Below are 224969 nucleotides of genomic sequence, written 5' to 3'. Positions count from 1 at the left end.
CTTCATCCTTGAACTGCGGAGAGTAACGGTTGCGAGTCTTCTTTTGTGCTTCTGCTTTCTTCACGGATCACCTCTGTCGCGAACTTTACTCGCTTAACAAGGCGTCCGTCAATGGCGGGCAAGATCATTCTATATCAGCTCTGAATTGGTGACACGTGGCCAGGTTTACTCTGTAGATGGGAAAGACTATGACCCTAGGTGTTTCCATGAGCCGGTCAATTACCACTTACCATATGAAGATCCTGATATGAATGATGCTCATAAGTTTGTAGAGACATTGAAAAAGTTAACGGGTAAATATTACCGACTACCCTCCGAGGCACAGCTTGAGTACATCGCGGTAACTAAAAACGCTGCGCGGTTGAAGAAGCCGAACGTCCTGGTGAGTACAAATGTCTGCGAATGGAGCGAGGACGTAGATCCACGCGAGATATATTGTTTAGAACAAAATCCTAAGGAGTACTGCCGTCAAAGGGATACCTGTAGGTTTGTGGGGCCTGCACCGAAAGGTGACTCGATACTGCATGGGTTTAGGGTTGTCCTTCCCGTAAGGGGCTATAAGGACAGGCAGAGTGGTAAAGGTAAGTCCAGCCACTGATGAATTGACAACGTGGAAAGATGACAAGAGCCCAACCAAATGGGTGGAGACGGTCTCCGCACGTGGTGAGTGTTATCCAGCTTGAAAAAGTTGAGACGCTCCGCCGCTCACCCCGATGTTGGCAAGGTAAAGTGAGGGGGCAAATGTTTGAACGCGTGATGGTCAATCCGAAAAAAGTGAAATTAACAAATGAGAAATGCCTTAAAAATCATGGAGCAAGAATCTGCCTGCCCTCTCGGGTCAACAAACTCAAGCCGGTAACGGTGGCGGAGTGGACCGAGCGGTAGGCGGTCAACGGTAAGGCTGAGAAAAGGACTCGGCTAATCAACCCTGCTAAGTTTGTCAAGTCGACTATTATTCAGCTAAATTAAGAGGCGATAAAATGAAAAATGTGAGAGAAGCTTTACTGAGCCTGCAGGGTAAAAAAGTTAGGTTTTGGAATGACTGTTGGTCAAGGGCTGGGCTTATTATAACTTGCAAAGAAGACTATACCACTGCCTCTCTTAAGGAATATTTAGTCAAAGATGTAGGCGAAGATTGTTTCTTAGTCGCCGATAAAGACGGAAATGAAACCTTGTACAATATCAATTATATATTCCAGATCGATTTTTGATCGCGTTTATACCTCCCAAGCAAGGACATGGGGATGGATATAAGATCATAAGAATCAATTGCCCAAAGACCCAGCAGACAAGGGTACTTCCCCGGGACGTTCTTAAGATTTTGAGATTCTAATCCACGTTGAGCTGCGACTATTAGAATCTTTGTTTCTTAAGAACGTCCATGAGGCGGCCCCGCGAGTCGTGGGTTCTGCCCAATTGGGCTCAATTACACAGTTGGACCTATTAGACCATAGGAGTAGGTGATGGATACGCTGATAGATCAACAAGAAGTAGAACTTATGAAAGACATTTTTGGTTTTATGGGTTCACTTGCGCGCGAAAGTGAACGTGCAGCGGTGATACTCGCCGCCGCTCGAATTGATGTGGACCTTGAGGCCTTGCTTAAGCATGTATTGCTCCCCCACCCAAGCGGTGTTGACTCTTTATTTGACACAGATAGGGCTCTAGGAACTTTTTCCTCTGAAATTGCACTTGCCCATAGACTCGGACTAATATCCCCTGATTTTGAACATGCTTTACAAATGTTGCGAAAAGTACGGAATGATTTCGCTCACGATTTACAAGACCAAGCATTAGGAACTACCCGTCAAAAATCACGCCTTTATGAAATAATTAGATGGGCACATCAATCTGATATCTACCAAACGAATCTTAAAATACTGTTAGAGAGTACTAAGACGCCAGAACATGCTCAATTTGTAGCCTGCACAATTTGCATGGCAGTGCTTCTCAAATGTGGAATATACAGGTTCACTAGGGTCAATTTTGGTCGCCCTTTAGGCTTAAGTAGATCTGCTCGTCCTCCACACCCTTTTTCAAGACCGCCCACTGATGAAGAAGAGGAGTCGAGTGGGTTGCCAAAGAGTAGCCAAGAGCTGGCTTGTGATTCTGAGAGCTGAAGCTGATGGGGCAAAGCAAGGGGACGGTCATGCGTTGCATGCGTTTCTCTATGTAGGGCCGGTCTCGCCATCACGATGAAAGGTAGGTAAACGTAAAGAACGCATGACCGTCCCCTTCGACGTCCCCGTAAGATCGGTTTTCCCTCCACCTTCGAAGTGAGGGTGCTGTGAGGAAAGGGTAGGAGAAACTATGCCGACAGCAACAGTATCAGCGCAGAAGTCCGATCCCGGCCTCCTTCGGCAGAACAATGAGGACTGCGTGTTCAGCGATGACCGGCTGGGGCTCTACCTGCTCGCCGATGGGATCGGGAGGCATAATGCCGGCGAAACGGCAAGTTCTCTCGCCATCGAGACCGTAGCCGCTATCATGCTGCCGGCCCTTGCGGCCGCGGTTGACGACGCACTCGGCAGTCTTATGAAGGGGGCCGTCCAGGCCGCGCATGGTGCGATAAAGGGGAGGGCAGAGGCATCCCCAGCCCTTGCCGGCATGGGAACCACCCTTGTCATCGCAGTCGTCAGAGAAGGTACCGCCTACATCTTGAGCGTCGGCGATAGCCGGGCGTACCGGTTTTCTTCGTGCCCGGGCTCGTTTCCGGAGGGAACGCTGGCGCAGATCGCCTGCGATCAGACTGTAGGTGACGAACTGTTGTCGAGCGGTCTTGACCGGGAGCTGATTGCGGAGCGGCACTTCCACACCCTTACCCAGGCAGTGGGGTGCGGTGAGCCGCCGGTGCCTGAGCTGAAGACCGTGTCGTTGGATGGGCATGACACCCTTTTGCTCTGTTCCGACGGCCTGACCGACATGGTGACCGACGATGACTTGCAGGAGTTGCTGTCCTCTCACGTTGGCACTCTGGAGGCTCTCGCCGACCGGTTGGTTTCCGCAGCAAACGCACGCGGGGGCAGAGACAACGTCTCGGTGGTGCTGGTGCGGATCGCCCAGGGTCGCACAGCGTAGGGTACGGAAGAGGCCGGGGACGGAAGAGGCCGGGGACGGAAGAGGGAACGGTCATGCATTCATGTGTTTTGGGGTTGAACGGGAGACGCAAAGCGAGGTTGTGTTCTGAGAAACGCATGGAACGCATGCCCCCCTTACCCTCCACAAATTATGCTGAGGAACCTTTCTTGGTTCACTAGCTTTGTCAAGAGGTAACAATGACCGAATTGAACCAGCATATAGTGCGGTTTCTTGATTACTACTGTGGACTGGCGCATTCTCCTGAATATGCAGTACTTTTAAAAGGTCCATGGGGGTCTGGTAAGTCTTGGTTTATCAATAAATTCCAAGAAAGGCTGCAAAAAAAAGGAATAAAATCGATTTACGTTAGCTTGTACGGTGTAACATCCTTTTCTGAAATAGAGAGTATTTTTTTCCAGCAGCTTCATCCTGTACTATCCCATAAAGGGATGGCCTTAGCAGGTAAAGTTTTAAAAGGCGCGCTCAAGGCCACCCTGAAAGTAGACCTGGACGTGGACGGCGATTCGGTCTCAATTAACTCGCAAATTCCAGACATAAAGATACCAGATTACCTCAAAAATACTGAAGGGTGTGTCCTGATATTTGACGATCTGGAACGTTGCCCCATGGATGTTCACAATGTTCTAGGCTACATTAACCACTTTGTCGAGCATCAAGGCTTCAAATCGGTGATTATTGCCAACGAGGAAGAGCTATTTAGGCATGATCAAAATCGTGAAAACCTGCAAGCAAAGTATGCTGACGTAAAGGAAAAACTTATAGGTAAAACCTTCCAGGTTGAACCCGATATAGATACTGCCCTCGAAGATTTTTGTGGAAAAGTTAGCGATGAGGAAGCACGACTGTTTTTAGTAAGGAACCGTAAGTTAATTAAGGATATTCACAATGCTTCTGGATACAAAAACCTAAGGCACCTAAAACAAGCCTTGTGGGACTTTGAAAGATTATTTTCAGTTTTGGATTTGTCAGCACAATCTAAAGAAGCTATGTTACAACATTTGCTTCGTGTTTTATTCGTTTTATCATTTGAAATAAAGAGCAATGCGATAAAAATCAATGAAATTCCTGGACTAAAATCTGTTGCCATGACAAACCTATTACACAGAGAACTAACAGAAACTGAAACAAAACTGTCAAATATTGTAAAAAAGTACAATGTGTTATTTGATCCATACAACACTTTATTAGATTATAATACATGGAAATCTATAATAGATACGGGCAAAATAGAAAAAGATATCATTTCAGACCTGCTAGCCAAAAGCATGTATTTTAACGATGAAAACCAAAAAAGTTGGATTAGACTTTGGCATTTCGTGGATCTGACTGACGACGAATTCGATAGTCTGTTGCCACTAGTGCAGGCTGAATTTGGAAGAATGGAGTACGATAGCGCAGGGATAGTATTGCATGTAACAGGAATTTTAATCTACCTATCACGCCGCGGAATCATTAACACAACACATGATGAAATCAAAGAACTGGCTGAGAAGCACATCCTACATTTAAAAACCACCGGAAGATTAGAACAAAAGCAAAAACGTTATTTGGGATTTCTAGATCGTGAACAGTGGGGTGGCCTGTCATTTGCTGAAAAAGATTCAGATGAATTTAAGCAAGTGTTTAAGTTTTACACTGATATGCTAGAAAAGTCACACCTAGAGAAACTACCTCTAATTGCGACTGCTCTAATGGATAAGCTTATTCAGGATGAAAATAAGTTTTATAGCATGGTCACACTGTCAAATGATGAAGATTATGATCTTAGTGAAGTGCCAATCTTCTCATATATTTCACCCGCTGATTTTGTTGAAAGGTTCATAAAGATTCCGCCTCCCAAAAAGTTCACTGTTGCGTACGCAATATGCAGGAGGTATGAAATTCCACATACTATTCACCAACTTGTTGATGAACTCCCTGTATTACGTGAAATAGTGTCCCTGTTAAATGCTAAGCAGCAGGAATTGTCCCCAAAGCTCAGCAGTGATACCCTTAGAAGAATCTTGGATGGACATTTATACAAAGCTCTTGAAGCTTTAACCGAAGCTTACAATAGAGAACCACCGGGGGGACGTAGGTAACTTGGGGCAAAGGCTGGGGCCAGGCTTGCGGTGTTGCAATCTCCGCGGATGATTTTGCAACTTGCCCAAGAGGGAGGGGGCCCATGATTTTATGCGTTTCTCCCCTCCCGAGACGGTAGCGACGCATAATTTCATGAACCTCACCCTTTATCGCCTTTCAAGGATGAAAGGCGTGGTGGGCGCTTCCTCCTCTAGCGGAAGTGCCCACCTCACCGGTTTCGGCAGTGTTTAGGGCGATGGCTGGGCTGCGATCAGTTCGTCGAGGTGCTTGAGGACGGCGTCGATGGTGGACCGGGCGGTAACCATGTCGCCTTTCATCGATTGGAGCTGCGCCGGCTTCAGTTTCCCCAGCGCCACTCCGTCCACTTTCTTCGCAAAGGCGGACACGAACGACACGTCTACCTCCTTCTCCTCATCCGGCTTGGCCGGCTGCACGTCCTTTTCGATCACTTCGCCGGTAATCAACCCCTTGTCCTTGTATTTCTTGTACAGCGCCACCATCTTGGCTCGGCTGTCTGCCTGGGCGATCTTTGCCAGGACTTCAATAGGCGCGCCAGGATTGTTCCGAAGGTCGTCCTTCACGCTGTCCGGCAGTTTGTTGAGCGACAGTAGGGCGTAGGTTTGGGTTGAGCCCAAATTGATCCGGTTCAGCAGGTCGGCAGGCTGGTAGCCATACTTAACCATCAGTGCTTCGAGCGCTTCGGCTTTTTCGATAGCGGTGCATGGCTCACGCACCAGGTTTTCCACCAGCATTACCTCTTCGGGTTTTCCATCGGTCAAGATGGCCGGTATTGTCGATAGCATGGCTAAGGGGGCCGCCAGGCAGCGTCGATACCCCGCCGCGACGCAGAATGTTCCCGGTTGATCGGGGTCAGGATAAACCACGATCGGCTCCATTACCCCATGAACGGCGATCGATTGGGCAAGGTTCGCCAAGGCCTCCTCGTCGAAGTGTGTCCGCATCTGGTTGGGGTTCGGATGGATGAGGACGAGGGGGATGTTGTAGAGCTTCCCCTTTTCGTACTGTTCCGCCGTGGTCGTTGCCATACATGCCACCTCCTGTTTGGAATATTGGTAACCTTTAACATTCTCGCGGCATCTGTCAAACCCGAAGCAAGAAAAAGCCATTTTTCACCGGGACCTGAAAAGAAATAGCTTAACCAACAGAAATAACACAGGAAATTCGGAAAAACCATCGCCGCTTCTCGGCGGACCGTCGGAGCGGTAGTAAATGGCGGGACTGCGGCTATTTGCTCGGAATTACATCGTAATTTGTTGTCGCCATGAGGTCGGCGTGCCCATGACCAGCACCTCCTGGACCGTTGAAACCGGTACACCTTTCGGTTGCCGACAAGGGGGAGGCTGGTAGACTTCCGGCATGCCTACCCTCGCTCGCATAGATCAGGTCGAACTTCTCCAGCACGTCATCGTCAAAGCCGTCACGGGCCAACGGCTCTTCGAGGACGATACCGACCGTGACCTCTTCCTCAGAATCCTGGAACCTCTCCTCACCCGGACGGGGACCAGGTGCCTCGCCTGGGTCCTGCTGCCCGACCACTTCCACCTGCTTCTTCGCCCTACCACGCAAAGGCTCACCACCTTGATGCTGCCGCTCTTGGTCGGCTATGCCCGTGGCTTTAACAAGCGGCACGGCCGCCGCGGGCGCCTGTTCCGCGGGCGCTACAAGTCGGTGGCCTGCGAGGACAACACCCTCAAAGAGTTGGTCCGCTACCTCCACCTCCACCCGTTGCGCTCGGGCGAAGTGGCGAAATACAAGGATCTAGAGAGCCACCCCTGGTGCGGCCATGGTGCGATCATGGGGGCGACGGTGCTGGGATGGCAAAGCGGAGAGGTGCTGGACAGTTTCGGCAGGAAAAGGGTCCGCTGCCTCCTGGCCTACCGCCGGTTCGTGAAGGCGGGCGTGGGGCAAGGCGAGCGGCGGGAGTTGGCCGGGGGAGGAAAGCGGCGGGTGCGAAGGCTAGGCGTAGAGGCGGATCCAACGCGGTGTGACGGGCGAGTTCTCGGCACCAGCGCCTTCGTGCGGGGAATAGAGGAAGCTCAGGAGTGGCAACGGGCGCCGGTGCGGGGGAGGGCGGCGAACATCTTCTCTCGAAACTGCGCAGTGGTTTCGGTAACGGAAGTCGTCGAAAAGGTAGCCGCCGCGATCGGGCTGAGCCCGGAGCAGGTGCGGCAGCGGAGCCGGGCTCCCGAGGTCCGGAAGGCGCGCAGCATCGTCTGTTACCTGGCGTACATACGCAACACTCACCCCGGCAAGGCGGTAGCCGCCGAGCTCGGTGTCGCACACTCGACCATCTGTGCCGGAGCCATGGCGGGAGAAACGTTGCTCCGCAACGACTATCGCCTCCACCACCTGCGGTGGTGAGAGCAGCGCGAGAAGGGGGCAACTCTCTACACGGGGAAGGCGTGGGACGGGGGGGCCGGGAGGGGTGCAAAGCGGGAGAGGAGTATGCGCGGCAGTAGCTGCATGAAAGTTCTTGGCAAAGCAAGTGCAAGGTGATACTCCGTTTGGCGTGTTCTTCGGGAGTCATCACCTGATGGTCAGGGAGTTAACTCTGCATTTCAAAAAGCCGCTTTTTGATCGGCAGGATTGAAGAGGTGGGAGGGGCGGTGGATTCAGTCCGGAAAATAGCTCGCTTATGCAAACTGGCCGCGCGGGTAACCACCGCGATGCTCGTGTGGTCGGCCATTACCCTTTTGATGCCGGGAGCGACGCGTGCCGCTCTTGCCGCTGAGGAACCGGTCGTGGTTGAGGCGGTGGGGGAATCGGTAGGGAGCGACCTGGAGTCTGCCGTCGAGGTGATCCAGCGGGCCAAGCTGGAGGCGGAACGAGCGGCCGTGGAAAGCGCTGTCGGCGTCTTTATCCGCTCCCACACCCTGGTCAGTAACGGCCAGCTGGCCGATGACATGGTTTTTGCCAGAGTCCGCGGCCGCATCGAAAAAGTCGAGGTGCTGAAACAGGAGCGGGACGCGGCCGACCCGAACCGCTACCGTGTAAAGATCAAGGCACTCGTGAGGCCGATCTATCCGAAAGGGGATGAAGGGATCACTATAAAGGCGGCGCTGTCCCGGGACCGTTTACCGGAAGGCGATTTGGTGGAGCTCCATTACCAGGTCAGCTCAGACAGTTATGTCTACCTCTTCGTGGTCGGTGCCGACAACTCGGTGACCCAGCTGCTTCCGAACTCCAGCCTGCGCGACAACTTCACCCACGCCAACCAACTGGTGACCTTTCCACCGCCCGAGACGGGCATCCGGCTCAAAGCCATGCTCCTGCCTGAATTCAAAGCTACCGGTGCCGTGGAGCGGATCAAGATCATTGCCACCAGGCAGGAGGAACCTCTCCTGAGCAGCGGGTTTCAGCAGGGGTTCAAGGTGTACGACGCCAAATCTACCGGCCTGGTCAGCGACCTGCTGAGACGTCTTATGCAGTTAGATCCCGCCGATTGGGGTGAATACACCATCGACTACAAAATCGTGCCTCGCTGACCCCACCAACACCGGCTGCCGCCCCGGCTGGCCTCTGACCGCCGTTCCCTTTACCGGCCGCTTTACCGGTCAGCGCAGACGCAGCTTGCCGATATCCTTGATGGTCGCCAGGCTCGGCGTAATAACCGGCGTCTGTTCGACATTTTGCAACCGGGCGTTCTTTTCCACTTCGGGAAGGAGGTACCGGTACAGCCCTTCCACCGTGATCGACCCCTCCCTTCCCGCTGCAGCAGCTCCCTTCAACCCTTTGAGCAGATAGTAGGTGAAAAGTCCGTGCCCCCGCTTGTCGTACGAGGTGCTGATCTGGCTTGCGCCGGCGGCGGCCAGCACCACCATGTTCTCCTTCAACGGGGGAGGCGCCTCCACCGACATGACCAGCGGGCGCGCGCCTTTGGCCAGCACCGACCGACCTCCGGAGCCGGAGAAACAGGAATCGAGCACGACCACCACCTGTTTGGCCGGGAGCTGGGCGAGTCCCGCGTAGAGCCTTTTCAGCGGATAGGCGGTGGTTTCCAGATAGTTGGGATCGCCATCGTAGGGGACCAGGTACGGCTCGCCGCTGGCCGGATTGGGGGCGCCGTGGCCTGCGTAATAGACGAAAACGGTACTCTGCGGGTTTACCCGGTTCTTAAGCCAGGCCCCCAGGTATTTTTCCAGGTCGGACTTGGTGGCCCTTTCGTTGGGGAGAAAGACGACGTTCTCCTCCGGGTATCCCATGAGCTTGGTCAGGTACAGCTGCACCGTCTTGGCGTCGTGCACGGCAAAATCGACCCCCTTGATGTCCCGATAGGTTTCGATGCCGATGACCACCGCAAAGTTGTCCGTGTGGGGGGGCACCCGGCCATCGGCTACCTCGTCCACATTGACCTCGGGGCCGGTCTGGGGAGGCCCGGCAGAGCCTGCTTCGTGCCGGTCGGCGACCCGTATCGAGGCGGGCAGCACCCCCGACTGGATCGCCTTAGCCAGATCGCGGGCCTCATCAACGGAGAAGCCGCCGGTTACCTGCAGCCGCCCTCCGGTAATCGCGGTACGGATCACCGGGGCGGAGACCACATTGCCGTCGACCGCGATGGCAATTTTCTCTCCGATGGATGCCTCGGTCACCTTGGCAAGGAGCTCGCTCCCTTTCTTGTTTAAAACGAGATCGATGACCGGTATGCCGGCGCCACCGGTATCGACGAAGGTGACCTCGGCACTTTCCACCAGATCCCCGGAGAGGAGCGGCTTCTTTAGGACCAGATAGGGGATTTCTTCCACCTTTCCGTCGCCATCGAGCCTCGATTCGTAGATGGTTTCCGTATCGGCGCGAGTTTCTTCCGGGGAGTTGGCGTCCTTGACCAGTTTGAACTCCAGCCGGGACGGCCTGACGAGAAACTCGATGACCGAATCCAGCTCCGACCCGCTCCGCCCCACACGGAGGGTGATCCACCGCTCTCCCCGTTGCTCAACGGAGCCGTCGGTAATGCCGATCGACTCCAGACGGTTCTTGATCACCTCAACCGAGCGGCGGGTGATCTCTTTGTCGATGAGCCCTTTCCCGGTGGAGGAGATCTCCAGGGTCACCACGCTCCCCTTTTCAACTGCTGCTGCCTTTGCCGGATGTACTGCCAAAGCTGCCACAAGCAACAGCAGGCCAACAAGCCAACTCTGTAATGACCGTCCCACTCTGGTCAGGTGCGTCACTATCATCTCTTCTGTCTCCCTTGGGCAGTTACGGCGGCTGCTAATGCCGGTTACCTTAATCTGCTTGTTCTTGAATAGCAAGAGCCAGCAAGGCCTCCTCGCCGAAGTGTGTCCGCATCTTTCTAGGGGCTCGGATGGACGATGGAGAGGAGGGGGGATTTGAGTATAGGGGAGGGAGCAGTGGCCCGCGGATGTGAAGAGTCAGTAGTGGTAGCGTGCCTGGAGGAAGTCAATACGATCATCGCGGACAAGATAGACAAGGCGGTGTTCTTGGGTGAGGCGGCGGGACCAGACGCCGGAGGAGAGATATTCAAATGCCCCCATCAAGGCTTCCCGTCTGGCTGATGCCGTAGGGCTCGGCGGAGCTGACGAGAGCGGGCTCCGTTGTCTACCTCACCGCAAGGGCGCGCTTGGCCTTCTCCAGGAGATCGGTCTTTACGTACTCCTTCGCCACGGGGGGCTTTGCCATCTTCCCGATCCCGTATTTCGCCATCAGTTCAGTGGTCGTCTGTATGTGCCGCACGGTGATGTCGTAGGTAAACGGTGAATTGGCCACCGCCATACGGTATTCCTGGCTGCTGAGCTGTCCCTTGAACATGCTTTCGCGGACATACTTCTCGGCGAGGGCGGGATTGGCGAGGAAGGTCCTGGTCGCTTCGACGAAACATTTCAATAGCCTCTGGGCGACGTCTTTTTTAGTGTACAGCCGCTGGGTCATGGTCAGGGCCCGGGTCGGATCGCCCAGCGGGGTGTCGAACGGTTTCACGATTTCAACGCCGAACCCCTTGCGGATGGCCTGGGCCGACTGGGGTTCCGATTGACAGATGGCGTCGACGTAATGGGTCAGCAGGGCCTGGTTCAACTCCCCGTAGTTAGGGAGGTAAACCACTTGAACATCCTTGCCGCGCTTGTCGGAGAAGGAGAGGTGGTGTTTGGCCAGTTCCGCCAAAAGGAGCAGCTCCTGGGCTCCCCCCCTGACGGCACCAACCCTTTTCCCCTTGAGGTCTGCTACCGAGTGCCATTTCCGGTCGGAACGCCCCACGATGCGGGCGCCCCCTTTGGCGAACCCCGCCACGATATAAATGGGGATACCTGCGGCACGGGCGGCGACGGCGCCCTCCGCTCCGCTGGCCGCGACATCGATTTCACCCGCCACCATGGCCGGGAAGATGTCGATCCCTTTCGGGAAAAACCGCTCCTCGATCTTCAGGTTGTACTTCGGCGCTATCTCCTTCATGTAGGAAACGGCGCCGAAGTGGGCGAGCTTGAGGTTGCCTACGCGGACGACATCGGCGGCAACGGCGGCGGAACTCTGCGATATGTGGAGCAAAACCAGAATGAAAAGCAGATGCTTTTTCATGACTTGTCCTTTGTTCATCTCTGTTGCCGGCCTGAATGCCGAGATTGGACTGCGCAGTGCCGGGCAAAATACATAATGTACAAATTTTAATGTTAAAGACTGCGCTGTCCAGTCAATGATGTTGAGGGATGGGACCCGGGGAAAGGCGCGGGGGGGGATGGGTAACCAGGGGGGAGGGTGGATGGAAAAATCCCCCCTGTCCCCCCTTCGCAAAGGGGGGGACCGCTCTCCCTGCGGCAATGGGGGCGACGGGCAAACGTTGGCAATTGCGGGTAATGGCGGGCATTAGCGGGGGGCGTACACGCGGGCGGTGTGCGAAAAGCGTTGGCAAAATCGGCGGGAGATATTAGACTGCCGCAGTCCCCTTGCTCAAGAGACGCCGCATGATCGACTCCTTCTACAGGTTTTTCCTTTCCCGCTCGCTACGGACCCACCTCGTCTTGATGGTGCTGCTCCTCTCCTTGCCCGCGGTCGCCCTCATCACCTACTCAAGCTGGCAGCAGCGCCGCGCCGCCCTCAACGAGGGGCTCACCGAGGCCAACCTGCTCGCCCGCGGCATCCTTTCCGAGCAGTACAACCTGACCGGCGACGCCCAGCAGCTCGCCATGGCGCTCGCCCAGCTCGCCGACGTGAAGATGCACCGCGCCGGGGCGGTCAACCGCGTGCTCGCCGACATCATGAGGATCACCCCCGAGTACAGCAACATCGTCATCACCGACCGCACCGGGGATATCTGGGCCTCGGCGCTCCCCTTCAACCAGTCGATCTCCCTGCGGGGAAACCGCGCCTTCGAAAACGCCCTCCGGACCCGGAACTTCTCGTCGGGCGAGGCCGGCCTCGGCAAGATCTCCGGCAAACCCAACCTCGGCTTCGGCTGCCCCTACTTCGGAAGCGGGGGGGAGGTCGCGGGGGCCATCATCATCAGTATCGATTTCGCCCACCTCAACCAGCTCCTCCTGGAGTCCGGGCTCCCGAGCGGGACCTCGTTCCTGTTGGCCGACCACCAGGGGGTGGTGATCTACCGCAACCGCGAGGCCGGACTCCCCATCGGGAGCCGCCTTTCCCGGGCCGAGCTCGCGAGCCTGCAGGGAGAGACCGGCGGGGCCTTGCGCACCGGGGACGACACCATCGTCGCCCACGGCAATCTCAAGCTCCACGGGGAAGAGACGCCGTATCTCTACCTGAGCACGGTGCTCCCGGTCCAGCAGACCATGGTCAATGCGCGCCGGGCCGAATTGACCAGCGTAGCCATCCTCTCGCCGGTGCTCCTCGTGGCCGTGCTGATCGCCACCTTCATCGGCAAGGTCTGCCTGGTCAACCGCATCAGATCTTTGCAGGAGGCGTCCCACCGCCTGGCGGGAGGGGACCTCGGGACCCGGGTCTCGGATGCGGTGCGGGGGGGCGAACTCGGGGAGCTCGGGCAGGCCTTCGACGAGATGGCCTCGCGGCTCGCCGCCCGCGACCGGGAACTGGTGGAGCTGAACCAGGGGCTCTCGCAGCGGGTCGAGGAGGAGACCGAGCGCCGCCTGCAGCACGAGCGCCTGCTCGCCCGCCATGCCCGGCTGGCCGCCATGGGGGAGATGATCGGGGCCATCGCCCACCAGTGGCGCCAGCCGCTCGCCACCCTCGGGGCGGTGATCCAGAGCCTGCGGATGGCCTGGGAGCGCGGCATGCTCGACGGGCGTTTCCTGGAGAAGGCCGAGGGGGACGCCCAGAAGCAGCTTTACTACATGTCCGATACCATCGAGGATTTCCGGAACTTCTTTTCCCCCGAAAAGGTGGAGGAGAGCTTCGACGTGAGGGAAAAGATCCAGGAGGTCATGCTGCTCGTCTCGGCGCAGTTCGCCAACTCCGGGATCGCCTTGCGCCTTAAGGACCGGGCCGGAGGGAGGCCGCTTATCATCCGCGGCTACCATAACGAGTTCAAGCAGTCGGTGCTGAACCTGGTGAGTAACGCCTTCGACGCGGTGGCCGCCCGGTGGGGAAGGGGAGACACCTCCTCCGGCCAGGGGATGGTGGAGATCTCGCTCGACGGAGGTGAGGAGTCGGCCGTCATCGAGGTCTTCGACAACGGCTGCGGCATCCCCGCCGACATCGCCGAGAAGATCTGGGAGCCGTACTTCACCAGCAAGACGGACGGGAAGGGGACCGGCATCGGCCTGTACATGGCGAAGCTGATCGTCGAGGAGAGCATGGGGGGGGATATCTCCTTCCGCTCGGACGAAAACGGCACCGTGTTCCAGGTGGTGCTCCCGCAACAGCCGCAAAGGGAAACCGGGGGCGGCGCTGCTGCGGAGGGAGGCCCCCTCCCTCACGGCCCATCCCCCGTCCCCCGCCCGAAGGGTGAGCGGGGAGCCGGTGGCGGGGCGGTGGGAGGAGCGGTCCAGGTGCGGCCGGAAGGAGAGGAGCCGAGATGACGAGTGAGACGAATGAAAAAAGCGCCCTGAAGGTCCTCTACGTGGAGGACGAGCCGGACCTGCGGGGGCGGATCGGCATCGTGCTGGAGATGTACTTCGACCAGGTGCTGACTGCCGCCAACGGCGCCGAGGCGGCCGACCTTTTCGCCCGCCACCGCCCCGACGTGGTGGTCTCCGACATCATGATGCCGGTCATGGACGGGCTGGAGCTCGCCCGGCGCCTGCGCGAAACCGCCCCCGGGCTCCCGATCATCTTCAGCACCGCCTTCACCGAGACCGGCTACCTCTTGAAGGCCATCGAGCTCGGCATCGCCGCCTACGTCAGGAAGCCTCTCGACTGCCGCGAGCTGGTGGCCGCCATCACCCGGGCGGGCGCCCCCATCCTCCAGGAGCGCGAGCTTGCCCGCCTCCGGAGCCGGGAACAGGCCGCCCTGGAGCTCTTCCTCGGAGAGAGCCCCGCCATGCAGGAGGTGGCCGCCAAGGCCCGCCGCATCGCCGGCACCGGCTACTCCCTCGTCATCCAGGGAGAGACCGGGGTGGGGAAATCCCACCTCGCCTCGCTGATCCATTCGCTGAGCGAGCGGCGGCACCACCCCTTCGTCCCGGTCACCGTCAGCTCCCTGGCCGACACCCTGGTGGAAAGCCAGCTCTTCGGACACGTGAAGGGGGCCTTCACCGGTGCCGCCACCGCCAAGAGCGGCCTCTTCGAGGAGGCCAGCGGAGGGACCATCTTCCTCGACGACATCGACTGCGCCTCCCCCGCGCTGCAGGCGAAGATCCTCCAGGTGGTGGAGCAGAAGTGGTTCTTCCCGGTCGGGGGGACCAAGCCGGTGACGGCCGACGTCCGCATCATCGCCGCCACCAACCGCGACCTCATGGCCGAGGTGAGGGAAGGGCGCTTCCGCGAGGACCTCTACTACCGGCTGGCCGACCTGGTGGTCGTCGTCCCCCCGTTACGGGAGAGGGGCGGGGACATCCCCGTTCTCGCGCGCACCTTCCTGAACGAGATCTCCGCGGAGTTGCGGCGGGTCCCGCCCCGCATCGGCCCCGAGGCGCTCATGATGCTGACCCGCCACCCCTGGCCGGGAAACGTCCGGGAGCTGAAGAGCGTCATGAAGCGCGCCGCCCTCTTCGCCGGGGAGACCCTCGGATCCGAGGAGGTCTCCCGCCTCCTCGCCGCCGCCCCCGATGCCGCCCCCGGCTCTTCTCCCCGGACCCTGGAGGAGATCAAGCGGCAGGCCGTCCGCCAGGCGCTGGAGGCGACCGGCGGGAAAAAGATGGAGGCCGCCCGCCTTTTGGACGTCGAGTACGGGAGCTTCAAACGGATGCTCGAGAGGTACGGTCTCTAGCACTCCTCATTTTGCCCACCCCGGGGAGCCCCGCACTCCTCACTTTGCCCACCCCCCTCTCCCCGGCCATCCGCCGGAACTCAGTCATTGCAGCACCTTGAGCCGCTGGCACCCCGTTTGCTAACCATTTGGCATTACCAGCAACGGGGTTTCCCCTTTCGCCGAGGCTCAACCGGACATGACAACCGCCGAACAGACATTTCCCAGGATCGACACCGCCGGGACCCGCGTGGTCTGCGACTTCCTCGCCAGGCCCTTCTCCGACTGTTACTGCATGAACATCTCCAGTTCCACCATCGGCAAGATGCTCACCTACTGTATTGGCAACTTCCCTTCCTGTCCCGTGTACCGGGAGCACCAAACGCCGGAGGGGAAGCCGTGATCATTGTGGCGGCCGTCGAGGCCCATTTCCGTTGTCGAAGGAGTCTTCCGTGAAGCGTTTACTTGCCGTTCTCTATCTCTGCCTGCTTTTCCCGAGCTATGCCCATGCCTATTCCGATCCCGGCTCGGGGCTCATGCTCTGGCAGCTCATCGTCTCCTTCTTCATCGGGGCCATGTTCTACTTCAGGAAGATCTGGGGCTTCCTGATCAAGGCCGTGAAGCGGAATGAAGAGTAGAGCCCGCTCGTTCCGCGATCCCGCCGGCCGGCTCCATTTCGTCGGGGACTCGCCGGTCCGCCAGGTCTACGCCGAAGCCGCCGACGAGTGCCGGGCGCTGGTGGGAGGGGAGTTCTTCCAGGGGATGATGAAAAACGGGGAGGTGGTGCGCACCCGCGTCCTCGACAAGGCCCCCGGCGAGCTTGCCACCGTCACCCGCCCGGGAGAGCTCATTTTGGCCCACGAATCGATCCCCTTTCCGTCCTTTCCCGCCGAGTGGTGCGGCGAGATGCTGAAGGCGGCGGCGCTTCTTACCCTGGAGATGGCGGAGCGGGGGCTCGCCCGGGGCGTGGGGCTGAAAGATGCCACCCCCTACAACGTTCTCTTCAAGGGGAGCCGCCCGGTCTTCGTGGACGTCCTCTCCTTCGAGAAGCGGGACCCCCTGGACCCGGTCTGGCTCGCCCAGGGGCAGTTCATGCGCACCTTCCTGCTCCCGCTTTTGGCCGCCTCGCATCTGGGGCTGCCGCTCTCCACCCTGTTCCTCGTGCGCCGCGACGGGATGGAGCCCGAGCAGCTGTACCGGATGCTCGGCCCCCTCGACAGGATCCGCCCCCGCTTCCTCTCCCCGGTCTCGCTGCCGGTCTGGCTCTCCGGCCGGGCCGAGCGTGAGGCGGCCTCCGTCTACCGCCCCCGGCGGTCGAAGAGCGGGGAGCAGGCGGAGTTCGTGCTGAGAACCCAGCTCAAGGGGCTCCGGCGCCAGGTGGAACGCTCCTGGCGTCCCCCGGCACGCTCCACCTGGAGCGACTACGAGACCAGTTGCAGCTACGAGAAAGATGCCTTCGACCAGAAAAGCTCCTTCGTGGAAGAGTTCCTCCGCCGGACGCGCCCCGGCCGGGTGCTGGACGTCGGCTGCAACTCGGGGCACTTCTCGCGCCTGGCGGCCGAGGCGGGCTCCGAGGTGGTGGCCCTCGACCAGGATCCCGTGGTGGTGGAAGCCCTCTACCGGAAGAGCGCCGAGCGGGGGATGAACATCCTCCCCCTGGTGGTCGATGTCGCGCGTCCCACCCCTGCCGCCGGGTGGAACAACGAGGAGACCCCCTCCTTCCTGGCCCGGGCCCGCGGCCGTTTCGACGCCGTCTTCATGCTGGCTCTCGTCCATCACCTGGTGGTCACCGGCCAGATCCCCCTCGACGAGGTGCTGGCCCTGGCCGCCCGGATCACCAACCGGCACCTGGTGATCGAGTACGTCCCCCCGGAGGATCCCCAGTTCAAGCGGCTGACGCGGGGGCGCGACTCCCTGTACCGGCAATTGACCCGGGAGCACTTCGAGCGGACCGCCGCACAACACTTCACCATCCGCGAGCGGACCAAGGTGATCGATCAGGAGCGCTGGCTGTATGTCATGGAAAAAAATCCTCTGGTCTAGGGGGAGCCGCCGGGAGGCGATCGCCTGCCTGTCGGTGGCCAACCTCTGGCTGGTCCGGCTGTGGCTGAAGATCCTTCCCTACCACCGGGGAAGCGGCTTCTTCCTGGCCTCCTCGCCGCTCAACACCTACCTGGCCGCCATGGCCAACGTCCTCCTGCTCGGGGCGCTCCTGTATCTGCTGGTCCGGCTGACCAAGGGGGAGCGCCGCCTTTTCCCGTGGCTCGTGATGGCGGTGATCTGCGCCACCGGGGTCATCGTCGCCTACGGCATCGGGGTCGCCTTCATCTCCTTCGCCCGTTTCGTCTTCCTGTTCGGCGTCACCGGAGCCTTCTGGTTTTCGGCCGCCTGCTGGGGGGGAGGGGCGCTCCTCCTGGGGTTTTTGATCCGCTACCGCGGGTGGCTGGCCCGGCACTACACCGTGCTCCCCCTGCTGTTCTCCCCCTATCTCCTCATCACCTTCGGCGAATCGCTGCAGGCGGTCTACCTGGTGGAGCCCGCCGCCCATTTCCGCCCCCACGCGATCGATCCTTCCCGGCCGCTGGTCAATCCCCTGAAGAGGCGGGTGGTCTGGGTCATCTTTGACGAGACCGACTACCGGCTGGCCTTCGCCAAGCGGCCTGCCTCGCTTGCGCTCCCCGCCTTCGACCGGCTGAAGAAGGAGGCGTTCTTCGCCACCCGCGCCTACTCGCCCAACGACAACACCCAGACCTCGCTTCCCTCCCTCATCACCGGGATCCCGCTGGTGAGGACGGTGCCGCAAGGGGCGGCGAGCCTGGAGCTGGAGCGGCAGGGGGGGCTTCCTCCCTGCGACTTCGCCTCCCAGGAGAGCGTCTTCAGCGAGGTCAAGAAGCGGGGAGGGAGCACCGCCCTCCTCGGGTGGTACCTTCCCTACGCGAGGACCATGAAGGGGGTCGATCTCTGCCGCGACTACCCCCGCTTCAACTTCTACACCTCGGAAAGCTTCCTCGCGGTGCTCGTTCACCAGTGGCGGGAGGTGGTCGATTTCCGCTTCCTCCCCGGAAGCAGCACCATGCTGGCCGACAACCAGATCGGCATGGTGACGTCGATGGGGCGGGACGTGGCGGCGGCCATCCGGGGTGAGGACGCGACCTTCACCTTCCTGCATTTCTCGGTGCCGCATTCCCCCAACGTCTATGACCGCAAGAGCGGGCGGCTCGCGTTCAACCGCAACAAGCGGGAGGGGTACCTCGACAACCTGGCCCTGGCCGATCGCTGCCTCGGGGAGCTCCGCCGCTCCCTCGAAGAGAAGGGGATCTGGGACTCGACCCTGCTGGTGGTCTCCTCAGACCACCACTGGCGGACCAACACCTACGACCAGGTGCTCGACCGCCAGCACGTCCCCTACCTGGTGAAGCTCCCGGGCGAGCGGGCAGGCTTTACCTACGGCGGCCGCTTCAACACCATCCTCACCAAGCAGATGGTCCTGAGCGTACTGGACGGGAAGGTGGGGACACCGGCGGAGCTCGCCTCCTGGCTGGATGCCAAGGCGGCCGGTGGCTCGCTGCCGGTAACTATCTCGAAAGAAGAGCCCGATGCCGACTGATTTCTGGCAGAAAACCGCTGATTTTGCCGTCCTTTGCTATTTCCCTATTTTCTGCTACTGTTTTCCAGCTGGCAGCCTACAGAAACGGAGGGGGAAATGACGCCGAAGGATGTGGTACTCAGCAAAGAGGGGGACGGGAAGGGCCGCTATGAGCGTTTCAGTGCGCTCTCACCCAATCCCGAGGTGAGCCGTATCTTCACTATGATTTCGGAGGACGAGGCGCGGCACGCCGAGGCTCTGCGCGCGCTCGAGGCGGCGGGGAAGGTGGATCTCCCCAATTCCCGCACGCTGGACGGTGCGCGCCCGCTCCTCCACAGCCTGAGGAGCGGCAAAAGGCAGCGGTTCCGCTATGAGAAGGAAGAGTACCTGGCCGCCCTCGATTTCGAGGCCGCCAGCGCGCGGCATCTCTGGGAACTGGCCCGCGAGGCGACCCACGTCTGGGAGCGCGAGCTGCTGATCAAGATGGCGGAGGAGGACGAGGTTCACTTCACCCTCCTGGAGCAGATCGGCGAGCTCCTGGTCCAGCCGGAGGCAAGGATACGCAATGAACAGTAACGAGGAAATCGCCCGCTACCTGGAAGAGGCCGTGGCCGCCGCCCGGGAAGCGGGAGCCGTGCAGCGGGAGGAGCTGTACCGCGAGCACGACATCACCCTGAAAGGGGCGGTGGACCTGGTGACCGAGGTGGACCGCCGCTGCGAGGAGCTCATCGTGGCGAGGCTTAAGAACGCCTTTCCCGATCACCGCTTCCTGGCCGAAGAGAATACCTACCAGGCCGGCTTGGCCCCCTTTACCTGGGTGATCGATCCCTTGGACGGCACCACCAACTATGCCCACGGTTTTCCCTGGTTTTGTGTTTCCATCGGTCTCGAGTACGAAGGTAAGGTCCTTCTTGGGGTGGTCTATCACACCATGATGGACGAGCTTTTCACGGCGGTGAAAGGGGAGGGGGCCTTCCTGAACGGCCAGCCGATCCGGGTCTCCGAGCGGGCTCCCCTGAACGGGACCCTGCTCGCCACCGGTTTCCCCTACGACCGCACGCGCGACAACGAGAACAACTTCCAGCATTTCATCGATTTCCACCTGGAGTGCCGCGGCGTGCGGCGGGCCGGGGCCGCCGCCCTCGATCTCGCCTATGTGGCGGCAGGGCGGTTGGACGGCTACTGGGAGTGCAAGCTGAAGCCGTGGGACGTGGCGGCGGGTTCGCTCCTGGTCGCCGAGGCGGGGGGGAAGGTTACCAACCACGCCGGCGAACCATATTCAATCTACGACCATCGCATCCTCGCCTCCAATGGCGCGATCCACCAGGAGATGCTGGGAGTGTTGCAGCGGGGGGCGTAGGCGGAAAAGCAGAGGCAGGAAAAGGAAAAGGGGCCGAATGGCCCCTTTCGTTTTTTGATCGTGCTACTGAATTAACCGGTCTATGGCATTGATGATGTCCGTACGATGTTGCTTCACCGATCCTAGTGGACGCCCAAGTGCTGACCGTAAGACTGCTGTGATTTCGGCAACGCCAAGATAATACTCAACTCCGCCGAAAGAAATTACGGGATTCAAAACCGGCGCGGGGATAAAAGATGTTGGCAGTAAAAGCGGAACCACGACGGTCGTAATGGTGGAATCGAGATAGTTCCCCTGGACCTGCACGAGATATGGTGCACGCTTTGAAGTCTTCGAACTGTGATTAGAGAAGACATCAAACTGTGCCATTTTCAAAGCACCCCAAGGTCATCGGAAATCAATCCTGTTTCCTCAATCATTCGATTGTAGGACTCGAAAGAGGCCCGGTTCTCCTCTTTCCAGCGCTCTAACTCCTTTCTCTTCAGGAATTCCTTCATCGACTCGTCGAGCAATGCCGACAGGTTTCCCCCCTCTTGGCGAACGCGGCTCACCAGTTCTGCGTCCGCGGTGAGGTTGATGGAGCGCCGGCGGTTAGTCTGTTTTTTCAACGTCTGCATATTGCCTCCCTTTCCAGACACTGGCGCGAGTGTAACGCGCATACCTATGCGCGTCAAGGAGATCCAAGGAGGGAATGCTGCTGTGGAGATCTGAGGGGAGCGGTCTCCCTATGGTATCGAGATGAGCAGGTTGTCGACGGGGGTGTACTCCAGACCGAAGGCGTCGGCGACGCCGCGGTAGGTGACACGGCCGAGGGCGACGTTGATGCCTGCGCGGATGCCGGGATCCTTCCTGACCACCTCGCGCCAGTCTTCGCCCGCGAGCTCGACGGCGTAGGGGAGGGTGGCGTTGGTCAGGGCCACCGTGGAGGTGAGCGGGACCGCCCCCGGCATGTTGGTCACGCAGTAGTGCAGGATCCCCTCCTCTTCGAAGGTGGGGGCCTTGTGGGTGGTGGGGCGCGAGGTCTCGAAGCATCCCCCCTGGTCGATAGCGACGTCCACCAGCACGGCTCCCTTCTTCATGGTCTTCAGCATCTCGCGGGTCACCAGCCGGGGCGCCTTGGCTCCCCTTACCAGCACCGCACCGATCACCACGTCGGCCACCTTCACGAGTTCCCGGATGGTGGCCGGCGACGACATGAGCGGAAAACAGTTCTTGGGCATCACCTCGGAGAGGTGCCGCAGCCGGTTGAGGTCCGCCTCCACCAGGTAGACCTTGGCCCCCAGCCCGCAGGCCATCTGGGCCGCGTGGGTGCCGACCACCCCGCCTCCCAGGACGACGACGGTGGCCGGAGGGACTCCCGGGACCCCCCCGAGCAGGATGCCGCGCCCCCCCTGGGCCCTTTCCGAGTACTTGGCAGCCTCCTGGGCCGCCATCCGGCCGGCCACCTCGCTCATCGGGGTGAGTAGGGGGAGGCTGTTGCTGGCGTCGGTGATGGTCTCGTAGGCGATGGCCACCGCCCGGGAGCTCATCATCGCCGCCGTCAGCTCGCGGGAGGCCGCAAAGTGGAAGTAGGTGAAGATGAGCTGCCCCTCGCGGATCAGCCCGTACTCGGAAGGCTGGGGCTCCTTCACATGCATCACCAGCTGGGCGCGCCGGTAGACCTCCTGCGGGGTGGTCACCACGGCGGCTCCCGCGTCGCGGTAGGCATCGTCGCCGAAGCCGCTCCCCACCCCGGCCAGGCTCTCCACCAGCACCTGGTGTCCGTGGCCGGTCATCACCTCCACCCCGGCCGGCGTCATGGAAACCCGGTTCTCCTCGGTCTTGATCTCCTTCAAAACGCCGACGATCATGCCGCACCCCCTGGAATTGTCATGGCAGCGCTCCATCAATGACTGAGCGTTCCCGCTATCGCTACTGATATTCTCACGGGGGGAGCCGGTGCTGTCAACCAGCGTACCCTGATTGAGTGGGGAGCGGGCAGGTAAGGGTGAGCGGACTGGCTGTTAACCCCCTAAAATAGCTTTTGAAAAAGCTCAATCAATGAATTATAGTTGTGCAACCGTTCCGGACTGGATGACGGCATATCGGAGGAAGTTTATGCTCAACCTGCGCAAGAAGATCCTGGTGGCCATCGATGGCTCTCCCCTTTCCGACAAGGCTGCCGAAGAGGCGGTGAGACTGGCGGCCGGCAACCCGAGCCAGTTCAAGAGCAAGGTGCACGGTCTCCTGGTGCTTCCCAACACCACCAGGAACACCTTCACCGACTTCGTCCCGACCAGGCCGGTCACCGAGCAGGACGGGTGGGCCGAGCTCAAGGAACGGATCTTCTACGTGATCGAGAAGAACGCGGCCGAGATGGAGGTGCCGCTCGAGATCGCGGTGGTCTACGGCGACCCGGCCGAGGAGCTTTTGCGCTACGCCGACAAGGAGGAGATCGACGTCATCGTGATCGGGAGTACCGGTAAGGGGTTTCTGAAGAGGAAGCTTCTGGGGAGCGTCTCCCACAAGGTGGTCAAAGACGCCAAGTGCTCGGTGTACGTGGTCAGGGGGTAGTCTTGGCGGTCTCCCGCCTCAGGTAGTCGAGGATCTCCTTGAGGCTCTGCACGATGATCTTCTCGTCGCGCGGAAATTCGTGGGGGGAGAGCTCGAGGGTGACGATGTCGTTGTAGGCGGTGTTCCGCAGGTGGTTCAAGAAACGGGTGAGCGGCAGGATGCCGTGGCCGGGCAACAGGTGCTGGCGGCCGTGCCCGTAGTCGGAGAAGTGGATGTTCCGGATCCTCCCCGAGTTGTAGCAGAGGTAGAAGTCGTTGATGAAGTTGGCCTTGCCGCTCCCCATGTGGGTGCAGTCGAAGGTCAGGTAGAGGTTTCTCTCCTTCAAAAAGTCGATCATCTTCTGGGTTTCCGACAGGATGTAGCCGTTGATCCGGTACTTCCCGGTCCAGGGCATGTTCTCCAGGGTGAGCGCCACCTTGTCCCCGCCGATCTCCCGCTGAAAATCGTTGATCTTGTAGAGCCAGCGCCAGTAGCCGATCTCGCAGCCGAGCCAGGACGGGGGGTGGAAGTTCACCAGCCCGATCCCGCAGTCCCCGGCGATCTCCACGCACCTTTTCACCGAGTCGATCTGGTTCCCCCAGCCGTCCAGCGCCATGAACGGGGCGTGGATGGAGAGGACCGGGATGCTCTCGGCGAGCTTCCTGATCAGCCTGCGGGAGTTCACCTTCTGGAACTCCTGGTTGATCACCAGCTCGACGCCGTCGAAACCGACCTCCGAGGCCATCTCGAACACCTTCTCCAGGGGGAAGATGAAAAGCGTGCCTGCCGAAATGGAGATCCGCATCCGCTACGCCATCCCCACCAGGCGCTGGTAGGAGATCTTCTGCAGGTTGAGCACCGTGTCCAGCACCCCCCGCAGCCGTTCGTCCTCCTCGCTCCCCAGTTCTTCGGTATTGAGGTACGCACCCCTCTCGCCGGTGGTCAATTCCGCCTTGATCCTCAGCTGCATGAGGAGCTGGTAGGCCTTCAAAAGCCGGTCCGAGAGATCCACGCTGAGTGCCCCCCGCTCCAGCAACGCTTGCACCCGCTCCACCGTCCCCCCGGGGGCGATTCCCGCCTGCACCGCCAGCACCCGCACCGTCATGACCAGCGGGGAGAGTGCCAGCTGCTGCAGGTCGAGCTCGCCGCGGTGATCCCCCTCCTTCTCCAGCCGCCACCTCCCGAAACGCCCCAGGGCGAGCGGAAGGGTGATGATCCGCCGGGCGAGCTCCATGAATCCCGCACGGTAGCGCTCCTCGAGAAGGGCGGCGCGGGCGGCCTCCAGTGCGGTGGCGGCAAGCTTCTGATCGCCCCCGGCAAAAGCCAGGTCGCAGATCGCCTCCAGGCGCCACTCCCATTCCGGGAATTCGTGAGGGGCGTCCACCAGGGGAGAGCGGGGGAAATCGTCGTCGGATATGGAGGGTGAGCTCCCCTCCACGATGACCCGCCACCGGGTGAGGGGGCCGTGCCAGAAGAGATGGTCGCCGGTGAGGATCCCCGATTCCTTGAGCGCCTCGGTCAGCTGGCGGCTGAAGAGCAGGGCGCGGGGGGAATCCTCCAGGTAGAGGAGGAGGTAGCGGTTGTCGCTCACCAGGGTCTGTTCGCCGCGGCCGCGGTCGCCGGAGACCAGCAGGGCGTAGGAGGGTGGCTCCCCCTGCCCGAGCGAGGCCATGCGGCCGCGGGCCAGGGCGGTCGCGCGGGCGAGGACGCGGTCGTGGAACCGGTTGCAGCTCCCGGTCATGGCCAGGACCGAGCCGCGGCGGCGGAAGTAGGCGGAGACCAGCTCCTGGTGGCGCCGCAGCAGTGCGCGGAGCTCGGGGCAATCGGCCGCCTCGCCGGCGGCGGTCTCGAGGGCGGCGAGCTCCCCGGCGAACTCCTCCTCGAAGGCGAGCTCCTCGTCCAAAAGGGCGAGGTATTCCCTCATCACCCCCTCGGCCTTCCGGGTCGAGCTCCTTCCCCACCGGCCTTCCAGCCTCTCCCTGATCCCGTCGATCAGTTCGTTACTGGCACGCCATTCCAGGATGTCTTTTCCTTTGGATCCCAACAGCAAAGGCATGGAGTGCTCCCTGCTAAACCTGAAGGCTAAAGCGGTTTGCCGTTAGCCTGGAACGTAGAACTCAGAACTTGTTCTTATCACCTGGAACCTGCTCCTAATCCAGATGCCCGTGTACCTCTCTCTCCAGGAACTGCCGCATCTCCTCGGGCGGGGGAGGGGTGATGAGCGAGACGACGATCATCACGCAGATCACCAGCGGGGCCCCGAACAGCGACGAGGAGGTGAGCGGGAACCAGACGGCGGCCTGGGGAAAGACGGTGCCGAAGAAGGGCTCGGCGAAGGTGCAGACCACCCCGGCCAGCATCCCGGCGATGGCCCCCTCGCCGTTGGCCCGCTCCCACCAGATCCCGAGCAGGAAGAGCGGGAAGATGGTGTTCCCCGCCAGGGCGAAGGCCACCGCGGTGATCTCGGCGATCATGCCGGGAGTGTTGAGGGCGATCAGGAGCACCAGCCCGGCCAGCGCCAGCGTCCCCCCCTTGGCGACCCGCATGCGGGCGCTCGCGCTCGCACCGGGATGGAGGATCGAATAGAAGATGTCGTAGGAGATGGAGGCCGCGCCGGTCATCAGAAGGCCTGCCACCGTGAAGAAGGCGGCGCACAGGGGGCCGGCGGCCAAAACGCCGATCAGCCACCCCGGGAGCCCCGCCACCACCGCGGTCTTGAGGACCACCAGGTCGGCCATCCCCTTGACCGGCTGGATCTGCCCCCCGCTCGCCTCGATGAGCCTCCCGAAGACCGCGTAGGCCGGGGCCGACCAGTAGATGAGGGCGATGAAAAAGAGCCCCCAGACCACGCTCCAGCGCGCCTCCCTCAGATTGGGGACCGTGTAGAAGCGGGAGAGGACGTGGGGAAGCCCGGCGGTGCCGACCATCAGGGTGAAGCAGAGGGCGCACCATTGGAAGAGGGTCCCCTGGGCGAAGGGGGTGGACATGTCGATCCCGAAGCGGGTGGCGAGGTCCCCCATGGCGTCGCCGTAGCCGAACTGGGGGAGGAGCCAGAAGTAGCCGAGCTTCCTGGCGAGCCACATGAGCGGCAGGATGAAGGAGACGAGGATCACGAAGTACTGCAGCTGCTGGTTGCGGGGGACCCCGAGGATGCCGCACAGCACCAGGTAGGAGACCACCGCGGCCGCGCCGTAGATCACGCCGTGGGCGTAGTCGATCCCGAGCATGAAGGAGACAATCAGGCCGATCCCCTTGAACTGGGCCACGCAGTAGATGATGGAGATCATCACCGAGATCCCCGCCGCCATCAGGCGCGCCGCCGGGGAGGCGTAGCGCTCGCCGACGAAGTCGGGGGCGGTGAACTTGCCGAAACGGCGGATCTGGCCGGCCAAAAGCACGAGCAGCAGCACGTAGCCGCCGGTCCAGCCGATCACGAAGGCGAGCGCCTGGTACCCATTGAGGTAGATCAGGCCGGCGAGACCCATGAGACTCGCGGCACTCATCCAGTTGCTCGCGATGGCGGCCCCGCCGCCGATGCGGCCGGTGAAACGCCCGCCGAAGCCGTACTCGATCGTTTCCCGCGACTTCTGCTTGAGCCCCACCACGATGAAGGAGAGGAGGGCGATGGTGGCGACCACCAGGGTCCAGGAGGCGTCAGTCATAGTTGCGGTCTCTCCTGCGGCTGTGGAATTCGGAGATGCGGTCGATGTAGAGGTTGAAGAAGACGCAGAGGACGATGAACCAAAGGGGGAGAAACTGGCCGGTGAACCAGAAATGGAGCGGGAGGCCAAAGAGCGACAGGCGGGTCAAAAGGCTCCCCAGCCCGGTGCCGCTGCTCACCGCCAGCACGATCTGGAAGCCGAAGGTGCAGACGGCCCAGCCGAAGAGGATGGCGCAGATGATGATCACCTCGTCCCGCATGTGTCCCGTCTTCGGGCGGAACAGGTTGACCTGGTAGCGTTGCTGGCGGTTCATGGTGTGCTCCCGGGGCGTTACATGATGGCGAAGTTGGTATGGATGATCTTCTGCAGGTCCTCGATCAGCAAGAGCGCGTGCCTCATCTGCTCCCGCTCGTCGCTCGCCAGCGAGTACGGGTTAAGGTGGTAGGCGTCGCTCTGGATTCCCTTGATCACCTTGACCTGCAAAAGGATCCGGTGCTTGGTGAGGATGCGGTATGCCTCGATCAGCCCGCGCGCGGTGTTGGCCGAGAAGCTCCGCTCCTTTTCCAAAAACTCGATCCGCCGTACGGTCGAGGTGGCCGGGATCCCCTGGTTGATGGCGAGGATCCTGACGTTCATCACCAGCGGGGCCCAGGCGAGGAGCTTGAGGTTGAACTCCCCCTTGTGCTCGCCGCTCCCCTCGGTCCAGAAACGTTTCAGGAAGCCGAGCGCCAGCTTCATCTCGGTGGCCGCCTTGGCCATCCCCCAAAGCGCCTGGAAATAGTCCTGTTCGAGCGCCCTGATGCGGGTCACCAGCTCCCCGGCGAGCTCCCGGTCCCCGGCCACGTAGCGCGCGTCGGAGATGACGATCAGGTCCATCAGGTTCGTCCCGTAATCCTCGCATTCGTAGCGGGCGATGGAGAGGAGCCGGCGCATCCACTGGGACAGCGATCCGCGCCACTTCTCGTTGGAGGGCATGATGTCGCCGGTGCATTTCTTGAAGCCCGCCTCGGCCAGCCGCTCCACCAGGATCAGCGAGAGCTCCCGGAAGTAGCGGTCCGCCTCCTCGCCGCCGCCGTCCGCATAGACGATCAGGTAGTCCTGGTCGGTGATGAGGGTCTGCTCCTCGCGTCCGTCGCTCCCCATGCTGATGAGGGCGAAGGGGAGGGGAGGGGGCGCGGGCATCTCGGTCTCCACGAGCTCGAGGGCCCGGCGGGCCAGGGCGTCGCGGTAATCGGTGCAGTTTTCGTGCAGGGCGGGAACGGAGTAGAACTTGAGGAAACGCTCCATCTCCACCTGGTTCAGCAGCTGGTGGAGCCGGTGGAGTTCCTGGTAACCGGCGGCGGGGATGGAGTCGAGCAACTCCTTTTGGCGGCGGGTGAAGCGCGTGAGCTCGTCGAGCTCCTCCTGGGCGGAGAGTTTGAGCCCCCTCAGCATGGCCGGGATCTCGTCACCCTCCAGAAGCGGCAAAAAGCTCTGCACCCGCCCCATCAATTCTTTCAGGAGCTCCTCGTCGGTCATTTCGGCGGGGTAGATCTGGTGGGGCATTGCAGCTTTTCCGTTCTTGGGCTTGGATGGGAACTGCTTGAATGATTCTACAGAAAAATTGCGTTTTGTAAAACTCTTTGTACCGCACTGCAGTTATTACCGGTCGGCACGGGTGACAGTATCAAAAAAAATGGGGAAGGTATCCCTTCCCCATTTTCCTGTTACTTAGCGGGCCAGATTCTAGTGGTCGACGGCCTTTGCCATACCTATACCGGTGTTCTGACGTACATAGACTTCGTCGAACATCTCTTCCGAGCGGCGGCTCGGGAAGGCCAGGGCGCCGATGATGGCGGCCAGGAAGCCCAGCGGGATGGAGACGATGCCCGGGTTCTTCAGGGTGAAGAGCGGCTTGTCGAGGCCGACCAGCGAGGTGCCGTCCTGCTGGGCATCCACGCGGGCCTTGGCGAGAGCCTTGGTGTCCTTCTCGGTGAGGGTAGCGCCTGCCGGCAGGGCAGCCTGCTTCTTCTCGAGGGCGGCGACCACCTTCTTGGCGCCGCCGGCGACCACTTTCGGGTAGGTCATGTTCGGGGAGACCAGCACCAGGGCGATGGAGCAGACGGTGCCAACCACCAGGCCGGAGATGACGCCGGCGGTGTTGAACTTCCTCCAGAAGAGGGAGAGGACGACGACCGGGAGGTTACCGGAGGAGGCGACCGCGAAGGCCAGTGCCACCAGGTGGGCAACGTTCTGCTTCTCGGCGGCGATACCGATCATGATGCCGCAGGCGCCGACCACGAAGGAGGTGACGCGGGCAGCGAAGACCTGCTCGTGCTGGTCGGCGTGGCCGTCCTTGATCACGTTCACGTAGATGTCGTGGGCGATGGCGGCGGAGGCGGCAAGCACCAGGCCGGAGACCACGGCGAGGATGGTGGCGAAGGCGACCGCGCAGAGGAAGGCGAGGAAGAGGTCGCCGATGATCGGGGCGATGTCGGCGCCCATGACCTGGGCCAGCATCAGGGTAGCCATGTTGCCGCCGGCGTCGACCGCGGTGATCGCCTGCGGGGTGATGTTGATGGCGGCGCCGAAGCCCAGGAGGGTGGTCAGCACGTAGAAGCCGCCGATGATGAACATCGCGATGATGACCGACTTACGGGCAGCCTGGGCGGTCGGGACGGTGAAGAAGCGCATGAGGATGTGCGGCATGCCGGCGGTACCGAACACGAGGGCCATACCGAGGGAGATCTGGTCGAGCGGGTTCTTCATGTACAGACCAGGCTCGAGGAAGCGCTGGCCGGCATCGATACCGGAGAGGATGACGCCGTCTTTCAGCACCAGCTTGGAGACGTGGTCCTGGATGTTCGGGTTGTTGACGATGATGTCGAAGAAGCCGACCGGGTTGAAGCCTGCCTTGGCCATGACCAGGATGGAGAGCAGGATGGCGCCGGACATGAGGAGACCGGCCTTGATGATCTGGACCCAGGTGGTGGCGGTCATGCCGCCGAAGACGACGTAGCCGACCATGAGGATGCCGACGCCGATGATGGACATCTTGTAGGGGATGCCGACCAAAAGGGCCATCAGCTTACCGGCACCGACCATCTGGGCGGTGAGGTAGAAGGTGGAGACCGCTACGGTGGAGATGGCGGCGAAGGCGCGTACCGGCTTCGGGGAGGTCCTGAAGGAGAGGATGTCGCCCAGGGTGTACTTGCCTGCGTTACGGCACGGCTCGGCTACGATCAGGAGCACGGTGATGTAGGCCACCAGCCAGCCGACCGAGTACATGAACCCGTCGTAGCCGTAGAGCGAGATGAGGCCGGAGATACCGAGGAAGGAGGCTGCCGACATGTAGTCGCCGGCGATCGCCCAGCCGTTCTGGGTACCGGTGATCCCGCCGCCGGCGGCGTAGAAGTCGGCCGCGGTCTTGGTCTGCTTGGCGGCCCAGACGACGACGCCCATGGTGATGGCGATGATGACGGCGAACAGGCCGATGGTGATGGTCCTGTTGGTCTTGAGCTCGTGCTTCTTCTCGGCCGGGGCCGGAGCGGGTGCTGCTACCGCGGATTTCTGGGCGGCGGCTCCGGGGGCGGCGGCGGTGGCGGCCGGAGCGGCACCCTGGGCTGCGGGGGCGGCTGCTGCGGCGGGGGCGGCTGCGGGAGCCTTGGCGGACTCTTCAGCAAAGGCGGCACCGGCGATAGAGAGTGCCAGCGTGGCGGCGATGAATATCTTCTTCATGGTCATGTGTCGTTCCTCCTTTCCTAAAGATGCAGTTCGTCGATCAGTTCCCTGGTCAGCCGGTCGAAGTCCTTGTTGGCGACGTGGGAGTAGTAAAGCGCGATTCCCCAGGACACGAAGAACTGGGAAAGAGCGAACATGTACCCGAAGTTGATGACGCCGATGATCTTAACCTTGAAGATGCCGGGGGTGTACGCTGCACCCAGGGGGAGCAGGAAGTAGTACACGCAGCTGAAGATCCACCAGCCGAACAGGAAGGCGGTCTTTTTGTGGTGCAGTTCTACGAATTTTGGATTCTTTGCGATTGCGGCCCAGTCGTACTTTTTCTCTGCCATGGTTGTCACTCCTTTCTTGATAAATGCACTGTTGTGGTGGCGGCGTCCCGCCCCGTGTTCGTCAGATTCCGATAACTCCTCCTTTTTCGAAAATTTTGTGATTCCGTTTCAGCTAAGTGCTACCTCTATCGTGGAGCCAAAAATGTTCAGCTGTTTTACTAGTACTGCCGGTTGATAACCTGTTGAAAAGCCGACTGTTCTGCTGTGATCCAGATGTTTTTGGGTTTCTGCTGGTTCTGAAACACCGTCTCATTTTCCAACCCTTTGAGTCACTTTTACCATATGATTTTAAAATGTACAATAAAAATAAACGCCGTTTTAAATCTTGCAACAAACAAAAATGAAGGGGCTTGGGCCCCTGGTTTGCACTAAATATTCGAAAATACAACAGTAAATGGAAAAATTGGGGATAAATTATTTTTTATTTTTGTTTGGCGGCCTTCCGGTACGCCGTTGTGGTGCCGCTTTAGTGTAGCTGGCGTCCATTTCCGGAAACGCCGTCGCATTTTATTTTCGACATATGCCCGCATGCTTTTTCGCCTCTGCGGGACCGGGGCGGATTCACTATCTGCCGCTGAAAATGCTCTCAGCGGGCTGGAGTTTCACCCGATGCCGCCTCATTGGCGGCTGCTTTTCCGCGTCACAAAGAGAGGGCGGAGGGGCCCGGCGGCTCATGTACTGTCATAGCATCGTGCCTGACGCCATCAATAACAGAGGCGGCCGTTCCGCCCGAGGCCAGCTCTCTTAATGACCAAGGATAAGTTGTTTAATTAGGATGTCAACGGAGGGAAGTAATAAAAAAAGGGAGGGCCTTTTACGGCCCTCCCTTTAAAAAGGAGACTCTCATCTTTGGGTTTAAACTGTTCAGCGTTTGAGCATACCCAGTGACTTGGATGGTCCATTCATTCTGATGGCCGCCGAAAATTCCATCCAGAAGATGAGATAGATTGAAATCATCAGCGACAATCCAATGTTGGCGTTCTCGGGACCCAGCGCCTGAGTGAGGATGGGGGAGGCGAAGCCGGCTCCCAGGGTGCCGGTGGCCCGCTCGAGGAGGTAGAAGACCGGCAGCGTGAAGAGCGTGCCGGCTACCATGATGCCGATCCCGCGTCCCCGTTTGACCCAGTACTTCGGGGAGAAACCGTACATCCGCATGAAGATGACCACCAGGATGATCCAGACCGAGTAGTCGACGGCTGCATCGGGGAGGGCGAGCTTGTTCTTGACCAGCGCCACCTCCAGGACGGTCACCGCGAAGAGGAGCACGAACATCCAGTTGAACTTCTCGTTCGCCTGCGTCTGCCAATTCCTGCTGTCGGGGGCCGCCGTCTCGCGGGCGCTGTGGTTGGGGGTTCCCAGGGCCGAGAAAAGGATGGCGAACCAGATGCCGGCGTTATGGAACAGTAGCGAGGCGTGGTTTCCCGCCACGTTGGCGATCCGTGACATGGGGTCGCGGGCGAAGTCGGCGGCGATCCGCATCAGGAAGAGATTGACGATGATCGAGCACATGGCGATCACCGCCAGGGTGAAGATCCGCCGCGGCAGCAGGTAGGGATCGATCCGGTCCGGGAAGCCCAGGATGAAGGCCAGCCAGATCAGGTACATGATGAGCGGAATGCCGAGGCAGATCCCGTACACGGAGTTCCCGGCGAAGTCCCCGGCCTGGGCGTAGATCAGGTACTTCTCCCTGGCGTTGGGGTCGGTGTTGACCGCCTTGACGGTCTCTTTGGGAACCTTGTTCACGTGGGGAAGGAGCCCCATGGCGTACCAGCCGTTGTCCCCTTTGGTGGTGTCGACCACCCAGTACTGGTCTCCCATCATTTGGTCCAGACCCTGGAAGACCCTGAGCGAGAAGGTCGCGCAGATGACAACCACCACGAGAAGGAGTATGGCGTTCGATATTTTCATCGGCATCTCGTGATCCTCCCGAACATGCGGGCGGCGCCCCCGGGGGAGCGCCGTCTGAAGTCCCTGCTATTCCTTGTGAGTGGTCCAGAACATCGAAACGGCGTTGGCGGCGAACAGGCCATAGAGCCACATGGTGTTCCAGGCGGGGCCGGACCAGTGGCTCCCGCGCCCGCCTCCCACGACACCGGAGGCGATCACGATACCGATCATGGCGGTGAAGGCAACCATGGCCACTGCGCGAAGGATGGCGCTGTTGCGCCAGGTATGCCGCTCAAGTTCCTCGATCCTTGAAAGCAGTTCCAGTTCTCTTTCGCTCATTGCCTTGCTCCTTTTCAGGTCATGATACCGGCGCGGTCCGTCGACCGGCCGTACAACTCGGAGTGGGCGCCTAGACGGCGCAGAGGCCGCCGTCCAGAAGCTCGGCCGGGACCCGTTCGGAGAGTTCCCGGTACTTGAGGCATTCCTGATAGCGGCAGCTGCAGAAGCGGATGATCTGGTTGACGTCGTAGGGCGAAATGTAATCGCACCCGACGTCGCAGTAATCATCGTTTTTGCCGTAGAAAGGGCACACGGTGTTGGGCTGCTGCATAGATCCTCGAATGCCTGACACATGGTGACAGATCAAGAAAGGTGACACCGCAGATTAAGCAACCACCGTACCAATTACCCGTTTCGGACCGGTACTTTGAAAAACGGTGCAAATACGGCCGGTTACCGCTACTGCCCTCATTTTACCCTTCCGTGAACGTCAATGGCGCATTTGCAAAAGCGCAAAGAATATTAAAGTGTTCTATTGGGGTGACCGGGGCCGGCCGGCCGCGTGTATACACGGGGAGGGGGTGAAATGTCGCGGGAATACAGGTGGTTAGGGTGTAAAAAACGGGCGGGGCTGCAGTTTTTTGCAGAAGTGCAAAGCGAGACGCCCCCTTTTGCATCGGTGCAAAAGGGGGCGCCGGAGGGGAAAGGGGATCAGGCGTTGTACTCGTCCTTGCGGATGCCGTACTTCTTTATCTTGCGGTAAACAGTGGCCATGTTGGTACCCGCCTCGCGGGCGGCGGCTTCGACGTTGCCGTGATTCTTTCTCAAAAGGCCACGCAGGTATTCGGTCTCGAAGCGGGTAAGCGCCTTGTTGTATTCCCCTTCCTCGGTGGGAGCCTCGGCTTCCACTGTTTCGGCAGGGGCGATCTCGACGAACTGGGAGAGCACAGGGAGCGTGATGTAGTCGCTGTCCTCCAGGGCGATGCAGGCTTCGATAACGTTCTTGAGCTGGCGGATATTGCCGGGCCAGCCGAACTCCACCGCCGCTTCCAGGGCGTCGTGGGCGAGCCCCTTGATGTGGGTGCCGAACTTCTTGTTCTGGAGGCGGATGAAATGGGCCGCCAGCAGGGCGATGTCCCCCTTGCGGTCCCTGAGCGGGGGGAGGTGGAGGTTGATCACGTTGAGGCGGTAGTAGAGGTCCTCCCGGAATTCGCCGGCCTTGATGGCCGTCTTCATGTCGGCATTGGTGGCCGATATGATCCGCACGTCCACCTTGATCGGGTTCGGGTCGCCGATGCGGTGGAATTCCTGTTCCTGGAGGAAGCGGAGAAGGGTCTTTTGCACCTCCATGGGAAGGTTCCCGGCCTCGTCGAGGAAGAGGGTGCCGCCGTCGGCGGTTTCCAAAAGGCCGCGCCGGTTTTCGGTGGCTCCCGTGAAGGCCCCCTTCTTGTAGCCGAAGAGCTCGCTCTCCAGAAGGGAGGCGGGGAGGGCGCCGCAGTTGATGGCGACGAACTTCTTGTCTTTTCTGGGGGAGTTGTAGTGGATGGCCTGGGCGATCAGCTCCTTGCCGGTTCCCGACTCGCCGGTGATGAGGACCGACGTGTCGCGGACGGCGAGCTTTTCCACCTTTTCCAGCACTTCCTTAAGGGACGAGGAGGCACCGATGATGTGGTCGAACTTGAAGCGCCCCACGAGCTCTTCCCGGAGCTCGCGGTTCTCCTCGAGGAGCTTGGTGTGCGAGAGGGCGTTTTTGACCCGGTAGAGGAGCTCCTCCGGTTCGAACGGCTTGGTGAGCATGTCGTAGGCGCCCTTTCTCAGGGCCTGGATCGACATCTCGACGGTGGCGTAGGCGGTCACCATGATCACCGGGATGGTGGGATCCTTCTGTTTCACCTTCTGGAGGAGCTCCAGGCCGTCCATTCCCGGCATCTTGATGTCGGTGACCACCAGGTCCCACTGTCCGGGCTGGAAGGTTTCCGCCGCTTCGAAGGAGCGGGTATAGGCGGTCACCGCGTAGCCGTTGTCGCAGAGGACCGCCTCCATCATCCGGCAGAGCCCCTCCTCGTTATCGACCAACATGATCCGTTTTTCAGCAGTCACTGAATACACCTCTTGAGACTAATAATTCCCCCTCCCCTGGAGGGAGGGGGCGAGGGGGTGGGGGAATCCGGTTCTAATCTACAGCGCGTCGTACTCGTCGCGGTTGACCGGCAGGCGCACGATTACGGTGGTGCCGACCCCGATCTCGCTGTCGATGCCGATCTTGCCGTGGTGCTGCTCCACGATCTGCCTGGTGATGGCGAGGCCGAGCCCGGTGCCCTTCACCTTGGTGGTAAAGAACGGCTCGAAGATCTTCTCGATATTCTCCTGCGGTATCCCGGCTCCGTTGTCGCTGAACTTGAGACATACCGCCCCATCCTCGGTCATCCCGGTGGAAACCACCAGCCTCCCCCCTTTTTGCATGGCGGCGCCGGCATTGAGAATGAGGTTGATGGCCACCTGCCGCAGCTGGTCGCCGTCCACCATGACCTCGGGAAGGGAGAGGTCGAACTCTTTCTGGACCGTCACATGGTGCATGTCGGTGTGGTTGGCGGCGAAATCGACGATCTGGCCGAGCAGGGCGTTGATGTCGGTCTGTTCGAGCACCGGTTTCGGGGTGCGGGCGTAACTCAGGAGGTCCTGGACGATCTTCTTGCAGCGTTTGCTCTCCCGCTTGATCTCGTGGATGTACTTGTAGTTGGGATCTTCGGGGGTGAGTTTCCCTTCGAGATAGGCGGCGTAGCCGAGGATGACGCCGAGCGGGTTGTTGATCTCGTGGGCCACCCCGGAGGAGAGCACCCCGAGCGAGGCCATCTTTCCCTGCTGGGCGAGGTTCGCCTCCAGCTCCTTGTTGTGCTTGATGATCTGGGTCATCCTGTTGAAGGCGGCCGCCAGTTCGCCGAGCTCGTCGTTGCTCTCCACCGCGATCCGTTCGTCCAGGCGCCCCTGCTTGACCTTGCGGATCACCGACATCATCCGGCTGATGGGGTCGGTCATCACCCGCGCGGCCACAAAGACCAGCAGCACCGAGATGATGCTGACCAGGATGGTGAGCACGACCATGCTCTCCATGATGCGCCCCTTGATGGCGTTGGCTTCCTGGTAGAACTCGTCCTCGTAGGAGCCGACCGCCACGATCCAGTTCCACGGCTTGAAGTACTCGTAGCGGACGATCTTCATCCGCGGTTCCTTATCCCCGGCGTTTTTCCAGGGATAACGGATCCAGCCGCTTTTCCGTTCGCACATCTCCCGGATGAAGTGCTCCCCGCTGGAGTCGGTGGCGTCGATGAAGTTCTTTCCCTCGCCGGTGGGGTGGATCATGAAGTTCCCGGAGCCGTCCAGGCAGAAAACGTAGCCGGTCTTCCCTACCTTCTTGCTCTTGATCTTCTCCTTCAGGGCGGCAAAGGAGCGGCGCTCGAAGTCGACGTCGTCGTAGGTCTCCTCCAGGTAGCCGCCGGCCGCGATGATCCAGTCCCAGTCCTTGAAGTAGCGGTAGGCCACCACCTTCTTCCTGAGCTTCTTATCGCCCAAGGTGGCGTTTTTCCAGGGGTAGACGATGTAGAGGACCTCGCCCGGTTTCGATTTCACCGCCCGCTCGCACATCTCCCGGATGAAGTAATGCCCCTTCTCGTCCCGGCTGTTGAAGACGTTGGCGCCTTCCTGGGCGACGTGGACCTTCAATTCTCCCTTGCTGGTCATGACGTAGATGTAGCCGGTCTTGCCGACGTTCACCTTGGAGAGGGCGTTGTGCGCTTCCCGCTTGGCGGTGGCGAGGTCGATCTTTCCAAGCAGGTACTGGCGCTGCTGGGTCTTGGCCACGTTGTAGGCCAGCTCGGTGAGGGTCGCGAGGTCCTTGTCGAAGCTGTTCTCTTTATCTTCCTTGTAGACCTGGAACTGCTGGTAGTGCGAGTTGAGGAGGTCGACCGTGTAGGCCGCCATGTGCTCGAGGTCGTCCTTACTGGTCTGGGTGATGCCGAGGTAGGCCTGTTTGGTGGAGATGTAGCCGATGACCCCGCCGACGATGAAAATCGGGATGATCACCAGCGGGAGCACCAGCACCACCATCTTCCAGCGGAGCTTCAGGTTATTTATGAATGCGAAGATGTATTTCTGCATGGTCTCGCCTGGAAGTGATTCGAAACGGGGTTTTGCGGATATTAACGTATACGCTGAGAGAAAGGCCAGAAATTTTTGCAGAAATGCGAAAAAGGGAGGGCAAAGGCGAGAGACAATAGAACGCGGATGACGCGGATTGAGCGGATCTACGCGGATAAACCTTAAAAGCGAGGCGTGAACCGTTTTATTGTTAAGGCCAAAGACTTAGGCTGTAACCTTCTTAGAGTTTAAGCCTTTGCAGTATCCGCGTTAATCCGCCCAATCCGCGTCATCCGCGTTCGGGTTGGAGGGTGTTTGGCAGTAACCTTTTAAAGTTTTGAAGCCTTTGACGTATCCGCGATAATCCGCTCAATCAGCGTCATCCGCGTTCCAATGCTTTGTATTGTGTTAATGCACAACCCGGCCTGTGCTATACTTCCCCTTCGCCGCTATACTAGTTACCCATGGAGCCCATCTTGGAAATACCCTCCTACCCGGAGTCCCGTCCGATTGCCCTCGAGGACAAGCCGCACCTGGACGCGCTTTTCGCAGCCCTTCAGCCCCGCATCTCGGAGCTTACCTTCGCAAATCTCTTCCTCTTCAGGAAGGTACATAATTACCGGCTGACCATGGTGCGGGACTCGGTGGTCGCCTTGGGGTGCGGCTACGACAGCCGCCCCTATTTCCTTCCCCCGTTCTCGGGAGACGCCATCTCTTCCGCGCGGGAACTGATCGGCCAGGGGCTCACCCTGTACGGTGCCGACGATCCCTTCCTCGAAAGGCTCGGCTCACTCGACGGTCTCGAGGTGACCCCTGACCGCGACAACTTCGACTATCTGCACGTGAAGGAGGAGATGGCCCAGCTAAACGGCAAGGCCTACCACCGGAAGAAAAACCGGGTGAACTACTTCATGGTGCGCCATCGCCACCAGGTCGAGATGTACGGCGACCAGCACCGGGAAGGGGCGCTGGCCCTTTTGGAGGAGTGGCGGAGAATCCGGAGCGAGCAGGGGCCGGGTTCGGCCGACAAGGAGGCTGCCGGGGCGGCTGAGGCGCTCACCCTTTACAAGGAGTTGGGGCTGTCGGGTCTGGTGATCCTGGTGGAAGGGGTGGTGAAGGGGTTCGCACTGGGCGAATGCCTCAACGACTCCACCGCGGTCTGTCACTTCGAAAAGGGGGACCTCTTCATGGAGGGGCTCTACCAGCTGCTGGACCGGGAGTTCAGCAGGCTCCTCTTCACCGGCTGTACCTATCTCAACCGGGAGCAGGATCTCGGGGTGGAATCGCTTCGGCAGGCGAAACTCTCCTACCGGCCGGTGGAGCTCGTCAAAAAATATAGGATCAAGAAGATAGGATCCCCCTCCCCTTGAGGGAGGGGGGAAGGGGGTGGGGGAAGCTTCCAGTTAAACGGGAATGAGGGGCGAAACTTTTAGGTGCTCCTCAAGGTACTCGCAGAGCGTTTCTGCGGCCTGGCCGAAATCCTCCATGTCGAGGTCGAAGTCGGCCACCCACTGCCGGTTTTTGTAGTAGACCTTGTCGTAGTAGTCCTTGATGAGCCCTTCCATGAACGGCTCCATCTCCCAGCGCTCGAGGTTCCCCGCCAACTCGTCGCACCGCTTGCCACCGAGCTTCTTCCTGATCCGCTCGAGAGCCTCGCCCATCTCCTCCCGGTAATCCGGCCGTCCGTATTCGTCGATCAGCCGTCTCACCCGGGTTTCGATGGACGCCGAGCACCACACCCTGATGCCGGCCGCCATCTTCTGGTAGAAGTCACCCGGGAGGCGGACCTTCCCGATCCGCTCGCTTTCCCCTTCGAGGATCACCGGAACCCCTTTCGGCGCGCTCCGCAGCGCGTCCCACAGCAGGGTCTCGAACCGCTTCTGGCTGAGGGTTTGGTTGAGCCCCAGCTGCCCGAATGCGGAGCCGCGGTGGCAGGCAAGCCCCTCCAGATCGACCACGGAGCATCCCCTATCCTGCAGGTGGGTGAGCAGGGTGGTCTTGCCGATGCCGGTCATCCCATGCAGGACCACCAGCGGAAGCTCGGAGCTGTACGGCTCGAAGAATTCCGATACTTTGGCACGAAAATCCTTGTATCCCCCGACGAGCTGCACCGCCTCGTGCCCGGTCAGGTCGAGGATGGAGGTCACCGTCTTGCTGCGGAGCCCTCCGCGCCAGCAGTAGACGAGCAGCGGCTTGCCGCCGGCTTTCCCGGCGATCTCCTCGACCATGGCGGGGAAGCGATGGGCGGTGAGGGCGAGCCCGCGCTGGCGTGCGGGGTAGGGGCCCTGCTGCTTGTACATGGTCCCGATCTCGACCCGCTCCTCGTTGGTCAAAAGGGGAACGTTGATGGCGCCGGGAAGGTGGTCCTCCTCGAACTCGAGAGGGGTCCGTACATCGACCGGGAGGTGGGTGTCGAGAAGGCTTTCGGTGAAGTGAATCGTCTGAGGCAAGGTTTGCTCCGTTTGTATACCGTTTCTGTCCGGGCGGTCCGGCCGGCGCCGGGCACTCCCGGCGGGTGGCGGACTGCCGCAACCGGTGCATTATAGGGAGATGGGGAGCGCATTGCAAGGCGGTCGTCAGGGGAAGGGAGATAGGGCGCAAGGCGCCTTTTCTGTTGAGACCTTCTCACTAATATGGTAGCGTTACCTGTTTTTACATCCCTTTATGCAGATAGCAAGGAGATCCCATAGATGTTTGGAGCGCTGATCAAGAAGTTTGTTGGGAGTAAGAACGAGCGGGAACTCAAGCGCATGTGGCCCGTCGTAGAACGCATAAATCAGCTGGAAAGCGAGATGGTCAAGCTGAGCGACGAGCAGCTCAGGGCCAAGACTTTTGAATTCAAGGAGCGCTACGGCCGCGGCGAGAGCCTCGACAATATGCTCCCCGAGGCCTTTGCCGTATGCCGCGAGGCGGGCAAGCGCGTGCTCGGCATGCGCCACTTCGACGTGCAGCTGATCGGCGGCATGGTCCTTCACTCCGGCAAGATCGCCGAGATGAAGACCGGTGAAGGTAAGACCCTGGTGGCGACCCTTCCCTCCTACCTGAACGGCATCAGCGGCAAGGGTGTCCACGTGGTCACCGTCAACGACTACCTGGCCCGCCGCGACGCCGACTGGATGGGGCGCATTCATAAGTTCCTCGGCCTCAACGTAGGGGTCATCGTGCACGGGCTGGACGACGACGAGCGCCGCGAAGCCTACGCCGCCGACATCACCTACGGCACCAACAACGAATTCGGCTTCGACTACCTGCGCGACAACATGAAGTTCGACCTGGCCGACTACGTCCAGCGCCCGTTCAACTTCGCGGTCGTCGACGAGGTCGACTCCATCCTCATCGACGAGGCGAGGACTCCGCTCATCATCTCCGGCCCGACCGAAGACTCCACCGACAAGTACTACATCATCGACCGCATCATCCCGCTCCTCAAGAAGGGTGAGATGGCCGAGGTCGAGGCCAATACCCTCTCCGGCAAGAGGAAGACCTACACCGGCGACTACACCGTCGACGAGAAGTCCAAGCAGGCCACCCTGACCGAGGAAGGGGTCCTGAAGGTCGAGAAGCTCCTGAAGATCGAGAACCTCTACGATCCCCGCAACATGGAGATCCTCCATCACACCCAGCAGGCGTTGCGCGCCCATGCCCTCTTCAAGCGCGACGTCGATTACGTGGTGCGCGACAACGAGGTCATCATCGTCGACGAGTTCACCGGCCGCCTCATGCCGGGGCGCCGCTGGTCCGACGGCCTGCACCAGGCCATCGAGGCCAAGGAAGGGGTGAAGATCGAGAACGAGAACCAGACGCTCGCCACCATCACCTTCCAGAACTACTTCAGGATGTACGGGACCCTCTCCGGCATGACCGGCACCGCCGACACCGAGGCCGAGGAGTTCCACAAGATCTACAAGCTGGACGTCGTGGTCATCCCGACCAACCGCCCGCTTCTGCGCCCGGACTTCCCGGACGTCATCTACAAGACCGAGGCCGAGAAGTTCGCCGCGGTCATTGCCGAGATCAAGGAGCTGCACGAGAAGGGGCAGCCGGTGCTGGTCGGTACCATCTCCATCGAGAAGTCCGAGCAGCTCTCCGAGCTCCTGAAGAGGGATCGGATCCCGCACTTCGTCCTGAACGCCAAGCAGCACGACCGCGAGGCGGAGATCGTCGCCCAGGCTGGCCGCAAGGGGATGGTCACCATCGCCACCAACATGGCCGGCCGCGGTACCGACATCCTCCTCGGCGGTAACTCGGACGGCATGGCCCGCCAGGAGTTCGGCGGCACCCCCGAATCGCGGATGCGCGAGTTCATGGAGGCCTTCGACGCTGCCACCGACAAGGAGCTCGACGAGGACGAGCTGATCGCCACTCTCGCCCAATCCTTCCCGACCCTGGAGAAGGTGGTGGCAGGCTACGTGAAGGGGCGCGACACCTACGAGTTCGACGTCCTGGAGGAGCTGGTCCTGGCCGAGTTCCAGAAGCAGTTCGACCAGCTGGTGGAGAAGTTCAAGCCGATCTGTGCCGCCGAGCACGACGAGGTCATCGCGCTGGGCGGCCTCCACATCCTCGGTACCGAGCGCCACGAATCCCGCCGTATCGACAACCAGCTGCGTGGCCGTTCCGGCCGCCAGGGTGACCCCGGCTCCTCGCGGTTCTACCTCTCGCTGCAGGACGACCTGCTCCGCATCTTCGGCTCCGAGCGCGTCTCCATGATCATGGACAAGCTCGGCATCGAGGAAGGGGAGGCGATCACCCACGGGCTCATCACCAAGGCCATCGAGAACGCCCAGAAGAAGGTCGAGGCGCACAACTTCGAAATCCGCAAGCACCTGATAGAGTACGACGACGTCATGAACAAGCAGCGCGAGGTGATCTACACCCAGCGCAAGGAGATCCTGGCGGGTAACGAGATCCGCGAGAGCTTCATGGGGATGGTGGACGAGACGGCGCGCGACATCATCGCCGCCTACGCTATCGACAAGGTCCCGGCCCGCGAGTGGGACTGGAGCGGTATCCAGGACACCATCTTCAAGGTCTTCGGCTACCAGCTCGATCTCCCCGCCGAGACCATCGACCGTCTCACCGTGGTCAACTTCGAGGAGTTCCTGAGAAACGAGGCCCGTTCCCGTTTCACCGCCCGCCTGGAGGAGTTCGGCGAGGAGCTGATGGACCACCTGATCAAGGTGATCATGCTCCAGGTCATCGACGCCCAGTGGAAGGACCACCTCCTCGGCATCGACCACCTGAAGGAAGGTATCGGCCTCAGGGGCTACGGCCAGAAGGATCCCAAGCAGGAGTACAAGCGCGAGGCCTACCAGCTCTTCATGGACATGATGGCCAGGATCCGCGAAGAGGTAGTGGAGAAGATCTTCTGGGTCCAGGTGGCCCGCGAAGAGGATCTCGTGCCGGACGAGGAAGGGGATGTCGCCCCGGTCGAGATCCCGCAGCGGAGGACCTTCAACCTTGCCGAGGAGCGCACCGTCCTGCAGGTTCCCGCCAAGGGGGCCAAGACCGCCGGCAGAAACGACCCCTGCCCCTGCGGCAGCGGGAAGAAGTACAAGAAGTGCTGCGGCAAATAAAACTTCCGCGCTATATAATTAATTAAAGAATTGCCGGTTCTGGTCCGATCACCATATAAGCTCGTCAGTAACCGGCTCCCCCACCTTCAAGAACGGGGCGGGGGTGGCAAGGGGTGCACATGAAGCTCAAAGGTTTCAAGTTTTCCGCTGTCGAGGCGGCCATCAAGAAGCCGGGGCGGCTCGACCTCGCCCTGATCTTTTCCGAAATACCGGCCCATGTGGCGGCCGTTTTCACCACCAACAAGGTGGTGGCGGCCCCGGTGGTCATCTCCCGCGAGCGGGTAAAGAGCGGCAGCTGCCGGGCCCTCTTGGTCAACAGCGGCAACGCCAACGCCTGCACCGGCGAGCAGGGGATGGCCGACGCGCTTTCCTGCGGCCGGAGGACCTCCGAGGCGCTCGGTATCTCCGACGAGGATCTCCTCATCGCCTCCACCGGGGTCATCGGGCAGGCGCTCCCCATGGATCGCTTCAAGAAAGGGATCCAGCCCCTGGTGGACGGACTCTCCATGGGGACCCTCGAGCAGGTCTCCGAGGCCATCATGACCACCGACACCTTCCCGAAACTCGAGAGAAGGAGCGGTGAGGCCGGCGGCGTTTCCTACGAGCTGCAGGGGGTGGCCAAGGGGGCCGGCATGATCGAGCCGAACATGGCCACCATGCTCTCCTTCCTGGTCACCGACGCCGCGGTCGATCCCGCCTTCCTGCGCGAGGCCTTCGCCGGCGCGGTGGACGGATCCTTCAATGCCATCACCGTCGACGGCGACACCTCCACCAACGATACCGCGCTCGTCATGGCCAACGGTGCCGCCGGCAACCCCGTCATCAAGGCGGGAACCCCCGAAGCGGCCGCCTTTAAGGCGCTGCTCGACGAAGTCCTCCTCTCCCTGGCCAAGCAGATCGTCAAGGACGGGGAGGGGGCGACCAAGTTCGTCCAGATCAGGGTCAAGGGGGCGAGGAGCCAGGCCGAGGCCAAAAAGGCCGCCAAGTCGGTGGCCAACTCGCTCTTGGTCAAGACCGCCTTCTTCGGGCAGGACGCCAACTGGGGGAGGATCATTGCGGCGGTCGGCTACTCCGGCGTGGACGTCGATCCCAACCGGGTCGGCATTCTCTTCGACGACGTGGTCATGGCCGCCAACGGGGTCTTCCGCGGCGGCGACGCCGAGGCGGCCGGCAGCGAAGTGTTAAAGCAGAAGGAATTCAACGTCACCATCGATCTGCAGTTGGGGAGCGGGGAGGCGGTGGTTTATACCAGCGATCTCTCCTACGACTACGTCCGCATCAACGCGGATTACCGGACCTGATATTCAATAGCTTTTTCCCGCGGAGGGCATGATGACTCTCAACAGGCTTTTGGGCACCGTGGCTGCGGCCTTGCTGTTTTCACTCTCCTTTTGGGCACAGTCGGAGGCGAGTGACCTCAAGATCACCGAGATGACGGTCACCACCAAGATCGTCAAGGGAAACCCCATCGACTCCGTCTGGCGGATCTCCTCTTCATCGGTGAAGGCGCTCTACTGCTTCACCCGTATCCTCGCCCCCAAGGGGACCGATACCACCATCAAGCATGTCTGGTACCGGGACGACGAGGCGGTGAGCGAGGACGAGATGCCGGTCAAAGGTTCGCACTGGCGCACCTACAGCAGGATCGGCGTCCAGAAGGGCGAGTCGGGGCAGTGGCGCTGCGAGGCCCAGGACGGCGAAGGCAACGTGATCAAGTCGGTCAGCTTCAAAATGAACTAGCGGAGAACCCAGCGAGACTATGCGATCGTTCAGACCACTCAGGGTGGTCCTCCTCCTGACAGCACTGATACTTTGGACGGTACTGCTCCTTGCATCCAACGCCTCGGCGGCCCAACCTTCGGCCCGCATCGATGCCCTGGTCCAGGAAGCCATCTCCAGGAACCTGATCGCCGGCGGCGTGGTGCTGATCGGCAGCCACGACCGGGTCCTCTTCGAAGGGGCCTACGGGCGGGTCTCGCCGCTTCCCCAGTCGCGGCCGATGACCGCCGACACGGTCTTCGACCTGGCCTCCCTCACCAAGGTGATCGCCACCACACCCGCGGTCCTCAAGCTTGCGGAGGAAGGACGGCTATCCCTGCTGGATCCGGTGGTCAAGTGGTTCCCGGAACTGGCTCACCACGGCAAAGACGCCATCCTCATCTTCAACCTCCTCACCCACACGTCGGGTCTCGACGACATCCCCCTCTCCAACGATAATGCCCTGAAAAGCGCCATCGATGGTGCCGCCAGCCAGCGCCTCAAGGGCGACGTCGGCTACCGCTTCAAGTACGCCGACCTGAACTTCATCCTGCTGGCCGAGCTGGTAAGGCGGGTCACCGGCGAGCCCCTCGACGTCTACACGAGAGAGTCCTTCTACCAGCCGCTGGGGATGAACGACACCGGTTTCAATCCCAAGAACCGGGAGCGCTGCTCCGCCACCATCTACGACGACCGCCTCATGCAGGGAGACGCCCAGGATCACCTGTGCCGTCAGTTGGGCGGCGTGGCCGGTCATGCCGGGCTCTTCTCCACCGCGTTCGACCTGGCGAGGTTCTGCCAGATGATGCTCTACGGCGGAACGCTGGACGGCAAGACCGTCCTGGCACGAAGGACGGTGGAGCAGATGACCGCTCCCTACTTCGCCAGGGGAGGGGACGTGGTTCGCGGCCTCGGGTGGGACATCTCGTCGCCGTACTCCGCCCCGCGCGGCGGCTTCTCGGCGGTTTCCTTCGGCCACACCGGCTACTCCGGCTCCTCGGTCTGGATCGACCCGGTCTCCGATACCTTCGTGATCTTCCTCACCGCCCGGCTCGACTACAAGAATGTGCACGAGTTCAACAAGTTGCGCGGAAATCTCTCCACGCTCGCCTCCCGGATCTTCGGTCTTCCTCCCCAGGGAGGGAAGTTCGCCGGCTTGCATGATCGGTGATTAATCAGAAAGGGCAAAAACCTTGACACTCGGCGGCCCTTTGTGCTAGTTTTTTTTACCTTTTTTCCTCCCTAAACCGGCCTGAGGAGAGACATTTTCCGGGGCCGGCGGGGAGAGTTGAACCACCCGCATCCGAACCGTTTGCAGTAGAGGGGGACTAGATGGGCAACAGATTGCTCCTCGCCGATGACAGCATCACCATCCAGAAAGTCGTGGCGATCATCTTTGCCAACGAGGAGTTCGAGCTGACCGTGGTCGACAACGGTAACGCCGCCCTCGACAAGGCCAAGGAGATCCAGCCCGATCTGATGCTGGTCGACGCCCTGATGCCCGGGAGGAACGGCTACGAAGTCTGCGCCGAGATCCGCCGCGACCCCAAGCTTAACGCGGTGCCGCTGCTGCTTCTGATCGGTGCCTTCGAGCCGCTCGACGAGGAGAAGGCCCGCAGCTGCGGGGCCGACGCCACCATCACCAAGCCGTTCGAGTCCCAGCAACTGATCGACAAGGTCAAAGAACTGCTCGCCCTCGGCAAGACCAGGGTTGCCGCCCCCGTGCCGCAGCCTGCGCCTGCCGCCGCGCCGGAACCGGCCTTCTCCAACGCCGAAGACGTCTGGGGCGATCTCTCCGGCCTCGATACCATGGCCGAGCCCGCTCCCCAGCCGACGCCCGCGTTCCAGGCCCCGCCGGCCGCTCCTGCTGCACCGGCTCCCCAGCCCACTCCCCAGCCTGCTGCGGCTTCCTTCGCGGCCCCGGCTGCACCGGCTGCACCGGCTGCGCAGGAGGAGATCATGGAGGCAACCCTGGAAGACGATCTCTGGGGAGCTTTCGAGATGGAGGCTCCCGGCGCCCCCGATGCTGCCGAGACCTTCGGGGTCGTCGAGGGAGATGTCGAGTACGAGGCCGAGGAGTTCTTCACTTTCGAAGAGGAAGGCGACGACGTCGAGGAGACCGGCCCCCCCCTCGAACTGGTGGAAGAGCCGTATGAGCCTGCCGCCGAGGATGTCTTTGGCTTCCAGGAAGAGGCCGTTACTGCCGAGCCCGTGGTTGCTGCCGAGACCGTAATCGAACCGATGCCGCTTCCGGAGTACGAGCCGTTCTCCCTTGAAGAGGAGAACGTCACCCCGGTCGAGCCGGAGCCGGCCCCGTCCTTCTTCGAGCAGCAGGCGCCTGCAGCGAGCTTCTTCGAAGCGGCCGCGCTGGAGCCGGTGGCGCCGCCGGTCTTCGAAGCACCTCAAGTCCAGCAGCCTGCCTTTGCTCCCCAGGCGCCGGTTGCCGCACCCGTTTCCGCCGCACCCCTGGCCCCGGCCCAGCCCGTCGTCACCGGGATCACCGAGGCGGATCTCGAGGCCGCCATCGCGCGCATCTCCCGGGAGGTCATCGAAAGGATCGTCTGGGAAGTGGTTCCCGATCTGGCCGAGGTGCTGATCAAGGAAGAGATCAAGAAACTCAGGGCGGGCGTCAAGGGATAACCACCCCGGCTGCCTGGATCAATCACCCGCACGTACCGCAAGAGGGGATTTCACGATCCCCTTTTTGCATTGTGAATATGCCGAATCAATTTGCAGCGCATTACATACGAGGTTAGTGTCAGATGGCAAAACGAGAGCTGGAAAAGGTATACGAGCCGCAGAGCGTTGAACAGAGATGGTACAAGGAGTGGGAAGGGAAGGGGTACTTCCATGCCACCGTCCCCTCCGATAAACCGGGCTACAGCATCGTCATCCCCCCCCCGAACATCACCGGTGTCCTTCACATGGGGCACGCGCTGAACAACACCCTGCAGGACATCCTTTGCCGCTGGAAGCGGATGAGCGGCTACAACGTCCTCTGGATGCCCGGTACCGACCATGCCGGCATCGCCACCCAGAACGTGGTGGAGCGCCAGTTGGCCGCCGAAGGGAAGGACCGCTTCGAGCTCGGCCGTGAAGGTTTTATCGAGCGCGTCTGGAAGTGGAAGGGCGAGTCCGGCGGGCAGATCATCGGCCAGCTCAAAAGGCTCGGCGCCTCCTGCGATTGGGAGCGCGAGCGCTTCACCATGGATGCCGGGCTCTCCACGGCCGTGCGCGAGGTCTTCGTCCGCCTTTACGACGAGGGGCTCATTTACCGCGACAACCGGCTGATCAACTGGTGCCCGCGCTGCCACACCGCGCTTTCCGACATCGAGGTCGAGCACGAGGATAAGGCCGGTAACCTCTGGCACCTCCGCTACCCGGTGGTGGGGAGCGACGAGTACGTGGTGGTGGCCACCACCCGTCCGGAGACCATGCTGGGCGACACCGCAGTGGCCGTCAACCCGGCCGACGACCGCTACAAGCACCTCATCGGTAAGAAGGTGCTCCTCCCGCTGGTCAACCGCGAGATCCCGGTGGTCGCCGACGACTACGTCGACATGGAGTTCGGGACCGGCGTGGTGAAGATCACCCCCGCCCATGACTTCAATGACTTCGAGGTCGGCCTGAGGCACAACCTCGACAAGATCAACGTCTTCGACGAGTCCGGCGTAGTCAACGCCGCGGGCAAACAGTACGAGGGGATGGACCGTTTCGCCGCCCGCAAACAGGTGGTGGCCGACCTCGAGGCCGACGGCCTCTTGGAGAAGATCCAGGACCATGCGCTGTCGGTGGGCGGCTGCTACCGCTGCAAGACCGTCGTCGAACCGTACCTCTCCCTGCAGTGGTACGTGAAGGTGGGTCCCTTGGCCGAGCGCGCGCTCGCCGCGGTGAAGGAAGGGAAGACCAAGATCGTCCCGCAGCAGTGGGAGAACACCTACTACGACTGGATGGAGAACATCCGCGACTGGTGCATCTCCCGCCAGATCTGGTGGGGCCACCGGATCCCCGCCTGGTTCTGCGATCACTGCGGCCACGTCACCGTCGCCAAGGAGGATCCCACCAGCTGCTCCAAGTGCGGCTCGGATGAGATCCGCCAGGAGACCGACGTTCTCGATACCTGGTTCTCCTCCGCCCTGTGGCCGTTCTCGACCATGGGATGGCCGGAGAAGACCCCGGAGCTCTCGGCTTTCTACCCGACCTCCACGCTGGTCACCGGCTTCGACATCCTCTTCTTCTGGGTGGCCCGCATGATGATGATGGGGCTCCACTTCATGGACGAGGTCCCCTTCAAGGACGTCTACATCCACGCCCTGGTGCGCGACGCCCAGGGGCAGAAGATGAGCAAGTCCAAGGGGAACGTGATCGACCCCCTGACCGTCATCGACGCCTACGGCACCGACGCCTTCCGCTTCACCCTGGCCGCCTTTGCAGCCCAGGGTCGCGACATCAAGCTCGCCGAGGAAAGGATCGCCGGCTACCGCAACTTCGCCAACAAGATCTGGAACGCCTCCCGCTTCGCCCTCATGAACCTGGAAGATTTCGACCCGAAAGCCATCGATCCGGCAACTCTTTCGCTCTCCAATGCCGATAAGTGGATCCTCTTCCGGCTGAACGAGGCGGCCGCCTCGGTCGACGACGCGCTCACCAACTTCCGCTTCAACGAGGCGGCGAGCGACCTGTACCGCTTCACCTGGAGCGAGTTCTGCGACTGGTACATCGAGCTCGTGAAGGATGACCTCTACAAGGGCGACGGCTCCCGCCAGACCACCGCCAAGTACGTCCTCTGGATGGTGCTGGAGAACCTCCTCCGGCTGCTTCATCCGTTCATGCCGTTCATCACCGAGGAGATCTGGCAGGCGCTGCCGAGGACCTCGGAGGAAGAGAGCGTGATGATCGCCAGCTACCCGACTCCGCGTGAGGAGTGGAAAGGCTTCGCCACCGCCGCCGCCGAGATGGAGCTGGTGATGGACGTCATCAAGGGGATCAGGAACATCAGGGGCGAGATGGAAGTGCCGCCGAGCAAGCAGATCGCCGCGCTGCTCGACTGCAAGTCCGCCGACAGCCTGGCGCTTCTCAAGCGGAACGAGGTGTACGTGATGAGCCTCGCCCGTCTCTCCGATCTCGCTATCGGGCAGGGCGTCGAGCGTCCCGCGGAGGCCTCGCTGCAGGTGGCGGGCGACGTGGAGATCGTCGTGCCGCTGCGCGGCCTGGTGAACGTTGAAGAAGAGGAGAAGCGCCTCAACAAGGAGATCGCCAAGATCGAGAAGGACATCGAGTTCCTCTCCAAGAAGCTCGAGAACCCGAGCTTCGTTGAACGCGCCCCTGCCGACGTGGTCGAGAAGGAGCGCGAGAAGGTCACCGAGTTCGCCAACAAGAAGACACTCCTCGAAGAGAACCTCGTCAAGATTCAGCGCCTGAAATAACCCTGCAACGTCTATCGTAGGGTGGGCACTATGTGCCCACCCTTTTGTTTGTCCGATCGCACGCGATTAACCGGTGATGGCGGGGCAAGACCGCGTGGCCACGGGGGTATAGTCCTGTATGATGGCCATGGTTAGTCCTGCGATGGCTATGGTTAGTGCTTCGATGGCTATGGTTAGTCCTGCGATGGCCATGATTGGACCGGTGAAGATCATCATACCCGAAACGATTGGGACGTTCCGGAGGAAGAAGGGCCATCGCGGAATTATGAAGGGGACCATCACGGGATTGTTACGGCTCCCTTGATGCCAACATCGTTGCCGTCGGCTCCGAAATGCGGACATCTCACGTTGTAACAGCTTCACGCGGTGCTAAGAAAGCAGTGTGTCAGCCCATCGGTCGCCGTCTTCGACCCAAACTTCGACATCTACGGTCTATCCATCCCTGTCCATGACCCAGAGATGGCCATGGGCTGAAGCCGCCATACCTATCGCAGGACCAACCATACCTATCGCAGGACCAACCATACCTATCGCAGGACCAACCATCGCAATCGTGGGACCAACTCTCTCTATGGCAGAGCCGAGCATCCCTACAGCAGAGCCAAGCATCCCTATCGCCAGAGCCGAGCATCCCTATCGCAGAGCCGAGCATCCCTATCGCAGAGCCGAGCATCCCTATCGCAGAGCCGAGCATCCCTATCGCAGGGCCAGCCATCCCTATCGCAGGGCCAGCCATCCCTATCGCAGAGCCAGCCGAACCTATCGCAGAGCCAGCCGAACCTATCGCAGAGCCAGCCGAACCTATCGCAAAGCCAGCCGAACCCATTGCCGGGGGAAGTAACCCTACCGCAGGGCCCATCGGCACCTTCCGCGTTAACGTGCATTATCATCGCAAGACCATGACTCCCATTTCAGAACCCCAAGCAGCTTGCTGGCAGGACTACGCAACCATTTCTCACCTTCCAGGGGCGGCACGGATGGGGGGCTGGGAAGCGAAACGACTAGCATTTCCTTTGAAACCGCCGCCTCTTTCTGTCATACTACAGCGAATTTTCCATTCATTAACGAAGAGGTCCTCTTTTGCAGCTTCCCGTCGTCTTCCTGGCAGGCCAGCCTTTCGCCTTCGGTGCTATCGTTGCCTTTGTGATCGGCGCGGTGGTCGGATCCTTTCTCAACGTCTGCATCTACCGGCTTCCCAACCACGAGTCGGTCGTCTTTCCTCCTTCCCACTGCCCCAACTGCGACTACCAAATCCGCTGGTACGACAACATCCCGATCCTGAGCTATCTGCTGCTCAGGGGGCGCTGCCGTAAGTGTGGAGAGCACATCTCGCTCCAGTATCCGCTGGTGGAGTTGTTGAACGGCCTCCTGACCCTGGCGCTCTTCTGGAAATTCGGCTTCGGGCTGATCTTCGCCATTTTCTTTGTGTACTCCAGCACCATGGTGGTGCTGACCTTCATCGACCTCGAGCACCAGATCCTTCCCGACGTCATCACCCTTCCCGGCATCCTCGCCGGATTCGGCATCTCCTTTCTCTTTCCGGAGTTTGGCTGGCTCAGTTCGCTGATCGGCATCCTCGCCGGGGGAGGGAGCCTGCTGCTGATCGCCTACGGCTACCAGTTGCTCACCAAAAAGGACGGCATGGGGGGAGGGGATATCAAGCTCTTGGCCATGATGGGGGCTTTCTTCGGCTGGAAAGGGGTGCTCTTCATCATCTTTGTCGCCTCCCTTCTCGGCTCGGTGATCGGCATCAGCGTTATGCTGGCCCAGAAGAAGGATTCCAATCTGGCCATACCCTTCGGCCCGTTCCTGGCCGGGGCATCGCTCATCTTCATTTTCTTCGGGAGAAGGATCATCTACTGGTACCTGCACATAGGCAGCTAGTCTGCCGATGGACGTCTGCGGTGCTCATCCGGCACCGGCATTAACGGGCACAATGAAACCTTTCCGTTTCACCCTCACGTTTCACATCCTTGCCTCTTTGAGCGCCCTGCTGGTGCTCACCTGGATACTTCTCTCTCTCATCTCGTTCAAGACCGCCGAGAACGACCTCTACCTCATGAAAGGGGAGGAGGGGAAGTCCCTGCTGGCCTCGGTGGGCGATCTGCTTCCCCGCCCGTTGACCGCTCCTCCCCCCGGTTCGGCAGCGGACCGCTACCTCGCGCAGCTCACGAAGTGGAAAGGGTACGCCGGACTCCTCGTGGTGCGCGACAACGGAGAGACCGTCGTCTCCATCAAGGACAAGCGCGGGGGGGATCCGCAGCTTTACAGCGTTCTTTTGGGCGGGCGCCCCGGCTTCCAGGTATCCCGGGACGGGCGCTACGGCCGGTGCTATGCGCCGATCACCGACGGGGGACAGATTGTCGGAGCCGGCCGGCTGACTTTCTCCCTGGCGACCGAGCAGCAGCGGTTAAAGGAACAGCGCCAGTTGCTCCTTACCTACTTCACGCTCGATTTCCTGCTGTTATTGCTGTTCGGCAGCTACCTCTTATCGCGCAGCGTCGTGGTCCCGATCCGCAGGCTGCTTTCGGCGACCGGCCGGATCGCCGCCGGGGACCTCCAGGGCACCGTCAACGTTCGAGGGAGCACCGAAGTCGCCGAGCTCTCCAATGCCTTTAACCTGATGGTCATGGCCCTGAGGGAAAAGCAGGAAGAGGTCGAGGAAAAGGTTGCCTCCCTCAACCGGGCCAACGCCGAACTGCGCGAGGCGCGTAACGAGACGGTACGCTCCGAAAAGATGGCCTCGGTCGGCCTTTTGGCAGCGGGGATGGCCCACGAAATCGGCACACCCCTCGCCGCCGTCATGGGATACACCGACATCCTGGCGGATGAACTTTCCAGCGACGAGGAGAAGTCCGATTACCTGAGGAGGATAGGGGAGGAAACGCGCCGGATCGACCGCATCGTGCGAGGGCTGCTCGACTTCTCCCGTCCGCGTCCGGCCGTGCGCGAGGAGGTGGAAGTCCGCTCCCTCTTCGAAAACATCGTGGAGCTGCTGGGAACCCAGGGGGTGCTCAAGCAGCTCGAGGTGAGAATAGAGGCCGGAGCGGCGCTCCCAGACATCCGGGCCGACCGCCACCAGTTGGAGCAGTTGCTCATCAACCTGATCATGAACGCGAGAGACGCCATGCCGCAGGGAGGGACCCTTTCGCTGATCGGACGGAGCGACGGGGACGAGGTGCTCATGGAGGTGCGTGACACCGGGATGGGTATGCCGCCGGAGCATCTGCCGCTGGTATTCGATCCCTTCTTCACCACCAAGGAACCGGGGAAGGGGACCGGGCTCGGGTTAGCGATTGCCGCCCGCATTGCCGAGTCGTGCGGAGGGAGAATCACCGTGCAAAGCGAGGTCGGCAAAGGAAGCAGCTTCGTGCTGAGAATTCCCCACATCTAGCCACGGAAACACCGAGAAAAACAGATCTAGCCACGGAGACACGGAGGACACGGAGAATTCTGGGGAAACCACAAATCAAAAAGCTATTAATGTAGAGTTTGAGTTCTTTCGTTGTACTCTAGATCTTGGTTTTCTCAGAAGTTACTCCGTGTCTCCGTGGCAAATGTTTTAACAGGAGTGCCATAAATGCCTGACAAGAAGAGAATACTCGTCGTCGATGACGAGGAGAACCTTCGCCATATGCTTCAGGTGATGCTGAAGAAGCAGGGATACCTCGTCGATACCGCCGCCAACGGGGCCGATGCTCTCGAAAAGCTCCGGGAGACCAGGTACGACTTCACCCTCTGCGACATCAAGATGCCGGTCATGGACGGCCGGCGCTTCCTCACCTCCTGCGCCGAGGCTGACCTCGGCGGAACCACGATCATCATGATGTCCGCTTACGGCTCCATCGACGACGCCATCGATTGCATGAAGCTTGGCGCCTACGATTACATCTCCAAACCGTTCAACAGCGACGAGATCTCCCTGGTTCTGAAGAAAGCGGAGGAGCGCGAGCGTCTGAAGGCGGAGAACCGCCGCTTGCGTGAGCAGGTGGAGGCTGGAAAGGGCTTCAACGGCCTGATCAGCTGCAACGCCGAGATGGCCGAGGTCTTCCAACTGATCCAAAAGTTAGCCAGCCACAAGACCACCGTCCTCATCGAGGGGGAATCCGGCACCGGGAAGGAGCTGGTGGCGCGGGCGCTGCACTACCATGGCGCCCGTTGCGACGGCCCCTTCGTGGCGGTCAACTGCGGCGCCATCCCCGCCGCCCTTTTGGAAAGCGAGCTCTTCGGCCACGTGAAAGGGGCCTTCACCGACGCCACCCACGACCAGTCCGGGCTCTTCGAGCAGGCGGACGGCGGCACCCTCTTCCTCGACGAGATCGCCGAAATGCCGCTTCCCTTGCAGGTCAAGCTCCTGCGCGTACTGCAGGAAGAGGAGATCCGCCGGGTCGGTTCCCCGACCTCGCAGCGGGTCAACGTCCGGGTGGTTTCCGCTACCTCCCGCAACATGGCCGAGGAGGTCGCCGAGGGGCGCTTCCGGGAGGACCTCTTTTTCCGTCTCAACGTCTTCACCATCTCCATCCCGCCCCTGAGGGAGCGGATCGAGGACGTCGAGCTCCTGGTCGATCACTTCCTCAACAAGTACGGCACCGCCATGAACCGGCCCGGCGTCCGTCCCTCCGACGAGGCGCTCCAGGCGCTGAAGCGGTACCAGTGGCCGGGTAACGTGCGGGAGCTGGAGAACTGCATCGAACGCGGCCTCGTGCTTTGCGAGTCGCAGGAGCTGGGTCTTTCCTGTCTCCCCGAGAGCGTGCGCCGGTCGGCCGGCACGGCGCGGCGGATCACCGATTACGTGAGCTCGCTATCCATCAAGAAAGGGGCTGAGGCGCTGGAGCGTGACCTCATCGCCAAGGCCCTGGAGCAGACGGGAGGTAACCGGACACACGCGGCGAGGCTTCTCGAAATCAGCCACCGCGCCTTGCTCTACAAACTGAAAGAGTACGGGATGGGGTAGGTCGCGACTTTTTGCGTAATGCGTCACCCGTTGTGAAAAGATTTCATAGTAATATTCCCGCCCGCTGTGGTACCCTTTTGACACAACTATCCGTTTCTACGACTATTACCCCTCGATAAAACTAAGAGTTTTTGGTGGCATGGAAGTTGCTCCCACACTGGCAGCCCCAAAAACGGCACCTTTTTGCCGTAAGGAGAAAGCCTCGCATGTTGGTTCGGTTTCGTCCCCTCGTTTTAGCCGTCCTCGCACTTGCCGCCCTTGCTTCCCCGTCCTTTGCCATGTCGGAAGGATGCAGCGGAGATTGCGCATCCTGCCATTCCATTACCCTCGATGAGGCCAAAGGCATCATGAAAGGCCTCGCTACGGTCAAGGATGTCAAACCTTCCGCCGTGAGAGGGCTCTACGAACTGACCCTGGAGAAGGATGGCACCACCGGGGTCGCCTACCTCGACTATTCCAAAAAGCACCTGATCGGCGGACAGATCTATGACATCGCCGCCCGCCAGCTCGTCAGCGGTGCTCCTGCTTCCCCGGCCAAGAAACCGGCCGAGCACCTCGACCCCTCCACGCTCACTACCGACCATAGCGTCATCATGGGTAACCCCAAAGGGGCCAAGAAGCTCTTCGTCTTCACCGATCCCGAGTGCCCCTACTGCTCCAAGATGCACGAGGAGCTCAAGAAGCTGGTGACGATAGAGCCGGACCTCACGATCTATATCAAGCTCCTCCCGCTCAAGATCCATCCGCACGCCTACGACAAGGCGAGGCTGATCGTCGCGAAGAGATCCCTGAAGCTTCTCGAGCAGTCCTATGCCGGGAAGAGCCTTCCCACCCCCGGTGCTCACGAGGGAAAGGCCGCGGTTGACGAGAACATCCGCTATGCCGAAGCGGCCGGGATTTTCGCCACCCCGACCCTGGTTTTCTCCGACGGCCGGATCAAGCCGGGCGTCATGGACGCCAAGAGCATCAAGGCGCTGCTTCAGTAGGTTCCTCCCCCACTTGAGGGGGAGTCTGTCAATCTACCTTCCCTCCCCCTCTGAGGGGGAGGGGTAGGGTAGGGGGGAGGCCGGCCTCGGTACTTCATGGATGCTTCCCCCACCCCCTTGCCCCCTCCCTCCAGAGGAGGGGGAGTACGAGAAAAAGGGCGCCGGCGGCGCCTGAGGAGGCAGTGTTGAAGTTCATGGTGGGCCTGATGGCTCTTTTGCTGGTCGCTGCTTCAGCTACTTTGGCGGCGGCCGATAATCTCGACGTGAAAGAGGCGAATGCGCTTTTGTCCGGGCTCGGGGTGACCGTCAAGGAAGTCCACGATGCGCCGGTCTCCGGCATGTGGGAGCTCATCCTCGAAAAGAGTGGCGAGCGCTCGGTGGCCTACCTCGACCACGCGAAGAAACACCTGATGCCGGGACCGGTTTTCGATCTCACCACGAGGTCGCTCGTGGGTGCGCAGGTGCGGCGCCCTCCCATGAGCCCGACCAAGGTGGACGTCTCCTCGCTCCCCAAGGAAGATTCCATCGTCCTCGGCAACCCGGCCGGCACGAAAAAGATGTTCGTCTTCACCGACCCCGACTGTCCTTTCTGCAAGCAGTTGCACTGGGAACTGCTCAAGCTGGCAGGCATGGAGCCGGACCTTACCATCTATATAAAGATGTTCCCGCTCAAGATGCACCCGAAGGCCTACGACAAGGCACGGGTGATCCTGGCCAAGCACTCTCCGAAGCTGCTCGACAAGGCCTTTGCCGGTGAGGAGATCCCCGCTGCCGGGGCGAACGACCCGAGCGCTCCGGTCGACGCTTCCCTCAAATTGGGCGAAAAGCTCGGCGTGAGCGGGACCCCGACCATGGTGCTTCCCGACGGCCGGGTAATGACCGGCGTGAAGAGCGCGGTAGAGCTGAAGAAACTAATTTCCCTGTAGCATTCACGAGTGGGTTGGATTGCTGATGTCAAGGCGAGGACTGATATGAAGAATACGATACGGTTGCTGGTAACGATGGTTGTGATGGCGGCTGCCCTGGCTTGTTTCGGTACCGCCCCGGCCGAGGCGACAACCTACAACTTTACCTATTCGCTTAATGGTAGCAGCAGCGATTACGGGAGCAGCTCCATAGCCGGTACTGCCAGCTATTCGGGTGCCCACTCTGCTTCCGTCAACGTGTCCATTGCCGCGGGGTACGTCATTTACGACATAAAGTGGAATGGCACCTCCAAGTTCTCCACTTCCAACATCACCCACAACACCGACGGCTCCTCGACCTACAACGATTCCTACTCCGCTTCCGTAGTCGACAACACCGTGGTCGCCTACATCAGGCCCTCTACGGTGACCGTCAACGCCGTCGTCGCCTCGGGGGCGCCTGCCGGGGCTGGAATTTCGCCAACTTCCAATACCATCAACTACAACGCCACCACCACCTTTACCGTGAATCCGGTCGCCAATTACCTGGTGTCTTTCGCCGGACCAAACGGCTGCGGTGGCGGCACCTTCGCCTCCAATACCTATACGACCGGCAACGTTACCAGCGGCTGTACCGTCACCGCCACCTATACCCGTGTTTACACCATTTCCGCCCAGACAGATGGCTCCTCGGGGAGCTCCGTGAGCCCGACGTCGGTGCAGATTCCGAGTACCGGCTCCCAGACATTCACCGCCGCGACCACCAACGCCTGCTACAGCTTCAATAACTTCAGCGAAGGAGGAAACGTCCTGACCACCGGTGGCAATTACACGGTCAGCGGCAACTCCGTCACGGTCTCTAACCCGACTTCCAACCATACCGTCCAGGCCAACTTCTCCCAGAACCACTACTCGGTCACCGAGAACACCTCCGCCGGAACGACCGGCTGCTCAGCGACCTTCAACAACACCCCGGCCTCGTTCGCTTCCATCGCCTGCGGCACGAGCGGCAGCTTCACCATCACACCTTCCACCGGATGCCAGGTTGCTTCCGTTACCCAGAGTACCGGCTGCGGGCTGACCGGCCCCTCCAGCGGAACCTATTCGGTGACCCCGACCCAGAACTGCTCCGTTACCGCCAACCTGGGAGTGCAGACTTTTACCGTCAGTTCCGCCCTCGGGGCCGGGGCTCCCACCGGAGCGAGCGTTTCGGCGTCCAAGACCAACGTGGCCTACAACTCGATCGTCTCCTTCACCGCCCCGGTGGTTAGCGGTTACACCGTGACCTTTACCGGGACCGCCGGTGGCTGCGACGCCGGCTCGACCTCCGGACCTTCCGGCGGCAACTATACCTACACCACCGGAAAGATCACCGGGGCCTGCACAGTGACCGCACTCTACTCCGCAGGCACCAACACGGTCACCATTAACCAGGTGGGGGGAACCGGTACCGTTGCCTGCTGCGGTTCCGGCTGCAGACCCGACAACATCTGGCCGGACAACGGTATCGCGTCTTATACGGTGACTCCTCCCAACGGGCAGGTCCTTTCTTCGGTGTCACTTTCCCCCGGCTCGTTCACGGCCAATACTATTACCCCGACCGGCGCCGCCTGCGGAGCGATCACCTTCCCGATGAACGGCACCAACCAGACTCTGACAGTGAACTGGGGACATGGCGCCACCGTCACCCAGACCACCTACACCAACGGCGTGGTTGACAACCCGGCCGGTTCCGGTGGGGGGACCATTTCGGCTTGCCCGGCGGGAAGCAGCAGCAATACCTGGCCCGACAACTCCACCGCCCAATATGCCATCACGCCTGGCAGCGGCTACGCGCTCACCACCGTCTCGGCGGGTCCCACCGGCGGCCCGTACACTTCCATGCTGAATCCCGCGGCCGGCGGCTACACCTGCGCGAGCCCTTACACCTTCAGCGTGGGCACCAGCGCCCAGTCGATCACCGCCTACTTCGCCTCGGCGCTCACCGTCAACCCAAGGGTTTGGACCAACGGTGTCTATTCTTCCGCGGGGGGGACGGTCGTGAGCTGCAACGGCTCCAATACCTGGGGGCAGAACACCACCGCCTCCTACGCCGTTATCCCGGCGTCGGGCTACACGCTGCAATGGATCGGGGTCAATCCGGCAACGAGCTATACACCGCTTAATCCCGGTGGATACTCCTGCAGCGGCATTTCCTACCAGTTCCCGATGGGGAGCAGCAACCAGAGCCTGGCGGTGAGCTTCATACCGACCAACAGCGTCCAGATCGTCGGCTCCACCGTGGGAGGGGGCGACATTACCGTCGGCGCCTACAACGGCCAGAGTATCGTGTCGACCAGCTTCAACGCCGGGTTCAACACCTCCCAAACGTTCTACTTCATCCCCCCCTCCGGCAAGGGGATCAGTTCGGTCTCCTTCGACGGTAACCTCGTTACCGGGAGTGTGGCCTGCCCGAACGGCGACTTCACCGTGAGCGGCAACTCCAACACCAACGTCTGCACCTACACGGTTCCCAGCGTGGGGACCACCGGCCATACCCTTTCCGTCACCTACGACACGGTATACCAGGTGACCGTGAACACCTCCACCAGCGGGTGCAACCAGAGCTCGGGGGGCGGGTTCATCGGCACAACGGCCCCCGGAGCGACCCAGCAGGTGATCAACGTGGTCAACGGAAAGCCGGTCTCCTTTACCGTCTCTCCCAACTCGGGTTTCGTCGTCAACGGGCTCGACTTCGGCGGGGTGGCCGAAATATCCACCCCGCAGTTCACGAGCTACACCTTCACCAGTCCGCCCATCCGCTCCAACGTGACGGCGATGGCGACCTTCACTCCCTTCTACACGGTCTCGTCCCAGATCGTCAGTGCCAGCGGGACCACTGCTACCGGCACGGTGACTCCGCCGACCGCGCAGGTCGTTTGCGGCAACAGCAGCCCGACCTTTACCTTCACCCCGACCGCTCCCGCCTCCATAAGCGACGTATCCGTCACCATCGGGAGCAGCGGCGCCCAGTCAAAGGGGGTGATCAGCAGCTACACCTTCAGCAACGTGACCTCGAACTCGTCGGTGACGGTTACCTTCACCCAGGAGGTTTTCCAGCTCAGCAACTACTCGATCATTCCCCCCTTCGTCCAGTCGCCGGTGCTTCCCAACCTGCTGCTGATGATCGACAACTCGGCCAGCCAATACGACCTCCAGTACGACGCTACCGGGCAGTGCTACGACAACAACGCCTACAACAACACGGTGACCTACTACGGTTACTTCAACAAGGACACCTACTACAGCTACAACTCGGCCAGCGGCCGGTTCGAACCGATCCCTGCCGGCGACACCATGCCGTCGAGCTGCACCTTCCGGACCCCTTTCTTCTGTGTCGCGATGTCTGCGGGGACGCCGGTCTCCCAGGGGGGGACCAGGACCATCGCGTCGGTTACCCTTTCCGACGGCAAGGTGGTTAACGGCTTCATCGCCCGCGGGAATTTCATCAACTACCTGGTGACCTCCAAGTTCGACCTGCAGAAGATGATCCTTACCGGGGGCAAATTCGACGTCCCCTCCAACAGCCTGGTGGCGGAATCGCGCGGCTGCATGGGGAAGCGTTTCGTCAAGATCCTTTCGAGCACCCAAGGTGAAAATTCGGTCGAGTATGTCTCCAACCTCACCTTCGTCGTGCGCGGCCCCAATGCCTCCGATCCCGATTACGTCAACCCCGTCGTGCAAAACGGTACCAGCCGGATCGATATCTACGACGGCCCCTACAACATCACGTCCTGCACGGGGGCCTTTACCGACTCCAGCAAGATCGACACTTGCCTCGCAGCGCCGGTCGGAGGAACCAACTACAAGGCCAACGGCGTCATTCACGCCCTGCATGTCTGCGTGAAGGGGGCCGCAAACGGCAACATGAACTCCCTGGAGAAGGACTGCACCGACGATTGGTCCACCAACTACGGTTCCGTTTCCGCCACCGTCGCCGCCACCTTGATCACCAACGACCAGGGAGGCGACGCGATCTGTTCCTCGGTCTTGAAACACTCGCTCATCAACGGGAGGGACACCGGGTACATCGGCCTCTGCTATGACGGGAGTAAATGGGACGGCACCTGTGAATCGAACCAGATGGCCGACTTCTGCGGACAGATGCAAGCCCAGCAGGTGGTCGACCCGACTAGCACTACCGCTACCTCCGGCTCCAACTACCTTCCCTCCTTCGTCATCGACGCGGGGGTTAACGCCCTCGGCCCTGCGGTGGCCGACTACCTGGCCAAGGCGTACCAGCAGCAGGCGCCCACCGGTCTCATCCAGGAGTTCCAGAACTACATCGGCTTTGGCGTGCTCGCCTTCAACTACGACGGCGCGGGGACCGAGTGCAACGACGGGATAACCAACACCTCGAGCCCGATACCCTGCACCAAGGTCTGCTCCGACACCGGCAAGGCGTGCTTCATCAACTCGGACTGCGCTTCCAACTCGTGTAACGTCGTCGTCAAGACCGACGGCGGGAAGATTCCGGCAGGGGGTTACATCGGCGACCCGATCGGAGACCACTCCACCGGCCTGATCAACGTGATCGACAACCTCCAGGGGACTTCCTGGACGCCGTTTGCGGAGACCTTCTACGAGGGGCTTGCCTACCTGACCAACAGCACCAATTTCTCGCTGGCGGACACCAAACCGACCAGGCTGCAGACCAACGACTTCGATGCCACCAAGCCGCCGCCGTCGGCCAGCTGCTATCTCAACAACGTACTGATCATCACTGACGGTTCTTCCACCGCCGACCAGAACGCCCACGTCAACACGCTGGCCAGCAACAGCACGCTGAATCCTACCGGGTCCAGGTACGCGAGCTTCTGTTCCAACTTCAAGGGGAGCACCAACGTGGCGGCCTTGGCGTCCATGGCCTACAACCGGAACATCTGGGATCTCACCAAGGTTGCCGACCACTCCATCAACAACGAGTACGTCACCACCTACGTGACCTACAGCGGGCCGGACTCGTCGTCGACGAGCGCCTGCGATCCAAAGAACCTGATGTTGAACACCGCAAACTACGGCAGCGGCGGAAAGGTTCCCATGTACTGGGCGACCGACTACCAGTCGATGGTGTCCAACATGCGCGACGCATTCAAGAAGATCGCCACCTCCTCGGCCTCGGGTACCGCCGCCTCGATCCTCAACAACAGCCAGGGAAGCGGGGCAAACCTCCTGCAGGCGGTGTTCTTCCCGAAGAAGGTTTTCTCCTATCTGGCCAGCGACAACAAGACGGAGCTGCAGGACGTGACCTCCTGGATCGGGGAGTTGCAGAACCTCTGGTTCTACGTCGATCCGTACCTCGGCAACAGTACCGTCAGGGAAGACACCAACCAGGACTACAAGCTGTCGCTCACCGATGACAACGTGGTGAGCTTCGGTTACTCCCAGAACCAGGCGACGGTCACCCTCCTGAAGGACGTCTTCGGCAACGGCACCAGCCTGGTTACCCAGAGCAGCGACGCCTCGCTCGACACCTTGAAAAGCCTCTGGAAAGCCGGACGCAAACTGTGGGACCGGAACCTCTCCACCGATCCGCGCCAGATCTACACGCTTTTAGGCACCGCGAACTCCGACGGCGTCGTGATCGGCAGCGGGGTCGATTCCGTCAACGGGAGTCCCTTCACGAGGTTCATCAGCGGCGGTACCTTCACCAACAACGCCACCGCCCAGAGCTATATGCAGGTGTCGTCCCAGGGCGAGGCCAATACGCTGGTGGATTACATCTCCGGGATCGACCCTGTCCTTGCCGACGGTTCAACGCCGGATCCCAGCTGGCGAAGCCGCAAGGTCACCATCAAGCCCTGTCTCTGGACCGATGCGGAAGGGTGCAAGCGCGAGTGGAAGCTCGGGGACATCGTCAGCTCCACCCCGAAACTTGATTCGAACCTTGCGCTCAACACCTATGCCGCCTCCTGGCCCCAGGGGTTCAATGACTCGTCGTATTCCCTCTTCACCGGGTCCCAGAACTACCTCAACCGCGGCATGGTTTTCGTGGGGGGGAACGACGGGATGCTGCACGCCTTCCGGCTGGGGGTACTCGACGTTTCCAACCAGTTCACCACCACCGGTGCCATCGACAACACCAAGAAGGCGCAGATGTTGTACAACGGTTCGCTGGCGACCTACCCCTCCGCCGGAAGCCTGGGTAGCGACCTCGGCCGCGAGGAATGGGCCTACATCCCGATGAACGCCCTGCCGTACCTGAGGTACCTGGGGGATCCCAACTACATCCACATCTACTACGTCGACAACACGGTAAGCCTCTTCGACGCGAGCATCGGCGTATCCAGCACCAGCAGTTCTGCCTGCAGCTCGACGAACTACGAGCAGTGCCAGAAGATGACCACCCTGGATTCGGGGAATCTGGACATGGACAAGACGAGCTGGCGGACCGTCCTCATCGGCGGCATGGGGCTGGGCGGCGCTTCGCGCGACCAGACCGCCACCTGCACCGACAACGTCGCTACCGGCACCTGCGTCAAGACCCCGGTCTCCGGGATCGGCTACTCTTCCTATTTCGCCCTCGACGTCACCAATCCGTCGATAGCGCCGGGGAGCAGCGACCAGGGAGCCGTAAAACCGCTCTGGGAGTTCAACGCCGGCGGGAACCTCGGCTACTCGCTTACGGGGCCGGCGGTGGTGAGGATCGGGGTGGCCGGGGACACCAGGGCGACCAAGAACGGGAAATGGTTTGCCGTCTTCGGCTCCGGCCCCACCGGCCCCATCGAGTCGACCACCCATACCTTCTACGGCAAGTCCGACCAGAACCTCACTCTCTTCGTGGTGGACATCGGGACCGGTCAGGTGGCGGCCAAGATCAACACCGGAGTTCCCTACGCCTTCGCGGGGACACTCACGACCGCCGTCATCGATACCGACCGTAACTACAGCGACGATGCCTTCTATGTCGGCTACGTCCAGGCCGACAGCACCCAGACCAACTGGAATCAGGGTGGCGTCCTGCGCGTTTTGACCCATCAGGATCCCAATCCCAACAACTGGACGGTAACCAAGATGATGACCGGTACCGGACCGGTCACCACCTCGGTCACCAAGCTGCAGGATACCTCCGCCCGGTGGAAGGCCAACGGCACCGGTGCCGTCGGTAAGCTCTGGGTCTACTTCGGGTCCGGCCGCTTCTTCTACAAGAACGACATGGCATCGGTCTCCGGGCCGTTCAGGATCTACGGCGTTACCGACCCCTGCTATTCCATGAACAGCGGAAGCCCCGACTTCATCCCGACCGGGACGTCCAACGCCTTCTCCTCCACCTGCTCGGACTCCAACGTGATCAGTGGGGTCTCCACCTTACAGAACCAGACGGGGGATGCCTCGACTGCACCGGCCTCCACCCTTACCTCCGGGAAGCAGGGATGGTACATCAACCTGGCCACCTCCGAGAACGTGATCCAGAACAACTCGACCATCACCTACAACGCGGAGAGGGTGATCACCAACCCGAACGCGAACACCAACGGAACGGTCTTCTTCAGTACCCTGATGCCGACCGCCGACCCGTGCGGGGTGGGGGGGCAGACCTACATCTGGGCCTTCAAGTACGACACCGGCGCCCAGCCGCTGGCGGCAACCATGAAGGGGAGTATCCTCTTGCAGGTCTCCACCGGTGACCTTAAGCAGATCCAGCTCTCGACCGCGTTCCAGAACCCCACCAACCAGGGGTACAACATGCGCAGGCTGTCCAGCCCGATCTCGGGCGTTCCGCCGACCGGCTCCGGCATGGTCGGCATGAACCGCCCCGGGCCGACCAAAAAACTGTTGCACATTCAGGAGAAGTGATGTCTCTTATTAGATCGCCCAGAGTTCTGCATCGCAGTGACGGCTTTACTCTACTGGAGCTGGTGATTGTCATCACCATCGCCAGCGCGCTGTTGGCGATCGTCACCATGAACTTCAACAGCATGACCAAGAAGTATCAGATAGAGTCGCAGGTCAAACAGATGCAGGCCGATTTCGACAATATCCGCCTCAAGGCGGTCACCACCAAGAAGAAGTACACCGTGGTCGTGAACCCCGGCGGCTACCTCTTCCGGTGTTACAGTTCCGACGCCGACACCGTAGGGGTCGTCACGGAGAGCAAGACGGTGAAGTACCCCATGCAGCAGTACCTCTCCGGCGGTTCGGGATCGTACGATACGCTGAGCGACTACGTCCTTACCTTCGACACTCGCGGCTGCATGTCCTGTCTGACGGGATCCGATCCCTTCTACCTCGCCGTGTCGCCCACCGTGAACGGCCCATCGGTCAACGTGGTCGCCGTACAGACGGCCAAGACCAACGTCGGAATCATCCAGGGGGGAACCTGTGTCCTCAAGTGAAAAAGGGTTCACCATGATCGAGTTGCTGGTCGCGGTCCTCATCCTTTCGGTGGGGCTCCTCGGCCTGTTCCAGTCGGTCTATGTGGCGATCGGCAACGGCATGAAGGATACCCTCCGGGCCGAGGGGATGACCTTCGGCGATGAGCTGATGGCCCACGAGGTGAACCAGCCCTTCACCAACCTTTCGGTGAGCCAGGCCCAGCCCTGGAGCCGGAGCAGCAGCCAGCCCCGCTCCATCAACAACGGGATGGCCCAGGCCACCTACTCCTCGGTACGCACCCATGTCTACGTATCCCCCAGTTCCACCGATCTCCAGATCCGGGTCACCTGGCGGTACAAAGGGGCACAATACAGCCAGAACTTGGCCACCATGGTGAGCAAGTGATGGGAAACCGGAGCCAGCTGTTGAAAACGAGGTTTTTACGGATGAGGCTTAGGTCGGAAAAAGGCTTTTCGCTCATCGAGATGGTGATGACGATGGCCATCTTCTCGGTGGTCATCATGGTCGTGGCAAACTCCTTTTCCGCCTTGCTGAAGTTCTCTTCCGGCTTGATGAAAAGCGAGGAGAGCAACATTTCGGGGATGGTCGGCTTGGAGATGATGCGGCACGATCTCTCGGCGGCGGGGTTCGGCCTCCCCACTTCCTACAACATCAGCGGAGTTCCCAACTATTCCGAGGTCGACGGTGCCCATACGCTGGCCGCGGCCCTTAACGACAGCGCCACGGCCGGCAGGATCCCCCGCGCGCTGGTGGGGACCGCCAACGCCGGGATCGCCACCGATGTCGGCAGCGACGGCGTCAGTTACCAGTCGCTCGGGAACAGCGACTACCTCGCCATCAAGGGGAGCTCGCTCGGTACCCAACCGGCAGCGCAGAACTGGTCGTATCTCAACTACACCTCGGCTCCCCCGAAAGCCCCCAAAACGTGGCCGACCGTCGGAAGTAACCTCAACGCCGGCGACGCGGTCATCGCGCTGGACCGTTCCATCAGCTCCACCACGGGGGGGTACGATCTGCTGAAAGATTCTACCGGAAGGTTCTGGACCACCTATTCCCCCAGCGGTCTCCCCGCTTCCTTCAGCCCGCTGACTCCGCAGGACGTCGTCTATATCTACGGGTTGGGGGGAAGCGGCACCGTCCCCCGCATGCCCTTCAACAGGGTCGACTACATGGTGGCGACTCCAACCACCGCCGGGAAGCTTCCCGCCTACTGCGCCCCCCATACCGGTATCCTCTACCGTGGCGTGGTGCGGCACGATCCGCAGGGGGGGAACCTGGAATACCAGCCGGTCCTCGACTGCGTGGCGGCGATGCGGGTGGTGCTTGGCTGGAACATGTTCGACTCTTCCGGAACCATGGTTTCTGACGCCACCAAGACCGGCTCCGGCATGGTAGATACCTGGACCAACCTCGCCGGAGCAGGGATCAGCTGCTCCGTTTCGCCCACGCCGGACCTTACAACGCTTTCCGCACAGATGCTGTCGGCGGTAGGGGATCCCGCGCAGATCCGGACCAAGCTCAAGGTGATAAAGGTCTACATCCTCGCCCAGGACGGCAACAAGGACCAGAGCTACACCAGTTCGTCGATTCCCATCAACATGTACTCAAGCGAGGAGGGGGCCACGCCGCTTGGTTCGACGCTGGCGACCTATACGCTCCCCCCCGAGATGACTCATTACCACTGGAAGGTTTACAAGCTTGTCATCCGTCCGAAGAACCTGGTCTCCAACCAGTAAACCATTAGATACCAGTCGCTTTGCACGAGGGAACACCATGAAGGCTGTGAAGAAACTAAAAGAGGAGCAGGGCATCGCCCTCGTCACATCGCTCATGCTCACCTTCCTGGCGCTGGTGGTGATCCTGTGCGCCCTCTACCTCATGACGGTGGCCACCAAGCAAAGCGGCATGGTAAAGAGTTACAAGTCCGCCCTCCAGGCCTCCTACGGCGGAAGCGACATGATCATGAAGGATCTGATCCCCCAGATGCTCATGAGCGGCGACGTCATCAACCAGGCCATCGCCAGCGGGAGCACTGCCACCATCGCCCAGACTTTCCAGACTATCGCCTCCAATTTCAGTGGCCTCAACGACCTCGCCTTCGGCCCGAACTACGGTTCGGCGACGGTCGCTGCCCAGTGCCTGAGTGCCAAGCTGACCAGCTCGCCCAGCGGTCAGCTGGTCACCGGGGGAATGGGGAGTGGGTACGGGCCCGCCTGGAGCACCGTTTGTCCCAGTCCGGGGGGAGCTGTGACCGCCACTTCGCTCAAGCCTAAGGATCTTCCCGACTTCAAGTTCACGGTGCCTGGGGCCTCCGGGGCTCCCGCCTTCACCGTCTTCTCCAAGATCGTGGACACCGTCCCGGGGAACTCGGACATGAGCGGGACGAGCCTCATGGGCTCCGGGGTGGCCGAGACCCAGAGCAACATCGCACCGCAGCATATCCCGTATGTTTTCAGGATCGAAGTCCAGGCGGAACGGTCGAACAACCCAAGCGAGACCGCCGACCTTTCCTTCCTCTACGCGTACTGAGGTGGCGCCACTCCGTCCTTTTCGCAAGGAGCATCATCCTTTTTGGCCCTTCTTCCGTTCGACAAAAATCTGCGTGAGTTCCTCGTCTGGTCGCTGATCTTTCACGCAGCCGTCGGAGCCTACTTCTGGCGGCACCGCAACGACAACCCACCGCACGAGGAAATGGTCATCGAGGTAGGGAGCTACGCTCCCGGTCTTCCCGGCGACGCGGGGCCTGCCAATGCGGCACCGCAGGCGGCTCCTCCGCCCCTGCCGGTGCCGGTCCCCACTCCGCGGGTACCGGTTCCCGTTGTCACCCCGAGGGTACCGTCTTACTTCGACCGGGGAAGCTTCCAGTCCGGCAACTCCACCAATCGCTCGACCGGTACGGGTGGAGGGGGGGGCGGCGGTGGGATGGCGGCCCCGCTTCCCGTGCCGTATCCGCAGAAACGATGGACAGGGTGGGGGCGCTACAGCAGCTCGCAGTAGCTGCCGCGGCAAAACGTTCCCTCCACTTCCGCAACACCGGCACGTCTCCGCCCCCCAAGAAAAGGCTTCTTCAACGCCTTTTCCGCCGGCCGGCGTTCTTCTCCCCGCAGGGCCGCGTGAATTCACCATTCTTTCTATGGCAAATTCGGGCGGCCCTTTCTTCACCCTCCCGCCGTGTTAATATTAAGCGTGATTAATCTCTTTCTATCCCTTTTCGAATCCCAAAATTAACCAGCCAGGGGCGGCGCTGCCGGCCGCGGCCGAAGTCCCACAGCCGGGGGGCGTTATGGACGAGCGCGGTTATTCGCTGGTCGAGATGATGGTGGTGATCGGCATCATCGCCATTCTCCTCGCGGTGGGAACCCTCCGCTTCAGGGAGTACTTCCGGAATTACCAGGTCGAGTCGCAGGCCAGGGGGATCCAGGCGGACATCATGCGGGTCAAGGCCACCGCCATCTACCAGCGCCGGCCGGTCCGTCTCAAGGTCTACCCGACTAGGCTGGAGACCTACTCGACGGCCACCGACCGCGATGGCGGTGCCGAGCCCGTTGACGTCAGGGTGCTTGATTATCCGGTCGTCCAGAGCAAGACCGGCAACGTGCTCGATTTCGACGAGACGGGAACCACCGAGAACGAGCGGACCATCTGCACGGAGGGAGGGGAGGGGGCGGCGGTGGATAGCGTGGTGGTGGGGAACATCAGGGTGAGGATCGGCAAACTCGCTTCGGGAAGTGACTGCCATGGCGAATCCGTCACATCGCGATAACCGGGGCTTCACCCTCGTGGAGCTGATGATGGCCATCCTGATCCTGACGGTCGGGCTTTTGGGGCTTCTGCAATCCATCGTGGTGGCCCTTCAGCACAACACCCGCAACCGGCTCCGGGAAGAGGCGATGATGGTGGCTGAGGAGCAGATGAACTCGATCCGGGCCAACAGCGGCTTTTCTTCCATGACGGTGGCCAGAAAGAGCGTGAACGGCATCGATCACGCCTTTACGGTGGTGAGGGACCAGACCCCGATGCACGACAAGAGTAACGACTACCGGCTGACGGTGACGGTGACCTGGGGCTTCCATAATGTGAGCAGTACCCACCAGATCTACTCCTTCCAGAAAAGGTGAGACATGAGAGGCGGCCTGCACGGTTACACGCTGGTGGAGCTGGTGGTGGCGATGCTGATCTTTTCGGTGGTCATGACCGTCATCTCGGCCTCCTTCAACCGGATCGTCACCAGCTCGGCCCAGGCCAGCAAGAATGCGGAGACCGACATCGGCGGGCTCATCGGTCTTGAGGTGCTCCGCATCGACCTGGAATCGGCCGGGATGGGGCTCCCCTGGTCGCTTCCCGCCGGGATCGCGTACCGCGAGACCTGCCTCGGCAAGATCATGGTGGACGGCTATCCCGGCACCAAGGTCGACATCTACGAGGATGTCGACCCCGTGAGCAAGGTGCCCAGGCCGCCGCGGGCGGTGGCGAGCGGCGACAACGCCGGGATGAACGGCTCGGACTACCTGGTCTTGAAGGGGAGCGCACTCGGCATGTCGACCGCCTCGCAGGGGTGGAGTTACCTGACCTGGGGAGCCGCCGGAGCCGTGGTGAAGCCGAGCAAGTCCGCCACCGAGCTCGTGCCTGGCAACGGCGACCGGGCGGTAGTGCTTAAAAGCGAGGTAACCGGCCAGGGCCCCACCCGGACGCTGGTGGCAACGACCGTCTCCACCGGCGAAGGTACCTCGTCGAGCGCTTCTCCGGTGGCCTTCACCCTCCATTTCAACACCCCCATCCCCCAGGATTTCACCCCCTCTGCCCCCGAGGACCGCTTTCTCGTCTACGGCATCGCCCGGCGGGACGATTCGGGAAAGCTCGTTCCCCTGAGCTATCCCTACAACCGGGCCGACTACTTCATCAAATCCTCGCCGCTCAATGACGGCGGATCCCCGCTCTGCGCACGGGGTACCGGCACCCTCTACAAGACCGTCATCAGCCAGAACAGCGACCGTCCCGCCTATTATCCGCTGCTCGACTGCGTGGCCGACCTGCAGGTGATTTACCTGCTTGATAACGGCTACCACGTAAGCGACTTGGGCGAGGGACTGCAGGACGCGGCCTCGGCGGAGGAGGTCCGGGAGAGGGTGAAGGAGATCCGTCTCTACCTCCTCGCCCAGCAGGGGAAAAGGGAGCCTGCGTATCGTTATCCGCTGGATGACCTTCCGCTGGTGGTGGGGGATCCGGCTCTCGACCGCGGGACCGGCAAGGTCCTGGGAAGCCGCTGGGGACAGCAGGCCTTCGCTCTCCTCACACCCGACTGGCGCCAGTACCACTGGAAGGTCTACACCATCGTGGTCCAGCCCAAGAACTTCTAAGGAGGCACGATGTCCCTCTCCCGTCCGACATCCCAGCGGGGGGCCGCCCTGGTGACGGCGCTCATGCTGACCACCCTCGCGCTGGTGATCTCCCTTTCGCTGCTCTACGTCGTCATCACCGGGACGAGACTCTCCGCCGGGCAGAAGCGGTACCGGACGGCGCTGGCGGCGGCGAGGGGAGGGGTGGACCTGATGACCGAGGAGCTCATCCCCAGGCTCTTCAACTCCGCCTCGGCCGGGGATCTTGAGCGCGAGTTCGCCCTGGTCGGCCTGAAGGTCCCCCAGTTCGTCTGCCTCAGGCAGAAGATCGACCACCCAAGCGACCAGTGGAGCTCCTGCACCCCCGCCCAGGTTTCCGGCGACCCGGAAGAATCCCCCGACGCCGTCTTCCGGCTCAAGGGGGGAGGCGACGCCGCCGGTTTCCAGGTCTCCTCGAAGATCGTCGATACCGTGGCCGGCAACACCGACCAAAGCGGCATCGACTTCCTCGACACCGGAGGGGGGGTAAGCTCCAAGGACGACATCGTCCACCCCCGCCACGTCCCCATCCTCTACTCGATCGCCGTTTCGGGCAGCCGCTCGGGCGGACCCGTCCGTGAGAAGGCGAAACTTTCCGTGCTGTACGCCTATTGATCCCCACCCCTACATGTTGTGTCCGATATCACTGTGATGCACTATTTCCGATTATTTCTCTTTAACCGGACTCAATAAGGCACATAATTATGCATAATTTGAAGTAATTTCTTGACATTCTTTGTAATTGAGATTAAATGGCTCGAAAATTGTGCAAACTCTCTAGCGGGTCCCATCTATGATCATGAACAGTGTCAAGAAGTTGCGTGAAGAGCGGCTGATGAGCAAGGCCGAATTGGCGCGTATCGCCGGGGTGTCGCCGATCACCATCGACCGGATCGAGCGGGGCGAGGACTGCCGAATGGAGACCAAGCGCAAGATCCTTCTTGCCTTGGGCTTTTCCCTGTCCGAGAAAGAGAAGGTTTTTCAGGACTAACCGCCGCCATAGGACCAAGCCATGCTTTTCGCCAAGAAGAAGGACATAGTCGGTGTCGATATCGGGTCAAACTCGGTGAAGCTCGTGCAGCTGCGCGAGTCGAAAGGGAGCTACCAGCTCATGAGCCTGGGGATACTCCCGCTCCCTCCCGAGGCGATCGTCGACAACACCCTCATGGACAGCTCCTCCATCGTGGAGACCATCCGCACCCTGCTGGCCAACCTGGACATCAAGGCCAAGGAGGCCACCTGCTCCATCTCCGGCAACGCGGTGATCATCAGGAAGATCTCGCTGCCGGTGATGCCGGTCGAGGAGCTCGAGGACCAGATCCACTGGGAGGCCGAACAGTACATCCCGTTCGACATCAACGACGTCAATGTCGATTTCCAGATCCTCTCCCCCGACGAGCAGGACCCCTCGAAGATGAACGTCCTGCTGGTGGCCAGCAAGAAGGACATCATCAACGACTACATTGCGGTCTTCGCCGAAGCGGGGCTGAAGCTCATCGTGGTGGACGTGGACGCCTTCGCGGTCCAGACCGCCTTCGAGGTCAACTACAACGTCGATCCCAACGACGTGGTGGCCCTGATCAACATTGGCGCCAACATCATGAACCTCAACGTGGTGAGAGACGGGATCTCGCTCTTCACCCGCGACGTCCAGATGGGGGGCAACCTCTACACCGAGGAGATCCAGAAGCAGTTCGGTCTCGACAGCAAGAGCGCCGAGATGAAGAAGCTGACCGCGGCCGCCAACGACGACTCGCGACTCCAGGAGATCCTGCAGCGGGTCAACGACACCATCGCGCTGGAGATGCGCCGGTCGCTCGATTTCTACAACACCACGGCCGGAGAAGGGAAGATCTCCCGGGCCCTTTTGAGTGGCGGGGGAGCGAGAACGCCGCAGCTGGCCGAAGCGGTCCAGCAGCGGCTCCAGATCCCGACGGAGGTCCTCAACCCGCTCTTGAACGTGGCGGTGAGCGAGAAGGAGTTCGACAAGGAGTATCTTGACGAGGTCGCTCCCTCGCTGGCGGTTGCCGTCGGGCTGGCGACCAGGAGGTTAGGAGACAAATGATACGGATAAACCTCCTCCCCGTCAGGGCGTCCAAGAAGAAAGAGACCATCAGGCAGCAGATCTCGCTTTTGATCATCTCCATGGTCGGCGTGCTGCTGGTCGGAATGATGATGTACTTCATCATGCTCGGCAAGGTCAACGTGGCCAAGAACCGGATCGAGGCGGCCGACGCCGAGCTCAAGTCCCTCAAGGCCAAGATCGGCGCCATCGACAACCTCAAGAAGCTGCAGGCCGACGTCAAGAAGAAGCTCGACGTGCTGGCCCAGCTGCGCCGCGGCAAGACCGGCCCCTCCTCCCGCTGGGCGGCGCTTTCCGCCGCGGTCCCCGACCAGCTCTGGGTGACCAAGTACACCGAGAGCGGCACCGCGGTCGCCCTCGGCGGCTACGCCATGAGCGAGGAGCTGATCGCCCAGTTCATGAGGAATCTCCAGGCCTCGGGCTCCTTCGCCAACGTGGAGCTCCAGGTCTCGGAGCAGGCCGACCAGGGGGGGCTCAAGGCCAAGCGCTTCGACCTCACCTTCCAGATCAAGGACAAACCCGACCAGGTACCTCCCGGCCAGCCGGGTAAACCCGCGCCCGTACCGCCTGCCGGTAAGCCGTAACCGCCCAAAGGGACAACCATGGATCCTCGCGTAGAAAAGATACTCAAGCTCCCGACCAGGCAGAAGGTCGCCATCCTGGCGCTGATTCTGATTATGGAAGGGGGGCTCCTGTTCAATTTCCTGTACCGGCCCCAGATGGTCGCCCTCAAGGACCTGCAGACCAAGGTGGACGACATGGAGCGGCAGATCCGCGAGAACCGCGCGATCGCCAACAACCTTCCCCGCTACAAGGCGGAGTACGAGCAGTTGAAGCAGGATCTCGACACGGCGCTCACCGAGCTTCCCAACCAGAAGGAGATCCCTTCCCTCTTGACCAGCATCTCCTCGGCCGGCAAGAACGCGGGTCTCGATTTCCTCCTCTTCCGCCCCCGGTCGGAGGTCCCCAAGGAGTTCTACGCCGAGGTCCCGGTCGACATCGCGGTGGCGGGAACCTACAACAACGTGGCCGATTTCTTCGTCGCGGTGGGGAACCTCCCCCGCATCGTCAACATCAACAACGTCAACGTGAGTGACATAAAAAACGCCAACGGGCGGATAACCCTCAAGGTGACCTGCCTCGCAACCACCTTCCGCTTCCTCGAGAAAAGCGAGATAAAGAATGACAAGAAAAAATAGCCTCGCGCTCTGCCTGCTTCTGTCGGTGGCCCTGGTCGCCGGGTGCAAGAAAAAGGAAGAGGGGGCGCCTCCGCCCAAAGCGCCCGCCCTGCCACGGCCCAAAGCCCAGCCGGTAGCCCCGGTGCAAAAGCAGATCTCCAGCGCAACCAAGCAGGCCCCCCAGCTGGACTTCACATCCCGGCGCGATCCGTTCCGCCCCTATGCTCCCCCTGCACCCCAGGCGCCGGTAGCCGCCACCCCCGCCTCTCCGCAGGCCTCCGTGGCGGTGAACCCCGACCTCCTCCCGATCCAGAGCTTCGAGGTCACCAGGTTCAAGGTGGTCGGCATCGTGGCCGGGCTCAGGGAGAACCGGGCGCTGGTGGTGGACCCCAACGGCAAGGGATACGTGGTCTCGCCGGGGATGGAGATCGGGAACAGGAATGGTCGGATCACGAAGATCACCTCGTCGGCCGTCGAGGTGGTGGAGCGTTACAAGGAAGGGCGGCAGATGCGGCAGAAGAGAACCGTGCTGACCCTGGCCAAGAAAAGGTAAGGAGCAATCGATGAGAATACGCACAAGCCGCATCCTCTGTCATTTGATGGCGTTCGCCGCCCTGATGACCGTTCCCACCGGCTGCGTCAAACGGATGTCCGCCGCGAACGAGACGGCACCCGCGGAGGTCTCCGCCTTTGCCGCTTTGCAATCGGTCACCGTCTCGCCTGACGCCAACCGGGTCGAGATCGTCAGCGACCGGCCGCTTACCTATACCTCCTACAAGGCGGGTGAGCCGTTCCGGGTGGTGATCGACATCTCCCAGACCGAGCCGGGTGCGGTGAGCTCCCCGATGGAGGTCAACCGCGGGAACGTGCGCCGGATCGACGTGGTCAAGCAGCCGGTCGGGGGAGGGGTGCTGACCCGGGTGGAGATCGCCCTGGTGAAGGACCGCGAGTTCGTCGCTTCCACCGACCCCAACGACCGCAAGCGCCTGGTGGTGAACCTGCAGCCGATCGACGAAGGGAAGTCGGCCCAGGCCGAGCCGCAGGAGGCTCCCGCCGCCGAGACCCCGGCCGTCGCCGCCAAGGCCGAGGAGAAGCCTGCCGCCGCCAAGGTTGAGGCCAAGCCTGTCGCCCTGGAAGCACCGGCCGCCGCCCCGGTGGTGGCCGCCACCCCGCCGGTGGAGGTCAAACCCGCCGAGGTGAAGCCGGCCGAGCTCAAGAGTATCGACGCCAGCGCCGCCGAGGTGAAGCCGTCCGAAATGAAGGTCGCCGAGGTCGCCCCGGCCGCCACTGCCGACGCTGCCGGTGGCGGGGCGATCAAGGCCGAGGCCAAGGAAGCTCCGGCTAAGCCCGCCCCCAAGGCCGCCAAGCAGGGCGGTCCCAAGATCAACGCGGTGCTCCCCTCCTCCGACGGGGTGGAGCTCTCCATCGAGGGGGGAACGGTCCAGACCTTCAACTCCTTCAAGCTCCGCAAGCCGGACCGGATCGTGCTCGACATCTTCGGGGTCGGCAGCGTGCTCGACAAGAAGGTGTATCCCATCAACACCCTCGGGGTGGCCAGCGCCCGCGTCGGCACCACTCCTGACAAGGCACGGGTGGTGCTCGATGCCTCCGGCGCCGCTCTTCCCCGTTACGAGGTGGTCAAGACCGACCTCGGCCTGAAAATCAGGCTGATGCCGGAGGGGGCTGAGAAGGCCAAAGTTGCCGCGGCGCCGGCACCCCGTCCTTCCGCTCCCGCTGCCGAAACTGCCCCGGCCCCGGCTTCCGAAGTGCCCGCGCCGGCCGCGAAATCCGAGGTCCCGGAAGCTCCCAAGGCGCCGGCTCCCAAGGCGGTCGAACCTCCGGTACCGGCAGGCGAGAGCCTCAGGACGGAAGTACCTCCGGCCCGCCTCTCCAAGCCCACCCTGGAGTCGGTCGACTTCAAGGTCGTCGACGGCGTTTCCCGCATCACCATGAAGCTTCACGGGAGCTGCCAGCCGGGCCAGCCGCTCCACGGCCCCCAGGGGATCTCGCTCTCCATCAACAACTGCGTGGTCCCCAAGCCGCTCCAGCGCGCCATGGATACCACCAAGTTCGGCTCCCCCGTCCTCTCGATCACTCCGTACCAGGTGAGGCTCAAGGGGCTCCCGGTCGCCAAGCTCCTGGTCCGTCTCCGCGGCAACCCCCGCTTCTCGATGGCGAGAAAGGGCGACGTGCTGGTACTCGACGTGGTTAATCCCGCTCCGGCGGTAGCCGCCAAGCTCCCCACCGCTCCCGTGGTGGAGCCGCCCCGCCACGCCGCCTCGAGAGCCGCCGAGAGCGAGGTCGCCGAGGAACTTGCCGCGGCACCCCGTGACGAGTCGGTGACCGAGCTCCCCCGTCAGGAAACCGTGCGTCCGTTCAAGAAGGTCTACAGGGGGAGGAGGGTCACCCTCGAGTTCTCCGACGCCGACATCAGGAAGATCTTCCAGCTGATCGCCGAGGTGAGTAACCTTAACTTCCTGATCTCCGACGACGTATCCGGAACCATCAGCCTCAAGCTCGTCAACGTCCCCTGGGACCAGGCGCTCGACGTCATCCTCGACGCCAAGGGGCTCGGGATGCAGCGCGAGGGGAACATCGTACAGATCAAGCCCCGCTCCAAGATGCAGACCCAGGCCGAGGAGGAGTTGGCCGCCAAGAAGGCCGCCGAGCGCAACATGGAACTGCGGACGGTGGTGTTCGAGATCAACTACGCCGCGATCGGCGAGGTGGCGACCCAGTTCGCCGCGCTCAAAAGCGAGCGGGGGACCATCATCCAGGATGCCCGTACCAACCGGGTGATCGTGACCGACATCCAGCCGGCGCTGGACCGGATGAGGCAGCTCCTGAAGACCCTGGACGCCCCCGAGAAGCAGGTCATGATCGAGGCGCGCATCGTCGAGGCCACCTCCACCTTCACCCGCGACCTCGGCGTACAGTGGGGGCTCAACTACAAGGACGGCTCCGCCTCCCTCGCCGGGATCAACACGATCGACTCCGCGTTCGGCGGTGTCGTCTCCTCTGCCGGCCCATCCTCCACCGGCGCAGGCGGAATCGGGATGGGGATGTCCTTCGGCAAGCTCAACTCCAACATCCAGCTCGACATGCGGCTCTCGGCTGCGGCGACCATCGGCGATGTCAAGATCATCTCCACGCCGAAGGTGGTGACCCTCAACAACAAGGCGGCCAAGATCTCCCAGGGGCAGTCGATCCCGTACCAGACCACCTCCGCGGAAGGGACCAAGACCGAGTTCGTCGAGGCGGCGCTGACCCTCGAGGTGACGCCGCACATCACCGCCGACGGCTCGGTCAGCATGAAGATCAAGGCGAGCAACAACTCCCCGGGAGCCGGTTCGCCGCCGCCGATCAACAAGAAGGAGGCCACCACCGAGCTGGTGGTCAGCAACGGGGAGACCACCGTCATCGGCGGCATCTACGTCGACAGCGACACGGAGTCGGACACCGGCGTTCCGTTCCTTTCCGACATTCCGCTTTTGGGGTGGCTCTTCAAATCCAACTCGAAAACCAAGACCAAGACGGAACTGCTCATCTTCATCACGCCCAAGGTGGTCATTTAAGGAGTTAGTATGTTGAAAAAGTTTCTGGCCACGCTTTTGATCGGTACCTTGGCCGCCGTTGCCTTGACTTCCTGCGGGGATTCCAAAGCAGCCGGAGTCGGCCAGTTCGCCACCGTCTACGCCACGGCGACCTCTCCCGGGGTACCTCTGGACTCGGACGAAGCTACCTGGGTCGACGCCACCACCCAGAGTAAGGCACAGGCGTGTCTTGCCACCAGTGTCCCCCATTTCGCTTCCGACGACGTAAACTACAGCGTTACCAGCACCGCCTGGACGAGCGGCAACACCGGCCAGACCAACCCGACGTCGGCTTCCGACCTGATGATCCAGAAGGTCATCCTGACCCTGACCCCGGATGACAGCACTACTCCCGCCCTGCCTGCTGTCTACCAGACCCAGTTCCTGACGAGCGGTATCGTGGTGCCGGCCGGCAGCACGGTCTCCGTTCCCGTGAGGATCGTGTCGCAGGAGTTGAAGACCTTTCTCTCCAACGACCTGCTCTGCACCGGCCTCATGTACAAATACCGTGCGACGGTCTCCTTCGAGGCGGTCGAGGTGAACACCAACAAGGTGGCGACCATCACCGTGCCGGGATTCGTTTTGATCCGGCTGACCGACTTTACCGACAAATAAACAGCAAGGGTCCATGGTGGCACTTCCTCGGACGAGGGGGCCATGTAACGTCAGCGTCGACGAGGGGCAGCTGCCGCCGCCGGCCAATGCGGTCACCGCGGTGATCCACGATGTGTCACTATCTTAGAGTTTTCGAAACGAAGAGGAATCGCGAGATGAGTCTCCAAAGGAAAATACGGTTGCCGCTTGTAAACAAGTTGTGGTGGATGATGCTGGTTCTCGCCTGCATGGTCTCCCTGAGCTGCTCCGGCAGCAAGCCCAGCGGCGTGAACGCCGACACCCCGGCCCGGGCGAAGGGGGAGGTCCTTGCCAGCGACTTCCAGGTCTCCAACAGCACCAGCGACGAGTCCGCGCCGGCGGTCGCCTACGACACGAGCAGCCACAACAAGTACCTGACCGTATGGGTGGACCTCCGGAGCTCCAACGGCAGCCAGATCTATGGCGCCATCTGCACCGGGGCCGACAGCACAACCCAGGGGGCGGCGGGTAATGTCACCACGATGACCAAGACGGTGGCCGACTTCGCCATCACCGGCGTGGCAGCGAACAAGGCACAGCCCAAGGTCGCCTTCTACCAGGATTCGGTTACTCCGTCCAATAGCCGGTACTTGGTCGTCTGGACTGACTCCCGCGACGCTACCGCGACCTACGGCAGCCGGATCTACGGCCAGTTCGTCGGCACGGACGGCTCCCTCATCGGCTCCAACTTCCCGATAACGTCGCTTAGCGCTTCGAATTGGAGCCAGAGCGACCCCGACCTCATCTACAATCCGGTGACCGGCAAGTTCGTGCTCGCCTGGATCGATACGAGTACCGACGACACCGCCATAAGCAGGACCTACCAGGCCCTGGGAGCGGTCAACTCGACCACGGTAACCATCATTCCGACCCCCTTTGTCGATTACAACATGGTGAAGACGGCCACCATCGATCCGATCTCGGCCGCCGTGTCGAGCGCCACCGACGTCTCGAAAGCGGTTACCAACAACGACCTGGCCGACAGCGGTTCCGCGATCACCGAAAGCTTTAACGTGCAGTTCCATGAATCGCATCCGAAACTCGCCTTCAGCCCCATCACCGGCGAAGTTTTCACCTCCTGGATCGGCAGCACCAGCAAGGTCACCGTGTCGGTGCCGTACACCACTACTTCCGACACCAGCACGCCGCCGATTGTTACCGCAAAGTACGGCGCCCCCGCCTTCATCATCGCCGACCTGGACGGCGGCCAGTCTAAGGTCAAGATCAGGCGCTACCAGACCGGCCTCGTCACCGACTACAGCTACGGGACCACCGCCGATACCGTAAGCATGGCCGTCGATCCCAACACCAACCGGCTTCTCCTTGCCTGGGAGGACAACAACGGCGGGCTTACTACCGGAAAGAATATCCTCGGCCAGCTGATCGACCTGACCAGCTTCGCCGCCTACGGCAACCTGATCCCGATTTCCAACGCCATCGGCGACCAGACATCGCCGGTAGCCGCCTTCGACAACGTGAACCAGCGCTTTTTCGTGGCATGGGAAGACGCCAGGAACGAGAGTGCCAACCTGAGTAACATAGACATCTACTCCCAGTTTGTCGATCCGCAGGGCAACCTTTCCGGTGGCAATCAGCCGGTAACGGTAGCTTCCGCCAACCAGTTGGCACCCGCGGTAGCCTTCGGCGACGTCAACTTCCGGAAGTTCTTCGTGGTCTGGAAGGATGGCCGGAAGCTTTCCTACTCGAACATCTTCGGACAGCTCCTTGAGTTCTCCACTGCGCCGCAGCTGGTGGTGGAGGACAGCACCAAGAGTCCTATCCTCAGCGGTTCGATCGACTTCGGAACCACCCCCACGGGAACTCCCGTCGACAAGCTCGTGTATATCGCCAACGAGGGTAACAGCCAGCTTACCATCAGCAGCATGTCGAACCCGGATTCTCCGTTCTCCTTCGTGACTCCGGCTCCGGTCACCATCAGCCCGGGTACGACCTACGCGATGACCATCCGGTTCAACCCTCTGGCTGCCGGGAGTTTCGCCGGCAATTCGACGAACAACTACAAAACCACCATCGTTTCCGACGGCGGTACCCTTACTCTCTATTTGACCGGCACCGCGTCCGGGATCAACCCGCTGACCATTACCACGTCGTCCTTACCGGACGCCAACACCGGGGTCGCGTACTCGGCGACCATGGCCGGCGCTGGCGGTGTGTTCCCCTACACCTGGAGCATGACGGGACTGGTACTGGCCGACGGTCTCAGCATCGATTCATCCACCGGCGTCATCAGCGGTACCCCTACTTTCTCCGGGACCAAAACCGTCACCGTTACCGTCACCGACAATAACTCTCCGAAAAACTCGGTCTCCAGAAGCTACACCATCAAGGCCGGGGTCCTCAGCATCACCACGACTTCTCTTAAGCCCTGGACTCAGGGGGTGGAATACTCCAATGCCCCTGTTCAGAGCATCGTAGCTACCGGGGGCACCGGTCCCTACACCTTCACGGTAGCAAACGGAAGCCTCCCCGCCGGGATTTCCCTTTCCGCAAGCGGGGTACTTTCGGGGGTGGCGACCACGAGCGGTACCTTCTCCTTCACCGTCCAGGCGACCGACTCGGTCAACAACACCTCGACCCAGCCGCTTAGCATCACCATCAACCCCAAACCGGCGATTCTGACCACCAGTCTCCCCGACGGCGGGGTAGGCGCGCCCTACAGCCAGACTATCCATTCCTCCGGCGGAACGGTCCCCAACACCTGGGCCATCACCTCGGGCGCCCTTCCGGGCGGTTTGACCTTCGATACCGGCAACGGGATCATCAGCGGCACCCCGTCCGCTCCGGGGAGCTACCCGCTCACCTTATCGCTGACTGACTCCACCGGCGCAACCGACACCAAATCGCTCACCATCAAGGTCAACACGGTCCTCGACATCTCCACCCCGACCACCGGGGCCGGAGCGCCGCTGACCGCCGTGGTTGGTGGACCCTACACCTTCACCTTCGGCGGGACCGGCGGCACCTCGCCGTACAGCTGGTCGGTCGTGGCGGGGAGCCTTCCTATCGGCGTGAGCCTCAATCCCTTCACCGGTGTCGCCTCGGGGACTCCGACCACTGCCGGGGTCTTCACCTATACCGTGAAGGTCGCCGACACCAGCGGCTCCACCGTCGTCAAGACCTTCACCACCGACGTGCAGGCACAGGTGGCGATCACCACCTCGGCCATCACTTCGGCCTGGACGAGGAACGTCGCGCTTCCCTCCCAAACCCTGACGGCCGCCGGCGGAAGCAACAGCTTCAACTGGACGATCTCCGCCGGGGCGCTTCCCCACGGTGTCACCCTCACCTCGGGTGGCATCCTTTCCGGCATCCCCGATACCGCCGGCACCTACGCTTTCACCGTCCAGGCGGCCGACAGCGTCAGCACCACCGCGGTGGCCACCAAGTCGTTTACCATGACGATCAATAACCTCCCGGCTATCCAGGCGGCGACCTTCGCTCCGGCTACCACCGGGACCCTCTACAACCAGGTTCAGACCTCCACCGGCGGGACCACTCCGCTTACCTGGACCATCTCCTCGGGCTCGCTGCCGGTCGGCCTCGTCATCGATCCCGTCACCGGGACCATTTCCGGCATTCCGGCCGCCGCCGGCGACAGTACCTTCACTGAGACCCTCACCGACGGGGCCGGCGCCACCGTTTCCGTCTCCAAGACCATCTCCGTGAAGGATCCGCTTTCCATCGCCACCACCCAGGCCGACCTCGGGACGCTCACCCTCAATGCCGCCTACAGTAAGGCATTCACGGCAACCGGCGGCCGTTCTCCCTACACCTGGTCGATCACCCAGGGAGCGCTTCCTTCCGGTCTCAGCCTCAACTCGGCTACCGGCGCGCTGAGCGGTACCGTAATCATCAACGGCAGCTGGTCTTTCGTCGTCACCGTCACCGACGCCGACCTGAGGACCGCCACCCAGACCTTCGCGCTGGCGACTCCGGCCCAGTCGACTCCTTCGATCTCCGGCACGCTTAACGCAGGGACGGTTGGCACCGCCTACTCCCAGACCCTTTCCGCTACCGGGGCAACCGCTCCGTATACCTGGTCCATCGTGGCCGGCAGCCTCCCGGACGGCCTTGCCCTGGCCAGCGCCACCGGGGTAATCTCCGGCACTCCGACGGCGGCCGGCGACTACAGCTTCATGGTGCAACTGGTCGACGCCACCAAGGCGGTGGCCACTAAGACCTTCACCATCTCTGTGATCAGCACCTCCGGTGGGGGGACCTCTGGCTCGGTTACCTTTGCAGCAGCCAGCGATCCGAATACCCCCATCTCTTTCTACAGCTTCGGCAACGTGCTCCTTGGCAACTCGCTCAGCAAGAACTTCGTGCTGAAAAACAGCGGCGCTTCTTCCATCACCCTGCACTCCTTCACCTCGAGCGATTCGTCCTTTACCGCCATGCTCCCGGCAGATACCGTGGTGGGGGCTAACTCTTCGGTGACCATCCCGATCTCCTTCTCGCCGGGGAGCTCCAAGTCGTACTCGGGAACCTTCACCATCACCGCCGTTTCTGGGGCGACCTACCAGCTGTCGCTTTCGGGCACCGGCTCCATCGCGGTAGCTAGCCTTAACCCGACCACCCCGGGTAGCACCATCCCCGGTACCACCACGGTCTCTTCCTTCGTGGTTCCGGTCTCCTCGCCGGTCTTGAGCACCTCCAGCCGGCCGGCCGATTTCACCCCGGCCGAGGCGATCTCCGTCGTGGTTAACAACATGACTCCTTCCGGGACGGTCAACGTTGACGTCACCTTCGTGGCGCTCCCGACCAACCCGGTTTACTACAAGCTCACCAACAACGTCTGGACCCAAGTTACCCCGGTCGCCACTAACGGCAACGTGGTCACCTTCGCCCTCACCGACAATAACGTGCTCCAGGATTCCGACACCACCCTGGGGAGCATCCAGGATCCCATCGTGGTCGGAAGCACCTCTACCGGTGGCGGCACCGGCGGTACCGGCGGTACCGGCACCACCAACCCGGTTTCCTCCCCCGGCGGCAAGAGCGGCTGCTTCATCGCCACCGCGGCCTACGGCAGCTACCTTGACCCGCAGGTCGTCGTGCTCCGGCACTTCCGCGACAACGTGCTCCTGAAGAGCGGCCCCGGTACCGCATTCGTCCGCTTCTACTACACCTACAGCCCGCCGGTCGCCGACTTCATCCGCGAGCACGTCGTCCTCAGGCTCCTGACCCGCTGGGCCCTCACGCCGCTGATCTTCGCGGTCAAGTATCCGGTCACCCTGCTCGCCCTGCCGCTGCTCGCCCTTGGCGCCCTGTTACGCAGGATTCGCGCCCTGGGTGGCGCCCGCCTGGGCAAAGCCATTCGATAACAACCTTGACCCGTTACCGCCTCCCAGCCAGGGGGCGGTAACGGCATCCTGCGCAGAAAAGTTAACCCGCCGGTCCCGCGGGCATGGAGATGTCATGTTCAGAAAACTTTTGACCGTAGTTGTCGTATCCCTGGCGCTTGCCGCCTGCTCCCAGGCTCCCACCAAAGAAGAGGTGACCGGCGCCGTCAAGAAGATCATCCCGATGCAGTTCGAGGTCCTCCAGGTGACCCAGTTGCAGGAAATCCCTGCTCTGTACCAGGTGGTCATCCGCGTCAACAACCAGCCGGTCGTCCTGTATGTCGACAAGAAGGCGCAGTACATCGTTTCCGGCAGCGTTCTCGCTCTCGACAAAAAAGTGAACCTCACCGCAGAGGTCCAGAAACAGTATCTGCAGCAGAAGAAGTAGGTGCATGCTTCGGTACGCCGCGGTGTTTCACCGTTTACTCGTTTAACAGAGAGCCAGGGTCATCCTGGCTTTCGTTTATCGGCTCTATGAGAGCCGTGGTGGACGATTGAGAGGGGAGAGTGGGCTAATTTCTTTGATTCGCGATCCCTTTCTGCTATTATCCACACCTTCCCGCGGGACATTGTCCCCAGGGGCATTATTTCTGAGAGTGCAGTGAAGCAAGGAGAGTGCATGTTCAGGTACCTGACCGCGGGCGAGTCGCACGGCCCGCAGTTGACTGCTATTGTAGAAGGGCTGCCCGCCGGCCTCGGGATAAACGAGGAGACCATCAACCGCGACCTGCAGCGCAGGCAGGGGGGCTATGGGCGCGGCGGCAGGATGCTGATCGAAACCGACAAGGCGTTCATCCGCTCCGGCGTCCGCTGGGGGGAGACCCTCGGTTCTCCCGTGACTTTGGTGGTGGAAAACGCCGACTGGGTGAACTGGGAAAAGAAGATGTCCCCGTATTCCGAACACCAAGGCGAGTGCGACAGCGTCACCCGTGCCCGGCCCGGCCACGCCGATCTCCCCGGCGCCCTCAAGTATGGCCATCACGACGTCCGCAACATCCTCGAGCGCTCGAGTGCCCGCGAGACGGCGGTCCGCGTCGCGGTCGGGGCACTCGCCAAGATATACCTTTCCCATTTCGGCATTTCCGTCAACGGCTGCGTCATCGAACTGGGGGGTGTGAGGGCCACCAGGCCCGAGGCGAGCCTCCAGGAACTCCAGGACCGCATCAACCGCTCTCCCGTCTATACCTACGACACCGAGGCAGAACTCGAGATGATCAACACCATCGACCGCGCCAAGGCTGCCGGCGATTCGCTGGGCGGTGTGGTCGAGGTGCGTGTCAACGGGGTTCCTGCCGGGCTGGGAAGCCACGTCCAGTGGGACCGCAGGCTCGATGCCCGCCTTGCCGGTGCCGTCATGAGCATCCAGGCCTTCAAGGGGGTTGAGATCGGGGCCGGTTTCCAGGCCGCCCGCGTTCCCGGTTCGCAGGTACACGACGAGATCTTCTTCGACGGTTCCCGGGTAGGGGAGGGGGCCGCTACCGGCTTCTACCGGACCACCAACCGGGCCGGCGGCCTGGAAGGTGGCATCACCAACGGCGAGGAGATCGTCGTCTGCGGGGCCATGAAGCCGATCCCGACCCTTTACACGCCGCTTCGCTCGGTTGATATCGTCAGTAAGGAGGCCTTCGAGGCCACGGTCGAGCGCTCGGACGTCTGCGCGGTCCCCGCCGCCTCGGTGGTCGCCGAAGCGGTGGTCGCCATCGAGATTGCCAACGCCTTCATGGACAAGTTCGGCGGCGATTCGATCGGCGAGACCGAAAGGAACTTGAAGGGGTACCTGGAGTACCTGAAGACGTTTTAAAGACCATCCACCTCCCTAACTACATTCCCCTTTCCCCCTCCCCTTGAGGGAGGGGGCGAGGGGGTGGGGGAGGCTCCAACGGAGTGCCGAAGACGGCCTCCCCCTCACCCTGCCCCTCCCCCTCAGGGGGGGAGGGAACAATTTCGGAAGGGCACGTTTGTAATTTGTGTTGTTGAGGTTCTTGTGACGGTAGAAAACATCCACGTCTCTCTGGGCGAGAGAAGTTACGATATCAAGATCGGGGCCGGGAATCTCGGCACTCTGGGCGCACTTTGCCGCGAGGCAGGTCTCTCCGGCACTGCCGCCGTGGTCTCCAATACCACGGTCGCACCCCTTTACTGGGAGCGGGTCCGCGGCTCCCTGCAAGAGGCCGGTTTCCGCCCCGTTCTTATCTCGCTTCCCGATGGCGAATCCTACAAGAACAGCCGCACCCTTGACCTCATCTACGACGGCCTCATGGACGCGGGCCTCGACCGCGGCTCCTTCATCGTGGCGCTCGGCGGCGGGGTGATCGGCGACATGGCAGGGTTTGCCGCGGCGAGCTACCTGCGCGGGATCCCCTTCGTCCAGGTCCCCACCACGCTCCTCTCCCAGGTCGATTCCAGCGTAGGGGGCAAGACCGGCATCAACCACCCCAAAGGGAAGAACATGATCGGGGCCTTCTACCAGCCCCGCGCCGTCCTCATCGACGTAACCACCCTCGAAACCCTTCCCGAGCGAGAGTTCCTCTGCGGAATCGGCGAGATCATCAAGTACGGCGTGGTGCTCGATGCCGGCTTCTTCGCCTTCCTTGAGGAGAAGGGTGAGCTCCTCTTGCGGCGCGACCGCGAGGCACTCATCCACGCCGTCAGCCGTGCCTGCGCGATCAAGGCCCGCGTGGTGGAGACCGACGAAAGGGAAGGGGGGCTTAGGGCGGTCCTCAACTACGGGCACACCCTCGGGCACGCCGTGGAGACCCTCACCGGCTACACCCGTTACCTCCACGGGGAAGCGGTTGCCATCGGCATGGTCCAGGCCGCCCTCATCTCGGAAAAGTTCGGCTTTTGCAGCCGCGAGGACGGGGAGCGGATTACCGCGCTCATCAAGCGGCTCGGCCTTCCCACCGCGCTCCCGGATTTCCCGCCCGCCGCGTACGTGGAGGCGCTTTCGCACGACAAGAAGGTCCGGGAAAACGGACTTCTCTTCATCTGCAACCAGGGGATCGGTGACCACCGGATGGAGAGGGTGAATGACCTTAATGCACTTCTGGAGATCTGCCGCATAGGAGAGTGACATGATCGAAGATGCCATCTCGTTCTGGACGGACATCCAGCGTTTCGAAAACATGCTGGCAGCGGACCCACGCTCCTACTGTTTCGTGCCGCTGTCCGAGCTGTACCGCAAACTGGGGCTTTTGGACGACGCCATCATGGTCGCCTCCAAGGGGTGCGGTCTGCATCCCGATTACCCCGGCGGCTTCTTCGCTCTCGGTGCCGCCTACGGCGCCAAAGGGGAGACGGCTTCCGCCATGGAAGCGCTCGAGAAGGCCGTCGAACTCAAACCCGATCATGTCGAAGCCCTGAAGCTGCTCGGGCAGATCTACGTCCAGGAGGGGCTCCTGGAAAAGGCCGAGGGTGTCCTCGTCCAGGCACTTAACGAGCATCCCGACGACACCGAGACCTCCATGCTGCTCCATTCCATCGCCCCCCAACTGAAAGGGGGAGTCGCCGCGGCCGCCACCGCCAAAGCTTCCGCAGCCGTGCCGGTCGAGCCCGAGACTGCCGACGAGGAAATAATAGAGGATATCGACCTCATCGAGGAGCTGACCGAGATCGAGGAGCTGGAGGAGGAGCCTGCCGCACTGCAGCACCCCGCGTCCCAGGCGGCGGCAGCGCCAGCCCAGCCTGCGGCTCCCCGGGCTCCTCTTCGCGCCGCCGTTTCCGACGAGGAGGACTTCAGGGCCTTCGATGACGGCGACGATTTCTGGGCCGTCGAGCCCGAGACCGAGTTGGTCGAGGCCGGAGATGTCGAGGAGCTCGGCGGAGGTGCCTCCATCGGTTCCTTCGAAGAGATCGGGCAGCCGGCCGCTTCCGCAGCTTCGCCGGTGCAGCCCTCGGCCGCCGAACCGGCGCGCAAGGATCCCCTCACCACCGCAACCCTCGCGGAGCTCTACGTTTCTCAGGGATTCGTGGAAAAGGCGGTCGGCGTCTATCGCGAGCTGTTGACCGCCGATCCCGGCAATACCGGCTACCGCGAGCGGATTTCGCAGCTGGAAAGGGCCGCCGAGCCGCAGCCTGCCCAGGAGGTGGCTTCGCCACCGCAGCCTCCCCGCCAACCCGCACCCCAGCAGGCTGCGCGGGAAACCGTTGCCCCGGCGGAAGCGGTCACCGGGGAGGGGGGAGCGCCCCCCGCCGATCTGGAGGCGGCATTGAACCTCTGGCTTGAAAACATCAGGAGGAGAAGAGATGGGGTTTAAGGCCATACTGAAGGGGATTATCGACGATTGCGGCGGTGGGATCGGTGCCATCGTCATGGGCTACGACGGGATCTCCATCGACGAGTACATCAAGCCGTCGGCCGGGGTGGACGTGCAGATCCTGGCGATCGAATACGCCTCCGTGCTCAAGGAGATCAAGGAGACCGTCGGCGTGCTGAAGACCGGCGTACTCCAGGAGGTCGCCATCATTTCCGGCAACTGCTCGGTGGTGGTCCGCGGGATCAACGACGACTTCTTCCTCGCCCTCGTGCTCGCCCCGGACGGCAACTTCGGCAAGGCCCGCTACCTCATGAAACGCGAGGCGTCCCGTCTCGGGGAGGAGCTGCAATGACCGTGAAGAAGCGGGTGCTGGTGCTGCATGGCCCCAACCTGAACCTGCTCGGCGTCCGCGAGCCGGGGATCTACGGGAGCACCACGCTTGAGGAGATCAACCGCTCCCTCGCCGTACTGGCCGCCGAGTCCGGAGTGGAGATCAGGACGCTGCAGTCCAACAGCGAAGGGGCCCTGGTCGATGCCATCCAGGGAGCCATGGACGATTGCCAGGGGATCCTCATCAACCCAGCCGCCTACACCCACACGAGCGTCGCCCTGAGGGACGCCATCGCCGCCACCGGTCTTCCCGCCGTTGAGGTCCACCTCTCTAATATTCACTCCCGCGAGGCCTTCCGGCAGCACAGCTACATCGCCCCTGTGGCGGTAGGACAGATCTGCGGTTTCGGCCCGGACAGCTATCTTTTGGGGTTGAGAGCGCTCATTAAACGGCTGGAAAAATAGTTGTCAGACGGAGGTTATTATGTTACACGATAGAATCTCCGCGGCCAGGGGGTGCCTCCAGAAGACCGGAGCCGACCTGCTCCTGGTCACAAACCTCAGCAATATCAGATATCTAACCGGCTTCACCGGGAGCGAGGCGCTGCTTGTGGTCTCCCCGTCTGAAGCCTGGTTTTTGACCGATTCCCGCTACACCTCCCAGGCCGGCGCCGAGGTCAAAGGCGCCCAGGTGGTGGAGTTCTCGGTCCGGCTCGAATCGCTGGCGCAGGTGATCAAGGACGCCGGTGCCGCCAAGGCTGCCTTCGAAGCCGGCCACCTTACCGTCCAGACCTACCAGGAAATCCGCCAGAAGCTCCCCGGCGTGGAGTTCATCGAAGCCGACGCCGAGATGGTCTCGCTGCGTACCGTGAAGGACGCGCAAGAGCTGGAGATCCTTGAGAAGGCGGCGGTCATCGCCTCGGAATCGCTCTTGGAGGTCGTGGCGGGCATCAAGCCCGGGATGGTCGAGAGCGAGGTTGCCTGGGCGCTCGAGAAGGTCATGAGGAGCAGGGGGGCGGACGGCAAGTCCTTCGACTTCATCATCGCCTCCGGCGAGCGGGGAGCGCTGCCCCACGGCAAGGCCTCCGGGAAAACGATCCAGGCGGGCGAGCTGATCACCTTCGACTACGGCATCGTCTACCAGGGGTACTGCTCGGACGAGACGGTGACCGTAGCGCTCGGCGAGCCTGACGGGAAGCAGCGCGAGGTGTACGAAACGGTTCGCGAAGCACAGCGGCTCGCCATCGAGGCGGCCCGCCCCGGCATGGCCTTCAACGAGCTCGACGCCATCGCCCGCGAGTACATCGGCTCCAAGGGATACGGCCAGTACTTCGGCCACGGCCTGGGCCACGGGGTCGGCATCGACATTCACGAGCATCCGACCGTCTCTCCCCGGAGCACCCACACCATCAGGGAGGGGATGGTCTTCACCGTCGAACCCGGCATCTACATCCCCGGGTGGGGCGGGGTGAGAATAGAAGATACCGTGGTGATGGAATCCGGCGGCTCGCGCCGGCTGACCAAGGTCCCCAAGGAGTTGATCGTCCTGAAACCGTAGCTTTCGTTTCGGGATCCCATATGAAGCAATCAGCCGTTCATTCCGGCCCTGCATCTGGGCACGGAGGTGGGCGGTTACTTTTACGTACACGTAGGTACAGAGCAGTAGTCGCAAAGGCTGCCATCACGCTGCAATGCAAAGGAGAAAGAGACGTGGATATAAAAGACCTTAAGACCCTTATCAAGATGGTTACCGAAACCGACATCACCGAGTTCGAGCTGGAGAACGCCGAAGAAAAGGTGGTGATCAAGAGGGGTTGCACCGTCGCCGCACCGCAGTTCCAGATGCCGCAGGTCGCCTACCAGATGCCCGCCATGGCCCCGGCCGCTCCGGCTGCCGCTCCCGCCGCTGCCGCTGCCGCCGCTCCGGCTGCCGCCAAGCCGGCAGGCGACGCCATCACCTCTCCCATCGTCGGTACCTTCTACCGCGCTCCCGCTCCGGACGCCGCTCCCTACGTCGAAGTCGGCCAGATCGTGGAAAAGGGCGAGGTGCTCTGCATCGTGGAGGCCATGAAACTCATGAACGAGATCGAGGCCGAGTTCCGCTGCAAGATCGTCCAGATCTGCAAGGAGAACGCCCAGCCGGTCGAGTTCGGCGACGACCTGTTCATCGTCGAGAAGGCCTAAGCCTATGTTCCATAAAGTTCTCATTGCCAACAGGGGCGAGATCGCCCTCAGGGTCATCAGGGCCTGCAAGGAGATGGGGATCAAGACGGTTGCCGTCTACTCCACCGCCGACGCCGAGTCCCTGCACGTAAAACTCGCCGACGAAAGCGTCTGCATCGGCCCCCCTCCCAGCCACGCGAGCTACCTGAACATCAACGCCATCATCTCCGCTGCCGAGTTGACCGACGCGGAAGCCATCCACCCGGGCTACGGCTTCCTCTCGGAAAACCCGGTCTTCGCCGAGATCTGCGAGAAGTGCGGCATCACCTTCATCGGACCTACCGCCGAGAGTATGCGGATCATGGGGGACAAGATCTCTGCCCGCCAGGCCGTCATCAAGGAAGGGGTACCCATCCTCCCCGGCACCAAGGAAGGTGTACACGACGTCAACGAGGCGATCAAGGTCGCCAAGCAGATCGGCTTCCCGGTCATCATCAAGGCTACCGCCGGTGGCGGCGGCCGCGGCATGAAGATCGTCCACTCGCCGGCCGCTCTCCCCAACGCCTTCGCCACTGCCAGGGCCGAGGCGCAGGCGGGCTTCGGGAACCCGGAAGTCTACATCGAGCGCTACTGCGAATCTCCGCGCCACGTCGAGATCCAGGTGCTGGCCGACAAGCACGGCAACGTCATCCACTTGGGCGAGCGCGACTGCTCGATCCAGCGCCGTCACCAGAAGGTGATCGAGGAGGCTCCCTCCACCGTCACCACGCCGGAATTGCGCGAGGCGATGGGTAAGGCCGCCGTCGCTGCCGCCAAGGCCGTCAACTACAACAGCGTCGGGACCATGGAGTTCCTGGTCGACAAGAACAACAACTTCTTCTTCATGGAGATGAACACGAGGGTCCAGGTCGAGCACCCGGTCACCGAGGCGGTCACCGGCGTCGACATCGTGAAGGAGCAGATCCGTTCCGCCTACGGGCTGCCGCTGCGCTTCAAGCAGAAGGACATCAAGATCCACGGGCACGCCATCGAGTGCCGCATCAATGCCGAGGACTCGATCAAGTTCACCCCCTCCCCGGGGCGCATCACCGATTACCACACCCCCGGCGGCCTCGGCGTCAGGGTCGACTCCTTCGTGTACACCAACTACACCGTGGTGCCGCACTACGACTCCCTGATCGCCAAGCTGATCGTGCATGCCGACACCAGGGAGGAGGCGATCCGCCGCATGGCGCGCGCCCTCGACGAGTACATCGTGGAAGGGATCAAGACCACCATCCCGTTCCACAAGCGGATCATGGCCAACAAGGACTTCATCGAAGGGAACATCGACACCGGTTTCATCGAAAGGCTGGTAATGGAGTAAGGTATGGATTTTCCTGAGGAGCTTAAGTACAGCAAGGAACACGTCTGGGTCCGTCTGGAAGGAGCGCGCGCCGTCTTCGGGCTCACCGACTACGCCCAGAAGGAACTGGGGACCATCGCCTCCGTCGATCTCCCGGAGGCGGGCGACGACCTGGAGCAGGAAGACTCGTTCGGCTCCATCGAGGCGCGTAAAACCGTCGCCGAACTGTACGCACCCCTCTCCGGGACCGTCCTGGAGGTGAACTCGGAGCTGCACACCACCCCCGAGTTCGTAAACGACGATCCCTACGACGCCGGCTGGCTGGTGGTCATCGAGATGGCGGACGAAGAGGAAGCCAACCTGCTGATGACCGCGGAGGCATACGAGGAGTATGTTTCCGTGTCGGATGAGGACGAGGAGTGACGGACCTCGTAGATTGAACTGCATAACAACAAGGCGAGATGATCTCTCGCCTTGTTCTTTTTGGCCTCCTTCCTTTTCCGCCGCTCCCCTCGCCGCTTTAGGGTGAGGGTGGCCGGAGGCCGGGGGAGGGGGGCCGTTAAACTTTCGGTAGAGGCTTTCCCGTGACTATCAATATCGGACACATCCAGTACGCCAACTGCACCCCCATCTTCACCTCCCTTGAATCCAATTTCGACTGCTCCGGCTACCGCTTCGTGGACGGCGTCCCCTCGCACCTCAATGCGATGCTGAGGGTAGGGGAGCTCGACGTCAGCCCGTCCTCCTCGATCGAGTACGCCCAGGCCCACGAGCAATACTGCCTGCTGAGGGAGCTTTCCATCAGCGCCGTCGGACCGGTCAAGAGCGTCTTTCTCTTCTCGACGGTCCCGGTGGAGGAGTTGAACGGTTGCACCATCGGGCTCAGCACCGAATCCGACACCTCGGTGAATCTCACCCGGGTGCTGCTGTCCCGGATGTACAACTTCGAAAACAGCTTCGAGCGGACCCCGCTTCCGCTTGACGAGGCGCTGGCCAAGTATCCCGCCCAGGTGGTAATCGGTGACAAGGCGCTGAAGGGGGCTGCCGCCGGCGGGCCCTACCGGGTCTACGACCTCGGCGAGCTCTGGCACCGGTTCACCGGTCTTCCCTTCGTGTTCGCCCTCTGGATCGTGACCCGCAAGGCGGCGCGCGAGAAGCGGGCCGAGTTGGCGGCCTTGGGACGCGACCTGGTGGCCGCCAAGGAGCTCGCCTACCGGAGCTATCCCGAGATCGCGAGCAACTGCGTGGAGCGGGAGTGGTTGAGCGAGGAGGAGCTGGTGGATTACTGGCAGACCATCTCCTACGAGCTCACTCCGGCCCACCTGGATGGAGCCCGCCTATTCTTCCGCCACTGTTACGAGATGGGGATCATCCCAACGCTCCCCGATATCCGCTTCTTCGACGAGATCGAATAAGAAAGCGGGGCCCGGTATCACCGGTGCCCCGCTTTTCTTTACGCCTTCTTTTCCCTTTGGCCGCGTGAGCAGCCCCTGTCCGTTCTAGCCTGCCGTCCGCAATGCCCGCTCTAGCTAACCCCGCATTCATCCTCAGATCCAGCTACCGCCCGCGATGCATCCACAGAGCATGGACGCCGGAATCAGGTCCCCCCTTTGCGAAGGTTCATCGGTAAATACTGGGGGATAGAAGGTCCCCCCCTTTGAAAAAGGGGGGACAGGGGGGATTTGTGACGTTGGCAGCAGGGAAAATCCCCCTAAATCCCCCATTTCAAAGGGGGACTTGAGCTTCCATGAAATTTCCCGATGAACCTTTGCGAAGGGTGGACAGGGGGATTTATGGTTTGCAGCCTTTTCTCTTAAATGCTTCCCGCGAGCTTCCTCGCCGCATAATCGGCCAGGATCTTCGCATGGTCGAAGCAAAGAGGCTGCGGCAGCCGATCGAGCGGAAACACCGCGAGCCCCGCCGCATCGTCCCCCGCCTGCGGCTTGCCGGTCGCGGTGGCGGCATAGACCGTGGATATGTTGTGGCTCCGTTTGTCCCTGGCGGGGTCCGAGTAGACCCCGAGCAGCCGCAGGTTATTCACCTCGAGCCCCGTCTCCTCCAGGCTCTCCCGGGCCGCCGCCGTCTCAACCGATTCGCCGTAATCGACGAACCCTCCCGGAATCGCCCACCCGTACGGCTCGTTTTTCCGTTCTATGAGCACGATCCCCTCGGCTAGCTCGATGATGACATCGACGGTGGGGAACGGATTCCTGTACGCTTTGATCGTATGCCCGCAGTTGGGGCAGGTGAGGGAATCGTGAGCCATGGACGCCTCCTGGATTAAAAAGTCCCCGGTGGTATGTAGTACCATTTCGGAATGAAAAATGACGTTTCGCGAGAAAAAGCGACGTTTTCTGAGCTGAAGTGACGATTTTGAAAACGAAATGACGATTTCGGCGACGAAATTAACGTTTTGGTGCTGGAAATGACGTTTTTAAAAACGAAATGACGATTTTAGCCGCAAAAATGACGTTTCGCGGAAAAAAATGACGTTTTTGGAGACGAAGTGACGTTTTCGAAAACGAAATTGCAGTTTCGCCGGCGGAAATGCAATATCCGGCACGAGCATGCCCTTTCACCAACCTACGAGTCGGCCGCCACGCAAAGGGGAGCCTCGGTGCATAAAAAAAGGGAGGACCATGTCGAGTCCTCCCCTTTTTGCGTCGCCGCAGTCGGTGAAACGCTTACTTCTTCTTCTTGGAGCCGGCTGCCTTTTTGGAGGCTTTCAGCGGGTTGATCTTCGCATCGTCGGTCTTAATCTCGACCTTGACGTGGGAAGCGAAGTTGCAGATGCCGGCAGCCCACTTCTTTTCCGGAGCCGGGTAAGCGCTGCAGACTTTGCCGATGGTGGAATCGACTACACGGTCGCACCCTTCGCAGTTTTCCACAATGTTCTGGCAAGACCCACTCGTAAAGACGCAACCCTGTTTACCCTGAAAAGTACACTCGGCACCAGGAAGTACGGTTTGACATTGCATGGTTGAAGCCTCCTCTAATCCTTCGAAATTGTTGATAGAGGTTACTCTACCAATTCCAAAAGAATAATGTCAACCCAAAAAGCCGCAAGTTTTCTGTGTGAAACTTGACTCTCACAGGAGAATCGATTAATCTTTTAAACTTCGGTCAAATCAGCACTGGACGCGGTTTTATGGGTCAGGCCCCCTGCCTCGTCAATCATACCTCGGGAGGATTTTTATGCAGCGTATTACCTTCGGCACTTCTGGCTGGCGGGGCATCATGTGTGAGGATTTTATCTTTGAAAATGTGAAGGTGGTGACTCAGGCGATCGCGGACAATGTCAAGGAATCCGGAGAGGCCGGCAAGGGGATCATCGTCGGATACGACTCCCGCTTCATGGGCGAGTCCTTCGCCCGCGAGGCGGTCAGTGTGCTGGCTGGGGCCGGTATCAAGAGCTTTCTCTGCGTGCGCGACACCCCGACCCCGGTAATTTCCTTCGAGATCTTAAGGCGCCACACTGCTGGGGCCATCAATTTCACCGCCAGCCACAATCCCCCCGAATACAACGGCATCAAGTGGTCCCCGTCCTCCGGCGGGCCCGCACTTCCCGAAACCACCCGCGATATCGAGCGCAGGGCCAACGAGATGGCCGGAGAGATCTGCTACCAGGAGATCTCCATCGAGGAGGCCAAGCGGAGAGGACTCCTCGAAGAGATCGATCCGATGCAGGCCTACCTTGAAGACATCTCCAAGAAGGTGGACTTCCGGGAGATCGCCAAGCTCGGGACCCTCGCCGTCAATCCCCTCTACGGCACCGGCCGCGGCTACCTCGCCGAACCGCTCAAGGCGCACGGCGTGCAGGTCGTGCAGATGAACGCCCATCGCGATCCTTACTTCGGCGGCTTCCCTCCCGAGCCCTCCGAGAAGTATATCCAGGACTTCATCCGCCTCGTCCAGCAGGATCCCGAGATCCACCTCGGCATTTCCACCGACGGTGACGCCGACCGTTTCGGCATCGTGGACCGCGACGGGAGCTTCATCGAGCCCAACTATATTATTGCCCTGCTGCTCGATTACCTGGTCAGGGTGAAGGGGATGACCGGCGGGGTAGGGCGCTCGGTGGCCACCTCCCACCTGATCGACGCGGTGGCCAAGATGCACGGGATCCCGGTCTACGAGACGCCGGTCGGCTTCAAGTACATCGGCGAGCTGATCGGGCAGGATAAGATCATCATCGGCGGCGAAGAGAGCGCCGGGCTCACCATCAAGGGGCACGTTCCCGAGAAGGACGGCATCCTCGCCTGCCTTTTGACCGCCGAGATGGTGGCCCACGAAGGGGCGCCGGTTAAGGAGCTCCTGGAGCGGCTCTACAGCAAGGTCGGCCGCTACCTCACCAAGAGGGTCAACCTGGAGCTCTCCCCCGAGCTCGAATCCGCCTTCCCCGAGCGCATCGCCGCCACTCCCGACAGTTTCGCCGGGGTGAAGGTGAAGGAGCGGATCACGGTGGACGGCAACAAGTTCATCCTCGAGGACGGCAGCTGGCTCCTCTTCCGGAAGTCCGGCACCGAGCCGGTGGTACGCCTCTACTGCGAAGCCTCCAACGAAGACCGCCTGCAGTCGCTGGTGAAAGCCGGGAGAGAGTTCATCCTGGGCTAGGGACGGGGCTCTTATTGCTTACCAAACGGGCATGCCTGCGCCACCAGACGCAGCGCATGCCCGTTTGTTTCTTTAGCTGCACGAAAGTCCCCCTTTGAAACAGGGTGATTTAAGGGGATTTGATTTAGGCCCTGGCTTGGATTAAATCCCCCCCGGCCCCCCTTTTTCCAAGGGGGGAGTGTCATAAAAAGGCGGGATGTCAGCCTATGAGAGCAGGCAGGTGATGATGTTGGTATTTGTTAATCGATTTAACTGTCAGTAAGGAGCGGGAATTGCAATAAAGTTGATGCAGGTCAACCAATAGGTGTTATCTGATCGTTATGCTGTAGATCGATGGAACTTTTGGGTTTCAATTTAAACCAGCTTTGCGCTATGATACCGAGACTATCTAAACAGGAGGGTCTATGTGGGACTATACTGATAAGGTTAAAGAACACTTCCTCAACCCGAGGAATGTTGGTGAGATAGAAGATGCCGATGCGGTCGGCGAGGTAGGAAGCCTGGCCTGCGGCGACGCTCTCAAACTGTTCATCAAGCTGGATGAAAAGAAAGAGCGGATCGTCGATGCCAAGTTCCAGACCTTCGGCTGCGGCAGCGCTATCGCCTCTTCCTCGGCTCTAACCGAAATGGTGAAGGGCAAAACCCTCGACGAGGCGCTCCAGGTGACCAACCAGGAGATCGCCGACTTCCTCGGCGGGCTTCCCGAAGAAAAAATGCACTGCTCGGTCATGGGGCAGGAGGCTCTCGAAGCCGCCATCGCCAAGTACCGCGGCGTGGATGCTCCCGCGCACGGGCACGGCCACGACCATGTCGAAAACGAGGGCGAAATCGTCTGCAAGTGCTTCGGCCTGACCGACGGCTTCCTCAAGAAGGTCATCGCCGCCAACAAGCTGCACACCGCCGAGCAGGTGACCCATTTCACCAAGGCCGGTGGCGCCTGCGGCGGCTGCATCCCGAAGATCAAAGAGATCATTGCCGAGGTCATGGGCGAGGAGAAGAAGGCTGCCGCCAGCAAGCCGGCCGCCAAGCTGACCAACCTGAAAAAGATGCAGCTCATCCAGGAAGTCCTGGAAAACGAGGTCCGTCCCCAGCTGTGGGCTGACGGCGGCGACCTCGAGCTGGTCGACATCGACGGCTCCAACGTCCAGGTCGCCTTCCGCAAGGCCTGCGCCGGTTGCGCCTCCTCCGGCTACACCGCCAAGTTCGTCGAGCAGAAGCTCCGCGAGCTGGTCGCTCCCGACATCAACGTCCAGGAGGTCCAGGGATAATGAAGGAGATCTATCTCGACAATAACGCCACCACCAAGGTAGACGAGCTGGTCTTCGAGGAGATGCGCCCGTACTTCTGCGAACTGTACGGCAACCCGAGCTCCATGCACTTCTTCGGCGGCCAGGTGCAGAAAAAGGTCGACCAGGCGCGTGCCCGCGTGGCGGCACTGCTCGGCGCCCACCCCGACGAGATCGTCTTCACCGCCTGCGGGACCGAGAGCGACAACTCCGCCATCCGTTCCGCGCTGGAGGTATTCCCGGAGAAGCGTCACATCATCACCAGCCGCGTCGAGCACCCGGCGGTTTTGACCCAGTGCCGCAACCTGACCAAGCGCGGCTACCGCGTCACCGAGCTCAACGTCGACGGCGAAGGACGCCTCGACATGGCTGAGCTGGAAGCGGCCCTCGACGACGATACTGCACTGGTCTCCCTCATGTACGCCAACAACGAGACCGGGGTCATCTTCCCCATCGAGGAGGCGGCCAAGCTCGTCAAGGCCAAGGGCGCGCTCTTCCACACCGACGCCGTGCAGGCCGTCGGAAAGATCCCGCTCGACATGGCGGCCTCTTCCATCGATCTCCTCTCCATCTCCGGCCATAAGCTGCACGCCCCCAAGGGGGTCGGCGTTCTCTATGTCCGCCGTGGCACTCCGTTCCGTCCGTTCTTGGTCGGCGGCCACCAGGAGCGCGGCCGCCGGGCCGGCACCGAGAACACCGCCTCCATCATCGCCATGGGCAAGGCATGCGAGCTGGCCATGGAGCACATGGCGGACGAAAACACCCGCGTGCGCGCCATGCGCGACCGCCTGGAGCGTGAGCTTTCCGCCCTGATCCCCAACACCCGGATCAACGGCGGCGGCGCCGATCGCCTCCCGAACACCCTTTCCATCGCCATGGAATTTGTGGAAGGGGAGGGGATCCTGCTGCTCCTCTCCGAAAAGGGAATCTGCGCCTCCTCGGGGAGCGCCTGCACCTCCGGGTCGCTGGAGCCTTCCCACGTTCTGCGCGCCATGGGGGTGCCCTTCACCTGCGCCCACGGCTCGATCCGCTTCTCGCTCTCCCGTTTCACCACCGACGCCGAGATCGATACCGTCATTAAGGAGCTTCCGCCGATCATCCACCGTCTGCGTGAGATGTCTCCCTTCGGCAGGGAGTTTTTGAACAAGAAGTAGAACTTCCCCGCGGGGAGGTACGCAACCGGTAAAGAGGGGGACAGGCTTCGGCTCGTCCCCCTTTTTGTTGCCTGGGGCAGCCTCAAAACGGGCGGACAATTTACCTTTTGCGGTAGGGAATTTCGGTTGCGGAGGGAGGATACTCTTCCCCATTGCTTTCAAACGATCCGTGCATCAGGGTGTCTCTGGTAAGTGGCTGAAAACACGGCCTCATTCTCGCCCCGTCTTTCCCCTTGAAGGGGAGTGGATCTCCGGCACCTAGTTGGTACGCTGTATGCTAAAGCCTAGGGTAAGGAAGTTAACCACGCAACTCAGGAGGCTGACCATGAAACGAGTTCTTACCGTTATCGCCAGTGCCCTGGTAGCCCTTTCCTTTGCCGCCCTTGTGTCGGCAGCCGAAACGACCACCACGACCACCACCACGGAACCTGCAGCCACCAGCGCGCCGGCCGGCGGTGAAACCAAGGCCCCCATGAAGCACCACAAAAAGCATCACAAGAAAAAACACCACAAAAAGCACCACAAAAAGGTCATGAAGAAAGAGACGACCACCACCACGACCACCACGGAACAGCAGGTTCCCCCGCCGCCCAAGTAACAACCTGGCCAGCGGTTTTCATAGAGACAAAAAAGCCGCCCCCGTATGGGAGCGGCTTTTTTGCGTTCGGCGGTCATGGTAACCGCCTCGGTTTTGGTTGTACTACAGCATCCGTTTCGTGGTGGGCGTGGTACCCTCCATCGCCAAGCCGAGGGCGGATGCACCGTGGAAAATCATTTCCAGCGAGACGAAGAGACCGATCACCCAGAGCCCGGTAACCGGCCACTGCGCGATGATCAGGAAGCCGAGCACGATCGAGATGAGGCCCGAAATGATCGACCAGAGCCAGTACCGGTGAGATCTATGCTGGAGCCAGAAGCCGATCCGAACCGCGCCGAGGGCGATCAGGGCTCCGGCGAGGAAGAGCGTGAGGCTCAACGAAGCGGCGACCGGGTTGCTGACGATCAGAATCCCGGCAATCACGTAGAGAACACCGAGCAGGGCGCCGCCTATCACGTACCGCTGGCCGTGATACGAGAAGCTCTGCACCAGTTGGATGATGCCGCCAGCGATGGCCAGGGCGCCGAAGAAGATCACGCTGGCGACGGTCATGGCGGCGGCCATGAAGAATCCGATTATCCCGAAGAGGAAAAAGAGGATCCCCGAGATGGCCAGCCATCCGCGGTGAACGCCGACGTCGTCGTAGATGTCATGGGCGAACCAGCTGTGCTGGAAGAGTCCGTGGTGAAAGAGGTCATGCCCGTGAGGGGTAGAGAACCGCATACCATTCACCTCCTTGTGGAGTTAAAACCGCTAACCCGCTTATGTTATTGTACCTCGTACCTCCTCCACAATTCCAGGCCGTCGTAGGACTCCTCGAAGCCGAATTCTTTGAGCGGTTTCGCATAGGGAGACGAGGCCGCAGCCTTGCCGTTGATGCTCTGCACCGGCACCCGCTTGAGCGGGTTGAACTCCCGGGTCAAAAGGACCTTGAAGAACGTGAGGTATTCCGGCAGCCGCGGGTCGTCCGGGGGCGCCTGGAAGTCGAGCTCCTTTCCATAGCGCTTCGAGACCAGCACGAGCTCGGTGTCCCGGTACACCAGGTGGGTGGAGGGGAGGCGGGAGGGTAGCCGTTCGCGGATCCCGTCCAGCCCGCTTCCGCAGAGAGAGGCCGGGTCGGTGGCGTTCATCCAGTACACCATCTCTCGCGGAAGCCCTTTCTCGAGTTCCCTGAACGCCTCGTGGGAAACGAACTGGAGACCCGGCAGCCCCTCGAAGAAGTTCCCCGAAAGAATCTCCCCCGACATCTCCATGATGCGCAGGGTGCGGAAGAGCCTGCTCCACTGCAGGGACGGGAGCTCCCGCGTCAGGAGTTCCTTGAAGAGGATGCCGTAGCGCTCTAACAGCACCCGCACCCGGTCCTTGTTCCTCTCCTCCCGCTCGAGGATATCCGGCGAGGGGGGCGTGCCGGGGAGGAGGTACCAGTTGCCGGCGTGTTCCTGGCCGCGGTTCCAGCGGCTGGGGAGCGGGGGGCGGCGGTAGTCTCTTCGGGGCTCCGCTTCCTTCGATGTGAAGCGGTTGAGGATCCCCTTGCGGACCGCCGCGAAGGAGTCGTTGCTGACTTTTCCGCGCCAAGCGAGATTCCAGAGGTCGCCTGCCACGGTTGCCGACGAAAGCCCGGTGGTTAGGCAGATGGTTGGCAGGGAGTAGTGACCCTTCGGGTCCGGGATGAGGCGGGCGATGGTTTCCTCGCCGGCTCCTCCGCTCTCTACCTGGTCCTGGAAGAGATCGAGGTCCTCGGGGAAGGCGAAGGAGAGCTTCTTATCGCCGCAACCGAACCAGAGCAGGTCGCTTGACTGCATGAGGCTGTCGAGCCAGGGGGTGAAGTACGGATGGAGCCGGGCGGGAAGTACTTCCTCCTCCCAGGCGGCGGCCGGCAGCGGCGTGCCGAGCAACTGCTCCAGTTTCCTCCGCAGATCGTCCACCGAATCCCCCCGCCGGACGACTCCCTGGTGGTGGGCCAGGAAAAGGGGGAGGAAGGAGAGCTCCAGCGCCTCGAAGGGTGCCCTGCGCGAGCGGCGGAGCATTCTCAAGAGCGATTCCAGGTTTGCCGCGTCGCAGACCTGCCGGGTTTCGCCCACCCCTTCGCTGAAGGAGTCGACGACGACCTGGCTACTCTCCTCGAGATCGCCGATGGCCTCCTGGAACGTGGCAGGCGGGATCCCGAGCGCCGCCTGCAGCCCGCTCAAATCCACCGGACCATTGTAGGCGAGCCACTTCCCGAGGAGAGATGCGGGGCCGGTCTCGTCCTCGCTTCCCTCACCCGCGGCCGCCCGGCCCGCCCGTTCCACCATGGTGCGGGCAAGATCGGCCAGCCGCGGACGGAGCGACTCCTCTCCGGTCAGGGGCTCCAGGGTCAGTTCCTGCCACTTCCGGGCTACTCCCCGCGTCACTTCCGGCAGCATTTCGACGGCCGAGACGAGAGGCGCGGCGGCTCCCGGGATTCCGACCAGGCAAACCCGTTCCCTCACCTCCCGGGATACCTCTTCGGGAGCGAGGCCGCTATCGCGCTCCATGGCCCCCTGGAGATCCCGCCATTCGTCCAGTGGAATCAGCAACCGCTCTTTCACCCAATCGATCAGCTCCCGCGGGGAATCGGGAGCGTAGCCGGGGGCTGTTCGGTGCTGCTTGGCCTCGAAAATGGCGATCAATTCCTTCGGAAGGCGGGGACGCAGGTGCGAGGAGAAGGCGAGCTCCTTCAGGAGGTCCTGCCCGAGCGCCGAGGTCCGGGTGGCCAGCGGGGTGTCGTCCTCGTAGACGTACTTGTTGGTCTGGAGCCAGATCAGGTCGCGGGCGAACGGCGTGGCGGCGGTGGTGCGTATCTCGGTGACCCGGATCTCGCGGTCATGGAGCTCCTCCAGCATCCGCCTGAGGTCGGCCAAGTCGAAGTCGTCCTGCAGCGCCGAGCGCCAGGTCTCCAAAAGGACCGGGAAGTCGCGGTACTTGAGCACGGAGGCGAGGAGCTTCTTCGAGCGGAGGCGGTTCAGCCACAGCGGCATCCGGCGTTTGAAGCTTGTACGAGACAAAAGAAGTGCGCGCCCTGCGTTCTCCCGGAAGCGGGCGCCGAAGTAGCCGGTTCCTTCCAGGGAGACCCGCAACAGCGGCTCGAGATTCTCCGGCACCACCAGGGAGAGGATCTCGTCCAGTTCGACCTCGTGCGGCACCAGAATGGCGATCCCGTCGTTGTTGTAGAAGGTCTGGAGCGGGTAACCGTAGCGCTTTTCCCAGGCGGCGGCGAGGGCGAAGGTGAAGGGGCGGTTGAGGCTGTTTCCCCACAGGGTGTGGAGGATGATCTGCTGGGCCTCGCCGTCCGCCAGGGGATCGTGGAAGTGCTCCACCAGGAGGTGGTGCCGGTGGGGAAGCTCGCTTCCGCTGGCCTCGCGCTGTCTGCGCAGGAAGGCCCGCAGCGCCTCGGCGGCGGTCTCGTCCATGGAGTGGCGCTCGCGCATGTCATCGAGGAAGCTATCGCTTTCCAGATTGCCGGCGCAGTACTCGAGGAAGGTGGAGACCTTCTCGGAGTAGAAGAAATCGCGGTCGAGCTCCTCCGCCCGCCAGAACGGGATGATCTGCTGGGGCTTATGGGCGGCGACGACCTGGACGGTGCTGTGGGTGATCTCGGTGATCTGCCAGACCTGGGCACCCAAGGCGAAGGTATCCCCGAGCTTTCTTTCCCAGACGAACTCCTCGTCGAGCTCGCCGATCTTGGCGCCGCTCTCCTTGACCCGAAGCTCGTAGTAGCCGCGTTCCGGGATGGTGCCTCCCTCCAGGTAAATGAGCATGGAGAGCCCCGGCTTGGTGGAGATGGTATCCTCCAGCCGGTCCACGGTGGCCCTCGGCTTGAGCTCGATCACCCGGGAGTCGGCGTACTTTCCTTCCAGCATCCCGACCACGAGGTCGAACTGCTGGCGGGAGAGGTTCCGGTACGGGTAACTGCACCTCAGGAACTCGTACAGGTCCTCCAGGTTCCACTGTTCGGGGAGGGCCATGGAGAGGATGATCTGGGCCAGGAGGTCGAGGGGGGCCTCGATGGGATGCAGCTCCTCGATCTCACCCTCGGCGATGGCGCGGGAGATGACGGCGGCGGAGATGAAGTCCATGCCGTTGGTGGGGAAGAGAAGGCCGGAACTGGTTTCGCCGACGCCGTGGCCCGAGCGGCCGATCCGCTGGATTGCCGAGGAGATGGAGCGCGGGGTCTGGATCAGCACCACGCTGTCCAGCTTTCCGATGTCGATGCCGAGTTCCAGCGAGTTGGTCGCTACGATCGCCTTCAGCTCACCCCGCTTGAGCCCTTCCTCCACTGCCAGGCGGATCTCGCGGGAGAGCGAGCCGTGGTGCGAGTAGGCTACTTCCTCCCCGCTCTCCTCGTTGATGAGGCGGGTGATCTTCTCGGTGGTCCTCCTGCTGTTGGCGAAGAAGAGGGTGGAGCGGTGCTCCCGGATGATCTCGGCGAAGCGGCGGGCAAGTGGCAGCCAGAACTCGTCTTCTGGGCCGCGCTCGCTCTCTTGCGGCGCAGTGATCCGGAGATCGAACCGTTTGGTCCGCTCCCCTCGCACCAGGGCGACCGGGCGGCGCTGGAAATCCCGCCCGGCCAGGCGCTGTCCCCCGACGAACTCGGCGACGGTTTCCAGGGGGCGGACCGTGGCGGAGAGGGCGATGCGCTGGAACTCTCCGCTTAGCAGGGTGAGGCGTTCGACGCCGGTGATGAGATGGGTTCCGCGCTTGTTGCCGGCGACGGCGTGGATCTCGTCGAGGATAACGGTCAACACGGCGGTGAGGGTGGCGCGGCTCCCTTTGGAGGTGAGGAGGATGTTGAGGCTTTCCGGTGTGGTGATCAGGATTTCGGGAGGATGGCGGAGCATCCTACGGCGTTCGCTGCCGGCGGTATCCCCGCTACGGGTCTGGACGCCGATGGCCGGGAAGGTGGCGCCAGCCTTCGCGAAGTACTGCCTGAGATCCTCAAGCGGAGCCAGGAGATTCCGGCGGACGTCGTTGTTAAGGGCTTTGAGAGGGGAGATGTAAAGGACCCTGGTTTCGCCGGAAGGCCAGGCGCCGGTGACCAGTTGGTTGATCGCCCACAGGAACGCCGCCAGCGTTTTTCCACTGCCGGTGGGAGCCGTGACCAGGACGTGGCGCCCGAGCATGATCTCCGCCCAGGCGCGAAGCTGCACATCGGTCGGCTCTCCCACGGTTTCGGTGAACCATCGGGCGATGAGCGGATGGAAATGACTGAGGACGTTCGGTGGCATAAGGTCTCGTAACGATTGGGGGGACAGTTAACGATTATAGCACGGAAGAGTGGGGGGAGCCTTTGGCTGCAATGCACGCAGTTGAGATGTACCCGTGCCTATCGTGCAACTAAAGTACACTGTCGCATTACGTGCTGAAGTAGCTGTATCAATTTTGCTCATTACTGGCATTCACGCGACATAACCGTTGACAACAAGGGCGTGATGCTGATTAAATGGCGTTTTCAGTAATCTCCAGGGCTGGCGCCCGGAAGACATCAACATAAAAGATCCAGGAGGAACTGATGAACCCATTGGCCGCTGAATTGAACGAGCAGTTAGCGCAGCACAGCCCGCACGTTTTGGAGATGCTCTCCGATCTCGGCAAGAATCTCTTCTTTCCGAAGGGCATCCTGACCCAGTCGGCAGAAGCCAAGGAAAAAGCTCATAAGTTCAACGCCACCATCGGCATCGCCACCGAAAACGGCGGCCCGATGTATCTCTCCTGCATTCAGGATAAACTCTCCTCCTTCGACCCGAAGGACATCTTCCCGTACGCTCCTCCCGCCGGCAAGCCGGAACTCCGCTCCCTTTGGCGGGAGAAGATGCTGCGTGAGAACCCGAGCCAGGTGGGCAAGCACTTCAGCAACCCGATCGTCACCAACGCGCTCACCCATGGCCTCTCCATCGTCTCCGACATGTTCGTCGACAAGGGCGACCACCTCATCCTTCCGGACATGCTCTGGGGTAACTATAACCTGACCTTCGGCACCTGCTCGGGCGCCATCGTGAAGAAGCACCCGACTTTCACCGCGACCGGCGGCTACGACATCGACGCTTTCAAGGCCGTGCTCCAGAACTCCGCCGAGGAGAAGGGGAAAGTCATCGTACTGCTGAACTTCCCGAACAACCCCTCCGGCTACACCCCGACCGTGGAAGAGGGTGACGCCCTGGTGGCCGCCATCAAGGAAGTCGCCGAGGGTGGCTGCAACGTGGTTGCCATCACCGATGACGCCTACTTCGGCCTCTTCTACGAGAACAGCCTGAAGGAGTCGCTGTTCGGCAAACTGGCCAACCTGCACCCGCGCATCCTGGCCATCAAACTCGACGGCGCCACCAAGGAGGAGTTCGTCTGGGGCTTCCGTACCGGCTTTGTCACCTTCGCCGACGGCAACGACTACGAGAACGCTCCGGTCATCAACGCCCTCGAGAAGAAGGCCATGGGTATCATCCGTGCCCGCATCTCCAACTGCCCGCACCCCTCCCAGACCTTCGTGATCGAGGCGCTCCGCTCTCCGGAATTCCTCGCCCAGAAGGAAGAGAAGTTCCAGGTCATGAAAGGGCGCGCCCTGAAAACCAAGGAAGTGCTCAACCGCGGCAAGTACGAGAAGGCGTGGGATTACTACCCGTTCAACTCCGGCTACTTCATGTGCCTCAAGCTCAAGACCGTGGACGCCGAAAAGCTGAGGGTCCATCTGCTCGACAAGTACGGCGTGGGCGCCATCTCCACCACCAAGACCGACCTCCGTATCGCCTTCTCCTGCATCGCTGAGAGTGACATTCCGGAACTGTTCGACATCGTCTATAAGGGCGTACAGGACCTGACCCCGGGGATGTAAATCGGGAAGAAGGTTCGCTTCGTTAAATGAAAGGCCCACCGGCAATCCCGGTGGGCCTTTTGTGTTTAAAGTCCCCCTTGTTAAAGGGGGATTTAGGGGGATTTGCCTTTGGTGCCCGCATCCAATGGCCAAAGAAAAAGGCGGATCTGCCATTGGCAAATCCGCCTTTCCTTATAGATCAGGATTGATCCGCAGTTATCCGTTCAATCCGTGTCATCCGTGTTCTATCACGGTTTTAGGTGTTTAGTTGATCAGCTTCCCGATGCTGCCGAAGCGGACGCGCATCTTGGTGCTGTCCCAGGACCAGTACTTGATGAACGCCAGACCCTTGATCTTATCCATGGTGACGAAGCCCCAGAAGCGGCTGTCGTAGGAGCGGTCGCGGTTGTCACCCATCACGAAGTAGGAGTTGGCCGGAACTTTGACCGGATCCTTGAAGTCGCGCGGGTTCATCTCCTTGGGAATGACGTCGCTCTCCTTGTGGACCTCGTGCGGGTTCTCGTAGAGCTTGCCGTTCACATAGACGTGCTTTTCCTTGATCTCGACGGTGTCGCCCGGAGTGCCGATGACGCGCTTGATGAAGTCCTTGGAGGGGTCTTCGGGGTACTCGAAGACGATGACGTCCCCCCGGTGGGGATCCCTGATCTTGAGAAGGCGGGTGTTGGTGAAGGGGATCTTGGCCCCGTAGATGAACTTGTTAACGAGGATGTGGTCGCCGATGGCGAGGGTGTCTTCCATGGAGCCGGAGGGAATCTTGAAAGCCTGCACGACGAAGGTTCGGATCACCATCGCCAGCAGGACCGCGATCAGGATGGACTCGACGTACTCCCTGACGATGTGTTTGCCCTTGTACGGTTTGACCTCCGGTTTGGCGGGATCTCCCTCTACCGGTTTGTCGGCTACCACATTCTTGTAATCTTCCATAAAAGTCTTTTCCCCTTTTGGTTGCGCGGAGATCCTTCTCTGCCGGTGGCTAACCCTCGACCTTGAGGATGGCCAGGAATGCCTCCTGCGGCAGTTCCACGTTTCCGACGTTCTTCATCCGCTTCTTACCTTCCTTCTGTTTCTCCAGGAGCTTGCGCTTCCTGGTGATGTCGCCGCCGTAGCACTTGGCGAGTACGTCCTTCCTGAGCGCCTTCACGGTTTCCCTGGCGATGACCTTGGTGCCGACCCCCGCCTGGATGGCGATCTCGAACATCTGGCGCGGGATCAGCTCTTTCATCTTGGAAACCAGTTCCCGGCCGCGGTAGTAGGCCTTGTCCTTGTGGATGATCAGGGAGAGGGCGTCCACCACCTCGCCGTTGATCATGATGTTGAGCCGCACCAGCTCGCTCTGGCGGTAGTCGAGTATCTCGTAATCGAGCGACGCATACCCCTTGGTGATCGATTTCAAGCGGTCGTAGAAGTCGAGCACCACCTCGTTCAAGGGCAGCTCGTAGACCACCATCACCCTGGTCGGGGTGAGGTACTTGATCTCCCGCTGCACGCCGCGCTTCTCCTCGCAAAGGGCCAGGATCCCGCCGACGAAGTCGTTGGGGACGTGGATGGAGGCGAGGATGAACGGCTCCTCGACGTAATTGATCTCCTGGGTGGGAGGAAGCTGGTTGGCGCTCTGGATGGTGATCATGCTCCCGTCGGTCCGGTGGACCCGGTAGACGACGGTCGGGGCGGTGGTGATCAGCTCGAGGTTGAACTCGCGCTCGAGCCGCTCCTGAATGATCTCCATGTGGAGAAGGCCGAGGAAGCCGCAGCGGAAACCGAAGCCAAGCGCGATGGAGGTCTCCGGATCGTAGGAGAAGGAGGAGTCGTTCAGCTTGAGCTTGGCGAGCGCGTCGCGCAGCTGCTCGTACTGGGAGGTGTCGATCGGGTAGAGCCCCGAGAACACCATCGGCTTCACTTCCTTGTAGCCGGGGAGCGGCGAGTCGCACGGGTTGTGCAGCTGTGTGACGGTGTCACCGACCTTGGCGTCGGCCACTTCCTTGATGCCGGCGATGACGAAACCGACCTCGCCCGCGGTAAGGGAGTCCACTTCGCGCATGTCCGGCGAGAAGACGCCGACCTTCAGGACCTCGTGGGTCTTGCGGGTCGACATCAGCTGAATCTTGTCTCCCTTCTTCACTACCCCGTCGATGATCCGGACCAGGATGATGACCCCCTGGTACTGGTCGTACCACGAGTCGAAGAGGAGCGCTTTCAGCGGCTTGTTGGGGTCGCCCTGCGGGGGCGGGATCTTCTTGACGATCTCTTCGAGGATATCTTTGGTGCCGATCCCTTCCTTGGCGCTGGCCAGCACGGCGTCGTGGGTGTCGAGGCCGATGATGTCCTCGATCTCCTGCTTGACGCGCTCCGGCTCGGCGGCCGGAAGGTCGATCTTGTTGAGCACCACGAAGACTTCCAGATCGGCATCGAGAGCCAGGTAGACGTTGGCAAGCGTCTGGGCCTCGACCCCCTGGGAGGCGTCCACCACCAAAAGCCCCCCTTCGCAGGCGGTAAGGGAGCGCGAGACTTCATAGCTGAAGTCCACGTGTCCCGGGGTGTCGATCAGGTTGAGGATGTAATCCTTCCCGTCGTTGGCCTTGTACCTAAGGCGCACCGTCTGGGCCTTGATGGTAATTCCACGCTCGCGTTCCAGATCCATCTTGTCGAGGAACTGGTCTTGCTTTTCCCGTTGAGAGAGGGTGCCGGTGAATTCGAGGAGGCGGTCTGCGAGGGTGGATTTCCCGTGATCGATATGGGCGATTATGGAAAAGTTGCGAATGTGCTCTATTACCATACTGTCCTTTATCCGGTCGAGTTTAACTAATGAATAGTATAGAACTGCCAGTTGATTGTAAAGGGATTTCTCCCTGTGTATACCCTGGAAGGTGCGCCGCTGGCGGCTTCGCGAAATTGTAAGTTTTACCCCCCGTGCTAGAGTTTTAAATGAGAAGCGAAGCGGAAGGAGCTGCTTTCAGCGGCCACCCGCCGCGGCTCCTCTGCCGGAGGTGTCATCCATGTCGATCATTCCAGTTTATGTCCCGCCCGGCTTTTCCTCCCCGGGGCTCTCAGATGCCCCGCCGGTCCGGGTTTCTCCCGCCCCGGCAGATGGAATCCTTCCCGACAACTACCACGGAACCTCGAACTTCCCCGAATACGTACATCTTGGCGGCGGTGACTGGGTGCTCGCGGCCGAGAGCAGGATGGATTGCGTCCTGGTGCTGAAGGGGAGGTCACTTGAAGTGGTCGAACCGCGCCGGGTGAGGAAGGGGGATCCGGTGGTGGTGGGGAGGACCGAAAACGGGGAGGAGGGGATCTTCGTCCACGTGGGAGGTTTCCAGTCCTTCGGCGAGGGAGCCCCCGACAAGTTCTCCTTCCGCAGCCGCGGCACCCGCGAGACCCCTTTTTCCCGCTCCTATGATGAGCTTTACAAGGTGCTCCGGGAGGACCGCGAGGGCGGTTTCATCGTCTGGGTGCTGGGCCCCGCCGTCGCTTTCGACAAGGACAGCCGGAGCGCGATGCAGGGGCTCGTGGAAAGCGGCTTCTGCCATGCCCTTTTGGCGGGCAACGCCCTCGCCACCCACGACCTGGAGGCGGCCCGCTTCCGGACCGGGCTTGGGCAGGACATCTACACCCAGGCCTCCCAGCCCCTTGGCCACTACAACCACCTGGACATCATCAACGAGGTGAGGAAGAGGGGCTCCATGGCGGCAGCCATCGAGGAGCTGGGACTTGCCGACGGGATCATGTACGCCTGCTACCGGAAGAAGATCCCGATCGTGCTGGCCGGATCCATCCGGGACGACGGCCCGCTTCCCGAGGTGATCGGCGATGCCTACCGCGCCCAGGACGCCATGCGGGAGATCGCCAAGAAGGCTACCACGGTGATCGCGGTCGCGACCCAGCTGCATTCGATCGCCTTCGGCAACATGGTGCCGAGCTACCACGTGCGGCAAGACGGCACGGTGCGGCCGGTCTTCTTCTACGTCGTCGACATGACCGAGTTCTGCGCGGACAAGCTCGCCAACCGGGGCTCCGCCCAGGCGATGGCCATCCTTACCAACGCCCAGGATTTCATCGTCAACCTTTGGAATAACCTGAAGCAGACGGAAGGAAACGGCGGCGAGGTGGGAGAGCTGGAGTAATAGCCAGAAAGAGGGTAGGGCAATGCGGGAAAGTATCAGGATAATCGGGGTGCCGATAGATTTGGGGCAGGCCCAGCGGGGCGTGGATCTTGGGCCCGGTGCCCTCCGTTACGCGGGGATCGCCGCCCATCTGGCTGCCCTTGGGTTCGAGGTCGAGGACGCCGGCAACCTTCTCGTTCCCGTGCGTGACGTGCTCGCCCATGAGCGCGAGGTACACTTTCTCCCTTCCATCAGCAAAATCTGCGAGGCCGCCTACCAGGCGGGGCGTGCAGCCATCGAGGAGGACTTCATCCCGCTTTTCATGGGGGGCGACCATTCGCTCGCCATCGGCTCCATCGGCGGCATCACCCACGATGCCCCGGCCGGTATCATCTGGATCGACGCCCACGGCGACTTCAATACCCCCCAGACTTCCATCACCGGCAACATCCACGGCATGTGCGTCGCGGCGCTTGTCGGGGAAGGTTATCCCGAGCTGGTCAACGTGGGAAGGCCGGGGCGGAAGGTGAAGCCGGAGGATGTGGTGATGATCGGGCTGCGCGAGCTCGACCCGCAGGAAAAGATCCGGCTCCGCCAGAGCGGGGTGGCGGTCTACACCATGCGGGACATCGACGAGCGCGGGATGGGGCGGGTGGCGCGGGAGGCGCTGGCGAGGCTCGGGCATCTCGACCGGCTGCACGTGAGTCTCGACCTGGACGCGCTCGATCCGCTGGAAGTCCCCGGGGTGGGGACGACGTCGCCGGGGGGGCTGAGCTACCGGGAGGCGCAGCTGTTGATGGAGATCATCGCCGACAGCAGAAAGCTCGTCGGCATGGATGTCGTCGAGATCAATCCCATCCTCGACCACCGCAACAAGACCGCCAAGATCGCCGTAGAGCTCACCGCGTCCCTTTTCGGGAAATCCATCATTTAACCCACGCAGTTCGCGAGCACCGGCTCGTGTATAAGGTCGATGAGGATGGGATTGTAGTGATCGGCTGCCGGTATCACTACTAGCCTTAGTTCTTGATGTTTCCGTTCAGCTCGGTGAGGAGGGTGTCGATGTCGAGTTTGTGGACGGAGGCGCCATGTTCGAGCTCTTCGAAGTCGGCGATCTGGCAGTCGAAGCAGTCCAGGCCGTGGCGCTGGAAGACGGGGAGGGTTTCGGGGTAACTTCTCAGGATGCTGGTGATGGTCATTTCCTTGGTGATCATGGCCTTGCCTCCCGACCGGTGCGGGGACCGGCCCCGCCAGGTGCCTGTCCCTCTATTTTTACTGGCTGACGAAAAACAAAAGGCGCCCGCTGACACAGGCGCCTTTAACATTAGCAGACACTCCCTTTACCGGCAACCCGGAGCAAGTTGTCAGGTCTCATGTCTCTCTCCGTACTATCTTCCGAACTTCTTGTCCAATGCCGCCTTGACCACGGGCGGAACCAGCTTCTCTACCGGACCGTTCAGTGAGCTCACTTCCTTCACGATGGAAGACGAGAGATAGCTGTACGGTACCGACGTCATCATGAAGAGCGTTTCCACGTCCTTGGTGATACTCCGGTTCATCTGCGCCAGCTGGAACTCGTACTCGAAGTCGGAAACCGCGCGCAGACCACGGACGATGACGGAGGCGCCGCGCTCGCGAACGAAATCTACCAGCAGGCCGTCGAAGGTTTCGATGGTGGCCTGGGGGCGGTCCGCGAGTATTTCGGTCAGCAGATCGATCCGTTCCTTCACGGTGAAGAGGGCATTCTTTTCGGAGTTTCTGGCCACGGCGACGATAACGCCGTCGAAGATCTTAAGGGCACGCTCGATGATGTCGAGGTGACCGTAGGTAACAGGATCGAAGGAACCGGGGTAGACTGCGAGTTTCAGGGGCACTGTTCACCTCTGTCGGTTAGGGTTAGGAAAGAGAGGGCGGTGTCGCCATAAACGCGGCGTTCGTATTCCTGCAAGCGGCCAAACGCGGTGGGGATCTGCTCTTTCGCCGAGAACTCGGCGACCACCGTGGTCCCGCCGTCCACCAGCGGGGAGTGGGAGAGATGCTCAAGGATCCGCTCGGTGTGCCCTTCGCTGTACGGCGGATCGAGGAACACCAGGTGAAAGGGGGCCTCGTTTCGCTCCAGGTTCTTGAGGGCGAGGGCGGCTTCCTGCACGACCACCTTCGCTTTCCCCGTAAAATGGGTCAGTTCCAGGTTCTTCTTGACGATCTCGGCGGATTCCCGGTGGGAATCGACGAAGACCGCGTATTGCGACCCTCTGCTGAGGGCTTCGATGCCCAGGTTGCCGGTGCCGGCGAAGATGTCGAGCACCCTCATGCCGTCAAACTCTCCCAGGCGGCTCATGAGCATGCTGAACAGGGCTTCCTTCACCCGGTCGGCGGTGGGGCGGACCCGCATGTTCTTGGGCGCGTGAAGAGTGCGTCCCCTGGCTTCGCCAGCGATTATCCGCATTATGGTTGGCCTCTAAACCTCATCCCACGTCCCCTCCACCTTCTTTGCCTTCGGTGCGGCCGGCTTTCAAGAGATGGGGTGACTTAGAGATGGAGGGAAACTATTATAAATCAATCGGAAGCGGCAGTACTTACAGTACAATGTCCCTTTTATGAGACAATATTTGTAAACACAGTTATTATCATGACGGGTGAGATGCCGTCAATGCCAACTTTGGTGTTGACAGTGTCATTTCCCGGTATATAAATACGTTACTTTGGAAAACCATCATTAAGCTTGAGGTGTACACGGATGAGAGACGGGCAGTCCATGGAACGTGCCGATCTGGCGGGATACGCCGCCCAAAGCAACACCTCCCGCGGGCGTAAATATCATGAGGAGTTTCGCGACAATCGCCCCGCCTTCGAGCGCGACCGCGACCGCATCATTCACTGCGCCGCCTTCCGGCGCCTCGAATACAAGACCCAGGTTTTCGTCAACCACGAGGGGGATTACTATCGCACCCGGCTCACCCACTCTCTGGAGGTCGCCCAGATAGGGAAGGGGATCGCGAGGCGCCTGGGGCTCAACGAGGAGCTGACCGAGACGCTGGCCCTGGCCCACGACCTTGGGCACACCCCGTTCGGGCATACCGGCGAGGAGGTCCTCAACCGGCTCATGCAGGGCGCGGGCGGCTTCGAGCACAACCTGCAGTCTCTGCGCGTGGTCGACGAACTGGAGGAGCGCCACCCCAACTTCAACGGCCTGAACCTGTCGTGGGAGGTGCGGGAAGGGATAGCCAAGCATTCCTCGCAGTACGACACCCCCCTCCACCCCTATGCCGAGTTCCTCCCCGGGGTCGTTCCCACCATCGAGGCGCAGCTCATCAACCTGGCCGACGAGATTGCCTACAACAACCACGACATAGACGACGGGCTCAAGTCCGGCTATATCAACCTCGCCCAGTTGAAGAAAGTCTCCCTGTGGGAAGAGGTGCACGAGGGGATCCTCAGGAAGTACCCCAATATCGACGTCGAGCGGGGTGTGTGCCAGACGGTCAGTGCGCTGATCGGCGTACTGATCAACGACCTCGTGGTCACCACCGCCGCCAATATCGAGCAGCTGGGGATCGAAACCCAGGAAGACGTCCGGCGGGTCAACAAGCAGGTTGTTTTCTTCAGCGAATCGATGGCCGAGCGCAACGCGGAGCTGAAGCGCTTCCTCTTTCAGAACCTCTATCGCCACTACAAGGTGGAGAGGATGCGGGTCAAGGCGGAGCGCTACCTGAGTGAGCTCTTCGAGACCTACGTGAAGCATCCGACCCTGCTCCCCTCCAAGCACCAGGCGAAGATGGAGCGGGAAGGGCGGGAGCGGGTGATCTGCGACTACATCGCCGGCATGACCGACCGCTTCGCGCTGGACGAGTTCAAGAGACTGTTCGAGCCGTACGAGAGGGTGTAAGAGGGGAAGCCCCCCTTCGCAAAGGGGGGAGAGGAGGTAAAAGGGGGGAGAGAGGAGAAAGGGGGCTGGCGGTCTAGCCCCTCGGCAGCTCCAGCCGCGGCTCCTTGGCGGGGCGGTAGATAAGTAAGGTCCTCCCGAGCACCTGGGCCAGGTCGGCGCCGGTCGCTTCGCACAGTTGTTCGGCCACCTCGTGGCGGTCCATGAAGCAGCTCTCCAGTATCTTCACCTTGATGAGCTCGTGGCTATCCAGCGCCTCGTTGGTGGTGGCCAGCACCGCCTCGCTGATGTCGCTTTTCCCCACCGTCACCACCGGCTTCAGCGAGTGTCCCAGACCCCGCAAAAATCTCTTCTGTTTACCAGTCAACATGCCTTGCGTTCCTTTTCCCTCTGCACCATCCGGCTCACTGCCGAATCGGCACGTCACGGTCTTGAGCAAAAGTTTCATTTATTAGCGAAAATCTCCGTCGGGTTATAGCATCGACTGGCGAGTAAGGTCAAGCGAGCCATGTCGGCGGCAGCCGGATAGCCGTCAGATAGAAGGCGAAAGAAGCACTTTTTGCGCGCTCAGGGCGGAAAAACGCGGGGTCTTGGTGGGTAAGTAAAATCTAATTTAAATCAATACCTTTACCCGCTCATTGGCCTTGACTCCGCCTGGTCCCGATGCTAATCTAGCGAAAATTTGCTGAACGACTGCCTTTTAAATTAGCCCTGTGAGGTTAGCAAAGGTGACGCAAGAGTCCTTCTTTCTAAGTTTTATCGGAAGAGCCTTACGCCTTTTGTGCGCGTGAAGGCTCTTTTTCATTGTTAAGTGCGTGGAATCAACTGTTTATGATCGAATTCCAGGGGGTCCAAATGGCTGAAAACACTGTAATTTTGGACGGCAACGGAGTAAAGCGGGCGCTCACCAGGATCGCCCACGAGGTGCTGGAGAGGAACAAGGGGGTAGACGGCGTGGTGCTGGTCGGTATCCGGACCGGCGGCGTCCACCTGGCCCACGAATTGGCCTGCCGCCTCCTGGAGATCGAAGGGGTCGAGGTCCCGGTCGGTGCGGTGGACATCACCATGTACCGCGACGACATCAAGGGACACGCCGAGCACCTGCCGGTCGGCAAGACCGAGCTTCCCTTCGGCATCGAAGGGAAGAAGGTCGTCCTGGTGGACGACGTCCTCTTCACCGGGCGGACCATCCGCGCCGCCATGGACGCGCTGATGGACCAGGGGCGTCCCTCCTGCATCCAGCTGGCGGTCCTGGTCGACCGCGGGCACCGCGACCTGCCGATCCGGGCCGACTTCGTCGGGCGCAACGTCCCGACCAGCAGGAGCGAGAACATCGCCGTCGACTTCGACGCCGACAACCACCCCACGGAAGTCATTTTGCAGAAATAGAGTCACTCTCATAACCGCGAACGTCTAACCACGAACATCTGTCAATGTCAGGGGGGGGTATGGGTTTCAGGCACAAAGACATCATCGGACTCAAAGATCTGACCAAGGAAGAGATCGAGCTGCTGCTCAACACTGCTGACAGCCTCAACGAAATCAACAGCCGCGACATCAAGAAGGTCCCCACTCTGCGCGGCAAGACGGTGGTCAACCTCTTCTACGAGGCATCCACCAGGACCCGCACCTCCTTCGAAATTGCAGCAAAACGCCTCTCTGCCGATACCATCAACATCTCGGCATCCACCAGCTCGGTCACCAAAGGCGAAACCCTCCTCGATACCGCCCAGAACGTGCTGGCCATGAAGCCCGACATCATCGTCATGCGCCACGCGATTTCCGGCGCGCACGAGTTTCTCGCGAAAAGGGTCTCCTGCTCGGTGATCAACGCCGGTGACGGTGCCCACGAGCATCCCTCCCAGGGGCTTCTCGACATGCTGACCATGCGTCAGAAGTTCGGCAAGCTGGAAGGGCTGAAGGTCGCCATCGTCGGCGACATCACCCACAGCCGCGTGGCCCGGTCCGACATCTACGGGCTTACCACGATGGGCGCGAAGATCTTCGTGGCCGGCCCGCCGACCATGATGCCGATCGGCATCGAGCGGCTGGGGAACGTCACCGTCTGCAAGGACATGCGTGAGGCGGTACACAAGGCAGACGTCGTCATGATGCTCAGGATCCAGCTGGAGCGCCAGGGCAAGACCCTGCTTCCGAGCATGCGCGAATACTCCCGATACTATGGTTTGAACCCCGACATGCTGGCCCTGGCCAAGAAGGACGCCATGGTCATGCACCCGGGTCCGATCAACCGCGGCGTGGAGCTCGCCTCGTCGGTGGCCGACTGCGACCAGTCCTACATCCTCAAGCAGGTGGAAAACGGCGTCGCCATCAGGATGGCCATGCTCTACCACGTCTGCGGCGGGGAGCCGAGCGAGGGGTAAGGGGAGGGGGGGAGGCCCATTTCGGCCGGCCGAAATGGGGAGTTAACCTTCCGATAACGCTCAGTATTTTTCGAAAAAGTGTACCCGATTCTAATGAGTCATTCAACCCAATTGCTTCTCTAAAGAGGTGCTGAATATGAATCTGTTGATCAAAGGCGGGCACGTGATTGACCCCTCGCAGGGGATTGACGAAGTGATGGATATTCTGATCGCCGACGGCGTCATCCTGGAGCTTGGCCAAGGGCTGACCGCTCCGGAGGAGACCGAGTCGGTCGACGCCACCGGGCTGATCGTCACCCCGGGGCTCATCGATATGCACGTCCACCTGCGCGACCCCGGTCTGGAATACAAGGAAGACATCGCCACCGGTTCCCGTTCGGCCGCGGCCGGCGGGTTCACCTCGGTGGCCTGCATGCCCAACACCTCCCCGGTCAACGACAACAAGGCCGTTACCTCCTACATCGTCAACAAGGCGAGGAAGGAAGCGATGGTCAACGTCTTCCCGGTCGGCGCCATCACCAAGGGGAGCAAAGGGGAGAGCCTGGCCGAGATGGGCGATCTCAAGGAAGCCGGCTGCGTGGCCGTTTCCGACGACGGCAAGCCGGTCTGCAGCAGCGAGCTGATGCGCCGCGCCCTCGAGTACGCCAAGGGGATCGGCATCACCGTCATCACCCACTCCGAGGACCTTTCGCTGGTGGGAGAGGGTGTCATGAACGAGGGGCCGGTCGCCACCGAGCTCGGCCTCAAGGGGATTCCCTGGGTGGCCGAGGACGCCGCCGTGGCCCGCGAAGTCTACCTGGCAGAGTTCTGCGGCGCTCCGGTCCACATCGCTCACATCTCGACCGCCGGTTCCTGCCGTATCATCCGTAACGCCAAGGCCCGCGGCGTCAAGGTTACCTGCGAGACCGCACCGCACTACTTCACTCTGACCGACGAGGCGGTGCTCGGCTACGACACCAACGCCAAGATGAACCCGCCCTTGAGAAGCGCGGCCGACCGCGATGCCATCAAGGCTGCGCTCGCCGACGGGACCATCGACGCCATCGCTACCGACCATGCCCCGCATCACCCGGACGAGAAGGACGTCGAATTCAACCTTGCCTACAACGGCATCGTCGGCCTCGAGACCTCGCTCCCCCTTTCCCTCAAGCTGGTGGAAGAGGGGCTGGTCGATATGAAGAAGCTGGTATCGCTCATGTCCTGCAACCCGGCCAAGATCCTCGGTGTCGAGCGCGGGACCCTGAAGTGCGGGGCGGTGGCAGACGTCACCATCATCGACCCGAACCGGAAGTGGGAAGTGGTGGCGGAGAAGCTGGAGTCCAAGTCGAAGAACAGCCCGTTCATCGGCTGGGAGATGAAAGGCGCCGCCGCCTACACCGTCGTGAAGGGGCAGGTAGTCAACAAGAAGTAGTTTCCTGCCTTTCCCCTTCCCCTGGAGGGAGGGGGCGAGGGGGTGGGGGACGCCGGTGGTTGGGGCGATGCCGGAAGTAGCAAAAATCCCCCCTGTCCCCCCTTCGCAAAGGGGAGGACCTGCCGCCGGTTGACGAGGAGAGTTCCGCCAACTGGGGGCAGAGTTCCGATGCTGGTTCACCACATTTAGGTTGTTAACGTAAATTGCCGACGCTTGACTGGTTGGCGCAGCAATAAAAACAGAATTGGAGAAGATATGAAAGCAGTGCTTGCTCTGGCGGACGGCCGGATCTTCACCGGTAAGGCCTTCGGCGCAACGGGCGAAACGAGCGGTGAGGTGGTCTTCAACACCGCCATGTCCGGCTACCAGGAGGTCCTTACTGACCCCTCGTACAAGGGGCAGATGGTCACCATGACCTACACCCAGATCGGTAACACCGGCATCAATCCGGAAGACATCGAAAGTAACCAGCTCTACCTCTCCGGCTTCATCGTGAGGGAGTACCTGGACTGCTACTCGAACTGGCGCGCCACCATGAGCCTGGACGCCTACCTTAAGGAGAATGGCATCGTCGGTATCCAGGGGATCGACACCCGCGCGCTGACCCGTCACCTCCGCGACAAGGGTGCCCAGAACGGCATCATCTCCACCGTCGACTTCGATCCGGAGAGCCTGGTCAGAAAGGCCCGCGCCATTCCTTCCATGAGCGGCCTCGATCTCGCCACCGGCGTTACCTGCGACAAGCCCTACCACTGGACCCAGGGGCTGTGGGACATCACCGATGGCTATCCGCAGATCGACAAGCGGGACCTCAAGTACAAGGTGGTCGCCTACGACTTCGGGATCAAGCTGAACATCCTGCGCTGCCTGGTCTCCGCCGGCTGCGACGTGACCGTGGTCCCGGCCACTTTCCCGGCCGAATCGGCCCTGGCCATGAACCCGGACGGGATCTTCCTCTCCAACGGCCCGGGCGATCCGGAGCCGATGAAAGAGGCCATCGAGAACATCAAGAAATTCGTCGGGAAGAAGCCGATCTTCGGGATCTGCCTCGGGCACCAGCTCCTCGGCCTGGCTCTTGGCGGGCGCACCATGAAGCTCAAGTTCGGCAACCACGGCTCAAACCTCCCGGTCATGGACATGAAGACCAGGAAGGTGGAGATCACCGCCCAGAACCACGGCTTCTCGGTGGACATCATCTCACTCTCGCACGCCTGCGAGCTCGGGCACGAGAACCTGAACGACCAGACTGTCGAGGGGATGGCTCACAAGAACCTCCCGATCTTCTCGGTACAGCACCACCCGGAAGCCTCCCCCGGTCCCCACGATTCGCACTATCTGTTCAGCAGGTTCGTGGAGATGATGGAGAACCATAAGGGGTAGAGTTCGAAAGTCCCCCTTGAGTACCATGAACTACCTTGCTCTTTACAACTCCGGTGAACTGAGCCGGCGGATCCGCGAAGGGTACCGCCGGCTTGCCGCGTGCGACCTCTGCCCCCAGAACTGCGGGGTGAACCGGCTGGCGGACGAAGTGGGGTGCTGCGGCGCGGGAAAGATGCCGCGCATCGCTTCTGCCAACATCCACCGGGGAGAGGAACCGCCGATCTCCGGCAGCAAGGGATCGGGCACCATCTTCCTCTCCGGCTGCACGCTGAGCTGCAAATTCTGCCAGAACTTCCCCATCAGCCAGCTCAGTAACGGCACCGACCTGACGGTGACCGAGCTGGCCGGAAAGATGGTCGGGCTGCAGAAGCGGGGCGCCCACAACATAAACTTCGTGACGCCGACCCACTACACGCCGCAGATCATGGCGGCCCTCTTCGTGGCAATCGGCAAGGGGTTCCGGATACCCATCGTCTGGAACACCAGCGGCTACGAGAAGGTCGAGACCCTGAAGCTTTTGGACGGCGTGGTCGACATCTACCTCCCCGACATGAAGTACGTCGACGACGAGGAGGCGGTCAGGCTCTCGGGGGCGCCGGGATACCGGGAGATCAACCGGGCGGCGGTGAGCGAGATGCTCAGGCAGGTCGGCCACCTCGAGTGCGACGATAACGGGATCGGGGTTAGAGGGATGATCATCCGTCACCTGGTCCTTCCCGAGGGTAGGGCAGGGAGCACCGGAACGCTTCCCTGGATTGCCGGGCACCTGGGAAAAGAGACCCACATCGCACTGATGAGTCAGTATTTTCCGGCTCATGCCGCCACCTCCACCCCCGGGATCGAGAGAAGGGTGAACGCGGAGGAATACGGCGAGGCGGTGGAAGCGCTGGAAGACGCCGGGCTGGAAAATGGCTGGGTGCAGGACGAACCGGCTGAATAGACACCAATAAATATCGGAAACGATTTACGAACAGAGATTGGAGATGATTTACCATGCCTAAACGTACAGACATCAAGAAGATCCTCATCATCGGCGCGGGCCCGATCGTCATCGGCCAAGCGTGCGAGTTCGACTACTCCGGCACCCAGGCCTGCAAGGCGCTGAAGGAGGAGGGCTTCGAGGTCGTGCTGTTGAACAGCAACCCGGCGACCATCATGACCGACCCGGACTTCGCCGATTTCACCTACATCGAGCCGGTCACCCCGGAGATCCTGGCCGCCATCATCGAGAAGGAGCGCCCGGACGCGCTGCTCCCGACCCTGGGCGGGCAGACCGCCCTCAACACTGCGGTGGCGGTCGCCGAAAACGGCACCCTCGAGAAGTTCGGGGTCGAGCTGATCGGCGCCAAGCTCCCGGCCATCAAGAAGGCGGAGGACCGCACCCTCTTCAAAGAGGCGATGATCCGCATCGGCCTGGACATCCCGCGCTCCGGCCTCGCCCATAACTACCAGGAGTGCATGGAAGTCATCAAGCACGTCGGCTTCCCGACCATCATCCGCCCCTCCTTCACCCTGGGCGGCACCGGCGGCGGCATCGCCTACAACATGGAAGAGTACGAGCGGATGTCCATGGCCGGCATCGAGGCCTCCCCGACCAACGAGATCCTGGTCGAGGAGTCGCTGATCGGCTGGAAGGAGTACGAACTCGAGGTCATGCGCGACACCGCCGACAACGTGGTGATCGTCTGCTCCATCGAGAACCTCGACCCGATGGGCGTTCACACCGGCGACTCCATCACCGTCGCCCCGGCCCAGACCCTGACCGACAAGGAATACCAGATTCTGCGTGACGCCTCCTTGAAGATCATCCGCGAGATCGGCGTCGACACCGGCGGCTCCAACATCCAGTTCGGCGTGAGCCCCACGACCGGCCGCCTGGTGGTCATCGAGATGAACCCGCGCGTCTCCCGCTCCTCGGCGCTCGCCTCCAAGGCCACCGGCTTCCCGATCGCCAAGATCGCCGCCAAGCTTGCCGTCGGCTACACCCTGGACGAGATCACCAACGACATCACCCGCGAGACCCCGGCCTGCTTCGAGCCGACCATCGACTACGTGGTGACCAAGATCCCGCGCTTCACCTTCGAGAAGTTCCCGGCCGCCGACGCCACCCTCACCACCCAGATGAAATCGGTGGGCGAGGTCATGGCCATCGGCAGGACCTTTAAGGAATCCTTCCAGAAGGCGCTCCGCTCGCTGGAAATCGGCTCTAGCGGCTTCGAGTCCCGCTTCTTCGGGCCGGACGGCGACACCCGCCGGGCGCTGACCGACAAGGAGCGCGCGAAGCTCACCGAGAAGCTGACCATCCCCAACTGCGACCGCGTCTGGTACCTGGGCGATGCCTTCCGCGCCGGGATGGAGGTGGCCGAGATCTATAAGCTGACCGGGATCGACCCCTGGTTCCTGCACAACATCCGCCAGATCATCGAGAAGGAAGAGGAGCTGAAGCAGCTCAACGTGCTCTCGGAGTCGAAGGATAACCTGAAGGACATCCTCTGGGACGCCAAGCGTTTCGGCTTCTCCGACAAGTTCCTGGGGCAGCTCTGGAAGATGCCGGAACTGGACGTGCGCGGCCTGCGGCTGGCCGCCGGTGTCAAGCCGGTCTTCAAACGGGTCGACACCTGCGCCGCCGAATTCGTGGCCCACACCCCGTACCTCTACTCCACCTACGAGGAAGAGTGCGAGGCCGAGCCGACCGACAAGAAGAAGATCATCATCCTGGGCGGCGGACCGAACAGGATCGGGCAGGGGATCGAATTCGACTACTGCTGCGTCCATGGCGTCTTCGCCCTGGCCGAGGACGGCTACGAGACCATCATGGTCAACTGCAACCCGGAGACCGTCTCCACCGACTACGACACCTCCGACCGTCTCTACTTCGAACCGCTCACCTACGAGGACGTGCTGAACATCGTCGACGTCGAGAAGCCCGCCGGGGTGATCGTGCAGTTCGGCGGCCAGACCCCGCTGAAGCTCGCCGTGGCGCTCGAGAAGGCCGGGGTGCCGATCATCGGCACCACCCCCGACGCCATCGACCGCGCCGAGGACCGCGAGCGCTTCCAGGAGATGCTGCAGAAACTCAACCTCCGCCAGCCCGAGAACGGCACCGCCCGCTCCTTCGAGGAGGCCGAAGCGGTGGCCGACCGGATCGGCTACCCCGTGGTGGTCCGTCCCTCCTACGTGCTGGGCGGCCGCGCCATGGAGATCGTCTACGACGTCGATAACCTCCGCCGCTACATGCACACCGCCGTGCAGGCTTCCCCCGAGCACCCGATCCTGATCGACAAGTTCCTGGACGAGGCGGTCGAGATCGATGTCGACGCCCTGTGCGACGGCCAGGTCGCCGTCATCGGCGGCATCATGGAGCACATCGAGGAGGCCGGCATTCACTCCGGCGACTCCGCCTGCTCGCTCCCGCCGTACTCCATGTCCCCGGCCGTCATCGACGAGATCCGCCGCCAGACCAAGATCATGGCGCTGGAGCTGAACGTGAAGGGGCTCATGAACGTGCAGTTCGCCGTCAAGGGGAACGACATCTACATCCTCGAAGTCAACCCGCGCGCCTCGCGCACCTCGCCGTTCGTCTCCAAGGCGACCGGCCGCCCGCTGGCGAAGATCGCCGCCCGCGTCATGGCCGGCAAGACCCTGGCTGAGCTTGGCGTGACCGAAGAGATCATCCCCGAGCACATCTCGGTCAAGGAATCCGTCTTCCCGTTCACCAAGTTCCCGGGGGTCGACACCATCCTCGGACCGGAGATGAAGTCGACCGGCGAGGTGATGGGGATCGGCAAGACCTTCCCGGAGGCTTACGCGAAGGCCCAGATGGGTGCCAACGTGAAGCTCCCGGTCGCCGGCAAAGTCTTCATAAGCGTCAAAGACGCCGACAAAAAACATATTGTCACTCTAGCCAAAAGACTGTATGATCAGGGCTTCGAGCTGGTTGCCACCAAAGGCACAGCGGCCTATCTGCAGAAGGAAGGCGTTGCGGTCCAGGTGGTCAACAAGGTGCTCGAAGGCAGACCGCACATCGTGGACGCGATCAAGAACAACGAGATCTGCATGGTGATCAACACCACCCTCGGTGCGCAGGCAGTAGCCGACTCCTTCTCGATCCGTCGCAATACCTTGATCAACAACATCGCCTACTACACCACCGCCTCCGGCGCCAAAGCAGTAGTAGACGGCATTATCGCTACCTCGCAGAAGAAGCTGGAAGTGAAGTCCATTCAGGAATATCTGAAATAAGCGGCTCAACGGGGGAGCGTGGTTCACGTTCCCCTTTCACAATCCAAACAGCTGAAACGGGGGGCCCTCTGGCCCCCCCATTAGTTCAATAAGGAGTACGAAATCGATGTCCCAGACTGTTCCACTGACTAAGGAAAGTTTCGAGGCACTCCAGGAGGATCTCCGCCGCCTGATCAAGGAGGAGCGCCCGAAGGTTATCCAGGATATTGCCGAAGCACGTTCCCACGGCGACCTTTCCGAGAACGCCGAGTACGATGCCGCCAAGAACCGTCAGGGTTTCATCGAGGGGCGCATCCTCGAGCTGCAGGACAAACTGGCCCGCGCCTACGTGGTCGACCTTTCCAACCTCAAGCCGGACAAGGTCGTTTTCGGCGCCACCGTGACCGTCTACGACACCGGCAGCGAGGAAGAGATCACCTACAAGATCGTCGGCGAGGACGAGGCCGACATCAAGCTCGGCAAGATTTCCTGCACCTCCCCGGTCGGCAAGGCCCTGATCGGCCACAAGCTCGACGACACGGTGCGGGTCACCGTGCCTTCCGGCACCAAGGAATACGAGATCATCGAGATCCGTTACGAGTAGCAGCAAAACCCAACGAAGCAGGACGAACACGGAGGAACACATGGTAACCAAGGACATGACTTTCGCCACCGTCATGAGGATGCACCCGGATGTGGTGAAGGTCCTCGCCAAATACAATCTCGGCTGCATCGGCTGCATGGGTGCCCAGAACGAAAGCCTCGAGCAGGGGTGCTCCGCTCACGGCATCGACGTCGAGGAAATCCTGGCCGACCTCAACAAGCTCTTCTAAACCCGACCTCAGCTCCTTCTTAGGGGTCAGGTCTGGAAATTGACTCGTTAGTCCCATTTCCAGACCTGACCCCTAGGGAGGATTCTCTTTGCACCCCCACTCCCATGCCGACCATCTCGCTCGCCCCAGATGGATCCATCAAGATTCCTGACGAGCTTCGGGACTCCCTGAAGCTGAAGGCAGGCGACCGGCTTGAAGCCGAAATCGTCGACGGTACCCTCCGCCTAACTCCTAAACCAAACAATTCAGCCAAGCCTGTTACCGGCAAGAGCACCAAGCCGGCAAAACAGCTCGATCTGACTGAGCTGGCTTCATCAGCGCCGCATCAGTCGGCGGCTTCGACTGCTCCGGCTAAACGTGGGCTTGCGTCTACGGTTGCCGAAGGGGCCGGCTCGGCGGAAATCGCCCCTTCGGAAGAAAAGCCATTGCCTCTTCAGGCGGGAACGGCAAATCCCCCCTGTCCCCCCTTTGACAAGGGGGGGACCTTGAGCTCTCCCGTTGTCAAAGGGGGGGGGACCTCGGGAGCACCGGCTTTGGGGGACGAACCTTTTCAAAGAGAGGGGCGGGCGGTTCCGCACGAGGTGGAGATCCCGCAGGAGCTGAAGACGCCGATGCAGTTCATCAAGGGGGTGGGGCCCAAACTGGCCGAGGCGCTGACCCGGATGGGGGTCGCCACGGTGCACGATGCGCTCTACGTGCTTCCCAACCGCTACGAGGACCGGCGGGAGCTGAAGAGGATACGGGATCTGCGCCCCGGCGCCACCTACTCCTTCTTCGGCACCGTGGTTTCCGCTCAGCCCATGGTGACCAAGGGGGGGAGGAAGTACTTCGAGGCCATCGTGCAGGACGATAGCGGGAGCCTGGCGTTGAAATGGTTCCACTTCCACCCGATGTTCATGAAGAAGAACTGGGAGCCTGGCCGCCGGGGAATCTTCATCGGGGAGGTGTCGCAGTTCGGATTCCAGCGTGAGATGCACCACCCCGAGGTGGAATGGGCCGGTGAAGGGGAGGACCTCGCCCAGGTGATGGCACGGGACCCGGACAATTTCGGGCGCATCCTCCCGGTCTATCCCCTCACGGAAGGGGTGACCCAGAAGGTGATGCGCAAGATCATGAGGGAGACGGTGCAGCGCTACAGCCGCTATGTCACCGGTTGTCTTCCCGCCGACGTCGCCGAGCGCCAAAAAGTCCTCTCTCTGCCGGTCGCCTTCAGGGAGGCGCACGCGCCCGACCCGGACAGCAAGGTGGCCGATCTCAACTTGGGCAAAGGGGAGGCGCACCGCTCGCTCGCCTTCGACGAGCTCTTCTTCCTGCAGATGGGGCTCGCCCTCAAACGCCGCGGCATCGCGGTAGAGGACGGCATCGCCTTCCAGGTGGCCCACCGCTACACACGCGAGCTTCTCAAACTGCTTCCCTTCAGCCTGACCAACGCCCAAAGACGCGTGCTCTCCGAGATCAAGGAGGACATGATGTCGCCGCATCCCATGCACCGCCTGGTGCAGGGGGACGTCGGCTGCGGAAAGACGCTGGTGGCTCTGTTGGCGGCGCTCATCTGCGTGGAGAACGATTACCAGGTCGCCATCATGGCCCCGACCGAGCTTTTGGCCGAGCAGCACTACCTCAACATCCACAAGTATTGCGAGCAGCTCGGGATCAGCGTGGCCCTGCTCACCTCGAGCTCGAAGGGGAAGGGCGATACGCTGGATAGAATCGCCTCCGGGGAAACCAAGATCGTGGTAGGCACCCATGCCGTCATCCAGCAAAAGGTGGAGTTCCACCGGCTGGGGCTCGGGGTGATCGACGAGCAGCACCGTTTCGGCGTCGTGCAGCGCGCCCTCTTGAAGAAGAAGGGGGAAAACCCGGATATCCTGGTGATGACCGCGACTCCGATCCCCCGCACGCTCTCCATGACGGTCTTCGGGGACCTGGCGCTGTCGGTCATCGACGAGCTTCCTCCCGGCCGCACCCCCATCGAGACGCGTATCGTGCGGGAATCCCGCCGCAACGAGATGTATTCCGTCGTGCGGGACGAGATTTCCAAGGGGCGGCAGGCCTACGTCATCTACCCCCTGGTCGAGGAGTCGGAGAAGAGCGACCTGAAGGCCGCGGTGCAGATGGCAGAGCACTTGGCCAACGATATCTTTCCGGACCTCAGGGTGGCGGTCTTGCACGGACGGATGACGGCGGCCGAGAAGGAAGCCACCATGCTCGCCTTCAAGAAGGGGGATATCGACATCCTGGTCGCCACCACGGTCATCGAGGTCGGTATCGACGTCCCCAACGCGACGGTGATGGTCATCGAGCACGCCGAGCGGTTCGGCCTCTCCCAGTTGCACCAGCTGCGCGGCAGGGTAGGGCGGGGGAGCGAGCGGTCGCGCTGCATCCTGATGACCGGCTTCCAGCGTTCCGAAGATGGTGACAAACGGCTGCAGGTCATGGTAGAAAGCACCGACGGGTTCGCCATTGCCGAGGCGGACCTGGAGATCAGGGGGCCGGGGGATTTCCTCGGCACCCGGCAGGCGGGGCTTCCCGATTTGAAGGTGGCTGACATCCTGCGGGACGGCGGCGTTCTCGAGCAGGCGCGCAAGGAGGCGTTCGCACTGGTGGAAAGCGATCCCGAGCTGCGGGCGCCGGGGCACGAGAGGCTGAAGAGCGAGCTGATGTACCGCTGGGGCGGCCGGCTGGAGCTGGCCTCCATCGGCTAACCAGAGAGGGGGACTGGCTCTGCCAGGTGCCTGTCCTCTTGGCGGAAGGCTCAAAGGCAAATCCCCCCTGTCCCCCCTTCGCAAAGGGGGGAACGTGAGGGCGGCTGTGGGTGGTTTGGGCGCGGCTTGGGGTCGCGCTAAAGAGGTCTTTTACATTGGGGTAGGTACGCTGCTATGAAATCGCACAACCTGCGCACATTTTTCATTATCATCGGCGTCTACATCCTCGCGGCTGTCATCTTCGTCGCCATCTATTACTTCCACTGCAACCCAACCGGGTTGTGCTTCCCCGATCAGTTTTAAGTACGAACTCCTTCGGATCCCAAAGCAAAGCAAAAGCAAATCCCCCCTGTCCCCCCTTCGCAAAGGGGGGTACCTGCAATCCACTTTCTCACTGTCTTCGCGGAGGCTTTGTATGATCGAGGTACGGTCGCTCGTTTTTGATTATCCCGGGAAACGCGCGCTGAAAGAGGTCTCCTTTTCCCTGCGGCAGGGAAGCATCACTGCCCTGGTCGGTCCCAACGGTGCGGGCAAGACCACGCTCCTTCGCTGCCTGGCCGCCCTGGAGGAGCCGGTCTCCGGCACCATCCTGCTCGACGGCCGCGACATCCTTGCCGATCCCCGGGCTACCCATCGTCAGATCGGGTACCTCTCGGACTTCTTCGGCCTCTACGAGGAACTGACCGCCCAGCAGTGTCTCGACTATGCCGCGCTCTCCCACGGCGTAGATCCCGAAACCCAGCCGGATTGGATTCTCTCCTGCGCCCGGCAACTCGAGATCGACGGGAAACTGAACCAGAAGGCGGGTTCACTCTCCCGCGGCCAGCGCCAGCGCCTTGCCATCGCCCAGGCCATCATCCATCGCCCCCGTCTGCTCCTTCTCGACGAGCCCGCCTCCGGGCTTGACCCGGAGTCCCGCCACTCCCTGTCGCTGCTCTTCAGGCGGCTGCAGGAAGCCGGAATGACGCTGCTGGTTTCCTCTCACATCCTCTCCGAGCTCGAGGAGTACTGCACCGACATGCTCGTGTTGCAGGAGGGGCGGATCATCGACAACACCCCCCTCGTTGCCCGCGAGGAGCAGGCGCTCTTCGAGCTGAGGGTGGCCGAAGCGCTGCCTGACCTGGAAAATGCACTCCTGCAGCTGGCGGGGGTCGAGATCGTCCGGGTCAACCAGGGCTCCGCTCTCATCTCCTGCAGTTCGGATCCCGCCCGTCAGCACGAGTTGCTGCGGGAGATGATCGCCGGCGGCCTGCGCGTCTGCGCCTTTGGACAGTCGAAGCAGAACATGCAGGACGTTTACCTGCGGACGGTGCAGGGCGACCGGCAGAAGGGAGTACGCTGACATGTCCAACAATCCGGAATTCAGGAAAAACGTCTGGCTCGAGCTGAGCGGCTACCGCGTGATCGGAATGCCGCTGGTCATCGGTTCGGTGCTCTTTCTTGCCTATGTCAGTAACGCCAGAAAGTTCGGGGCGGAGATCTCACAGACGGCCGGCTCTCTCTATTTCCTCATCACCGTCCTTTGGGGCACCAAGCTCGCCGCGGAATCGATCATGAACGAGATCCGCGAGCATACCTGGGACGGCCAGCGGATGTCGGTGCTGACTCCCTGGCAACTGGTCCTCGGCAAGCTCTTTGGCAGTACCATTTACACCTGGTACGGTTCCTCGATCTGCCTCGCGTTCTATGCCCTTTCGGTTCCTGACACGCCGTATGCGCGGATTCTGGAGACCGTCTTCTCGCTGGTCTTCGCCGGCATCCTGGGGCACGCCGTCTGTCTGCTGGCCAGCCTGCTCTCGATCCAAAAGGAGCGGAAGTTCGTGAAGAGCCAGACGACGGCGATCCTTCTGCTCGGGATCGTGGCCGTCACCCCCTTCGTAAGCCTTGTGTTCAGCCGGGAGAAACCGGCCACCTGGTTCGGCAACAGCTACGGAGGTCCCGAGTTCGTCCTGCTCAGCACCGCGGCCTTCGCCGCCTGGACCATTCTCGGTGTCTATCAATTGATGCGCCGGGAATTGCAGATGAAGAATTCCCCCGTCTCGTGGTTCGCCTTCGTCCTTTTCATGATGATCTACCTCGCGGGCTTCCTGTATGGCGCCAAACCCGGGGCCGGGTTCGAGGGGATCAATCCTGCCATCCTGGTCGCGTTCTACGTTCCCCTGGGCGCTACCTACCTGATGGCGTTCATCGAGCGGAAGGATCCGGTCACCTTGCGGGGCGTTGAGCAACTTGTCAGGGAGCGAAAGGCGGGGGCATTTCTCCAGAAGGCACCCCGGTGGCTGTTGACCGCGCCGCTGGTAGCGGTGATGGCAGTGGTCATGGTGGCGGGCAATGCCTCCAACGGGACCATCCTCAAGACCGCCGCCTTCGTCTTTGCCGTCCTCTTGTTCATGGTGCGCGATCTGAGCGTGATGCTCTTCCTGAATCTGGCCGATAACAACCGGCGTGCCGAGCTCTTGAACGTCCTATACCTGGTGATGGCGTACGCGATCGTCCCCATCATCGTCGAGGCGGTTCATGGAGACATGGCGACCGTCCTGTTCTGGCCGATTACGACTCAGCCCTTGTTCCTCGTGGTCGTGGCTCCCCTGGTCGAAATGGCGGCCGCGCTCTTCCTGCTCTCCGGGCGATGGAGAAGGAAAGTGGCCGCCGTCCGCGGGTAACATGAAGAGGCTCATCTCGTGATCCAACTTTCGAAAGTCACCATGCCGGCCGCGGATCTCCCGTATCCCTCCCTCCCGGAGTTTTTCAGCTCCCGGTTTCCCGCCATTTCCAGGGCCGTCTGGGAGAGGCGGATCCTGGACGGAAAGGTTCTTGACGAGGCAGGGCACCCGGTGACCCTCGACTCCTCCTACTGTCCGGGGAAGCGTCTCTTGTACCGGAGGGAAGTGGACAGGGAGCCGGTGGTTCCCTTCCGCGAGAGGATCCTGTACCAGGACGACCACCTGCTGGTCTGCTGCAAGCCCCACTTTCTTCCGGTCAATCCGAGTGGTCCCTACGTCGAGGAATGCCTCATGAACAGGCTCCGGAAGGCGACCGGCAACCCCGACCTGGTCCCGATCAACCGGATCGACCGGGAGACGGCTGGCCTCGTCCTCTTCTCCGCCACCCGGGCAACCAGGGATGCCTATTGCCGGCTCTTCCGGGATAAGAAAGTGGAGAAGTTGTACGAGGCGGTCGCCCGCTGCCAAGAACTTCCGACGGTGGATGAATGGCTGGTGGAGTCGCGGATCGTCAAGGGAGATCCGTGGTTCAGGATGCGTAGCGTGGATGAGGAGCCGAATGCGCGCTCGGCGATCAAGCTGGAAGCGGTGAAGGATGGGCGGGGAAAGTTTCAGTTGCGGCCGGTGACCGGCAAGACCCACCAGTTGCGGATACACATGAGCGGGTTAGGCTTCGGCATCGAGAACGACCGGCTCTATCCGGAGCTCCAGCCGCAACGGGCGGATGATTTCGCGAAGCCGCTGCAGCTGATCGCCCGGGAGCTGCGGTTCGTGGACCCCTTGAACGGGGAGGAGAGGGTGTTCCGGTCGGAGAGGCAACTGCAATGGTAACGGCATTCAGCTCCCCCCTTTGAAAGAGGGGGGGCGGGGGGGATTTGCCGTGAGGAGCAGGAGGAAATCCCCCTAAAGCCCCCTTTTTCAAAGGGGGACTTTGATGTCATTGGGTGTTTAGGGTTTACCGCTGCCGAAGATGCGCTCCACCGCTTGCACCCGGTAGCCGAAGATGGCCTCCAGCCGCCGCTTCACCAGCCAGCTGACTGGCAGGGCGAGCGGACCGAAGGGAAGCTGGTAGTGGACGATGTCCCGCATCTCGACCCCGTCGGCCACCTCCCGGAAGTGGTGCTGGTGGTGCCAGAAGTGGTACGGGCCGATCCGCTGCTCATCGATGAAAAAGGAAGGCGCCTCGACGTGGGTGATCTCCGTCACCCAGTTCAGCGGCAGGCCCGGCATCGGGCTCACCTTGTAGGTGACGATCATGCCGGCGTACATCGTCTCCTGGGGAGCGGAGGTGACTTGGAAGGCCATCGAGGGAGGGGTGATGGCTGCCAGATTGCCGGGACGGCTGAAGAAGCTCCAGGCCTCGGCGAGGGTGGTGGGGATAAGCTGGGTCCGTTCGAGTTTCTCCAGAGGCATAGGCTCCTCCTCGTCCGTGGATCGTTCCTATAAGAAGGGGACTGGCATGCGAAGCCAGTCCCCTTTTACTTTCCTTTTTCTTCTTACTGCTGGCTCGCCTTTAGCGCCTGCTCGACGTCGGCGATCAGGTCGTCGATGTGCTCGATGCCGACCGAGAGCCTGATCAGGTCGGGGGTGACCCCGGAGGCGATCTGCTCTTCCTCGCTCAACTGGCGGTGGGTCGTTGTGGCGGGATGGAGCACGCAGCTCCTCGCGTCGCCGACATGGACGACCAGCGCGATCAGCTGGCAGCTCTCCATGAACTTCTTCCCGGCCTCGGCCCCTCCCTTGATCCCGAAGGTCAGCACGCCGCTTCCCCCTTTCGGCAGGTACTTCTCGGCCTGCCCGAAGCTCTTGTGGCTCTCCAGCTTCGGATACCTCACCCAGCTCACCGCGTCATGCGTCTCGAGATACTTCGCCAGTGCCAGCGCGTTCTCGCTGTGACGCTGCATGCGAAGCGGCAGGGTCTCCAGTCCCAGGTTGAACAGGAAGGCGTTGAGCGGTGCCACGCAGGCGCCCAGGTCCCTCATATACTGCACGCGCGCCTTCACGATGTAGGCGAGGCTGCCGAAGGTCTCCAGGTACTTCAACCCGTGGTAGCTGGAATCGGGCTCGGTCAGCTCGGGATACTTCCCGTTGCCCCAGTCGAAGGTGCCGCCGTCCACGATGACCCCGCCCACGCTGGTGGCGTGGCCGTCGATGTACTTCGTTGCCGAATGGATCACGATGTCCGCGCCGTGCTCGAACGGACGGCAAAGGTACGGGGTCGGGAAGGTGTTGTCGATGATGAGGGGGACCTGCATCTTCTTGGCGATGGTCGTGAACTTCTCGAAGTCGAGGACGTTCAGGCCGGGGTTGCCGATGGTCTCGCCGAACAGGGCCCGGGTCTCGGGACGGAAGGCTGCCTCGATCTCGGCGGCGCTCGCTTCGGGATCGACGAAGGTCACCTCGATCCCCATCTTGGGGAAGGTGTTGGCGAAGAGCGAGTAGGTCCCGCCGTAGAGGGTGCTGGCGGCGACGATGTGCTGGCCGTTCCGGCAGATGTTCATCACCGCGATGGTGGTGGCCGCCTGCCCGCTGGAGGTGGCCATGGCGGCGATCCCCCCTTCCATGGCAGCGATCTTGGTCTCGAACCCCTCGGCGGTGGGGTTGCTCAGCCGGGTGTAGAAGTGGCCGCCGACCTCCAGGTCGAACAGCTTCGCCACATGCTCGGCGCTTTGGAATTTGAACGTAGTGCTCTGCACGATCGGGAGTATGCGCGGCTCCCCGTCCTTGGGAACGTAGCCGCTCTGAATCGCCTGAGTCTCTATCCGCCAATCCTTTTTCATCTGGTCTCCTCCTGGTTGAAAAATCATTCCTGCAGACAGCGCCGTAGAATATAGCAGATTGTCGCAGTCATTGCAGGGGAAATCGAACTAACCGCTGTTCTAGGTTCGCTGTTTCAGGTTCCAGTTTGAAAGGCTCTACTGACTTGCCTCAGAGTATCTTCTCCTTATTTATCTTGACTTTATGCCTTTCGTCATATAGTGGATAGGGCTTGTGATGCCGTTTATCCGGCTTGAAATGGCTTGAGAAAGTAAGGGAGGAATCGAGAGGATGCATTACGAACCGGCGCGGCTTCACCGCGGCTATGCCAACAGGATTCTCAATGTGGATCTCGGAAAGGGCTCCATCGCCATCCAGGATCTCGATCCGCAGGTCCGCGACTATTTCATCGGCGGGCGCAGTCTCGGCCTCTACCTGCTCCACAAGGCGACTACCGCGGCCACCAAGCCGCTCGATCCGCAAAACCCGCTGATCCTTGCCAACGGCCCCCTGGGAGGTATCCCGCAGTTCCCGGGCACCGCCAAGGCGATGGCTGTCTCCCTTTCTCCCACCACCGGTGTTCCCGGTGTCTCCAACTTCGGCGGCTACTTCGGCGCCTATCTCAAATACGCCGGTTTCGACGCCCTCCAGGTGACCGGCAAGTCGGACCAGCCGGTGCTCATCGTCGTGAACGGCTACACGAACGAGGTCACGGTGGAAAAGGTCGCGGCCGATGACGAGGCGTTCCACGTGCAGGCCGACGTGGAGAACCGCTTCGTGGCCGCCGGCTACCAGCGCCGCAACATCGCCTTCATGTCCACCGGTATCGGCGCCGCCAACACCAACTACGGCTGCATCAACAGCCACTATTTCGATATCACGAAGCCGGCCAAGGACGGCGGCAAGGGGGTCTGGCGCTCCAAGCAGGCCGGGCGCACCGGCATCGGTTCGGTGATGCGCGACAAGAACGTGCTCGCCATCGTGGTGCTGGCCAACTACCCGCAGGGGGAGAACCCCTACGGCGCCGCCGACTGGAGCAAGGTGCAAAATGCCGGGAGCCGTCTCCACAAGGTGGTCAAGGAGGTCGATCCCCAGCAGCTCAAGATGGCCCGCAAGGGGAGCGTCGGGCTCATCACCTTCATGAGCAAGCACGAGTACCAGTCGCTGCCGGTCCACAACTTCCAGGGGGGGAGCGATCCCCGCGCCGTGCAGATCTGCGGCAAGCACTACGCCGAGAATCTCTTCGAGCACCGGGGGATGGACGGCTGCTTCCCGGGGTGCAACCTGCAGTGCAACAAGGGGGGATGGGTGACGCTGGTTTCCGGGACCCACGCAGGCCAGAAGGTCTGGGTCGACGGGCCGGAGTACGAGACCGCGGCCGGGTTCGGCTCCAACCTCGGGATCTGGAGCGCCGAGTTCATCATGGAGGCCAACTGGCACTGCGACAACTACGGCATCGATACCATCTCCACCGCCACCATCATGGCCTTCATCATGGAGTGCTTCCAGCGCGGCTACCTCACCGTGGCCGACAGCGACGGGCTCCGGATGGTCTGGGGTAACGAGGAGGCGGCGTTCGCCTTCATGCACCAGCTGGCGCACGGCGACACCGAACTTGCCCGCATGGCCGGGCAGGGGATGGTTGCCTTGAAGCGGTGGGTCGCCGAGCGGTACCAGAAGCGGACCGGGAAGGACCCGGTAGCCGATCTCAAGCTCTTCGCCATGCAGACCAAGGGGCTTCCGTTCTCCTTCTACCGGACGCACCGTTCCCTCTCCATGCAGGGCTCCTACGCCGCGGCGAGCGACATCGGCGCCCATCATGCGGCGGCCTGGCTGATCAAGTCGGATCTGTTGGGTGCCTTCCCGACCTTCGAGGACAAGGCGCGCGCCCTGATGAGCTACCCCCGGGTGCGCCTTGGCAACGATAACCTCGGCGTCTGCAAGCTCCCCTGGGTCGACGTCTTCAACCCGGACTCTGCCAAAAGGGCGGAGGGGGATGTCTACATCAACCCGGCCTCGCAGGAGATCTACGCCGATTTCTACAACGGGGTGCTCGGCACCGACCTGCGGTGGGAGGAGATCTTCGAGCGGACCGACCGCGACATCAACCTGCAGCGGGTCATGAACGTCATGCGCTACGGAGAGGACACCATCGCCCAGGACTGGATCCCCGACCGGGCGATCGGGCCGACGGAAGATGCCCTCTACGAGAGCGAGCAGGAGTATAACGATGCCGAGCTGAAAAGGATGCTCGGCTTGGACGACCTCCAGCTGGCGGCTCTCTCCACCACCGACAAACGCACGAGCCTCATGGACGCCCGCAAAAAGGAGCTCCGCAAGCTGATCCAGGTCTACTACCAGGAGCGCGGCTGGAGCGAGAAGGGTATCCCGAAGGTCGATACCCTGAAGGGGCTGGGGCTTTGGGATCACCTGACCTCGGAGACCCGGGAGCAGTTGGTCGCGTACAACTGATCCTTTTGAGACAAAATCCCCCCTGTCCCCCCTTTGACAAGGGGGGGAACTCTGAACTACGTTCTGGGGGGCTCTCGCTTCCGTTTTGTTGGGGGTGGGATGAGGATTCGGTGAAGCTGCGATGAGTGAGTTTGGTTCCGAAAATTCCGTCTCTGTTCAGGTCGAGCGGGTCTCGGTAACGAGAAAGAGCCAGGAGGGGGTGGAAACCGAGATCGTCCGCGAGATCTCCTTCTCTGCCCGCCGCGGCGAGATTACCGTCATCATCGGCCCCTCCGGCGGCGGCAAGAGTTCCCTTATCCGTCTCCTGAACCGGCTCGCCGAGCCCTCGGGCGGGAGGATCCTGGTGGAGGGAACCGACATCGCCACCATCGATCCCATCGAGCTCCGTCACCGCGTCGCCCTGGTCCCCCAGAAACCGTTCATGTTCGCCGGGAGCGTGCTGGAAAACCTGCAGCGCCCCTTCCTCTACCGCCAGCAGCCGCTCCCTTCGGCGGGAAGCGAAGCCGTCCTCCAATCTCTCTCGCTTGCCAAGCTCGATCCCTCCCTGGTCGAGCGGGACGCCCGTTCGCTCTCGCTGGGGCAGCAGCAGCGGGTGGGGCTTGCCCGCGGCCTGATCACCAAGCCCAGCGTCCTTCTTCTCGACGAGCCGACCAGCGCCCTCGACCGCCGTACCTCGGACGCCTTGGCCGCGACCCTGCGGGAGATCTGCCACTCGCAAAGGCTCACCGTCCTCCTGGTCACCCACGACCTCAGGCTCGCCGAGCGGCTGGCCGACTACTGCCTGTACCTCGAGGCCGGACGGATCCTGGAAGAGGGGAGGGGGGAAGATCTCCTCGCCCATCCGAAGTCACCGGAACTGATACGGTTCCTCGAGGAACCGGGGGCGGAGGTCTGATCATGGAAAACCAGGGACTCGTCAATCTCGAGATCATCGACCTCGTGCTGGCCTTCGGGCTGGTGCTCCTCTCCATCGGCCTCGCGCGCCTGATGAAGGTCGGCCACGAGGGGCAGATGCTCTGGGCCGCGGTCCGCATGGTCGCCCAGCTCCTCTTGGTGGGCTACCTGCTGCATTTCATCTTCGCGGTGAAAAGCCCGCTGCCGGTGATCGCCATCCTGCTGGTCATGGGGGCCTTCTCCCTCCAGGTGATCGGGGGCCGCATCCGCAACCGTATGCCCCGCTTCTACCAGGTGGCGGGCACCTCGATCTTCATCGGCTGCGGCGCGGTCACCTTCCTCTTTTGCGCCGTCATCGTCCGCTACACCCCCTGGTACGATCCCCGCTACCTGATCCCTCTCGCCGGGATGATCATCGGCAACTCCATGAACGGTGCGAGCCTCGCCGCCGAGCGCCTGGCAGCCGAGATGCGGGAGCGCCGCGACGAGATCGAGACCGCCCTCTGCCTGGGTGCCACCGGACGGCAGGCCTCCCAATCGGCGGTCCGCAGCGCCTTCCGGGCGGCGCTCATGCCGACCGTCAACACCATGGCCGCCATGGGTATCGTCTCGCTCCCCGGGATGATGACCGGCCAGATCCTCTCCGGCACCGAGCCGGTGGTGGCGGTCAGGTACCAGATCGCCATCATGTGCGCCATTACCGGCGCCGTCTCCATCACCGCCTACCTCATCCTTCTTCAGGGCTACCGCCATTACTTCACCCAGGCCCACCAGTTCCGGGACGAATAAACTTCATCCTCCCCCCCCGTCAGTTACCTATCCCCAGCCGCACTCTTTAAGGAAATGGATCTCCCTGTCCGTCATAGCACCTGTTTGCCGGATCTCCAACGTGCAGAAAGTAGAACTCTGCATAAGGGATTGCCGTTACTGTTATAAAACACCGGTAGAAGTTGATGAGAGTGTCCGTCATAGAACCGGTAAGAGTGAACGAGGAAAATCACTAAGAGATTTCAACCTTTCTATAGTCTTATCCTCAGATAAAACCTGATTTTGTTCTTGAAAAAATGCTTTCCCGTTGGTATCTTGCCGCCACCAACGGCTCTTTGTATACGCTACCTCGCAACCCGATGTTGCATTTGAAATATTTAATTCAATCCGGTACAGAGAAGAAAGGGGAGGGAAACAATGAAAAAGAGCATGGTAGTGACAATCGCCGTCCTGTTGAATGCCGCCGTATGCTACGCCCAGTCGGATATCCGCGGCTCGGTCAACAACAACTCGAACAACCAGGGTGCCGCCAACGTCTCGGTGGGCGACTACAACAACGCCAACATGGGCACCACCGGGGTCTCCAACAGCCGGGTGAACGGCTACGTCGGCAACTACTCGAACAACCAGGGTGCCGCGAACGTCGCCGTCGGCGCCGGTAACAACGCGAGCAGCGGGTCCACCAACCTCAACAACGCCAACGTGAACGGCTACGTCGGTAATTATTCCAACAACCAGGGCTCTGCCAACATCGCGGTCGGCTCCGGCAACAACGCCAACACCGGCTCGGTCAACGTCAACAACGCCACCATCAACGGCAGCGTCAACAATAACTCCTACAACCAGGGCTCTGCGAACGTCGCGGTGGGGACCGGCAACAACGCCAACGTCGGTTCCGTCAACGTGAACAATGCCAACGTGAACGGCTACGTCGGCAACTACTCCAACAACCAGGGGGCCGCCAACGTCGCGGTCGGGGCCGGCAACAAGGCCAGCATGGGCTCCACCAACGTCAACAACTCCAACGTCAACGGCTACGTCTATAACGGGTCCAACAACCAGGGCGCCGCCAACATCGCGGTGGGGGACAACAACCGGGCCTCGCTCGGCTCCACCAACATCCGCAATTCCAACGTCGGCGGAGGCGTGTACAACTACTCCAACAACCAGGGGGCTGCCAACGTCGCGGTCGGCAACAACAACAGCGCCCGCATGGGTTCTACCAACATCGGCGGTTCCAACGTGAACGGCTACGTGGACAACTACTCCAACAACCAGGGCGCCGCCAACATCGCGGTCGGCTCCGGTAACCAGGCCAGCATGGGCTCCACCAGCGTGACCGGCTCCAACATCAACGGCGGCGTCTACAACAACTCCTACAACCAGGGCGCCGCCAACGTCGCCGTCGGGACCGGCAACCAGGCCAGCATGGGCTCCACCGACATCCACAACGCCACCGTGAACGGCTACGTGGACAACTCCTCCAACAACCAGGGTGCCGCCAACGTCGCCGTCGGCTTCGGCAACCACGCCAACATGGGCTCGGTAGAGGTCCAGAACGCCACCGTCAACGGCTCCGTCTCCAATAACTCCAACAACCAGGGTGCCGCCAACGTTGCGGTCGGCTTCGGCAACACCGCCAATATGGGCTCGGTGGTGGTGAAGTAACCCGATCCGTTTCCGGCGGCCGCTGCCCTGGCGGGGTGGCCGCCGGAAACTTTTTGAGGAGAGAGAAATGAAGACGATGCCGAAAATCCTGCTGATCTCCTGTTGCTTCGCCCTGCTGGCCGGCAAGGGCGCCATCGCCTCCGACCTCGACGACGGGATCTCCCGCCACCTGGAGGGATCCATCGAGAGCGACGACGAGCTGGGGCAAAAGGACCGCAACGTAAGCTTCATCAAGAGAAACGCCATGAGCCAGGCCGACGTCCGTTCCTCCCACGGGATGGAGGATGGGCAGCAGGCGGGGGGCGGTTCCGGCCCTTCCACCGGCAACATGAACTCCGTCGTCCTCGGAGTCGGGGGGACCATCCGCGGGGACGTCGTCATCATCGACCAAAGCCGCGGCGACAAAACCCAGGTCATCGGGCGCTAGCTTGCCCCGGTACCGCTTCAGTTGTCCAATTCAATGCGCCACGAGGGAACCATGAAGAACATTACTGTGCCGTCGATGCGACTCAAGCTCGCGTCGCTGCTGGTCTTTTCCGGCCTTTTAGCCGCCTGCGCCTCGGTAGCTCCTTCCAAGGTCGACGTCAAGCTCCCCGAGACCGCCCCCATCAAGAAGGTGACCTCCTTCACCCAATCGCTCAGGAACCTCGGCCTGATGACCGAGATCTACGACACCGGCCCGCTCAAAATCCAGAGCAACCCGATCGGTGACAACACCGGGACCGCCATAGCCACCGGCGGCGAGATCCCGAAGGATATCACCGAGATGATCAAGAGCGCCCTGAACTCCATCGGGGGGAACGTCACCTTCATCCCCTACGACCCCGCCTTCATCCAGAACCAGATGGCGACCGGGTACTCCAATTTCAGGAACAAGCTGATCCCGGACGTGGTGGTCTCCGGCGGCATCACCGAGTTCGACCGCGGCCTCGAGACCCGCGGCTCCGGCACCGACGTGGGGGCCGAAGGGGAGGTCCCGCTGCCGATCCCGGTCCCCTCCAAGAAGATCGGCATCGACTACTCCGATTCGACCAAGACGGGGCTGGCGAGGATCACCCTCGACTTCAACCTGCTCGACTTCAAGACCATGGCCGGCATCGCCCGCATGAACACCACCAACTCGATGGAGGTGACCAAGGCCCTCTCCGAGAAGGAATTCGGCATCACCCTTTTCGGCCCCACCTTCGGGAGCAAGGGGAGCATCAAGAAGGTGCAGGGGCGCCACAACGCCGTCCGGCTGCTGGTCGAGTTCAGCATGATCCAGATCGTCGGCAAGGACCTCTCCATCCCGTACTGGAGGCTCGTCGACGACGACACCCAGGCCGACGAGGTGGTGACCGACGCCATCAAGAAGAGCTACTACCGGATGAACGACTTCCAGCGTAACCACAACGCCCAGCAGTGGCTCTACCTCTACGGCTACGACGTGCCGCTCACCGGGATGCTCGACGAGGTCACCCTTGGCGCGCTCAAGAAGTACAAGCCGGGCTTCGTAGCCGAAGGGAAGACCGTCGACCTCGACACCTTCACCCAGCTCTACGTCAACATCCCGATCAACGAGAAGACCCTTGGCCGCCGGATCACCCTGACCAACATCATGCAGGCCCAGCAGTCGGCCTCGCAGGCTCCCGCCCCGGCTCCGGCTCCCGCTCCCGCGGCGCAGCAGCCGGCGCCACCGCAGCAGGCGGCCGCCCCCGCGCCCCCGGCCGGCTCTCCCTACGCCGGGTTGAGCGACGACGAGCGCCGCATGAAGAGCACCGAGGCGATGATCCTCGCCGGCCGTGCCTTCCGTGGCCGCGACTATCCCAAGGCGATCGAGTACTTCTCCGAGAACCTGAAGATCCTCCCGTCGCCGGAGACCTACTTCTACCTGTCGCTTTGCCTGAAGGAGATGAAGGACGAGCCCAAGGCCGCCGCGGCCCTCAAGGAGGGGACGGTGAGGTTCCCGCAGGATCCGCTTCTGTGGAAATCGCTCGGCCTCCTCGCCTACGAGAAGGGGGATCTCCCTAACGCGCAGGCCGCCCTGCACGAGGCGCTCCGCTTCTCCCCGGACGACCACCAGGCCAAGTTCCTTTTGGACCGGATGGAAGCGAGCAACAAGTAACGAGAGCGCAAACCGCCGCCCGGACCAGCGCCGGGCGCCACTTGAGAGGAATAACCATGTCGAAGAAACTGTGGCCGGTTCTCATCTCCGCCTCCCTCGCCACCGCCGTCCTGGCCGGCTGCTCCGGCCCGGGGAGGAACTACAAGGTGGGCGTGGTCGGTTTCCAGCAGTGCCGTCCGGACCTGGTGCTGAAGGAGATCGGGTACAACGATATCAAGACCAGGAACGACGCGAACCTCTGCAGCAAGAAAGGGATGCCGGTCATCTTCGCCGCCGAGTTGGCGAGCCGGCTCCAGCAGCTGCTCAAGAAAGAGGTGGTCATCGTTCCGCTGGACGTGCCGTACAACTACAACATCCGTTCCCAGATCGACATTGCCCGGCGCGAGAAACTCGACTACGTGGTAGGCGGGAAGATCGACGGCTACGTGGACCCCAACGCGGTGGACCGTGCCCGGGCCGCCGGGATCCTCCCCTACACCGCGACGCTGTCGCCGACCCCGTCGGCCATCCCGGACAACGCCCCGACCGTCCTCTACGTCGATCTCAAGGTCGCCCGGACCTCCGACGGCAAGATCCTCTCCGAGCTGCAGTATTCGGAGGAGGGGGACAAGGGTGGGGATTACTACACCGCCGAGGTGGCGAAAAAGATCGCCGGGACCATCGGCAGCTACGAGTAGCCACTGAGTAACCAAGAGGGGCCCGGCACTGCAACGTGCCGGTCCCTCTTTCCGGTGAGAAAGTCCCCCTTTGAAAAAGGGGGATTTAGGGGGATTTGAAGCGGCCGGTGCGTGAGGAAATCCCCCCCGCCCCCCTTTTTCGAAGGGGGGACTTTCGGTCACTGACGTTATTCAATTCAATGAATTTTTAAAGGAGAGGACGATGAAGAGGATTGCGGTAGCAGCCCTGATGATGACGCTCTGGGCAGGCGCGGCGCTGGCCGACGACGGCGGCGCCAGCCAGATCGACGATACCTTCACCAAGGCCAAGGCGTGGTTAAGCCAGCAGAACCTCAGCGTGACCGGCGGCCCCAACGGGCGTGACGACAACGCCGCCTTCAGCCAGGAGGCCCTGGTCTTCTACGGCGAAGCAGTGGGCAACCCCGACGCCAGGACCCCCGCCCAGCGGGAGATGGGAGCCAAGCGGGCCGCCGTGGTGCTCGCCCAGCGCTCGGTGGCGGAATACCTCAACGGCTTCGCCCTGGTGGGCGATACCTCGGTCAAGGACGGCATGCTCCAGTACGACAGCGTCCGGAGCGCGGTCACCGGAATGGTGAAAGGGGTCCAGGTGGTGCTGCAGGAGTACAGCAAGGACAAGGACACCGCCATCGCCATCGTCAAGATCGGGCTTCACGGTCCCAAGGGGTTCGCCTCGGCGGTGTACGACCGGATGACCAAGGATCCCGAGCTGAAAAAGGCGGTGACCGAGCTGGATGGGAAGCCGGCTCCCAAGTACGAGCCCCCCGCGGCCACCCCGCCTCCGGCCGCTCCCCCCGTCGACTACGATGGCCTGATCGTCGATGCGACCGACCAGAACTTCAAGGCGGCGCTCATCAACCGCATCTTCAGCACCAAGAAGGAGCTCCTCTACGACCCGTCTAAGGTGAGCCAGAAGGTGCTGGTCGAGCAGGGGTGCGGCGAGTACACGAACAGCGTCGAAAAGGCCAAGGCCGCGCTCGAGGCCCGCGGCGTGAAGACCCCGCTGGTCATCAAAGCGGTCGGCACAGTGACCGCCGCCGACCTGCAGGTCAGCGACCAGGATGCGGTGGCCATCTTCTCCGCCAACCAGAAAGCCAACTTCCTGGCGGGCGCCAAGGTCGCCTTCGTACTGAAATAATTTCGTGCGGTCCGGCGGGAGCCAAATCTCCCTCCGGACCGCCGATTCCTTCCAGCCCCGCCGAGTCCCCGATCATCCCGCCGTTCCTTAATCCCCCGCCGTATTGAAATCCTCCCGCCGTTCCTGTCGCCCCCAGACGGCCTTCCTGTATAATTTCCCCAACTGCCCGATTTTTCCGGTTGGTGTGAAGATCACCCATGCAATATTGGGTTGCCTTTTTTCCCTTTTGCCTTTAATTTTGCACTTTGGTCCAGCCGGACCTTCATTAGACGTTTTCGGAGAATGTCCGAATGACACAACACGATACCACTGCCCCGCATATCCCGGGTTCCACCGTACCCGGCCACAAGCCGCTCGGGGAGATATTCGTCGAAAAGGGGATCCTCACCTCGGTTTCGGTTTCCCGGCTGATTGAGCACGCGCGGTCGAAGCACCTGAGGCTGGGAGAGCTTCTCGAGGTGATCGGGCTGGTCACCCCGGAGGAGCTGGCCGACGCCCTCGCGGTGCAGTACCGCAGCCGCAAGATCCACGATTTCGCCAAGTACGCCTTTCCCCCCGCGATGCTGAAGATGATCCCGCTGGAGCTGGCCGTCAAACATACCCTGTTCCCCCTGAAGGTGGACGGCGGCAAGCTCGGTCTCGCGGTGGCCGATCCCACCACCGGCCAGCTGTTCGACGAGATCGAGAAGCTCACCGGGCACAAGGTGGTGCTCTACGTTTCCACCCGGGTCGAAATCACCCGCGCAATCGCCCGCCACTACCTCGGCCAGCAGCAGATCGTCGAGGCGGGGAGCAAGAGCATCCTCGTCGTGGAGGACGACCAGTTGAACCGTGAGATGGTGGCCAAGATCCTGACCCGCAAGGGGTACCAGGTGGAGACCGCGCTCGACGGGATGGACGCCTTCACCAAGATCTTCACCCTCAAGCCGAGGATGGTGATCACCGACAAGGTCATGCCGAAGCTGGGAGGCTACGAGTTTCTCTTCGCTATCCGCAACATCCCGGAGTTCCGCTACATGCCGGTCATCCTGATGACTGCCGCGGCCACACCCGACGAGGAGAAGGAGGCCCTCGAAAAGGGATTCTTCGACTTCGTCCTCAAGCCGGTCAAGGAGATCGGCCTTTTAACCCGTGTCAAAAGAGCCTTCCAGAGCAGCGAACACATCTACGGAAAATAGCTGCCACCTGCACCCCCTTTCCAAAGCCGGTACCTGGGCGCCACACACCGCGCCCCCCGTACCGGTTTTCTATCTGTTCTTCGGGAAATGGTGGGTAATAGTTGCCGAAACGTCGTGCCCCCCCTCTGTTTTTCCGTCGCCGTCCCGCCGGGCAATTTCCCGCCTTTTCACTCATGAATTTTACCCGCTGGCCGATATAATGAAGTGACCGTCTCTCCTCACCCTTTCCCCCGACCGTCGCGCAGCAAGGAGATTCATGGAAGTCGCTCGAGAATCAGCCGCAACCTCCCGTGCCAACAGCAACGTACTGTTCAGACTGGTCGCCGTCGTCCTCCTCCTGAATCTCTTTGTCGCGAGCCTCGCCGCCTTGTCCCTTGGGCAGAGCAAGCGCCAGTACCTCGAGCGGGCCGCCCAGGACAGCAAGAACCTGTCGGAGGCCCTCGGCTACAGCATAACCGGGCTGGTCGATACCATTGACGTGGCCCTGTTGGCAGCGGTCGACGAGGCGGAAAGGGAAATCGCAGCCGGCGGGATCAAGCCTTCCGACTTCAGCCGTCACCTGAGCCGGCTGCAGGAGCGCCTTCCCGAGGTAGTGGCTTTACGGATGGCCAACGCACGGGGGGATCTAATCTACGGCGCCGGGGTGCCCGACGGTCACTTCACGCTGGCCGACCGCCCGTTCTTCCAGCAGCTGCGGGATGACCCGCGGGCGGAACTGGTCATCTCCTCTCCGGTCATGGGGAGGGTCACCCCCAAGCTCATCATCGCCTTCGCCCGGCGGATCAACAATCCCGATGGATCCTTCGCCGGTGTCATTTCCTGCCCCGTTGCGGTCGACACCATCCGGACCATGTTGTCCGCCATCGACGTCGGCCCCACCGGCGGCATCAGCCTGCGCGACGGCAACATGAGGATCATGGTCCGTCACCAGGGCACCTCGGGCGACACCAAGGTCATCGGCGTCTCCAAGATATCCCCCGAACTGCGCCTGCTACTCCAGGAGGGGCGGCAGCGAGGAACCTTCTATACCCCCTTGAGCTGGGACGGCGTCCCGAAGATGGTCTCCTTTCTCAAGGTGGGGCGCTATCCCCTCTACGTCCTGGTCGGCCTGGCGGAAAAGGACTTCCTGGCTCCCTGGCGGCGGGACCTTTTCCGGATGTCCTGCCTGGTCGGCGTCTTCGTGCTGGTGACCGTGCTGTTGTCGCGCCGGATCTACTACGGGTGGCAGAGCGAGGTGAGCGCCCAGGAGGCCCTCCGGTTCTCCCGCGACACCCTGGAACTGAGGGTGGCCGAACGGACCGAGGAGCTCGACCGCACCAACCGCCGGCTCTCCCGGGAGCTCGCCGAGCGAAAGACTATCGAGGAGGCACGCGACAAGGCGCTGGTGCTGCTGGAGACGCTGCTCGCCTCGTCCCCCACCGGCATCCAGGTCTTCGACGGTGCCACCGGCGACTGCGTGGTCGCCAACGAGACCCTGGCCGCCATGGTCGGCGGCACCAGATCGAGGCTTCTCTCCCAGAATTTCCGCATCCTGGGAAGCTGGAAGTCCTCAGGCGTCGATGCCATTGCCGAGGAGGTGCTCGTAACCGGGGTAACCCGGCACCTGGAGCGCCCCTTCGTCACTACCTTCGGCAGATCGGTCTACTTCGATTTCTTCATATCCCGTTGCGAGGTGGACGGCTGTCCGCACATCATGATGGTGGTGGTCGACGTCACCGAGCATAAACAGCTGCAGCTGGAGAAGCAGCGGATGGAAGAGCAGATGCGGCATGTGCAGAAGCTCGAGAGCCTGGGGGTGCTGGCGGGCGGAATCGCCCACGATTTCAACAATATTCTGATGGTGGTGACCGGTAACGCCGACCTGGCCCTGATGAGGCTTCCCGAGGATTCCCCGGCCCGCGACAACATCGCCCAGATCGAGGTGGCAGCCGGCCGTGCCGCGGAACTGGCCCGCCAGATGCTCGCCTACTCGGGGAAAGGGAAATTCCTCATCGAGGAACTGGACCTGAGCCACCTGGTGAAGGAGATGGGGCAGATGCTGGAGGTTTCCATCTCCAAGAAGACCGCCCTCAAATACGACTTCCAGCAGCCGTTGCCGGCCATCAGCGGCGATGCGAGCCAGTTGCGGCAGGTGGTCCTGAATCTGGTCATGAACGCCTCCGAGGCGATCGGGGAAAAGGCAGGGGTGATCACCCTGGCCACCGGCTCTATCGACTGCGACCGCGAAATGCTTTCCGATTCCTGGATCGACGACTCGCTTCCGGAAGGGCGCTACGTGGTCTTGGAGGTGAGCGACACCGGGTGCGGTATCGAGCCGGGCAACATCCAGAAGATCTTCGATCCCTTCTTCACCACCAAGTTCACCGGGCGCGGGCTCGGCATGGCCGCCGTGCTCGGGATCGTGCGCGGGCACCGGGGGGCCATCAAGGTCGAGAGCGAGGTGGGGAAGGGGACCACCTTCCGTGTGCTGCTTCCCGCCCTGGCGCTCCCGGCGCAGCGTCCGGTAACCCAGCCAGGGGACGGACTGTTCAGCGGCGAGGGGACCGTGCTTTTGGTGGACGACGAGGAGAACATCAGAAAACTCGGCGGGCACATGCTGTCCGCCATGGGGTTCGAGGTGCTGGTGGCGCGGGACGGGAGGGAGGCGCTGGAGGTCTACGGCCGGCACGGTCAGGAGATCGTCTGCGTGCTGCTCGACCTGACCATGCCCGAGATGGACGGCGAGCAGACCCTGAAGGAGCTGCGGCTGATCGACACTTCGGTGCCGGTCATCGTGGCGAGCGGTTACAGCGAATACGAGGTGGCGGAAAAGTTCAGCGAGGAGGGGGTGGCCTTCATCCAGAAGCCGTACCGGCTGATGGAGATGAGTAACAAGCTGCGGGAGGTGCTTTCGTGAGGGCGCATGGGGTCTACGGCCTATCGCACATCCTTGGGGGTGAGTCTCTGGACGCTCCCGAGGGAAGCTTTCTGTGATAGTCTCCAAAGGTCGTATTGCATCTGCTGAACCAACCAGCTTTCCGGTGTGGTGTCAAAGGCTATGGCAAGCCGCATTGCCATTTCAGGCGTTACTCCGCTCCTTGCATTCAATAGCGATGACAGTGCCTTCCTGCTGACTCCCAAAGCCTTGGCTGCCTCGGTTATTGAGAGCCCCAACGGTTCGATACAGAGAGCGCGAATAACTTCTCCAGGATGAGGAGGATTGTGCATCATGTCACGTTTCCTTTAATGGTAGTCCAGATAGTCGACGTCTACAGCGTCCTGCCCTTCGAAGCGGAAGATGACTCTCCAGTTTCCGCTGATCATTACCGAGTTGAGTCCCTCTAATCGACCTTTCAGCTCGTGGAGTCGTAGTCCCGGTAGGTCCATGTCTTTAGGTTCGTGGGCAGCATGTAGCCGGGCGAGGACCAGCCTGAGTCGGGCGGCGTGGTGGGCCTGAATCCCAGCCTTTGAGCCTGACTCGAAATACTTCTGAAGCCCCTTGTGCCGGAATGACAGGATCATGGAGAACTGTAACCCTTCCGGTTACGATTGGCAAGGAGCAAGAGAAAGGGGCGCAGCCGGTCGGCTGCGCCCCTTTTTATGAAAAACTGCGGTCTCTCTTCGCTCTAAAGTTACTTCCCGCCGGTCACCATCAGTTCGCTCACCAGCTTGGTGAAGCGGAGCGGGTCCTTGATCGGGCTCCCCTCGGTGAGGAGCGCCTGGTCGAAGAGGAGCTCGCAGTAGTCGCCGAGCTTGGCGTTTCCTTTGTCCTTCTCGTACATGGAGGTCATCACCTGCATGATCGGGTGATCCGGGTTTAATTCCAGGATCCTCTTCCCTTCCGGGACCTCCTGGTTCATCGCCTTGAGGATCTTCTCCATGTTGGCGTTCAGGCCCATCTCGTCGGCCACCAGGCAGCAGGCGCTCTCGGTCAGGCGCGAGGAGAGCCGGACCTCCTTCACCTTCTCCTTGAGGGTTTCCTGGATGAAGGAGAGGAGGGTGCCGTACTCCTTCTGGGCCTCCTCTTTCTGGGCCTCCTTCTCCTTCTTCTCCTCCTCGCTCTCGAGCTCGAGGTCGCCGCGGTCGATCGCCTTTAAGTGCTTCTCCTTGTACTCGTGGAGCGCCTGGACCACCCACTCGTCGACCGGGTCGGTCAGGTAGAGGACCTCGTAATCCTTCTTCTTGAAGACTTCCATGTAGGGAGAGTTCTCCACCGATTCACGGTTCACGCCGGTGATGTAGTAGATCTCTTTCTGAGACTCCGGCATCCTCTCCACGTACTCCTTGAACGAGACGAACTTCCCTTTATCGGTCTTGGAGCTTTCGAAGATGATCAGGTCCTGCAGCTTCTCCTTGTTGGCGTAGTCGAAGTGGATCCCTTCCTTGATGACCGGGCCGAACTCCGCCCAGAACGTGAGGTAGTCGTCCGGGTTCTTCTCCTTCATCTCGGCGAGGGTGGAGAGGATCTTGCCGACCAAGTTCTTCTGGATCCGCTTGATCTGGACGTCCTCCTGGAGGATTTCGCGGGAGACGTTCAAGGGAAGGTCGCTGGAGTCGACGACCCCTTTGACGAAGCGGAGGTAGTCGGGGAGCAGCGCCTCGCAGTTGTCGGTGATGTAGACCCGCTTCACGTAGAGGTGGACGCCCTTTTTGTGGTCGCGCAAGAAGAGGTCGAACGGTTTGTGGGACGGGATGTAGACGATGGACTTGAACTCGCTCACCCCTTCGGCGGAGTAGTGGATGGTGGAGAGCGGCTTGTCGTAATCGTGGGAGATGTGCTTGTAGAACTCCTCGTACTCCTCCTCGGTGATCTCGCTCTTCGGCCGGGCCCAGATGGCCTTCATCGAGTTCAGGGTCTCCTCGGCGGTGTTCTCGATGGTGCCGCCCCCCTCGATCACCTTGCCGTCCTGGTCCTTCACCGGCTCGCTGCGGGTGACGTCCATCACGACCGGGTACTGGACGTAGTCGGAGTACTTCTTGACGATGGAGCGGATCTTCCACTCCTCGAGGAACTCCTTCATGTCGTCTTTTAAGTGCAGGGTGATCTCGGTGCCGCGGAACTCCTTCTCGCACTCCTCGATGGTGTAGCTGCCGTCGCCGGTGGATTCCCAGCAGCAGCCGTACTCCTTGCCCCCGGCCTTCCTGGTCTTCAAGGTGACCTTGTCGGCGACCATGAAGGAGGCATAGAAACCGACCCCGAACTGGCCGATCAGCTCCGGGTTGTCGGTCGCGTTCTGCTCCTTGAGCGCGGCCACGAAGTTGCGGGTCCCCGACTTGGCGATGGTGCCGATGTTGTCGGCCACCTCGTCCATGGACATGCCGATACCGTTGTCGACGATGGTGAGGGTGCCAGCCTCCTTGTCAGCGTGGAGCTTGATCTTCCAGTCGGCGTTGCCTTCCAGAAGCTCCATGTTGGAGTGGGATTCGAACCTGATCTTGTCTATGGCGTCAGAGGCGTTGGAAATCAGCTCCCTCAGGAAAATCTCCTTGTTGGAGTAGAGGGAGTGGATCACCAGGTCCAGCAGCTGCTGTACCTCGGTCTCGAACTTTTTGACGGTTTTGCCCATTGGTTGGTAATCTCCTTTGGTCATGGTGGATTGGTCTGGCGGGAAGGTAATAACGATGGCGGCCGATTTCAAGGGGGGAGAGAAAAAAAGACAGACATTTGAGGCTGGGAACGCGGATGACGCGGATAAGACAGGGACAACTGCAATGGAACACGGATGACACGGATTTTGACGGATAAAGGCGGATCAGGACAAAGTCTTAAGGGGTAAGGCGGTACGTCAAAGGCTTTGAACGTGGATGACGCGGATTTGGCGGATTCACGCGGATCAATCTAAAACTCTTTTTTTGTAAAAGCTTTAGCCCTAAAACCTTCATCGGTACTCGGATTTGATTCGTGTTCTATCGTCTCTAAGGTTTAGGTTTAACCTTAAAAAGGTTTATCCGCGGAAATCCGCTCAATCCGCGTCATCCGCGTTCCATCGCCTTTGATCTAATACTGTCTGAGATACTGGTCGAGGATGGCGGGGTGGACGTTCAGCCGCATCACCTCCCACGCCTCGCGCAGCGCCTGCGCGTCGAAGAGCGCGTGATGCTGGGATCCCTCGGACGACTGGAGCGATTTCGCCCGCGCCTCCTGTAATAGCGGCACCAGCTCGGGGAAACTGTCGGAGTAAAAGGTGATGGGAGCCGGGCAGAGGTTGACCGGAACCGCCTCCAAGAGGAGGTCCAGCATGAGCACCCAGTCGTAGCGGGGTGCGTCGCTCACGACCCGGACGGGACAGCCGAAATCGGTCACCCACTGGGATAGCCGGGGACCGGCGTAGCTTCTCTCCTGCATGAACTCTCCCCCGGTCAAAAGGGGGAGGACGTTCTGGAGCACGAACCCGGAACATCCCACCGGGCTCCAGCCGTTGGCGAGCTCGCAGTAGAAGCTCTCGCCGCTGTCCGCCACCAGCGCGATACTGATCAGTTGCGGGTACTCGAGGTCGGTGAACTCGGCGTCGAGAAAGAGGAGCCTGGTCTTTTGCCCCGGCTCCAGTTCTCCCATCTTGTGGTAGGGGCGCTTGCGGATCTTGGCGTGATCGGGACAGAGGGTCTTGGCGAAGCCGTGCCCGAGCCTGAGCGAGCCAGCCGCACCGCACTCCTCGCAGGTGGCGGCGGCCTTGTGCTCGATGTCGCGGGCGAGTTCGCGGACCAAGAGGGAAGGGGAGTCGATCTTGATGAAGAGCCCCCCCAGCCGCTCTTCGGCCTGGACGGTCCCCACCTTCGGCATGGCGAGGTGCTCGAGCGCCTCGATCGCGGTGCAGAGGTCCCACACCAGGGGATACCACCCTCTGCCGCAAACCACGTGCCCGGGAGCGGCCCGCAGGTAACGCGGGAACCTTGCCGTCAGCGCGTCGAGGGCGATGTCTCCCTCCGGCTTGACCCTTCCCTCGTGGGGCAGGAACAGCTTTTCCGTGGACCGCTTGAACCTGACGATGAGGTCGACGACGGCGAGTGCGATGCGGCGGATGTGCTCTATGAGATTGGAAAGCTTACTCATTGGTCGTGGAGATTGTAACTAACGGCGGCAGCTTCGGCAACCGCGACTTTTCATTTCCCTATCCCACTATTTGATCATCCAAAACGCCGCTCCCGATCCCCTTGTGATCTGGTAACTCCGCTACTTTCCTTGACTCTTGATTCCCACTATGTTAATAAATGTAAGCTAAACCCATAAGCATCAAGGGCTAGCTTCCCTCCAAGGCCCAGCCCGGGCAACTACAAAAGGAGCCCTATGTATCATCCCGATTTCGCCTCGTTTCAATCCCTTTCCGCCCAAGGCAACCTGATTCCGGTCTACCGGGAAATCCTGGCCGACCTGGACACCCCCGTTGGCGCCTTCAAGAAGATCGATGACGGCCGCTACGGCTTCCTGCTCGAAAGTATCGAGGGGGGAGAGAAGTGGGGCCGCTACACCTTCCTGGGCTCCTCACCGGCGGTGGTCATCCGGGGCAAGGACAATTGGGTCGAGATCGTGGAAGGGGGAGAGGTGACCCGGGTCGAAGTGGAGGATCCGCTCGATTACATTCGTGGCTACATGGCCCGCTACACGCCGGTCGAAGTCCCGGGGATTCCCCGCTTTTTCGGTGGGGCGGTCGGGTACTTGGGCTACGATGCCGTCCGCCATTTCGAAAAGCTTCCCGAAAAGAACCGGCGCGAGATCGATGCCTACGATGCCTACTTCATCATTACCGACACGATCCTGATCTTCGACAGCCTCAGCCAGAAGATCAAGGTGGTCTCCAACGCCCACCTCGACGGCTCGGCGTCGCCCCAGGCCGCCTATGACGAGGCGGTGAAAAAGATCGAGGGGCTGATCGCGCGGCTCAAGGCACCGCTGGCCGCTGTCGAGAAGAAACCGTCCCAGGGGAAGGTCAACCTCACTTCCAACGTGAAGCGCGAGGATTTCGAGAACGCGGTGGTGCGCTGCAAGCAGTACGTGAAGGAGGGCGACATCATCCAGGTGGTGCTCTCCCAGCGCTTCTCCGGCGATCTCACCGTCGACCCCTTCGATATCTACCGCGTTTTGAGAACGCTCAATCCCTCTCCGTACATGTTCTTCCTGAGGATGGACGAGACCGTGGTGGTCGGCGCATCTCCCGAAGTCATGGTGCGCAAGGAAGGCGATCTCGTCGAGCTTCGCCCCATCGCCGGTACCCGCCCTCGCGGCGCGACACCGGCCGCCGACGAGGCGCTGGCCCGGGAGCTTCTGGCCGATCCCAAGGAGCGGGCCGAGCACGTTATGCTGGTCGATCTCGGCCGCAACGATCTTGGCCGGGTCTGCAACATCGGGAGCGTGAAGGTCTCCGAGCTGATGGTGATCGAGCGCTACTCCCACGTCATGCACATCGTCTCCAACGTCCAGGGCGAGCTCGCCCCCGGCCAGGATTCCTTCGACGTGGTGAGGGCCACCTTCCCGGCCGGGACCCTCTCCGGGGCGCCCAAGGTGCGGGCCATGGAGATCATCGAGGAGCTGGAAGGGATGCGCCGCGAGGTGTACGGCGGCGCGGTCGGCTACTTCTCCTTCTCCGGGAACATGGACATGGCGATCGCCATCAGGACCCTGGTGGTGAAGGACGGCAAGGTCCACCTCCAGTCCGGCGCCGGTATCGTCGCCGACTCCGACCCCGCCGCCGAGTACACGGAGACTGTCAACAAGGCGATGGCGGTGAAACGAGCCATCGAGATGGCAGAGAAGGGGTTGGACTGAGAGGACAAAGTCAAAGGCGATAGAACGCGGATGACGCGGATTGAGCGGATCTACGCGGATAAAACTTTTGATAGAAAAAGAAGCAAGGCAATAGAACACGGATCAATCTGATGGAACGGATTTGCACGGATAAAGCTTTGGGTTAAGGCTTTAGGGTTAAGAGGTAAGGCTTGAACAATAAAATGCTTTTGCCTGATCCGCGTTAATCCGCTAAATCCGCGTCATCCGCGTTCCAATGTCTTTGATTCAGATTTCCCGTCCTTTTCCGTGGTCCATGATTTTAAGTTTTGAGGTGTCTCAATGCTTCTGATGATAGATAACTACGATTCCTTCACCTACAACATCGTCCAGTACCTGGGCGAGCTGGGTGAGGACGTGCGGGTCTACCGCAACGACAAGATCACCATCGCCGAGATCGAGGCGCTCTCCCCGGACCGGATCGTGGTCTCCCCCGGCCCCTGTTCTCCGGAAGAGGCGGGGATCTCGGTCGAGGCGATCAGGCACTTTGCCGGGAAGATCCCCATCCTGGGTGTCTGCCTCGGCCACCAGTCCATCGGGTACGCCTTCGGCGGCATGGTCATCAAGAGTGCGACCCTCATGCACGGGAAGACGTCGCCCATCCACCATGACGGCAAGGGGCTCTTCGAGGGGCTTCCCAATCCCTTCAACGCCACCAGGTACCACTCGCTGATCGTCGAGCGGGAGAGCCTCCCCAAGGAGTTGGAGGTCACCGCCTGGGTGGCCGAGGGGGAGATCATGGGGATGCAGCACAAGACGCTTCCGATCTGGGGCGTGCAGTTCCACCCCGAGTCGATCCTGACCGAAGGAGGAATGGACCTCCTCAGGAACTTCCTCAGGATGACGAGGCAGTAGCCACGGAGATCATCGGAGCAAGGCTCAACGGCATTAGCCACGGAGCCACGGAGAACATCTGAGGAAACCAAATCTTTAAGGGTAAAGTCTTTGACTTACCCCCCTGATAGTCAGGTTGTTTCTCTCCGAAGTTCTCCGTGCCTCCGTGGCACAAGGTTTTAGAGGTTTGTTTTCTCCGGAACTCTCCGTGTCTCCGTGGCACCAAAGGAGCCGAAATGATTCGTAAAGCGATTGCCAGGGTGGTAGAGCGGCAGGACTTGAGCGAGCCGGAAATGATCGAGGTGATGGACCAGGTCATGTCCGGGGGCGCCACCCCGGCCCAGATCGCCTCCTTCATCACCGCCCTTCGCATGAAGGGTGAGACGGTCGACGAGATCACCGGCGCCGCCCGCGTCATGCGCGACCGCGTCATGCCCATCAGGGTAGGAAAGCGGGTCCTCGACCTGGACCGCGACGAGATCAACCTCGACCAGGAAACGATCCTCGATACCTGCGGCACCGGCGGCAGCGGTACCAACAGTTTCAACATCTCCACCACGGTAGCTTTCGTGGTCTCCTCCTGCGGGATCAAGGTCGCCAAGCACGGCAACCGCGCCGTCTCCTCCTCCTGCGGGTCGGCGGATGTCCTCGAGTCCCTGGGGGTGAACCTGGACGTGACCCCGGAAACGGTGGAGCGGTGCATCGCCGAGATCGGCATCGGGTTCCTTTTCGCCCCGGCGCTCCACGGTGCCATGAAGCACGCCATCGGCCCCCGGCGCGAGATCGGCATCCGTACCATCTTCAACGTGCTCGGCCCGCTGACCAACCCGGCGGGCGCCGACTGCCAGGTGCTCGGGGTCTACCGCCCCGAACTGGTCGACAAGATCGGCCACGTGCTGAAGAACCTCGGCTGCAAACGTGGCTTCGTCGTCCACGGTCTGGACGGCATGGACGAGATCACCCTCAACGGCGAGACCCGGGTGGCCGAGGTGACCCGGGAGGGGGTCGAGGTAACAGTGATCTCTCCCGAAGAGTTCGGGCTTAAGCGTTGTGCCGCCGCCGAACTGCGCGGAGGCGATGCCAAGGGGAACGCGGGTATCGTCAGGGACATCCTGGCAGGCGTGAACGGGCCCAAGCGCGACATCGTCCTGTTGAACGCGGGCTATGCCCTGGTGGCAGCCGGCAAGGCCACCGGCGTCATGGAAGGGCTCCGCATGGCCGAAGACGCCATCGACTCGGGCCGGGCAGCAAAACAGCTGGAAAAACTGGCGGCAATGACCAACGAAAGCGAATAGGAACAAAGCGAAATAGAACACGGATCAAATCTGATTGAACGGATTTCCACGGATAAAGCTATTTGGGGTCCATGCTTTAACCTTAAAAGCTTTTGCTTGATCGGCCTTTATCCGTTCAATCCGTGTCATCCGTGTTCCATGATTTGTCTATAGGGATTTACATGTCCAACATTCCTGATGTCCTCAAAAAGATAGTCGATTACAAGCAGGGCGAAGTCGCCGCCGAGAAGGCCGCGTCTCCGCTTTCCGAGATCGTCGCCCGCATCGGCGATCTCGAAGACAACCCCCGCGGCTTCGAAATGGCGCTGCGGAACTCCCGCGAGTCCGGCTGGACCGCCATCATCGCCGAGGTCAAGAAAGGCTCCCCGTCCAAAGGTGTCATCCGCGAGGACTTCGATCCCCTCGATATCGCGCTGACCTACCAGAACAACGGCGCCACCTGCCTGTCGGTTTTGACCGACGAGCACTTCTTCCTCGGCCATCTGGGCTACCTCGCCCTGATCCGCGAACAGGTGAGCCTTCCGCTTTTGCGCAAGGACTTCATCTTCGACCCGTACCAGATCTACCAGGCGAGGGCCGCCGGCGCCGATGCCATTCTCCTGATCGCCGCCATGCTCGATCTCCCGCAGCTGCGCGACTTCCATGCCCTCGCCCGGGAACTCTCGCTGGACGTCTTGCTGGAGGTCCACGACGATCGCGAGCTGGAGACCGCCCTTAAAACCGACTGCCGCCTGATCGGCATCAACAACCGTAACCTCCGGACCTTCGAGGTGGATATCGCCACTTCCGAACGTCTGGCGGCCCAGATTCCAGACGGCTACCTTATCGTTGCCGAGAGCGGGATCAACCACCGCGAGGAGATCGTCCGCCTAAGCGAGAATCGCATCGACGCCTTCCTGATCGGGGAATCGCTGGTGCGCGAGGAAGATATCGGGGAAAAACTGCGCGAACTGCTTGGCTAATTTCATGCAATGTAAAAAGGAGCGGGCCATGAACACGAAGATCGTCCTGGAAGAGACCAAAATTCCGAAGCAGTGGTACAACATCATCCCCGACATGCCCGGGCCGCTGCATCCGGTCATCAATCCGCAGACCCTCCAGCCCGTCACTCCCGACGACATGCTGGCCATCTTCCCGATGTCCCTCATCGAGCAGGAGATGTCCAACCAGCGCTGGATCGACATCCCCGATGAGGTCCGGGAGATCTATAAGCTCTGGAGGCCGTCGCCCTTGTACCGCGCACGCCGCCTCGAGCAGGCGCTCGGCACCCCGGCCAAGATCTACTACAAGTATGAAGGTGTCTCGCCGGCCGGTTCGCACAAGCCGAACTCCGCGATTCCTCAGGCCTACTACAACAAGCAGGCGGGCATCCGCAGGCTCGCGACCGAGACCGGCGCCGGGCAGTGGGGGAGTTCGCTGGCCTTGGCCTGCTCGATGTTCGGGCTGGAGTGTACCATCTACATGGTGAAGGTCTCCTGCACCCAGAAACCGTACCGGAAAAGTATGATGCAGCTGTGGGGGGCCCAGGTGTTCCCGTCCCCCTCCGAGTTCACCAACTCCGGGCGTTCCATCCTGGCCCACGATCCCGATAACCCGGGGAGCCTCGGCATCGCTATCTCCGAGGCGGTCGAGGACGCCGCCACCCACGCCGACACCAACTATGCGCTGGGAAGCGTGTTGAACCACGTCTGCCTCCACCAGACCGTCATCGGCCTGGAGGCCAAGGACCAGCTCGCCACCGTGGGGGATTACCCGGACGTCGTCATCGCCTGCTGCGGCGGCGGATCCAACTTCGCCGGTCTCGCCTTCCCGTTCATCTCCGACCGCGCGAATGGCAAAAAAGTCCGTGCCCTGGCTGTCGAGCCCGCCTCCTGCCCGACGCTGACCAAGGGGATCTATGCCTTCGACTACGGCGATACCGTTAAGATGGCCCCGATCATGAAGATGTACACCCTCGGCCACGATTTCGTGCCGCCGGGGATCCATGCCGGCGGTCTCCGTTACCACGGCGACTCCGCGCTGGTTTCCCAGCTCTACCAGGCAGGGGAGATCGAGGCTAAGGCGTACAAGCAGAACTCCTGCTTCGAGGGCGCCTTGCTCTTCGCCAGGAGCGAAGGGATCGTTCCGGCCCCTGAATCCTCCCACGCCGTGCGTGCCGCCATCGACGAGGCCGTGCTGGCCAAGGAAGAGGGGAAAGAGAAGACCATCCTGTTCGGGCTTTCCGGCCACGGCCAGCTCGACATGGCCGCCTACGACGCGTACCTCTCCGGCTCGCTCGAAGACTTCGAGTACCCGGAGGAGAAGATCCGCGAAGCGCTCCAGCGGCTGCCGAAGGTGGCACTGTAGGAAGACCCAGAGACACAGGCACTAGAACGCGGATGACGCGGATTTTGCGGATTTTGCGGATAAACCTTTTAAAGGTTAAGCTCAAACCTTTAACACAATGGAACACGGATCAAATCTGATGTAACGGATATACACGGATAAAGCTTAGGGGTAAGGCTTTTACAATAAAAGAGTCTTTGATTGATCCGCGTGTATCCGCTCAATCCGCGTCATCCGCGTTCCAAGGTTCGGTTAGGGTTTTGCCTGATCCGCCTTTATCCGTTATATCCGTGTCATCCGTGTTCCACAGTTTTGCTGTTTCTGTACGTAACTAAGTAATTTTAAGGGTATACAGCGATGACAAAGGTGAAGATCTGTGGCATAACTTCTGTGGAGGATGCCCTGATGGCCGCCGCGGCCGGGGCTGACGCCCTGGGGTTCATCTTCTTCGAGAAATCCCCGCGCTTTCTCGACACGGAAAAGGCCGCCTCCATCATCACCTCGCTTCCCCCCTTCATCCAGGTGGTGGGGCTTTTCGTCAACGCTCCCCTTGAATTCGTCAACGATACCGCCGACCGCTGCCGCCTCGACATCGCCCAGCTCCATGGCGACGAGAGTCCCGATTACTGCGGGGAGGTGCGCCGCAGGGTTATGAAAGCCTTCCGGGTGCGGGGAATGGAATCTCTCGCCGCGATGCCCGATTACCGGGTGGCGGGGTATGTGCTCGATGCCTATTCCCCCAACGCCTACGGCGGTACCGGAGCCAAGTTCGACTGGGAGTGCGCGGTAGCCGCCAAGGCACATGGCCCGATCGTCCTGGCCGGCGGACTCGAACCGGACAATGTCACCTCAGCGGTTGCGCAGGTCGCCCCCTACGGCGTCGATGTCTCCAGCGGCGTGGAGCTTTCTCCCGGCGTGAAGGATCCGGAAAAAGTCAGGAACTTCATCCGGCGGGCGAAGGGTTTTTGATTACCCCTATTAGCCCCTGAACGGTCAGGCGGCGCCAATAACTACTACCTGAGCTTTTCCCACTTTCGCAGACTCTCTCTCTTTCAAGGGGAGGGGGGATGAGGATGGGGATTAATTGGCATATCGACGTAACAACGTCTAACAAAACAAAGGAGTGGAAATGAAGATTATCGTAACCGATGAGGTGGCTCAAGAAGGTTTGGCCCTTTTGCTCAACGACCCGCGTGTGCAACTGGACATCAAGCTGGGACTGAAGAAGGAAGAGCTTCACTCCATCATTGGTAACTACGATGGTATCATCACCAGGAGCGGCACCACCGTCGACAAGGCTCTCCTCGATGCCGGCAAGAACCTCAAGATGGTCGCCCGCGCCGGGGTCGGGGTCGACAACGTCGACGTCGAGTACGCCAGTGCCAAAGGGGTCATCGTCGTCAATGCTCCTTTCGGCAACACCAACAGCGCCGCCGAGCACACCATGGCGCTGCTGCTTTCCTTCTGCCGCAACGTGACCCAGGCCAACGGCTCCCTCAAAAGCGGCGCCTGGAAACGTGCCCCCTTCACCGGTTACGAGCTGAAAGGGAAAAAGGCCGGCGTCATTGGCCTCGGCAAGGTCGGCGGCCGGGTCGCTACCCGTCTCAAAGCATTCGAGTGCGATGTCATCGCCTGCGACCCCTACATCGCCGAGAAGAGGGCCCAGGACCTCGGCGTCAAGCTCGTTTCTCTCGACGAGGTGATCCGCACCTGCGACATCATCACCGTCCACACCCCGCTCACCGACGAGACCCGCGACATGATCGGCGCCAAGGAATTCGCCGCCATGAAGGACGGCGTCATCATCATCAACTGCGCCCGCGGCGGCATCTATAACGAGCAGGCCACCCTCGACGCCCTCAACTCCGGCAAGGTCACCGGCGCCGCCTTCGACGTCTGGAGCCACGAACCCCCCGACTCCGAAGTGCTCAAGGGGCTGATCGGCCACCCGAAGATGGTCGTCACCCCGCACCTGGGCGCCAATACCTTCGAGGCCCAGGTCAACGTCGCCGTCGACGTCTCCCAGGAGATCATTCATTACCTCGACGAGCAGCCGCTGGAGAATGCCATCAACATCCCACGCTTCGACGCTTCCCTCATGGGGCAGATGCGGCCGTACCTGAACCTGGTGAATGTCCTGGCCGACTTCATCATCCAGCTCGTGGACACCAACGTCAACAAGGTGACCTTCTCCTACACCGGCAACCTGGCCCAGTACGACTGCACCCCGATCACCGTCTGCGGTCTGGCTTCCCTTCTGAACCGGCGCGTGGATCAGGACGTCAACATGGTCAACGCCCAGCTGGTAGCCCAGCGGATGGGGATCGTGGTCAGCGAGGAGAAATCGAGCCAGTCCGAAGCCTTCTCCAACATGATTACCGTGAGCCTGGAAGGCTCGGGCGAGAAGCGGCTGATCTCCGGAGCATTGTTCGAGGGCATCCCCAGGATCGTGAAGCTGCGCGACTTCCAGATGGACTTCCGTCCCGAAGAGCACATGCTGCTTTTGTCCTACGGCGACCGTCCGGGTATCATCGGCAAGATCGGCACCATCCTCGGCGAGAGCGACATCAACATCGCCTCCATGAACCTCGGCCGCCGCGAGAAGAAAGGGGAGGCCATGGTCATCCTTTCGCTGGACTGCGCCGTTCCCGCGGACGTGGTCGAGAAGGTCAAGAAGGCCACCGAGGCGACCTTCATCAAGCCGCTCTACCTGGTAACCGCCAAAGGGTAAGACGATAACAGCCTATAAAGTAAAAGGCCCCGGGGGAATCCCTCGGGGCCTTTTTACATCAATGACTAACATCAACGGCGACAGAACACGGATGACACGGATTGAGCGGCTAAAGGCGGATCAGGCAAAGAGTCAAAAGCATGGAACGCGGATGACGCGGATTGAGCGGATACACGCGGATCAATCAAAGACTCTTTTAGTGTAAAGGCCTTCCCTCTAAAAGCTTGACCCGTGTAAATCCGTTACATCAGATTTGATCCGTGTTCCATTGCCTTTGTCTTAGGTTTATCCGCCGTTATCGTTTTATACGAGCTTTCTACCGCCGCACTTCTTGAGTCTCGCGTGTGCCTCGCGCAGCGCCTTCTCGGTGGTCTCCCAGCTGATGCAGCTGTCGGTGATGGAGACGCCGTAGGCGAGCTTGGAGGTGTCGGCAACCATCGGCTGGTTCCCGTCCTTCAGGTAGCTCTCGATCATCACGCTCGAGATCGAACGGTTCCCCGCCTCGATCTGGTCGATCACGCTCGATAGGACCTTCGGCTGATTCTCGTACTTCTTCTCGGAGTTTCCGTGGCTGCAGTCGACCATGATGGTCGGATTGAGACCGGCCTTGTTGAGCATCTCCTCGGTATTGGCGATGTCCTCGGGGGAATAGTTCGGCTTCTTGCCGCCGCGGAGCACCATGTGTACGTCGGGGTTTCCGTTGGTCTGCACGATGGAGGTCAGGCCGTCGCGGTTGATGCCGAGGAAGCTGTGGGAATGCAGCGCTGCCTTCATGGCGTCGATTGCGATCTGGAGGTTGCCGTCGGTGCCGTTTTTGAAGCCGATCGGGAAGGAGAGGCCGCTGGCCATCTCGCGGTGGGTCTGCGATTCGGTGGTCCGGGCACCGATGGCGCCCCAGCAGAGGAGGTCGGCCAGGTACTCGGGGGTGATGGGATCGAGCATCTCGGTCGCTACCGGAAGCCCCATCTCGGTGATGGCGCACAAAAGCCGGCGGGCGATCCCCAGACCCTTCGAGATCAGGTGGGTCCCGTTCATGTCCGGGTCGTTGATGAGCCCCTTCCAGCCGATGGTGGTACGCGGCTTCTCGAAATAGACCCTCATGATCAGGAGCAGCTCGTCGGAAAGCTCGCGGGAGAGCGCCGCCAGTTTCTCGGCATACTCCAGGGCACCTTTGGGGTCGTGGATCGAGCAGGGACCGACCACCACCAAGAGCCGCTTGTCCTCGCCCCGCAGGATGCGGATGATGGCGTTGCGGTTCTCGGTGACATAGGTGCTCGACTGCTCGGAGACCGGAAAGACCTGCCTGAGGTCGGTCGGTGCGATGATGGGAGTAATGCTTTTGATTTTGAGATTATTGGTCTTGATCATGAGCGCTCCGCCTAGTGCTTTTTAATGTGACAGCGTAATCTAGCGCGTTTCGCCCATGGTGTCAAAAAGAAATCCCCCCTGATTACCGTTTTTTGAGACGGGCATACTCTTGTATGGTCCAGCCGTAAATCCGCGGCGAAAAAGGGCGTTTCAGCAGATGGATTCTCTCAATGTGGCGAGAGTGGCCACCACCGCACCCGCCCCGGTCATCTCGGCAATCGCCTGATCCGAGTCGGTCGGGGAGAGGTTGACCCCCCTGATGGCGTCGGTGAGCAGGGTGACCAGGTAGCCGTCCTTGAGGGCGCCGAGGACGGTCTCTTTGACGCAGTAGTCGGTGGCGAGCCCCCCCACGAAGAGGCGGTCGAGCGCCATCCGGCGCAGGAGCATGGGGAAAGGAGTCCCGTTGTCCGTCATCCCCTCCATGGCGGAATAGCCGTTGTCCCAGCGGGACATCCCCTTGGAGATAATGATGGTCCCCTCCGGGAGCGCGAGGTCGGGATGGAAGAAGGCCCCGGGGCTTTGCTGGACGCAGTGAACCGGCCAGTTTCCGCCGAGAGTTTGGAAGTGCCGGCTGTCGGAGGGGTGCCAATCGCGTGTGGCGAAGATGGGGGACCCCTTATCCGAAAAGATCTTCAGATAGCGGTTCAGGACCGGGACTACCAAGTCCCCCTCGGGGACCGGGAGGCTACCGCCCGGGCAGAAGTCCACCTGTACGTCCACCACTACCAGGGCTCCTCTGCGGCGCATGACGGTCTCTCCTTCCGTAAGCAAAAGCATTAGAACGCGGATGACGCGGATAAACCTGAAAAGCAATAGAACACGGATCAAATCTGATTGAACGGATCTACACGGATAAATCTTGAGGGGTTAAAGCGTTAACCTTTAAGTCTTTGCTTAATCCGTGTCATTGTTTAGGAAGCCGCTTTTACCTTAAAGTCTTTGTCTGATCCGCGTTCATCCGCCCAATCCGCGTCATCCGCGTTCAACGGTTTTAAGGTTTGTTTTAAACATAAAGCTTTTGCCTGATCCGTCTTTATCCGTTCAATCCGTGTCATCCGTGTTCGATGTTTTTAAATGAACCTGCTCTGCACCTCGGCCATCATCTCCAAGCGGAGCTCGTTCAGCCCGGTGCTCAGCGATACCTTGTAGATGTGGGGATTGACCAAACGCTGACACCCCTCCGGAAGGCGCCGCAACTCTTCTGCGCAGCGGTCGGCGGACTGGTTCAGGGTAGGGGAGGGGGCGGTGCGGGCTCCGTGCGACATCACCTGGCTCCGCACCTCGCGGAAGGCTGCGTCGGCCGGAATCCTGACGTGCTGAAGCGGGTTGGCCGGGTCGAAGACCAGGTCGCCGGAGCGGAGCTCCTCGTCTTGCAGGGTGACCACGTCCTGCACGAAGTGGCCGTCGGGAGTGGTGACGCGGACGACCCTCTTGCGGTCCGGCAGGGTTGCCTTGGCGACATCGCTGGTGACTTTCAGCTTCGGGTGGCCGTCCACCCGCACGAGCTTATAGACTCCCCCCAAGGCGCCTCCACCCTGTCCGGCGCAGGTCGCGAGCCGGGTTCCGACTCCGTAGATGTCGACCCTGCCATCCTCGTCCCGGATGGAGTCGATCACGTACTCGTCCAGCTCATTGGAGGCGACGATCTTGACTTCGGGGAAGCCGGCGGCGTCCATGGCCTGGCGGACCTGGCGGGAGAGGTAGGCGAGGTCGCCGGAATCGATCCGCACCCCGACCAGGGAGTGCCCCGCCGCCTTCAGCTCGGCCGCCACCGTGATGGCGTTGGGGAGGCCGCTTTTGAGCGTGTCGTAGGTGTCGATCAGCAGGACTGTGCTGTCCGGGAAGTGTCTCGCGTAGCTGCGGAAGGCGGTGAGCTCGTCGGGGAAGGCCATGACCCAGCTGTGGGCGTGAGTTCCCATCACGGGCATGCCGAAGACCTTGCCCGCCAGCACATTGCTCGTGCTCCGCACCCCGCCGATGTAGGCCGCTCGCGCCACCGAAAGGCCGCCGTCCGGCCCCTGCGCGCGCCTAAGACCGAACTCCAGCACCCGCGCCCCGCCCGCCGCTCCGGCGATGCGGGCCGCCTTGGTGGCGACCAAGGTCTGGAAATTGACGATGTTGAGAAGGGCGGTCTCCACGAACTGCGCCTCCGCCAGGGTCCCTTCCACGCTCAGAAGCGGCTCTCCGGCGAAGACCACCGATCCCTCGGCAGGAGCGGTGATGCTCCCCTTGAAGCGGAACCCTTCCAGGAAGGAAAGAAACTCGGCCTTGAAGATCCCCAATCCGTTCAGGTAGTCGAGCTCTTCCGCCGAGAAGGAGAGCCCTTCCAGGTAGTCGAGGGCGGTTTCCAGCCCGGCGAAGACGGCGTATCCCCCCTTGAAGGGGTTGTGGCGGAAGAAGAGGTCGAAGACCGCGGAACGATCCTGCATCCCCTCCTCGAGGTATCCGGCCAGCATGGTCAGTTCGTAGAGATCGGTGAGCAGAGGGGAAAAGCGCATAGGTACCTCTAAAATAAGTGAGCTGGCGGTAGGAGCTTCATGATAAGGCTGCCGGTGGCTAAACTCTAACACATCCTCAGGAGGCAGACAAAACCAAACACAGATAGAACGCCGATGATGCGGATTGGGCGGATAAACGCGGATCGAACAACAGCTTTAAGGTTAGGGATGAAAATATTCCGTCTCAGTTGATTTCATCACACTTGATCAGTGTTCCAGTGGTGGCGGTTTTGACTTGGCTCAGTCCCGTCCTTTCTGGTAGAAAAGGTGGTCGAATTAAAAGCAAAAAGGAGCTTCCTGATATGTCAGAACTTCTATTGATCGGCTGCGGCGCCATCGGGCGCCGGATTGGACGGCTGGCCCTCGACCGGGGCGATAGTGTAGCTACCTTTAACCGGGAAGATGCGTGCCTTCCCGGCGCCCGCCACTGTACCGGCAACCTGGATTTACCTGTCACTTTGGCGGATCTTCCCATCAAGGGAGCCTCGGTAATCTACCTGGCGCCTCCGCCCGGCGGCGGGCACGAGGAAACCAGGGTCCGGAACTTCATCTCCTCCATTTTCCCCGGCAACGAGCCCGCAAAGATCGTCTACATCAGCACCAGCGCGGTGTACGGCGATGCCCAGGGCGACGTGGTGACCGAGGAGACCCCGCCCATGCCGGGGACCGCACGCGGAAAGCGACGCTTGCACGGCGAGGAACTATTCCTTGCTTTCGGCCGTGAGCGCGGGATTCCTGTGGTGATCCTCAGGGTAACCGCCATCTACGCCGCCGACCGCCTCCCGGTGACCCAGCTGACCACCGGACAGCCGGTCCTGCGAGAGGAGGAGTGCATGCCGACCAACCGGATCCATGCCGATGACCTGGCGCGGATCTGTCTGGCCGCCCTGGAGCGCGGGGAAGGAGGGGAGATCTTCAACGTCTCCGACGGTCATCCGACCAGCATGACGAGTTACTTCGACGCCGCCGCCGATAAACTGGGGCTATCGAGGCCGCGGCGGGTGACCATGGAGGAGGCGAAGAAGGTGATGACCCCGCTGATGATCAGCTACTTCTCCGAATCGCGGGTGGTGGACAACAGGAAGATGCTTGAAAAGCTGGGAGTGGAGCTGAGGTATCCGACGGTTGAGGAAGGACTGAAACCGTAAAGCAATAGAACGCGGATGACGGATTGAGCGGATCTACGCGGATCAATCTTTTGGTTTTTAGTTTTTACCCCAAAGCCTTCGCCTTATCCGCGTTAATCCGTCTAATCCGCGTCATCCGCGTTCCAAGCCTTTGACGTTAGTTTTATCCCTAAAGCCTTTGTCTGATCCGCCTGTATCCGTTCAATCCGTGTTATCCGTGTTCTATCAGCTTTTGAGGGTTTATGAATAAGAAAGGTCCATGAAACAATGTTCATGGACCTTTTGTTGTGCGCCGGCTCTCGTGACCGGCATGACTCTGTATCTAACAGTCCGGTTGTTTGAGTTGCTGACCGCTCGGGGCAGCGTTTCCCAATAGATCCGCTTCAGGCTTCCCTCTCAAAGTTGAGGGCTTGCACACCGCGATCGGCATTGGGGTCATTTCTTTGTCAAGGTGGTCAGGGGGCTCAAACAGTACTCGGTCCGCTCATACAGAGCGCGCATCGTGTGCGCTGACTTCAGGGCAAGCTTAGCATCGGCTCTATGAGTGTCAAGCTAGTGTGGAAAAAAATTTAAAAGTATATTCTAATTGCTATATCCGTATCAAGTGTACAGCGCAGGAAATACAGGGGTCGTAGCAGCGGGTGAGCTGTTCGAGGGCAATTCTCATAGCATCCTCGCCGCCTGCCTCGATCCCGCGGGCCAGCGCCAGCAGGTCGCGCGAAAGGGCGCGCTGGTTCAGGGAGGTCGGGGTGACGACGTCCGCCTCCCGGCAGATCCCCTCCCCGTCGAACAGGTAACTGTGGATCAGCACCCCGCGCGGCGCCTCGCAGGCCGCCGTTCCCCATCCCTCCGCAGGGCGCACTTCCACCTTTTCTTCCCCCCGCCCCTCCAGCTCCAATAGGCGTTCCACCAGGGCGAGCGCCCGCTCCGCCGCGTGGCAGAGTTCTACCGCCTGGGCCAGATTGTTCCCCCGGATGTCCCCGCCGGTCAGCTCGCTCCTGACCGGCCCGAAGAGCTCCGCCGCCCCGGGCTCCAGCGGGAAGCCGAGGTTCAGCCGCGAAAGGGCTCCCACCGTCGGCTCCCTCCCGTCGGCCAAGGCAAGCTTCGCGTGCGTGCGCGGCCCCACCGTCTCAACCACGTGTTCCCGGTAGTTTTCTACCGCAAAACTCTCCCCTCCCTTCAGCCGGAAACTGCCGCCGGTAAAGCCCGTGTGGTCCGGCACCAGCGCCAGGAATTCGGGGGGCGGAAGCGGTGGGAAGGGGAAAGGGATTCTGAAGAGGCATACGGTCTCCCGGCAGGCGGGGAGCACCGCGGTGAGCCGCTGCTTGAGGCGGAGAAGGTCACGCTTGGCGATCCTTTGCCCGAGCCCTCCCACCACGATGTTTACCGGGTGGATCATCCTGCCGCCCACCACCTCTTGGATGAGGTTTCCTGCCTCCTTGATGGCCAGCCCCTTCTTGAGCACATCGGGCGCCTCGGCCACCAGTTCGGCGACCCCGCGTTTTCCCATCAGGTCGGGGAGCACCAGGCAGTAGAGGTGCAGGGCGTGGTCCTGGAGGCTTCCCCCCTGCACGATCAGCTCGCGGGTGAGGCGGGTGATCTCGGAGACCTCTATCCCGAAGGCCCGCTCGATGGCCATGATGGCGGTCAGCTTGTGAATGGTGGAGCAGATCGAGCAGATCCGGCAGACGATCTCCGGCACCTCCCGGTAGCTCTTACCCACCAGGAGCTGTTCGAAGAGACGGGGAGAGTCCGTCAGGGAGAGGTTGACCCGGTCCACCCGCCCACCTTCCACCACCACTTCGATCCGTCCGTGCCCCTCGACCCTGGTGAGGGGATTGATCTCAACGACGCTGGCCATAGTCCCACTCCGCTTTGAAACGGCTCATTCTCCGAACGATCTCCTCTTTCGAGAAGCGGCGCTCCAGCAACAACTCCAACTCCTGGGCCACGTTGGCCTCTTCTACCGGGCCGCGGCACCCCTCGCAGGCGATCCCGGTGGCCGGGCAGCGGGCGTTGCACCCTCCCCGGGTAACCGGGCCGAGGCAGAGGTCGTCCCTTTCCAGCAAAAGGCAAAGATTCTCCCGGCTCCGGCACTCAAGGCAGACCGGATAGGAGGGGAGGGGAGGGAGGGTGCCGGCTAAAAGCGCCGACAGCAACTCGAGGATCTCGCTTTTTTCGGGAGGGCAACCGGTGACGGCAAAATCGACCGTGACGAAGGAGCCCAGGGCGGCGGGGCGGAAACTGTCGATCTCACCGGCCCCCTCGCCGTAGACCTCGCGGAGCGCCTCCCCCCGGTCCCACGTGCCGTTGTTCATGGCGGCCACGCCGCCAAAGAGCGCGCAGGTGCCGAGGGCGATCAGGGTGCGGCTCGCGTTTCTCAGCCGGAAAAGAGTCTGGTGGTCCTTCGGGGTGGAGACTGCCCCTTCCACGATGGCGACGTCGTAGCGGTCGAGGGGATCACTTCCGCTCTCCCCCATCGGGAAATGCACGATCTCGAAGCGCTCGACGATCTCGGGAAGCTCACCCTCGCAGTTGAGGAGCATCAGCTGGCAGCCTGAACAGGCGGTGAGCCCGGCTATGGCGAGTCGCGGCCTGTTCATAGCGCCTCCGGGATATCTTTCAGCTCGCTCAGGCGGAAGACCGGCCCGTCGGTGCAGCAGAGCTTCTGGCCGATGGCGCAGTGGCAGCAGCGCCCGATCCCGCAGCGCATCCGCCGCTCCAGGCTCAACAGGACGCGGCTGGGATGGACCCCGGCCTGCTCGAGGTCCGCGGTCAGGCAGCGGTAGAGGGGAGGGGGGCCGCAGACCGCCGCGTAACTGTTGGCGGCGTCGAAGCGGAACCCTTCGAGGAGGTCGGGGAGAAGCCCCCGGGCGCAGCTGTATCCCCCCACCTGGTCCTCGGGGGCGAAGTCGACCGTCAGGTACAGGCGGATCAGGCCGCGGCCGGCCAGTTCCACCAGCTCGTCCCGAAAGAGCATCACCGAGGGCTCGCGGGCGCCGTACATGAGGGTGATCTCGCCGAACTTCTCCCGGTAGGCCATAAGGTGGCTGATCAGCGAGCGAAGGGGTGCGATTCCCAGCCCTCCGGCCAGCAGCAGGACCGGGTGCCCCGCCATCTCGTCGACCGGGAATCCGCGCCCGAACGGTCCGCGGATGCCGAGCGGGCTGCCGGCCGGGAGCCGGTGCAACAGACCGGTCACGTGCCCCACGCGCCGCACACAGAGGCGGATCATTCCGGCGGACGGAGGCTCGGCAGGAGAGATCGGGATCTCCCCGCCGCCCGGCACCGAGAGCTGGACAAACTGGCCGGGGACGAAGGTGGAGAGAAACCCGGCGGCGTCCCGTCCGGCGGACAGCGTGAATAGCGCCGTGTCGGAGGTCAGGTCACGCTTCGCGGTCAGAGTTGCGGCCACCGGAATATGCGGTGAGAACGGCCCGGTCATGATCCCTCCTCCGGCAACAGTTCCCTCAAATCGATATCCACCGGGCAGAACTGCCGGCATCTGCCGCACCCCACGCAGGAGCTCATCCCCTCCAGAGGTGAGAAGCCGCAGAACTTGTGGAGGAAGCGGTAGCGGAGCCGGTCCAGCCGCTCCGGCCGGAAGTTGCCCCCCGCCACCTCGCCGTGGTTCTTGAAGAGGCAGTTGTCCCACTCACGCATGCGTCTGTGGCCGCCGGTAAGTTCCGGGTACTCCCGGAGGTCGAAGCAGTAGCAGGTCGGGCAGCAGACCGAGCAGGCGCCGCACCCCACGCAGCGCCTGGCAAATTCCTCCCAGAGGGGATGGCCGGAAAATCTCAGTTCGGGATCCACGCTCCCCGGGACCAAGGTAGCCCGTTTCAAACCCTGCGGGCGAACTGCCGGCACTACGTCCCCCCCTTTGCGAAGGGGGGGCAGGGGGGATTTTTTGCCCTTGGATGCAGAGTCGAACGCCGTCAAACACCCCCTGGCCGCCGCCGCGATCTCCTCTCCGCGCGCTGTGGAGAGGGTCACCTCGAACCCGCCCTCGGCCCTGTTGAGGAAAAGGTCGCAGGGGGCCGCCTCCCCGGTCCCCGAGCAGAAGCAGAAGTCGTCCGGCTCGCAGGAGATCCCGACCAGGGTGAGCCCCGAGCGCCTGCGGGCGTAGCCCGGATCGGCGGGGTCGGCCAGAAAGACCCGGTCGAGGTAGGCGATACCTTCGAGGTCGCAGGGGTGGATGGCGAAGAGGACGGTTCTGGCGGGTTCGTCTCCGCCGTTGTGGTAGCCGCCTTTGGAGAATGAGATAACTTTTTCCCGGAAGGGGAGCAGGTACTTCTTGGGGGGAATCTGTGTCCGTTTATAGTCGAGAAGAAGCAGGGATGGATCTGTCACAGGGGCCAGTACGGTCACCCCCTGCACGGACAGAGTGGGGCCGGCCAACTCACCGAACAAGCGCAGCGTTTCCAGGAATTCACCCAGCAGGCTCTCTTTGAGAAACATGGTCGCCACGTGTCACCTCTTGGATCAGTTAATTCTATCGGCGACTTTCCGTCATGCAACCGAACCTTTTGACTTGATGACAGTATCGTGCTAGTACTCTCCGGCAATATGACCACTCGTTATACCGACTACCATTCCCACCTTCTTCCCGGCATCGACGACGGATCGGGGACTCTCGAGCATTCCCTGGAGATGGCCAGGATCCTCGTGGATTGCGGCTTCGGCACCGTTCACTGCACGCCCCACCGGATCAAAGGGTGCTTCGACAACGAACCGGAAAAGGTGAGGCAGGGGACCCGCCAGCTTCAGCGCCACGTCCACGAGGCGGGGATCGACCTGAAGCTCGTGCCCGGTACCGAGCACTACATGGACGAGTTCCTCGTCGACCAGGCCGGCGACGCCCTGACCACCGGGACAGTACCGCACCTGCTGGTCGAGGTTCCGTTCGCCGCCGGGAAGGAGATCCTTCCCCCCGTGGTCTCGTGGATGCTTAACCGGGGGATCGTCCCGCTGTTCGCCCATCCCGAGCGGTGCAACGTCTTCGAGCCGGGGTGCCGGGACGCCGGGCTGATGTCGCTTTTGTGGAAGCGGCAGAAGCAGCCTGACATGGAGAGCTCGCTGATCGTCAGCCTCAAGGAGTCCGGCTGCCGGTTCCAGGGGAACCTCGGCAGTTTCGCCGGCTACTACGGCCATGAGATCAAGCAGCGGGCCCTGCTCTTTCTCCGCCACGGCGTCTACTCGTGCCTGGGGAGCGACGCCCACAAAAGCGAACGGCTCGGCCAGATCGTTTCCCAGGGAATCGACGCTATCGTATCCGTCGTCGGCGATGCCGCCGCGCTCCGGCTCCTCACCGGGGAAGAGCTGCACCGGTAAAGACCTCCATCAGGATAGAGTTTGTCCTGAAAAGGGCTGACCTTCCTCGATATACCCCTCGCCGATATCTCTCCGAAATGCAGCTATCTCTGTCTTTGCCAGCGTAAATCCTTGTATCAAATACGAAAAATTTCATCCAAAACCCTTTAAACATTTGACTTCATGTCTCTGAAATGCTATTCGAGATACCTACACATTTCACGGGATAGGTGGAAATGAAAAGACATAGCATTCTGCGTTCAGTACCTCTGGCAGTACTGTTCCTCGCTTTATTCGGCTTACCCAGTTGTGCCCCCTACCGAGACATTCCTCCCGGCACCGTCAAAGAGATAGGCAGTGCCATCGTTGCCAAGGAAGAAGTCTCCGTCCCTACTCTCCCTCCCGAGCCCGCACCGTCCAAAGACTACCAAGTGGGCCCCGGCGACGTTCTCCTGGTCGATATCAACGGGCGGCCAGAATTCACGGTGGCCTCTCCGGGGGCTAACGGCAAGGTTCAGGGGAGCAGGGTAGACGGCAAGGGGTTCCTCCATGTTCCCTTGGCCGGAGCGGTCCAGGTTGCCGGACTCACCCTGACCGAGATCGAGGCGAAGCTGTCGGTCGTGCTGAAGAAGTACCTGCAGTCCCCCTGGGTGGTGGTGGAGGTGGCGGAATACAAGAGCCTTCCGCTGTACCTGATGGGGCAGTTCAAGATGCCGGGGACCTACTACATGGACCGGCCGCTGAACCTGGTCCAGGGAATATCGCTGGGAAGCGGTTTCGACCCGACCGCGAACCTCCGCGGCGCCCGGCTTTCCCGGGACGGCAAGATTGTCCCGGTGGATCTCTGGGACCTTCTCCAGGGGGGCGATCTGAAGCAGAACGTCTGGTTGAAGGGGGGGGATACCATTTATCTTCCCGACAACCGCAACCAGGTCGTTTTCGTTTTCGGAGCGGTCAAGAAGCCGGGTGTGGTTCCGATGCCGAGCACGGGGATGAATCTCGCCCAGGCGGTCGGGAGCGCGGACCTGCGCGACACCGGCTACGATCTCAAGCACCTGAGGATCATCCGCTCGCTGTCCACCACCCGCGGCCAGCTCATCGTCGTCGACTTCCAGAAGATCCTCAAGGGGGAGGCCATCTCGCCGCCTCTCGTCGATGGCGACGTTATCTACGTGCCGAAGAGCGGCTTCGGGAACTGGAACGATGCCATCGCCGACATGCTCCCCTCCCTGCAACTGGTCAGCAACGTGCTCCAGCCCTTCGTGTCAATCAAGTACCTAAGCAAATAGGGAAGAAAATATGAACCAGCAGTTGCCCGTTACGCAGGTGGAGGAAATCCACCTGCAGGATTACATTAAAGTGATTATGAGAAGGAGGATGACCTTCTGGGCCACCTTCCTTTTGTTTTTTGTGCTGGTGGCTCTCTATACCTTCCTGGTCCCCCCCTCCTACGAATCGACGGCAACCCTCTTTGTCAAAGACGACAAAGGCAAGGTTGGCCAGATGGGTGATCTTCTTCTCAACGCTGCCGCTCCGGTAGATTCGGAGCTCGAGATCCTCAGGGCCCGCAGCAACATGGAAGCCGTGGTGTCTGCTCTGCACCTTAACTGGAAGATCGGCAAGAAATCGGACGGTGTGGAAGTAAAGCTGCTTGATTTCACCTCGACCTCTCAGGACCCGATCTATTCCGTCGACATAACCGGACCGGGTACCTTCTCCGTGACCGACAGCGACGGCACCGTCTTGGGAAGCGGAAGGGTGGGCACCCTCTTCCAAGGCAAAGGCATGACCCTCCTCGTCAAGGAATTGAAGGGGGCGAAGGGGGATCACTTCCGTCTTACCATGCTTCCCTTCAACGAGACGGTCGAGGCCTTGGGAAAGAGGATCAAGGCGACGGAGGTTGGCAAAAAGACCAACGTTATCGCCGTCACCTATCGCAGCCGGAACCCCATTCTTGCCCGGGACGTTGTAAACACCTTGGTGCAGGCCTATCTGGATAAAGGGGTAGCCCTCAAGGCGGAGGAGGCCACCCGTACCGTCAGCTTTGTCGAAGACCAGTTGAAGGGGGTCAAAAACGATCTTGAGGATGCCGAGAAAAAGTTGGAGGCTTATAAAACAGCCACGGGCGTTGTTCAACTCGATGCCGAAGCGCAAAACCTGCTGCAACTCCTCTCCGACACCGAGAAACAGAAGGCCGACCTGATCCTGCGGCGAAAGCAGGTTGAGTTTGCCCTTTCCTCCCTCAAGGCAGCAAGGCTGAAAGGGGCCATATATTCACCCGGGCCGACCGACGACCCGGTGATTAGCGCTTTGACTTCGAAATTGGCCGACCTGCAGATCCAGAAAAAGGGACTCCTTTCTGATTCCACTGAAAACCATCCCGGGGTTAGGGTGGTCCAGGGCCAGATAGATGAGGTCCAGAAAAAGCTTCAGGCTACCTATGAAACCACCTTGGCAACCATCCGGAAGGATGAGGTAAACCTTACCAGGTTGATCGCTCAGTATGATGCGGGGATCAAAAAGCTTCCGGTGGCCGAGCGGGACCTCGCGCGTTTGATGCGAGTCAATAAGGTCAACTCCGACATCTACACCTTTTTGCTGCAAAAGCATGAGGAGGCCCGGATAGCGAGGGCGTCGACCATCAACAACATAAGCATTGTCGACTCGGCTATTGCCGCCGACGACCCGGTCTCGCCCAAAAAGGCGAAAAACCTCCTTCTAGGACTCATACTCGGCTTGATGAGCGGGGCCGGGCTTTGCTTTTTCAAGGAGTATTTGGACGACACGCTTAAGGATCCCGACCAGACCAAGCAGGTACTCTCCCCTCTCCCTATGTTGGGGGTAGTGCCCTTTATCCAGAAGAAGGACGGCAACGAGGCCATGGTGACTCATTTCTCGCCCAAAGCGCCTGCGTCCGAAGCCTTTCGCGCCATTCGCACCGGTCTCCACTTCAGTGGAGTGAATCGCAAGAAAAAGGTTTTGCTTGTCACCAGTTCCTTCCCGGGGGAAGGGAAATCCACCATTTCCTCCAACCTGGCCATTACCCTGGCCCAGACCGGCAGCCGTATCCTGTTGATTGACTGCGACCTCCGCCGTTCAACCCTTCACGAAAAGTTCGGTATTGGAAGAGGGCATGGGCTTACCGAAGTCTTGGCGGGCGATACCCCTGCTGCCGAGTCCATCTTTACCACGGAGGTCGAGGGGCTCGATCTCCTCCGGGCCGGCACCGTCCCCCCGAACCCGTCCGAAATGCTCGGCTCGGATGCGATGATGCACTTGGTGGAAGAAATGTCCGCTAAGTACGACCAGGTAGTAATCGATGCACCACCGGTGCTGGCGGTTACCGATGCTGCGGTGCTGACCCGGCTGGCCGACCAGGTCGTGGTCGTTGTCGAAGCCGGGCGGGTACCCATCAAAGCCGCACAGCGGACCAAGGAGACTCTGCTTTCCGTTTCGGCCCCTATCGCAGGCTATGTCGTATCGGATAAGAATTCCGGAGGGCAGGGGTATGGGTACGGCTACGGATACGGCTACGGGTATGGCAACGGCTATGGCTATGGTTATGGCTACGGCCTTGAGCCCGAGAAGAAGCCGTGGTGGAAATTCGGAAGAGGATAGTCTGAAATTCAGCCGAGTGTGATGCTCGGCATGGAGGATATGCAATGAACATCTTGGTGACTGGCGGCTGTGGGTTCATCGGCGGCAACTTTGTCCGTCTTCTGTTGGGTACCGATCGCGACTTCCGGCTGGTGAACCTGGACAAGCTCACCTATGCGGGGAACCTGGCCAACGTCGCCGATCTGGCCGACGATCCCCGCTACCGGTTCGTAAAAGGCGACATCTGCGACGCCGAACTGATTAATCGGATCTTCAGCGAGGAGAAGATCGACCACGTGGTCCATTTTGCCGCCGAGTCCCACGTCGACCGGAGCATCGACGGGCCGGCCGCCTTCATCGAAACCAACATCATCGGGACCTTCACCCTCCTGGAGGCGGCACGCGCCGCCTGGCTGGGGGAGGGTAGGGACGCTACCGGAAAAAGGTTCCTGCACGTCTCCACCGACGAGGTGTACGGGTCGCTGGGGGAGACCGGCTACTTCACCGAGACTACTCCTTACGATCCCCGCTCGCCGTACTCGGCCAGCAAGGCTTCCTCCGACCACTTGGTGAGCGCCTACCACCACACCTACGGGCTGCCGACCCTGATGACCAACTGCTCCAACAACTACGGCCCGTACCACTTCCCCGAAAAGCTGATCCCCCTCATCATCACCAATGCTTTGAAGGGGAAGGATCTCCCGGTCTACGGGGACGGGAGCAACGTCCGCGACTGGCTTTACGTCGTGGACCACTGCCGGGCCATCCTGAGGGTGCTCGACCAGGGGAAAGTGGGTGACACCTACAACGTAGGCGGGAACAGCGAGAAGAAAAATCTCGAGGTGGTGGAAACCATCTGCGACCTCCTCGACGAAGTCGCTCCCCCCCTTGCCGATGGAATGCCGCGCCGCTCGCTGATCCGCTTCGTCAAGGACCGCCCCGGGCACGACAAGCGCTATGCCATCGACGCCTCCAAGCTTCGCAGTGAGCTCGGCTGGGAGCCCGAGGTCACCTTCCAGGAGGGAATCCGCCGCACCATCGAGTGGTACCTCGCCAACACCGCCTGGACCGATGCCATCCTTAACGGCAGCTACCAGGAGTACTACCGCTCCATGTACAGCGAGAGGCTGAAGTAGCCGGCGCCCCGGCGTTTGGGGAGCCCGAAACAGAAAAATTGGCTATTCCTTAACGATTCCGGAAGCTTGCGAGAAAAATTCGAACGTTCGAATTTTGCCCAAAAATTTCGGGTATTCATCAATAATATCTGGTGGTTGCAGGAGATTTCTGGCGTCCGAAATTCGCCAGCCAGGGGAGTTGCAGTTAATGCGCGTCATCGACACCGAGATTCCGGAAGTAAAGATCATCGAGCCGACCGTTTTCGGCGATCAGCGTGGCTTCTTTTTCGAAAGCTACAACCAGAAGGAGTGGGAGGAGAAGACCGGCCTCAAAACCGCTTTCGTGCAGGACAACCATTCGCGGTCGGGCAAGAACGTGTTGCGCGGCCTCCATTACCAGATCAAGAACACCCAGGGCAAACTGGTCCGGGCCACGGTAGGCGAGGTTTTCGACGTCGCGGTGGACATCCGCAAGAGCTCACCCACCTTCGGCAAATGGGTCGGCGTGGTGCTCTCGGCCGAGAACAAGCGGCAGCTCTGGGTGCCGGAAGGTTTTGCCCACGGTTTCGTGGTGCTCTCGGAGGTCGCCGAATTTTTGTACAAGACCACCGACTACTGGTCCCCGGAGTACGAGCGGAGCATCATCTGGAACGATCCCGATCTTGCCATTGCCTGGCCTCTGCAAGGTGAGCCCTTGCTGGCCAAAAAGGACGCCGAAGGGAAGCCGTTTAGGGATGCCGAATATTTCGCATAATCCCCCCTCCTCCGGTTGAAGGATCAGGGGGAGGAATGGGCTATCCGCAGCGAGTTGATCAGAGCACGTACGTATTAAAAGAAGGCTAGTTCAGATATAAGAAAGGTTTATCAGGATGTTAAAGGTTCTTTTTGTTTTCGGTACTCGCCCGGAAGCCATCAAGATGGCTCCGGTGATAAAGGAACTGCAGAACCACCCGGGGAAGTTTAAGACGATCGTTTGTGTGACCGCACAGCACCGGCAAATGCTCGATCAGGTGCTTAGCCTCTTCAAAATAGAGCCCGATTACGACCTCAACATCATGAAACCCGGCCAGGACCTGTTCGACATCACCTGCAACGTCCTGCAGGGGCTCAAACCGGTCCTCGAAAAAGAGCGGCCTGACATCATGCTGGTGCATGGCGATACATCTACCACCATGGCCGCTTCCATCGCCGCCTACTACACGAGAACTCGCCTAGGCCATGTCGAGGCAGGGCTCAGGACCCACGACAAGTTTGCCCCCTTCCCGGAAGAGATGAATCGGCGAGTGGCGGGCGCCCTCACCGACATCCACTTCGCTCCGACCACCGCCTCCCGCGGCAACCTTCTAAGGGAAGGGACCTCCGAGGAGGCCATCGTTGTCACCGGAAACACCGTGGTTGACGCGCTCCTCTCGGTGTCAGCGATGATCAACCAGGATGCATCTCTCACCGACACCTTCGCCCAGCGCTTCTCTTTCCTCGATTCTGGGAAGAGGCTGATTCTGGTGACCGGGCATCGTCGTGAAAACTTTGGCGAAGGGTTCGAGAGCATCTGCCGTGGCTTGGCCCGCATCGCCCGACAAAATCCCGACGTAGAGATCCTCTATCCGATGCACCTCAACCCGAATGTGCAGGAACCGGTGAAGCGCATCCTTGGGGGCGCCGACCTCGGCAACGTTCACCTGATAGAACCTGCCGACTATCTCCCCTTCGTCTACCTGATGAATCGGAGTTACCTCATCATCACCGATTCGGGTGGGGTGCAGGAGGAGGCCCCTTCGCTGGGGAAACCTGTCTTGGTCATGCGCGACACCACCGAGCGCCCGGAGGCCGTGGCTGCCGGGACCGTCCTCTTGGTAGGGACAAACGAGAAACTCATCGTGGACGAGACCCAGCGGCTGCTCGACGACCCCGAGGCCTACCGTACCATGTCCATGGCGCACAATCCATACGGTGACGGACAGGCTTCTTTACGGATCCGGGAAGCTTTGGAGCGACTATAGTTTATTGTTTTTTGAATTAAGAATTTAGAAGGAGCGAGGGCAATGCATAAGAACAGGCAAAAAATAGTAGTAATCGGCTTAGGCTATATCGGACTCCCCACCGCATCCATGCTGGCCACCAAAGGACACCAGGTGTTGGGAGTTGATGTCAATGAGTCCGCTGTCAACACCATCAACCAGGGCAGTATCCATATAGTTGAGCCTGATCTTGATATCCTGGTCCGTTCCGCTGTCCACAGCGGAAATTTAAAGGCATCGTTGGTCCCAGAGGAAGCCGATACCTTCATCCTGGCGGTTCCCACCCCATTCAGCACCAGCGATCACGGTCTCAAGATTCCCGACATCAGCTATATCGAGGCAGCCACTAGAAGCATCGCTCCTTTCCTGAGGGAGGGGAACTTGGTGATTCTCGAGTCAACATCGCCAGTTGGCACCACGGAGCGGATCGGCCAGATCATCGCTGAACTGAGGCCGGACTTGGTGACTTCCCGGTCCAGCCAGCAAGCAAATCTCGCCATCCATTTGGCCCACTGTCCGGAAAGGGTGCTTCCTGGGCACATCCTTCGCGAACTGGTCGACAACGACAGGATCATCGGTGGAGTGAACAGGGCCGCTGCTGAAACAGCGCGGGATCTTTACAAAACCTTTTGCAACGGCGGGATCTTTCTGACCGACAGCAAGACCGCTGAAATGGCCAAATTGGTCGAGAATTCGAGCCGCGACGTCAGCATAGCCTTCGCGAACGAACTGTCGATCATCTGTGACAAACTGGGAATCAATGTCTGGGAGCTCATTGAGCTTGCCAACAAGCATCCCCGGGTCAACATACTTCAGCCCGGACCAGGGGTCGGCGGTCACTGCATCGCGGTAGATCCGTGGTTCATCGTGGCTGCCGCTCCCGATGAGGCGAGGCTTATTCGGACAGCCCGTGAGGTGAATGATGCAAAGCCTAACTGGGTGCTGGACAAGGTAAAAAGCAAAGCCGATAGATTCAAAAATCCGGTGATCGGTTGCCTGGGCCTAGCCTTTAAGGCTAATATCGACGATCTGCGGGAGTCCCCTGCGCTTGAAATCACCCGTAAGCTTATTAAAGCCGACATCGGTCAGGTAATGGCTTGTGAACCGAACGCTTCGGATGATTTTTGCGAATTCGCACTCTTTGATCTGAGCGATGTCCTGCAAAAGGCGGATATAATCCTGCTTCTAGTAGACCATAACGAGTTTAAGCAGATCGATAATGAGCTTCTAAAAGAGAAGGTCCTGATCGACACTAGGGGAATTCTGAGGTGATACGGCAACGTTGGCCGGATATGAAGTATTATAATAGGTGGCAGTTATATGTTGTTGTAGGGTGGTATTTATAAAGTGCACAAGGTCCTTATGTCACTGCTGAAAAAAGTCTGGAAAAAAGATATCCTATACCGTATTTATACTCGGCTACGTATCCAGTGGATGCCAACTATTCTTGCCTTTTCAGTGACAGTACGATTCCTTTCCAGGAAGGCTCAGAAACCTCATGGGCTCACCGGTCCCCTGATTGTTTCTTTGACTTCATTCCCCCCACGTTTCAAGCAATTACCCTTGACCTTGAAGTGTCTTCTCTCTCAAACGGTAAAGCCTGACTCCATCATTTTATGGATAGCCAAGAATGACCAACAATTTCTGACTGAAGAAATTCTCGAGTTGGAGGGGGCGGGGCTGCAAATTAGATTTTGTGATGACTACCGATCTTATAAGAAAATCATTCCTGTTTTAGAGGCTTTTCAGGACGCTTTTGTTGTCACCGCTGATGACGATTTGTTTTATTGGTCGACATGGTTAGAGGAACTGGTAGATGCGCATAAGATGTCTCCGGAGGATATTGTATGTCATCTTGCACACCGGATTCGACTTTCCCCTGACGGTTCTCCTCTTCCTTACCTGCAGTGGGAGCTGAATTCAACGGAATCGGAAACCTCCGCCTTGACGTTTCCGACCACCGGCGCCGGAGCGCTCTACCCCCCCCGTTCGTTTGACGGTAAAGTCGGTGACGTTGCGCTGTTTACTTTGCTGTGTCCGAATGCGGATGATATCTGGCTTTATTGGATGATGAGGCTTGTCGGGCGGGCCGCTCGTCGGATTCCGCGGCCAAAGAGGAATTATTATTGTTGGGAAGGAAGCCAAGGAGTGGCTCTTTGGCATGACAATCTAAACAGCGCGGGCAACGATCGTCAAATGAAAAAGATGATAGATACTTTCGGCTTCTGTACGTTTGACGATGCATTCAACTCCGGCCGATAGTCGCGTCCCATGCTAGTTGTTCAAATGGATGTAAACACCACTTCAACTCACGCGAAACCCACGTCTGATGCTGTTTTGATAGTTGTGGGACCTTTGTCATCGGACTTTACGGCATGTCTTTAGTTAACTCGATTACCCGCGGTTTGACCTGGTCCGCCATGTCTCAAGTGGCGAGGCAGGCAACCGCACTGCTCACCACGGCCCTGCTCGCCCGTCTCCTCTCCCCGGCTGATTTCGGCGTGGTTGGCATGGCGACCATCGTGGTTGGTTTTCTCGCCATTTTCAAGGATCTCGGTACTGCGTCCGCCGTTATCCAGCGCAGGGAGCTGTCCAAGGAGCTTGCTAGCAGTATTTTCTATCTGAATGTAAGCTTCGGTTTAGGCATGACTCTGCTTTTGCTCCTGCTCGCTCCCCTCGCTGCAGTTTTCTACCGGGAACCTCAGGTCACCTCTCTCTTGAGAGGAGTGTCGATTACCTTCCTCATATCGAGTTGCACTATCGTGCATCAGTCCTTTTTGGAAAAGGACCTAAAATTCAACGTGTTGGCTAAAATAGATGTTTGCGCTGCTTTGGCAGGCTCAGCGGTTGGAATCGGCTCCGCACTCTACGGCTGCCGGGCCTGGAGTTTGGTTTTCCAAAGCATCACTACCACTTTGGTTACAACGATTCTCTTGTTGATCGTCGCTCCTTTCAGACCCAAGCGCACGTTCGACCTGGCCGAGCTGAAGTCTGTTACCAGCTACAGCCTTAATCTTACTGGATTTAATATTTTTAATTACGTCGTGCGGAACGCCGATTACGTCCTGATCGGACGTTATCTTGGCCCACAGAGCCTTGGCTACTACACTCTAGCTTACAAGCTCATGCTTTACCCTCTTCAGGCGATCTCCACCATTTTTGCCAGAGTAATGTTTCCAGTTTTTGCAAAACTCCAAAGCGATGACGACGCGTTCCGCAGGCTATACGTCAAAACCTGCCAGTGCATAGGCCTTGTAACCTTTCCCATGATGTTCGGCCTCTGGTATCTGGCACGGCCGTTCATCATGTGTTTTTTCGGAAAACAGTGGGAGCCGGTCGTCCTCCTTCTTGAAATTTTAGCTCCGCTCGGTATGGTTCAATCCGTGGTGACTATGGTGGGGTCGATTTATCAGGCAAAGGGGCGGACCGACGTAATGTTGAGGTGGGGTGTTGCCACCGGCGTATTCTATATAATGTCCTTCATCATCGGGCTGAATTACGGCGTTGTCGGAGTCGCTTCTTGTTACGCGATAGCCTTCATCATTACGGTTTATCCCGCCCTGGCCATTCCGTTCCGATTCATCGGGCTTCGGTTGCCTGATTTCGTCAAAAGCTTCGCTGGGATATTGGCTTGCTGCGTCATTATGTCGGTTTTTCTCATGACATTTGATCACCTAATTGCCAGCCGTCTATCCGACGTTCCACGTTTGATCTCTTTGACACTTCTGGGGATCGCGGCCTACGGCGGCTCGGTCTTCGTTCTACTGCGCGGGGAAGTCAGGGGCTTTCTGGCCCTGGCGAAGCCGGTCAGCTAGCATTTTCTCACACACAATCTTGGCACTATGACCTCACAAAATTCTAAAAAGCGCGTTCTCATCGTCGTTTATGATTTTCCTCCCGAATGCGGTGGGGGCGGAGTCATGAGGACCGTCAAGCTCGTAAAATACCTCCCATCCTTCGGCTGGGAGCCGGTCGTCCTGACGGTTTCGAGGAAAGATAGCTGGATGCCGGACGAGGGGATGGCGAACGAGGTGTCGGGCTCGAGCATATACCGCTGCGGCGACTGGATAAGCAGGTTCAAATCGTCCAGCCCGGGGGACGCACAGCCTGGTCCCGCGACACGCCAGTCCGTTGCGAGCCGCCTTAAGTGGTGGCTGAAGGAAACTGTGAAAACCCTCCTTGTTCCAGACAAAAGGGCCGGATGGCTGGTGCCGGCGGTTTTGCTCGGGCTCAAGCTAATAAAGGACGAGGACATCTCGCTGATTTACGCGACGGCTCCGCCGCAGACCCCGCTTTTGGTCGGCTACATGCTTAGCATCCTCTCCGGCAAAAAGCTCATCGTGGATTACCGGGATATGTGGACCGGCAACAGGATCTTCGCGCCGGCTTTCCGGTTTCAGAAGGCGATCAACCGTCTCCTGGAAGCCAGGGTGTTGTCGAAAGCTGATCTTTTGGTGGCGACCACCGAGCCCATGGCCGCCAAACTGAGCGAAATGTCCGGTAAGGAGGTCGTGACGATCTTGAACGGGTTCGATCCTGCCGATTTTCTGGAACTGAAGCCGATGGACTTCCATTCCAGCAAGGTCAATGTCGTATATCTGGGCGGTTTTGGAGGGTTTCGCACCTCGAGGTATCTGATTGACGCCCTGATGTCGCTCGACCCTGCCTTGAAGGACCGCATCGCTTTTCATATGGTGGGAAAGAACGAACGGGAAGAGACCGTCCTTCTGGAAGCCGCGGTCCATGGCGGCTGGGAAATCAACGTGCGCGGCCCCGTCGCTCACAAGGAAGCCTTGCGCTACCTCTGTTCGGCCGACGTGCTGGTTGTTTTTATCTTCGACGAGGAGGACAGCAGCACCGCGATCCCCGGCAAGGTTTATGAGTACTTGGCGGCGAAGAAACCGATTCTGGCTTTTTGCGGCGAGAACAGCGCCTTGGCCTGCCTGCTCCACGGGCTCGGCTTCGGGCGCATCGTTAACCCTTGCGATGTCGAAGGGATCAAAGAGTCTCTCAAGGCCCTGCTTGAAGAAGGCCAGCACCTTCCCGCGTTTTCGGACGCGCCCTTCAACCGCCGAGAAAACGCCAACCGGCTCGCAGCGCATTTCGACAGGCTTATGTCCTAAGTTGCCTCGAGGTTTTTACCCATGTACTCCTCTGACGGTGTCATTAACCCGTATTTTGCTCATAGACGCGCCTGTTTGGTCGGAAATACCCGGCTGAACCTAGTCTTTTACACGCTCGTCCTGTATGCGATGTTGACCCCCATGATGGCGGCAGAAATCGTGACTCTGCCGATGTCAAATTACGCTTACTCGGCCGTTCTCCTTGCCGTTCTGGGAACGACCGCCCTGCGTAAGGCGCGGATTTGGACCGACGAGCTGGTTTTTAATCCTGCCACCCTTTTTCTCGGTTACTTCTTCATTCAAGGGCCCCTGACGGTTCTCACTGCTAACAGCAGCGTGAAAATTGTCGCGGTGAACTTTCTCTTCACCCTTATTCCTTGTACCGCTGCGTTTCTAGTCGCCGCGGCGTTTGGGCGTTACGCGGACATTGGTAAAATCGTCAAGCTTTTATCTTTTTGCATCATGATTTCGATCGCATCGATCGTTCTGGACGCTTTTGGTTACGCGGATTTCTGGGCTGGCAAATACGTGGACCTGAATCCTGTACGCTTCGGCATCCGTCAGTTCCACGGACTAATGCCGTGGCCCAACGTCATGGCGACCATGCTGATCATCTTCTCGATCGTTCGCCATATTCTCGCCAGGAATCAGTTCATTACCCGATTAGGATATTTGGCTGTCTTCGCCACTTCGGTCAGGGCCCAGATCGCTACTGCGATCATCTTGTTGATTTTATCTTTTAAAAGCGCACGGACACGTTTGATCCTTTTCGTGTTGTTTTTGGCTCTGATCGTCCTGACCTTTTCGGATGTCAAGCAATCGACCAATGAATTCGGCAAGTCAGGGAGTTCGGTGATATACCGGATCGTCTACGCTGTCGGATCCTTGGATATCTTGAAGGATTATCCGGTCTTCGGCATCGGGTTGAACAGAATCTCGGACACGGCAATATGGGAGCTTGACGGTTATTACTTCCATAAAATATATTCGTTGCCCACCACTCTCGACAACTGGAGCATGGCCAATTCCGACACCTCCGTCACCTATATTGCCGAGTTCGGAGGCATTGGGCTCATTCTCTTCATTGCCCAATTTGTCTGGTTCATCCAGATCGCGTTGCGTTCAAACGAACGGAAATTTCTTTTCATATTGATCCCCATTGTCGTGTGGTTTTACAGTGCCACCAACCTGCTGTTTTCCTCGACTTTCGGTGTTTTTTACTGGTTCGTTTACGGATTGATGGTGTCCAGGTATGTTCAGTGGAAGAGTACCGTGGCCAGTAGTTGATTCGCCAGGCTTTAGCGCTGATTCTTAACACCCCACTCTAGGAGGTCTCCATGCGCGCGGTTTTAGCGAGATTGTTTTTTATCCTGCTGTTGGTTTTGAAGGCGAGTTCCTTGGCCCTCGGCGACGACCTCATCACCGTGGCCAACAGTCAAATCATCAACAAAAATTTCGTCGGATTCGGCGCGGAATGGGATTCGATTGGGTATCCTGTCAACGGCGTCAACGAGGAGGACTTCAACACCATCTCCAGCCGGGTTTCGAGCCTGAAGATGCCGGTATGCAGGATCATGGTGCTCGGGAGTTGGTGCTATTTGGGTGGGGGCAAATACAACTGGAACTCCGACTCGATGAAGTGGCTTTACAAGCAGCTCGACCTTTGCCAGCGGCAGGGGATCAAGGTCATCCTGTGCTCATGGGGCGCCGGCGGCTCAGCCGCCACCTCCTGGCTCAACATCCCTGGGATCACCGGGCCCGATGACCCCCAATACGCCCAGGTGATAGGTGCCATCGTGGATTACCTTGTCAACACCAAGGGATACAGCTGCATTAAGTACTTCTCCGCTGGCAACGAGCCCGATCTTGAACTGGCTAACAATTGGCCCATGTGGAAGAACCTGGTCGTTCGGGTCAATGCGGAGTTCACAAAGCGGGGATTGGACCGCAAAGTCACCTTTTCGGGGCCCGAAGTGTCGCAGGGCCAGCATGGAGATACCTGGCTTAGCGGATGCGGCGGCCAACTCCCGGATATTATGGGCGCCTACAGTGTCCATAACTACGCGACGAGAACCGACGTCAAAAACGGTATCGTCGAGAACCTTTTCCTGCAAAAACGGCAGTTGCTGCGCAACGCGAGCGCGGTGGCTGCGTCCATGCCGATTTTCGTATCGGAGGCCGGTATGCAGGACGACCAGGTTTTGCCGTCCGGCAACCGCCATATTGCCGAAGTCGATTACGGCATCTTCATGGCCGATTACGGGGTGCAAGCCGCGCGTTCCGGCGTCTCCTCTGTTCTTGCCTGGATGTTGGAGGACAACGGGCATAAGGATTTCTTTTGGGGAATGTGGAGTGATAAAAAAAGCGGCATGTATGTGAGGCCATGGGCTTCCTCCTGGTCCCTTCTTACCCGTTATTTCCCTTACTCGTCCACCATCTATCGGGTCCAGCAACCGAATATGATGCGCATCCTGGTCGCAAGGGTCCCAGCTAAATCGAACCTCCACTCTCTCGACTACTCCCTTTGTCTGGTGAACCGGGATACCACCACCCACAACGTCAACGTCAACCTCGCCATCGCCAAGGCCGAGCTGAGGACCTTCAAACACTACGTTTACTCCGACTCGGCGGTCGCGACCGACCCGGCGTTTCCGAACCTGAATGTATCGACCGAGATCTACAACACCAAGAGGCCTATCACGATCGCCTGCCCTCCCAACTCGGTCACCGTCTTGACCACGATGTAGGAGCCGATGCAAACGCCGAAAGTCTACGTCGTCATACTGAACTGGAACGGGTGGGCGGACACCATCGAGTGCCTGGAAAGCCTGCTGCGGAGTACCTACCGGAACTTCCAGGTGGTGGTCTGCGACAACTCCTCCTCCGACGGTTCGGTGGAGCGGATCAAGGCGTGGGCAGCGGGAGATCTCAGCCTGTACCTCGACCGAACCAATCCGCTGCGGGGGCTTTCCTTTCCCGCCGTTGCCAAGCCCCTTTCCTGCCTGCACCTTCGCGCCGGGGAAGGGTTCGGTGCCGGTACGGGGGAAGGGTACCCGCTGGTACTGATCGAGACCGGCGGCAACCTCGGATTCGCCGGCGGCAACAACGTCGGGCTCCGCTACGCGCTGGCCCGCGACGACTTCGACTTCGTCTGGCTGCTCAACAACGACACGGTGGTCGCCCCCGACGCGCTGGCCTCCATGGTCGAGTCGATGGCGCACCGCCCCGACGCCGGGTTTTGCGGAGCGATGCTGCTCGACTACTCCCCCCCCCAGGCCGTCCAGTCCTACGGAGGCTCCACCTACAACCGGTGGCTCGCCGCACCGAAGAGCGTCGGGGCAGGGGAAACCTTGGGCCCGGCCATCGACGAGGATACCGTCTCGCAAGGGCTCGATTACGTGGCCGGCGCCTCCATGCTGGTGCCGAAGCGGCTGCTGGTCGAGATTGGCCTGATGTGCGAGGATTACTTCCTCTACTTCGAGGAGATCGACTGGTTCCAGAGGGCCCGGCGCCGTTTCCGCATCGCCTTCTCGTCCCGAAGCCGGGTCTACCACAAGGAGGGGGCCTCGATAGGTTCCAGTTCGGTCGCGGCAAGCCGCAGCAAGCTGTCCGATTTCTACCTCGTCAGGAACAAGGTACTCTTCACCAGGAAATTCTTTCCCCTGCTGCTGCCGGTGGTGATCCTCTCCACCCTGGTGGTCGCCGTCAACCGGATCCGGCGCGGACAGGCGGACCGTGTCGGGATTGTCTTCAAGGGAGTGTTGGAGGGAATACGAGGGTAGCGTCCCGCGAAGGCCGCTGCTTCAATCAGCTATGAGCAAGAAATCGCTCCTTTTTCTGTCCAGTCATCTTCCCTCCAAGTCCGTTCCCCAGGCCGGACAGGCCATCGCCTTCGACCGGCTGGAGGAGTACGCCCGCGACTACGACATCTACCTGATGGCTTTCGTGAACGAGGCGGAGAAGGGGCATGCCGGCCCGGCACTGGAGAAACTCTGCTCGCAGGTGTCGCTCTTCGAGGTCTCGCTCCGTCAACGTGTGGTGGGGATCCTGACCCATCCGGCTCTCCCTGTCCGGGTGGCTTCCCGGATCCACCCCGGCTTCGACGCCGAGCTCCGCCGGGTCCTGCGGGAGCGCCGCTTCGACAGGGTCCACTTCGAGTACACCTCGGTCGGCCACTATCTGGACCGGGTGTCCCACGTCGAGGAGCAGCTGCTCATCGAGCACGACGTCACCTACCAGTCCTTCCAGCGCAAGATGGAGGGGAGCTCCGGAGTCAGGCGGTTTCTCTACCGGCTCGAGTACGGGCGGCAAAAGGCCTGGGAGCTGGACGTCCTGCACCGGGTGCAGCGGATCGGGACCCTCAATTTCAAGGACCGCGACCTCCTGGTGGCCGACGGCGTGGACCCGGCCAAGATCGAGGTCTTCCCGCCTAAGGTCGATGAGCGCTTCAAAAAGGTGACCCGGGAAAAGGTGGTGGCCGGTACCATCCTGCTGTGGGGGGCGATGGGGCGTACGGAAAACTCCGACGCAGTCTTCTGGTTCCTCGACGAGATCTTCCCGCGGGTCAAAGAGCGGGTTCCTCACGCCAAGGTTTCGGTGGTGGGGGCGAATCCGCCGGCCCGTATGCTGGAGAGGGCCTCGGAGTGCGTGGAGGTCACCGGCTTCGTGGAGGACCCCATTCCTTACTTCGAAAGGGCACAGGTCGGGGCGGCTCCCCTCCGGCTCGGGGCGGGGATCAAGATCAAGGTGCTGGAATTCATGGCGGCCGGGCTTCCCGTGGTCGCCACCACCGTCGCCGCCGAAGGTATCGACGGTGAGATGCGGATAGCTGACGATGCGAGGGGATTCGCTGACGCCCTTTGCGAGACACTTACCCAAGGGTAGGAGAACATACTGAGGTTAGTGGTGAATCTGAGTAATTTTGCCGTAATAGTCCCGACCCTTAACGCCGGTCCCGAATTTGCCAGTTTCCTGGCCTCGTTGGAAAGCCAGACGGTTCAGCCCCGCTACAAGATCCTGGTGGATTCGGAGTCGACCGATTCGACCGTCTCCCAAGCCACCGCTGCCGGTTTCCAGGTGGTCCCCATCACGAGGGCGTCCTTCAACCACGGTGCGACCCGGCAGCTGGCCATCTCCTACGCCCCCGAAGCCGAATTCCTGGTCTACCTCACCCAGGATGCGGTCCTCGCGTCACCCGCCTCGCTGGAGAGCCTCCTTGCCTGCTTCCGGGACGACCAGGTAGCCGCCGTCTGCGGACGCCAGCTTCCCTACGAGGACGCCTCACCCCTTGCCGCCCATGCCCGTTATTTCAACTATCCGGCCCACTCCGCGGTCAAGGCGCCGGCGGACATCGCAAGGCTCGGCATCAAGGCCGCCTTTCTCTCCAACTCCTTCGCCGGTTACCGCCGCAGCGCCCTCGAATCGGTGGGGGGCTTTCCCGCCGACGTCATCTTCGGGGAGGACACGGTGGTCGCCGCCAAGTTCCTGCTCAACGGGTGGAGCCTCACCTACTGCGCGGAGGCGGCCTGCTACCACTCCCACAATTACACCCTGATGGAAGAGGCCCGTCGCTACTTCGACATCGGCGTCCTTCACCAGGCCGAGCGCTGGATCCTCGACCGGTTCGGCAAGCCAGAAGGGGAGGGGAAGAAATTCGTCGTCTCCGAGCTGAAGTACCTCTTGGAAAACTCCCCCTTTACCATCCCGGCGGCTTTTCTCCGGACGGCCTCCAAGCTGGTTGCCTACAAGCTCGGCAGCCGCTGGAGCAGCATTCCCCGCTGGCTGGTACAGGATCTCAGCATGAACAAAGGATACTGGAAAAAATGAAATATGTGATATTTGGCGGGGCCGGCTTCATCGGCAGTCACCTGGTGCGGGAACTGAAGCGTCGCAATGTGACCGAGATCGTCATTGCCGACATCGTGGAGCCTCAAGGGGATCTTTTCAGCGGGACCAAATTTGTACGGTGCGATGTCCGTGAGCCGATCCCGGCGGAGGTCCTGGCCGCGCCGGACGTGGTTGTGAACCTCGCCGCCGTCCACCGTACCCCCGGCCATCCCGACCACGAGTATTTCGACACCAACGTCGCGGGAGCGGAGAACGTCACCGCCTACTGCGAGGCCACCGGGTGCCGCACCATCTGGTTCACCAGTTCGATAGCCGTTTACGGTCCCACCGAGAGCCCCAAGAGCGAGAAGTCGGAGCTGGTCCCCAATTCCGCCTATGGCAAATCGAAACTGCAGGCCGAGGAGATCCACCGCGCCTGGCAGAAGAAAGGGGAGGGGCGGCGGCTTCTCATCGTCCGTCCGGCGGTGGTCTTCGGCCGTGGCGAGAACGGAAACTTCACCAAGCTCGCCAAGGCGCTCAAGAAGGGGTTCTTCGTCTATCCCGGGCGAAAGGACACGGTGAAGGCGTGCGGGTACGTAGGGGAGCTGATGGGGACCCTCTTCTTCATGAGCGAGCAGCCGGAGCCGTACCTCCTCTACAATTTCTGCTATCCCCGCGAGTACACTATCGAGGAGATCTGCCGGGCCTTCTGCAAAGCCGGCCCCTTCCGCCCGCCGCTCGGGACGGTTCCGCTTTCCGTCATGGTCAACGCTGCCCGTCCTTTCCAGCTTTTGAACGCCCTGGGGCTGAAGAATCCGATCCACCCATCCAGGATGCGCAAGCTGGTCCGTTCCACCAACATCGTCCCCGGCGAACTCGTCGCCAGGTCGTACCCGTATGCGACCGATCTGGCAGAGGGGCTGGCGCGGTGGAAAAAGGACGACCCGGACGGAGATTTCGTCTGATCTGGTGCCTGCCCGGCCGGAAATGCAAAAAAGCCTGCTGCTCGTATTGAGCCGCAGGCTTTTTTTATATCTCCTGTCTAAACTTTATGCGCCGACCGTCACCGCGCTGCTTCCTTTGACCACCACTCCGTAGCGGGTGGTCTGGGCTCCGGAGGTGATGGCGCGCCAGTTGGCAGCGTCGGCCGAGATCACGGTGGCCCCGGCCTCGCCCACTGCCATGAAGCTCGTGCCGGTGAAGGTGATCCCCATCAGGGTGCTGGTGGTGGCGGAATTCTGTTTCTGCCATGACTTCCCGTCGGCCGACGTCATGATGGTACCGTTTTCGCCTGCCACCACGATGGTCTTGTTGCCGAAGCCGACCGCGTAGAGCCAGGAGCTGTCGCCGGTGGTAGCGCTCTGCCAGGTCGTCCCATCGAGGGAGACGGCTACCGTACCTGCCTCGCCGACCGCCACGAACTTGTCGCCGCAAAAAGCGATGCTGTAGAGGATGTTGTTGGTTCCGGACTCCACGTTGTCCCAGCTATGCCCATCGGTCGATTTGACGATGGCGCCGTTGTTTCCCACCGCCACGAAGACCCCGTTTCCGTATGCCACGCTGTAGAGCACGTCGGAGCCCTGGGCGGCCTCCGGGTTCCAGGTCGTCCCGTCCGCAGAAGTGACGATCGTTTTGTCGCCGCCGACGGCCACGTAGAGAGAATTGCCGTACGCGACCGCCAGCAGGGAGTTGGCCGTATTGGAGGCCTGCTCGCTCCAGGTGGACTGGTCGGCCGAGGTGATGATCCTGCCGTCGTTGCCTACCGCAACCACCAGGTTGGCCCCGGCCGCGGCGCCATTTAAAACCTGCTGGGCCTGCACGGGGGCTGCCACGATGGCCGGCGGGACCGGGTCGGTTACCGGGGTGCTCGCCGTCGCGGTCGCGGTCACCGGGTTCCCTCCGCCGCCACCGCATCCGAACAACAGGGAAAGAGAGAGACCAGCCAGGAGCATGTTTAAGTTTTTGGTGATGTTTTTTTGGCCTCGCATGTCGATGTCCTCCTCAGTTCATGCCTGGGGAGTTTCACCGAAAGTGCCAGGTGGGGCGGGGTTGGTTGTTTGTTGCTAAGTACTGGTAAACTAACAAGAAAAATCTAAATCTTTTTGTGCTACTGAAAATACGTTTCAAAAATGGATGAGGATACGTTGAGCCAGTGTTTGGTATGTCGAGCGGGAGAGTGACGAAAATTCAGATAGTTAAGGAAGTTTCAGGAGTTGAACAACTGGCACGGTTTGAACAGGGGGCCATGAGCCGTGTCGTCGGGGATTTCTTAGTGGGGGAGGGAAGGGCAAAGGGATGGTTGAGGCGGACAGGTGTGAGGTGTGAGGTGTGAGGTGTGAGGTGTGAGGTGGGGAGTCGGAGAAGCAGTCCTGTCGGAGTCGGCGAGGTGAGGTTACGGTGGAGCTGGAGGTAAGCGCTGCGGGGATGGTGAGAAATTAAATCGACTGGCGGGGGCTCCCGAAGGGGCCCCCGCCAGTAGGTGTTACCAGCTGCTACTTAAGTGTGTAGTTGATCCATTTGGCTGCTTCATAGGTGGCCGTGGAGCCGGCGTTTCTCGCGTAGACGGCCAAGGTGTAGATGCCGGGGGTGGCGCCGGTGGTGTTCCAGGTGTAGGTGTTAGCGGTGCTGTAGGGACCGACGGCCTGGGCAACGGTGCTACCTGCTGTACTGATCCGGAACTGGTACTCGTAGTTGCCGGTGCCGCCGGTTGCCTGCCCGGACAGCAGGATGGAAGTACCGGCGCTCTGCGGGCTCAGCGGATTGGTCGTGAAGGAGACGCTGCTGACCGGCGGAGAGGTCACGGTGAAGTTGATCCACTTGGCCGCCTCGTAGACAGCGGTCGACCCCACGTTTCTCGCGTACACGGCGAGGGTATAGGTGCCCGGAGTGAGGGTGCTGGTGTTCCAGGTGTAGGTGTTGGTGGTGCTGTAGGGCCCGACGGCCTGGGTAACGGTGCTTCCGACTGCACTCACCCGGAACTGGTACTCATAATTGCCGCTGGCTCCGGTTGCCGAGGCGCTCAGCAGAATCGAGGTGCCGATGTTCTGCGGACTGACCGGGCTGACGCTGAAGGAGACGCTGCTAACCGGCGGATAGGTCACGGTGAAGGTAATCCACTTGGCAGCCTCGTACATGGCGGTCGACCCGACGTTCCTCGCGTACACGGCGAGGGTGTAGGTGCCGGGGGTGAGGTTGGAGGTGTTCCAGGTATAGGTGGAGTTGCTTCCGTAACTCGTCACCGGCGATACCACCGTTCCACCCACTGCGCTCACCAGGAACTGGTATTCGTAGTTGCCGCTGCCGCCGCTCGCCGAGGCGGAGAGCTGGACGCTTGTACCTTTCAGTTGGGGGCTGGAGGGGCTGGTGGTCAGGGTGACGCCGGTCACCGACGAACTGCTCAGCAAGGTGTAGTTGGTCCACTTGGCCACCTGGTAGACGGCGGTGGAACTGGCGTTGCGGGCGTAGACCGCAAGCGTGTAGATGCCGCCGGGCAGGCCCGTAGTGTTCCAGTTGTAGCTGGAGGTCGAGGTGTACCCGGTGACGGCCTGGGTTACGGTGCTGCCGGCGGCGCTGATCCTGAACTGGTACTGGTAGACCCCGCTCCCTCCCTGCGCGGCGGCGTTGAGGGTGATCGAGGAGCCTATCTGTTGCGGGCTCGGTGTGCTGGTGGTCAGCGACACGCTGGTGGGCGGCGGATAATCCGGGGTCGTGACCGAGGCGGTTGCGTATCCGGAGTTCCCGGCAGAGTTGAACCCGTGGATCCGGTACTGGTACGTGGTGTTGGCGATGACGGTGGTGTCCACGTAGGAGGTGGCGTTCGCCAGCGTCGTGGCCACCTGCGAGTAGGAGGTGGAGGTACCGGTAGCCCGTTCGATCACGAAGCCGATCTCGTTGGCGGAGTTATCCGTCCAGGAGAGATTGACCGAGTTGTAGGCCGGGGCGGCGGCGGTGAGGTTGGCCGGCGCGGCCGGGATGGTTTCGGTCACCCGGAAGATGAACGGACGCATGAAGTCGTTTTCTTCGTGGCCTAAGATGTGGCAGTGCCAGACGTACTCCCAGCCGAAGTCGGCGACGGTGTTGCTCACGCCTTGGCCGGCGGGGTAGGGGTTGCCGGTGGTCGGGTCGAGGTTCATGAAGCCCATGGTGTCGCCGGGGGCCTGGGCAGGCGCCAGGTAGCGGACGCTGTTGGGGATGCCGAAGCCCCCCAGGGTCGGCTTCTTGGCCCTCACGGCCACGATGATGTCCTCGAGCGGGTTCATCCGCACGGTTTCTTTCCAGCCGACTTCGTTCGGGTTCGGCGGCTTCACGGTGCCGTCCCAGCCGACCCGGTTGATTACCTGCACGTTGACCAGGTGGAAGTGGACGGGGTGGGTGTCGACGCCGTTATGGGTGATCTTCCAGATCTGGGTCTCGCCGTCGGTGATGGTCTCGGTGGCCGGGTCGATGTACCCCAGCGGAACGGTGGTCTGCACGTTGGAGCCGGTGTAGGGGATCTCGACGCCGAGGGTGGCGTTCATACGCCCGTGGGTGTCGAAGAGTTCCTGGATGGCCTTGTTGAGGACCGGGATGCTGGCCACCTGGCCTGCGCCCACGGTGGTCAGGGTGGTGGAGCCTTCCGGATAGTAGCTGATGGTGTCGCCTGCGACGAAGTCGAAGGTATGCTGGGTTGCCGATCCGGTGAAGATCCTCGCGTACTTGTCGGTGTAGCTGGTGCCGAGCGCGGTGTTGAAGGCGGATTCCGCCACTACCGGCTTGGGCTGGGAGTCGGCGAAGGCCTGCGGCAGCGCGGTCAAAAGGGCCTTCTCGTCGAACGGGGTGCCGTTAGCGCCGGCGGTCCCGGTTACCTTGATCTGCATGATGGTGCGGGTGTTGGGGCCGAAGCCGGGGGCGGTGGTGAACCAGCCGCCGGAGTCGGTCTGGTCGACGTCGCCGGTATAGTAGTCGATGCGGGCGTCGAAGGCCGGGATCGGGGCCGGGGCGTCGTTGTAGAGGATCAGGGTCTTCCCTGCGTACTGCGAGAAGTCGACTACCACGTCGGCGCGCTCGGCGCTCCCCAGGAGAAGGGCGTGGTCGGAGACGTTAAGGACGGTGATGGAGCGGCGCATGTACTCGTAGTTGGTCGGGTTGGCAGGGATGATGGCCGCCTGGGGCAGCAGGCCCCCCTCGGTGCCGATCTGGATCATCTTGGGACCGGCGGTGGTCGGGTCGGGAACGCCGCCGTCCCTGCCGTCGACCGGCCAGGTGGCGGGGAGGCAGTTGTTCGGGATGCCGGTGACCGGGTTGACCGGGGCGGTGGAGGCGCAGGCCGGCAGTGCCCCCGGGGCGGACGGGATCATCTTCACCTCGGTGTTGGTCCGGCCGTCGGCGGTGGTCACCGTCGGGTCGGCCACGAAGAGGCTCAGGTTGATCATGCGGTCGTTGGTGGCGTTGAGGATCCGGAAGCGGTAGGCCTTGGGATCCACGGTGACGGCCGGGTAGGGGGTGCCGTTGATGAGCGGGGTGTCGCCGAAAGCTTCCGGGGTGGTGGTCACGTCACCGTACACGCCGGTCGGCAGCGGCTGGTCTGCCGGGAAGACCGGCCAGAACCAGGGGCCCCAGTCCCAGCGCCCCACCGGGTTGGTCCCGTCGTAGGAGGTCGGGTCCTGGTTGGTCTCGTACACGTGCGGGAACCAGAGGTCGCCCGGCTGACCCCAGTGGAGGGTGTCCCACTTGGTGTCCTGGACGGCAATGTCGGCCGGCACGAAGGTCTTTTCCTGGATGATGAGCGGGATCTGGGGAACGCCGGCGAGCGGCAGGAGGTTCTCCCCGTGGCCGGCCGCATCCTGGATCAGGTAGCCGGCCGCCTCGCCCGCGTAGACGTTGAGCCTGGTGAAGCCGAGGGTGTGGTCGTGGTAGAACATGAGCCGGGCGCTCTCGCCGTTGGGGAAGTAGTAGGTGGCGGAGCCGGGGCCCGGATCGGGCATGTCGGGGACGTTCTGCTGCGAGGCCCCTTTCGGCCACGGGGTGTTCTCACCGGCCGGAACCACCCACTGGTGCGGGGTGCCGTCGCTGATCCACGGGTTGTCGCCCCCGTGCAGGTGGATCTCGGAACCGTTCTGGGTGTACTTGTGGGTGCCGTCGGGACCGAGTCCCGCCCCCATCAGGGTCTCGTCGACCGGGAGGAAGAGGTCGCCGTTACGCTTGCCGGTGGTCGCGTCGAAGCGCCCCTTGGGGAGGAGGTTGGTGAACTTCACCCTGACCGCGGTCCCCCGGGTGGTCACGATCATCGGTCCCAGGTAGTGCGGCTGGTCGACCGCGTAGATCTGGTTCCCCTTGGCGTCCAGGATCGGCGTGCCGTCGGGGTATTTCAGCGCGAAATGTTTGCTCTTGTTGGCCGCGTAGAGTCCGGCGGTTTCCAGCTGGACGTAGCCGCGCAGGGTGGTCGCTTTCGGGAGATCGGAATGGAGCTTTTCTTGGTACTCGACGACGGCGATTTCGTAATAGTCGTCATTGGTGGTGACCCCGTTGCCGTTGACCCATTTCTCGGGAACGCCGGCCGGGATGTACTGGCCCAGGTTGTTGGCCCCGAAGGTGGTGAAGCCGGGGACGCCGGGGAGGGTGTCGACGAACTTCCTCATCGTCTCAGGGGTGGCGGAGCCGGGGATACTGACCGAGTTCGCGTAGTAGGTGGGGATGGTCCTGGTCCCGCCGGTGGAGTAGGTGCTGTAACCGATCCCGGCCCCCGCCCGTGCGGTACCGGGCGTGAAGGTCAGGGCGGCCATAAGCGTCAGGCAAACAGAGCTCAGAATACTTCGCCAATTCATGGTGTCCTCCTTTTCAGATAATGACTACATAGCTGCAGGTTAGGGGTGAGCCTAAAGGCGGTGGAGCATGGATTCATTTGAGGTAACGGATTGTTCTATTGTTTTTGGGGGTGATCGCTTGCGGCGACTTTTTCTTTGCCGGTGGCGGGCTGGGCGCCTCTGGCGTCCTGGGCCTGTTTGGACTGAAGCTTTCTGGCCATGGCCAGGTTCCGGTGCAGCTCGGACTGGACGTCCTTCATCGCTTTGCGGACCACGCTTTCGGGGAGCTGCACCCGGTTCCCTTGGGCATCCTTCATACCGCGGATGACCTGGTCGAGGTCGATGTCGATGCTCCCTTTCTGCAGATTCCTTGCGGTCTCCACCCCGATCGAGTAGCTGACGATGTCCTTGCGGCTTTGCAGAGGGGAGACCTCCTCGGCGTGGGCGAGCGGGCCGGAGCAAATCTGCAGTGCAGCTCCGGCCGCAATCACCGCCGCCATGACAATGGGTGTTGTCAATTTCATGCGAACTCCTCTTTGTCCTGATTGGAATTGGGGTTATGTCGGGTTCTTTTACAGTAAGCGTGCCATAATGAGCAGTGCCTGCTAAGTAGCTAATTAATAATAGGAACGTATCACCAGTGGCAGGGGGACGGAACAGCGAGGGGTTGCGAAAAACACGACACGGCTAGGGCGGGGGAAGGGGTAACTACTATTTTTCCTTACCTGTTTTCGGTAATGACGCGAAAACGACCGGCTGCAACTTTTACGACACCGTTAATGGACCTCCGGTCCATGGCATGTAATTTTATCGCTGAGAAATATAATGCCGTTTGCAGTGATCGGTCGGTCGTCCTGCGGGGGGCGGTCCGGCACCAAGGTAACATTACCGGAATGTAATCTTTGACAGGCCGGTTCGAACTCTTCCTGTCCGTCTAAAACACCAGTTGCCTCAGTCAAATTTAACAAGTTTGTAAATTTTAAACACTTGAATCACCGTATTTTTTCATGTATAAACTCATTCACTTTGTTTTGAGAAGCGGCTATGAGAGTACCGCTTCTTTTGGAATGGTTGCAGGTGCTGTAAGGGGGACGCTGAGATGTTGAAGGAGCAGGCTAGTGTCATAAGAAAGGCCAATATCGTTACCGACGCTGCCATCATCGTGACTGCATTCCTCACAGCCTACGACCTTCGCGTAAAAATGGGAGAACTGAGAGATCTCGACGAGTACTCCTGGCTCCTGCTCGCCATCATCCCCATCTGGCTTATCCTGCTGGATCGTTTCGGATTATACGCGTCCCAGCGGATCAACTCCCTCTGGAATATTTTCGTATCACTCATTAAAGTTACCGCCTGTGGCGGGATCCTTTCCGCCGCCCTCATCTACTTTCTCGAACCCCGGGGCTATTCCCGCGGCTTCTTCGGGACCTTCCTCATCCTCTCCTTCTTGATGCTTTTGGCCGAGCAGTACTTCGTACGGCTGCTTTTGAGGCTGTTCCGCCTGGAGGGGTACAACGTCCGTAATCTCCTTCTGGTCGGCACCGGGGAGAGCGCCAGGAGAATCCTCACCATCCTGGAGGATAAAAAGGAGTGGGGATTCAAGGTGGTGGGGTTCGTCCACACCCAGCCGAACTACTCCCACCGCACGCTGCTTGGGCATCCGGTGGTTGGGCCGCTCACCAGGCTGGTCGAGATCTGCAAGGACAACCCGGTGGACGAGGTGATCTTCTGCGACTCCAAGGAAGAGGCCCGCTTCGAGATCGCCGCGTACATCGCCGATCTCCACGAGATGGGGATCACCGCCCGCACCGTTTTGAACCTGTTCTACCGCTTCGAGGGAAAGAAGGAGCTCACCATGCTCCAGAACGAGGTCCCTCTCCTGACCTTCCGTTCGGTCTCCGCCGACGCCAACCAGCTCTTCTTCAAGCGCTGCCTCGATCTCGCCGGCGCTTCGGTGGGGCTCGCCATCACCGCCGTCCTCTTCCCGTTCATCGCCCTGGCCATCAAGCTGGAATCCCCGGGCCCGCTCTTCTTCGGGCAGACGCGGGTGCGCGAGAACGGCAGGACCTTCACCTGCTGGAAGTTCCGTTCCATGTTCATCGACGCCGAGGAGCGCAAGAAGGAGCTCATGCATCTAAACGAGATGGAGGGGGCGATCTTCAAGATCAAGAACGATCCCCGCGTGACCCGGGTCGGCGCCTTCATCCGGAAGACCAGCCTCGACGAGCTGCCGCAGTTTTGGAACGTGTTGAAGGGGGAGATGAGCCTCGTGGGGACCCGTCCGCCAACGCCGGCCGAGGTGGCCAACTACCAGAACTGGCAGAGAAAGAGGATCTGCATGAAGCCGGGGATCACCGGGCTTTGGCAGGTGAGCGGAAGAAACTCCATCAACGACTTCGACGAAGTGGTGCGGCTCGATCTCGAATACATCGACACCTGGAGCTTCGCCACCGACTTGAGGCTCATCCTGAGGACCCTCAAGGTGGTCATCTTCAGGGAAGGGGCCTGCTAAAGGGATAACGCAGGGGACTGCGACGAGCGGATTGAAAGGGGACTGGCACTTAAGACGGCCAGTCCCCTTTTTGCGTCCTCAACCCGGCAATGCTGTTCCACTACGGCGACTTCTCCGTTTGTAGAATTACAGCTTCCCGCCGGCCCTTCTCAGGAGAAGGGAGTTGGCCACCACCGAGACCGACGAGAATGCCATGGCGAGACCGGCGAATTCGGGCTTCAAGGTGATGCCGAACGGGTAGTAGAGGATGCCGGCCGCGACCGGTATGCCGAGTATGTTGTAGAAGAGCGCCCAGAAGAGGTTCTGCTTGATCTTGGCGAGGGTGTACCTCCCGAGCTTCACGGCGCGCACCACGTCCATCAGGTCGTCCTTCACCAGGATGACGTCTCCCGTCTCCTTGGCCACGTCGGTCCCGCCGCCAATGGCTATCCCGATGTCCGCCCGGGCCAGCGCGGGCGCGTCGTTGATCCCGTCACCGACCATTCCCACCGGCTCACCTTTCTCCTGGTACTCCTTCACCACCTGCTCCTTGCGCTCCGGCAGCACCTCCGCTTCGAAGCCGTCCACACCTGCGCTTTTGGCGATGGCGGCGGCCACTCCCTTTTGATCCCCAGTCAGCATGAAGGTCTTGATCCCAAGCTTGCGGAGCTCTGCCACTGCGGCGGCCGAAGAGCTTTTGAGCCGGTCGGCCAGTGCCGCGACGCCCAAAAGGTTCCCGCCGGAAGCAACGTAGATGAGCGATTTCCCCTCTTCGGCGAAGCGTGCCGCCTGCCCGGCCACCGGGGCAACAGCAATACCCGACTCCTCCAGGAGGAGCGCCTTGCCCGCCATGATCTCGCTCCCCTCGAGGCGGCAGGTAACGCCAAAGCCACCCCTTTCCCGGTAGTCTGTCACTGCTGACGGTGCCACGCCGCGCTCGGCGGCCCCTTGCACGGCGGCCTGGGCGAGCGGATGGGACGAGTGGGCCTCGGCCGAGGCAAGGCAGGCCAGGAAGCGGGCCTCGTCGGCACCGGGTGCGGTAACGAGGTCGGTGAGGGTAGGGCGCCCCTCGGTGAGGGTGCCGGTCTTGTCGAGCAAAAGCGAGCGGACCCGTGAGATGTTCTCCAGCACCGAGCCGCGTTTGATCAGGATCCCGCGGGAGAGCCCGACCCCGCTCCCCACCATGATGGCGGTCGGCGTGGCGAGCCCCATGGCGCAGGGGCAGGCGATGACCACGACGGCGATGGCCAGCTTGAAGGCGAAGAGGAACGGCTCGTTTACTGCCAGGTACCAGATCAGGAAGGTGGCAAGCGACAGGGCGATAACCACCGGGACGAAGACCCCGGAGATCCGGTCGGCGAAGCGCTGGATCGGCGCCTTGTCCGCCTGGGCCTCCTGGACCATGCGCACGATCTGGGAGAGGAGCGTCTCCTCGCCCACCCGGGTCACGCGGACCTTGAGAAGACCGCTTCGGTTGATGGTGGCACCGGTGACGGCATCCCCGATCCCCTTTTCTACCGGGACCGATTCGCCGGTCACCATGGATTCGTCTACCGAGCTCTCTCCCTCCACGATCTCCCCGTCGGCGGGGATAGTCTCCCCGGCACGTACCAGGACGAGATCACCCACCCGGACCATGCTGGAAGGTACTTCCTTCTCCCCCTCCTCGGTGATCAGCCGCGCCTTGTCGGCCTGGAGCTTCAAGAGCTTTTTGAGCGCCTCCCCAGCCTTGCCGCGGGTGCGGGCCTCCAGGTACTTGCCGAACCGGATGAAGGCGATCAGCATCGCGGAGGTCTCGAAGAAGACGTCGCCGCCGTGCTCGCCGAAGGCGCCGAAGAATGCGAAGAGGGAGTAGACATAGGCCGCCGAGGTACCCAAGGCGACCAGGACGTCCATGTTGGCGCTGCGGTTTTTGAGGGCGAAGAGCGAGCCGCGGTAGAAGGTGAGCCCGGCGCTGAACTGGACGACGGTGGCGAGGATCAGATTCATCCACCCCACTCGAGGATCGTGGTGCATCCCCATGGTCAGCATGATCGGGAGCGACAGGACCATGCTGAAGATGAACCAGTTGCGCTGGCTGCGGTAGCTCTTGGTGCCGTCCTCTTTCGCCTCCTCGTCGGCCACCGGCTGGTATCCGGCGGCAGTCACCACGGCATAGATGCCGGCAGGATCGATGGCGGAGGAGTCGTAACGGACGAAGGCGGATTCCTGGGCGAGGTTGACCACCGCCGCGGCCACTCCGGGGGCGGCGGCCAATTTTTTCTCGAGGTTGTTGACGCAGGACGCGCAGTGGAGCCCATTGACGCCGAAGCGGAGCTCGCCAGCCCCCCCCTTGACCCGGGCACCGTAGCCGAGCTTGGTTATCTTCTGCTGGATGTCGTCACGGCTGATGGCGGCCTCGTCGAACTCGGCAAGAGCTTCTTCCATGGCGAAATTGACCGAAGCCCGGACGATCCCCGGGGTCTCGGCGAGGTTTTTCTCGATGCGGGCGGCGCAGTTGACGCAGGACATGCCGCTGATGGAAAAGGTTGCTTTCTGCATGACCGGTTGCCTCCTATTTCAAAAAACGCGATACGGTGGTCTTCACTTCGTCGAGGAGCTCCTGCTGGGTCATTCGCTGGGCACTCTCGTGCCCGGTTCCGCTGCCGTGCCCGATGACGCACATCTCCAGGTGCCTGGTGAGGAGCTCCACACCGAGGGCATCGAGGGCCGAGCGGACCGCTGCTATCTGGTTGAGGATGTCCACGCAGTAGCGCCGGTCTTCCAGCATCCGCTCGATCCCCGCCACCTGTCCCGCTACCCGCTTAACCCGCGCGGTAAGTTTCTTCTGCTGGTCGGTCATTGCCGTTCCTCCCCGGTTTCCTTAGATACCCCGGGCGGGTATCCTCATGAGTGATACGATACCCCCACGGGGTATGAAGGTCAAGGAGGAAAGTGAAAGGGAGGTAGTGACGGGGCGGGGGGGCAGGGGGGGATAAGAGAAAACAAAAAGCCCCGGAATTGCTCCCGGGGCTTTTGTGGCAGTGCGGCGTACGGTAGCCGGCTTAGGCGGCCTGCCGCTTGAGGTGGAGCTTTTTCGTGAAGAACTCGGTGTACTCCTTGTCCACCTTGAGGATGTGCCCCATGAGCCAGCCGCTCAAAAGGTCCATGATGGTGGCCGGGGAGACGCGGTGGTTCTCGAAGTCGACGATGGTCTCCTGGACCTTCTGCACGAAGGTGTCGTGGATCTTCTTGTGCAGCTCGTAATCGGGATAGCGGTGCTGGACCATGAGCCGCTCTTCGTCGCCGAAGTGCTCGACGCAGTAGGTGGCAAGTCCCGAAAGTATCCGGATGATCTCCCGGTCTCCGTGGCCGCGGGTGAAGGCGTCGTTCAGCTCCCCGATCATCGCGATCAGCTTCTTGTGCGCATCGTCGAACTGGGGCACCTGGACCGACATCCAGTTGTTCCACTTGATGATGGTCTGGAAGTGGTTGATCGAGCTGATCATCTCCTCGGCCAGCCGGTTCAGCTCCGCGGCGGCCTGGGCGAGGCTCGTCGCCTGTTCGCACTCGCGTCCGGCCAGGCCGGTGATCCGGTCGATGTTGGCGCTGATCTCGGAGGTGGTGGAGGTCTGCTCGCCGGCCGCCTGCGCGATCTGGTTGATCTGGGAGGTGACCTGGTCCACCTGGGCGAGGATCTGCCCCAGCGAGGAGCCGGAACGGGCCGCCTCCTCGGTTCCCTCCTGCACTTGGAGCACCCCCTGGTTCATGGCCTCGACGGCCCCCTGGGTCTCCTGCTGGATGGCCTTGATCATCCCGGTGATCTCCTGGGTCGCCTTGGTGGTACGCACGGCAAGTGAACGGACCTCGTCCGCCACCACAGCAAAGCCGCGTCCCTGCTCGCCCGCCCGCGCAGCCTCGATGGCGGCGTTCAAAGCCAGGAGGTTCGTCTGGTCGGCGATGTCCTCGATGGTGCCGATGATGTCGCCGATCTGGTGGGAGCGATCCCCGAGCACCCCGACCGTGGTCGCCGAGCTCTCAACCTGCCGGGCGATCTGGCCCATGACGGCGATGGTATTATCCACCACCTGACGCCCTTCCTGCGCGTAGGAGGCGGTGGTTCGCGAGGAGTCGACCGCCATCATGCAGTTATTGGCGATCACGCCGGCGGTCGCCGCCATTTCCTCTCCCGCGGTGGCTACGCCCGCCGCCTCTCCTGCCACTAGCTCGGCCCCGGCGGTCATCTCCTCGGTACGCTTCCGGATGTCGAAGGCCGCCTCCGCCACGTTGGTGGAGCATTTGCGGACGTTGCCGATCACCGCTTGCAGGTTATCGAGGAAACCGTTGAACGCCTTGGCGAGCTCGCCGGACTCGTCCTGGCGGGTTATCGGGATCCTTTGGGTCAGGTCGGCGTTCCCCTGGGTCATCTCCTTGAGTTGCCCGATGACCGCGGCGAGGGGGCGGGTGATGCCGCGCCCGACCGAGTAGGAGAGAAGGAGCAGCATCAGCGACAGGGCCATCGCCGCTGCATGAATCCACCACTTGAGGGCGGCGGCCTCCTGCATGACGTCCTCCATATAGACGCCGCTGCCGATGACCCATCCCCAGGGGGCGAAGAGCTTGACGTAAGAGATTTTGGGGAGCGGTTTCTCGCCTTCGGGCTTGGGCCACATGTACTCGACGAACCCCGCCCCCTTGTCCTTGCAGACCTTCACGAAGTCGACGAAGAGATGCTTATCGGCCGGATCCCTGTTGTCGGTCAGGTCCTTGCCGTCGAGCTCGGGCTTGTTCGGGTGAACAACCATCTTTGGTGTCAGGTCGTTGATCCAGAAGTATCCCCCTTTCCCGTAGCGAAGCGCCTTGACCGCCGCGATGCTGTCCGCCTGTGCCGAGGCGAGGTCGAGTTTCCCGTTTTTCACCAGCTGGTCGTAGCCGGCCAGGAAGCCGTAGGCGACCTCGACCACGTGTTGGGTCTCCACCTTCCTGCTCTCCAGGATCCTGTGGACCATGAAGGGGATGACCAAGCATTCGGTGCCGATCAGGGTGGCGATCAGCCCGATCAACGGGATAGCGAGAACCTTATTCTGGATGGACCAATGTCTGTACTTTTTGAATTTCATGGATCGTCTCCGCTAGAAGATCTCTTTCGACCTCTGGTAAGGGCCGCATGAAAGGATTAGATGTATGTAATGTGGGCGCTGCCGTCTGAGGGAAAGGCCGGTATTGTTATCGTATCGGTTTTGGCGTCGTTTTCTTGAGAGAGATCCGCGGCTAGATCAATGGGGGCTCCACAACTCTTCAGCATCAACCACTGAGCGCCCGGCCGGAACGGCGAAGGCCCAGGGGGGGAAGCCCCTGAGCCTTCTTTATTCATCTCTGTTGGCACCGCAGCGCCTTGATTCGTAGCGTTCGATTCTTCCGAGCCTTTCCCTTTCAGGCCCTTTTCCGGCAGCGCTAATCGCTGAACTTAAAGATCCTTCCAAAGTTGGACGGGATGTCGACTCCGGCAGGTTTGGACGGGTCGGTGACGTTTATCTCGCAGGGGGGTGTAGTGTCGTTGACCGCTCGTTTCATCGCCTTCTCCAGCTCGTCTGTCCACTTACCCGCGTGCCCGAAGGGGATATCGAGATGGACGGTATTACAGGAGAAATTGATGGCGATAACGAAGACCTCGCTGTTGAGCCATCTCCTGAAAACCACCGTCTTCCGGTTGAAATCCTCGATCTCCTTCTTCGCGTTGTCCCGCGGACCTCTCAGCGCAGCGTACTGCATCCTGAGCGCGCCCAGGCAACGATACAGGCTGGTCAGTGGCAAGACTACCGGAGATCCCGGGAGCTCGAGCTGGCTGTAGAAGTATTCCCAGCAGATCGGCCTCGTGCCTCTGACCCTGCACTGCCCATCGTTGGGCAGGCCGTAGGCCTCCCTGAATTCCTCCCCCTCCCATAACATCGGAGTCCCGACCGCAGTCAGCAGGGCTATCGCGTACGGTTGAAGCCGTGTCCAGTCGGGGTCGCCCGGATAGTCGAAGCCGGTGTCATCCCACTTCTTCTTCCGGTCGATCCGGTACATGAGGTGCGACTTGTCGTGGCAGTTGTTGTAGAGGATCGGAGAGACGGGGATCTCGTCGCCATCCACGTTCTTGGTAGGTTTCACCGCGTCCCACCTGGAATCCGACAAGAGCAGCTCATTCAGGTACGAGCCGTTGAGACAATCGTAAATAGCCATGTCCGTGCTCGCCTCGAAGACGGTTTCCTCCCAGCAGCCGTTGATGGCACTGGCCGAGACCGGCGCGAGCTGATACGAGCCCTTGCTGAGATCCTCCGCTATCTGAATCAGGTGCGAGATCCCGTTGGGGCCTTTGAACCTGCCGATCCCTTTGGAGAGCTGGTAGGTATCCTTGGTGAGCTCCTGGAGGGACTTGAAGGTCGGCCGGTAGGAATCGAAGTCGGGGTTGCCGTCACGGTCCAGGGGAGGGGCGGTGTCGAGAAAGCCGTTGACGTGATCGTATCTGAAACCGTCGACATGGAACTCCTCGATCCAGTACCTGTTGATGGCCTTGTAGAACTCCATGGTGGAGCGCATTCTGAAGTCGCTTTTATGACCGAAGCGGGACCAGCCGGAGACGATGGGGTTCGGGGAATAATGGGTAGCTCCCGCCGGATCGGTGTATTGGTCGTCTCTCCAGAGATCGAAGAAGCGGTCGTATCCGCTTTGGTAGTGGAACTGGCCGTCGGTGTGGGCATACACCATGTCCAGGATCACCGCGATGCCTGCCTTGTGGCTCTCGTTCACCAGCTGTTTCAGCGCCTGCGGACCGCCGAACCTCTCCTCCGGCGAGAAGTAAAACATCGGCATGTAGCCCCAGTTGCACTCGTCGTGCACGCTCGTTACCGGTAGTAATTCCAGCACGTTGACCCCGAGGCTCTTGAGGTAGGGAAGCCGGTCGACGATGCCGGGGAAGTTCCGGTTGAACTCGGAGACATTGAGCTCGTAGATTATGGCGTCCTTGATGGAGGGGACCTTGAAGCTTTGATCTTCCCACGGGAAGGGGGAGTCGTTGGTGGAGAAGACCGAGAAGACCCCGCTCGAGGTTTCCCGGGCGCAGGGGTCGCCGAGGAAGATGGAATGGACGTTTCCGCCGCCGTTTTTGGCAGGGCCGGTGATTTCGTAGCGGTAGAGATAGGTCGTGTTCTGTTTGACCGGCTGGGGGGCGCTTTCCCACAAGCATTGGGAGAGCTGACCCCACGTTCCCTGACTCTGAGCCGGCTGCAAATCCACCGCGGTAGATGGAACTGCCTTGTCGAACTGGTCCTGCTTGGCGATGTACAGCACCCGCACGGAAAAAGGTGGCGAAGTCATGCTGGGGAGAAAAAGTGAGAATTTCACGGTATTGTTACTCTTGTCGACCTGCGCTCCTGCCTTCGATAAATCGAACATGCCATACCCTCCTTTTCAAGTAGTGACCCAAAACTGAGTGAGTATATCACAGCAATAAGAGGGGAACAGCGAACGACGGATTATGTGTTGAATATCCAACAGCGGCTGTGGAATTTTCTTGGATCCTGCGGCAACCAAGAGTGGTGATGTTAACAGAAAAACGTTAATAAACAGGCGGGTGCGGCCCTGGTGCGATCGTTGCTTTCAGGGCCAGATACCGATTTCATCAAATTCAGACCCGGCGGGTCGATACAGAGGGAGGGAAAATGAGGGGAACCAAGAAGGTTATCATGGTCGTCATGGTGGGGTGGGTGCTGGCCTCGGGCCAGGCATTCGGGAAGGAAGGTGACACCTCAGTCGAGGCAAGCCTCAACTACGGGTCCGAGTCCTTTGATGGCCTGGGGGGACAGATCGGGGTAAGCGTGGGAGGCGGCTACGAGTTTCTCAACAACCTTCAGGGCCGGGTGGATCTGTCGTACTACCGGTCCAGTACCGACCAGGGTGGGATGAACGTGGCAGGCACCAGGGTCCCGCTTGACCTCGGGGCCCGCTACTATTTTCCGCTCCCCAGCATCGACCCAAAACTTGCCGCCTTCGCCCAGGGAGGCCTGGAGGTGAGCTTCGACGACTGGAAACCGTCCGCCGATCTCCCGTCCCGGAGCTCGACCAGGTTCGGCGGGGTTGTCGGCGGTGGGGCGGAGTACATGCTGGACCGGCAGTTCGGCGCCCTGGTCAACCTTCACTATCACATCGTCGAAGGGGGCTATCTCTCCACGGGGATTGGGATGTCCTACCATTTCTAGGGCACCCCGCAGGTGCAGGCCGAGGGCTTCCCGGTGCTGGTTGCCAGCACCGGGCCCAGACGGCACCCATCCGTCATCTCGTTACATCGGGTGCATCATTCCCATGCAGCCGCTCAAGGCCGAGGCGGCCAGCAGCAACAGTAGCAGGGCTGAAATTCTTAACATTGTTTTCCTCCTTTGAAAATCCCTTCGCTGTCCGAATTCCGCAGAGTATTAATTCGTGGTGACCGTTTGGGGGGTAGTCGTGGTTGCGGTGCCCTGGTTACTGGCCGCACTTGCCGTGCTCCCGGCGGTTTCTCCCTGGCTGCCCGGGGACGCGGCAGCCGGCATCTGCATGGTGCCTTGCTGCATGCCCGTGTGCATCTCCGTGTGCATGCCCGACATCCCCATGCCAGTTTCGGTCGTCATCGGCGAAGACTGGCCGGAGAAGCCCGCCTGTCCCATCCCCCCGCTCATTCCACCGCTCATTCCACCGCCTCGTGCGAACGACTGACCTGCAACGGAAAGAACGGCCATCATGGCTACCACAAACAGTACTGTTTTTTTCATCGATTTTCCTCCGGGCTTTATTGGTGTGACACCCGGAGGAAATACACGGTGTGTGCCATGTTGTGTAGCGGCTGCCAACATGCTGAAAAAACAACGATATTGGCAGCCGCTTGTGCCGAACGGATGGGGCTTTCGGTGCAAATGCCTGCACCCCGCGGCGATCCTTTTGCACCAATCATTCTCTGCCGCAGGAGAGGGGGATCAGGCCGCCGGTTGCAACGGGGTAGCGGAATCGGTGTCCCGGTAGCGTTCGGCAATGGAACGAAAGTCGCCGGGCGCGATGGCCATGAAGGTTTGAACCACCGCCGGGTCGAAGTGGGAATTGGTCTCCTCACCGATCATCTGCACCGCTTCTTCGTGGGAAAGTGGCGGTTTGTATGGGCGCTGCGAGGTAAGGGCGTCGTACACGTCGGCCACCATGAAGAGCCGGGCACCCAGAGGGATCTCGTCTCCTTTTTGCCCGCGCGGGTAACCACTACCGTCGTAGCGCTCGTGGTGGCTGTACACCATCTCGGCCGCGCCCTTCAGAAAAGCGATCTTCTTCAGGATCCGGTAGCCTGCCTCGGGGTGCTTTCGCATTTCCACCCATTCCGCCTCGGACAGCCTGGACTCTTTAAGCAGGATCTGGTCGGGAACCGCAATCTTTCCGACGTCGTGGAGAAGGGCCCCCAAACCGATCTCCCGTATCGTGCTCTGGTCCAGGCCGTGCCTGGTGGCGAGGAGCTCGGTGTAATTCCGGACCCGTTGAGAATGGTAATGAGTGTGCCGCTCACGAAGGTCCAGGGCCGAAACCAGGCCGAGGATGGTTTCCTCGTTGGCTTGGGCGAGTTGCCTGAGAAGTGTACGCTGCCGGTCGAACAACCACCCGGGGACCACCGCCGCCAGCCAAAATCCGGCCAGTTCGCCGACCTGGTTTGCCTGCTCCATGTAATTGCTGGGCCAGTCCACAAAGGCATGAATGACGAAGAGGACGCTCACCACCAGCGCGGTGAGGCACGCCTTTCTCAGGCCGAACCAGGCCGCAGCCATCACCGGTGGGAGAAAGTAGAGCTTTCGCAGGACGATGTGGAGCTTGTGATAGGTGTGAGATTCTGTCGGTGTCAGATAATGAAGCAGGGCAATGGCAACGATGGTGGAGGCGAGTATCACCGTCTTGGTACGAGTGTCGTTTGCAGTGCTCATGGCCGCCCTCCCTGGCAAAGGATAGCATACCCATCTCGTCAAAGTTGTCCCCGGAAAAGCAGAACGGCAGCTTTGCTGAGCGCTCTTCGTGTCGCGCTCGGCAGGCTGCCGTATCTGTGTTCAGCGGCGGGGGTGCTTTAGGGCTTAGCTCTGGCAGCAGGAGGGGACGCCGTTGTGGTCAGCGGCCTGGTGGAGTTGGCCCTTGAGGTTCTTGATGTCGTTCTCGAGCGCGCTGACCTTGGCGGAGTCGAAGCTGTCGTAGCCGTACAGACCGCGGAGTTCGACCTCTTTGGCCTTGATGGCACTCGCGATCTTCGCCGTATCCTGGTTGGTCTGCAGGGCCGCCTGCTCTTTGACGCATTTGCCGCCGTCGCAGCAGGAGCCCGCCGCGAATGCGGATACCGCGCCGGTGGTAAGGATAGCGATTGCCAGGGTTGCACCAACGATCATGTTCTTTTTCATTTTCTTGCTCCTTGTTGTCCGGTTGTTGTGAGGCCGCAGCCTTCATGCCCTGACCTATAGCGACGAGCGTGCCAAACTCCGTGTTTATCGTGTAAGTATCCGGAAACACTAGATGATGTAGCCGGGACAGGAGGTCCGGGGCGGGCGCCGGTTCGAGAATATCCTTCACCGCCAGCCTGGAAATTCGAGAATTTTCTCCGGGCACCCTTTTCCCCCCCCCCTCGCAAGTTGTCAATTGTTTGACGTATCACCGGGTCGCCCCTATTGAAGAGGAAGGCTACGGGATCTCTCCGGCAGTCGCAAAACCAGCAGCCAAGCGCATTAAGGGGTAACTGGGCGTGGAGTCCGATTTTGGCACATTAATTGATAGAGTCCTGTGCTCGTACCAGGGAGGATTCATGCCAATTATCACCAGTAGCGCAATTACAATGTTCGAATGGGGCGGAGTCGCCAGTTCTCTAGCCGGATCGGTTCTCAATGCCAGAGGCCGCCGCTGCTCCTTCTACTTTTGGACGCTGTCGGCGGTACTGCTCGCTGTAGTCGCCTTTCAACTGGGACGCCCAGGCTTGTTGGCTCTTCAGGCGAGCGGGATCGGAATAAATTTGTATGGCATTAGAACCTGGAAAGGGAATGCTCCTACCCGCCTTTGACGCTTTGGCTTGGGAACTCGGCCGTAAAAACCAACCACGATATATTCTTTGCCATGACCTGTTTAATATTCGGCATGCGTGGAGGATATTCTTCCTGAAATCTACGGGTTGTCACTACCGTAACCGGCCTAACTCACTGTAAAACAGTCCGATCTGGTTATGGCACAAAAATGGCACCGCCAGGCCGTCAGTTTAATTCAGTGTGGATGGAGGATAGGTAATGAAAAAGGTATTCGCCCTGGTGGCCATGGTAATGTTGGTTGCTCTTGCATCGGGCTGCGCTATGAACGATTACATGAACGGCAGTGACCACTCGTCCCATTCGGAGGATTCGCGAGCTTACGGTGGTCATGGCGGGCACACGCATTGATTATGGAGGAGTAATTCCGGGTTATGATTGGCGCAATATAATTTAATTGCCGGAAGCCCCCTCCCTTGAAATCATCGCATGTTATGGTCTACTGGACCTCGTTCAGTTCCGAGGTTCAACAACCGGAGGAGAGGACACCCTTCTTCTCTAACCCAACAGGAGGCAAAGGATGAAAAGGATTGCTATTGCGGTTATGGTGCTGGGATTGTTTGGGGCTATGCCGGTATTGGCAGCAGACCACGAACACATGAACATGGACACCAAAGAAGGGGTGCGCCAGTGCGCCATGCAGGCTGAAACCATTCAGCAGAAGATCAAAAGGCTCAAGACTGAGGTCAAAAAGGGCAACAAGGAATACAGCGCTGAAGAGTTGAAAAAGCTGCAGGACAAACTCAAGGAAGCCAACGATATGCTTGACTCTTTGACCACCAAACCTTAATCTTCCACCTGCAGCAGTGAAAAGGCCCGACTCCATCGGGCCTTTTTTTTTGGGGATTGGTTAAAGAGCTTTGTCCGGTCCAGATTGAGCGCCGTCTCAAAGTTGCCCTCCAAGGCTATTTCCCCCACCTCCACATCGAACGGCAGGCCGGAAATAGCTCCCTGGTCCTTGCTAGGGCAGGGAGGAGCTCCTCCGTAGAATATTCTGCAACAGCCGCGAATATTCTCCATCCTTCTTTGTTTTTCGTCACCCACCGGCGTTCTCGTAAAAATATAACATATCGAAATTATACAGTTTTAGCGGTACTGGCCGAGCTGGCACGGGAATTGATAGATAGGCGGGCGGGCCGGAAACCGGGATCGCACCAGGCTCATCAACGGCCTGACAGGAGGAGGGGATGAAAATGAGGCATTTTTCCACCGGCGTTATTGTCTTTGCCGCCGTCACCCTTCTGGTGGTCCTGGCTTTCAAGGTGAGAGTGGGGGGCTCCGCCGATTCGGTTGCCATCCTTAAAACGGCCGGCATGACCTGCGGCGCCTGCTCCGACAAGATCTCCTCCGCCCTGCAGACGCTTCCTGGAGTAGCCGCCACCGAGACCGACCTCGATGCCGGTGTCGTGATGGTCGGTTACGACCGGAAAAAAACCAGTCCCCAATCCCTCGCGGCTCGGGTAACCGCGGCCGGCTTCCCCAGCACGGTGGCCGAAATTATGAGTGCGGAACAGTACAAGGCAACCTACGGCAAGAGTGTGGGCATACCTACCGGATGCTGCGCCGGTAGAGAAGGGTGTGGCACCAAAAAACCTTAAAAGGAGCAACAGATGGCAACGACGAACTCGAAGAAAACAGCAGTGGTGGCGGCAATGGTGGTAGCGGTACTGGTGACGGTGGTCACGGCCTTCGCCTTCAGCTTCCCGGGAATGGGAAAGGCCCAGCAGGTAAAGGCCGCCAGCGGCGTGGTGAGCATTCCCCTTTCCAAAGTAGCGGACGGAAAGGCTCATTTTTACCGGTTCGATGACGGGGGCAAAGCGATCTCCTTCGTGGTTGCCAAGGGGAGCGACGGCAGCTACCACACCGCCTTCGACGCCTGCGACACCTGCTTCGCCTCCAAAAAAGGGTACGAGCAGAAAGGGGACAAGCTGGAATGCCAGAATTGCCGCCGGCTCTTCGCCATCAACCAGATCGGCCCCCACGCGGTAGGCGGGTGCAATCCCTCCTATGTTCCCAGCAAGACCACTTCCAGTGCGGTCACCATTACCGTTGCCGACCTTAGGACCGGGGCGCGCTTCTTCTAACACGGATGCGGGGGAGAGTTCCGGGATGAAACTGCACACCATATCGATCAACAATCTCAGGCGCCGCAAGGCCAAGATGGTTTTTCTGACCGTGGGGCTGGCGGTGGGAGTGGCCACCATCGTCACCCTGGTCACCCTTACCCGTTCCATGTCGAGCGACATAGAGCGGAAGATGGACGAGTTCGGGGCCAACATCCTCATCACCCCCCAAAGTAACGGCCTTTCTTTGACCTATGGGGGCATCAGCCTGGGAGGCGTCACCTTCGACCAGCACGAGATCCGCGAAGCCGATCTCTCGCGTATCAAGACCATCAAGAACCGCAGGAACATCTCCGCGATCTCCCCGAAGGTCCTGGGTGGGGTCAAGGTCCAGGGGCACGACGTTCTGCTGGTGGGAGTGGACTTCGCCAGCGAATTGAAGATGAAGCAGTGGTGGAACATCTTCGGTGACGCCCCGAAAACCGACCACGAGGTTCTCCTGGGGAGCGACGCATCCAAGGTGCTCAACGCCAGCACCGGGGACAGCATCGCCATCAAGGGTGAAACCTTCAAGGTGGCGGGGGTGCTGGACCAGACCGGCTCGCAGGACGACGCCCTGGTCTTCGCCCAGCTTGCCAAGGCCCAGCGCATGCTCGGGAAGGAAGGGAAGGTCAGCCTGGTCGAGGTCGCCGCGCTCTGTTCGGGATGCCCGATCGGCGACATGGTGAACCAGATGGCCGAGCTCCTTCCGGACACCAAGGTCTCCGCCATCCAGCAGGTGGTCGAGGGGAGGCTCAAGGCGCTCGACCAGTTCAAGCGGTTTTCCTACGCGATGGCCGGCGTGGTGGTCCTCATCGGTTCGCTGGTCGTCTTCGTGACCATGATGGGGAACGTCAACGAACGCACCACCGAGATCGGCGTCTTCCGGGCCATCGGGTTCAGGAAGAGCCACATCATGAGGATCATCCTGCTGGAAGCCGCCCTGGTCAGCCTCTTTGCCGGGTTCATCGGCTACGGTGCCGGCATGGGAGGGGCGAAGCTGGCCCTGCCGCTGATGGCGGAAACGAAAAATGCGCACCTTATCTGGGACCCTTACGTGGCCGCCGGTTCCATCGCGCTTGCCGTGACGCTCGGGCTCATTGCGAGTCTCTATCCCGCGCTCCGCGCCAGCCGCATGGATCCCACCGAGGCCCTGCGAGCCCTTTAATTGTGAGGAAATGACATGCCGATCATTGCGATACGCGGTCTCAAGAAAAGCTATGCCAGTGGCAACGAGAAGGTCGACGCCCTCAAAGGGGTGGACCTTGCCATCGAGGCGGGCGAGTTTGTGACCATCATGGGAAAGTCGGGTTCCGGGAAGAGCACGCTCCTCTCGATCCTGGGCGGGATGAACCACCCCACCGCCGGCGAAGTGGAGATGGCAGGGGTGAACCTCTACCAGCTCCCCGGCGAAAAGCTGGCCGATTTCCGGGCGCGGCATCTGGGATTCGTCTTCCAGTCGTTCCACCTGATACCCTTCCTTACCGCGCTGGAGAACGTCATGCTTCCCCTGGCCATCGTGAAGATGAAGAAGGCCGCCAAAAGGGAGGCCGCCCATAAGGCCCTGGAGCGCGTGGGGCTGGGGGGGAAGGTGGACCGACTTCCCAACCAGCTTTCGGGAGGGGAGCAGGAGCGGGTGGCCATTGCCCGGGCGATAGTAACCAACCCGCACATCCTCCTTGCCGACGAGCCGACCGGGAACCTCGATACCAGCACGAGCGAAGAGGTGATGGCGCTTTTCCGGGAGCTGAACGAGGCCGGACAGACGGTGGTGATGGTCACCCATAACCCGGAGAACGGGGCCTACTCCGACCGGACCATCCAGATCCGGGACGGGGTGGTGGTGTAGTGCCGCTTACCTTGTCTCAGCGGTGCAGGGGCGAAGGTTGGGGCCGGTACGGCCGGTTAAGCCGGTTTCCGGATGCTGCCAGATGGTTGCTTTCTCTCTTGCTCGTGCTCTTGCCTGTCACTGCCTTCGCCGGCCTCGACCTGCCGGTGGCCGGCACCATCACCTCTGGGGTGGGGTGGAGGCTCGATCCGTTCGGAAGCGGCAAGATGGTCTTTCACCGGGGGATCGACATCGCCGTTCCGGTAGGGACTCCGGTGCATGCGACCCACAAGGGAAAAGTCGTCTTCGCCGGAGAAAAGCCCGGCTATGGAGCGGCGGTGATTATCGAGCACCCCAACGGCGACCGAACTCTCTATGGCCACAACTCCACGGTCTCCGTCCGCACCGGACAGGAGGTGGAAGCCGGCACGGTGATCGCCTTTTCCGGCAACAGTGGCAGGTCCACCGGACCACACGTCCACTATGAGAGGATTCCGGGTGGACGTCCCATCCAGCCGGAGGTCGCGGTGGCCAAGGCCGAGGGAGAGGCCCCGCCGCTGCCATCGGCCTTGGGGCTCCGGGAGAGGGAAGTCCTGGAAAAGAAAATGGACGAGGCGGTGCAGTCGATCCTCCAGCGCATAAAGACGAGTAACGGCGGACTGGGAGGGTGACGCCAGGTGACGGCACCAAAGGAGCATCAGTTGAAGTTATTAGGCGTGTTCGTGTTTCTCCTGTTGATGCCTACGGTGGTGTTGGCCATGGAGCAGAGTTTTACCCGTCAGGGGATGAAAACCACGGTGGTACTGACGCCGGACACCCCGGATGCCGGCAGCGAGGTCCAACTGAAGATGACCCTCGAGCAGGACGGTGCGAGGGTCACGGATAGGGAGGTCACGCTCCAGGTATTCCAGGGGGATCAAGCGGAGCCGATACTGGATCGCGACGTCGATGTCCTCGACGGCCAGTACGTCGACTCCTGGCGTTTCGCCAAACCGGGGGAGTATCGGGTGGCGATTGGTATCGCGGGCGCAGGGGATGATGACGATTGGATCGACTACCAGGTCAAGGCCACTGTGGTAGACTCGAGCCACGACCACGGGTTCTTCTCGCACCATTTCGGCAGTCACTGGGGATGGTGGGGAGCGGGGATGATGATCCTCATGATGGTTCCCATGATCGTTTTGATGTGAGGAGAGGTCCTGTGGGTTCAATTCTCAAACCTTTGCTGTTGGTTGTTTCGGTGGTTGGCATCAGCCTGCTTCACTACCTGACCCCTTTGCAGTTTCCCTATCTGCACGACATTTTCCAGAGGCTTTACTATCTCCCCATCATCCTTGCCGCATTATGGTACGGCATCAGGGGCGGGCTTCTCTGCTCGATCCTGGTCAGCGTGGTGTACATCCCCCACATCCTGTTCCAGTGGGGGGGGCACATGACCATGGAGATGGAAAAGTACATGGAGCTCCTTCTTTACAACGCGGTAGGAGGTCTGACGGGGCTATTGTCCCAGCGTGAGCGGGAGCGGGCGAAGGAACTGCAAAAGACGGCCGATGGTCTCGAGGATTCCTACCGCAAGCTGCGGACCCAGTCCGAGCGGATCATGGTCATCGAGGAGCAGCTGCGGCGGGCCGAGAAACTCTCCACGCTGGGCGAGATGGCCGCAGTGCTGGCTCACGAGATCCGCAATCCGCTCGGCTCGATCCGGGGCACGGCCGAGATCCTGAAGGACGACTATCCTCCGGGGACCCCGAAACACGAGTTCATCGAGATCCAGCTCAAGGAGACCGAGCGGCTTAACCACGTGGTCGAGGATTTCCTGCGCATGGCCCGGCCTCAGCCGACTGACTTCGGCCCCTGCCACGTTCAGGACGAATTGGAGACCATCGCGACCCTGGTTGCCAGCGAGGCGGCCAAGCGGGACATCGCCGTGTCGGTGCACCCGCCGCCGGTCCCGGTGGTGATCAAGGCGGACGGAGAGAAACTCCGCCAGGCATTCCTGAACATCATTCTGAATGCTCTCCAGGCCTCCCCCGCCGGGGGAACGGTTGCCATCACCACTACGACTGACGACCGGTGGTGCGAAATAGCCTTCGCAGACAATGGTGCGGGGATCGACCCCGCCGTCCGCGAGAAGATCTTCGAGCCCTTTTTCACTACCAAACCAGACGGTACCGGCCTCGGCTTGGCCGTCACCAAGAGGATCGTGGAGGGACACGGCGGGCAGCTCCAGGTGGAGAGCACCGAGGGGAAAGGTTCCACGGTTACCGTCCGCTTACCGGTTCAACGAGGAGAAATGGCATGAAACAGAAAGTTCTCGTCATCGACGACGACAACTCGCTGCGGCGGGTGTTGGAATACAACCTCCAGGAGGAGGGGTACGAGGTCCGGACCGCATCGTCGGGGGAGGAAGGGCTCTACTGGTTCGGCCAGGATCAGCCGAGCCTGGTCATCACCGACATGAAGATGCAGGGGATGGACGGCCTCATGGTGCTGAAGTCCATCAAGGAGCGCTCTCCCGAGACGCTGGTCATCATCATCACCGCTTTCGGTTCGGTGGATATCGCCGTCGAGGCCATGAAGGCCGGAGCCCACGACTACATCACCAAGCCCTTCAACCGCGAGGAGCTGAAACTGACCGTGCGCAAAGCCCTGAAGTTCAGCGGGATGGCCCAGGAGAACAAGCGCCTCAAGGGGGAGCTTTCCGACCGCTCCGATCTAAAGAGCATCGTCGGCACCTCCAAAGAAATGGAGAAGGTCTTCGACGTGGTCCGGAAAGTGGCCGACACCGAGGCTCCGGTCATGATCACCGGCGAGTCCGGAACCGGCAAGGAGCTCATCGCCCGTAGCCTGCACGCCAACAGCTCGCGCAAAAACGGCCCCTTCGTTGCCATCAACTGCGCCGCCATTCCCCGGGATCTTCTGGAGAGCGAGCTCTTCGGCCACCTCAAGGGGGCCTTCACCGGGGCGGTGAAGGACAAGATGGGGAAATTCCAGGCCGCCGACGGCGGCACCCTTTTCCTGGACGAGGTCGGCGAGCTCCCCATCGAGCTGCAACCGAAGCTTTTAAGGGCCCTCCAGGAACGGGAAGTCGAGCCGGTAGGGGGGACCGCACCGCAGAAGATTGACGTAAGGGTGGTTTCCGCTACCAACATCGACCCCGGCAAGGCCATCGCCGAGGGGCGATTCCGGGAAGACATCTACTACCGGCTTTCGGTTATCCCGATCCACCTTCCCGCGTTGCGCGAGCGTCGCAGGGACATCCCGCTGCTGATCAAGTATTTCTGCAACAAAAGCGGCGCCGACAAGGTAAGCTTCGACAAGGAAGCGCTGGAGATGCTGGTGATGTACTCGTGGCCCGGCAACGTGCGGGAACTGGAAAACACCGTCGAGCGGCTCCTCATCATGCGGGAGGGGGATGTGATCACCGCCGGGGAATTGCCCGAAAAGTTCTGTGAAAGCAGGCCCCTGGCCCACGCACTGATCAGGCTGCCCGACGAGGGGTATTCTCTCGAACAGTTGGAGAGGGAGGTGGTAGTGGAGGCGCTGGAGCGAAACTCCTGGAACCAGACCGCCGCGGCCCGCTTCCTGAGAATTCCCCGCCACACCTTGATCTACCGGATCGAAAAGTTCGGGATCGCCCTTCCCGCCCGCGGTTGATTAAGGGCTCAAGGGTGCGAAACTCTTAGCCGATACGAATAAAATGGACTTACCTTTTCGTAGAATATTCGCCCCTACTGTCAGATATTCTCCAACGGACTTGCCGGTGCCAGCCCTGTGTCCCGTTATATAACGGTGGGTTGCAGGGCTGGCATGCCATGTGTAGTGCATTGGGCGACATCAGCTATTAAGGAGCAGTCATGAATCCCCGGTCCACCATCTCTCTGACCTTGCTGTTTTCTTCCCTCATCATCCAGCCGGTGATGGCGGAAGGGAACCTGGCAGCGGAAAAGCTTCCTCCTCTCATCGACCAGGCCCTGGCCAACAATCCCGACCTGAAAAGTTCCGATGCCCGATGGCGGGCGTTCGAGAGCCGCATCGTCCAGGCGCGGGCCTTCGACGACCCCATGCTGATGCTGAAGATCCAGAACGGGCTGGTCAACGATCCGCTCAACTTGAGCAAGGATTCCATGACCCAGAAGGTGATCGGGATCTCGCAGCAGCTCCCGTACTTCGGCAAGCGCGACCTGAAAGCCGAGATGGCCGCCAAGGAGGCCGATTCCTACCGCTGGCAGGTCGACGAGCGGAAACTCGAGCTGAGGAGGATGGTAAGCGAGGCGTATTACCAGATCTATTTCACCGACCGGGCGGCCGCCATCGTGGACCGTAACATCAAGCTGATGGACGATTTCGTCGCCCTCGCGGAGAACAAGTACTCGGTCGGGCAGGGGGCCCAGCAGGATATCTTCAAGGCGCAGGTGGAGCGCTCCAAGATGCTGGACATGCGGATCACCCTCGATCAGCAGCGGAAGACCCTGCAGGCAAACCTCAATGCGCTCCTGTACCGTCCGGCCGATACTCCCGTCGGGGCGGTCCCCGATTTCGACATCAAACCTCCCGCCCTCACCGCCGAGCAGCTTAAGGCGATGGCATTCGATAACCGTCCCCTGCTGAAAAGCCTCAAGGCACAGATCGAGAAGAGCGAGGCCGGGGTAAAGCTGGCTCGCAAGGAGTCCTACCCGGACTTCAACGTCTCCTTCGAATACATGCAGCGCGACCCCGCCATGGGAAGCAACGGGGACGACATGTACTCGCTCGGGGTCACCTTCAATCTTCCGGTCCGCAAGGAGCGGCGCCAGGCGATGGTCGCCGAGGCGTCATCCGAGGTGAACATGAGCACCGAGGACCTCAGGGCCGCACGAAACACGATAGAGGCCGGCATCGCCGACCTCCTGGCGCAGATGGAGCGGAGGCGGAAGCTGATCGACCTCTACAAGACCGGCATCATCCCCCAGGCAGAGCAGGCGCTGGAATCGGCCACCATCGGCTACCGGGTGAACAAGGTCGATTTCCTCACCCTCCTCGACAGCAGGGTGACGCTCTTCAACTACGAACGCGAGCTCTACGACTCGATGGCCGACTACCAGATGAAACAGGCCCAGCTCGAAGCGTTGGTAGGGAAGAGCCTGCAGTAACGGCGCACCACTAAAGGATACGGATTCAATTTCCATACAGCGAGGGTAACCATGGATTCGAAGAAAACGATTGCGGTAACGGCGGCGATAGCCATCTTGGTCGTTGGGGGCGCGGGAGGTTACTACCTCTGGTCGCACGGGAACGGGACCAAGGGGGGGCAGGAGGCCAAGCAGGGAGAGCAAGGGAAGGTTCTTTACACCTGCGCCATGCACCCCTTCATCATCAAGGACAAGCCCGGGACCTGCCCCATCTGCGGGATGGCGCTCATCAAGAAGGTGGAAGGGGGAGCCCAGCAGGCGGGAGGGCCGGATGCGGCGATGCTCGGGCACGTATCTCTCTCGCCCACCCAGATGGTGATGGCCAACGTGGCGACCACGGTCGCGAAGTCGATGCCGCTTTCCAAGGACATCAATGCCGTCGGCATCGTCCAGTACGACCAGTCCCGGCAGGGTAAGGTGACCTCCTGGGTGGCGGGCCGGCTGGACCGGCTCTACGTCACCACGGTCGGGGCCTACGTCTCCAAAGGGAAGCCGGTGGCGGAGATCTATTCCCCCGACCTGGTTGCCGCCCAGCAGGAATACCTGCTGGCCCTCAAAAGCCGCGAGCAGTTCAAGAGCTCCACCATCCAGGCCATTTCCCAGGGCGGGGAGGGGCTCGTTACCTCGGCTCGCCAGCGCCTGAAGCTCTTAGGGGTGAAGGACGAGCAGATCGCCCGGCTCGAGAAGGGCGGGGAGCCGAACATCCGGCTCTCGATCTACACCCCTCTCTCCGGTGTGGTGATCGAAAAGGTCGTCCAGCAGGGGCAATACGTGAACGTGGGGGATCCGCTCTTCAACGTCGCCGATCTTTCGACGGTCTGGGTCGAGGCGGAGGTCTACGAGAACGACTTCCCGAACATCAAGGTGGGGCAACGGGCCGAGATCGTCTCCCAGTCCTATCCCGGCAAGATCTTCCACGGGAGGGTCTCCTTCATCTACCCGTTCCTGGACCCGAAGACCCGAACCGTCAAGGTGCGGGTCGAGCTTCCGAACCCGGGCCTGAAGCTCAAGCCGGACATGTTCGTCAACGCTTCCCTCAAGGTGCCGCTGGCATCGTCCATCGTGCTCCCGACCGGCGCGGTGATCGATACCGGTACCCGCCACGTCGTCTGGGTCGAGACCAAGCCCGGGATGTTCGAACAGCGTGACGTCCAGGTCGGGTACCGCGACGGCACCAACATCCAGATCCTTTCCGGGCTAAACGACGGGGAGAAGGTGGCTTCCTCCGGCGGCTACCTGATCGATTCGGAGGCCCAGCTCAAAGGGGGCAGTGGCGGCGGCCACGAGAGCATGCCGGGGATGAAGATGGACGACAAAGGGGGGGCGAAACCTCCGGCGGGACCGGCTCCGAAAAAGAACGGCGGCATGGATATGAACGACATGAAGATGTAGTCATCCGCAACCAGAAACCACCGAACTAAGGATAGTATCCATGATCGAGAAAATAATCGACTACTCCGCGAGGAACCGCATCATCATCTTGATGCTCTTCGCCCTCATCATCGCCTGGGGCGTCTGGTCGGTCTACAAGACCCCGGTGGACGCCATCCCGGACCTCTCCGACAACCAGGTGATCGTCTTCACCGACTACCCCGGCCGGTCCCCGCAGGTCGTCGAGGACCAGGTCACCTATCCGCTGGCGGTGAACCTGCAGGGGCTTCCCATGGTGAAGGCGGTCCGCGCCTCCTCCGCCTTCGGCTTCTCGATGATCTACGTGATCTTCGACGACAAGGCCGACATCTACTGGGCGAGGACCCGCGTCCTCGAGCGCCTGAATTACGCCGCCTCGCTCCTCCCTTCGGGGGTCACCCCGACGCTCGGACCCGACGGCACCGGCGTCGGCCACGTATTCTGGTACACCCTGGAAGGAAAAGGGTACGACCTCGAACAGTTGCGGACCCTCCAGGACTGGTTCGTCCGCTACCAGCTCAACACGGTACCCGGCGTGGCCGAGGTCGCCTCCATCGGCGGCTTCGTGCGCGAATACCAGATCGACCTCGACCCCAATCGTCTCTTCTCCTACAACGTGACGGTGGGACAGGTGATGGAGGCCGTTAAGCGATCCAACAACGACGTAGGCGGCGGGCTCATGGAACATGCCGACGCCGAGTACCTGATCCGCGGCACCGGGTACGTGAAGTCGCCCGCCGACCTGGAGAACATCGTGGTGGGGGCCGACTCGCGGGGGACCCCGATCTACGTGAAAAACCTCGGCACCGTCCAGATGGGCGGGGCGATCCGCCGGGGCCTCCTCGACATGAACGGCCAGGGTGAGGCGGTAGGCGGGATCGTGGTCATGCGCTACGGAGAAAACGCCAAGGACGTCATCGACCGGGTCAAGGAGAAGATCCACTCTCTTGAGAAGGGGCTTCCTCCCGGGGTGAAGATCATGGTCTCCTACGACAGAAGCGACCTGATCGAGCGCGCCATCGAAACCCTGAAACATGCGCTGACCGAGGAGTCGATCGTCGTCTCGCTGGTGATCCTGGTCTTCCTCCTCCATTTCCAGAGCGCCCTGGTCATCGTGCTCACCCTCCCGATCTCCGTGCTGATCTCCTTCATCACCATGAAACTCATGGGGGTCAGCTCCAACATCATGTCGCTCGGGGGGATCGCCATTGCCATCGGGGTGCTGGTCGATGCCGGGGTCATCATGGTGGAGAACTGCTACCGGCACCTGTCCGAGATGCCCCCGGAGGAGCGCAATGAGAAGCGCCTGGAGGTCATCATCGCCAGCGCCAAGCAGGTCGGCCGCGCCATCTTCTTCTCGCTGGCCATCATCATCCTTTCCTTCGTCCCGGTCTTCATGCTGGAAGGGCAGGAAGGGAAGCTTTTTCATCCGCTCGCCTTCACCAAGACCTTCTCCATGATGGGGTCGGCGTTTATCGCCATCACCCTGGTGCCGGTCCTCATGTTCTTCTTGATGCGGGGGAAGATGCCGCCGGAAAGCTCGAACCCGGTGTCGCTTTTTTTCATCAAGCTCTACTCGCCCGTCATCCGCTGGGTGCTGAAGTGGAAGAAGACCACCATCTTCCTGAACGTCATCGCGCTCGCCGTTGCCATCCCGATGTTCATGTCGATCGGAAGCGAGTTCATGCCTCCTCTCGACGAGGGAAGTCTCCTCTACATGCCGGTGACCCTCCCCAATATCTCGATCACCGAGGCTAAGCGGCTGATCCAGGTGCAGGACACCATCATCAAGAGCGTCCCCGAGGTGGAGCATGTGCTCGGAAAGGTGGGGCGCGCCGAGACCTCCACCGACCCGGCGCCGGTCTCCATGTTCGAGACCATCATCATCCTGAAGGATAAGAGCAAGTGGCGCCCCGGCATCACCAAGGCCGACATCGTGTCGGAACTGGACGGCAAGCTCCAGCAGATCGGGGTGCGTAACGGCTGGACCCAGCCGATCATCAACCGGATCAACATGCTCTCCACCGGGGTCCGTACCGACCTCGGGGTAAAGATCTTCGGCAACGACCTGAACGTGCTGAAGGACCTGGCGGTCCAGGCCGAGGGTATCCTCAAGACGGTGCCGGGTGCGGCTGACGTGGTGGCCGAGAGGGTGACCGGGGGCAACTACGTCGACATCGACGTCGACCGCGAGGCGGCGGCCCGCTACGGCGTCAAGGTCGGCGATGTCCAGGATATCATCAGCACCGCTCTCGGCGGGGAGATGCTCACCACCGCAGTGGAAGCCCGCAATCGTTTCCCGATCCGGTTGCGCTACATGCGCGACCTCAGGGGGGACATCCCGGCCATCCAGCGGATGCTCGTCTCGGGCATGAACGGCGACACGCCGGTCCAGGTGCCGATGTCGCTGGTCACCAAAATCAAGGTCTCTACCGGGGCCCCGGAAATCAACAGCGAAGGGGGGCTCCTCCGCTCGATCGTCTTCCTGAACGTGCGGGGGCGCGACATGGGAGGCTTCGTCGGGGAGGCCAAGACTGTGCTTGAGAAGCAGTTGAAGCTTCCCCCGGGGTACTACGTCGCCTGGTCGGGACAGTGGGAAAACCAGGTGCGGGCCAAGGCCAGGCTGCAGATCCTGGTGCCGGCCGGCATCCTGATCATCTTCATCCTGCTCTACTTCACCTTCCACTCGGCGCTGGAGGCGAGCATGGTCATGCTCTCGGTTCCCTTCGCCTTGGTGGGCGGCGTCTACCTGGTCAAGGCGCTGGGATATAACATGTCGGTTGCGGTCTGGGTCGGTTTCATCGCCCTTTACGGCATCGCCGTCGAGACCGGGGTGGTCATGGTCATCTATCTGCACGAGGCCCTGGACCGGAAGCTTCTGAAAGGGCCGGTGACCGAGCAGGATATCTACGACGCCACCTTCGAAGGAGCGGTTCTCCGCCTGCGGCCCAAGCTAATGACGGTAGCCGTGGCCCTGATCGGCCTGATCCCGATCATGTGGTCGAGCGGCACCGGCGCCGACGTCATGAAGCCGATTGCCGCCCCCATGATCGGAGGCATGATCTCCTCGGCGGTGCACGTGTTGATCATGACGCCGGTCATCTTCGTGCTGATGAAGAAGCACGACCTGAAGAAAGGGAAATTGAAGTACTCGGGGATGAAGCACTGACCGCCGGGATTTGACCACTGGCATTTCCCCTCCTTGCCCCGATCAAAGGTTCCCCTCCACGAGGGGAGGGAATAAGAGCCAGTTGTAGTAACTGTTAAAAGCAGGTTCGATACCTGGAGGCCCGCAATCACACATGGTTGCGGGCCTTTTTGCGCAGCAGCGACTTGTTGATGCTCCAGCGATGCTTGTGCCGGGCCGGAATAAAGCGGGAAGGCTCACCGCCGCCAAGGAAGAGATGCGGTTTTCGCAGGAGCAGGTTCCCTCCTCTACATCCCCCTCATGTCGTTTTTCGACCTCCGCTTCCCCCTGCATCGCCCATTCCGTCGCAGGTGAGGGCGCGGTCATGGGTAAATTCCCCTTCGGTGGAGCCAGCCCTGGCACCCTTAGCCCGGACAGATAAGGTTGGCAGGGCAATGATGATGGCGTTGGCAAGGCAACGATGATGGTACTGGCAAGGCAACGATGATGGTACTGGCAAGGCCGCCTCGACCACTGTAACCTCGTCGACCTCCCGGAGGTCCGGGGTGATTCCCCTCACCATCTCGACCCTCAACTCTTACCTTTACTTGAGCCCGGACGGCGAACTACATCGCGACGATGGCCTCTGATGCCACCACAGGGGTGAGACCGCCCTTGGGAGGCAAGCTCCTGGGCAGCGGCCGGCGGTGCAGACAAAAAAAACCCCGCCTCTTTCGAGGCGGGGCCTATGGCAGTTACTGCAAGGAGATCTACGGCCTGGTGGTGCCGAGATAGTCGGCTGCGGCATTAGCGTCGAATGCCGGGATCTGCTGGATTTGGGTGACGTCGATGGTTCCGGTGAGGCTGCCGTTTTGCAGCCAGTCGATGGCATCGAAGATCAGTCGCTTGGCGTAGAACCGGTTGTGGGCGTATGCCCCCGGCTCTCTCGTCAACAGGTTCAGGTTGAAGGCTGCACCCATGTTCATCTTCCCTTGGGCGTTGTCGTTGGTGCCCAGCGTCCAGTCGGAAGTGGTGCCGGTGGTGGTGTTGTAGCTCGCATCCTTGAAGAAGTACGGGTACACCGCGCTGTTGTAGTAGATCCCCTTGGACTGGAGCAGGGCCTGCAGGGCGCCCAGGGACGCCTGGAACCCGTTGATCTGGCCGTTCAGCTGGGTGAGATCGGTGGAGAAGTCAAGGGCGCCCGGGTCGCCGGCGTGGCAGCCGACGCAGATGGTGTTGTTGATCGCGGTCACGGCACCGGTGGTGTCCCTGGTGAAAATCTTCAGGGTGTGACCCGGGCCGTTGAGGAGGTGGCAACCAACGCAGGGGCCGAGGCTACCGGTTCCCGGTGCGGTGACGCCGTCGGCATTGGCGCCGGTGGAGCCGATGAGGGAGTGCTCGAAGTATACGGTGTTAGTGGCGGGGTCGGTGTACATCGGGTTGCTGGTCGAGGTGTAGAACTCGAAGCCGACCGACTTGTAGAGGATGCCTGCCGCAGCCTTGTAGTGCGAATTTTTGAAGCCGGTGTTGGCCATGTTGGAGGTCAGGCCCTGGATGTTCTTGCCGCTCACCCTACCGGAATGGCAGGGGATGCAGAGGTTGGACGGCCCGACGTCGGGGAACTGGAAGGAGACGTTGGCGCTGCCGCTCTGGGTGTAGACGGCGGGGTAGGCGGCAATCTTGCGAAGGCTGCCGGTCACGCCGTTGACGGTGGTCAGGTTGCCGAAGGGGGAGTAGGCCATGTCGGTGCTGGTGTGGCAGCCGTTGCAGGAAAGGACCGACTTGGTCGCCGCGATCGGGGTCACCACCTTGAAGGTGGAGTAGTTGATGAAGCCCTGGGTGGTATGGCACCTGACGCAGGGAGTACCGCTCCCCCCCTCGGCCCAGGCGGACGAGGTGACATCGCCATGGGCGGACTGCCCGTAGTCGACGTTGATCGAGTTGTTGTGCCCATGGCAGGTAGCGCAGGTGTTGCCCGCGTTCATGAAGGCGACGCCGGTGCCGGTTGCATCGAAGTGCGGAGCGGCCGGGAAGTCGCTGTTGTCGAGGAGATTCGGGGCGTTACCTTCGCCGTTCCCCTGGTGGTGGCACTTGACGCAGCCGGTGTCATGCCTCCAGTAGCCAAACTGGAGAGATTCGGTGGTCGGGTTGCCATTGGCGTCGACCCCCGGTACCGTCCCCGAGGAGGGGAGCGTCGAATAGGCGAAGAAGATGGCATTGGGCGCTGTGGCGTCGGCCGGTAGCCCGGTTTCCGGACGGTGCTGGTTATGGCAGGCGAGGCAGGCGTCCTTTCCGACGGTAGTGGGTTTGAAGTGGCAGTTGTTGGTGCAGTCCATGCTCCACTGCCCGACATCCGGGCCGTTCGGCCCCTCCACCGATATGAGGTAGGCGTTGGCGGTCGTAGCATTGGTGAAGGTGTTCATCTGGTTGGTCCAGTGTACGCCGTTCAGGAAGTTGACCGTCGGAGCTCCCTGCTTATCACCACCGCCGTGGCAGGTTTCGCAATTGTTGGCGGAGGTCAACACCGGGCCAGGCATGGTCTGGTGGCAGGTGACGCAATCGATGGCATTGGCCTTGTGCAGCGACGCGCCCCACTGAGCCGGAACGGCCTGCACCGCGGCGGAAGCGGACAGGTGGCAGGTGTTGGTGCAGCCGCCCATCTGGCCGGTGTTGTCGGTACCGGCGGCGTAGGAGATGTTCAGCGGGCCGGTTACGTTGGAGATGGTCACCACCACGGAGCCCTTGAACGGAGCAGCGGTGTTGCCCTGGCTGTCGACCATGGAGATGGCGGTGTAGGTGGAACCGGTCACGCTGATGGCGGTCACGGTGTTGTAGGGAGCCATCGGAGCAACGATCAGCTTGACGTCGTTGCCGTAGGCGACCTTCGGGTTAACCGGGAGGATGCCGTTGGCGGCCAGCGGGCTGCTGGTGTTGGTGGTCACCACGTTGACCTGCTTCTTGTAGTTGGCGGTCACGTTGAAGACCTTGCCGGTCTGCGACGGATCGACGGTGTAGGTACCGCCGGTGGTGGGGAAGCTGGACTGCAGCACGCTGTTGACGTACAGGCTCGACACGTAGAAGCCGGTGGCCGGGGTAACGGTGACCGGGATCGCGGTGGTGTCGGAGAAGTTGTACATCTTCATGCCGTAAGTGGTCAGGGTGTGCCCGGCGCCGGAAATGGTGCCGCCGGCGCTGCCGTTTTGCAGCTGGAGCTGCCAGGTCTTGGCGGCGGAGGTGGCGGCGTTGGCGCCCACGAAGCCGGCGACGATCTTCACGGTATGATCGGGAGTCTGCAGGCCGTTGTAGGTGTATGCGCCGGTGGCCGGCACGGTCTGGGCGACGTTGTCGACGGTGACGGTGGAAATCTTGTAGCCGCTATCCGGGGTAACGGTGACCGGAACGGCATTGGCGGTGGTGAAGCTGGTGAACCGGATGGCGCCGACACCGGAAAGCGCGGTGTTGTTGGCCACCTCGATGCTACCACCGAGGGTGGTAGTCTTGGTCTCTACCCAGTAGGTCGAGTAGGCGGTGGCAGCCCACGCCCATACGACCGCTACCAGGGTAAGACAGACCAATGTTGCCAGTCCTTTTCTCATTTTATCTATCCCCTTTTCATAATAAGTAAGATCTCGGGTTCTTTTGCTTATCTGCCTCCCTGCGGGCATCCGGAGGAGAGGCGGGCGGGCCGCCTAAGCGGCGCACCATTACTTCACGTGGCAGGAGAGGCAGATGAGCGAGTTGCTCTCTTTGGCGTACAGGAAGTAGTTCGGAGCGGTAACGGTCTTGCCGAGCTGGGTCCTGGTCACGCCATCGGTGAACGGGTCCTGGGTAGCGTTCTCTTTGTTGTGGACCTCGTGGCAGGTAGCGCAGGTCATGATGTTGGTGCCGTAGAGGTTGTCGACGATCTTCTTGCCGCCGGCAGCGCGGGTCACGGTGTTGTACACGCCCTGGGTGGTGCCGGTGGTGTCGACGTTGGTG

The 224969-nt window shown here is 60.9% G+C and carries 177 protein-coding genes and 2 pseudogenes; 124 read left to right on the top strand and 55 right to left on the bottom strand.

The features are described from left to right. The first annotated feature begins 980 nt into the window (after window positions 1-980). The 4 genes from L4X63_RS19345 to L4X63_RS19330 all read left to right on the top strand — a co-directional run bounded on the left by L4X63_RS19345 (window position 981) and on the right by L4X63_RS19330 (window position 5180). Window positions 981-1211 (top strand): hypothetical protein, encoded by a 231-nt coding sequence (locus tag L4X63_RS19345; RefSeq protein WP_250680306.1) that lies wholly within the window; start codon window positions 981-983, stop codon window positions 1209-1211. A gap of 252 nt (window positions 1212-1463) precedes the next feature. Continuing rightward, entirely contained in the window at window positions 1464-2120 is a 657-nt protein-coding gene (locus tag L4X63_RS19340) for a hypothetical protein (protein WP_250680305.1), read from the top strand. Window positions 2121-2310: 190 nt separating this feature from the next. Next, window positions 2311-3078: a PP2C family protein-serine/threonine phosphatase gene (locus L4X63_RS19335; protein WP_250680304.1), complete on the top strand. Its 768-nt coding sequence runs from the start codon at window positions 2311-2313 to the stop codon at window positions 3076-3078. A gap of 197 nt (window positions 3079-3275) precedes the next feature. Further along, a complete protein-coding gene (locus L4X63_RS19330) occupies window positions 3276-5180 on the top strand; it encodes a P-loop NTPase fold protein (protein WP_250680303.1) in 1905 nt (634 codons plus the stop codon). 228 nt (window positions 5181-5408) lie between these two features. Here the strand turns inward: L4X63_RS19330 and L4X63_RS19325 are convergent, their stop codons facing one another. After that, on the bottom strand, window positions 5409-6227 hold the full coding sequence (locus tag L4X63_RS19325; protein WP_250680302.1) for a ParB/RepB/Spo0J family partition protein: 819 nt from the start codon (window positions 6225-6227) through the stop codon (window positions 5409-5411). Between the two features lie 331 nt (window positions 6228-6558). On the opposite strand from L4X63_RS19325, the gene L4X63_RS19320 reads away from it, so the two are divergent. Together L4X63_RS19320 and L4X63_RS19315 are read left to right on the top strand one after the other, a co-directional pair. Next, window positions 6559-7563: a transposase gene (locus tag L4X63_RS19320; RefSeq protein WP_250680301.1), complete on the top strand. Its 1005-nt coding sequence runs from the start codon at window positions 6559-6561 to the stop codon at window positions 7561-7563. A gap of 335 nt (window positions 7564-7898) precedes the next feature. Beyond that, entirely contained in the window at window positions 7899-8687 is a 789-nt protein-coding gene (locus tag L4X63_RS19315) for a DUF4384 domain-containing protein (protein WP_250680300.1), read from the top strand. A 69-nt stretch (window positions 8688-8756) separates the two neighbouring features. Here L4X63_RS19315 and L4X63_RS19310 read toward each other — a convergent pair whose 3' ends face one another. From L4X63_RS19310 to L4X63_RS19300, 3 genes are all read right to left on the bottom strand, one after another. After that, window positions 8757-10298 carry a SecDF P1 head subdomain-containing protein gene (locus L4X63_RS19310; protein ID WP_250680299.1) on the bottom strand — a complete coding sequence of 514 codons (1542 nt, stop codon included), beginning with the start codon at window positions 10296-10298 and terminating at the stop codon, window positions 8757-8759. 273 nt (window positions 10299-10571) lie between these two features. After that, window positions 10572-10694 (bottom strand): Txe/YoeB family addiction module toxin, encoded by a 123-nt coding sequence (locus tag L4X63_RS23950; protein WP_250680298.1) that lies wholly within the window; start codon window positions 10692-10694, stop codon window positions 10572-10574. A gap of 64 nt (window positions 10695-10758) precedes the next feature. After that, complete coding sequence (locus L4X63_RS19300) at window positions 10759-11730, bottom strand: ABC transporter substrate-binding protein (RefSeq protein WP_250680297.1); 972 nt, start codon at window positions 11728-11730, stop codon at window positions 10759-10761. A gap of 383 nt (window positions 11731-12113) precedes the next feature. On the opposite strand from L4X63_RS19300, the gene L4X63_RS19295 reads away from it, so the two are divergent. The 8 genes from L4X63_RS19295 to L4X63_RS19260 all read left to right on the top strand — a co-directional run bounded on the left by L4X63_RS19295 (window position 12114) and on the right by L4X63_RS19260 (window position 20421). Beyond that, on the top strand, window positions 12114-14147 hold the full coding sequence (locus L4X63_RS19295; RefSeq protein ID WP_250680296.1) for a sensor histidine kinase: 2034 nt from the start codon (window positions 12114-12116) through the stop codon (window positions 14145-14147). Next, complete coding sequence (locus L4X63_RS19290) at window positions 14144-15496, top strand: sigma-54-dependent transcriptional regulator (protein WP_250680295.1); 1353 nt, start codon at window positions 14144-14146, stop codon at window positions 15494-15496. The genes L4X63_RS19295 and L4X63_RS19290 overlap by 4 nt, the downstream gene beginning before the upstream one ends. 178 nt (window positions 15497-15674) lie before the next feature. After that, the gene (locus tag L4X63_RS19285) at window positions 15675-15878 is read left to right on the top strand and encodes a hypothetical protein (protein WP_250680294.1); all 204 of its coding nucleotides are present in this window, start codon (window positions 15675-15677) and stop codon (window positions 15876-15878) included. Window positions 15879-15927: 49 nt separating this feature from the next. Then, window positions 15928-16113, top strand: a complete 186-nt coding sequence (locus L4X63_RS19280; RefSeq protein WP_250680293.1) for a hypothetical protein — start codon at window positions 15928-15930, stop codon at window positions 16111-16113. Next, window positions 16103-17518: a class I SAM-dependent methyltransferase gene (locus L4X63_RS19275; RefSeq protein WP_250680292.1), complete on the top strand. Its 1416-nt coding sequence runs from the start codon at window positions 16103-16105 to the stop codon at window positions 17516-17518. Before L4X63_RS19280 ends, L4X63_RS19275 begins: the two co-directional genes overlap by 11 nt. Further along, window positions 17490-19082 (top strand): sulfatase-like hydrolase/transferase, encoded by a 1593-nt coding sequence (locus tag L4X63_RS19270; protein WP_250680291.1) that lies wholly within the window; start codon window positions 17490-17492, stop codon window positions 19080-19082. The genes L4X63_RS19275 and L4X63_RS19270 overlap by 29 nt, the downstream gene beginning before the upstream one ends. 96 nt (window positions 19083-19178) lie before the next feature. Further along, window positions 19179-19637, top strand: a complete 459-nt coding sequence (locus L4X63_RS19265) for a ferritin family protein (RefSeq protein ID WP_250680290.1) — start codon at window positions 19179-19181, stop codon at window positions 19635-19637. After that, window positions 19627-20421 carry an inositol monophosphatase family protein gene (locus tag L4X63_RS19260; protein ID WP_250680289.1) on the top strand — a complete coding sequence of 265 codons (795 nt, stop codon included), beginning with the start codon at window positions 19627-19629 and terminating at the stop codon, window positions 20419-20421. The genes L4X63_RS19265 and L4X63_RS19260 overlap by 11 nt, the downstream gene beginning before the upstream one ends. A 63-nt stretch (window positions 20422-20484) precedes the next feature. On the opposite strand, the gene L4X63_RS23945 is transcribed toward L4X63_RS19260, so the two are convergent. The 3 genes from L4X63_RS23945 to ald all read right to left on the bottom strand — a co-directional run bounded on the left by L4X63_RS23945 (window position 20485) and on the right by ald (window position 22271). Next, on the bottom strand, window positions 20485-20790 hold the full coding sequence (locus tag L4X63_RS23945; RefSeq protein ID WP_350339201.1) for a CcdB family protein: 306 nt from the start codon (window positions 20788-20790) through the stop codon (window positions 20485-20487). 2 nt (window positions 20791-20792) lie between these two features. Beyond that, window positions 20793-21038 carry a type II toxin-antitoxin system CcdA family antitoxin gene (locus L4X63_RS19255; protein WP_250680288.1) on the bottom strand — a complete coding sequence of 82 codons (246 nt, stop codon included), beginning with the start codon at window positions 21036-21038 and terminating at the stop codon, window positions 20793-20795. A gap of 108 nt (window positions 21039-21146) precedes the next feature. Beyond that, a complete protein-coding gene (gene ald / locus L4X63_RS19250) occupies window positions 21147-22271 on the bottom strand; it encodes an alanine dehydrogenase (protein ID WP_250680287.1) in 1125 nt (374 codons plus the stop codon). Window positions 22272-22518: 247 nt separating this feature from the next. Here ald and L4X63_RS19245 point away from each other — a divergent pair, with 247 nt between their 5' ends. After that, a complete protein-coding gene (locus L4X63_RS19245; protein ID WP_250680286.1) occupies window positions 22519-22974 on the top strand; it encodes a universal stress protein in 456 nt (151 codons plus the stop codon). Here L4X63_RS19245 and L4X63_RS19240 read toward each other — a convergent pair. From L4X63_RS19240 to L4X63_RS19185, 12 genes are all read right to left on the bottom strand, one after another. Further along, window positions 22964-23758 carry a sugar phosphate isomerase/epimerase family protein gene (locus tag L4X63_RS19240; protein ID WP_250680285.1) on the bottom strand — a complete coding sequence of 265 codons (795 nt, stop codon included), beginning with the start codon at window positions 23756-23758 and terminating at the stop codon, window positions 22964-22966. The genes L4X63_RS19245 and L4X63_RS19240 overlap by 11 nt on opposite strands. Before the next feature lie 3 nt (window positions 23759-23761). Continuing rightward, on the bottom strand, window positions 23762-25009 hold the full coding sequence (locus tag L4X63_RS19235) for a putative nucleotidyltransferase substrate binding domain-containing protein (protein WP_250680284.1): 1248 nt from the start codon (window positions 25007-25009) through the stop codon (window positions 23762-23764). A gap of 94 nt (window positions 25010-25103) precedes the next feature. Next, window positions 25104-26615: a VC_2705 family sodium/solute symporter gene (locus tag L4X63_RS19230; RefSeq protein ID WP_250680283.1), complete on the bottom strand. Its 1512-nt coding sequence runs from the start codon at window positions 26613-26615 to the stop codon at window positions 25104-25106. After that, window positions 26608-26928: a DUF4212 domain-containing protein gene (locus L4X63_RS19225; protein ID WP_250680282.1), complete on the bottom strand. Its 321-nt coding sequence runs from the start codon at window positions 26926-26928 to the stop codon at window positions 26608-26610. Before L4X63_RS19225 ends, L4X63_RS19230 begins: the two co-directional genes overlap by 8 nt. 17 nt (window positions 26929-26945) lie before the next feature. Continuing rightward, the gene (locus tag L4X63_RS19220) at window positions 26946-28160 is read right to left on the bottom strand and encodes a putative nucleotidyltransferase substrate binding domain-containing protein (RefSeq protein WP_250680281.1); all 1215 of its coding nucleotides are present in this window, start codon (window positions 28158-28160) and stop codon (window positions 26946-26948) included. A gap of 180 nt (window positions 28161-28340) precedes the next feature. Then, window positions 28341-30332: a solute symporter family protein gene (locus L4X63_RS19215; protein ID WP_250680280.1), complete on the bottom strand. Its 1992-nt coding sequence runs from the start codon at window positions 30330-30332 to the stop codon at window positions 28341-28343. Window positions 30333-30355: 23 nt separating this feature from the next. Beyond that, window positions 30356-30667, bottom strand: coding sequence for a DUF485 domain-containing protein (locus L4X63_RS19210; protein WP_250680279.1), 312 nt, complete (start codon window positions 30665-30667; stop codon window positions 30356-30358). An 864-nt stretch (window positions 30668-31531) separates the two neighbouring features. Then, a complete protein-coding gene (locus tag L4X63_RS19205) occupies window positions 31532-32581 on the bottom strand; it encodes a hypothetical protein (RefSeq protein WP_250680278.1) in 1050 nt (349 codons plus the stop codon). A gap of 60 nt (window positions 32582-32641) precedes the next feature. Continuing rightward, complete coding sequence (locus tag L4X63_RS19200) at window positions 32642-32893, bottom strand: hypothetical protein (protein WP_250680277.1); 252 nt, start codon at window positions 32891-32893, stop codon at window positions 32642-32644. A gap of 70 nt (window positions 32894-32963) precedes the next feature. Continuing rightward, window positions 32964-33164, bottom strand: a complete 201-nt coding sequence (locus tag L4X63_RS19195; RefSeq protein ID WP_250680276.1) for a hypothetical protein — start codon at window positions 33162-33164, stop codon at window positions 32964-32966. Between the two features lie 380 nt (window positions 33165-33544). Further along, entirely contained in the window at window positions 33545-34933 is a 1389-nt protein-coding gene (locus L4X63_RS19190; protein ID WP_250680275.1) for a sigma-54-dependent transcriptional regulator, read from the bottom strand. Between the two features lie 78 nt (window positions 34934-35011). Next, window positions 35012-36988 (bottom strand): cache domain-containing protein, encoded by a 1977-nt coding sequence (locus L4X63_RS19185; protein ID WP_250680274.1) that lies wholly within the window; start codon window positions 36986-36988, stop codon window positions 35012-35014. A gap of 455 nt (window positions 36989-37443) precedes the next feature. On the opposite strand from L4X63_RS19185, the gene L4X63_RS19180 reads away from it, so the two are divergent. Further along, window positions 37444-38337, top strand: a complete 894-nt coding sequence (locus tag L4X63_RS19180; RefSeq protein WP_250680273.1) for a DUF2156 domain-containing protein — start codon at window positions 37444-37446, stop codon at window positions 38335-38337. Between the two features lie 33 nt (window positions 38338-38370). On the opposite strand, the gene mnmH is transcribed toward L4X63_RS19180, so the two are convergent. Further along, window positions 38371-39417 carry a tRNA 2-selenouridine(34) synthase MnmH gene (mnmH, locus tag L4X63_RS19175; RefSeq protein ID WP_250680272.1) on the bottom strand — a complete coding sequence of 349 codons (1047 nt, stop codon included), beginning with the start codon at window positions 39415-39417 and terminating at the stop codon, window positions 38371-38373. Between the two features lie 240 nt (window positions 39418-39657). On the opposite strand from mnmH, the gene secA reads away from it, so the two are divergent. From secA to L4X63_RS18975, 40 genes are all read left to right on the top strand, one after another. Beyond that, window positions 39658-42540, top strand: coding sequence for a preprotein translocase subunit SecA (secA, locus tag L4X63_RS19170; RefSeq protein WP_250680271.1), 2883 nt, complete (start codon window positions 39658-39660; stop codon window positions 42538-42540). A gap of 119 nt (window positions 42541-42659) precedes the next feature. After that, the gene (gene argJ, locus L4X63_RS19165; RefSeq protein ID WP_250680270.1) at window positions 42660-43841 is read left to right on the top strand and encodes a bifunctional glutamate N-acetyltransferase/amino-acid acetyltransferase ArgJ; all 1182 of its coding nucleotides are present in this window, start codon (window positions 42660-42662) and stop codon (window positions 43839-43841) included. Window positions 43842-43869: 28 nt separating this feature from the next. Next, complete coding sequence (locus L4X63_RS19160; protein ID WP_250680269.1) at window positions 43870-44280, top strand: DUF2914 domain-containing protein; 411 nt, start codon at window positions 43870-43872, stop codon at window positions 44278-44280. A 19-nt stretch (window positions 44281-44299) separates the two neighbouring features. Next, window positions 44300-45469: a serine hydrolase domain-containing protein gene (locus L4X63_RS19155; RefSeq protein ID WP_250680268.1), complete on the top strand. Its 1170-nt coding sequence runs from the start codon at window positions 44300-44302 to the stop codon at window positions 45467-45469. 161 nt (window positions 45470-45630) lie between these two features. After that, window positions 45631-46938, top strand: coding sequence for a response regulator (locus L4X63_RS19150; protein WP_250680267.1), 1308 nt, complete (start codon window positions 45631-45633; stop codon window positions 46936-46938). Window positions 46939-47060: 122 nt separating this feature from the next. After that, window positions 47061-49724, top strand: coding sequence for a valine--tRNA ligase (locus tag L4X63_RS19145; RefSeq protein ID WP_250680266.1), 2664 nt, complete (start codon window positions 47061-47063; stop codon window positions 49722-49724). A 1080-nt stretch (window positions 49725-50804) separates the two neighbouring features. Further along, a complete protein-coding gene (locus L4X63_RS19140) occupies window positions 50805-51608 on the top strand; it encodes a prepilin peptidase (protein WP_250680265.1) in 804 nt (267 codons plus the stop codon). A gap of 52 nt (window positions 51609-51660) precedes the next feature. Continuing rightward, window positions 51661-53118, top strand: a complete 1458-nt coding sequence (locus tag L4X63_RS19135) for a sensor histidine kinase (protein ID WP_250680264.1) — start codon at window positions 51661-51663, stop codon at window positions 53116-53118. Between the two features lie 186 nt (window positions 53119-53304). Continuing rightward, complete coding sequence (locus L4X63_RS19130) at window positions 53305-54678, top strand: sigma-54-dependent transcriptional regulator (RefSeq protein ID WP_250680263.1); 1374 nt, start codon at window positions 53305-53307, stop codon at window positions 54676-54678. A 347-nt stretch (window positions 54679-55025) separates the two neighbouring features. Then, complete coding sequence (locus L4X63_RS19125) at window positions 55026-55664, top strand: DsbC family protein (RefSeq protein ID WP_250680262.1); 639 nt, start codon at window positions 55026-55028, stop codon at window positions 55662-55664. A gap of 194 nt (window positions 55665-55858) precedes the next feature. Further along, window positions 55859-56590: a DsbC family protein gene (locus L4X63_RS19120; RefSeq protein ID WP_250680310.1), complete on the top strand. Its 732-nt coding sequence runs from the start codon at window positions 55859-55861 to the stop codon at window positions 56588-56590. A gap of 45 nt (window positions 56591-56635) precedes the next feature. Then, window positions 56636-64405 (top strand): hypothetical protein, encoded by a 7770-nt coding sequence (locus L4X63_RS19115; protein ID WP_250680261.1) that lies wholly within the window; start codon window positions 56636-56638, stop codon window positions 64403-64405. Further along, on the top strand, window positions 64405-64944 hold the full coding sequence (locus L4X63_RS19110) for a prepilin-type N-terminal cleavage/methylation domain-containing protein (protein WP_250680260.1): 540 nt from the start codon (window positions 64405-64407) through the stop codon (window positions 64942-64944). The genes L4X63_RS19115 and L4X63_RS19110 overlap by 1 nt, the downstream gene beginning before the upstream one ends. Further along, the gene (locus L4X63_RS19105) at window positions 64931-65329 is read left to right on the top strand and encodes a prepilin-type N-terminal cleavage/methylation domain-containing protein (RefSeq protein ID WP_250680259.1); all 399 of its coding nucleotides are present in this window, start codon (window positions 64931-64933) and stop codon (window positions 65327-65329) included. The genes L4X63_RS19110 and L4X63_RS19105 overlap by 14 nt, the downstream gene beginning before the upstream one ends. Before the next feature lie 41 nt (window positions 65330-65370). Then, window positions 65371-66681: a PilW family protein gene (locus L4X63_RS19100; protein ID WP_250680258.1), complete on the top strand. Its 1311-nt coding sequence runs from the start codon at window positions 65371-65373 to the stop codon at window positions 66679-66681. Between the two features lie 37 nt (window positions 66682-66718). Continuing rightward, the gene (locus L4X63_RS19095; protein ID WP_250680257.1) at window positions 66719-67474 is read left to right on the top strand and encodes a hypothetical protein; all 756 of its coding nucleotides are present in this window, start codon (window positions 66719-66721) and stop codon (window positions 67472-67474) included. 42 nt (window positions 67475-67516) lie between these two features. Continuing rightward, window positions 67517-67942 (top strand): hypothetical protein, encoded by a 426-nt coding sequence (locus L4X63_RS19090; protein ID WP_250680256.1) that lies wholly within the window; start codon window positions 67517-67519, stop codon window positions 67940-67942. Window positions 67943-68228: 286 nt separating this feature from the next. Next, the gene (locus L4X63_RS19085) at window positions 68229-68708 is read left to right on the top strand and encodes a pilus assembly FimT family protein (RefSeq protein ID WP_250680255.1); all 480 of its coding nucleotides are present in this window, start codon (window positions 68229-68231) and stop codon (window positions 68706-68708) included. Continuing rightward, window positions 68683-69063: a type IV pilus modification PilV family protein gene (locus L4X63_RS19080; RefSeq protein WP_250680254.1), complete on the top strand. Its 381-nt coding sequence runs from the start codon at window positions 68683-68685 to the stop codon at window positions 69061-69063. The genes L4X63_RS19085 and L4X63_RS19080 overlap by 26 nt, the downstream gene beginning before the upstream one ends. A 3-nt stretch (window positions 69064-69066) precedes the next feature. Further along, window positions 69067-70302, top strand: a complete 1236-nt coding sequence (locus L4X63_RS19075; RefSeq protein WP_250680253.1) for a PulJ/GspJ family protein — start codon at window positions 69067-69069, stop codon at window positions 70300-70302. 9 nt (window positions 70303-70311) lie between these two features. Beyond that, window positions 70312-70935, top strand: a complete 624-nt coding sequence (locus tag L4X63_RS19070; protein ID WP_250680252.1) for a pilus assembly protein PilX — start codon at window positions 70312-70314, stop codon at window positions 70933-70935. A gap of 178 nt (window positions 70936-71113) precedes the next feature. Then, window positions 71114-71311 carry a helix-turn-helix transcriptional regulator gene (locus L4X63_RS19065; RefSeq protein ID WP_250680251.1) on the top strand — a complete coding sequence of 66 codons (198 nt, stop codon included), beginning with the start codon at window positions 71114-71116 and terminating at the stop codon, window positions 71309-71311. A gap of 21 nt (window positions 71312-71332) precedes the next feature. Next, entirely contained in the window at window positions 71333-72385 is a 1053-nt protein-coding gene (gene pilM / locus L4X63_RS19060; protein WP_250680250.1) for a type IV pilus biogenesis protein PilM, read from the top strand. Beyond that, window positions 72382-72987, top strand: coding sequence for a PilN domain-containing protein (locus L4X63_RS19055; RefSeq protein ID WP_250680249.1), 606 nt, complete (start codon window positions 72382-72384; stop codon window positions 72985-72987). Before pilM ends, L4X63_RS19055 begins: the two co-directional genes overlap by 4 nt. Window positions 72988-73005: 18 nt before the next feature. Further along, the gene (locus L4X63_RS19050) at window positions 73006-73602 is read left to right on the top strand and encodes a type IV pilus inner membrane component PilO (RefSeq protein ID WP_250680248.1); all 597 of its coding nucleotides are present in this window, start codon (window positions 73006-73008) and stop codon (window positions 73600-73602) included. Continuing rightward, entirely contained in the window at window positions 73586-74134 is a 549-nt protein-coding gene (locus L4X63_RS19045; RefSeq protein ID WP_250680247.1) for a pilus assembly protein PilP, read from the top strand. The genes L4X63_RS19050 and L4X63_RS19045 overlap by 17 nt, the downstream gene beginning before the upstream one ends. A gap of 10 nt (window positions 74135-74144) precedes the next feature. Then, window positions 74145-77156: a type IV pilus secretin PilQ gene (locus L4X63_RS19040; RefSeq protein WP_250680246.1), complete on the top strand. Its 3012-nt coding sequence runs from the start codon at window positions 74145-74147 to the stop codon at window positions 77154-77156. Between the two features lie 9 nt (window positions 77157-77165). Next, on the top strand, window positions 77166-77789 hold the full coding sequence (locus tag L4X63_RS19035; protein WP_250680245.1) for a hypothetical protein: 624 nt from the start codon (window positions 77166-77168) through the stop codon (window positions 77787-77789). A gap of 206 nt (window positions 77790-77995) precedes the next feature. After that, the gene (locus L4X63_RS19030; protein WP_250680244.1) at window positions 77996-83152 is read left to right on the top strand and encodes a beta strand repeat-containing protein; all 5157 of its coding nucleotides are present in this window, start codon (window positions 77996-77998) and stop codon (window positions 83150-83152) included. A gap of 94 nt (window positions 83153-83246) precedes the next feature. After that, complete coding sequence (locus L4X63_RS19025; protein ID WP_250680243.1) at window positions 83247-83558, top strand: disulfide isomerase DsbC N-terminal domain-containing protein; 312 nt, start codon at window positions 83247-83249, stop codon at window positions 83556-83558. A gap of 231 nt (window positions 83559-83789) precedes the next feature. Then, on the top strand, window positions 83790-84971 hold the full coding sequence (gene aroC, locus L4X63_RS19020; protein ID WP_250680242.1) for a chorismate synthase: 1182 nt from the start codon (window positions 83790-83792) through the stop codon (window positions 84969-84971). A gap of 183 nt (window positions 84972-85154) precedes the next feature. Beyond that, entirely contained in the window at window positions 85155-86243 is a 1089-nt protein-coding gene (gene aroB / locus L4X63_RS19015; protein WP_250680241.1) for a 3-dehydroquinate synthase, read from the top strand. Window position 86244: 1 nt separating this feature from the next. After that, a complete protein-coding gene (locus L4X63_RS19010) occupies window positions 86245-87426 on the top strand; it encodes a tetratricopeptide repeat protein (protein WP_250680240.1) in 1182 nt (393 codons plus the stop codon). Continuing rightward, window positions 87416-87778 carry a roadblock/LC7 domain-containing protein gene (locus L4X63_RS19005; protein WP_250680239.1) on the top strand — a complete coding sequence of 121 codons (363 nt, stop codon included), beginning with the start codon at window positions 87416-87418 and terminating at the stop codon, window positions 87776-87778. The genes L4X63_RS19010 and L4X63_RS19005 overlap by 11 nt, the downstream gene beginning before the upstream one ends. Beyond that, complete coding sequence (aroQ, locus tag L4X63_RS19000) at window positions 87775-88221, top strand: type II 3-dehydroquinate dehydratase (protein WP_250680238.1); 447 nt, start codon at window positions 87775-87777, stop codon at window positions 88219-88221. Before L4X63_RS19005 ends, aroQ begins: the two co-directional genes overlap by 4 nt. Window positions 88222-88240: 19 nt before the next feature. After that, complete coding sequence (locus L4X63_RS18995) at window positions 88241-89314, top strand: M24 family metallopeptidase (RefSeq protein ID WP_250680237.1); 1074 nt, start codon at window positions 88241-88243, stop codon at window positions 89312-89314. 152 nt (window positions 89315-89466) lie between these two features. After that, window positions 89467-89940, top strand: coding sequence for an acetyl-CoA carboxylase biotin carboxyl carrier protein (accB, locus tag L4X63_RS18990; RefSeq protein ID WP_250680236.1), 474 nt, complete (start codon window positions 89467-89469; stop codon window positions 89938-89940). Between the two features lie 4 nt (window positions 89941-89944). Next, window positions 89945-91285, top strand: coding sequence for an acetyl-CoA carboxylase biotin carboxylase subunit (gene accC, locus L4X63_RS18985; RefSeq protein ID WP_250680235.1), 1341 nt, complete (start codon window positions 89945-89947; stop codon window positions 91283-91285). A 3-nt stretch (window positions 91286-91288) separates the two neighbouring features. Next, complete coding sequence (gcvH, locus tag L4X63_RS18980; protein WP_250680234.1) at window positions 91289-91687, top strand: glycine cleavage system protein GcvH; 399 nt, start codon at window positions 91289-91291, stop codon at window positions 91685-91687. Window positions 91688-91848: 161 nt separating this feature from the next. Continuing rightward, window positions 91849-92679: a menaquinone biosynthetic enzyme MqnA/MqnD family protein gene (locus L4X63_RS18975; RefSeq protein ID WP_250680233.1), complete on the top strand. Its 831-nt coding sequence runs from the start codon at window positions 91849-91851 to the stop codon at window positions 92677-92679. Between the two features lie 398 nt (window positions 92680-93077). Here L4X63_RS18975 and L4X63_RS18970 read toward each other — a convergent pair whose 3' ends face one another. Together L4X63_RS18970 and L4X63_RS18965 are read right to left on the bottom strand one after the other, a co-directional pair. Beyond that, a complete protein-coding gene (locus L4X63_RS18970; RefSeq protein ID WP_250680232.1) occupies window positions 93078-93530 on the bottom strand; it encodes an NUDIX domain-containing protein in 453 nt (150 codons plus the stop codon). A gap of 418 nt (window positions 93531-93948) precedes the next feature. Then, window positions 93949-94242 (bottom strand): PxxKW family cysteine-rich protein, encoded by a 294-nt coding sequence (locus L4X63_RS18965; protein WP_250680231.1) that lies wholly within the window; start codon window positions 94240-94242, stop codon window positions 93949-93951. Between the two features lie 217 nt (window positions 94243-94459). Between L4X63_RS18965 and L4X63_RS18960 the strand changes: the two genes are divergently transcribed. The 4 genes from L4X63_RS18960 to L4X63_RS18945 all read left to right on the top strand — a co-directional run bounded on the left by L4X63_RS18960 (window position 94460) and on the right by L4X63_RS18945 (window position 98916). Then, entirely contained in the window at window positions 94460-95878 is a 1419-nt protein-coding gene (locus tag L4X63_RS18960; RefSeq protein WP_250680230.1) for a phosphoglucomutase/phosphomannomutase family protein, read from the top strand. A gap of 404 nt (window positions 95879-96282) precedes the next feature. Continuing rightward, complete coding sequence (gene nifU / locus L4X63_RS18955) at window positions 96283-97146, top strand: Fe-S cluster assembly protein NifU (protein ID WP_250680229.1); 864 nt, start codon at window positions 96283-96285, stop codon at window positions 97144-97146. Then, on the top strand, window positions 97146-98318 hold the full coding sequence (gene nifS / locus L4X63_RS18950) for a cysteine desulfurase NifS (protein ID WP_250680228.1): 1173 nt from the start codon (window positions 97146-97148) through the stop codon (window positions 98316-98318). The genes nifU and nifS overlap by 1 nt, the downstream gene beginning before the upstream one ends. A gap of 325 nt (window positions 98319-98643) precedes the next feature. After that, complete coding sequence (locus L4X63_RS18945) at window positions 98644-98916, top strand: hypothetical protein (protein ID WP_250680227.1); 273 nt, start codon at window positions 98644-98646, stop codon at window positions 98914-98916. A gap of 102 nt (window positions 98917-99018) precedes the next feature. On the opposite strand, the gene L4X63_RS18940 is transcribed toward L4X63_RS18945, so the two are convergent. After that, entirely contained in the window at window positions 99019-99639 is a 621-nt protein-coding gene (locus L4X63_RS18940) for an HdeD family acid-resistance protein (protein ID WP_250680226.1), read from the bottom strand. A 44-nt stretch (window positions 99640-99683) separates the two neighbouring features. Further along, window positions 99684-104162 (bottom strand): DEAD/DEAH box helicase, encoded by a 4479-nt coding sequence (locus L4X63_RS18935; protein WP_250680225.1) that lies wholly within the window; start codon window positions 104160-104162, stop codon window positions 99684-99686. A gap of 284 nt (window positions 104163-104446) precedes the next feature. On the opposite strand from L4X63_RS18935, the gene L4X63_RS18930 reads away from it, so the two are divergent. Beyond that, on the top strand, window positions 104447-105760 hold the full coding sequence (locus tag L4X63_RS18930; RefSeq protein ID WP_250680224.1) for an aminotransferase class I/II-fold pyridoxal phosphate-dependent enzyme: 1314 nt from the start codon (window positions 104447-104449) through the stop codon (window positions 105758-105760). Window positions 105761-106003: 243 nt separating this feature from the next. Here L4X63_RS18930 and lepB read toward each other — a convergent pair whose 3' ends face one another. Further along, a complete protein-coding gene (gene lepB, locus L4X63_RS18925) occupies window positions 106004-106684 on the bottom strand; it encodes a signal peptidase I (protein ID WP_250680223.1) in 681 nt (226 codons plus the stop codon). 49 nt (window positions 106685-106733) lie between these two features. Further along, window positions 106734-108533, bottom strand: a complete 1800-nt coding sequence (gene lepA / locus L4X63_RS18920) for a translation elongation factor 4 (protein WP_250680222.1) — start codon at window positions 108531-108533, stop codon at window positions 106734-106736. A gap of 220 nt (window positions 108534-108753) precedes the next feature. Here lepA and L4X63_RS18915 point away from each other — a divergent pair, with 220 nt between their 5' ends. Together L4X63_RS18915 and rocF are read left to right on the top strand one after the other, a co-directional pair. Continuing rightward, the gene (locus L4X63_RS18915; protein ID WP_250680221.1) at window positions 108754-109881 is read left to right on the top strand and encodes a putative NPN-dependent ornithine cyclodeaminase; all 1128 of its coding nucleotides are present in this window, start codon (window positions 108754-108756) and stop codon (window positions 109879-109881) included. A gap of 22 nt (window positions 109882-109903) precedes the next feature. Then, on the top strand, window positions 109904-110794 hold the full coding sequence (rocF, locus tag L4X63_RS18910; RefSeq protein WP_284694716.1) for an arginase: 891 nt from the start codon (window positions 109904-109906) through the stop codon (window positions 110792-110794). 85 nt (window positions 110795-110879) lie between these two features. Here the strand turns inward: rocF and L4X63_RS18905 are convergent, their stop codons facing one another. The 3 genes from L4X63_RS18905 to rsmD all read right to left on the bottom strand — a co-directional run bounded on the left by L4X63_RS18905 (window position 110880) and on the right by rsmD (window position 112306). After that, window positions 110880-111074 carry a DUF1858 domain-containing protein gene (locus L4X63_RS18905; protein ID WP_250680219.1) on the bottom strand — a complete coding sequence of 65 codons (195 nt, stop codon included), beginning with the start codon at window positions 111072-111074 and terminating at the stop codon, window positions 110880-110882. Window positions 111075-111248: 174 nt separating this feature from the next. Continuing rightward, window positions 111249-111734, bottom strand: a complete 486-nt coding sequence (coaD, locus tag L4X63_RS18900) for a pantetheine-phosphate adenylyltransferase (protein WP_250680218.1) — start codon at window positions 111732-111734, stop codon at window positions 111249-111251. Next, on the bottom strand, window positions 111725-112306 hold the full coding sequence (gene rsmD / locus L4X63_RS18895; RefSeq protein ID WP_250680217.1) for a 16S rRNA (guanine(966)-N(2))-methyltransferase RsmD: 582 nt from the start codon (window positions 112304-112306) through the stop codon (window positions 111725-111727). Before rsmD ends, coaD begins: the two co-directional genes overlap by 10 nt. Before the next feature lie 291 nt (window positions 112307-112597). Between rsmD and L4X63_RS18890 the strand changes: the two genes are divergently transcribed. Then, window positions 112598-113746, top strand: coding sequence for a deoxyguanosinetriphosphate triphosphohydrolase (locus tag L4X63_RS18890; protein WP_250680216.1), 1149 nt, complete (start codon window positions 112598-112600; stop codon window positions 113744-113746). Window positions 113747-113819: 73 nt separating this feature from the next. Here L4X63_RS18890 and yhbY read toward each other — a convergent pair whose 3' ends face one another. After that, window positions 113820-114113: a ribosome assembly RNA-binding protein YhbY gene (gene yhbY, locus L4X63_RS18885; RefSeq protein WP_250680215.1), complete on the bottom strand. Its 294-nt coding sequence runs from the start codon at window positions 114111-114113 to the stop codon at window positions 113820-113822. Window positions 114114-114598: 485 nt separating this feature from the next. On the opposite strand from yhbY, the gene pyrR reads away from it, so the two are divergent. The 12 genes from pyrR to L4X63_RS18825 all read left to right on the top strand — a co-directional run bounded on the left by pyrR (window position 114599) and on the right by L4X63_RS18825 (window position 130231). Continuing rightward, complete coding sequence (pyrR, locus tag L4X63_RS18880; RefSeq protein ID WP_250680214.1) at window positions 114599-115132, top strand: bifunctional pyr operon transcriptional regulator/uracil phosphoribosyltransferase PyrR; 534 nt, start codon at window positions 114599-114601, stop codon at window positions 115130-115132. A gap of 59 nt (window positions 115133-115191) precedes the next feature. Beyond that, window positions 115192-116127 (top strand): aspartate carbamoyltransferase catalytic subunit, encoded by a 936-nt coding sequence (locus tag L4X63_RS18875; RefSeq protein ID WP_250680213.1) that lies wholly within the window; start codon window positions 115192-115194, stop codon window positions 116125-116127. 136 nt (window positions 116128-116263) lie between these two features. After that, window positions 116264-117538, top strand: coding sequence for a dihydroorotase (locus tag L4X63_RS18870; protein ID WP_250680212.1), 1275 nt, complete (start codon window positions 116264-116266; stop codon window positions 117536-117538). A gap of 255 nt (window positions 117539-117793) precedes the next feature. Beyond that, window positions 117794-118918: a glutamine-hydrolyzing carbamoyl-phosphate synthase small subunit gene (gene carA / locus L4X63_RS18865; RefSeq protein ID WP_250680211.1), complete on the top strand. Its 1125-nt coding sequence runs from the start codon at window positions 117794-117796 to the stop codon at window positions 118916-118918. Window positions 118919-118943: 25 nt separating this feature from the next. Continuing rightward, window positions 118944-119858, top strand: coding sequence for a radical SAM protein (locus tag L4X63_RS18860; RefSeq protein WP_250680210.1), 915 nt, complete (start codon window positions 118944-118946; stop codon window positions 119856-119858). Window positions 119859-119911: 53 nt separating this feature from the next. Beyond that, window positions 119912-123160 (top strand): carbamoyl-phosphate synthase large subunit, encoded by a 3249-nt coding sequence (carB, locus tag L4X63_RS18855; protein WP_250680209.1) that lies wholly within the window; start codon window positions 119912-119914, stop codon window positions 123158-123160. 106 nt (window positions 123161-123266) lie between these two features. Beyond that, on the top strand, window positions 123267-123743 hold the full coding sequence (gene greA / locus L4X63_RS18850) for a transcription elongation factor GreA (protein WP_250680208.1): 477 nt from the start codon (window positions 123267-123269) through the stop codon (window positions 123741-123743). Between the two features lie 40 nt (window positions 123744-123783). Next, window positions 123784-123972: a DUF1858 domain-containing protein gene (locus L4X63_RS18845; protein WP_250680207.1), complete on the top strand. Its 189-nt coding sequence runs from the start codon at window positions 123784-123786 to the stop codon at window positions 123970-123972. Window positions 123973-124505: 533 nt separating this feature from the next. Then, window positions 124506-126677, top strand: a complete 2172-nt coding sequence (gene recG, locus L4X63_RS18840) for an ATP-dependent DNA helicase RecG (RefSeq protein ID WP_284694719.1) — start codon at window positions 124506-124508, stop codon at window positions 126675-126677. Between the two features lie 415 nt (window positions 126678-127092). Further along, window positions 127093-128019, top strand: a complete 927-nt coding sequence (locus tag L4X63_RS18835; protein WP_250680206.1) for an ABC transporter ATP-binding protein — start codon at window positions 127093-127095, stop codon at window positions 128017-128019. Between the two features lies 1 nt (window position 128020). After that, window positions 128021-129340 (top strand): hypothetical protein, encoded by a 1320-nt coding sequence (locus L4X63_RS18830; RefSeq protein ID WP_250680205.1) that lies wholly within the window; start codon window positions 128021-128023, stop codon window positions 129338-129340. 18 nt (window positions 129341-129358) lie between these two features. After that, on the top strand, window positions 129359-130231 hold the full coding sequence (locus L4X63_RS18825) for a pseudouridine synthase (RefSeq protein WP_250680204.1): 873 nt from the start codon (window positions 129359-129361) through the stop codon (window positions 130229-130231). A 117-nt stretch (window positions 130232-130348) separates the two neighbouring features. On the opposite strand, the gene L4X63_RS18820 is transcribed toward L4X63_RS18825, so the two are convergent. Together L4X63_RS18820 and L4X63_RS18815 are read right to left on the bottom strand one after the other, a co-directional pair. Then, complete coding sequence (locus L4X63_RS18820) at window positions 130349-130813, bottom strand: SRPBCC family protein (RefSeq protein ID WP_250680203.1); 465 nt, start codon at window positions 130811-130813, stop codon at window positions 130349-130351. Window positions 130814-130896: 83 nt separating this feature from the next. Beyond that, entirely contained in the window at window positions 130897-132180 is a 1284-nt protein-coding gene (locus tag L4X63_RS18815) for an O-acetylhomoserine aminocarboxypropyltransferase/cysteine synthase family protein (protein WP_250680202.1), read from the bottom strand. Between the two features lie 268 nt (window positions 132181-132448). Here L4X63_RS18815 and L4X63_RS18810 point away from each other — a divergent pair, with 268 nt between their 5' ends. From L4X63_RS18810 to L4X63_RS18765, 10 genes are all read left to right on the top strand, one after another. Further along, window positions 132449-134629, top strand: coding sequence for an aldehyde ferredoxin oxidoreductase C-terminal domain-containing protein (locus tag L4X63_RS18810; protein WP_250680201.1), 2181 nt, complete (start codon window positions 132449-132451; stop codon window positions 134627-134629). Window positions 134630-134750: 121 nt separating this feature from the next. Continuing rightward, entirely contained in the window at window positions 134751-135524 is a 774-nt protein-coding gene (locus L4X63_RS18805; RefSeq protein WP_250680200.1) for an ABC transporter ATP-binding protein, read from the top strand. Window positions 135525-135526: 2 nt separating this feature from the next. Next, window positions 135527-136312, top strand: a complete 786-nt coding sequence (locus L4X63_RS18800) for an ABC transporter permease (RefSeq protein ID WP_250680199.1) — start codon at window positions 135527-135529, stop codon at window positions 136310-136312. Between the two features lie 396 nt (window positions 136313-136708). Next, window positions 136709-137959 carry a beta strand repeat-containing protein gene (locus L4X63_RS18795; RefSeq protein ID WP_250680198.1) on the top strand — a complete coding sequence of 417 codons (1251 nt, stop codon included), beginning with the start codon at window positions 136709-136711 and terminating at the stop codon, window positions 137957-137959. 67 nt (window positions 137960-138026) lie between these two features. Continuing rightward, window positions 138027-138386, top strand: a complete 360-nt coding sequence (locus L4X63_RS18790) for a hypothetical protein (RefSeq protein WP_250680197.1) — start codon at window positions 138027-138029, stop codon at window positions 138384-138386. Window positions 138387-138437: 51 nt separating this feature from the next. Beyond that, window positions 138438-140063, top strand: a complete 1626-nt coding sequence (locus L4X63_RS18785; RefSeq protein ID WP_250680196.1) for a tetratricopeptide repeat protein — start codon at window positions 138438-138440, stop codon at window positions 140061-140063. Between the two features lie 56 nt (window positions 140064-140119). Beyond that, on the top strand, window positions 140120-140740 hold the full coding sequence (locus tag L4X63_RS18780) for a hypothetical protein (protein WP_250680195.1): 621 nt from the start codon (window positions 140120-140122) through the stop codon (window positions 140738-140740). Between the two features lie 202 nt (window positions 140741-140942). Further along, window positions 140943-141896 (top strand): TP0624 family protein, encoded by a 954-nt coding sequence (locus L4X63_RS18775; protein ID WP_250680194.1) that lies wholly within the window; start codon window positions 140943-140945, stop codon window positions 141894-141896. 290 nt (window positions 141897-142186) lie between these two features. Further along, on the top strand, window positions 142187-143074 hold the full coding sequence (locus tag L4X63_RS18770) for a response regulator (protein ID WP_250680193.1): 888 nt from the start codon (window positions 142187-142189) through the stop codon (window positions 143072-143074). Between the two features lie 256 nt (window positions 143075-143330). After that, complete coding sequence (locus L4X63_RS18765) at window positions 143331-145970, top strand: hybrid sensor histidine kinase/response regulator (protein WP_250680192.1); 2640 nt, start codon at window positions 143331-143333, stop codon at window positions 145968-145970. Between the two features lie 20 nt (window positions 145971-145990). Here L4X63_RS18765 and L4X63_RS18760 read toward each other — a convergent pair whose 3' ends face one another. From L4X63_RS18760 to L4X63_RS18745, 4 genes are all read right to left on the bottom strand, one after another. Further along, entirely contained in the window at window positions 145991-146281 is a 291-nt protein-coding gene (locus L4X63_RS18760; RefSeq protein ID WP_250680308.1) for a HigA family addiction module antitoxin, read from the bottom strand. 15 nt (window positions 146282-146296) lie between these two features. Further along, window positions 146297-146575 (bottom strand): type II toxin-antitoxin system RelE/ParE family toxin, encoded by a 279-nt coding sequence (locus L4X63_RS18755; RefSeq protein ID WP_250680191.1) that lies wholly within the window; start codon window positions 146573-146575, stop codon window positions 146297-146299. A 110-nt stretch (window positions 146576-146685) separates the two neighbouring features. Further along, window positions 146686-148620, bottom strand: coding sequence for a molecular chaperone HtpG (gene htpG, locus L4X63_RS18750; RefSeq protein ID WP_250680190.1), 1935 nt, complete (start codon window positions 148618-148620; stop codon window positions 146686-146688). A 431-nt stretch (window positions 148621-149051) separates the two neighbouring features. Continuing rightward, on the bottom strand, window positions 149052-150104 hold the full coding sequence (locus L4X63_RS18745) for a hypothetical protein (RefSeq protein WP_250680189.1): 1053 nt from the start codon (window positions 150102-150104) through the stop codon (window positions 149052-149054). A 234-nt stretch (window positions 150105-150338) separates the two neighbouring features. On the opposite strand from L4X63_RS18745, the gene trpE reads away from it, so the two are divergent. From trpE to serA, 7 genes are all read left to right on the top strand, one after another. Next, window positions 150339-151814 carry an anthranilate synthase component I gene (gene trpE / locus L4X63_RS18740; protein ID WP_250680188.1) on the top strand — a complete coding sequence of 492 codons (1476 nt, stop codon included), beginning with the start codon at window positions 150339-150341 and terminating at the stop codon, window positions 151812-151814. 300 nt (window positions 151815-152114) lie between these two features. Continuing rightward, window positions 152115-152687 (top strand): anthranilate synthase component II, encoded by a 573-nt coding sequence (locus L4X63_RS18735; RefSeq protein WP_250680187.1) that lies wholly within the window; start codon window positions 152115-152117, stop codon window positions 152685-152687. Window positions 152688-152902: 215 nt separating this feature from the next. Further along, window positions 152903-153961, top strand: a complete 1059-nt coding sequence (gene trpD, locus L4X63_RS18730; RefSeq protein WP_250680186.1) for an anthranilate phosphoribosyltransferase — start codon at window positions 152903-152905, stop codon at window positions 153959-153961. A 161-nt stretch (window positions 153962-154122) separates the two neighbouring features. Continuing rightward, complete coding sequence (trpC, locus tag L4X63_RS18725; RefSeq protein ID WP_250680185.1) at window positions 154123-154923, top strand: indole-3-glycerol phosphate synthase TrpC; 801 nt, start codon at window positions 154123-154125, stop codon at window positions 154921-154923. Between the two features lie 28 nt (window positions 154924-154951). Continuing rightward, entirely contained in the window at window positions 154952-156307 is a 1356-nt protein-coding gene (locus tag L4X63_RS18720; RefSeq protein WP_250680184.1) for a TrpB-like pyridoxal phosphate-dependent enzyme, read from the top strand. Window positions 156308-156643: 336 nt separating this feature from the next. Then, on the top strand, window positions 156644-157255 hold the full coding sequence (locus L4X63_RS18715) for a phosphoribosylanthranilate isomerase (RefSeq protein WP_250680183.1): 612 nt from the start codon (window positions 156644-156646) through the stop codon (window positions 157253-157255). Between the two features lie 160 nt (window positions 157256-157415). Next, a complete protein-coding gene (gene serA, locus L4X63_RS18710; RefSeq protein WP_250680182.1) occupies window positions 157416-159017 on the top strand; it encodes a phosphoglycerate dehydrogenase in 1602 nt (533 codons plus the stop codon). 303 nt (window positions 159018-159320) lie between these two features. On the opposite strand, the gene L4X63_RS18705 is transcribed toward serA, so the two are convergent. The 3 genes from L4X63_RS18705 to L4X63_RS18695 form a co-directional block, all read right to left on the bottom strand. Next, the gene (locus L4X63_RS18705; RefSeq protein WP_250680181.1) at window positions 159321-160385 is read right to left on the bottom strand and encodes a 3-deoxy-7-phosphoheptulonate synthase; all 1065 of its coding nucleotides are present in this window, start codon (window positions 160383-160385) and stop codon (window positions 159321-159323) included. 150 nt (window positions 160386-160535) lie between these two features. Then, window positions 160536-161132, bottom strand: coding sequence for an isochorismatase family protein (locus tag L4X63_RS18700; protein ID WP_250680180.1), 597 nt, complete (start codon window positions 161130-161132; stop codon window positions 160536-160538). Between the two features lie 323 nt (window positions 161133-161455). Beyond that, complete coding sequence (locus tag L4X63_RS18695; protein WP_250680179.1) at window positions 161456-162883, bottom strand: nicotinate phosphoribosyltransferase; 1428 nt, start codon at window positions 162881-162883, stop codon at window positions 161456-161458. A 302-nt stretch (window positions 162884-163185) separates the two neighbouring features. On the opposite strand from L4X63_RS18695, the gene L4X63_RS18690 reads away from it, so the two are divergent. Continuing rightward, entirely contained in the window at window positions 163186-164031 is an 846-nt protein-coding gene (locus L4X63_RS18690) for an NAD-dependent epimerase/dehydratase family protein (protein ID WP_250680178.1), read from the top strand. Window positions 164032-164599: 568 nt separating this feature from the next. On the opposite strand, the gene L4X63_RS23745 is transcribed toward L4X63_RS18690, so the two are convergent. The 4 genes from L4X63_RS23745 to L4X63_RS18670 are packed head-to-tail and all read right to left on the bottom strand — an operon-like array spanning window position 164600 to window position 168468. Beyond that, window positions 164600-165871 carry a Ni/Fe hydrogenase subunit alpha gene (locus L4X63_RS23745; protein WP_284694715.1) on the bottom strand — a complete coding sequence of 424 codons (1272 nt, stop codon included), beginning with the start codon at window positions 165869-165871 and terminating at the stop codon, window positions 164600-164602. Then, window positions 165855-166613 carry an NADH-quinone oxidoreductase subunit B family protein gene (locus L4X63_RS18680; RefSeq protein WP_250680177.1) on the bottom strand — a complete coding sequence of 253 codons (759 nt, stop codon included), beginning with the start codon at window positions 166611-166613 and terminating at the stop codon, window positions 165855-165857. Before L4X63_RS18680 ends, L4X63_RS23745 begins: the two co-directional genes overlap by 17 nt. Next, a complete protein-coding gene (locus L4X63_RS18675; protein ID WP_250680176.1) occupies window positions 166610-167455 on the bottom strand; it encodes an FAD/NAD(P)-binding protein in 846 nt (281 codons plus the stop codon). Before L4X63_RS18675 ends, L4X63_RS18680 begins: the two co-directional genes overlap by 4 nt. Beyond that, window positions 167452-168468, bottom strand: coding sequence for a 4Fe-4S dicluster domain-containing protein (locus L4X63_RS18670; RefSeq protein ID WP_250680307.1), 1017 nt, complete (start codon window positions 168466-168468; stop codon window positions 167452-167454). The genes L4X63_RS18675 and L4X63_RS18670 overlap by 4 nt, the downstream gene beginning before the upstream one ends. A 108-nt stretch (window positions 168469-168576) precedes the next feature. Between L4X63_RS18670 and L4X63_RS18665 the strand changes: the two genes are divergently transcribed. The 16 genes from L4X63_RS18665 to L4X63_RS18590 all read left to right on the top strand — a co-directional run bounded on the left by L4X63_RS18665 (window position 168577) and on the right by L4X63_RS18590 (window position 187964). Further along, window positions 168577-169341: a tyrosine-protein phosphatase gene (locus tag L4X63_RS18665; RefSeq protein ID WP_250680175.1), complete on the top strand. Its 765-nt coding sequence runs from the start codon at window positions 168577-168579 to the stop codon at window positions 169339-169341. A gap of 215 nt (window positions 169342-169556) precedes the next feature. Then, window positions 169557-170609 (top strand): polysaccharide biosynthesis/export family protein, encoded by a 1053-nt coding sequence (locus L4X63_RS18660; RefSeq protein WP_284694714.1) that lies wholly within the window; start codon window positions 169557-169559, stop codon window positions 170607-170609. 10 nt (window positions 170610-170619) lie between these two features. Beyond that, window positions 170620-172938 carry a GumC family protein gene (locus L4X63_RS18655; protein WP_250680173.1) on the top strand — a complete coding sequence of 773 codons (2319 nt, stop codon included), beginning with the start codon at window positions 170620-170622 and terminating at the stop codon, window positions 172936-172938. Window positions 172939-172982: 44 nt separating this feature from the next. Further along, window positions 172983-174053, top strand: a complete 1071-nt coding sequence (gene rfbB / locus L4X63_RS18650) for a dTDP-glucose 4,6-dehydratase (protein ID WP_250680172.1) — start codon at window positions 172983-172985, stop codon at window positions 174051-174053. A gap of 187 nt (window positions 174054-174240) precedes the next feature. Beyond that, window positions 174241-174786, top strand: a complete 546-nt coding sequence (gene rfbC, locus L4X63_RS18645) for a dTDP-4-dehydrorhamnose 3,5-epimerase (RefSeq protein ID WP_250680171.1) — start codon at window positions 174241-174243, stop codon at window positions 174784-174786. A gap of 115 nt (window positions 174787-174901) precedes the next feature. Then, a complete protein-coding gene (gene wecB / locus L4X63_RS18640; protein ID WP_250680170.1) occupies window positions 174902-176032 on the top strand; it encodes a non-hydrolyzing UDP-N-acetylglucosamine 2-epimerase in 1131 nt (376 codons plus the stop codon). A gap of 42 nt (window positions 176033-176074) precedes the next feature. Then, window positions 176075-177322: a UDP-N-acetyl-D-mannosamine dehydrogenase gene (wecC, locus tag L4X63_RS18635; RefSeq protein WP_250680169.1), complete on the top strand. Its 1248-nt coding sequence runs from the start codon at window positions 176075-176077 to the stop codon at window positions 177320-177322. Between the two features lie 90 nt (window positions 177323-177412). Then, window positions 177413-178312, top strand: coding sequence for a hypothetical protein (locus L4X63_RS18630; protein ID WP_250680168.1), 900 nt, complete (start codon window positions 177413-177415; stop codon window positions 178310-178312). A gap of 113 nt (window positions 178313-178425) precedes the next feature. After that, a complete protein-coding gene (locus tag L4X63_RS18625; protein ID WP_250680167.1) occupies window positions 178426-179865 on the top strand; it encodes an MOP flippase family protein in 1440 nt (479 codons plus the stop codon). 105 nt (window positions 179866-179970) lie between these two features. Next, entirely contained in the window at window positions 179971-181173 is a 1203-nt protein-coding gene (locus tag L4X63_RS18620) for a glycosyltransferase (protein WP_250680166.1), read from the top strand. Window positions 181174-181248: 75 nt separating this feature from the next. Next, on the top strand, window positions 181249-182460 hold the full coding sequence (locus L4X63_RS18615; RefSeq protein WP_250680165.1) for an O-antigen ligase family protein: 1212 nt from the start codon (window positions 181249-181251) through the stop codon (window positions 182458-182460). Window positions 182461-182510: 50 nt separating this feature from the next. Further along, complete coding sequence (locus L4X63_RS18610; RefSeq protein ID WP_250680164.1) at window positions 182511-183920, top strand: hypothetical protein; 1410 nt, start codon at window positions 182511-182513, stop codon at window positions 183918-183920. 6 nt (window positions 183921-183926) lie between these two features. Further along, window positions 183927-184955, top strand: coding sequence for a glycosyltransferase family 2 protein (locus L4X63_RS18605; RefSeq protein ID WP_250680163.1), 1029 nt, complete (start codon window positions 183927-183929; stop codon window positions 184953-184955). 31 nt (window positions 184956-184986) lie between these two features. Continuing rightward, a complete protein-coding gene (locus tag L4X63_RS18600) occupies window positions 184987-186057 on the top strand; it encodes a glycosyltransferase family 4 protein (protein ID WP_250680162.1) in 1071 nt (356 codons plus the stop codon). 18 nt (window positions 186058-186075) lie between these two features. After that, window positions 186076-186999 carry a glycosyltransferase family 2 protein gene (locus L4X63_RS18595; protein ID WP_250680161.1) on the top strand — a complete coding sequence of 308 codons (924 nt, stop codon included), beginning with the start codon at window positions 186076-186078 and terminating at the stop codon, window positions 186997-186999. Next, on the top strand, window positions 186996-187964 hold the full coding sequence (locus L4X63_RS18590) for an NAD-dependent epimerase/dehydratase family protein (protein ID WP_250680160.1): 969 nt from the start codon (window positions 186996-186998) through the stop codon (window positions 187962-187964). The genes L4X63_RS18595 and L4X63_RS18590 overlap by 4 nt, the downstream gene beginning before the upstream one ends. A gap of 84 nt (window positions 187965-188048) precedes the next feature. Here L4X63_RS18590 and L4X63_RS18585 read toward each other — a convergent pair whose 3' ends face one another. The 3 genes from L4X63_RS18585 to L4X63_RS18575 form a co-directional block, all read right to left on the bottom strand. Beyond that, a complete protein-coding gene (locus L4X63_RS18585; RefSeq protein WP_250680159.1) occupies window positions 188049-188987 on the bottom strand; it encodes a WD40/YVTN/BNR-like repeat-containing protein in 939 nt (312 codons plus the stop codon). A gap of 504 nt (window positions 188988-189491) precedes the next feature. Then, window positions 189492-193802 carry a multicopper oxidase domain-containing protein gene (locus tag L4X63_RS18580; RefSeq protein WP_250680158.1) on the bottom strand — a complete coding sequence of 1437 codons (4311 nt, stop codon included), beginning with the start codon at window positions 193800-193802 and terminating at the stop codon, window positions 189492-189494. A 95-nt stretch (window positions 193803-193897) separates the two neighbouring features. Beyond that, the gene (locus tag L4X63_RS18575) at window positions 193898-194305 is read right to left on the bottom strand and encodes an FKBP-type peptidyl-prolyl cis-trans isomerase N-terminal domain-containing protein (protein WP_250680157.1); all 408 of its coding nucleotides are present in this window, start codon (window positions 194303-194305) and stop codon (window positions 193898-193900) included. A 575-nt stretch (window positions 194306-194880) separates the two neighbouring features. Here L4X63_RS18575 and L4X63_RS18570 point away from each other — a divergent pair. Beyond that, window positions 194881-196293, top strand: coding sequence for a sugar transferase (locus tag L4X63_RS18570; protein WP_250680156.1), 1413 nt, complete (start codon window positions 194881-194883; stop codon window positions 196291-196293). 126 nt (window positions 196294-196419) lie between these two features. Here the strand turns inward: L4X63_RS18570 and L4X63_RS18565 are convergent, their stop codons facing one another. The 4 genes and pseudogenes from L4X63_RS18565 to L4X63_RS24030 all read right to left on the bottom strand — a co-directional run. Further along, on the bottom strand, window positions 196420-198813 hold the full coding sequence (locus tag L4X63_RS18565) for a heavy metal translocating P-type ATPase (protein WP_250680155.1): 2394 nt from the start codon (window positions 198811-198813) through the stop codon (window positions 196420-196422). A gap of 13 nt (window positions 198814-198826) precedes the next feature. Beyond that, the gene (locus tag L4X63_RS18560; protein WP_250680154.1) at window positions 198827-199114 is read right to left on the bottom strand and encodes a metal-sensitive transcriptional regulator; all 288 of its coding nucleotides are present in this window, start codon (window positions 199112-199114) and stop codon (window positions 198827-198829) included. A 202-nt stretch (window positions 199115-199316) separates the two neighbouring features. Further along, complete coding sequence (locus L4X63_RS18555; protein ID WP_250680153.1) at window positions 199317-201371, bottom strand: bacteriohemerythrin; 2055 nt, start codon at window positions 201369-201371, stop codon at window positions 199317-199319. Between the two features lie 1378 nt (window positions 201372-202749). Continuing rightward, window positions 202750-203610 (bottom strand): annotated as a pseudogene (locus L4X63_RS24030) (alpha-amylase family glycosyl hydrolase); the annotation flags it as partial. Between the two features lie 344 nt (window positions 203611-203954). Here L4X63_RS24030 and L4X63_RS18545 point away from each other — a divergent pair. Continuing rightward, window positions 203955-204491 (top strand): outer membrane beta-barrel protein, encoded by a 537-nt coding sequence (locus L4X63_RS18545; protein WP_250680151.1) that lies wholly within the window; start codon window positions 203955-203957, stop codon window positions 204489-204491. Window positions 204492-204704: 213 nt separating this feature from the next. Here the strand turns inward: L4X63_RS18545 and L4X63_RS18540 are convergent, their stop codons facing one another. The 3 genes from L4X63_RS18540 to L4X63_RS18530 all read right to left on the bottom strand — a co-directional run bounded on the left by L4X63_RS18540 (window position 204705) and on the right by L4X63_RS18530 (window position 206684). Beyond that, complete coding sequence (locus L4X63_RS18540; protein ID WP_250680150.1) at window positions 204705-205040, bottom strand: hypothetical protein; 336 nt, start codon at window positions 205038-205040, stop codon at window positions 204705-204707. A gap of 201 nt (window positions 205041-205241) precedes the next feature. Next, the gene (locus L4X63_RS18535) at window positions 205242-206222 is read right to left on the bottom strand and encodes an HD-GYP domain-containing protein (protein WP_250680149.1); all 981 of its coding nucleotides are present in this window, start codon (window positions 206220-206222) and stop codon (window positions 205242-205244) included. Window positions 206223-206366: 144 nt separating this feature from the next. Continuing rightward, window positions 206367-206684, bottom strand: a complete 318-nt coding sequence (locus L4X63_RS18530) for a hypothetical protein (RefSeq protein WP_250680148.1) — start codon at window positions 206682-206684, stop codon at window positions 206367-206369. 1189 nt (window positions 206685-207873) lie between these two features. Here L4X63_RS18530 and L4X63_RS18525 point away from each other — a divergent pair. The 12 genes from L4X63_RS18525 to L4X63_RS18470 all read left to right on the top strand — a co-directional run bounded on the left by L4X63_RS18525 (window position 207874) and on the right by L4X63_RS18470 (window position 221033). Next, window positions 207874-208143: a coiled-coil domain-containing protein gene (locus L4X63_RS18525; protein WP_250680147.1), complete on the top strand. Its 270-nt coding sequence runs from the start codon at window positions 207874-207876 to the stop codon at window positions 208141-208143. Window positions 208144-208540: 397 nt separating this feature from the next. After that, window positions 208541-208951: a heavy-metal-associated domain-containing protein gene (locus L4X63_RS18520; protein ID WP_250680146.1), complete on the top strand. Its 411-nt coding sequence runs from the start codon at window positions 208541-208543 to the stop codon at window positions 208949-208951. A 12-nt stretch (window positions 208952-208963) separates the two neighbouring features. Next, entirely contained in the window at window positions 208964-209437 is a 474-nt protein-coding gene (locus tag L4X63_RS18515) for a DUF2318 domain-containing protein (RefSeq protein WP_250680145.1), read from the top strand. A gap of 25 nt (window positions 209438-209462) precedes the next feature. Continuing rightward, a complete protein-coding gene (locus tag L4X63_RS18510) occupies window positions 209463-210623 on the top strand; it encodes an ABC transporter permease (RefSeq protein ID WP_250680144.1) in 1161 nt (386 codons plus the stop codon). A 15-nt stretch (window positions 210624-210638) separates the two neighbouring features. Beyond that, a complete protein-coding gene (locus L4X63_RS18505) occupies window positions 210639-211304 on the top strand; it encodes an ABC transporter ATP-binding protein (RefSeq protein WP_250680143.1) in 666 nt (221 codons plus the stop codon). A gap of 104 nt (window positions 211305-211408) precedes the next feature. Then, window positions 211409-211954 carry a M23 family metallopeptidase gene (locus L4X63_RS18500; RefSeq protein WP_502799926.1) on the top strand — a complete coding sequence of 182 codons (546 nt, stop codon included), beginning with the start codon at window positions 211409-211411 and terminating at the stop codon, window positions 211952-211954. A gap of 66 nt (window positions 211955-212020) precedes the next feature. Next, the gene (locus L4X63_RS18495; RefSeq protein ID WP_250680141.1) at window positions 212021-212473 is read left to right on the top strand and encodes a hypothetical protein; all 453 of its coding nucleotides are present in this window, start codon (window positions 212021-212023) and stop codon (window positions 212471-212473) included. An 11-nt stretch (window positions 212474-212484) separates the two neighbouring features. Beyond that, a complete protein-coding gene (locus L4X63_RS18490) occupies window positions 212485-213585 on the top strand; it encodes a sensor histidine kinase (RefSeq protein WP_250680140.1) in 1101 nt (366 codons plus the stop codon). Then, the gene (locus L4X63_RS18485; RefSeq protein ID WP_250680139.1) at window positions 213582-214940 is read left to right on the top strand and encodes a sigma-54-dependent transcriptional regulator; all 1359 of its coding nucleotides are present in this window, start codon (window positions 213582-213584) and stop codon (window positions 214938-214940) included. The genes L4X63_RS18490 and L4X63_RS18485 overlap by 4 nt, the downstream gene beginning before the upstream one ends. A gap of 200 nt (window positions 214941-215140) precedes the next feature. After that, window positions 215141-216415 carry a TolC family protein gene (locus tag L4X63_RS18480; protein ID WP_250680138.1) on the top strand — a complete coding sequence of 425 codons (1275 nt, stop codon included), beginning with the start codon at window positions 215141-215143 and terminating at the stop codon, window positions 216413-216415. Window positions 216416-216466: 51 nt separating this feature from the next. Beyond that, a complete protein-coding gene (locus tag L4X63_RS18475; protein ID WP_250680137.1) occupies window positions 216467-217846 on the top strand; it encodes an efflux RND transporter periplasmic adaptor subunit in 1380 nt (459 codons plus the stop codon). Window positions 217847-217886: 40 nt separating this feature from the next. After that, window positions 217887-221033 carry an efflux RND transporter permease subunit gene (locus tag L4X63_RS18470; RefSeq protein WP_250680136.1) on the top strand — a complete coding sequence of 1049 codons (3147 nt, stop codon included), beginning with the start codon at window positions 217887-217889 and terminating at the stop codon, window positions 221031-221033. A 728-nt stretch (window positions 221034-221761) separates the two neighbouring features. Here L4X63_RS18470 and L4X63_RS18465 read toward each other — a convergent pair. Beyond that, window positions 221762-224587: a cytochrome c3 family protein gene (locus L4X63_RS18465; protein WP_250680135.1), complete on the bottom strand. Its 2826-nt coding sequence runs from the start codon at window positions 224585-224587 to the stop codon at window positions 221762-221764. A gap of 108 nt (window positions 224588-224695) precedes the next feature. Continuing rightward, window positions 224696-224969: pseudogene (locus tag L4X63_RS18460) on the bottom strand (cytochrome C); the annotation flags it as partial.

Origin of the sequence: Geomonas sp. Red32, from assembly GCF_023652955.1 — a bacterium.
GTDB lineage: Bacteria > Desulfobacterota > Desulfuromonadia > Geobacterales > Geobacteraceae > Geomonas.
This window is presented reverse-complemented; position numbering and strand designations above follow the sequence as displayed.

What these genes read in the sequence shown, in the direction of transcription:
- L4X63_RS19345 (WP_250680306.1), top strand. Translation starts at nt 981, where the DNA reads ATGAAAAATGTGAGAGAAGCTTTACTGAGCCTGCAGGGTAAAAAAGTT.
- L4X63_RS19340 (WP_250680305.1), top strand. Translation starts at nt 1,464, where the DNA reads ATGGATACGCTGATAGATCAACAAGAAGTAGAACTTATGAAAGACATT.
- L4X63_RS19335 (WP_250680304.1), top strand. Translation starts at nt 2,311, where the DNA reads ATGCCGACAGCAACAGTATCAGCGCAGAAGTCCGATCCCGGCCTCCTT.
- L4X63_RS19330 (WP_250680303.1), top strand. Translation starts at nt 3,276, where the DNA reads ATGACCGAATTGAACCAGCATATAGTGCGGTTTCTTGATTACTACTGT.
- L4X63_RS19325 (WP_250680302.1), bottom strand. Translation starts at nt 6,227, where the DNA reads ATGGCAACGACCACGGCGGAACAGTACGAAAAGGGGAAGCTCTACAAC.
- L4X63_RS19320 (WP_250680301.1), top strand. Translation starts at nt 6,559, where the DNA reads ATGCCTACCCTCGCTCGCATAGATCAGGTCGAACTTCTCCAGCACGTC.
- L4X63_RS19315 (WP_250680300.1), top strand. Translation starts at nt 7,899, where the DNA reads ATGCCGGGAGCGACGCGTGCCGCTCTTGCCGCTGAGGAACCGGTCGTG.
- L4X63_RS23950 (WP_250680298.1), bottom strand. Translation starts at nt 10,694, where the DNA reads ATGGGGGCATTTGAATATCTCTCCTCCGGCGTCTGGTCCCGCCGCCTC.
- L4X63_RS19300 (WP_250680297.1), bottom strand. Translation starts at nt 11,730, where the DNA reads ATGAAAAAGCATCTGCTTTTCATTCTGGTTTTGCTCCACATATCGCAG.
- L4X63_RS19295 (WP_250680296.1), top strand. Translation starts at nt 12,114, where the DNA reads ATGATCGACTCCTTCTACAGGTTTTTCCTTTCCCGCTCGCTACGGACC.
- L4X63_RS19290 (WP_250680295.1), top strand. Translation starts at nt 14,144, where the DNA reads ATGACGAGTGAGACGAATGAAAAAAGCGCCCTGAAGGTCCTCTACGTG.
- L4X63_RS19285 (WP_250680294.1), top strand. Translation starts at nt 15,675, where the DNA reads ATGACAACCGCCGAACAGACATTTCCCAGGATCGACACCGCCGGGACC.
- L4X63_RS19275 (WP_250680292.1), top strand. Translation starts at nt 16,103, where the DNA reads ATGAAGAGTAGAGCCCGCTCGTTCCGCGATCCCGCCGGCCGGCTCCAT.
- L4X63_RS19270 (WP_250680291.1), top strand. Translation starts at nt 17,490, where the DNA reads ATGTCATGGAAAAAAATCCTCTGGTCTAGGGGGAGCCGCCGGGAGGCG.
- L4X63_RS19265 (WP_250680290.1), top strand. Translation starts at nt 19,179, where the DNA reads ATGACGCCGAAGGATGTGGTACTCAGCAAAGAGGGGGACGGGAAGGGC.
- L4X63_RS19260 (WP_250680289.1), top strand. Translation starts at nt 19,627, where the DNA reads ATGAACAGTAACGAGGAAATCGCCCGCTACCTGGAAGAGGCCGTGGCC.
- L4X63_RS23945 (WP_350339201.1), bottom strand. Translation starts at nt 20,790, where the DNA reads ATGGCACAGTTTGATGTCTTCTCTAATCACAGTTCGAAGACTTCAAAG.
- L4X63_RS19255 (WP_250680288.1), bottom strand. Translation starts at nt 21,038, where the DNA reads ATGCAGACGTTGAAAAAACAGACTAACCGCCGGCGCTCCATCAACCTC.
- ald (WP_250680287.1), bottom strand. Translation starts at nt 22,271, where the DNA reads ATGATCGTCGGCGTTTTGAAGGAGATCAAGACCGAGGAGAACCGGGTT.
- L4X63_RS19245 (WP_250680286.1), top strand. Translation starts at nt 22,519, where the DNA reads ATGCTCAACCTGCGCAAGAAGATCCTGGTGGCCATCGATGGCTCTCCC.
- L4X63_RS19240 (WP_250680285.1), bottom strand. Translation starts at nt 23,758, where the DNA reads ATGCGGATCTCCATTTCGGCAGGCACGCTTTTCATCTTCCCCCTGGAG.
- L4X63_RS19235 (WP_250680284.1), bottom strand. Translation starts at nt 25,009, where the DNA reads ATGCCTTTGCTGTTGGGATCCAAAGGAAAAGACATCCTGGAATGGCGT.
- L4X63_RS19230 (WP_250680283.1), bottom strand. Translation starts at nt 26,615, where the DNA reads ATGACTGACGCCTCCTGGACCCTGGTGGTCGCCACCATCGCCCTCCTC.
- L4X63_RS19225 (WP_250680282.1), bottom strand. Translation starts at nt 26,928, where the DNA reads ATGAACCGCCAGCAACGCTACCAGGTCAACCTGTTCCGCCCGAAGACG.
- L4X63_RS19220 (WP_250680281.1), bottom strand. Translation starts at nt 28,160, where the DNA reads ATGCCCCACCAGATCTACCCCGCCGAAATGACCGACGAGGAGCTCCTG.
- L4X63_RS19215 (WP_250680280.1), bottom strand. Translation starts at nt 30,332, where the DNA reads ATGAAGAAGATATTCATCGCCGCCACGCTGGCACTCTCTATCGCCGGT.
- L4X63_RS19210 (WP_250680279.1), bottom strand. Translation starts at nt 30,667, where the DNA reads ATGGCAGAGAAAAAGTACGACTGGGCCGCAATCGCAAAGAATCCAAAA.
- L4X63_RS19205 (WP_250680278.1), bottom strand. Translation starts at nt 32,581, where the DNA reads ATGCCGATGAAAATATCGAACGCCATACTCCTTCTCGTGGTGGTTGTC.
- L4X63_RS19200 (WP_250680277.1), bottom strand. Translation starts at nt 32,893, where the DNA reads ATGAGCGAAAGAGAACTGGAACTGCTTTCAAGGATCGAGGAACTTGAG.
- L4X63_RS19195 (WP_250680276.1), bottom strand. Translation starts at nt 33,164, where the DNA reads ATGCAGCAGCCCAACACCGTGTGCCCTTTCTACGGCAAAAACGATGAT.
- L4X63_RS19185 (WP_250680274.1), bottom strand. Translation starts at nt 36,988, where the DNA reads ATGCAGAAATACATCTTCGCATTCATAAATAACCTGAAGCTCCGCTGG.
- secA (WP_250680271.1), top strand. Translation starts at nt 39,658, where the DNA reads ATGTTTGGAGCGCTGATCAAGAAGTTTGTTGGGAGTAAGAACGAGCGG.
- argJ (WP_250680270.1), top strand. Translation starts at nt 42,660, where the DNA reads ATGAAGCTCAAAGGTTTCAAGTTTTCCGCTGTCGAGGCGGCCATCAAG.
- L4X63_RS19160 (WP_250680269.1), top strand. Translation starts at nt 43,870, where the DNA reads ATGATGACTCTCAACAGGCTTTTGGGCACCGTGGCTGCGGCCTTGCTG.
- L4X63_RS19155 (WP_250680268.1), top strand. Translation starts at nt 44,300, where the DNA reads ATGCGATCGTTCAGACCACTCAGGGTGGTCCTCCTCCTGACAGCACTG.
- L4X63_RS19150 (WP_250680267.1), top strand. Translation starts at nt 45,631, where the DNA reads ATGGGCAACAGATTGCTCCTCGCCGATGACAGCATCACCATCCAGAAA.
- L4X63_RS19145 (WP_250680266.1), top strand. Translation starts at nt 47,061, where the DNA reads ATGGCAAAACGAGAGCTGGAAAAGGTATACGAGCCGCAGAGCGTTGAA.
- L4X63_RS19135 (WP_250680264.1), top strand. Translation starts at nt 51,661, where the DNA reads ATGAAACCTTTCCGTTTCACCCTCACGTTTCACATCCTTGCCTCTTTG.
- L4X63_RS19130 (WP_250680263.1), top strand. Translation starts at nt 53,305, where the DNA reads ATGCCTGACAAGAAGAGAATACTCGTCGTCGATGACGAGGAGAACCTT.
- L4X63_RS19125 (WP_250680262.1), top strand. Translation starts at nt 55,026, where the DNA reads ATGAAAGGCCTCGCTACGGTCAAGGATGTCAAACCTTCCGCCGTGAGA.
- L4X63_RS19120 (WP_250680310.1), top strand. Translation starts at nt 55,859, where the DNA reads ATGGTGGGCCTGATGGCTCTTTTGCTGGTCGCTGCTTCAGCTACTTTG.
- L4X63_RS19115 (WP_250680261.1), top strand. Translation starts at nt 56,636, where the DNA reads ATGAAGAATACGATACGGTTGCTGGTAACGATGGTTGTGATGGCGGCT.
- L4X63_RS19110 (WP_250680260.1), top strand. Translation starts at nt 64,405, where the DNA reads ATGTCTCTTATTAGATCGCCCAGAGTTCTGCATCGCAGTGACGGCTTT.
- L4X63_RS19100 (WP_250680258.1), top strand. Translation starts at nt 65,371, where the DNA reads ATGAGGCTTAGGTCGGAAAAAGGCTTTTCGCTCATCGAGATGGTGATG.
- L4X63_RS19095 (WP_250680257.1), top strand. Translation starts at nt 66,719, where the DNA reads ATGAAGGCTGTGAAGAAACTAAAAGAGGAGCAGGGCATCGCCCTCGTC.
- L4X63_RS19085 (WP_250680255.1), top strand. Translation starts at nt 68,229, where the DNA reads ATGGACGAGCGCGGTTATTCGCTGGTCGAGATGATGGTGGTGATCGGC.
- L4X63_RS19080 (WP_250680254.1), top strand. Translation starts at nt 68,683, where the DNA reads ATGGCGAATCCGTCACATCGCGATAACCGGGGCTTCACCCTCGTGGAG.
- L4X63_RS19075 (WP_250680253.1), top strand. Translation starts at nt 69,067, where the DNA reads ATGAGAGGCGGCCTGCACGGTTACACGCTGGTGGAGCTGGTGGTGGCG.
- L4X63_RS19070 (WP_250680252.1), top strand. Translation starts at nt 70,312, where the DNA reads ATGTCCCTCTCCCGTCCGACATCCCAGCGGGGGGCCGCCCTGGTGACG.
- L4X63_RS19065 (WP_250680251.1), top strand. Translation starts at nt 71,114, where the DNA reads ATGATCATGAACAGTGTCAAGAAGTTGCGTGAAGAGCGGCTGATGAGC.
- pilM (WP_250680250.1), top strand. Translation starts at nt 71,333, where the DNA reads ATGCTTTTCGCCAAGAAGAAGGACATAGTCGGTGTCGATATCGGGTCA.
- L4X63_RS19055 (WP_250680249.1), top strand. Translation starts at nt 72,382, where the DNA reads ATGATACGGATAAACCTCCTCCCCGTCAGGGCGTCCAAGAAGAAAGAG.
- L4X63_RS19050 (WP_250680248.1), top strand. Translation starts at nt 73,006, where the DNA reads ATGGATCCTCGCGTAGAAAAGATACTCAAGCTCCCGACCAGGCAGAAG.
- L4X63_RS19045 (WP_250680247.1), top strand. Translation starts at nt 73,586, where the DNA reads ATGACAAGAAAAAATAGCCTCGCGCTCTGCCTGCTTCTGTCGGTGGCC.
- L4X63_RS19040 (WP_250680246.1), top strand. Translation starts at nt 74,145, where the DNA reads ATGAGAATACGCACAAGCCGCATCCTCTGTCATTTGATGGCGTTCGCC.
- L4X63_RS19035 (WP_250680245.1), top strand. Translation starts at nt 77,166, where the DNA reads ATGTTGAAAAAGTTTCTGGCCACGCTTTTGATCGGTACCTTGGCCGCC.
- L4X63_RS19030 (WP_250680244.1), top strand. Translation starts at nt 77,996, where the DNA reads ATGATGCTGGTTCTCGCCTGCATGGTCTCCCTGAGCTGCTCCGGCAGC.
- L4X63_RS19025 (WP_250680243.1), top strand. Translation starts at nt 83,247, where the DNA reads ATGTTCAGAAAACTTTTGACCGTAGTTGTCGTATCCCTGGCGCTTGCC.
- aroC (WP_250680242.1), top strand. Translation starts at nt 83,790, where the DNA reads ATGTTCAGGTACCTGACCGCGGGCGAGTCGCACGGCCCGCAGTTGACT.
- L4X63_RS19010 (WP_250680240.1), top strand. Translation starts at nt 86,245, where the DNA reads ATGATCGAAGATGCCATCTCGTTCTGGACGGACATCCAGCGTTTCGAA.
- L4X63_RS19005 (WP_250680239.1), top strand. Translation starts at nt 87,416, where the DNA reads ATGGGGTTTAAGGCCATACTGAAGGGGATTATCGACGATTGCGGCGGT.
- aroQ (WP_250680238.1), top strand. Translation starts at nt 87,775, where the DNA reads ATGACCGTGAAGAAGCGGGTGCTGGTGCTGCATGGCCCCAACCTGAAC.
- L4X63_RS18995 (WP_250680237.1), top strand. Translation starts at nt 88,241, where the DNA reads ATGTTACACGATAGAATCTCCGCGGCCAGGGGGTGCCTCCAGAAGACC.
- accC (WP_250680235.1), top strand. Translation starts at nt 89,945, where the DNA reads ATGTTCCATAAAGTTCTCATTGCCAACAGGGGCGAGATCGCCCTCAGG.
- gcvH (WP_250680234.1), top strand. Translation starts at nt 91,289, where the DNA reads ATGGATTTTCCTGAGGAGCTTAAGTACAGCAAGGAACACGTCTGGGTC.
- L4X63_RS18970 (WP_250680232.1), bottom strand. Translation starts at nt 93,530, where the DNA reads ATGGCTCACGATTCCCTCACCTGCCCCAACTGCGGGCATACGATCAAA.
- L4X63_RS18965 (WP_250680231.1), bottom strand. Translation starts at nt 94,242, where the DNA reads ATGCAATGTCAAACCGTACTTCCTGGTGCCGAGTGTACTTTTCAGGGT.
- L4X63_RS18960 (WP_250680230.1), top strand. Translation starts at nt 94,460, where the DNA reads ATGCAGCGTATTACCTTCGGCACTTCTGGCTGGCGGGGCATCATGTGT.
- nifU (WP_250680229.1), top strand. Translation starts at nt 96,283, where the DNA reads ATGTGGGACTATACTGATAAGGTTAAAGAACACTTCCTCAACCCGAGG.
- nifS (WP_250680228.1), top strand. Translation starts at nt 97,146, where the DNA reads ATGAAGGAGATCTATCTCGACAATAACGCCACCACCAAGGTAGACGAG.
- L4X63_RS18945 (WP_250680227.1), top strand. Translation starts at nt 98,644, where the DNA reads ATGAAACGAGTTCTTACCGTTATCGCCAGTGCCCTGGTAGCCCTTTCC.
- L4X63_RS18940 (WP_250680226.1), bottom strand. Translation starts at nt 99,639, where the DNA reads ATGCGGTTCTCTACCCCTCACGGGCATGACCTCTTTCACCACGGACTC.
- L4X63_RS18935 (WP_250680225.1), bottom strand. Translation starts at nt 104,162, where the DNA reads ATGCCACCGAACGTCCTCAGTCATTTCCATCCGCTCATCGCCCGATGG.
- L4X63_RS18930 (WP_250680224.1), top strand. Translation starts at nt 104,447, where the DNA reads ATGAACCCATTGGCCGCTGAATTGAACGAGCAGTTAGCGCAGCACAGC.
- lepB (WP_250680223.1), bottom strand. Translation starts at nt 106,684, where the DNA reads ATGGAAGATTACAAGAATGTGGTAGCCGACAAACCGGTAGAGGGAGAT.
- lepA (WP_250680222.1), bottom strand. Translation starts at nt 108,533, where the DNA reads ATGGTAATAGAGCACATTCGCAACTTTTCCATAATCGCCCATATCGAT.
- L4X63_RS18915 (WP_250680221.1), top strand. Translation starts at nt 108,754, where the DNA reads ATGTCGATCATTCCAGTTTATGTCCCGCCCGGCTTTTCCTCCCCGGGG.
- rocF (WP_284694716.1), top strand. Translation starts at nt 109,904, where the DNA reads ATGCGGGAAAGTATCAGGATAATCGGGGTGCCGATAGATTTGGGGCAG.
- L4X63_RS18905 (WP_250680219.1), bottom strand. Translation starts at nt 111,074, where the DNA reads ATGATCACCAAGGAAATGACCATCACCAGCATCCTGAGAAGTTACCCC.
- rsmD (WP_250680217.1), bottom strand. Translation starts at nt 112,306, where the DNA reads ATGCGGATAATCGCTGGCGAAGCCAGGGGACGCACTCTTCACGCGCCC.
- L4X63_RS18890 (WP_250680216.1), top strand. Translation starts at nt 112,598, where the DNA reads ATGAGAGACGGGCAGTCCATGGAACGTGCCGATCTGGCGGGATACGCC.
- yhbY (WP_250680215.1), bottom strand. Translation starts at nt 114,113, where the DNA reads ATGTTGACTGGTAAACAGAAGAGATTTTTGCGGGGTCTGGGACACTCG.
- pyrR (WP_250680214.1), top strand. Translation starts at nt 114,599, where the DNA reads ATGGCTGAAAACACTGTAATTTTGGACGGCAACGGAGTAAAGCGGGCG.
- L4X63_RS18875 (WP_250680213.1), top strand. Translation starts at nt 115,192, where the DNA reads ATGGGTTTCAGGCACAAAGACATCATCGGACTCAAAGATCTGACCAAG.
- L4X63_RS18870 (WP_250680212.1), top strand. Translation starts at nt 116,264, where the DNA reads ATGAATCTGTTGATCAAAGGCGGGCACGTGATTGACCCCTCGCAGGGG.
- carA (WP_250680211.1), top strand. Translation starts at nt 117,794, where the DNA reads ATGAAAGCAGTGCTTGCTCTGGCGGACGGCCGGATCTTCACCGGTAAG.
- L4X63_RS18860 (WP_250680210.1), top strand. Translation starts at nt 118,944, where the DNA reads ATGAACTACCTTGCTCTTTACAACTCCGGTGAACTGAGCCGGCGGATC.
- carB (WP_250680209.1), top strand. Translation starts at nt 119,912, where the DNA reads ATGCCTAAACGTACAGACATCAAGAAGATCCTCATCATCGGCGCGGGC.
- greA (WP_250680208.1), top strand. Translation starts at nt 123,267, where the DNA reads ATGTCCCAGACTGTTCCACTGACTAAGGAAAGTTTCGAGGCACTCCAG.
- L4X63_RS18845 (WP_250680207.1), top strand. Translation starts at nt 123,784, where the DNA reads ATGGTAACCAAGGACATGACTTTCGCCACCGTCATGAGGATGCACCCG.
- L4X63_RS18835 (WP_250680206.1), top strand. Translation starts at nt 127,093, where the DNA reads ATGATCGAGGTACGGTCGCTCGTTTTTGATTATCCCGGGAAACGCGCG.
- L4X63_RS18830 (WP_250680205.1), top strand. Translation starts at nt 128,021, where the DNA reads ATGTCCAACAATCCGGAATTCAGGAAAAACGTCTGGCTCGAGCTGAGC.
- L4X63_RS18820 (WP_250680203.1), bottom strand. Translation starts at nt 130,813, where the DNA reads ATGCCTCTGGAGAAACTCGAACGGACCCAGCTTATCCCCACCACCCTC.
- L4X63_RS18815 (WP_250680202.1), bottom strand. Translation starts at nt 132,180, where the DNA reads ATGAAAAAGGATTGGCGGATAGAGACTCAGGCGATTCAGAGCGGCTAC.
- L4X63_RS18810 (WP_250680201.1), top strand. Translation starts at nt 132,449, where the DNA reads ATGCATTACGAACCGGCGCGGCTTCACCGCGGCTATGCCAACAGGATT.
- L4X63_RS18805 (WP_250680200.1), top strand. Translation starts at nt 134,751, where the DNA reads ATGAGTGAGTTTGGTTCCGAAAATTCCGTCTCTGTTCAGGTCGAGCGG.
- L4X63_RS18800 (WP_250680199.1), top strand. Translation starts at nt 135,527, where the DNA reads ATGGAAAACCAGGGACTCGTCAATCTCGAGATCATCGACCTCGTGCTG.
- L4X63_RS18795 (WP_250680198.1), top strand. Translation starts at nt 136,709, where the DNA reads ATGAAAAAGAGCATGGTAGTGACAATCGCCGTCCTGTTGAATGCCGCC.
- L4X63_RS18790 (WP_250680197.1), top strand. Translation starts at nt 138,027, where the DNA reads ATGAAGACGATGCCGAAAATCCTGCTGATCTCCTGTTGCTTCGCCCTG.
- L4X63_RS18785 (WP_250680196.1), top strand. Translation starts at nt 138,438, where the DNA reads ATGAAGAACATTACTGTGCCGTCGATGCGACTCAAGCTCGCGTCGCTG.
- L4X63_RS18780 (WP_250680195.1), top strand. Translation starts at nt 140,120, where the DNA reads ATGTCGAAGAAACTGTGGCCGGTTCTCATCTCCGCCTCCCTCGCCACC.
- L4X63_RS18775 (WP_250680194.1), top strand. Translation starts at nt 140,943, where the DNA reads ATGAAGAGGATTGCGGTAGCAGCCCTGATGATGACGCTCTGGGCAGGC.
- L4X63_RS18770 (WP_250680193.1), top strand. Translation starts at nt 142,187, where the DNA reads ATGACACAACACGATACCACTGCCCCGCATATCCCGGGTTCCACCGTA.
- L4X63_RS18765 (WP_250680192.1), top strand. Translation starts at nt 143,331, where the DNA reads ATGGAAGTCGCTCGAGAATCAGCCGCAACCTCCCGTGCCAACAGCAAC.
- L4X63_RS18760 (WP_250680308.1), bottom strand. Translation starts at nt 146,281, where the DNA reads ATGCACAATCCTCCTCATCCTGGAGAAGTTATTCGCGCTCTCTGTATC.
- L4X63_RS18755 (WP_250680191.1), bottom strand. Translation starts at nt 146,575, where the DNA reads ATGATCCTGTCATTCCGGCACAAGGGGCTTCAGAAGTATTTCGAGTCA.
- htpG (WP_250680190.1), bottom strand. Translation starts at nt 148,620, where the DNA reads ATGGGCAAAACCGTCAAAAAGTTCGAGACCGAGGTACAGCAGCTGCTG.
- L4X63_RS18745 (WP_250680189.1), bottom strand. Translation starts at nt 150,104, where the DNA reads ATGAGTAAGCTTTCCAATCTCATAGAGCACATCCGCCGCATCGCACTC.
- trpE (WP_250680188.1), top strand. Translation starts at nt 150,339, where the DNA reads ATGTATCATCCCGATTTCGCCTCGTTTCAATCCCTTTCCGCCCAAGGC.
- L4X63_RS18735 (WP_250680187.1), top strand. Translation starts at nt 152,115, where the DNA reads ATGCTTCTGATGATAGATAACTACGATTCCTTCACCTACAACATCGTC.
- trpD (WP_250680186.1), top strand. Translation starts at nt 152,903, where the DNA reads ATGATTCGTAAAGCGATTGCCAGGGTGGTAGAGCGGCAGGACTTGAGC.
- trpC (WP_250680185.1), top strand. Translation starts at nt 154,123, where the DNA reads ATGTCCAACATTCCTGATGTCCTCAAAAAGATAGTCGATTACAAGCAG.
- L4X63_RS18720 (WP_250680184.1), top strand. Translation starts at nt 154,952, where the DNA reads ATGAACACGAAGATCGTCCTGGAAGAGACCAAAATTCCGAAGCAGTGG.
- L4X63_RS18715 (WP_250680183.1), top strand. Translation starts at nt 156,644, where the DNA reads ATGACAAAGGTGAAGATCTGTGGCATAACTTCTGTGGAGGATGCCCTG.
- serA (WP_250680182.1), top strand. Translation starts at nt 157,416, where the DNA reads ATGAAGATTATCGTAACCGATGAGGTGGCTCAAGAAGGTTTGGCCCTT.
- L4X63_RS18705 (WP_250680181.1), bottom strand. Translation starts at nt 160,385, where the DNA reads ATGATCAAGACCAATAATCTCAAAATCAAAAGCATTACTCCCATCATC.
- L4X63_RS18700 (WP_250680180.1), bottom strand. Translation starts at nt 161,132, where the DNA reads ATGCGCCGCAGAGGAGCCCTGGTAGTGGTGGACGTACAGGTGGACTTC.
- L4X63_RS18695 (WP_250680179.1), bottom strand. Translation starts at nt 162,883, where the DNA reads ATGCGCTTTTCCCCTCTGCTCACCGATCTCTACGAACTGACCATGCTG.
- L4X63_RS18690 (WP_250680178.1), top strand. Translation starts at nt 163,186, where the DNA reads ATGTCAGAACTTCTATTGATCGGCTGCGGCGCCATCGGGCGCCGGATT.
- L4X63_RS23745 (WP_284694715.1), bottom strand. Translation starts at nt 165,871, where the DNA reads ATGGCCAGCGTCGTTGAGATCAATCCCCTCACCAGGGTCGAGGGGCAC.
- L4X63_RS18680 (WP_250680177.1), bottom strand. Translation starts at nt 166,613, where the DNA reads ATGAACAGGCCGCGACTCGCCATAGCCGGGCTCACCGCCTGTTCAGGC.
- L4X63_RS18675 (WP_250680176.1), bottom strand. Translation starts at nt 167,455, where the DNA reads ATGACCGGGCCGTTCTCACCGCATATTCCGGTGGCCGCAACTCTGACC.
- L4X63_RS18670 (WP_250680307.1), bottom strand. Translation starts at nt 168,468, where the DNA reads ATGTTTCTCAAAGAGAGCCTGCTGGGTGAATTCCTGGAAACGCTGCGC.
- L4X63_RS18665 (WP_250680175.1), top strand. Translation starts at nt 168,577, where the DNA reads ATGACCACTCGTTATACCGACTACCATTCCCACCTTCTTCCCGGCATC.
- L4X63_RS18660 (WP_284694714.1), top strand. Translation starts at nt 169,557, where the DNA reads ATGAAAAGACATAGCATTCTGCGTTCAGTACCTCTGGCAGTACTGTTC.
- L4X63_RS18655 (WP_250680173.1), top strand. Translation starts at nt 170,620, where the DNA reads ATGAACCAGCAGTTGCCCGTTACGCAGGTGGAGGAAATCCACCTGCAG.
- rfbB (WP_250680172.1), top strand. Translation starts at nt 172,983, where the DNA reads ATGAACATCTTGGTGACTGGCGGCTGTGGGTTCATCGGCGGCAACTTT.
- rfbC (WP_250680171.1), top strand. Translation starts at nt 174,241, where the DNA reads ATGCGCGTCATCGACACCGAGATTCCGGAAGTAAAGATCATCGAGCCG.
- wecB (WP_250680170.1), top strand. Translation starts at nt 174,902, where the DNA reads ATGTTAAAGGTTCTTTTTGTTTTCGGTACTCGCCCGGAAGCCATCAAG.
- wecC (WP_250680169.1), top strand. Translation starts at nt 176,075, where the DNA reads ATGCATAAGAACAGGCAAAAAATAGTAGTAATCGGCTTAGGCTATATC.
- L4X63_RS18630 (WP_250680168.1), top strand. Translation starts at nt 177,413, where the DNA reads ATGTCACTGCTGAAAAAAGTCTGGAAAAAAGATATCCTATACCGTATT.
- L4X63_RS18625 (WP_250680167.1), top strand. Translation starts at nt 178,426, where the DNA reads ATGTCTTTAGTTAACTCGATTACCCGCGGTTTGACCTGGTCCGCCATG.
- L4X63_RS18620 (WP_250680166.1), top strand. Translation starts at nt 179,971, where the DNA reads ATGAGGACCGTCAAGCTCGTAAAATACCTCCCATCCTTCGGCTGGGAG.
- L4X63_RS18610 (WP_250680164.1), top strand. Translation starts at nt 182,511, where the DNA reads ATGCGCGCGGTTTTAGCGAGATTGTTTTTTATCCTGCTGTTGGTTTTG.
- L4X63_RS18605 (WP_250680163.1), top strand. Translation starts at nt 183,927, where the DNA reads ATGCAAACGCCGAAAGTCTACGTCGTCATACTGAACTGGAACGGGTGG.
- L4X63_RS18600 (WP_250680162.1), top strand. Translation starts at nt 184,987, where the DNA reads ATGAGCAAGAAATCGCTCCTTTTTCTGTCCAGTCATCTTCCCTCCAAG.
- L4X63_RS18590 (WP_250680160.1), top strand. Translation starts at nt 186,996, where the DNA reads ATGAAATATGTGATATTTGGCGGGGCCGGCTTCATCGGCAGTCACCTG.
- L4X63_RS18585 (WP_250680159.1), bottom strand. Translation starts at nt 188,987, where the DNA reads ATGCGAGGCCAAAAAAACATCACCAAAAACTTAAACATGCTCCTGGCT.
- L4X63_RS18580 (WP_250680158.1), bottom strand. Translation starts at nt 193,802, where the DNA reads ATGAATTGGCGAAGTATTCTGAGCTCTGTTTGCCTGACGCTTATGGCC.
- L4X63_RS18575 (WP_250680157.1), bottom strand. Translation starts at nt 194,305, where the DNA reads ATGAAATTGACAACACCCATTGTCATGGCGGCGGTGATTGCGGCCGGA.
- L4X63_RS18570 (WP_250680156.1), top strand. Translation starts at nt 194,881, where the DNA reads ATGTTGAAGGAGCAGGCTAGTGTCATAAGAAAGGCCAATATCGTTACC.
- L4X63_RS18565 (WP_250680155.1), bottom strand. Translation starts at nt 198,813, where the DNA reads ATGCAGAAAGCAACCTTTTCCATCAGCGGCATGTCCTGCGTCAACTGC.
- L4X63_RS18560 (WP_250680154.1), bottom strand. Translation starts at nt 199,114, where the DNA reads ATGACCGACCAGCAGAAGAAACTTACCGCGCGGGTTAAGCGGGTAGCG.
- L4X63_RS18555 (WP_250680153.1), bottom strand. Translation starts at nt 201,371, where the DNA reads ATGAAATTCAAAAAGTACAGACATTGGTCCATCCAGAATAAGGTTCTC.
- L4X63_RS18545 (WP_250680151.1), top strand. Translation starts at nt 203,955, where the DNA reads ATGAGGGGAACCAAGAAGGTTATCATGGTCGTCATGGTGGGGTGGGTG.
- L4X63_RS18540 (WP_250680150.1), bottom strand. Translation starts at nt 205,040, where the DNA reads ATGAAAAAAACAGTACTGTTTGTGGTAGCCATGATGGCCGTTCTTTCC.
- L4X63_RS18535 (WP_250680149.1), bottom strand. Translation starts at nt 206,222, where the DNA reads ATGAGCACTGCAAACGACACTCGTACCAAGACGGTGATACTCGCCTCC.
- L4X63_RS18530 (WP_250680148.1), bottom strand. Translation starts at nt 206,684, where the DNA reads ATGAAAAAGAACATGATCGTTGGTGCAACCCTGGCAATCGCTATCCTT.
- L4X63_RS18525 (WP_250680147.1), top strand. Translation starts at nt 207,874, where the DNA reads ATGAAAAGGATTGCTATTGCGGTTATGGTGCTGGGATTGTTTGGGGCT.
- L4X63_RS18520 (WP_250680146.1), top strand. Translation starts at nt 208,541, where the DNA reads ATGAAAATGAGGCATTTTTCCACCGGCGTTATTGTCTTTGCCGCCGTC.
- L4X63_RS18515 (WP_250680145.1), top strand. Translation starts at nt 208,964, where the DNA reads ATGGCAACGACGAACTCGAAGAAAACAGCAGTGGTGGCGGCAATGGTG.
- L4X63_RS18510 (WP_250680144.1), top strand. Translation starts at nt 209,463, where the DNA reads ATGAAACTGCACACCATATCGATCAACAATCTCAGGCGCCGCAAGGCC.
- L4X63_RS18505 (WP_250680143.1), top strand. Translation starts at nt 210,639, where the DNA reads ATGCCGATCATTGCGATACGCGGTCTCAAGAAAAGCTATGCCAGTGGC.
- L4X63_RS18495 (WP_250680141.1), top strand. Translation starts at nt 212,021, where the DNA reads ATGCCTACGGTGGTGTTGGCCATGGAGCAGAGTTTTACCCGTCAGGGG.
- L4X63_RS18485 (WP_250680139.1), top strand. Translation starts at nt 213,582, where the DNA reads ATGAAACAGAAAGTTCTCGTCATCGACGACGACAACTCGCTGCGGCGG.
- L4X63_RS18480 (WP_250680138.1), top strand. Translation starts at nt 215,141, where the DNA reads ATGAATCCCCGGTCCACCATCTCTCTGACCTTGCTGTTTTCTTCCCTC.
- L4X63_RS18475 (WP_250680137.1), top strand. Translation starts at nt 216,467, where the DNA reads ATGGATTCGAAGAAAACGATTGCGGTAACGGCGGCGATAGCCATCTTG.
- L4X63_RS18470 (WP_250680136.1), top strand. Translation starts at nt 217,887, where the DNA reads ATGATCGAGAAAATAATCGACTACTCCGCGAGGAACCGCATCATCATC.
- L4X63_RS18465 (WP_250680135.1), bottom strand. Translation starts at nt 224,587, where the DNA reads ATGAGAAAAGGACTGGCAACATTGGTCTGTCTTACCCTGGTAGCGGTC.